The following is a 225,806-nucleotide window of genomic DNA, read 5'->3' on the forward strand; positions in this document are numbered from 1 at the left end:
GTGAGATCCGGGTCGGAGCGCAGTTCCGCCAGGAGGATGCCGTCGGTCATGAGCTTGATATGGCTTTGCGGACCCACGTGGTCGGAAAAACGCACCTTGAAGCCGACGGTCTCGCCAACACGGCTGTGCAGTTCCTCGGCGATGCGGTTGGCCACGGAGCGCGCGGCGATGCGTCGGGGTTGGGTGTGGCCGATGAGGCCATCCACGCCCCGCCCCAGAGACAGGCAGATCTTGGGGAGCTGGGTGGTCTTGCCGGAGCCGGTCTCTCCGCAGATCACCACCACCTGATGCTGGGTGATGAGTTTGGCGATCTCATCACGATGGGCACTGACGGGAAGGTCTTCGGGGAAATCGGGCTTGGGCAGCGCGGTCAGACGCTGTTCACGGGCCTGTGTGGAGGCCTCGATGCGTTGCTCAAGGCGAGTCTGCAGGCGGTCGGCGGGTTTGCCGGCGTTCAGGCGGCGACGCAGGCGGTCCACATCCTTGGCGAGGGCGGGGCGGTCGGGGGCCCGGCAGTGTGGCAGGCGGGATGCGAGGGCGTCGGGGGAGGGGCTGGGCATGGTGCATATTTTGCCTTGGGCAGGCCCTCACCCCAACCCCTCTCTCCAGTCCTCCCTTCAACCGGATCCGGGTTTTCTCATCATCATGGTCTGGATCTGATTGTCATGGAGCCGATCACGGATGCGGTTGAGCTGATCCAGGTCGCTGAACGGGCCCACCTGTACCCGGTGCCAGGTGTCGTTGTTCACTTCCACCTGCCGGATATTGGCCTCCACCCCCAGCATGGCCAGACTGGCACGCATGCGGTCAGCATCCTGGGAACCCCGGAACGATCCCGCCTGCAGAATGTACTCGCCGGGCTCCTCCACCCGGGAGGGCGGTGGGGGCTCCCCACCCGGTGCCGACGGTGGGTCCACGCGCGGTTCGGGGACCACCACCTCCAGTTCGGGCAGCAGGGTGTAGAACTCGAACCGGTGCCGTGATTCCGTTTCCGGCGCCGCTGGTGGTGCCTGCTCCACGCGGGCCTGGGGGGGCACGTCGTCGGAAGAGCGCTGGGTTTCCAGATAGATCAGCAGCGCAGCAAACAGGCCGATGGTCAGGCCAGCCACACCCCACACCCAACCGGGCAGGGGCGTGCTCTCCTGCGGTGGTGGCTTGCGTCGGCTGGCCTGACGTCGGGTGGTGCGGGCCATTACATCTCCTCGGGTGCGGACACGCCCAGCAACCCGAGCCCGTTGGCGAGCACCTGGCGCACGGCCAGGATCAGGTTCAGACGGGCATCCCGCAGATCCGCATCATCCACCAGGAACTGGTGGGCGTTGTAGTAGGTGTGGAAGTCATTGGCCAGATCCCGCAGGTAGTTGGCCACCTGATGGGGCTCTTCCGCCAGGGCGGCTGCCTCCACCAGTTCCGGGTAATGGGCCAGGCCGCCGAGCAGGGCAGCCTCATGGTCTTCGCTCAGGCGCGCCAGATGCGCCTGACCGTTGGCCAGGTCATGGCTCAACCCCTTGGCCTGCATCTGCCGCAGCACGCTGCAGACCCGGGCATGGGCATACTGGATGTAGTACACCGGATTGTCGGCGGATTCCGACTTGGCCAGGTCCAGATCGAAGTCCAGGTGCTGTTCGCAGCGGCGCATCACGTAGAAGAATCGCGCTGCATCCTTGCCCACCTCATCGCGCAGTTCGCGCAGGGTCACAAAGCTGCCCGAGCGCGTGGACATCTGCACCCGCTCCCCACTGCGGTACAAGATCGCGAACTGGACCAGCAGCACGTCCAGGCGGGCATCGTCCTGACCCAGGGCCTGCAGGGCGGCTTTCACCCGTGGCACGTAGCCATGATGGTCGGCGCCCCAGACATCGATCACCCGGTCATAACCCCGCTCGAACTTCTCCATGTGATAGGCGATATCCGAGGCGAAATAGGTGGTCTGACCATTGTCACGCTGGACCACGCGATCCTTTTCGTCACCGTATTCGGTGGAGCGGAACCACAGGGCCCCGTCCTTTTCGTACACCTGACCGCTGTTACGCAGGGTTTCCAGGGCGCGGTTCACGGAGCCCTTCTCGGTCAGCGAGCGCTCCGAGTACCAGGTGTCGTAGTGGACGCCGAACTCCCCAAGATCGTCGCGGATATCATCCAGAATGCTGTTCAGGCCCAGTTCAAAGACGTAGCGATAGCGGTTTTCACCCAGGGCCTCCTGGGCGCGGGCGATCATGGCATCGATGAAGATTTCCTTGTCGCCGCCGTCGGGTTCGTCGGCAGGCAGGTCGTTCATGAGCGCCTCGGCACTGATGGCGTAGTCGTTGCCGTGTTCTTGGAACAGGGTGTCGGCGATGTCGCGCACATACTCACCCCGGTAGCCGTTGGCCGGGAAGTGGAATTCCACCCCGCAGCGCTCCAGATAGCGCAGCCAGACGCTGGTGGCCAGGATATCCATCTGCCGACCGGCATCGTTCACGTAGTATTCCCGATGCACGTCAAAGCCAACGGTCTCCAGCAGATCCGCCACCGCCGCCCCGTAGGCGGCTCCGCGGCCATGGCCCACATGCAGCGGGCCGGTGGGGTTGGCGGAGACGAACTCCACCTGCACCCGTTTGCCTTCCCCCAGATGGCTTCGGCCGTAGGCCTCGCCGGAGTCCAGCACCTGGGTGATCACCGCCAGACGGGCCGTCTCGCTGATGAACAGGTTGATAAAGCCGGGGCCGGCAATCTCCACCTTGTCCACCAACGGGGATTCGGGCAGATGATCGATGAGGGTCTGGGCCACGTCCCGGGGCCTGGAGCCCATGGGCTTGGCCAGTTGCATGGCCAGGTTGGTGGCGAAATCACCATGGGCCTTGTCTCGCGTGCGGGTCAGCTGCACCTCCACATGGTGCCCCTCATTGAGGGCGCCGGTTTGCTTGAGGGCTTGCAGGGACTGCTCGAGAAGGGCCTGGAGTTGAGGTTTCAAGGTTCTGGGTATCCGAGATTGGGGCGAAGGGCCTGATTTGCTGGCCAGATTTTACCGGGGTTGGTGGGGTGGGTGAATACCCGGGGGGCAAACCAGGTGCTGGGGAGGTCTGTGGGATCATTGCTTTCACGTCAGGTCCACCGGGTCCACATCGATGGACCAGCGTACCTGCCGGGCGCCGGGTAGCCGGGTCAGTTCCGGTAGCCAGGGGGTCAGGGCCTGCTGCAGATCCTGCCGCCGGGGCGCGTGCAGCAGCAGGTGCGCCCGGTAGCGTCCCGCGCGGCGCTCCATGGGGGCAGGGGCAGGGCCCCAGGGATGGATTCCCGGGGGTGAAAGTGACTGGAGGTGGTCTCGCGCCTTTTCGAGAAACGCCAGCGGCGCCTGGGCATCGGCCGCTTCTGCCCGTAGCAGCGCCAGGGAGGCATAGGGAGGCAGGGCCGCCTCGCGCCTTTCCGTCAGGGCGGTGCGGGCAAAGGCCGTGTAGCCGCCCCCCAGCAGGCTGGAGAGCAGCGGATGATCCGGCTGGTGGGTCTGAATCATCACCTCGCCAGCCCGCAGGGCCCGACCCGAGCGGCCCGCCACCTGGATGATCGTCTGTGCCAGGCGCTCCACGGCCCGAAAATCCACGCTGAACAGCCCCTGATCCGCATCGAGAATGGCCGCCAGCGTGACATTGGGGAAATCATGCCCCTTGGCCAGCATCTGTGTGCCCACCAGAATGCGGTAGCGGCCTTCACGCACCCCCTCCAGTGCCGATTCCAGCGATCCCTTGCGGCGGGTGCTGTCCCGGTCGATGCGAATGGCCGGGTACTGGGGGAAGTGCTTGTGCAGGGCCTGTTCGATGCGCTCCGTACCCTGTCCACGAGGGGCCAGGGCACTGCCGCAGGAGGGGCAGCGGACCGGAATGCCGGTTTCGTGGCCGCAATGATGACAGCGCAGGCGGCGTGCCCCGGCATGCCAGGTCATGCGGGCATCGCAGCGGTGACAATCAGCCACCCAGCCGCAGTCATGGCAGATCAGGGCCGGGGCAAAGCCGCGCCGGTTGAGGAACAACAGCACCTGACCATCGGCCTCCAGGTGGCGTTGCATGGCATCCAGCAGGGCGGTGGATAGCCCCTCGTCCATGAACTGCTGGCGCACGTCCAGCACCTTCAGGCGCGGCGCCACCGCGCCCCCGGCGCGCCCGGGGAGTTCGATCCTCTGATACTGCCCCCGCTCCACGTTACCCAGGCTTTCCAGGGATGGGGTGGCCGAGCCCAGGACCACCGGCACCGCCTCCCGATGCCCGCGCATCACGGCCAGGTCCCGGGCGTGATAGCGAAAGCCTTCCTGCTGCTTGAGGGAGCTGTCGTGCTCCTCGTCCACGATGACCAACCCAGGCCGAGCCCAGGGTACGAACACCGCGGAGCGCGTGCCGATGATCACCCCGGCCTCGCCGGACCGGGCCGAGAGCCAGGCACAGTGCCGTTCCCCCTCATTGAGGCTGGAATGCAGCACGGCGATGGGGGTGTTCAGGCGCTGGCGAAAGCGCTCCAGCAGCTGGGGGGTGAGGGCGATCTCGGGCACCAGGACCAGGCACTGCAGCCCCCGCTCCAGCACCTGTTCGATGGCGTGCAGATACACTTCGGTCTTGCCGCTGCCGGTCACGCCTTCCAGTAGATGGCAGGTAAAGCCCCCCAGGCTTGCGGTGATGCGCGAGACGGCTAACTGCTGGGCCTCATTCAGCACCGGGGCGTCGGGGCGTTCAACCCGGGGTGGCTCCAGACAAGGCTGATGATGGCTGGCCACCAGCCCCTTGTCGATCAGGGCCTTGAGGGCTGGGCGCGGCTCGCTGTCCTGGTCTGCGCGCAATTGCTCCAGGGTGAGTCCTTCGGGATGTGTCTGCAGGCGGTGCAGCACCGAGGCCTGGCGGGGGGCGCGGGTGAGGGTGTCGGGGGCGGTGGCCTGGCCCGCCTGCGTGAGCCGGTAGCGCTCGATCCCCCGGGCCATGGCGGCCTTGCCCTGGCGCAGGTTATTGGGCAGCGCGGTACTGATTACATCCCCCAGTGAGTGGTGATAGTAGTCGGCCGCCCAGCGCAACAGGTTCAGGAGCGGGGTATCCAGCAGCGGGGTCTCGTCCAGCACTGCCTCGATGTGCTTGAGCCTGCCCTCCGGCAGGTCCGACGTCTGCCCATGGCCGACGACCAGCCCCACCACCCTGCGTCGACCGAAGGGCACCCGCACCCGAGCGCCCACCGTGGGTAGGGGGCCCTGGGTAGGGGGTAGGTAGTCAAAATGCCCATGCAGGGGGGTGGGCACCGCGACCTGAACGATGGAAGCTGGGAATGAACGCGGCATGAGGATGGCGACCGGAAAGCAAGGATAGGCACACTACCCCCCCAGGCGCCCAAAAAAAAGCCCGGGCACAAGGCCCGGGCTCTTCAAGCAGGCAACCCCGAGGGGGTTAGCCCATTTCCTTGATGCTGGCGATGAGCTGGCCGGCCACCTTCTGGCCGTCGCCGTACAGCATGCGGGTGTTGTCGGCGTAGAACAGGTGGTTCTCCACGCCGGAGAAGCCCGCGCCCTTGCCGCGCTTGATGACGATGACGTTGTGCGCCTCGTCGGCATTGAGGATGGGCATGCCGTAGATCGGGCTCTCCGGATTGGAGCGTGCGACGGGGTTGACCACGTCGTTGGCGCCGATCACGATGGCCACGTCGGCCGTCTTGAACTCGTTATTGATCTCATCCAGGTCGTAGATGATGTCATACGGCACACCGGCCTCGGCCAGCAGTACGTTCATGTGACCGGGCATGCGACCCGCCACCGGGTGGATGGCGAACTTCACCTGCACGTCACGTTCCTGCAGCAGCTGGGTGAGTTCCCAGATCTTGTGCTGTGCCTGGGCCACGGCCATGCCGTAACCGGGAACGATGATCACCTTGTTGGCAAAGGCCATCATCACGCCGGCGTCGGAGGCCTCGATCTCCTTCATGCTGCCGCTGACCTCTTCCTGATCGCCGCTTGGCGTTTCGCCGAAGGAGGAGAACAGTACGTTGGTCAGGGGACGGTTCATGGCCTTGGCCATCAGCTGGGTGAGCAGCGTACCGGCGGCACCCACCACGATACCGGCAATCATCAGCGCGGCATTGTCCAGCACCAGACCCTTGAGGCCCACGGCCAGGCCGGTGAGGGCGTTGTACAGAGAGATGACCACCGGCATGTCGGCACCGCCGATGGGGATGGTCATCAGCACGCCGAAGGCCAGGGCCAGCAGCACGAACAGGAACAGCAGGGTGCCATTCACCTCGGCGCCACTGAAGCCGATGATGATGCCCAGCAGCACGGTGGCACCCAGCACGCCCAGGTTGATCTTCTGCTGCATGTCAAAGCGCAGCGACTTCTTGATCAGGCCCTGCAGTTTGCCATAGGCGATCAGGGAGCCGGAGAAGGCCACGGAGCCGATGATCACACCCGCCACAGCGATGAACTGAATGGTCCAGTTCATGGTGTAGGAGCCCATCAGGGCCACGATACCGATACCGGCCGCGGCACCGCCGCCCATGCCGTTATACAGGGCGATCATCTGCGGCATGTCGGTCATGGGCACGCGCTTGCCCGTGTACCAGGCCAGGCCGCCGCCGATGCCGATACCGGCGATGATCAGCAGATAGTTCACGAAGCCGATCACCTCGGGGTGCAGGAAGGTCACGACGGTGGCGATGACCATGCCCCAGCCGGCCCAGATGATGCCGCGACGGGCAGTCACCGGCGAAGCCATCTGCTTCAGACCGATGATGAACAGGATCGCCGCCGCAAAGTAGGCGAGATTGACGATAAAACTCATTTATTTGGCCCCCTTGCTGGACTTGAACATCTCAAGCATGCGCTCGGTGACCACATAGCCGCCCACGGCATTGCCGGCGGCCAGGATCACGGCCACGAAGCCGATCAGTTGCTGTAAACCGGTTTCCGCCTGGCCCAGGGCCACCATGGTGCCCACCAGCACGATGCCGTGGACAAAGTTGGAGCCGGACATCAATGGCGTGTGCAGGATCACCGGCACCTTGGAAATGACCTCGTAGCCGGTGAAGGCGGCGAGCATGAAGATATAGAGTGCAACGAAACCCTCGATCATGATTGACCTCCTTCCACAAGGCTGCGGGTCGCTTCGTGCTTGATCTCGCCCTCGTGGGTGAGACAGCTCTTGGCAATGATCTCATCTTCCCAGTCCAGCACCAGCTTGCCCTCGGGCAGCATGGGGGTAAGGAAGTTGAGCAGGTTCTTGGCGTACATCTCGCTGGCGTGCAGCGGCACCTGGCTGGCCACGTTGAGCGGCCCGTGGATGGTGACACCCCCCTTGGTGACCGTCTTGCCGGGCTTGGTGAGCTCGCAGTTACCGCCACCCTCGGCGGCCAGGTCGATGATCACGGCGCCGGACTTCATGCCGCTGACCATCTGCTGCGGAATCAGCATGGGGGAAGGCTTGCCGGGGATCGCAGCGGTGGTGATCAGCACGTCGGCCTGGCTGATGTACTTGGCCAGCGCCTCCTGCTGCTTTTCCTTCTCTTCATCGGTGAGTTCGCGGGCATAGCCGCCTTCACCTTCGGCCTTGACGCCCAGGTCCAGGAACTTGGCACCCAGGGATTCCACTTGCTCCTTGGTGGCGGAGCGCACGTCATAGGCTTCCACCATGGCGCCCAGGCGGCGCGCGGTGGCGATGGCCTGCAGGCCGGCCACACCGGCACCGATGACCACCACCTTGGCCGGGCGGATGGTGCCGGCGGCGGTGGTGAGCATGGGGAAGAAGCGGCAGGACAGATCCGCTCCCATGATGGCAGCCTTGTAGCCGCCTACCGCGGCCTGGGAGGACAGCACGTCCATGCTCTGGGCGCGGGAGATGCGAGGAATCAGCTCCAGGGCGAAACTGGAGATCTTCTTCTTCTGCAGCGCCTTGACCACTTCCGGGTGCTTGTGGGCGTGGAACAGGCCGGCAATCATGGCGCCGTCCTTCATCATTTCCACTTCTTCCTGCGTGGGTGGGGCCACCTTGACGACGATGTCCGCCTCGCCCAGCAGTGTTTTGGCGTCGTTGACCACGCGGGCATCCGCGTAGGCCTCATCGGGGAACTGAGCCTCGGCACCAGCCCCCTTCTGAATCATGACCTCGAGACCCATCTTGGCGAATCGGGCGGCCACCGCGGGGTCCAGGGCGACCCGCCGCTCACCGCGGTCGGTCTCTTTGGGTATTGCAAGTTTGATCGGCATGGCTTAACTCCGTCTGCCCGTGCAGGGATGATGGCCGGCTGTCGACCGATCCTGGCGTTGAAGGACTGCAACGGTTCTGGGGTGAATATTGACCACTCGGGGGCCGTCAGGCCCGGTTCTCATGAATTTTTCCGGGGAGTGCCCAAAAACAGGGCATGGTAGCGGAATTTTACTGACCTTTGAACATCAAAGGTCTGTCCGTGGCAGCTTTCAAGGCGTTTCAACGGCTTGATAATTGCTTTCTGGGCAGGATTGGGGCAGAGTCCTCAAGTGCCGGTATAACCTCCGGGGGGCGCAAGGGTGTTTGACTTCACTCAGCAGGTGCTTCGCACCGACGCTTCAGGCATGCCGATGGAGTGGATCGACTATCAGCAGGCCGTGCGGCTTTACCACGCTCAGCAGGTGGCATTCACCTGCGGCGAACTGCTTTACCGTGTTCGCGGGGGCGTCAATGCCCGCTCCGGGAGTCGTAGCGTGGTGGAGGTCAACTCCATCATCGCCACCTACGGCACCAACAAGGCGGTGCGCGAACGCTACGTGCCGCCATTGAACAACTCGGCCCTGTTCAAGCGTGATGCCCACCTGTGCCTGTACTGCGGTCATCCCTTCCCGTACCGGGATCTGTCGCGTGATCATGTCACCCCCATCAGTCAGGGGGGGCAGGATCACTGGAGCAACGTGGTCACGGCCTGCAAGCGCTGCAACAACCACAAGGCAGGTCGCACGCCGGAGCAGGCTGCCATGCAGTTGCTGGCCGTGCCCTTCGTGCCCACCCGTGCCGAATACATCTACCTGCAGGGGCGGCGGGTGCTGGCGGATCAGATGGAATTCCTGCAGGCCCATTTTCCGCGGACGAGTCCGTTGCGCCTTCGGGCGCTGCAGTAGTGCGGTCACGCCGGGTCGGAAAGCGACAAAACCGAAACCAAGTCAAAGCATGGCGCCTGAACCCTGGTGAATCGACGCTCGTCGGTTTACAGTCTCGCCTTGTGTTTTGGGGGAGGAGTATATATGGCTCTTGAGATGTATAGAGAAGCGGTCGATCTCCCCGCCCCGGAGGCGCGTCGCAAGGATAGCTCGGCGCCAGCCTCATCCGATCGTCCGCCCTCAGGGCTGTCTTCAAACCAAAAAGCAGAACGTACCATGACCTACATTGGCGAGCCGGACTATCGTCATGGGAGCCCTCAGAGCTTGGGAATCCTGATCACCAACCTGGGTACCCCGGATGCACCCACGCCGGCGGCACTCAAGCGCTACCTGAAGGAATTCCTCTGGGATCCGCGGGTGGTGGAGGCGCCGCGCCCGCTGTGGTGGCTGCTGCTCAACGGCCTCATCCTCAACACGCGTCCGCGCAAGAGTGCCGCCAAATATGCCCAGATCTGGGGTAAGGACGGCTCGCCCCTGCTGACCACCACCCGGGCGCAGGGGGCCGCCGTCGCCGAGCGCATGGCGGAGCGTCTTCCTGGCCCGGTGAAGGTTGCCGTGGCCATGCGCTATGGCAACCCCTCCATCCGCGCTGGCCTGGAGGAACTCCGCCGCGCCGGTGCCCGGCGTATTCTCGTGCTGCCGCTTTATCCCCAGTATGCTGCCTCCACCACCGGTTCCACCTTCGATGCGGTCACCCAGGAGGTGAGTCGCTGGCGCTGGGTGCCCGAGCTTCGTTTCGTCATGGGTTATCACGGTGACCCGGCCTATATCCAGGCAGTGGCGGACAGCATCCGCGAGCACTGGCAGGCCAGGGGTCAGGGGGAGCGGTTGCTTTTCTCCTTCCACGGCATCCCCCGGGACTACCTGGATCAGGGCGACCCCTACCATTGCTACTGCCAGACCACGGCCCGCATGGTGGCCGAGAACCTGGGGTTGCCCGAGCATCAATGGCAGGTGGCCTTCCAGTCCCGTTTTGGTCGTCAGCAGTGGCTGACCCCCTATACCTCGGAGACCATCGCCGAGTTGCCGGGGCAGGGTGTGAAATCCCTGGACGTGGTCTGCCCCGGCTTCTCCGCGGATTGCCTGGAGACCCTGGAAGAGATCGCCGACGAAAGCCGCGAGGCCTTCCTGGAGGCTGGCGGCGAACGCTTCAGCTACATTCCCTCCTTGAACACACGCCGCGACCATACCAACGCATTGGCCGACCTCATCCTGCGTCATATCCAGGGCTGGCCGGAAGCGGACCCGAAGTACGACTACGAAGCCAGGCGAGAGGCCGGGGAGCGGGTCCGGGAGCGAGCCATGACCATGGGCGCGAAGAACTGAGGCGGAGGATGGCATGCATATCGCCGCCCTGATCATCGGTGATGAACTGCTGTCCGGCAAGCGTCGCGACAAGCACATGGAGTTCCTGATTCAGGCCCTGAGTCAGCGAGGCCTGGAGTTGTCATCCGCCCGCTTTGTGGGCGATGACGCCAACCTGCTCACCGAGAACCTTCGCCAGACGCTTGCCAGCGGCGCTGTGGTCTTCAGCTTTGGCGGCATCGGCGCCACGCCCGACGACCGCACCCGGCAGTGCTTTGCCCGGGCCTCCGGGGTGGATCTGGCCCTGCACTCGGAGGCTGTGGCCATTCTGGAGGAGCGTTTCGGGGAGTCTACCTACCCCCATCGCATCCGCATGGCGGAGCTGCCCGTGGGTTCGTCACTGATCCCGAACCCGGTCAATCGCATCCCGGGGTTCAGCATGCAGCATCATCATTGCGTGCCGGGGTTTCCCAACATGGCCTGGCCCATGGTGGAGTGGGTGCTGGACACCCATTACACCCATCTGTTCGGCAAGGTGCCGGTGATCGAGCGGTTGGTGATGGTGAGCGGTACGCCGGAGTCGGACCTGGTGCCCATCATGGAGGCGGTCATGGAGCGTTTTCCCGGTATTCGCCTGTCCAGTCTGCCTTCCACCCAGGCGGGTTGTCGCGAGGTGGAGATGGGCGTCAAGGGCCCGGCGGATGACGCCATGGAGGCCACTCAGATGCTCCTGGCGGCCCTGGATGCCCAGGGGGTGCGCTGGCAGGAGCAGCCGCAGGTGAGTTCAGCGGTGAAGTCCTGAGCGTTTGCGCAGCTGGGCGTCTCGATAAAAGCGTCCCAAATAAAAAAAGCGGCCACCGAGGGCCGCTTTTTTTATTGATGAACGGGCCTGACGGGCCGCGACTCGCCGCACGGGTGCGGGGGAGGCGCGGCCCGTTTGCCTTAGCGGCTCAGGCTGATGCGGTGCATGACCCAGTCGCCACGACGCTTGTGACGCAGGCCGGCACCAATGTGCAGCACCAGCAGGGCAATGATGCACAGCGCCACGATCATGTGAGCCTGGAACAGCTGTTCAGCCAGGGCCGGGTCCTCGGCGATCAGGGGTGGCAGTTCCCAGGTGAAGAAGTTGATCGGGAAGCCCGCAGCTGCAGTGGCCAGCCAGCCCACGATGGGCATGGCGATCACCAGCACATACAGCAGGAAGTGCACCGAACGGCTCATGAACCGCTGGAATCCGGACAGATCCACCGCATAGGGCGGCGTGCCCTGGAGCAACCGCACCAATAGGCGCAGCACCATCAGGCCCAGCAGGGTGATGCCCAGCGTCTTGTGGGCGATATAGGCCATATTGGCCATGTCCATGCCTACCAGTTCCACCAGGCGCTCATGGCCAAGGGTGCCCAGGGTCAGCCCGCCAATCAGCGCGAAGACCAGCAAAACGGCAATCAGCCAGTGCAATACGCGCAGCGGAAAGGAATGGCGTGGCAGCCCGGAGGCTACGCCAACACTCGGATAGTCTGTACTCATGGTCGCTCCCTTATTGGTTTGTGATGGGGTCGGCCCCGTCCACAGGTTTGCGTTGACCGACCCATTGGTTAACCCGCATACAGTTTAAGCCCTAATCCGGTCCCAACATAAGCCACAGGGCTGTAATCGGATCTGCTCGGTGCATTGTCCATGTGGTGTTTCCGCACCCCGTCCCTCCCCAGCTTGGCCGTAGTCGAGGCTCGCCGTCCTGATCTGTGTCAGTCTGTTGGGCTGGGGCGGGATAATCGCAGGTGCACGCCGTCCCTAATCCCACGACGTTCGTCAGGTGGAACCGGGTGCCCATTTGGATCATAGTACGTCAAGAGGATCTGTCACCCCGGCGCGTCATGGTCGGGGCCGTTTGCAAAACGACCTGTACGGTGCGCGTTGGCCGATTTTTTGGGTTGGGTCGTCCCGTTTGCTAAGAGGAGTCGGGCTATGTGGTGGTTCGTGATTGGCTATGCTATCGGGCACATCGGCTTCATGATGGGCTCCACGCCCCTCCTGGCGGTGGGCGGCGCCCTGTTTCTTTACGGGGCCTATGTGGTGGTGTACGGGAAACCTCGGGAGGAGTGAGGGGGGGGGAGTGGTGGGCCCGGTCGGACTCGAACCGACGACCAAGGGATTATGAGTCCCCTGCTCTAACCAACTGAGCTACAGGCCCGGTGTTGATGGGTCAGTCTTGAAAGGGGGCGGACTACGCCGGGGCGGGTGCCCCGGTGAGTGTAGCCCGACCCACGGGAGAAACGTTTACTCCAGGTCGAGGAAGCTGCGCAGCATCTCCGAGCGGGAGGGGTGGCGCAGCTTGCGCAGGGCCTTGGCCTCGATCTGACGGATGCGCTCGCGGGTGACGTCGAACTGCTTGCCGACCTCTTCCAGCGTGTGGTCCGTGTTCATGTCGATGCCAAAGCGCATCCGCAGCACCTTGGCCTCGCGCGGGGTGAGGCTGGCCAGCACCTCGCGGGTGGTCTCCGACAGGCTTTCCCGGGTGGCGGAGTCGATGGGCGACTGAACGTTCACGTCCTCGATGAAATCACCCAGGTGCGAGTCCTCGTCGTCGCCAATGGGGGTTTCCATGGAGATGGGCTCCTTGGCGATCTTGAGTACCTTGCGCACCTTGTCCTCGGGCATTTCCATGCGCTGGGAAAGTTCTTCCGGGGTGGCCTCGCGACCCATCTCCTGAAGCATCTGCCGACTGATGCGGTTGAGCTTGTTGATGGTCTCGATCATGTGCACCGGAATGCGGATGGTGCGTGCCTGGTCGGCGATGGACCGGGTGATGGCCTGGCGAATCCACCAGGTAGCATAGGTGGAGAACTTGTAACCACGGCGGTATTCGAACTTGTCCACTGCCTTCATCAGGCCGATGTTGCCCTCCTGGATCAGGTCCAGGAACTGCAGGCCGCGGTTGGTGTATTTCTTGGCGATGGAGATCACCAGGCGCAGGTTGGCCTCCACCATCTCCTTCTTGGCGCGGCGGGCCTTGGCCTCACCGATGGACATGCGGCGGTTGATGTCCTTGATCTCGCCAATGGTGAGAGAAGACTCTTCCTGGATGTCCACCAGGCGGTTCTGGGCCTTGAGGATGTCATCCCGGTGTTCGGCGAGCTGCGTCTTGTAGCGGGCGGCCTTGCCCTTGAGAGCGCCATCGAGCCACTTCAGGTTGGTCTCGTTGTCCGGGAAGGTGGAGATGAACTCCTTGCGGGGCATGTTGCACTGATCCACGCAGGTACGCAGGATCATGCGCTCCTGGCCGCGGATGCGGGACACCGTGTCGTGCAGGTCGGCAGTGAGCTGGTCCACCAGGCGGGGCACCAGCTTGAATTCCATGAAGTAGCGGGCCATCTCTTCCCGGGCCTGGGCGTATTCCTCGCTCTTGCCCTGGGCAGCGCATTCCATGGCGCGCTCGTACATGGCCTCCAGCTGGGTGAAGCGGGCGCGGGCCTCTTCTGGATCCGGGCCGGTGTCTTCCGGGGCGGCGTCGTCGTCGGAATCGTCCGAGTCGCCGTCGTCGCTGTCACCGTCGCTGTCGTCCGAGGCCACGGCGGCAGCCGGGGCAGCCGGGGATTCCTCACGGGGCGGGGCCACGGAGGCGATCTCGTCGGCGTGCGGGTCCATGAAGCTCACAATGATGTCGGTGAGCTTGATCTCCTCGGCCTCAACGCGGCCGTATTCCGACAGCAGCGAGGCGATGGACTTGGGGTAGTGAGCCAGGGCGAAAAGGACCTGCGAGAGGCCTTCCTCGATGCGCTTGGCGATCTTGATCTCGCCTTCGCGGGTGAGCAGCTCCACCGTGCCCATCTCGCGCATGTACATGCGCACCGGGTCGGTGGTGCGCCCGAATTCCCCGTCCACGGAGGCCAGCGCGGCGGCGGCTTCCTCGGCGGCATCTTCGTCGGTGGACACGGAGTTGTCGGACAGGATCAGGCTGTCGGTATCCGGTGCCTGCTCGTGGACAGTGATCCCCATGTCGTTGATCATGGCGATGATGTCTTCGATCTGCTCCGGATCGACGATGGTGTCCGGGAGGTGGTCGTTCACCTCCGCATAGGTCAGGAAGCCCTGTTCCTTGCCCTTGGCGATGAGCTCCTTGAGGCGCGATTGCTGTTCTTCGTGATTCATGAAAACCTGCTCAAGCTGGACCTGTGCGAACCGGGTGAGGCGCTGGCCAGGGGTTAAACGATCAATTGTAGCATTGCGATGGGTTGACGACCACTTTCAATGGGCGTAGACCTGTCAGGCTGGGTGTTGCGTGCCGGGCTTGCCCTTTCCGGGTTTGAGCACCGCCTTCAACTCTGCCTTCTCCGCCTCCGTCAGCGGTTGCTGGGCCGCCCTGGCCAGCAGGGTGTCGGCCCGTTGCTGTTCGTACTGGCGATACAGACGGGCCAGGGCATCATCGAGCATGCGTTCCAGGTGGGCTTCCTCCGAGGGTGGAGGTTGCCATTGAGCCAATTTTAGTAGATGCGGCCACGCTTCGCTGTCTCGCCAGCGCTCCAGCAACGCTGCGGTCGTTAGATGGGGGTGCGCATGCAGAGTTTCAAGGACCTTTGCCAGAAGCTTTGCCCCCGGTACTTCCACGGCCTTGAGCCAGTCGCTGTCCTGTATCCGGGCAGCCAGTGAGGGCTGCTCCAGCAGCAGGGACAGCGCCAGCCTGACGGGGGTGACAGCCAGCTTGCGCCCCAGCACCGGCCGTTTTGCCGGGGAGCGGCTGGGTTGAGCCTGTGGGGGTGCGCCGGAGGATGCCGGTGCTCCCATCTGCTGCTCCAGCCGCTCGCTGGACACCCCCGACAGGCGGGCCACGTCGCCGATGATCTGACTACGCAGCAGCCCCTCGGGCATGGTGGTGAGAAGTCTGGCGGCCTCCACACCCAGACCAGCCCGCCCCTCGCGGGATTCCACATCGTGACGCTCCCGCAGCCCCTCCAGCAGGGCATCGGAGAGGGGCTGGGCGGCCTCGATGCGAGACCGGATGCCCTCGGGGCCCTCGCGGCGAATCAGGGTGTCCGGGTCCTCGCCCTGGGGCAGGAACAGGAAGCGCACCTCGCGACCGTCCCGGACCGTGGGCAGGGCCTGCTCCAGGGCGCGCCAGGCCGCCTTGCCCCCGGCGGCATCGCCATCGAAACAGAACACCACCCGGGAGACCACCCGGAACAGGCGCTCCAGATGGTCGCGGGTGGTGGCCGTGCCCAGGGTGGCCACCGCATTGCGCAGGCCAAACTGGGCCAGGGCGATCACGTCCATGTAGCCCTCCACCACCAGCAGCTCCTCAAGGCGCGGCGTTGCCTTGCGAGCCTCATAAAGGCCATACAGCTGCTGGCCCTTGTGGAAGACAGGGGTTTCCGGTGTGTTGAGGTATTTGGGTTCCCCCGGGCCCAGCAGGCGACCGCCAAAACCCACCGTGCGACCCCGCTGGTCGCGGATGGGGAACATGATGCGGCCACGAAATCGGTCGAAGGGTCGCCCTCCCTCCTTGCGGGAGGTGAGCCCGGCGGCCTGCAACTCCTCCTCGTTGAAACGGCCGGAAACGGCCTGTATCAGGTCATCCCAGGTGTCCGGCGCAAAACCGAGGCGGTAATCCCGGGCGATAGCCCCGGTGAGGCCGCGCTGCTTGAGGTAGTCCACCGCCGGGGGGTGCCGGCGCAGGTTGTCGATAAAATGATCCGCCGCCGCCTCCTGGGCGGCGATCAGGCGGGCGAAACGGTCGTTATCTTCCCGTTGTCCGCCCTCCCGGGGGACCTCCATGCCCGCCTGACGGGCCAGTTCCTCCACCGCCTCCACAAAACCCATGTTGTCGTGGTTCATGAGAAAGCCCAGGGCGGTCCCGTGGGCGCCACAGCCGAAGCAGTGATAGAACTGCTTGCGGGGGCTGACGTAGAACGATGGGGTCTTTTCGCTGTGAAACGGGCAGCAGGCCGCGTATTCGCTGCCCTTTTTCTTGAGTTGAACGCGGGTGTTCACCACATCGACGATATCGGTGCGGGCCAGGAGTTCGTCGATGAAGGCAGAGGGAATGCGGGACATGTGGCCGCTGCTGCGGCCCCGAAAACGGGGCCGCCAGGAGAGGAGGGTCAGTCGGCCATGGCGTCCTGCACGGCACCAAAGCTGCGGATGAACGGCTCATTGCGCCGGATGTCTGCGGGCAGGGCCGCGATGGCGCTGCGGGCCGCACTCGCACCGGGATAGGAGCCGAACACGACGCCATAAAGGTCCCGGCCATCACGGCGCATGCGGAACCAGGCCACATCGCCGGGAAGATCGGTGTCCTGGACGAAGTTCTGCACCCCGGATTCGCTGCTGCTCACCAGCAGTTGCACGGTGTAATGGGAGCGATCCTGGTCGCGCAGCCACTGGGCATCGCGGATGCGTTTGTCACCGGTGGGTTCCGGCTCGGGTTCGGCCGCAGGCTCCGGTGCAGGTTCTGGCTCGGGTTCCGGGGCGGGCTCGGGTTCTGGTTCGGGCTCAGGCGCCGGTTCAGGCGTGGGCTCCGGTTCCGTTGCCGGCGGAGGTACCGGTTCAGGTCTGGGTGCCGGTTCCGCCGGGGCTTCGGCCCGGGGTGGTGGTGTGGGCTCGGGTGCGGTGGCCGGTGGGGGCTCCGGGGCTGAGGGCGCGCGGGGTGGCTGCTCTGGCAATACCAGAGGCTGACTGCGGACCGGCTGAGGTTCATCGTCGGGGCCGCCCAGCAGGCTCAGCAGGGTGACCAGTGCCCCCACCAGAATGACGCCCGCCACGGCCGGCGCAAACCAGCGCTGCTGCCAAAAGGCCTTGCCGCCAGCAGCGGTGGCTTGTTCCCCGTGTGTACCTGGTGTCATGGCTGCTCCCCCCTCACAGATTTCCCGCAGGCGTTCCATGGCGCAGGTGTTGATACGCCCCGGCAGCCCGGCGGAATCCCGGTGGATGTCTTCGATGGTTTCCCGATCCAGCAGATCGGCCGTTTCCAGTCCGGCGGCCTGCAGACGATGGTTCACATAGGCGCCGGTCTGTTCCCGGGTGAGGGCGCGCACCTGCACCGTCATCTGGGCCTCGGGAATATCCAGGCCCTCATCCACGGCGGTGAGCCGTTCCTCGATCTCCGGTTCGCCCACCAGCAGCAGACCGAAGCGGCGGTCCACCTGATCGTGAATGCGCTGCCGGGTCTGAATGAGCTGGCGCAGCACGTCCGGTTCCAGCAGGTGGGCATCGTCGATGGCCAGCACCGGGCGCATGCCGCTCTGGATCAGGCGGGTGAGGAACTGCTCCAGGGGTTCGGTGCCCTCCTGTTCGGCGGGTACGGCCTCCTTCCAGTACTGGCGCACGGTGTATTCCACGGCGGCCAGGCTGATGCCGGAACGGGCCTTGAAGGCGCAAAAATCCATGTTCTCCCGACCCTGGGCCAGCACCCGCAGCAGTTGCGTGCTCTTGCCGGACCCCTGCTCGCCCTTGAGGATGACCACGTTATGGTCATTCTCCAGATGCTCAAGGGTGACGTTCACCGGCATGTCGGTGGCCGGGTCGGAGTAGAGGAAGTCTTCGCCGGCAATGGAGGCGAACGGTTGTTGCCTGAGGCCCAGTTGGTCGAGGCAGTCGGCGGGCAGCGTGTCGTTGGCCATGGGATCCCTGGATGTCATGAAAGTGTGTTCGGGTCGAACAGACGGCCGTGTTCGGCAATGGCAAAACGGTCGGTCATGCCGGCCACGTAATCCGCCACGGCGCGGGCACGACCGGCGTCACCGGACTGGGCGGACAGGCGCCGGGCCTTGTCCTCGTGCTCCGGGGGCAGCAGGGCCGGCTCGGCCATGTAGGCGGCAAACAGCTCCCTGAGCACCCGGGCCGCCTTCATGGTCATGCGGTTCACCCGATAATGCCGGTAAAGATGCTGACGTAGAAACCGTTTAAGTTCAAGGTTGTATTCCCGGATTTGTGCGCTGAAGCAAATCAGCGGGCGCACCTGGGCGCGCACCGCGTCCGGGTGATCGGGGGCCGCCTCGTGGATGCGGGTCAGGCTGCTGTCCACCAGGTCGGTCACCAGACGGTTGATCATGCGCCGGATCACCTCGTGACGCGCACGTTTTTCGGGCAACTCCCCGTAACGTGCGCGCACCGCCTCAAAGGCCTCCCGGAACAGGGTCACTTCCATGAGCTGTTCCAGGGTGATCAGTCCGGAGCGCAGGCCGTCGTCCACATCGTGGTTGTTGTAGGCGATCTCATCGGCCAGGTTGTTCAGCTGCGCCTCCAGGGTGGGCTGGTGTCCATCCACGAAACGCCGGCCCACAGCGCCCAGGGTGGCGGCCACCTTGGGGTCGCAGTGCTTGAGGATGCCCTCGCGGGTCTCGAAGGTGAGGTTGAGGCCGTCGAACTCGGCGTAATGGGCCTCCAGGGACTCCACCACCCGCAGCGACTGCAGGTTGTGTTCAAAGCCACCATAATCGGCCATGCAGGCATTGAGGGTGTCCTGGCCGGCATGGCCGAAGGGGGTGTGGCCCAGGTCATGAGCCAGGGCGATGGCCTCGGTGAGGTCCTCGTTCAGGCGCAGCACCCGGGCGCAGCCGCGGGCGATCTGCGCCACTTCCAGGCTGTGGGTGAGGCGGGTGCGGAACAGGTCCCCCTCGTGATTGATGAACACCTGGGTCTTGTATTCCAGGCGCCGGAAGGCGGTGGAGTGGATGATGCGGTCCCGATCCCGCTGGAATTCGCTGCGGTAGACCGGCGCGTCCTCCGGGTGGCTGCGACCGCGGCTCAGGTCATCCCGGGCCGCGTAGGGGGCCAGATGGGCGGGATCGTTCAGGGCAGCTGGTGTGGTGTTCATGGGCGGGTCAGTGCGTTCAGGGTGTCATCCAGCGCCCCGGGGTCGAAGTCCGCCGTCACCACGGATGTGCCGATGCCCTGGAGCAATACCAGTCGCAACTGACCCTGGAGGACCTTCTTGTCCCCCGCCATGATCTGTTTGAATCGCTCGGTGGACAGCCCCGCCGGCGGGGCTACCGGCAGGCGCGCCATCTCGATGAGACGGGTGGTGCGATTCAGGTCGTCGTCCTCGATCCACCCCATCTGCCGGGACAGGTGGGCCGCCATGATCATGCCAGCGCCCACTGCCTCGCCGTGCAGCCACTGGCCGTAGCCCATGCCGTTCTCGATGGCGTGGCCGAAGGTGTGGCCCAGGTTCAGCAGGGCGCGGCGCCCGGACTCCCGCTCATCCTGGGCCACCACCCGGGCCTTGTCGGCACAGGCGCGGTGGATGGCCCAGGCCAGGGCTTCAGGGTCCCGGGCCAGCAGGCGGGGCAGGTGTTCCTCCTGCCAGGCGAAGAATTCCGCATCGTCGATCAGGCCGTACTTGATCACCTCGGCCAGGCCGGCGCTGAGTTCCCGGTCGGGCAGGGTGTTGAGGGTGTCGGTGTCGATGACCACCAGCCGGGGCTGATGAAAGGCACCGATCATGTTCTTGCCCAGCGCATGATTCACGCCGGTCTTGCCGCCCACGGAGGAGTCCACCTGGGAGAGCAGGGTGGTGGGCACCTGGATGAAGTCCACGCCGCGCAGGTAGGTGGCGGCGGCAAAACCGGTGATGTCTCCGATCACCCCGCCTCCCAGGGCGATGAGCATGGCGCTACGGTCCAGGCGTCGCTCCAGCAGGAAGGTGTAGATGCGGTTGAGGGTGTCGACGTTCTTGTGCTGCTCGCCATCGGGCAGTATCAGGGCCTCTACGGGGCCGTCGTGCAAGGACGCCAGGGTCTGCTTGAGGGTGTCCAGATAGAGTGGGGCGACGGTCTCGTTGGTTACGATGACCGCGCGGCGCCCCTTCAGCAGGGCCTCGAAGTGCCCCGGCTCTTTCAACAGCCCCCGGCCGATGTGGATCGGGTAGCTGCGTTCGGCAAGATCAACGGTGAGGGTGTCCATGCCCGGATGATACTAAGGTGGGCATCGTGAAAGCCACCGTGACGGCATTACTCCGGGGCGGAGACGGCCGTGCGGGGGCGGGCCTTGTGCGGGCTGGGCGCGCGACTTCTGAAGCGTCGGGCCACGGTGCGCACGGTGCCGCGTAGATGTTCCCGATCCGTGTCCACCACCAGGTGGGCGATCTCCCGGTATAGCGGGTCGCGAATCCTGAGCAGTTCCTCAAGCCGGGCGCGGGGGTTTTCCGTTTGCAGCAGCGGGCGGTTGCGATCCCGGGCGGTGCGGCGCAGTTGCACTGCCACCGAAGTGCGCAGATAGACCACCAGGCCACAGCGTTTCAGGCATTCCCGGTTTTCCGGGCGCATCACCACACCGCCACCGGTGGCCAGGACGATGCCCTCGCGAGTGCACAGGTCGGCGATCACTGCCGTCTCCCGCTGACGAAAGCCATCCTCACCTTCATATTCAAAGATGGTGGGGATATCCACGCCCGTACGACGCTCGATCTCCCGATCGCTGTCCACAAAGGGCAGGTGCAGGTGGCTGGCCAGATGCCGGCCCACAGTGGACTTGCCGGCCCCCATGGGGCCGATCAGGACGATGTTGTATTTTTCTGGCAGCGGGGGGCGTCTGGGTGACTTCATGGCGTGCAGTCGCCCGGCCCATCAGTGGGCCGGGCGCTCGGGATGCTTACTTCTGGAAGGTCACCATGATGACCTGAGCGGCGATGATGACGCCGATGATCACGTACAGGGTTACCATGAAGGGTACACCCAGCTGCAGGGAGGCCACGGTCTGGCCTGCGAGTTCTTCTGACATAGTTCCACCTCCTGAGTAGTTTTGGGTCGGGCGCTGGCAAAGGGCCGTCTCTGCGGCTTTCACTCACCCAGCGCGCGTGTGGGTCATGAATTCCCATCAAGAGAGTGGATCATTGGCGCTCCGGAGGCAACCCCACCCGACATTCCCTGCGTTTCTCGACTCCTGGGGCTGGAAATCTCCAGGATTCCAGACTAGGATTAGATTAAGATTAATTCTCATTTAAGGGTGATGTCATGAGAAGCCTCCGCAGAGTCGTGTTGTGTGTGCTGTTTCTGGTGGCGGCGCCGCTTGGCGCCCATGAGCCCCCTCGCGTGGTGACCACCTTCTCGGTCCTGGGCGACCTGGTCCAGAGGGTGGCCGGTGACGACGCCCAGGTGAAGGTGCTCACACCCGTGGGCGCAGAGGTGCATGACTGGGAGCTCACGCCCGATAACTTCAAGGCCCTGGAGCGAGCTGATCTTGTGTTGTACAACGGCTACATGCTGGAGCAGTGGATGGGGCAGGTGCGCGCCACAGCGCGGCGCGACGTGCCGTTGGTGGCCGTGGCCGAGCAGGCCGGGGTGGAAACCCATCCCATCGTCACCGGTGATTTCGAGGGGGACCCCGACCCCCATCTGTGGATGGACCCCCGCAAGGCCGCCGCCTACGGTCATGCCATTGCCCGGGCCCTGGGGGACGTCCATCCCGGGCGGGCCGAGGCCTTTGCCAACCGTGCCCAGGCCCTGGAGTCGGAGCTTGAGGTCCTCCACGAAGAGATCCTTGAGGCCCTTGCCCTCATCCCCGAGGACCAGCGCCTGCTGATCACCAGCGAGGCGGCGTTCATCTACTTCGCCCACGCATATGATCTGCGTCATGATGGCGTCTGGGGCACCAACGCCGAGACCGAGGGCTCCCCGCGGCAGATCATGCGTATCGTGGATCTGGTGCGTGAACGGGCGCCCGGGGCTGTCTTCTGGGAGAGCACCATCTCGGATCGTCACGTGCGCAGTGTGGCCGAGGACACCGGCGTGACCGTGGCCGGTCCCCTGTACGTGGACTCCCTTGGACAGCCTGGCAGCGGCGCCGAGGATTATTTCGCCATGATGCGCCATAACAAGATGCTGCTCAGGGAGCACCTGGGAGGTCGTCAGGATGAGTGAGGTGACGCACCCATCGCTGCCCGCGGTGGAAGTCCAGCACGTGTATGCGGCCTACGATGGACAGGCGGTGCTGGAGGATGTGCACATCGACCTGCCAGCCGGTGAATGGACGGCCATTATCGGCCCCAATGGCGCGGGCAAGTCGACGCTGTTTCGCATCCTGCTGGGGGTGATGAAGGCGCACCGCGGGCGTGTGCGGGTGCTTGGGCAGGCGCCGGCCACCCAGCGCCGCGCCGGGGTGATGGCCTACATGGCCCAGCAGGAGGCGGTGGAATGGGACTTTCCCATCTCCGTCAAGGATACGGTGCTCACGGGCCGCTATGGTCACATGCGTGGCGATGCCTTCTGGAGGCGCATCGTGCCGCCCCGCTGGTGCGACCCCCGGCACTGGGTGGTGGTACGTCAGGCCCTGGAGGCCGTCGACATGCTGGATTATGCCGACCGGCCCATCGGCGCGCTCTCGGGCGGTCAGAAGAAGCGGGTGCTGCTGGCCCGGGCCCTGGCCCAGGAGGCCAGGGTGTTGCTACTGGACGAGCCCCTGGCCGGGGTGGATACCGCCAGCGAGCGCCTCATCATGGAGGTGCTGGATGGTGAACGCCGTTCGGGGCGCACCGTGATCATGGTCACCCACGACATGGACAGCGCCCGCCGCTACGCCGACCAGGTGCTGCTGCTCAATCGCCAGGTGGTGGGCATGGGCGCCCCCGAACGCATGCTGGTGGATGAGATGCTGGCCCGCACCGCAGCGGCGGGGTGGGTGCGGGGCCATGAGCCCCTGGTGGAGGCATCGTGATGGCATGGTTCGAATCCCTGGGCATGGCCCTGATCGACGCATTGATCGCCGGGCTGATGCTGATCGTGGGCCTGTTTCCCGAGGCCGTCTCGGCACCCTTTGACTACGCCTTCATGCAGCGGGCCCTGCTCACCTCCATCCTGGTGGGGGCCATTTGCGGGTTGTTGTCCTGCTTCGTGGTGCTCAAGCGCTGGTCGTTGCTGGGGGATGCCATCTCCCATGCGGTGCTGCCGGGGGTGGCCATCGCCTATCTGCTGGGCTGGCCCTTCTTCATTGGCGCCTTCCTGGCCGGCGCTGTCTCGGCCCTGGGCATTGGCGCCCTGGAGCGGCACACACGCATCAAGTCCGATGCGGCCATGGGCCTGATGTTCACCTTCGCCTTCGCCCTGGGTGTGGTGATTATCGGTAAGATCGCTACCAATACCCACTTGATGCACATCCTTTTCGGGAATGTGCTGGGTGTTCAGTATCCGGCCCTGATGCTCACCCTGTTCTCCGGTCTGGTGGCCCTGATGGCCGTGTGGATCTTCTATCGATCCCTGGTGCTTTACACCTTCGACCCCATGCAGGCCCAGGCCCTGGGGTTCAATACCAGCGTGGTGCATTACGGGCTGATCCTGCTGCTCACCCTCACCATCGTTGCCAGTCTGGAGACGGTGGGCATCATCCTGGTGGTGGCCATGCTCATCACACCGGGGGCCACCGCCCATCTGCTCACCGACCGCCTGACCACAATGATGCTGCTGTCGGTGGGTACCGGTGTGCTCTCGGCGGTGCTGGGGCTGTATCTCTCCTTCCAGTTTGACGTGGCCTCCGGCGGTGCCATCGTGCTGGTGGCCACCGCGCTGTTCGCCGTGGCCCTGCTGGCAGCACCCCGCCACGGCCTGGTGGGTCGCTGGTGGCGCCGGCGTCGAGGGGCGACAGCAATGGCGCCCTGAGGGCTGGTGAAGAAATTTCTGTCCGGTGCCCTCAAGTCGGCTCTGCCCCGGCCGCTAGCAAGAGGGAGATCCCTCCAAAGGGACTCGACATTCACGTATCAGATGTATCGGAGGTCCCCATGGACGTCAGCGCCATTGCCAGTCTTGGCACCCAAATGAGTCAGCAGCAGACCGCCCTGGAGGTGAGCACGGCCGTGACCAAGAAGGCCATCGACGCCGAGGCACAAGCCGCCGCCAACCTGGTGGACGCCATGCCCGACCCCAACGCCCAGGCCCTGCCAGCCAATCTGGGCAACAACATCAATGTAACGGCCTGACGGGCCCCGAAGGCGCAGCCCCCTAATGGGAACGGCCTCTTCGGGGTCGATTCACTGAGCCCCTCGCCCCTTTGGGGAGAGGGGTTGGGGTGAGGGGCGGCTGCTAGGACTTGATGCCCTCGCCCGGTTGGCCTAGTCTGCCCCTGTTCAGGCCCGACTCGGTCCACAAGGAAACGGATATCGTCACAGGAGGTGACACCCATGCCCACCCATTCAACCACCCGCCCCCTGCGTCCCCCCTCGGCACCCCGCCGCCATCGCGGCTTCACCCTCATCGAGGCCCTGGTGGCCCTGCTGGTGCTCTCCATCGGTCTGCTTGGCCTGGCGGCGCTGCAACTGTTCTCCCTGCAAAGCGCTCACTCCGCCTATCAGCGCACCGTGGCCAGCATCATGGCCATGGATGCGGGCGAACGCCTGTGGCTGGCGGCCGCCTCGGGCAATCCGGGGCCGGCATCCGTGCAGGGGGCATGGCGTGTCCACTGGCAACATGATCCGGATGCCCCGCAGCGCGTGGGCCTGCCCGAGGCTGGCGATAGCGCGCTGGACTGCGGTGCCTCGGGTTGCACCGTGCGCATCCAGTGGGTGGATGGGCGATTCGATGACGAGGATGGCAGGCCGGTGTTCGAATATGCATTGCAACCGCCAGCGGTATCGCTGCCATGAGCGCGGCCCCGGTTGCAGTGAGGCCACAGCATCGGGTGCGGGGCTTTTCCCTGGTGGAGCTGATGGTTGCCATGGTGATCGGGCTGATCCTGATGGCGGGTGTGGTGCAGGTTTTCCTCGCCAATCACACCGCCTATCGTGAGGCCCAGCGCTTTGCCCAGCTTCAGGAGACCATGGCGTTCGCCGTGGACTATCTGGCTCGTGATATCCGTGGCGCCGAGAGCATCAGTCTCAATGGTGATGAGCTGGCAGTGGTGCGTGATAGGCGCATCGACTGGTGTGGGGCGCCTCCGGGGGTACATGCGGTGAGCTATTTCATCCAGGATGATGCCCTGCGCTGCCGGCATGGGTCACTCCACAACCATGAGCTGCTGCGCGGTTTCCGCCCCGGGTCCACCCTGGTGGCTCACCCCTTGCCGGACGCGCAGGCCCCGGTTGCCGTGCGGCTTGGGCTCACGCTGCAAAGCGGGGCAGGGCAGGGGGTGCCGCTGCGGGATCATTATCTGGAATTTCACGTGGCTATGAGAAACCGGATATTGGCCCTGGGCCAGCCGCCGTCATGAGGGAAGGCCCCGGTGGGTGCGTTCAGGGGGTGTGCCACCGGGAATTGATCTTTGCCGTGCCAAAATCACTCGCGGGTGTGAGACACTTGCCCTGACCAGCCAGGCTTGGGAGATCTGCGGGTGGCAGTGATCAAATGGACCATTGAGGTGGGGGCGGTGCGCAAAGGGATGTACGTCTGCGAACTGGATCGCCCCTGGGAGGGTACCCCGTTTCCACTCCAGGGATTCATGGTGGAAACCGACGACCAGATCCAGTTTCTCAGGGACCATTGCACTACCGTGGCGGTGGATCGGGATAAGACCCCGGATGACCTGCTCAGGCGCGTGCCCCCTTCCGGACCATTGACTCCTTCTGCCGCCAGCCGCGTTCGCAAGCCGGAGCACGATGCCCCGCCCCCAGACACGCTTTACCAGATCGCAGATCAGATGGTGCATGCCCGTTCGGTGTGGCGGGATGCTCAGGATTACATCACCGAGGTGATGAATGATGTCCGCCTGGGCAGCTCCGTGGGCACCCTGCAGGCGCGCCAGTTAGTCAGGCGGCTGGCAGGGCAGGTGGTGGAAAGTCCGAATGCCCTGCTATGGCTCACCACTCTGCGCGAGCGCGACCATTACACATGCCAGCACAGCGTCAATGTCTGCATCCTGTCCCTGAGCTTCGGGCGTTTTTTGGGGATGGGGGGTGAGGAGTTGGAGACCCTGGGGCTGGGCGCTCTGCTGCATGATATGGGCAAGATGCGTGTTCCGCTGGAGATCCTCAACTGCCCTCGCCGACTGACTGCCGAAGAGTTTGAGCAGATGAAGGCCCACCCCGTCCTGGGTTATACCCTGCTCAAGCGCGACAAGACACTGCCCGAAAACGTGCTGCAGACCGCTCTATGCCATCACGAGCGCATGAGCGGTCAAGGCTATCCCAATGGCCACAAGGGCGATGCCATCCCGGCCCATGCCCGTCTGGTGGCGGTGGTGGACGTCTATGACGCCATCAGCAGCAAACGGGTCTACCACGATGGCAAGAGTCCGCAGGAGGCCCTCGACATCATCTTTCGTATGCGCGGCAACGAGCTGGATGCGGAGTTGGTAGAGGCGTTCATCCGCTGTGTGGGCATCTACCCGGTGGGCAGTCTGGTGGAGTTGACCACCGGCCAGGTGGGGGTCGTCGTGGGTTTCAATACCCGTCATCGCCTCCGGCCCACGGTGATGCTGCTGCTGGACGCAGAGCACACACCGATGCCGGCCCCGAGCCTGCTCAATCTGGCCAGTTCTGCCTGGGTGTCGGGCTCCACCGCGCCGGCCATACGCGCGGTGCTGGAGCCTGGAAGTTACGGTATCGATCCGCACCAGGTCGTCAATCAGGTTACTCAGAGTTCCATTGGGGGAAAAAGGCCTGGCCCGCAGGGCAATCGCACATAAAGACTGATTCTCATTTGAGGCCGAGCAAGTGAGCACGGTACTCGTCAGATGTTGCCGCGATGATCCGCTTGGTCTTGAGGCTGCCCTTGCGAGGCAAGGGATCCAGACGGATCAGATTCAACGTCAAGCGCTTGAGGATGGCCAGGTTATGCCCAGCGTGGGCCGTACGGGCCCTCATCTGATCATCCGCAAACGTGACGTCCAGGCACCAGTGCACCTGGTTCTCGACGCACCAGTGCTGGCGGATCGTTCGTGCCAAGACCGGCGCATCGGGGGGCAAACTGCTGATATAGCACCGGCGCTCCTGGGTCGCCTTGCCGTTCACCTCGCGCGAGGCTTCGATCACGGCAAAGCTCTTCATGTCAGGCCAGCGTCCCGGATTGGGTAAGCACGCCAGGGCATCAAACACATAGCAGCGGCGTGTTTCCTGCCGTCCATGGCCCTTGTCGATGTCTTCGCTGACCTGATGGGGCGTCTTGTCGGTCGGGGCTGACTGAAACAGGGCGAAGAAGTCATCCATGGCCTCCCATAACTGAGGCTGGTTCCGTTTGACGGCCAGGACATAGTCCGCCTGCTGGTCGCGTATGGCCTGCGCGATCGAAGGCTGCGTGCCCATCGCATCGATCGTCACAATGCAGCCTTCCAAGGCCAGCGTCGCCAGTAGGTCGGGGATCGCCGTCTTCTCGTTGGATTTGGTGGCTGTGGCGTGCTGCCCCAGGATGACGCCGGCGTCAGCAGCAAAGGCGCTGACCAGATGGAGCGGTGCCTCACCGGTCTTCGCCGATCGGCGGCTCGTCTTGCCGTCCAGCGCCACGACCTGAGGCGAAAGCCCGGGTAGCACCTCGGCTACCCAGCGCCGGAAGGCGGCTTCGAACTGCTGAGTGTCGATCAGGCCGAAGAGGCGAGCAAAGGTGTCATGCGAGGGGATGCCGTTGGGCAAGTTCACGTACTGCCGGAGCCAGGCCTCTTTCTCCTGAGCCCATAGCGCGATTTCTTCAAAGGTGTCGGCACCGACCAAAACGCCGCAGACGGCGGTGGTCAGGACATCAGGCAGCGGATGCTCGACCCGGCGAGGATCTCGCGGGTCCGTGACACAGGTAAAGATATCGAAAAGCGAGGGGAGCTGGGACATCAGGGCGAACCTCAAATGCTCCAGCTATAGCGCTTCAGGCTGCATTCAGCAAATGCGATTCATTCCGGGTCTACGATTGCCCTGGCCTGGCCCGGGGGGCAGTCACGCAATGTGTGGTTAACCGCTACAATCACGTCTCCAGTCATTGATCGGGAGATCCCATGTTATTCAGCATGACCGGCTTCGCACGATGCGAATCTTCGGGCGAATACGGTTCGCTTGTCTGGGAATTGCGCAGCGTCAACCATCGTTATCTTGAGATCTCTCCGCGGCTGCCAGAGGAACTTCGTGGCCTGGAGGGCAAGGTGCGCGAACGCATCCAGGCCCGGCTGGGGCGTGGCAAGGTGGAGTGCAACCTGCGGTTTCGTCGCGGCGCGGCCGACCAGGACAGCATCGAGCTCAACGACGAACTGGCCAAGGAGGTGATCAGCACGGTCGTGCGCGTGGAACACTGGATGATGAACGCGGCGCGCATGACGGCCATGGACATCCTGCGCTGGCCTGGTGTGGTGATCGAGCCGGAGCAGGATCTGCAACCGGTCATGACGGCCACCCTGGACTTGCTGGATGAGGCCCTGACCACCCTGGTGGAGAACCGGGGCCGCGAGGGGGCCCACATCAAGGCGCTGCTCCAGGCCCGCTGCGACGCCATTGCCGAGCAGGTGGCCCGGGTGCGCGAACGGCGACCCCGGGTGGTGGAGGCCCTGCGCGAACGGGTTCGCAGCCGTATTCAGGAACTGGGCACCGATCTTGATCCAGGCCGACTGGAGCAGGAACTGGCCCTGCAGGCCCAGAAGCTGGATGTGGCCGAGGAGCTGGACCGCCTGGAGGGTCATGTGAAGGAGATCCAGGCCGTTCTGGAGCGCCGCGAGCCGGTGGGTCGACGCCTGGATTTTCTCATGCAGGAACTCAACCGCGAGGCCAACACCCTGAGTTCCAAGTCCAACGACATGGAAACCACCCAGGCCGCCGTGGAGCTGAAGGTGCTCATCGAACAGATGCGCGAGCAGATCCAGAACCTGGAATAGGCCCCGGTGCACCGTTATCACTTCCGACTGGACATCCCCCGCGACGAATTCCTGCGCTACTACTCCGGGTCGGCGGCCTCCGTGGTGGCCTGGTCCCAGGAGGGTCGCACGGTTCGATTTCCGGCCTCAGCCCTGCGCCCGCACGTGACCCATGATGGCGTGCGCGGGCGGTTTCGCCTGACGGTGGACGACCAGTTCCGGCTGCAGTCCCTGGAGCGTATCGGTTCCGGATGAGCGGTCATGCACTCCCCTTGAAATCCTCTCCACGGCCCCTATATCGGATAGCGAAAGGCGAAGTTGCCTTGACTCACGAGACAAGTGGAGGTGATAGCCATGTTGACGACCCGTTATGAACCCTGGAGCCTGTTGAATCAGCTGTCCCGGGAACTGGATCGCCTGAACCCGGCCATGGCCGGTGGCGAAGAGGCCGCGGCCACCAGCGACTGGGTGCCGGCGGTGGATATCCGGGAGGAGAAGGACGCCTATGTGCTGCACGCGGACGTGCCCGGCGTGGACCCCAAGGACATTGAGGTCCATATGGAAAACGGCGTGCTGACCATTCGTGGTGAGCGCAAGGCCGAAAGCGCCGAAGAGCGTGAAGGGTACAAGCGCGTGGAACGCATCCGCGGCAGCTTCTATCGTCGCTTCTCCCTGCCCGACACGGCAGACGCCGAGCGCATCAGCGCCCGCAGCGCCAACGGTGTGCTGGAGGTGCGCATTCCCAAGCAGGAAAAGGTGCAGCCCCGGCGCATCGCCGTGGAAGGATAACCCCGGACTCCATTCGGAAGGCGTTCGGCAGGACGCAACCTGCGCCGCGTGGTCACGCGGCGCTCTTGTTTTGGAGTATCGTAGGCGGTTATGGAATACAAAGACTACTACAAGGTGCTGGGGGTGGATCGATCCGCCTCCCAGGACGACCTGAAGAAGGCCTATCGTCGGCTTGCGCGCAAATACCATCCCGATGTGAGCAAGGAGGCCAATGCCGAGGACCGCTTCAAGGAGGTGAACGAAGCATATGAGGTCCTGGGTGATGCAGAAAAGCGCAAGGCCTATGATCAGTTGGGCAGCAACTGGCGCTCGGGCGAGGACTTTCGTCCACCGCCGGACTGGGATGCCTGGTTCGGCGGCGGTGCGGGTGGCCCCCAGCCGGGCGGCTTCCGTGATGCCGGCCCCCAGGCAGGTTTCAGTGAGAGCGACTTCTCCGACTTCTTCGAGACCCTGTTCGGCGGCAGCGCCCGGCGCACCCGTGGGCATCGCACCCAGCGGGGTTTTGCCAGTCGTGGCCAGGACCAGAACGCCCGCATCCAGCTGGACCTGGAACAGGCTTTTCGCGGTGGCTCCGTGCCGGTTCGGATTGGTGAGCGCAGCCTTCAGGTGAAGATCCCCGCCGGGGTCACCGAGGGCAAACGCATTCGCCTGTCCGGTCAGGGCGCCCAGGGTGTGGGTGGGGGCGACGCCGGCGACCTGTATCTGGAAGTGCGCATCCGCCCCCATCGGCATTTTCGCCTGGAGGGCCGCGACATCCATCTGGACCTGCCCATCACCCCCTGGGAGGCGGCGCTGGGTGCCACGGTGAGCGTGCCCACCCTGGAGGGGCGGGTGGACATGAAGGTGCCAGCCGGCTCCCGATCGGGGGGCAAGCTGCGCCTCAAGGGCCGCGGCATGCCCGGCTCACCCCCGGGTGACCAGTACCTGATACTGCAGATCGTCACGCCCCCGGCCGACTCGGACAAGGCCCGGGAGCTCTATGAGCGCATGCAGAAGGAGATGCCGTTCAACCCGAGGGAACATCTGCCGGGGATGATGGGGGCAGGCTAAGCCCCTCTCCCCTCCGGGGAGAGGGGTTGGGGCGAGGGCGACACCCACCGCCGGCGCCCATCCTGCAGCTCCTCCCGCTTCCAGAATGTGGCCCGCTCCTTGAGCGCCTCCATCAGAAACCGGCAGGCATCAAAGGCCGCCTGACGATGGGCCGACCACACCGCCACCACCACGATGGGCTGCCCCGGTTCGACCCGGCCCACCCGATGACCGATCAGGGAACCCTGAACAGGCCATCGGGTGCGGGCCTCATCCTCGATGAGCGCAAGCTCACGCTCGGTCATCCCCGGGTAATGCTCCAGGGTCATGGCCGTCACCACATCCCCGTCGTTGAAATCCCGCATGGTGCCCACAAACAGCGCGCAGGCCCCGAAACTCCCAGGGGCCAGGCTACGTTCATGCTCATTCACCAGATTGAACGGCTCCAGTGGTTCGCTGTGCAGCACGACAGCCATCTCAACCTCCCGTCACCGGCGGAAAAAAGGCCACCTCGTCGCCGTCCGTCACCGGATCCTCAAGCGAGGCATGGGCATGGTTCACGGCTGCCAGCACACGGGGCGGCAGGTCGCGATCGGGTTGGGCACGTCGCCACGCATCCGCCACGCAGCGAATCCCCTCAGCAGGCACCGAGGCCTCAGATGCACCCAACTGCTCCCTCAGACTGGCAAAGTAACGAACGGTAATGGACATGGCGTGCGGATCCCGGTCAGTCTCCAGGCACAGCTTATACATTCATTGCTCCCGGGCGCCAGACCCATCAGGATGCCAGTCATGAACGATCTCACACATTTCAACGCCGCCGGCCAGGCCCACATGGTGGATGTGGGCCACAAGCCACCCACCCGCCGCGTGGCCGTGGCTGAAGGGCGCATCCGCCTGCAGGCATCCACTCTGGAAAGAATCCGCCAGGGTGACCACAAGAAGGGAGATGTGCTGGGCATTGCCCGGGTGGCCGCCATCATGGCCAGCAAGCGGACCGCCGACCTGATCCCCCTGTGCCACCCCATCGCCCTGAGTCGGGTGCAGGTGGATCTGGAGCCTGTGGATGAGCCGCCCGCCGTGTACTGTCGCGTGACTGCCGAGACCACCGGCCCCACCGGTGTGGAGATGGAGGCCCTCACCGCCGTGCAGGTGGCCCTGCTCACCCTCTACGACATGTGCAAGGCGGTGGATCGGGGGATGGTCATGGAAGGGATCGGCCTGGTCAGCAAGTCGGGTGGCCAGTCCGGTGACTGGCAGCGGACTTGACGCACTGGCAGGTGCAGCTCAGCGCTGCATCAGCCGCATGGAGTTGGCCAGCAGGCGCACGCGGCGCTTCACGTCATCGCGCATGCGCCTGAAGGGTTCCAGATCGTCCCCGTCCGCAGCGAAACGGGTGGGCGGGTCCATGGGCCAGTTCTTGCAGATAAAACTCTCCGCGGCGGGCAAGGGCAACTTGGCCGGGTCGGTGCACAGGGTGATGACCATGTCTGCCCACTCCAGCAAGTCCCGATCCAGGGCCTTGGACTGCAGGGCCGGAGATTCCATCTCCTCTTCCCGCAGCACCGCCAGGGCGCGGGGCTGGGCCTTGCCCGCCTGCAGGCCGGCGGAACGAGCCTCCACCAGGTCCGGCATCAGTTGCCGGGCATAGGCCTCGGCCACCAGCGTGCGGGCCGTGTTGGTGTGGCCCAGGAACAGGATGTGGGGCTTGCGCCGCAGGTCGGGTTTCTCGGGCATGGGCGGGGTTTTCAGCGGGAGGCGGCCAGTAGCTATGGATTGTACTCACCGCATCTACCGGAAAGCCAGATCCGCGCCTTGTGTCGGGCACCTGCTGCGGCCTTGTCATGGCTTTCAGGCCCCAGGCCTTAGTACACTGACAAAAATGCCGACCCGCTGGGCCCGCCGAATGCCCGCGTAAGGTGGGTCGACGATGCATACGCTACCGACGAGGTAATCACTCGATGAAATGGATCAAGCGCGGCCTGTGGGCCATCTTCGCGCTGCTGGTGCTGTTTGTGGTGCTGGTGGGTTTTCTGCTGGTCACCGTTGACCCCAACGACTACAAGGACCGCATCAGCGAGGTGGTGGAGGAGCAGACCGGGCGAACCCTGGTCATCTCCGGCGATATTGGCCTGTCCGTCTTCCCCCGGCTGGGCCTGGAGTTGGGCGAAACCACGCTCTCCAACGCCGAGGGCTTCGAAGAGGAGTTCTTTGCCCGGGTAGGCGAGGTGGACGTGGCGGTGGCCTTGCTGCCGCTGCTGCGCCGGGAACTGCAGGTGCAGCAGGTCCGCCTTGAAGGGCTTGAACTCAACCTGGCCCGCAACGCCGAGGGTCGGACCAACTGGGACGACCTGATCGATGAAGATGCGGTCGCCGAGCCTTCGGAAGACACCCGACCGGTCACCCGGCCCGCCGACGATCCGGAAACGGTCCCCGAGATCCTGCGGGGCCTGGATATCGCTGGAATTCAGGTGCGCGATGCCCGGCTCAACTGGCGTGATGAGCAAAGTGGCACCCGCCTGAGCGTGGACCCCTTCAACCTGGAACTGGGCCGTCTGCGTCTGGCCCAGGAGACCCGCCTGGACCTTTCCCTGCGCGCACTCATGGATGACCTGGATGCCGCCGTGGAACTGCAGGGGCTCGTTTTTCTGGATGTGGCCAACCAGCGCTACACCCTGCGCCGTATGGTGGCCCAGGTGGAAGCCACTGGAGAGGCACTGCCCGCGCCCATCAAGGCCCGGGTAGAGGCAGACCTGATCGCTGATCTGCTCAATGATCTGGCCAAGGTGGAACGCATGACGGTGAACGCCTTCAATACCCAGTTCACCGGTCTGGTGGAAGTGGCCGGGCTGAGCGGCGAGCCCCGTATCCATGGTGAATTGCGCAGCGGTCAGTTCAGTCCCCGTGGTTTGATGGAGGAGCTGGCCATGGAGCCACCCGAGACGGCCAACCCGGATGTGCTCGGGCGGGCGGCGATGGACATGGCCTTTGAAATGCAGGGGGATGAGCTGAAGGTGACCCAGTTGATCCTCACCCTGGACGAAAGCACCCTCAGCGGGCAGGCCACGGTGAAGGATCTGGCCAGCCCCGATGTGAATGTGTCCATGCAACTGGACCGCATCAACCTGGATCATTACCTGCCGCCAGCCACCGAGGCCAACGGCAACGGTGATGGCAACGGCGACACCGCCGCCCGGGACGGCTGGCCCGACGAGCCCCTGGAACTGCCGGTGGAGATGTTGCGGGAACTGAAGGTGGCCGGCGATCTGCGCGTGGGCCATCTGACGGTGGCCGGCCTGCGCATGCAGAACGTCAACCTGAAACTGCGAGCCCGTGATGGCCAGCTGAACGTGGAGTCGGTTCAGGCGAACCTTTACGAGGGTCAGCTCAATGGTCGTCTCGGTCTGGATGTCCGCCAGGACACCCCGCGCATGCAGGCCCGGCAATCCCTTGAAGGCATCCGTTTTGGCGGCCTGCTGGAGGATCTCACCGGCGATGCCATGGTCACCGGCGGTGCGGATGTGAGTTTTGACGTCACCAGCCGCGGCAATTCGGTGAAGGCCCTGATCAATGGCCTCAACGGCAATGGGCAGATGCGCGTCGCCGATGGCGCGGTCAAGGGCATCAACGTGGCCCAGGTCATCCGCGATGCCGAGGCGCGTGTGCGCGGGCGCTCCCCAGAGGAGACCGACGAGCCGCGACAGACCGACTTCACCGAGATCACCGGCAGCTTCAGGATCGATAACGGCGTGGTGAAGAACGATGACCTGCGGGCAGCCTCCCCACTGCTGCGTGTCCAGGGGCGGGGCGAAGCCGACCTGAACAAGGAACAGCTGGACTACCGTCTGGATACCAGCCTGGTGGGTACCCTGAAAGGCCAGGGCGGCCGGGACCTGTCGGACCTGCGCAACGTGAACCTGCCCATCACGATTCGTGGCAGCTTCAGCGAGCCGCGTTTCGGCCTGGACCTGCGCTCGGTGCTTGAGAGTCGCGTGCGGGAAGAGACCGAGGAGCGGGTTCGCGAGCGGGTGGACCCGGTCATCGAGGAGCAGCGCGAGCGCCTGCGGGAAGAGGGCAGCCGGATCCAGGAGGAGTTGGGTGACCGACTGCGCGATCGGTTGCGCTGAGCACTCGGGGGATTTCGCGGCGCGCCTGCTGGACTGGTACGACCAGCACGGCCGCCACGATCTGCCCTGGCAAAAACAGGTAACCCCCTACCGGGTCTGGGTGTCGGAGATCATGCTCCAGCAGACCCAGGTGGGGACGGTCATCCCCTATTTCCAGCGCTTTATCGCCCGGTTCCCGGATGTGCACGCCCTGGCGGCGGCCACGCAGGACGACGTGCTGCATTACTGGTCGGGCCTGGGCTACTACGCCCGGGGCCGCAATCTGCACAAGGCGGCGCAGCAACTGGTTGAACAGCATCAGGGGCAGTTCCCCCCGGAGCGCCAGGCGCTGGAAGCCCTGCCGGGTATCGGCCGCTCCACGGCTGCAGCCATCCTGGCCCTGTCCCGGGGGCAGCACGAGGCGATCCTGGATGGCAACGTCAAGCGGGTGCTGGCGCGCCATCAGGCCGTGCAGGGCTGGACCGGCGAGGCAGCGGTTCTCAAGCATCTATGGGCGCTGGCGGAAAACCTTACACCCGCCCGGCGGGTGGCCAACTACACCCAGGCCATCATGGATCTGGGGGCCACCGTGTGCACCCGCAGCCGGCCCCGCTGTGATGCCTGTCCGGTGGCCACCGATTGCCTGGCCCGTGCCCGGGGGCTGCAATCCAGCCTGCCCACCCCCCGACCCCGCCGTGAGCAACCCCTGCGCCAGGTGTGCATGCTGATCATCCAGGGGCCGCAGGGCATCCTGCTGGAGCAGCGCCCACCCACCGGGCTATGGGGGGGGCTGTGGGGCTTTCCGGAAGTGGCCTCGATGGATGAGGCGACGGCATGGTGTCAGGCGCGGCTGGGGGTGGATGCCCAGGAATGTCATGCCATGGAGCCCTTCGTGCACACCTTTACCCACTTTCGCCTGCACATCACCCCGTTCCGGATGTGGGTGCAAGACCCTGCCGCGGGTGTGATGGAAGGTGCTGGCCGCGTCTGGTATAAAGACACAGCTCAGGCAGGGCTGGGGCTGGCGGCGCCAGTGGCCCGGCTGCTGAAACACATCACGCAAGAAGACGGAGAGACCAATGGCTCGCATGGTGAAATGCGTAATGCTGGGTGAAGAGGCCGAGGGCCTGGACTTCCCCCCCTATCCCGGTGAACTGGGCAAGCGGATCTTCGAGAACGTATCCAAGCAGGCCTGGCAGAAGTGGATGGGGCACCAGACCATGCTCATCAACGAGTATCGCCTGACCCCCGTCGACCCCAAGGCCCGCCAGTTCCTGGAGGAGGAGATGGAGAAATTCTTCTTTGGTGACGGAGCCACCATGCCGGAAGGGTACGTGGACCCCAGCAAATAGCGCTGGTTGCTCCGAATTAAATCACTTCAAGCCGGTATGGGCTTGACGAATGCGGTCAGTCCGGCTTTAATACGCACCTTCGCTGCAGCGCCCCCCGCCCAGCAGCGTTCTGATCAGGCCAGGTAGCTCAGTTGGTAGAGCAGGGGATTGAAAATCCCCGTGTCGGCGGTTCGATTCCGTCCCTGGCCACCATATTTGATGACAAGGCCCGCCATTGAGCGGGCTTTGTTGTGTCTGGGCGCCCACTCGGCAGGCACAAGCAGGCACTCTTGCCAACTATTGCCACGCTGGCTACCCTCGGTTGACGAGCACGATGAATATGCCCCTGGCCCGTTCGCTCAAGGTCTTTGTGGAGGTGTTCCTTTGAGCGTTCCTGAACTCATCCTGCCCCAATGGTCGGCCCCGGAGGGGGTGCGTGCCGCCGTGACCACCCGGGCAGGCGGAGTGAGCCGCCCGCCCCATGACAGCCTGAACCTGGGGCTGGGCAACGGTGATGATACGGATGCGGTGATGGAGAATCGCCGTCGATTGCGCGAGACCTTGAACCTGCCTGATGAGCCGGCCTGGCTCCACCAGGTGCATGGTATCCAGGTGGTGGAAGCTCAGGGGGTGGACCCCGAAAAGCCCCCCAAGGCGGATGCTTCCATCACCCGCACCCCCGGCCTGGCCTGCGCCGTGCTCACCGCCGACTGCCTGCCGGTGCTGTTCTGTGACCGCTTGGGTCAGCAGGTGGCCGCCGCCCATGCTGGCTGGCGCGGTCTGGTGGCCGGCGTACTGGAGGCCACCGTGGAGGCCTTCGACTGCCCGCCCATGGATGTGATCGCCTGGCTGGGGCCCTGCATCGGCCCCCAGGCCTTCGAGGTGGGCCCTGAGGTGCGCCAGGCCTTCATGGATCACGACCCGAGCGTAGACGCTGCCTTCGCCCCCTCCCCCCAGGGCCGCTGGCTCGCCGATCTGCACCGCCTGGCCCGCCGCCGCCTGCAAGACTGCGGCGTCACCCAGATCACCGGCAACCCGGCCTGCACCCACAGCGAACCAGAGCGCTTCTACTCCTACCGACGCGACGGGGAGACAGGGCGGATGGCCAGCCTGATCTGGTTGCTGAGATAAAGGGGACAGGTACATTTTTGCTTTGCAAAAATGTACCTGTCCCCTTTATCTCACGGCCTGCCCCCCAGCAGTCGGTACTCGTTGAACACCCGCTCGATATAGCCCTGGGTCTCCCTGAAGGGCGGCACGCCGCCGTGGCGTTCCACCGCACCCGGCCCGGCGTTGTAGGCGGCCAGGGCCAGGGTGAGATCGCCGTCGAAGCGGTCCAGCATCCGGGCGAAGTAGGTGACGCCGCCGCGGATGTTCTGCCGGGGATCGAAGGAATTATCCACCCCCACCTCCCGGGCCGTACCGGGCATCAGTTGCATCAGCCCCTGGGCACCCACCCGGGAGACCGCGAATCGGTCGAAACAGGACTCCACCGTGATGATGGCCCGGATCAACTCCTGATCCACCTGGTGATGGCGGGCATAGTGCATCACCCAGCCCATCTGATCCGCCGCCCGCTGATCCAGCATGGAGCGGGTCAGACCCTGACAGGAATGCCGGGCGGTAGGGCGCCCGTAACGGCGCACGAAGGTGTAATCCGGCCCCATGTCTCGCTGGTCGGTGAACATCGGCACGCCATCGCGACCCTCGTGCATATAGATGTCCGCCATCGACACACCGGGCAGCCAGGCCAGCAACATCACCAGGGCGAGGCCGGTGAGTGACATCCCGATGGAGAAGCGGTGCGGCTGCATTGTGTTTACGTCCCCCTGCAAGGATCATAGGGATACACCCAAGATACACGCAACGCATGCCTCAGGCCTCGCCCCCCGACCATCGCCCGATTTTCCCGGACGGTTTGCTCACCGCCCTGGCTCGCGGCCACCCAACCACTCCCCGGGCACTGGCCCAGGACCTGGGTGTGTCCGAAGACGCGGTAAACCAGGGCCTGGATGAGCTGCGCGATCTGGGGCTGACCCTCCATGAAGACAACGCAGGCAGCATCCAGCTGCACACGCCCCTGGATCCGCTGGATGAGCAGGGCATCCGGGCCGGCTTTGACGACCCCCGAAGCGCCCCACCCATCCACGTGCTGGAACAGGTGGACTCCACCAGTGCCTGGCTGGACCGGGCACGCCAGCGGGGTGCGCGTGGCCCAGTGGCCTGCTGCGCCGAGCTGCAGACGGCCGGTCGCGGGCGCCGCGGTCGCCAGTGGCTGATGCCCCCGGGGTCCGGACTGGCCCTGTCCCTGCTGTGGGATACATCCCACTGGCCCGGACCGCAACCCACGGTGACCCTGGCCACCGGTGCCGCTCTGGTGCAATGCCTCGAAGGCCTGGGAGCCCACGGGCTGGGCCTGAAATGGCCCAACGACATTCAGGTGAATGGGGTCAAGCTGGGCGGCATCCTGGTGGAAGGGCGCCTGAACCAGAGTGGTGCCGGGGCCTTGATCCTGGGCGTGGGGCTGAACCTGCGTCTGCCTCCTGGTTTGCCCATCGATCAGCCCTACGGGGATCTGTGCGAGTCCGGCCTTGATCCCCTGCCGACCCGCAGCTGGCTGGCGGGGCGCCTGCTGCAGGCCCTGATCGGCATGCTCGAGACCTACCCGGAACCCGGTTTCCAGGCCTGGCGAGAACTTTGGCAGGCCCGGGACGTGTGCCTGGGGCGGGCTGTCACCGTCGCCGGGGATTCGGGGCTTGAAGGCATCGCTCAGGGCGTGGACGCCGGGGGCCGGCTGTGCGTGGAGACCGCCAGCGGGCCCCAGTGGGTGGATGCTGGTGAGGTGAGTCTGCGGGTGGATCCATGAAGCTGTTGCTGGATGCGGGCAACTCCCGCCTCAAGTGGGCGTGGTGGGCACAGGGAGCCGTGCGTGAGCGGGGTGCCCTGGCCCATGATGGTGCCACCAGGACCCCATGGCCCGGATTCCTCTCGTCCCTGGAGCCACTGAACGCCCGGCATCCGCCAGCGCAGGTCCTGTGCGTGGAAGTGCTCGGCAGCGCCTTTCGAGAGGCTTTGCAGGCGTGGACAGGCGACCGAGGCTGGCCCGCTCCCCGCTTCATGAGTGCCGACCCGGCGCTGCATGGCATCAGCAGCGACTACCAGGACCCCTCCCGCCTGGGGCTGGACCGCTACGCCGCCATGGCTGGCGCACGGACCCTGGGCCATGAATCGGCAGTGATCATCGATTGCGGCACGGCGGTGACCCTGGATCTTCTGGATCAGGGCGGACATCACCGCGGCGGTTTGATCCTCCCGGGCCTGGGCCTGATGCGCCGCAGTCTCGGCGTTGCGCCCGGGGTGTCGGGCGTCGAACAGGGCCGTACCGACCGCATCCTTGCGTCATGCACCGCCGATGCCGTGGCCACCGGCACCCTGATGGGGCTGGTGGTGGCCATCGATCAGTTGTCTTCCAGCCTGGGCTCGCACGTCCCGGGAGCCATTCCCCGCCTCATCACCGGCGGCGATGCCCCCTCCCTGGTCCCTCATCTGGCAGGTGACATCATCATGGTGCCGGACCTCGTCTTCACGGGGCTGGCGCGTATGGGGGAGGGCGCCTGATGCGCGCCCTGTTCGCCCTGCTGGTGTTGCTCAACCTGGGATACCTCGGGTTCGTCCTGTGGCAGGATGCGCCGCCCTCCCCATTGGAGGTGAGATCGCCCGTCTCCATTGAGCGTCCCGGTGTGCCCCTGCTGCAGCGACTGGGGGAGGATCCGCCTCCGCCGCCGGGCAGTCAGGTACAGTCCGGTACATGGGGTTGTTTCAGTCTGGGGCCCTTCGACGATGATCTGGATGCCCGCCGAGCCCTGCTGGCCTGGGAGGCCGCCGGTGCTCAGGGGTTGATCCGCACCGCAGAGGCTTCACGACCGGCATCCTATTGGGTGATCCTGCCCCCGGATAATGGCCCGCAGGGCGCCGAGGCTGCCCGGCAACGGTTGAATGATGAAGGCGTCGAGGATCATTACATCATCACCGAGGGCGAGCACGAGTACGGCCTGTCCCTGGGCTTGTTCTCGTCCCCGGAGCGGGCCCAGCGCCGTCAGGAACAGATCCGGGCACTGGGCCTGGCACCCAGGGTGATGACCCGATACCGGGACCGAACGGTCCACTGGGTGGACCTGGAGATCCACCGGGCCCTGGATGCCGACGAGCGCCCGACGGTCGAGCCAGGCCTGCAATGGCGGGCCCGAGCCTGCTCATAGCCGTCGGCAGCATGCCGGGTGCCGATTGCGGACCCCGGGGGGCTGGTCTAAGATAACGCCTTTGGCAACAAACGCCGGAGTAGCTCAGCTGGTAGAGCAGGGCACTTGTAATGCCAAGGTCGTAGGTTCGACTCCTATCTCCGGCACCAACGCAATGCACTCATCAAGGGGCGGCACATTTGTGGTCGCCCCTTGCCGTTGTGTCCCTCGGGCATCGACGGTGGCGCGCCACCCAAAGGCGTGGCATGGCTGTACTTCGCCGCTCACGGCCCCAATACCTCCAATTGTTCCTGAAACCCCTCATCTGGGGTGGCATTGCAAAAAAAAGCGTCTAGACTTTTTTAAAGCCTTGCAAAGTGTGACCGCCATCACATAACCTTCGTGAAAAGGATCAAGAATAGAGGGGCGTTCACAATCAGGAACGTCGATCTTGAGACCGTACCGTTGGACCTCATGTGATGTCCACGTCGGCCGGTCACTCACCCAAGCAAGAGAGGTTTGGGTCATATGGGAAATCCAGCAGAAAATCGGTTGTTCTCCGTGGTGGAGACGACTGACGCCGTTCAGGAAAAGCAGCGCGCGTCGGATAAGCGCACGCCGCCACCACCACCCAGGCTGGTCAGGCCAAGCGAGGCCAAGCGGCGCCCCGTCCGGGTTCGTCACAGCCACTTCCATATCTTCGGGCGAGAGCTTTCCACTCCATTTCTCCTGCTGGCCGCCGTCGAGGTGCTGGTTCTGGCACTGGCCTTCCTGGGGGCCACCCAGATGAATCTCCCTGCTGCGCTGGCCTTCACGGGGCAGGCAAGCACCCTGCAGATGGCGCTGTTCGTGGTGATCGGCATGGTGGGCATGGTCAGTATGGGGCTCTACCGGCGCGGTTTCCGTGGTGGCGCCACCGCCATCGTATTGCGCATCCTGGCGGCCGGTACCCTGGCCATCGTCATGATGTCCATGCTGTTTTATGTGTTCCCTCCTTTGATGATCGCGCCAACCACCATGGCCGTGGCCCTGGGGCTGGCGGTGCCGGGCATCCTGATCACCCGTTTCGGCATGCTCAAGGTGCTGTCCCACGAGGCTTTCAAGCGCCGGGTTCTGGTGCTGGGTGCCGGCGACACCGCCAGCCTGTTCCAGCGACTGCGCCGCAAGTCCGACCAGGTGGCCTTCACTGTGGTGGGCTTTGTCCCGGGGCAGGGAGACTCGTCCAAGGTGGAGGCCGATAGCCTGGTGGACATGGATGAATCCCTCACCGACTTCACCCGCCGTCATCATATCGACGATGTGGTCATCGCCTACGACGACCCCCGCGGTGGCTTCCCCACCGACGAGCTCATGCACTGCAAGATGCACGGCGTGAACGTGCTGGATGTGGCGGACTTCTTCGAACGCGAGGCCGGGTTGCTCAAGCTGGACATCCTGCGCCCCTCCAGCATGATCTTTGGTCGCGGTTTCCGGCAGTGCATCTACCGGGATTATGCCAAGCGCGTACTGGACCTGGTCAGCAGCCTGGGCCTGCTGGCCATCACCTGGCCCTTCATGGTGGCCTGTGCCATCGCCATCTTCATCGAGAGCAAGGGGCGGGGGTCGGTCATCTTCAAGCAGGTACGTACCGGCCAGCACGGCCAGCCCTTCACCCTGTTCAAGTTTCGCAGCATGATCATGGACGCGGAAAAGGACGGCAAGGCCATATGGGCTCAGCAGAAAGACCCGCGCGTGACCCGCTTCGGCCACCTCATGCGCAAGACCCGCCTGGATGAACTGCCGCAGTTGTTCAACGTGATCCGCGGCGACATGAGCTTTGTGGGGCCCCGCCCCGAGCGCCCGGAATTCGTGGAAAGCCTGGGTGCCAAACTGCCGTACTATCATCACCGCCACTGGGTGAAGCCCGGTCTTACGGGATGGGCACAGATCCACTACCCCTATGGTGCCTCCGAGAAAGATGCTTTCGAAAAGCTCAAGTACGACCTGTACTACGTGAAGAATCAGAGCATGGCCCTGGATATTCTCACCATCGTGCAGACTGTGGAGGTGGTGCTGTGGGGGCGGGGATCCCGGTAGGGCGTTGGGCCTGACCGCACCCGAATGGACTTCACCTTCCCCGTAGGCCTGACCGGCTACAGCATCGCCGCTGCCGCCTTCCTGATCCTGCTGGCGGTGCTCGCCATCGGCTGGCAGCGGCGCCTGCAGGGCAGCCTGCTGATCATCGCCGTGGCCCTGAGCATCCTCTGGGGCGTCACCCTGGCCCTGAACGCCGCTCATGGGCATGTCATCGGCACCCAGCTGGTCCTGCTGGCCGAGCTGGCCCGCGACGCGGGCTGGATCGCCTTTCTCTGGGGCATGCTCTGGCAGGCCCGCAACCTGCGCCTGGCGAGCCCTGGCGAAGGCGCAACCGCTCCACCCCAGACTCCCCGGCGAGCCGGACCCAATCAGGAACCCGAACACGACCCGGCCCATCTCCCGGGCAGCGAGGCCGTCTCCGGCGGCCTGGGCAAACCCCTGGTCGCCCTGGGCGTGGGCTCTTTGGTGCTGTTGCTCACCCTGGCGGTCTACCTGGGTGTGCAACCCCTGCTGCCCGAGGCCTGGGTGCGCAGCGATATCATCCTGGGCGGCAAACTGCTGCTGGTGCTCATCGTGCTCCTGCTGGTGGAGCAGATCTTCCGCAACACCTCCACCGAGGGCCGCTGGGCCATCAAGTACCTGTGCCTGGGTCTGGGGGGGGTGTATGGATTCGATTTCTACATGTACGCCGAGGCCCTGCTGTTCCGCCAGGTGTATGCCGGCCTGTGGGAGGCCCGGGGCTTCGTGAATGCCCTGGTGGTGCCACTGATCGCCGTCTCAGCCGCCCGCAACCCCCAGTGGTCGCTGGACGTGTATGTCTCCCGGGGGATGGTCTTTCATACCGCCACCCTGCTGGGCGCCGGCATCTACCTGCTGCTGATGGCTGCTGCCGGCTATTACCTGCGGGTGTTCGGCGGTGAGTGGGGCACGGTCTTCCAGGCGGTGTTCCTGTTCGCGGCCCTGATGACCCTGGCAGTATTCGTCATCTCCGGGCGCTTTCGGGCCCAGTTCCGGGTGTTTGTCAGTAAGCACTTCTTCAACTACAAATACGACTACCGGGAAGAATGGCTGCGCTTCATTCGGACGCTGGCCGGCAGCCATCGCCAGGAAGGGTTGCCGGTGCGGGTGATACATGCCCTGGGCGACATCGTCGACAGCCCGGCCGGTCAGTTGTGGATGCGTAGCGGCGGTCGCCATTTTTCCCAGGTGGCCCAGCGCAACATGGTCGAGCCATCCCAGACCAGCGAACCCCGGGATGGCCCACTGGCCGCCTATCTGCTGGAGACCGGCTGGGTGCTGGATATCCAGGAGGCGCGGCAGTACCCGGAGCGTTACCCCGGACTGGAACTGCCCGACTGGCTGGCCGAAAGCGAACGGGCCTGGTTGCTGGTGCCGCTCAAGCAGGAGTCGGAACTGCTGGGGTTCGTGCTGCTGGCCCCCTCCCGGGCCAGGCGCATCATCAACTGGGAAGACCGTGACCTGCTCAAGACCGCCGGTCTCCAGGCCGCCAGCCACCTGGCCCAGATGGAGGCCCTGCAGGCCCTGTCCGAGGCGCGGCAGTTCGAGGCCTTCAACCGCCTGTCGGCCTACGTGGTGCACGACCTGAAAAACATCATCGCCCAGCTCAACCTGGTAGTGAGCAATGCCCAAAGGCATGGCGATAACCCCGCATTCCTCAAGGACGCCATCGGCACCGTGGAAAACGCCGTGTCCCGCATGAACAAACTCATGCTCCAGCTACGCAGCGGCGACCCGGGCCGCGAGGCCAAGCCTGTCAATCTGGCCGACCTGGCCACCCAGGCCGTCAACGATGCCCAGGGGCGTGCACCCGAGCCAGAACTGGAGCACAATGGTAAGGATTGCCCCGTGCTGGCCGATCCCGAGAGGTTACGCTCCGTGCTCAATCACCTCATCCAGAACGCCCAGGAGGCCACCCCCGACAACGGCCAGGTAAGCCTGACGCTATGGCAGGACACCCGTCACGCCTACCTGGATGTAAGGGATACCGGCACCGGCATGACCCCGGAATTCATCCGCGACCGCCTGTTCCGCCCCTTCGATACCACCAAGGGCCTCACCGGCATGGGCATCGGCGCCTTCGAAAGCCGCGAGTTCATCCGTGCCCTGGGGGGAGATCTGGAAGTATGGAGCGAGCCAGGCAAAGGGTCACGGTTTCGGATCAGTATTCCGTTGGCCGCAGCACAACAGCATGAAACACCAGCCAGTGAGGCACCCAAACCTTGACCGGAAGCACCCAACAAAAACCGACCCTACTCCTGGTGGAGGACGACCCCGGCCTGCTCAGCCAGCTGCGCTGGTGCTTCAGCGATTTTGAAGTCCTCACCGCCAAGGACCGAGACGAAGCCATCGCCCAGCTGCGCCGGGGCGAACCCCAGGTGGTCACCCTGGACCTGGGCCTGCCCCCCGACCCCGGCGGTGCCACCGAAGGCCTGGCCACCCTGGAGCAGATCCTGGCCCTGGCCCCCGACACCAAGGTGATCGTCGTCACCGGCAACAACGATCGCGACAACGCCGTCAAGGCCGTGGCCCTGGGCGCCTACGACTTCTACCAAAAGCCGGTGGACGCCGACATCCTCAATCTCATCGTGCAGCGCGCCCAGCGCCTGTATGAGCTGGAAGCCGAAAACCGCCGCCTGGCCAATCATCGCTCAGCCGAACCCCTGCCGGGCCTGATCGCCAGCAGCCCCGAGATGCTCAAGGTGTGCCGCACCGTGGAAAAGGTGGCCCCCACCGACGCCACCACCTTGTTGCTCGGCGACAGCGGCACCGGCAAGGAAGTCATCGCCCGCGCCCTCCACGACCTGAGCCCCCGCAGCAAGGAGGCCTTCGTCGCCATCAACTGCGCCGCCATCCCGGAAAACCTCCTGGAAAGCGAACTGTTTGGCTACGAAAAGGGCGCCTTCACCGGTGCCAACAAGCAGACCAAGGGCAAGATCGAATATGCCAGCGGCGGTACCCTGTTCCTGGACGAAGTGGGCGACCTGCCCATGGCCCTGCAGGCCAAACTGCTGCGCTTTTTGCAGGAACGGGTGATCGACCGCATTGGCGGCCGCGAAGGCATCCCGGTGGACGTGCGCGTGGTATGCGCCACCCACCAGGACCTGTCCGGCCTGATCGCCGAAGACGCCTTTCGGGAAGACCTGTTCTACCGCATCAGCGAGATCACCATCGCCATCCCGCCCCTCAAGGACCGCACCGGCGACGCCCACGTACTGGCCCGCCTGCTCCTCAAGCGCTTCGCCGACCAGCAGGGCCGCGCCATCAAGGGCTTCGCCCCGGACGCCGTCCAGGCCATCGAACACCACAGCTGGCCCGGCAACGTACGCGAGATGGAAAACCGCATCAAACGTGCTGTCATCATGGCCGACGCCAACCAGGTCACCGCCGAGGACCTGGAGCTCTCCCCCGAGGGCGAAGACCCCATGATGCTCAATCTGCGCCAGGTCCGCGACGAAGCCGAAGGCCGCGCCGTGCGCCGCGCCATGCAGATGGTGGACGGCAATATCTCAAGGGCAGCCGAGCTGCTGGGGGTGAGCAGGCCGACGTTGTACGATTTGATGAAGAAGCATGAGATGGGGCGGGAGGGGTAGAGCCCCCGCGGGAGCGGCACTGGGCCGCGAAGGACTGGAACTTGACACCGCGCCAGCGGGGGTGAGTGTCTGTCCCTTACCCCCGGCAACTTACCCTGACTTAACCCACTCCTCAGTGGGGCTGATCTGATCGCAGAGCCTTCACCTCATCCAGGGATAGGCCCGTAGTCTCGGCGATCTGCTGGTCGTCCAGCAATCCCAGCTTGAGCAGGTTGATGGCTGTTTTACGGGCGTTTTCCTGCCGACCTTCCTGCCGCCCCTCCTGTCGCCCCCTATGCAAGCCGATTTGCTCACCCTTCTGCCGTTCCTTCTCCGCCCAGTTCTGAAGATTTTCCGCCAGCATCGCATTGTCCTCCACCAAACTGTTGACCTGTTCCAGCGCCTTCTCTGCCTCTGCGCCCAGCCGCCTGAGGTGACGTTTGAGCCAGCGGGTGATCACCTCGTCCAGGCGCTCCTTCTCCGGGTGCGCCCGGATACGTTCTGCCAGGCGCTTCACCGCAGTCTGTAGCGCATCCACATCCTTGGACGCCTTCTCCACCTCGAAAATCCCGCTCAGCGGCGTGTCCCGCTCCGCCAGCTCTTCCTCGCTGAAGGCCGATTCGTTCACCAGATAGTAGCGCAGTTGGGGCTGATACACCCGCATGAAACCCGGGGGTTCCGGTCGGATCATCCGATAGATGTCCTCCCGCGCCGTCCACCGCTTCGAGCCGTTGTACAGCACCACCGGGAAGATGGGCGGCATACCCTTGCGGGCCGTTGTCACATGAGTCTTGATCAGATGGTCGTAGAAGCAGGCCACATAGTGCAACATCCGGATCGGCAGGCGGTGGTCCACCGTGGACTGGAACTCTATCAGCAGATACACGAACACCTGCTGCCTGGCGCCCTGCCAGTCCACTTCCACTGACCAGACCTTGTCTTCAAACTTTTCCTTGAACAGCGGCGTGATGTAGTTCCCGCTGTGGTCGGTGAGGGTGGAAAAGTCCATCATCGCCGCCACTTCCGGCGGCGCAAAGCCCTCGATGAGCTGGCGGACCAGCTCCGGGTAGCTGAACAGTTCCTTGTAGCCCGTGTCGTGGTGGTTGCTCATGCGGCGTTCTGGCAGGAGATCGAACCACAGTGTGCCATATTCGCCCTGAACCTGGCCGATACCCTCCGTGGCGATAACCTGTCGATAGCTTGAACTGATTCACATTTTCAATGATTGGGGTTGTCACTTTTCCAGGATTGTGGAAAATGCCTTGTGTCGCCATTGAAGGCAGTCAGGGATGAAAGGCAGTCAATCACGGAAGGCCCATTGGATGGATCGTTGCCGCGCGACACCGGGCCCCGCCACATGGACTGTGGCGGGGCTTTCTGTTTTGGGGCAGCGATACCCAAGAATCCGGGTGTCTGTTCCTTGCCCTGACTTACCCCACTCCTCAGTGGGGCTGATCTGATCGCAGAGCCTTCACCTCGTCCAGGGGCAGGCCCGTGGTCTGGGCGATCTGATGGTCATCGAGTAGGCCTAGCGCAAGCAGGTTGATCGCCGTTTCACGGGCATTTTCCTGCCGACCCCTCTGCAAGCCAATCTGCTCGCCTTTCTGCAAGCCGATTTCCTCGCCCTTCTGCAAACCAACCGCCTCGCCCTTCTGTCGCTCCTTTTCCGCCCAGTTCTGAAGATTCTCCGCCAGCATCGCATTGTCCTCCACCAAACTGTTGACCTGTTCCAGTGCCTTCTCTGCCTCGGTACCCAGCCGCTTGAGGTGACGCTTTAGCCAGCGGGTAATCACCTCGTCCAGGCGCGCCTTCTCCGGGTGTGCCCGGATGCGCGCCGCCAGGCGCTGCACGGCCTCCTGCAAGGCATCCACATCCTTTGACGCCTTCTCCACCTCGAAAATCCCACTCAGCGGCGTGTCCCGCTCCGCCAGTTCTTCCTCGCTGAAGGCCGATTCGTTCACCAGATAGTAGCGCAGGTGGGGTTGATACACTCGCATGAAACCCGGGGGTTCCGGTCGGATCATCCGATAGATGTCCTCCCGCGCCGTCCACCGCTTCGAGCCGTTGTACAGCACCACCGGGAAAAAGGATCAAGAGTGCCTGTCTCTTGTGTGCGCTTTCAGCGCGTGTTTACGGAACGCGAACCCCCGCGTAAACTTTCCAGTATGCTTGAGGTCGTCTACAAGAAGGCTGCAGTTAAGGGTCTGGCGAAGATGCCCAAGCCGCAGCGAACGAAAATGGAAGCTGAAATACGCGCCGTAGCGGCGGCTCCGACTGACTATTTGGGCGACTGGAAGCCACTGACCCAGCGCGCGACAAGCCCCGCCGTTCAGGGCGGGGAAGGATAGCGCGGACGGCGTAGCCGTCCTTGGGTTTCAGTGAGGTGTCTGCTGCTGCTCGATGTACTGGCGCACGATGGAGATCGGCGCGCCGCCGCAGGAGGATGCGAAGTAGGACGGCGACCACAGCACGCCTTTCCAGTAGCGTTTCTCGATGTCCGGGCGCTCCTTGCGAAGCAGACGGCTGGAGACGCCCTTGAGGCTGTTCACGAGGTTCGAGACGGCCACCTTGGGCGGATACTCCACCAGCAGATGCACATGATCGTCCTCGCCGTCCATCTCGATCAGTTGTGCCTCGAAGTCGGTGCAGACCTTGGCGAAGATCGTGCGCAGCCGGTGGATGGTGTCGGCATCGAAGACCCTGCGGCGATATTTCGCCACAAAGACCAAATGGACGTGCATCTTGAAAACGCAATGCCGACCGTGTCGAATATCATTGTCGTTGCTCATAGGCCAAACTATAATCTCTGCATGCAACAACTCCAAGCCTTCAAGTTTGCGCTACGCCCCGACGGCCAGCAGGAACGGCAAATGCGCCGTTTCGCTGGCTCGTGCCGGTTCGTGTTCAACAAGGCGTTGGCGTTGCATAAGGAGCGTTACGAGCAAGGCGAGAAGAAGCTTGGCTATGCCGGACTGTGCAAGCTGCTCACCGAGTGGCGCAAAGGGCCGGAAACGCCGTGGCTGGCCGATGCGCCGACGCACCCGCTTCAACAGACGCTCAAGGACCTGGAGAGCGCCTACGCCAATTTCTTCGCCAAGCGTGCGGACTTCCCGCGCTTCAAGAAGAAAGGCCAGTCCGACAGCTTCCGCTACCCCGATCCGAAACAGATCAAACTCGACCAGGGCAACAACCGTATTTTCCTGCCCAAGCTGGGATGGGTTCGTTACCGCAACAGCCGCAAGGTGGTAGGGGATGTGCGCAACGTCACCGTCTCGCTCTCGGGCGGGCGCTGGCATGTATCCATCCAGACCCGGCGCGAGGTCGAACAGCCTCGCCACCCTGCCAGCAGCGTGGTCGGCATGGACCTTGGCGTGGCCAGCTTCGCCGCCCTCTCCACCGGAGAGATCATGGTTCCGGCCCATGCCTTCAAAAAACGCCAACGGCAACTGGCCCGTGCCCAGCGGGACATGAGCCGCAAGGTCAAGTTCAGCAACAACTGGAAGCGTGCAAAAGCCCGCGTCCAGCGACTTCACACCCGTATCGGCCATACCCGCCGCGACTTCCTGCACAAGACCTCCCTCGCGATCAGCCAAAACCACGCGGTCGTGGTGATCGAGGACTTGCAGGTTCGGAATATGTCCAAGTCGGCAGCGGGGACGGTCGATGCACCGGGGAGAAATGTCCGCGCCAAGTCGGGCCTGAACCGATCCATCAGCGATCAGGGCTGGTTCGAGTTTCGACGCCAGCTTGAGTACAAGCAGGCATGGCGCGGCGGGATGGTGATTGCGGTGCCGCCCCACAACACCAGCCGGAAGTGTCCGGCGTGTGGCCATGTGGACAAGGCCAACCGCAAGACCCAGGCCCGTTTCGAGTGTGTGGCCTGCGGTCACACGGCGCATGCCGATGTGAACGCAGCCATCAACATACTGGCGGCAGGGCATGCCGTCATGGCCTGTGGAGGGGATGTAAGACCGGATCGACACGTCAGTGTAGACCCGGCAGCTCCGGCGAAGCAGGAACCCACCGAAGCGACTCAAATCGCATCAGCGAACTGAGCGCCGTAGGAATCTCCGGCCTTCAGGCCGGGGAGGATGTCAACGGTTCACCTTACTGCCGGCTGCGAGTTGGGCAGTACCGGGCCATTTGCCAAGTGAACGACCGGGAACTGGTACTGTTGGTGATCGATATTGGTCCTCGAGGAGGGATCTACAAATGAGTTTTCAAGCGCAGATCATCGAGCGAGACGGAAAGCCGGAATACGCGGTGGTGCCAATCGATCAGTATCGCCGCTTGCTGGCATTGGCCGAGGGCATGGAAGACGTGCGCGCCGCAGACGAGGCCATGCGTGAATTGGAGGAGGGCCGGGACGAGTTGGTGCCCGCTGAGATTGTCAGCCGCCTAGTGAACGGTGATGTGCATCCGCTGCGTGTGTGGCGTGAGCATCGTGGGTTGTCCCAGGCGGCGCTGGCCGAGCAGGCGGGAATCGGGAAGTCCTACCTGTCGCAGATCGAGGCGGGCAAGAGGATAGGGTCGGCGAAGGTCTTACGGGCGCTGGCCCGTGCCTTGGTGGTGGATGTGGAGGACCTGTTGCCTTCTGCGACTTCCGGCGAAGGTGAGATGTAGGGGAGCAAGCCTGAGAAAGCAAGTCAGGCAAGCAAGCAAGCAATGGGACATGCACTCCTGACAGCGAGGGATATTCCGTGCCCACCACTGCTGGTCCAGCGGTATCTGGCGGGAGGCAAGCAGGAAAGCCATGAGCTGGCCAGGTGGCGGAGTTCGCCCAGTGCTACCGGCAACGGCTGGCCAGCCTGAGCTGGTTCATGAAATGTTTGAATGAGCCCATCGCCCGGCAGGCCAATCAGGAGGACGGCTGCACGGGGCACTTCTGGGAGGCCCGCTTCAAGTCTCAGGCCCTGCGCACCGAAGCCGCCCTGCTCAGTTGCATGGCCTACGCGGATCTCAACCCGGTGCGGGCCGGGATGGCGGCCACGCCGGAGACTTCGGAACACACCAGCATCAAGGAACGCATAGCGCCCCGGTTCGACCTGGCCCAGGCAGTGCGCGAGCAGATGAAGCTGGACGCCTTACTGCGGTTCGATGTGCCGGGAGGGGTAGGGCGCCCGCGGGAGCGGCACTGGGCCGCGAAGGACTGGGAGGTGACACCGCGCCAGCGGGTGGCTCTATCGGCGATCGGTCTGGGGTGAGTGCCTGTCCCTTACCCCCGGCAAGTTACCCTGACTTACCCCACTCCTCAGTGGGGCTGATCTGATCGCAGAGCCTTCACCTCATCCAGGGATAGGCCCGTAGTCTCGGCGATCTGCTCGTCGTCAAGCAGGCCCAGCTTGAACAGGTTAATGGCAGCCAGACGCTGGCCTTTCTGTAAGCCGATTTGCTCGCCCTTCTGCAAGCCGATCACCTCGCCCTTCTGCCGTTCCTTCTCCGCCCAGTTCTGAAGATTTTCCGCCAGCATCGCATTGTCCTCCACCAAACTGTTGACCTGTTCCAGCGCCTTCTCTGCCTCGGTGCCCAGCCGTCTGAGGTGACGTTTGAGCCAGCGGGTGATCACCTCGTCCAGACGGGCCTTCTCCGGGTGCGCCCGGATACGTTCTGCCAGGCGCTTCACCGCAGTCTGTAGCGCATCCACATCCTTGGACGCCTTCTCCACCTCGAAAATCCCGCTCAGCGGCGTGTCCCGCTCCGCCAGTTCTTCCTCGCTGAAGGCCGATTCGTTCACCAGATAGTAGCGCAGGTGGGGCTGATACACTCGCATGAAACCCGGGGGTTCCGGTCGGATCATCCGATAGATGTCCTCCCGCGCCGTCCACCGCTTCGAGCCGTTGTACAGCACCACCGGGAAGATGGGCGGCATACCCTTGCGCGCCGTTGTGACATGGGTCTTGATCAGATGATCGTAGAAGCAGGCCACATAGTGCAACATCCGGATCGGCAGGCGGTGGTCCACCGTGGACTGAAACTCCAGCAGCAGATACACGAACACCCGCTGCGTGGTGCCATCCCATTTCACCTCCACCGACCAGACCTTATCCTCGAACTTCTCGCCAAACAGCGGGGTGATGTAGCTCCCGCTGTGATCCGTGAGGGTGGCAAAGTCCATCATGGCTGCCACCTCCGGCGGCGCAAAGCCCTCGATGAGCTGGCGGACCAACTCCGGGTAGCTGAACAGTTCCTTGTAGCCCGTGTCGTGATGGTTGCTCATGCGGCGTTCTGGAGAAGATCGAACCACAGTGTGCCATATTCGCCCCCCGATTGGCCGGTCTATTCCCCTGCGGTAACCTGTCCACATACCAGCCACGGATCTGGCCGGACACCTCTGGAGGGAAACATGCCGCGCCCCCGCTGCGAACAGATTTCGCTCGCCGATACGCCCTACTACCACATCATCTCGCGTTGCGTGCGGCGCACCTTCCTCTGCGGGCAGGATCACGTCACCGGCAAAAGCTTTGAACACCGGCGGCAGTGGATCGAAGATCGTATACGGCTGCTGGCCTCCCTGTTCGCCGTGGACATCGCCGCCTATGCGGTCATGTCCAATCACTATCATCTGCTGATCAAGCTGGATCCAGCCCAAGCCGAGTCCTGGTCCGATGACGACGTGCTGCGGCGCTGGACTTGTCTGTTCAAGGGGCCAGTGCTGGTCCAGCGGTATCTGGCGGGAGGCCAGCAGGAAAGCTACGAGCTGGCCCAGGTGACGGAATTCGCCCAGTGCTACCGGCAACGGCTGGCCAGCCTGAGCTGGTTCATGAAATGTTTGAATGAGCCCATCGCCCGGCAGGCCAATCAGGAGGACGGCTGCACGGGGCACTTCTGGGAGGCCCGCTTCAAGTCCCAGGCCCTGTGCACCGAATCCGCCCTGCTCAGTTGCATGGCCTACGTGGATCTCAACCCGGTGCGGGCCGGGATGGCGGCCACGCCGGAGACTTCGGAACACACCAGCATCAAGGAACGCATAGCGCCCCGGTTCCACCTGGCCCAGGCAGTGCGCGAGCAGATGAAGCTGGACGCCTTGCTGCGGTTCGATGTGCCGGTGAAGCCGTTGCTGCCGTTTGAAGGTGCGTTCGCAGACCGGGAGCAGCCCGGCATCCCGTTTGCGTTCGAGGATTATCTGTCCCTGGTGGACTACACGGGTCGGGCCATCGACCCGAGGAAGAAGGGCGCCATTGCCGGCACCCAGCCCCCGATACTGCAGCGGCTGGGACTCACCCCGGATCAGTGGCTGGCTCAGAGTACGCAATTTGAGGCTCTGTACCGGCCGCAGCGGCGACGATCAGCGGCCTGAAGGTCTCTCCTCCTTTATTGGTTTTCCCGTGCTGCGGTCATATGCCGAGGATGGTCTGCGCCTGCCGTGCGTATGTCGGGAGCGGATATCGGGGGTAAATCAGCGGCTGACGGTAGTTTCGGGCTCGGGATATGGAGAACTGCGGGAAAGGGGTGTTGGGCCTATCGGTATTACGCGAATAGCCGAGTAAAAGGATCAAGAGTGCCTGTCCTTTGTTGTTGCCAAGACCGGTGACCGAGGTGGTCTGCCCGTCCAGGGCCGCCGCCGTCGCTGTCAGCAGCGCGTTGAAGCGGGTGCGGTGAATGGATTGACAAGCAACCCCCAAGTTTGCGTGAATCAGGTCCGTGGCATGCATCGGTTTGTTTCGTGCTTCTTTTTCGGCTTCGTAACCCTAAAGAATCACGATCTTGCCGGTGCATGTCCACCCCTGTCTCCTCTTATCCTACTGTTTCACAAGGAATTCTGCCCGCTAAAACGTGGGGATACGCCAGGGTCTGATGACGACGTGCTGCGCGCTCCCGCACCTGGAAAAGGCTCCACCGCGCCGTTACGCTACCCGTGAACGCACCGAATACGCCTTCGCCGACCTGCGTCGGTCCCTGGCCCGACGCCTCAACTATGAGGGCTTTGGTATCCGTTGCCCGGATTCGCCCAAACCCCCACAAAATACCCTGATCGCGCGGCTACTGGAACTCGCAGCGTGACGGGATCTCGGAAACTTTAGTGGAGTAACATGTTTTGATGCAGAACCCTATGAATCTTGAAGCCGCTATAGCCCGCTGGAGTGAGCAACTGGGCCCTGATCGGGTGTTAACCGACCCCAATCTCCTCACTCCCTTTCACTACAGCACCATAGCCGCCAAGCGGCGCATTCCGGCCGTATTGCGACCGAGCACGACCGAGGAGATTGTGGCTCTGGTTAAAATTGCCGCTGAGCATTCTACTCCGCTTTACCCGATCAGCACCGGTCACAACTGGGGTTATGGGAGCGCCAACCCGGTCGTCAATGACTGTGTGATCGTCGATCTCTCGGACATGACTGCCATCGATGCCAGCAATATCGAACTGGGTATCATCACCGTAGAACCGGGTGTTACCCAAGGCATGCTGCGGGCATTTCTCGATGAGCGTGGACTACCATTTTTGGTCCCGGTACACGGTGGTGGACCAAGCTGTAGTTTAGTCGGCAACGCCATAGAGCGAGGCTATGGTATCACTCCCTATGCAGACCATTTTGCCGCGGTAATGGGCCTTGAGGCTGTCTTGCCAAACGGTGAATGCTACCACTCCGCCCTTAGCGATCTCGGGGCTCCCAAGGTTGATCGTATCTTCAAATGGGGTATCGGCCCCTATCTCGACGGCGTGTTTACCCAAAGCAATTTCGGCATCGTCACCCGCATGAGCATCGCCCTAGCACCTGTACCGGAACGAGTTGAGACCTTTTTCTTTGGGGTGCGCTCCCACGAGGAATTCTCCGAAGCCGTGGCCGCAATTCGGCAAGTGCTGCGGGCTGTTGGTAACGTTACCGGATCCGTTAATCTCATGAATGCGCGGCGCGTGCTATCAATGATGGAGCAATACCCTGCCGACAAAGTCGGACCACAAGGCATAGTGCCGACGGAGACCATCGCAGCAATGGCCCGCAGGGCGCGAGTCATGCCATGGACGGGGATTGGTGCCATGTATGGAACCTCAAAGGTGGTCAAGGCCGCACGCTCGGCCATTCGTCATTCGTTAAAGGGCGTCGCGCGCCGTCTAGTGTTTGTAAGCCCCGCGCGGGTTCAACAGGGACGTCGCCTATTAGAGTTTTTGCCACGTAACGGCGGGCAGCGACTATGGACCTATGTAAGCACCCTGGATAAAAGCCTCCAACTTATTGCTGGCTCACCTAGCGAGATTGCTTTACCTTTGGCATATTGGAAATCGGGCGCTAAACCGGCGCCGAGAAGCGGTCAGCAATTTAACCCAGCGGCAGACGGATGTGGGCTGATCTGGTACACGCCGCTAGTACCCATGAGCCCGCATTGCGTCCTCAAGTACGTTGAGGAGGTAGAACGCGTTTGTGCTGAGCACGGTATCGAGCCATTGATAACTCTGACCAGTCTATCCGACCGCTGCTTCGACAGCACTGTACCGTTGCTGTTCGATCGGGATGACCCTGAAGCTGCGGAACGCGCCAACGCGTGTTACGCAGCCCTGTTAAGTTCAGGGCAAGCCTTGGGGTGCGTTCCATATCGCGCAGGAATCAATTCAATGCACCTGTATACAGGCATTGACTCAGCGCATTGGCGGCTAGTGAAACAGCTTAAAACAGCGATTGACCCAAATAATATCATGGCACCGGGAAGGTACTGCCCACTCGATTGACGTCGCATTGGGAGAGCGATCCTCGGCATGCTAACAGCCTGAGTCCGTGGCAAGGTCGTCTGCCGGCCGGAAATTCGCCCCGGGAGCTGACTATTCACCACGCTGGACACAACGGTCTGCGTATTCCGGAGCAAGGTTGCCACTGATTCCACGGCAAGGCTGCCACCCAGGCAGAGGCGCTGAGTGGACTCATCGAAGTGTCCAGACGCGGGATAACTTACCGGTAGGCTGGTCCTTTCCATCCGGGGAAGGTTCGATGCCAGCGAAGAGGTTATCCATGCGCGGAAGATCAAAGAAGTCCTACGCCTCAAATGGGAGCGAGGGCTGAGCAACCGCCAGGTTGCATTGGCCTGCGGTATCAGTCGTCCCACCGTGAGGGAGTATCTTCGGCGTTTTGCCGAGGCGGGTTTGAGTTGGCCATTGCCAGAGGATCTGGGCGAAAGTCGCCTGGAGCAGTTGTTATTTCCGCCCCCGCCAGACCTGCCAGCCCATGCCCGGGTCGTACCGGACTGGCATCGGGTCAAAGAGGAGTTGAGGGGCAAGCACGTCACCCTTTTCCTGATCTGGCAGGAGTACCGGGAAGCCCACCCGGAGGGGTATCAGTACAGCTGGTTTTGCGAGAACTATCGGGCCTGGCAGGGCAAGCTGGACATGGTGATGCGCCAGGACCACCGGGCTGGAGAGAAGCTGTTTGTGGACTATGCCGGCCAGTCAGCGCCGTCCCGCCACCTAAGAACCGTGCGTGTGAAGGTGTCGCCTTTCTTGACATGAGCCGAGGATCCACTAGTTGTGAGCCTCATTGTAAGCCTTTTAAGTTATTGAAAATAATATGAAATAATAATTCGGCACGGATAATGCTTTGTTAAGGCTGGCAAGCAGTATGACGTACCTTTCGTATACCCCGAGGAGATCAGTGATGAAAAACTTGAAATGTGGCCTAGTCGTTGCCGCCTTAGCCGGTGCGCTAGCCCTCCCGATCAATGCGAGCGCTAGCTTTTTATCTTATACCCTTAACCCTTACGGCGACGGCAACTCAGACAATGAGGTGGCCGTGGGCGAATGGTTGGATTTTACGGGCGCCCTTTATGCTGAGAACACGTTCACAGGCGCCACTACTTTTGACGTCACCCAATATGGGTACGCAGATATAATCGGCCGCGATGGGGGCAATCTCACAATATTTAACGAAGACAACGCCAACCTTTTCGGGCGATATCGGGCATCAGGCTCGGGCGATACTGACACAGGGAGTGTCTCAATAAACGATGGTTTCATCGAGCTATATTCCGGTGGGTTTGGAGGTACGCTAATCGCGAGTTTTGATGTTTTTGGTGGTGGAACGCAAGCACTTGATCTTTCCGGTGCGCCTGATGGTGCCGCTGGACTAAATGCAATAGCGACATTCTTTGAACCGGGATTTTTCTTTCGCGACAACGACGGTACAGACCTAGCGGATTTGATTCTCGCAGAGGAGTTCGTGTTCGGGTTTTCCACCAGCGATGTTTCTCAAACGACCAGTCTAACCGCAATCGCGACTCAGCGAGACATACTTGAACTTGCTTTTCCCACTGAGTTTGGCGGATTCGCTACTGGAAACGATGAAGACGATCAAGGCCGCTTAACCAATCTGTACGCCGGAGCATCGGGCCAGGTTCGTCTCGCCCAAGAGGTGCCTGAGCCGGCCTCCTTGGCCTTGGCCGGGATAGGCTTACTGGCACTCGGTGCCGCGATGCGCAGACGCAAAAGTTCCATCTAAGGTGAGTTAACCGATGGCCCAACAAGCCGGCCTTAAGGTCGGCTTGTTCTTTACGTGCGCCAGGCATGGCGCGCAGCGCCTGACTGGCGCTGTTCCCGAGGGTGGTGCCTCGGGATGACTTGGTGGTGAAAGTCACATGCACGCCCGGCAAGGGGAAGTGCTAGCCCTGCCCTTTACCCATAAGTCGCGCAGACCAATTGCTTTTGCCGACCATGATCATGCGATTCCATCCCGCAAGGCATAGGCAGAGCTTATGCCGGTGAGCTTGATGTAGCCATGCCAGATCAGTTGGTGGTACCTGTCCGGTAGCCCCCGTATTTCATAGCCCGCCCTAGTACTACAGCCGTAACTGGCAGCGGTGATCATTCATCAGGCGACAGCCAGGCCATCTGCTGCCGACAGTGGCACTGCCAAGCCCGATATTGATGTCGTCGTCGCCAATCTGACCAATGAAGTACGTGCGACAACTTGTGCTGCCCATGCCAAATCCATTTCCCTATAAGCCGTTTGAGTTCGGGGAGTGTCCATTAAATCCTGTCGGCAGCGTTTTTTTTGCTGGTGGGTCGCCTGCCTAATCGCCACCAGCAGAGAATGCGCCAGCAGTGACAAGGTGATATGACGATACCAGCTCCCCCAGCGTCTCACCTCGTACTCATCCAAGCCGCACTCGCTCTTGGCCGTCTGAAAACCCTGCTCGATTTTCCAGTGCTGACCTGCGAGCCACACCAGTGTCTCGATAGACGCCCAGTCCTTAGGAGCATGGACCACGTAATAGGCCAATTCACCCGGTTTCGAGAGGCTTCGCCGGATCAGAAGATAGGTACGCGTCCGGTAGGGCACGTATCCCCTGGTCCAGCACACGCTCCAGCATCCTGCGAGCAAGCTCCGGCTTGCTGGCAAAGTCGACATCATCGGGGATCCCAGCACGCCGACAACGTTCTCGATCCTGTGTCCAGGACTTGGGCAAGTAGAGGGCGCGATCCAGAAAAGCATGCCCTGCCGGACTGGCGTAGAGGAGAAAGACCCCGATCTGACTGTTCTCGATACGACCGGCGGTGCCACTATACTGACGTTGCACACCAGCAGAATGCTGCCCTTTCTTGATGAAGCCGGTCTCGTCCAGGACCAGAACACCTTCAGGGGAGCCCAGTGTATCGATGACCCACTGGCGGAGGACATCACGCGCCGCATCCGCATCCCAGCGGGCACGATCCAACAGATACTGCACCCCATCTGGGGATTTGTCTCCGAGCCATTCGGCGAGGTGCCAGCCATTTTTTCGTTCGCAATGACTGAGCAAGCCCTGAACATAAAATAGTGCACGATCGCGCGTTTCCGAGCGGGGAAAGAGCGGACCTAAACGCTCCGCCAGGCCATTGAACAATGCTGAGACAGAAAGATCCTGTGGTTGCATTCTTCACCTTGTGATCGCTAAAAAATCAATCACATACAGTATAGCTCACCCAATTACGGCTGTAGTGCTAGTGGGAAATCGGTCGTTGCTGTGCTCCATTTCGATCTGCTGAAGGATATCTTGCCGGGCCTGCTCACCATTGAAGTAACGCGGCCCGGCCAGCAGCTCGATCTTGAGTGAGTTGATGGGGCGCTCCATGACAGAGTTGTCCCGGCATTTACCTTTTCGATTTGTCAATCCAACTGCTCGTCGACAACCGATAATAAGTCCCTGATCTCGGGCTTGAGTTTCTTCAAGTTGTCTTTCAGCAGGCAGTAATAGGGACCGCGCAAGCCATGGTAATTGATAACGTCGCCAGCTTTCCTGTATTCGATGCCGAAATATTTCATATGCCGCGCAAGTCTAGGCTCCATCATCACTACTGCTATGTCTAGGCCTCGTCTTAGGCTCATAGCCCCGGCTGCCAAATACAGGCCGAGAGCGATGTGCGGGAAGACGCGGCGCTCGGAGAGTGTCATAACTATAGACTCTTCGGTGACCCCGTGAGCGGTCTCGGCTTCATTCGGTCGCCGCCTGAATCGTCCCGCGACAGCAAGGCGTGATACCTCTGCAAAAGTGCTGCGGTCAAGCTTGCTTAGGTCGATAGCGGTCTTGTCTAAGCTATCGCTGCAATGCTGTTCCAAGGGCAACTGTGGGCCTTCAATGCCGGGCCTGTTCAGCACCACGCGTACGCAGCCAGCAAAAACGCCCGAGGGGCGGTGCCTCAATAGGCAATGCAACGAATGCGCGTCGAACTCATCAATTTCCCGGCCATCTGGATAATCAGCTTCATTTTCAAAGTGTAGTTCGTGGCAGTAAACCTGGTACCTGATGCGGTATACAATATTGCGCAGCTCATCTGTGTTAGCGGGAACGATCTCAAAGAATTGATTAAAGGCGTGTGCAAGGGAAGGCTCTGTTTCAGTCATCGCTAATTTCTCGATCGCCACTCGGGCATCGGTGTCTTTGGAGCGGCCTGCCGGATAGGTGAGGCATCGAAGAATCCAGATTCATCGTTTTTATGGTTATAGCATACTCCCGAGTCGCTGACGAGTTTTACTCGGTGCCCCGGGATGCTATCGAGCCGGTGCATCCTTAGTGAAAGTGGCTTGGCAGGTGGGCGAAGACCAAGCGGCTATCGGCTCACCCCTGTGAGGTATCTACCAAGCCGTCTTGTCAGGCCCTGGGCCTATCCTCGTGGCATCGGGTTGAACGCCTGACTCCAGGAGTATACTGCAATCGCCCCAAGGGCCAGAGTGGGCTCTATATGTTCACTGTCTATCTCGAAGTCTCGTTTTGTGACCTGATACCCGATTTGGAGTGGCCGACATGCTTAAATCCTTTGGCGGCTTATTTTGGTACGGGGATGACAGCATGTATGAATCGCGTTATGAGGTTATCGTCGCAGATACGCGCGAAACGCGGCAGATTCACCACGAAATCCGGTATACGGTCTACTGTTTAGAAAGGGGCTTTGAAAGCGCTCACGCGTTTCCTGATGGTCGGGAGCGTGACCGTTGGGATGACGACGCCACCGCCTTCATCGTCAGGGATCGTGAAACGGGTCAATGGTTGGGCACGATGCGCTTGATTCATCCCTTGCATGGGAACTTGCCGGTTCATCGACTCACGCGGACGACCCACCCGTTTTCCTCCGAACCTCTAGGTAGAAGCGCGGAGCTGTCTCGTATTTGCATCACCGGGCATTATCGTCGAAATCGCCAATTGGACCAAATGAAACCTCATATTCAAGGCTGGGGGGGGCGAGAACTCGATGGCACGGGCGCCGTTGACGGTTGGTCTGTCAAGCACAGAGGTCCATTTTTCAGGTCTACACCAATAGATGATGGCGAGTGTCTTAACAAACAAGGTATGAATTCCATGCCCATGCGAAGACGGGAGCCTGAGGGGCGGTTGCATGTGCTTACGCCGTCTGCTCGATCCGTACTGTTTTTGAAGATGTTACTGGCAGCCTATCAATATAGTCGACGCGACGATATCTCCTATATATATTTCTTGATCAACAGGGCGTTGGCCAGGATGGCTCGGCGGTTTGGTTTCGAGTTTGCCCTGGCTGGTGATCCGTGTGAATATCGCGGTACCCGTTATCCCTACTTGGCCCATTTGGATACCGCTGTCCAGCATGCCGTCGAAACCTCACCGCATTTGGCCCGACTTTTTATGAACGGAGATAAACCTTACCGATTCGCCTCCGAGTCTGGCCAGGCGTACACGGGCTTGGGTATGGCCCTGAGGGGGGCAGAGTGCCAACTCGGTACGAAAGGGTATTCCACCGTGGTCAATCCCTATAGGCAGGAGCAAATCAGTTGCTGAAGGCAGGGTGCAATCCGCCGAAATGATTCTTATCGAGGCAATGACGCTTCTATGTGTCATGAAAGGGGTTGATGTCATGGGCGTGTCGGGGGGTGCTGAATGGCTTGTTTGCTGGAGCGGCCAAAGGGGCCATCGTTTGCGTCCGCTCAGTGTCCCCGATCAAGGTATTCAGGGGCAAGCGCAGGGAGCGTGCAGTGGCCATGGGCCCATAGCCCAGGCGCCCCATGAAAACCCCATGCTCCAGCGACTCCCGTCCCAACTGCTTTTGCAGGTCCCGCGTGAGTCGGATGGTCTCCTGAATGGACGGTTGGTATTGGCTGAAGTCTACCTGATCTCGCACGTAGGCGGCATAAATCAATGGCGTCATCTCCGGCTGTAACTGCAGGCCGCAGCGGGTGGCGGTCAGCCAGAATCGCTGCATCTCCCGCCCACCGGCGATGTAGTCATCGGCACTGGACGGCGGTTGATCGGCCACGATGAGAAAATGGGCCGCGCACCCCAGGGCGGGCAGGACGTCCATCTGCAGCCTGGGAAGCAGCGTGCCCCCCAGGTAGCGACTGGAGATCCAGGCCCGGCGCCAGCTGGACATGACCCAGCGGGTGGTCTTGAGGGTCAGCGGGTGAAGTCCAAGCGCCTCGTCCGGCAGGCGATCATGGCTGAAGCGGGCGTTCCACTGGATAATCTGTTGGTGCATGCGGTAGGCCTCGGGTGTGGCCAGTCGCACATGACCGAAATCGAACAGCAAACGGGCAAGCGCTCTGCGCTGCTTGCCTTCCAGCCAGATCACCCGGTAGCCGGGGCTCAGGGCGGCTTCCAGGTGGCGGCGATGGCGCTCGTTCAGCGGCGTGCGTTTAAGTGGACGGCGTTGCGTGGCCCGGGCTGGCAGGTAGGGGGCCAGTGGATGGGGCTCCTGATTCTTATGTGCCTTGAGTTGGACATCGAAGATCGGGGCGATGTCGGGGCCGTCTTGTCGGCGCTTGATGCGGGCAGTCATCCCTTGTCCAGAGGCGGCAATCTCGATGCTTTCCAGCAGGGCCCCGAGGGACAGCTGGCTGATGTGCCCCTGCAGGTCGTAAAGGGTTTCGGAGCGCTGGTCTTGTCCGCGGACCACCACGTGACGACGACTGGATATCTCGAAACGCCAGGGTTGCTGGTTGGAGCCGCTGGGCGCCCAGCGGGCTTGGTCCAGTATCCTTTCGAGTGTGTCGCTGGGGCTGGATTCCGATTCGGTCGGTGGCCGCACGGTCCCGGCCGATAGACGTCGGTGAATGGCTGCGATGCGTAATTTTTGCCAAGGGTTGCGGTTCCCCCAGGGCAGCCGAGAGCGTTGATAGCTCGGGCCCTCAATGTCGACCCGATGTCGGCAGGGCGCTGGAAGGGCCCGGCCGCGTTGCAGAAGGATATCCATCGCCAGGCTGGCGGTGAGGGTGGCACAGAAGGCGGTGGTCAGCGTGGGTGCTGGGGTTATGGGCGACGTGGGGTGTGGCTCCAACACGCACGGAGGCGGGAACAGCCCGGCCATGTACTGGAGCCATTGTGCTTCCGGCGGCGCGTCGTCGGGGCGGAAGAATTCCTCGAAGCTCATGCTGTTTGTGGTGAACATCATCGCCGCAGCCTTCCTGCCCCAGACCTGAGTGGTCATGGCGGTAATGCCGCATTCGCTGCATAGGGTAAAGGATTGCTGGCGCCTGACCATCGGCGTGTGAGGGGGCAGTGCGTCGATGAACAGATCAACCCCTTCCAGGAATCGGTCTTCTGATGGGGGCGTGTCATCCTCCCGGAACATCTGGATGTCCACGGCAGGATCGATGGCGCGGACCCTGGCGATGACCTCGTCAGGGTCCGTCGATGGGACGCAGGCGGAAGCCTTGTCACCGCGGCTGGGTGGCCCGGTGCGCAGATGAAAACGGTGAATCCCCAGGCGGATCAGCATGAGGAGATGTTCGACCCCCAATGCGTCGAGCCCATCGATGGCCACTTTACGCGTGCCCAGAAAGGCCTGCTCCGCCGGGCTGACCGAGTTGTGAGGTCCGATCACGCTCACCGAGTTGTGCACGTCGCTCATGACAGCTCCCTGAAGTGTGCTCTTCAGGAATATAGACGTTTCGTGCGGTTATTTCGGGGCGGTGGGGTCATCAGCCACCGCTTCCAGCTCACTAGCCATATCTTCCAGCAAGGGCAGGCGTGGATCATCGGGCGTGAGCCGGCGGGCGGCGCTCAGGTAGCGTCGCATTCTTGCCAGGTAGCCCAGGTCCGCCCCGTAGGATTTCTGCATGAACAGGGCCAGAGCCTGAGCGGCGCAGAGGTGGAACACCGGGCTCTGTGGGGCCTCCCGGGCACCAGTCTCGAAGAGACGGATGGCCGATTCGTATTTTGCCTCGGAGAGGGCTCGCTGACCTTCGTTGTATAGCTTGCGCAGCGCGGGATAGTTGACGATGGTGGCCAGGCGGTCATCCGCCTTCTGCATGGGGCGGCCGCTGAGAGCGCCCTGGGTGATCATCCTCAGCAAGCCTTTCATGGGAGATGGAGTCTCATCATCCAGTGCTTGCGGAAGGGGTAGGGCGGTGGCCTCCTGGCGGACTGCGGGTCGAACAATCAGGCTGTACATGATGGGGATCACGAACAAGGTCAGCACGGTGGACACCATCAGGCCCCAGACGATGGCACTGGCCAGGGGGCCCCACATGAGGGATTTGCCGCCCAGTCCCACCGCCAGCGAGAACAGGCCTGCGATCGTGGTTACCGAGGTGATGATGATGGGGATGAAACGCCGCCGCGCGGCATAGAGCACCGCGTGCATCAGGGCCATGCCGCCACGAAGCCGATCGTTGGCGGCGGAGATGAGCACAATGGCGTCGTTCACGGCGATACCGGCCAGGGCGACGACTCCGTAGAGGGTGTACACGCTCAACGGTTGCTGGCTGATCAACAGCCCGATCAGCACACCGGTGAGCGCCATGGGGACCACGGTCAGCACGATGAGCGGCTGGGTGTAGCTACGGAACTGGGTGCCCAGGATGAAATAAACCAGCATCAGGCCCAGCAGGAACAGCCAGACAAGCGCTTCGATGCTCTCAAGGATGTCGTCAAAGTCCCCTGTGAAATCCAGGTCGATATTGGGATGCACGCTCGCGTAACGGGTATTCCATTCTCGCTGGACGAGACGATGCACGCTGGCAGCATCCGTGACGGACTCATCCAGTTCTGATTCCACCGTGATGGCGCGTCGCAGATTGAAATGGCGGATATTGCCCTGGGCCCGGATGATCTCGTGATCCACCAGTTGCCCCAGCAGAATCGGTCGCCCTTCGGGTACGCTGATCGGGGTATCCAGGAAGTGATCGATGTCTTCCACCGCTTCCACCTGGGCACGGACTCGCACGCCGATCCGCTCACCCCGATCCCGCATGGACGCGACCACTTCTCCGTCCGTGAGAAGTCGCAAATCCCGAATGACATGGCTCGGGTCCAGTCCCGCGCGCAGGATGGCGTCCGGGTTGAGGCGAACCGATAACTCCATGCCGCCAGCGTAGGCGTCGTCGACCACATCATGGGTGCCGGGAATGCCCTGCAGAATGCTCATCACCCTGTCGGCGGCCACCCGGATCTCTTCAAGATCATTGCCTCTCACCTTCACGCTGACCGGGCGGCCCATCGGCGGCGCTCCGGAGATGCGACGTTCCATCCAGATGGACTCCGGGCCTGGCACCCGCGCAGCGGCCCGGCGGACGGCTTCGATAATCTCATCCACGTCCCGGCCCGCTCGGGTTTGCGGGTGGAGGCTCACCTGGATCTGCCCCTTGGCGGCACCGAACAGACTTTCTGCGTTGGTGAACTGGAGGCCTGCATAGCTGGCCTTGGAGCGCAACTCACCCTCCCGGAACTCACTGGCAATGGCTGATTCCACCGCCAGGGTGGTCGACAGGCTCTTCTCCAGCGGGGTGCCCGCCGGCATTTCCACGTTCACAAAGAACAGCCGGGCTGAATCCGTGGCGAAGAACTCGGTCCGGATCAGTCCCAGGGCCACGAAGGCCAGCGCCAGCACCAACAGTCCGCTGAAAAGACCCAGCGTGATCTTCGGTCGTCTGAGGGCCTTGGTGAGAATCAGTCCATAGCGCACCCTTGCCCGTCTGACGACTCTGGACCGAAGGCGACCGGAGCGGGAAAAACGATCGGGCTGAGGGCGAGAGGCGGCGATATGGCTCGGCAGGATCCAGAAGGCCTCCACCAGGCTGAGCACCAGCGCCACGGCGACCACGATGGGCGCCACCTTCATGAACTCCCCCAGCACCCCGGGCACCAGCATCAGGGGCAGGAAGGCCGCAATGGTGGTGAGGACGGCAGCGGTGACGGGCGCGGCCACCTCCCGGAGGGCATCGATGGCGGCGTCCATGGGCGGCACGCCCTGTTGCAATCGGCGATGGATCGCCTCGGCGACCACGACGGTGTCGTCCACCAGCATGCCCAGCACGATCATCAGGCCGAGCAGGACGATGACATTGAGTGTCTGTCCGATCAGCCCAAGGAACAGGAACGTGCCGGCGATGACGAACACCAGGCTGAAGCAGGTGGCAAAGGCGATCCGTGACCCCAGGAGCAGCCACGTGGTGATCAGCACCAGGAGCAGACCGATGGCCGCGTTGCGCTGCATGGTGCCGATGGCTTGGCGCGTCACCAGCGTCTGGTCGTCCAGCAGGACCATTTGCACGCCGGTGACCGGGCTGGCGCGTTCGTTATAGTCGTTCAGGTAGTCCCGGATCCGGTCGAGGAATTCCAGTTCGTTGGCGTCGTCCTGTTTGAACACCGGTAGCAGGACCGCAGGCCCACCCCGGTAACGAGCCAGGTCATCGGCGTCTTCCCGCCCGCGGACCACTTCAGCAACGCTGCGAAGTGGGATCTCCCCATGGACTGAGAGCAGGGGGATGTCTGCCAGGTATTCCGGGTCGTTTTCCGTGCCCTGCAGGCGCACCAGCCATTCCTGGTCTCCCAGGCCTACCGTGCCCGCTGCCAGATCCCGAAAGTAGGTGCTGACGGTCTGTGCCAGCGTTGTGGGTGTCAGGCCCAGGCCCACCAGTTCGTCCGGGTCGAAGAGGACCTGGAGTTCAGGATCCCGCAGGCCGATGGGTTCGACCCGGTCGGTACCGGACAGTCGTTCCAGGTCCTGCTGTATGCGCTGGGCCTGAAAGCGCAGATTTTCATCGTCATCCAGTCCGACCACGGCGATCATGGTGGAGGGATAGGCATTGGCACTGCTGATGGTGGTGAGCGTCGGGCGGCGTGCCTCCGCGGGTAGGTCGCCCTCGACGTTCTGGATCTCCCGGTGGAGGTCATTGATGCGCTCATCCACCTCGCGCTCGCTCATCTCCTCCAGGCGCAGGATGATGAGTGATACGTCCCGTTGGCTCGTGCTGGAAATGAATCGGATGTCGGGGACGCGTTCCACCGCCTCTTCCAGCACGTCGGTGACCTGACGTTCCACGTCCGCAGCCGAGGCCCCGGGCATGACGGTCTGGATGCTTACCCAGTTCAGGTTGACTGTCGGGTCCTGTTGTCTGGGAAGTTGGAAATAGGAGACGACGCCAATGATCAGGATCGCGAGAAATACCGCGTTGGCCAGAAAGTGGTTTTCCAGGAACCGACGATACATGCAGACTCCCGGTTAGCGCTCGATGATCCGCACGGGGTCGCCGTCGCGCAGGCCAAAGCGTCCGTCGAAGATGAGCCGTGTTTCGTCGGGGAGATTCAGGGGAGGAGGTTGGCCTTCTCGGACGCCGGGGGTGGAGATAAATCGGGCCTGACCCTCTTCTTCCACGAAGACGCCCAGAAGATTGTCGCGTCGCACCAGTAGATCGGCCGGGGCGTGGCGCTGGTCCGACACCCATTCGATGCGGCCCACTTGTCCGGGGCGCGCGGCCTCATCAGTGAAAAGAAACCTTACATCCACGCTGCGCAATCGCTGATCCACAACCGGTGATACGGCCCGCAACTCCACCGGGTAGCGCAAGCCGGCAGCCACGAATCGGGTAGAGCCGGCGGCCTGGAGTGCGGGCAGATCCTGCTGCTGGATGTTGCCACTGACTTCCAGGTCACGGGCGTCCAGAATCCGGGCGATGGGGGTGCCGGCCTGCACCAGTTCCCCGGTGCTGGCCAGGCGCTCAATGACCACCGCATCGAAGGGGGCGCGGATCTCGCAGTGGTTGACCCGGCGCTGGGCAGAACGGCTGGCTGCCTCCAGGCGCAGAACCTCGGCACGGCTGCGTGCCGACTGGGCCTGGCGTTCGTTCAGAACCTCGGCCGAGACGGCCTGGCGGCGGGCCAGTTCCTGGGCCCGCTCCAGCTGAAATCGTGCAAACTCTGCATCGGCACGCGCCGCCTGACTCATGGCTCTTGCCTGCTGAAGATCCAGCGTGTGCTCCTCGCAGTCCAGGCGCGCCAGTAACGCCCCGGCATCAATCTCGTCACCGACGCGAACGGGTACTTCCTGGATTACGCCGTGGATCTCGGCGCTGACATAGGTGTCATTCAGGCTGATGGTGCTGGCGGGGGCACTGCGGATCGGGTGGAATCCGACTTCGTCGAACGTGCGGGTGGTGATGGGTTTCTCCTCCGCATTGGCGAATTCCATGACCAAGGCGCAGAGCGATAACAACAGGAAGCCATTGACGAGGCCTCGAATCAGGGGTGCTCCCTGCCGGCTTCCGTTGATCATTCGCTTCCCCGGTGATGTGCCGGCCCCAGTATAGCGCTAGAAGGGCAGGCAGGGGCAGGTCTGACATTGCCGGCTCAAACTGCTTTTGACTCATCTAAATTGGCCTTCACCCCTAGCAGTTCCGCCAGCTCCACGCGAGCTCAACGGTGTTTCTCACACGCCCCTCAAGGCGTATGCTCACAGACCAGGATGAGAACTTCCTCACACGACCCGGGAGGCGGGCGAGGAATCCATCGTGATGGGTATCATTGGATTTAGTAGGTCTGTTGGTCGATTTGAGCAACACTTGAGGGTGTCACCATGGAACAGAAGCATCTCACCAAATACGTAAGACTGGCGATCGCAGGTCTGCTGGTCTCGGGAACGGTCTGGCTGGCCGGTTGTGGCCAGACCAGCTACACGGAAGAGGAGCGCCTTGAGCGCGCTCGGGATTACCTGGCCACCGGCGAGGTGCGTGCCGGGATCATTGAGTACCGCAACCTGCTGCAGGAAAACCCGGACCACGTGGACGCCCGCTGGGAACTGGGGCGGGTTCACCTGGAGATGGGTGAGCCGGCGGCGGCGCTGTCAGAATTTCGCAGGGCCCACTCCCTGGGCTGGGATGACCCGGAATCGGTGATCTACATGGCCCGGGCGCGTCTGATGCAGGGTGAATTCCAGACCGTGCGGGCGCAGCTTCAGGCCCACGAGGCTGATGAGTTCGACGACCCGCTGGGTTTCCATCTGCTTCTGGCGCGTGCTCATCTGGGGGTGAATGATCCGGAGGCGGCGGTGGCGGAACTTGAAGCGGCGCTGGAGCTTGATCCTGCCCACGCACCTTCACTGACCACCCTGGCTCAGGTGCGCGCCCAGCAAGGCGATATTGATCGCGCCAAGGCACTGCTGGCCGAGGCCCTGGCGGAGGACCCTCGGCATGCGCCGGCCTGGTCGCTGTCTGGCGACATTCACCGCAGCGAGGGTAACCTGGAGGAGGCTGTCGAGGCCTATACGCGGGTGATCGAGTCGGCGTCCAACCCTTATATGGGGCATTTCAACCGGGCCCTCACCCAGGTGGGGCTGCAGTCCTGGGAAGAGGCGCGGGAGGATCTGGGGGTTCTGAAGGAGCTGGGACCGGATCTGCCGTCCACCTCCTATATCAGTGGGCTGCTCAGTTTCCACGATCAGGACCATCGCGCGGCGGTGAGATCCATGGAGGAAACGCTGCGCGGTAACCCGGATTACCTGCCGGCCCGCTTCTTCGCCGGGGCCAGCCATTTTGCCCTGGGCAATATCCAGCAGGCTGATACTCATCTGTCGCGCTTTCTGAGGGGCAACCCAGAATCTGCAGCGGCCAATCGCCTGCTGGCCGCCGTGCGCATGCAAAGCGGTCAGGTGGATGATGCCGAGGCCCTGCTGCGGCGCGTGCTGGCCGAGGATGAGGCGGACCGGGTGGCACTGGAGTTGATGGCAGGCGTGCATGCCTCCCGGGGTGACACCCAGGCCAGTATCGATTTGATGCGTCAGCGGGTGGACCTGGATCCCGACTCCCTGGAGGCCCGGATGAATCTGGCCCGTGCCCTCATGCAGGGCGGCGATCGCGTGGGCGGGTTGCGTGAGCTGGAGGCCATCAGCGAAATGACCCCCGAGGCGGAGGGTCTGGAGCTGGCGGGCGTGGTGCGCATGCTAGAAGAGCGGCAGTTCGAACAGGCGCTGAGCAAGGCCGACGACTTCGCTGAAAAAAATCCCGACGCGCCTTCCATCCAGAACCTGAGGGCCATTGCCCTGTTCGGGCTTGGGCGGACCGAGGATGGTGTGGCGGCCTTTGAGGAGGCCCGTCGGCTGGATCCGGGTAACGTGACGGCCACTCGCAATCTGGCCATGCTCAAACTGCGCATGGAGGGCGTGGACGAGGCCCGCCAGGTGATGGAGTCGGGGCTGGAGGCCAATCCTGAAAGCATGCGCCTGCTGATGCTGATGGCCGAGTTCGAGGTGGAGCAGGGCGAGCCCGCCGAGGCCGGGCAATATCTGCAGCGGGCGGTGGATGCCGACTCGGATGCCCTGGAGCCCCGCATCGTGCTGGCCCGCTATCGCCTGCAAACGGGTGAGCCCGAGGCGGCACTGAGAGTGCTGGAAGGGGTTGGCGAGCAGCACGGGGACAACGCGGCCGTGCTGGAGGTGCTGTCCATGGCCCAGGTTTCGGCCGGTCGACTGGACCAGGGCATCACGACCTTGCGTCGCCTGGCCGAGTTGCGGCCGGATTCGCCGGAGGTGCATTTCCGCCTGGCCGTGGCTCAGGGTCAGGCTGAACGCTTGAGTGAGGCCCGCCGTTCCCTGGAGCGCGTGCTGGAGCGGGATGAGAACCATGCCGGTGGGCTGCTCACCCTGGCCCGCCTTGAGCGCCAGGAAGGTCGTGAAGAGCAGGCCCTGACACTGGCCAAGCGCATGCAGGATCTGGATGCCACCCGGGCTGTGGGTCATCTCATGGAAGGGGACATCCGGGCCGCGCGGGAGGACTATACCGAGGCGGCTCGCGCCTACGAATCCTCCTACCAGGCGCAGGTGTCCAGCGAGGTGGCCATGAAGCGCTTCGAGGTCAAGCGCCGTGCTGGCGATGAGGCCGGGGCCCGCGAGCAGATGCGGGCACACCTGGAGAACTTCCCGGAGGATCATCAGTCCCGCATGATGCTGGCCACCGTGGTCCTGAGCGCAGGTGATCTGGCGGCGGCGCGGGAGGACTATGAGATCCTGGTCGAGCGCTTCCCCGAGAACCCCATCGTGCTCAACAATCTCTCATATATCTATCAGCGTCAGGGAGATGAGCGTTCACTGGAGCTTGCCCAGCGGGCCCATGAGTTGATGCCGGACAACCCGAGCATCAAGGATACCCTGGGCATGGCCATGCTGGATCACGGTGACCCGTCCCGGGCCCTGGAGCTGATCCGCGAGGCCCGCGAGGCCGCGCCCCAGGAGGCAGCCATCAGCTATCACTATGCTATGGCCCTGGAGCGCAATGGCCGCCAGGATGAGGCCGTGTCGGTGCTGCGTGAACTGCTGGCCGAGGCCGGGGAGTTCACCGAGCGTCAGGAGGCAGAGGCGCTGCTGAATCGATTGGAATCCTGATGATTCGTGGATAAACACCCGCTGGGGGCCTGGCTCCCGGCGGGTGGTCATCCCAACTCATACTGCCGCAATTTCTTCCTCAACGTCCCCCGATTCAACCCCAGGTACTGGGCCGCGCGGCTCTGGTTGCCGTCGCAGTGGCGTAGCACGCATTCCAGCAGGGGGCGTTCCACTTCCTCGATCACCATTCGGTAGAGGTTGTCCGGTTCGTGCCCATCGAGCTTGGCAAAATATTCGGTCAGGGCCTGTTCCACGGCCACGGCCAGGGTCTCGCTTTCCTGGGTGCTCTCCATCATGGGCTGATTCATGCCGCAATGTCCTCGGCTTGGCAAAGCGTCTGGAAGTATTGGTCCAGGGGGGGCTGCTGGGCGGCGCGGGTCGGTGCTCGCAGGATCTCGGGGCGCACCTGCTCGGCGCCCGGGCGGCCGGCCAGGTACCAGCCGATGTGCTTTCTTGCCACGCGCACACCCACCGATTCCCCATAGAATGCGTACAGGGCATCCAGGTGTTCGTTCATGATCGCCCGAACCTCCCTTAGCCCCGGTTCGGGCGGAATCTCGCCTGTGGCCAGGGTTTGGGCGATGCGCCGGAAGATCCAGGGTCGTCCCTGGGCGCCGCGGCCAATCATCAGGGCGTCGGCATGGGTGACTTCACGCGCGTGAAGTGCCTCTTCGGGGGTGCGGATGTCGCCATTGGCGATCACGGGTATCTGTACGGTCTGCTTTACCTGGGCAATCCCCGCGTAATCCACTGGGTCGGTGTAGCGGCAGGCGCCGGTGCGGCCGTGCACCGCCAGGGCCTGGATGCCGCCGTCTTCGGCGATGCGGGCGATGATGGGGGCATTGATGTGGGCCCGGTCGATGCCCAGCCGGATCTTGAGGGTGACGGGCACGGAGGATGCGGCCACCACGGCCTTGAGGATCTGCCGTACCCGGTCCTCGTCTCCCAGCAGGGCCGCACCGGCGGCGCGATTGACCACCTTTTTGGCCGGGCAGCCCATGTTGATGTCGATGATCTGCGCGCCGCGCTCGATGGCGGCAGCAGCGGCCTCGGCCATCATGGTGGGGTCGTATCCGGCAATCTGCACGCTGCGCGGGCCCTGCTCGCCGCGCTGGTCGAGGCGCAGGCGGGACTTATCGGTGGTCCACAGGCGGGTGTCTGAATGCACCATCTCGGACACGGCCAGGCCGGCGCCCAGACGTCGGCAAAGTTGACGAAAGGGCCGGTCGGTGATGCCTGCCATGGGGGCCAGGATCAACGGGGTGTCCAGGGTGTGGGGTCCGATCTGCATGGGTCCAGGGGGCGTTGGGAAGCACGGCGGTGCGACGGACCGTTCATGATACCCATGGGGGGGCGGTGGTTAAAGCTTGACTCGCCGTCAATCAGAGGAATCGGAACTCATAGGCCACCGCCTCGCCGCCCGGGTCCTTGAGTTCCAGCCGGAGTTCGGCGCTTTGGCCCGGTGGGATGGGGGAGGCGGGGCCGGGCAGGTAGTCCAGGGGCTGGAAGCGACGGGCGGCCAGGGGGCGGCCCATCACGTCCATGAAAGTGAGTTCCACGATGGGGTGGGGCTGGGCAAATCCGGCGCGATTCTCGATGAGGGCGGTCACCATCAGGGCGTCGGGCTGCTGCGGGTGACTGGCCACCTGGCGCTGGGCGATGCGCAGGGCGCTCAGGTCGCGGCGTTCCGGTAGCTGGCAGTCCAACGGGGTGCAGGCGGCGCGCACCCAGGGCTCCAGGGGTTCAATGGCCAGGAGTTGATAGCGCTCCTGATAGGCCACCTGGCCGCCCAGTAGCAGGATCAGGGCCAGGCAGGCGCTGCCCCAGGCCAGGGTGCGGGCGGTGCTGCGTGGCCGGGCGCCCGCGCGTTCCAGGTCCTCGCGCAGGGCATGGGGGATGCCAGGGTCTGCAGTCGCATCCGGCTCGTCGGATACGGGCGGAAAGACATCATCAAAGGGGCTGCTGGTCTGGCCAAGCGGCACCGCCGGGCGGGATTGGCCGGGGCGGTGGGTGTCGTCGTAGCGCTGGACGCCGAAGGCGTTGGGGTTGAGGGCGCGACGCCTGGGGGGCGGCGGGTCTTCCGGCGTGTTGGTGTCGTCGGTCATGGTCCGGGGCGCCTCGTTCGCAGCCAGGGCCGCTCCCACATTACTGGCGGCGGGTGCCTTCCAGGAGGGTCCAGCCGTCCTGCTGGTCGGCGATGCGCATCTCGAACCAGCGTTCATAGCATGACATCAGGTCATTGGCCTGACGGTCCAGCAGGCCGGCCAGGATGATCTGGCCGCCGGGGCGGGTACGACCACCCAGGGCCGGGGCCAGCGCCATGAGCGGGCTGGCCAGGATATTGGCCAGGGTCACATCAAAGCGGGCATCGTCGGCGAGGATGTCTGGCAGGCCTGTGATCAGTTTCTCATCCGGGATGTCATTGCGCTGGGCATTCTCCCGAGTGGCGGTCATGGCCTGGGGGTCGATGTCCACGGCCCAGGTATTTCTGGCCCCCAGCTTCAGGGCGCCGATGGCCAGGATGCCGGAGCCGCAGCCATAGTCCAGAACCTCTCGGTCCTGGGGCGGGTGGGCATCCAGCCAGCGCAGGCACATGGCGGTGGTGGGGTGGGTGCCGGTGCCAAAGGCCAGGCCCGGGTCCAGGCGGATGTTCACGGCGTCTGCGTCCGGGGTCTCGTGCCAGGTGGGCACGATCCACAGGCGCTGGCCAAAGCGGATGGGGTGAAAGTCGTCCATGCAGGCCCGCACCCAGTCCCGGTCCGGCAGCACCTCGTGGTGGATGCGCGCGGCGTCCACGTTCAGTTCCGCCGCCAGGATGCGGGTGATTTCATCCAGGTCGGTGTCGGGCGCAAACAGCCCGGTCACCAGCAGGTCCGGCCATAACGGTTCCTCACCGGGCAGCGGTTCCAGCAGGGGCACATCCCCGGCGTCACGCAGCATCACGGAGACCGCCCCATGACCCAGCAGGGCATCCTCGACGGCTTCAGTCTGGTCCGCCGTGGCGGGGAGGGTGATCTGGATCATCGGTCGGTCTCGTGCACTGCGTGAATGGAGCTCAAAGCTTGAGCTTCTTCTCCAGATAATGGATGTCCGTGCCGCCGTTCCTGAACGCCACGTCAGCGATCAGGTCACGGTGCAGGGGGATGTTGGTCTTGATGCCTTCCACCACGATCTCCGACAGGGCGCCGCGCATGCGGGCAATGGCGATGTCCCGGGTGGCGCCAAAGGTGATCAGCTTGCCGATCATGGAGTCGTAATACGGTGGCACCTTGTAGCCGTTGTAGATATGGGTATCCACCCGCACGCCGGGGCCGCCTGGTGCGTGGTACTGGGTGATAGTGCCCGGGGAGGGCATGAAGGTGGACGGATCCTCGGCATTGATGCGGCATTCGACGGAATGGCCGCGGATCTGCACTTCCTCCTGGCTGATGCTCAGGGGGTGTCCGGCGGCCACCATGATCTGCTCGCGGACGATGTCCAGACCGGTGACCATCTCCGTGACCGGGTGCTCCACCTGCACGCGGGTGTTCATCTCGATGAAGAAGAACTCGCCGTCCTCATAAAGGAACTCGAAAGTACCGGCGCCCCGGTAGCCGATGGTGCGGCAGGCCTCGGCACAGCGGTCGCCGATGCGCTTGCGTTCCTCATCGGTGATGCCCGGGGCTGGGGCCTCCTCGATCACCTTCTGGTGGCGGCGCTGCATGGAGCAGTCCCGCTCGCCCAGGCTGATGGCATTGCCATGCTCGTCGGCGATCACCTGGAATTCCACATGGCGCGGTTTTTCCAGGTATTTTTCCATGTAGACCATGGGGTTGTTGAAGGCGGAGGCAGCCTCGCTGCGGGTCAGGGAGATGGCATTGATCAGGGCGCCATCGGAGTGCACCACACGCATGCCGCGCCCGCCGCCGCCCCCGGCGGCCTTGATGATCACCGGGTAGCCGATCTTGCGGGCCAGCTCCAGGTTGGCCTCCATGTCGTCCCCCAGGGCCCCGCCCGAGCCGGGCACGCAGGGCACGCCGGCCTTTTGCATGGCGTCCTTGGCAGAGACCTTGTCACCCATCAGGCGGATGGTTTCGGCACGGGGGCCGATGAAGACGAAGCCGCTGGACTCCACCCGCTCGGCAAAATCGGCGTTCTCCGACAGGAAGCCGTAGCCGGGGTGGATGGCTTCGGCGTCGGTGACTTCCGCGGCGCTGATGATGGCGGGCACGTTCAGGTAGCTTTCACCGGAACGGGCCGGGCCGATGCACACGGATTCATCCGCCAGGCGCACGTGCTTGAGGTCCCGGTCGGCCTCGGAGTGCACCGCCACGGTCTTGATGCCCATCTCACGACAGGCCCGCAGGATGCGCAGGGCGATCTCGCCCCGGTTGGCAATCAGTATCTTGTCGAACATGGGTGGCTGCCCCTCAGTCGATGATGAACATGGGCTCGCCGTATTCAACCGGCTGTCCGTTTTCCACCAGCACGGCCTTGATGACGCCGGCCTTGTCCGCCTCGATCTGGTTGAGCATCTTCATGGCTTCGATGATGCACAGGGTGTCCCCTTCCTCCACCGACTGACCCACCTCGACGAAGGACTTGGCGCCCGGCGTGGGGGCCAGATAGAAGGTGCCCACCATGGGGGCGAGGACCTGATGGCCGGTTGGCAGGCTGGAGCCCCCGCCGCTCTCGGCCGGAGCGGGTGCCGGAGCCGGGGCAGGTGCAGCCGGCTGCTGGGCACCGCCAGGCACCATGAAGTTCTGCGGCATCATGAACGCCTGGCCACTGTTCGGGGCGGCCCGGGTGATGCGCACGGATTCCTCTCCCTCCTGGATCTCGATCTCGTTGATGCCGGATTCTTCCAGTAGTTCGATGAGTTTCTTGATCTTTCTGATATCCATGGTGCTCAGCTTCGGGTTGTCTGTTGGATGGCCGCCTGCAGCGCCAGCGCGTATCCCTGCGGCCCCAGGCCGATGATCACGCCGGCCGCCACGTCCGATAGGTAGGAATGGTGGCGAAAGGCCTCGCGGGCGAAGGTGTTGGACAGATGCACTTCAATGAAAGGGATGGCCACGCCCAGCAGGGCGTCGCGCAGGGCAATACTGGTGTGCGTGAAGGCCCCCGGGTTGATCAGGATGCAGTCCACGCCCTGGGTGCGCGCCTCATGGATGCGATCGATGAGGGCATGCTCGGCGTTGGACTGGAAGGCCTCCAGGGTATGGCCCGCCTGGTGTGCCTGTTGCTGCAGGGACTGGACGATGTCGTCCAGCGTTTGCGCGCCATAGATGCCTGGCTCGCGAGTGCCCAGGAGGTTCAGGTTGGGACCGTTCAGCAGCAGGAACTTGGCCATGTGGATTCACGCACGCTTGAAAGTGGGAAATACCCGACCTTTGCGGGATGAAACCGCAGCGATGCGCAGAGAATGGACACCCCCCAAAGGTGCCCAGGATTGTGCCTCAAGGGAGGAGGGCTGTCCAGACGCCAAATAAGGGAACACTGATTTTGCCCGGAGTTTGGGGCAATTTCTGCGGAATTTGTGACGAGATTGGGGGTGGAGGTGGAGCCCCTCTCCCGTAAGCGGGAGAGGGGTTGGGGTGAGGGAAGGGGGGCTCACAGCAGAGGCTTCATCTCCCGCTCCAGCGTATCCCGCTTCAACTCGCCCGCATGGATATACCGCACCTTGCCATCCCGGTCCAGCAGCACGCTGTAGGGCAGGCTGCCGAAGCGGTTGCCGTACTCGCTGGCCACGTCCATGGCATCGTCCTCGCCGATGAGCACGGGGAAGTTGACGCCGTATGTGTCCAGGAAGTCGCTCACCGCCTGATGCTCGTCGATGGCCACGGCGACGATGGTCAGGCCCTGCTCCTCATATTCTTCCTGCATGTCCACGAACAGGGGCATCTCCTTGCGACACGGTGGGCACCAGGTGGCCCAGAAGTTCACCAGCACCACCCGGTCATCCCACTCGCTGATGTGGCGGGGCTCGCCGTCCATGTCCGGCAGGGTGAAGTCGGGGCGATGCTGACCCTGCATGCCGGCACCGGTGAGGTTGCTGTCGGCGTGCGCGGTGGTGGGGGCCAGGGACGCGGTGGTGAGGGTGAGGCCGCCCGCGATCAGGGCGAGAGAGAGGAGGGGCGTGAGGAGATGTTTGGTGGTCATGGTGCTTCAGGTCCGTTGTTGTCTGAGAAAAGAATGAATGGCGTTGGGGGTGAGGGCGCGCCGGTGCCTGGCTCACCCCCGCTCAAATGCCCGGTTCACATGCTCCAGAAATGGTCCGGCCGCCTTGTACCCCATCATCCGGTAATCCCGCCTCTCTTCCCCCTGGGCATCAAAGAAGATCATCGCCGGTGGCCCGAACAGCTCGAAGTGTCTCATCAAGTCACGATGATCCGAGGTGTTGGCGGTCACGTCCGCCTTGAGCAGACGGGTGCCGGAGAGGGCGGCCACCACATCCGGGTCCTGAAAGGTGGTGCGCTCCAGGCGCACGCAGTCCACACACCAGTCGGCGTAGAAGTCCAGCATCACCGGCTGACCCGACTCGCGGGCCACGTCCAGCTCACGCTCCAGGTCCGCCAGGCTGTGCACCGGGCGGAACGAGAGGCTGGCCTGTTCGCTGGCGGCGCCACCGCCCATGGCCAGGCCGCTCAGGGGGCGGAACACATCCTTGCCCCCGGAGGCGGCGCCGATCATCAGGATCACGCCGTAGACCAGGATCACCAGGCCCAGGCCCTTCCACAGGGCCCGCCAGCCGCTGGCGGCATCGGGCAGGGCGGTCAGGGCACCCATGTACACGGCGGAGACAATCAACAGGGCCGACCACAGCAGCATGGTCACCTGGGCAGGCACCACCCGCTCCAGCAGCCAGATGCCCATGGCCAGCAGCAGGACGCCGAATACCGCCTTGACGATATCCATCCATGCCCCGGCCCGGGGCAGGAGCTTGCCGGCCGAGGTGCCCAGGATCAGCAGCGGCACACCCATGCCCATGCTCAGGCTGAACAGGGCCAGGCCGCCCAGGAAGGCATCGCCGGTGTGGCTGATGTACAGCAGTGCCCCCACCAGCGGGGCGGTCACGCAGGGGCCGACGATGAGGGCAGAGAGAAAGCCCATGATGCCCGCCCCCATGAGGGTGCCGCCCTGTTGCCGGTTGGAGGCGGCAGAGAGTCTGGTCTGGATGGAGGCCGGTACCTGTAGTTCATAGAACCCGAACATGGACAGGGCCAGGGCGATGAACACGGCCACGAAGCCGCCGATGATCCAGGGGTTCTGGAAGGCGGCCTGCAGGTTGGCGCCGGCCAGTCCGGCCAGTACGCCGGCCACGGTATAGGTGAGGGCCATGGCCAGCACGAACACCAGGGAGATGAAGAAGGCCTTGCGGGTGGTGAGATCCTTCTGCCCCAGAATGATGTTGGACAGGATGGGGATCATGGGGAACACGCAGGGCGTGAAGGTGAGCAGCAGGCCAAACCCGAAGAACACCAGGGCCACCAGCCAGATGCGCCCGTCTGCCAGTTGCCCGGCGATGCGATCCTGCTCCGAGACCGGGGCGGCAGGCGAGGGATCGGCGGGTGCGGATGCGGCGTCGTCTTCCATCACGCCACGGATGTCACTCAGGTCCAGGGCGGCGGTCTGAAACAGCGGTGGGTAGCACACGCCGATATCGGCACAGCCCTGAGAGCGGGCCCGCAGGTCCAGCTGGTCGGGGGCGTCATCGGCGCGGCTGATGGGGATTTGCACGCGAATGCTGTCCCGGTAGGTTTCCACCTCGCCGAAGAACTCATCCTCCTTGATGGTGCCCGCCGGGCGCTGGGGGTCGCCCAGCTCGATACCCTCGGTCTGGGACTCGAAACGGAACTGCTCGCCATACATGTAATAGCCATCGGCGATGGTCCACTGGGCCACCACCGTATCCTCGTCGGCCATGTAGGCCTCGAAGGCAAAGGCCTCCTCAGGCGGCAGCAGGTCATCCCCCATCAGCGCCAGTGCCGATCCCGAGGGCACCAGCAGGAGAAGGGGGAGGGCGAGCAGTAGCCGTTTCAGCGAATCAGTCATGGGTCCGTGGTTTCCTCTATCCAGTCCAGGTAGCCTTCAAGTCCGTGGGTGATTGGAACCGCGATAATCTCGGGAAGTTCATAGGGGTGCTCGTCCAGCAGGAGCTCTTCCAGGGCCTCGTAGCACTCCGCCCGGGATTTGATCAGGAGCACGTGTTCCGAGTCCTCCTGGATCTCGCCCTCCCACTCATAGATGGATGTGGAGCCGGGCAGTACCGTGACGCAGGCAGCCAGGCGCTTTTCCACCAGGAGTCCGCCGATCTCCCGGGCGCGGGCATCGTCGTCCAGGGTGGTGATGATCAACAGAGGTTCGTGCATGGTCGCTCCAGGGGGTGCAGCTGAGGATGAGGCCTGAGTGTAAGTGCTGCCTCAGGGCAGTACCACCCACGCCGACATCCCGGCACGCAACCGATGATCCTCCGGCGGATCAAAGGCCACCCATGCCTGGAAACTGCCCGGATCACCCTCCAGGGCCTCAAGCCCCACCTGCTGCACGCGCCCCTGGAATTCCTGATCCTCCACCCGCACGCGCACCTCGGTGCCCGGTTCCAGTTCGGTGGCCCGGCGGCTGGAGACCTCCAGGACCGCCACCATGGGTTGCACCACGGCCAGGGTGAGCAGGGGTTGCACCTGCAGGGTGTTCTGCACCACCTGGCCCGGTTGCACATGCCGGGTCACCACCAGGGCATCCATGGGGGCCTTCACCTGGCTGTATTCCAGGTCCAGCCGCGCCTGGGTGAGTTCCGCCCGGGCGCCCTGATGGGCCGCCTGGGCCATGGACTGGTCGATCTCCGCCAGGGCCAGTTCCCGGCTGGAGATCAGGGCGCGATCATGCATCTCCCGGGTGCGCTCATATTCCCGCTCCGCCTCCTCGCGAGCCAGCTTGAGCCGCTGCGCCTGGGCTCGGGCACGCTCCAGTTCAGCCTTGGGCGCGCGGTCATCCAGCATCACCAGCACATCCCCCTCGCCAACCCGATCACCGGGCTGAACCTTCACCTGCGTCACGATCCCCGACACCGGACTGCCCACCTCCATCCGCATCGACCAATCCAGCCGCGCTGGCGTCTCGTCGGCAAACCCTTCCTCGGCGAGGGCGGTCACCGGCATCAGCAACAGCGTGATCCACACGACCCAAAAGGGGACAGACACCTTTTCGCTTTTCGCGAAAAGGTGTCTGTCCCCTTTTGGGTCGCCCCCTTTTTGCTGCTTGCCCTGTTTGCCCATCTTCGGTATCTCCGGGTTCGAAAAAGGTGTCTGTCCCCTTTATTGCAGGGGGCTGAAGTCGGGTTGGCCGGTGAGGAGGGCCAGGCGTTCCCAGGCCAGGGCCAGCAGGAATTCGGTTTCGGTGGTGAGTAGCAGGGCCTCGGACTGGCGGGTCATGGCGTCGCCCAGGTCGGTGGCGACTTCCATCTCGTAGAGGCTGCGGCTGCGGTCCAGGTAGAGGTCCCGGTAGTCGGCATGCACCTGGGCCTGCTCCCGTCGGGTGGTCAGGTGCTGGATGCGTTGCCAGGTTTCCAGTATGTCCTGGCGCAGGGCGTATTCCGCCTCGGCCAGATGGGCTCGGGCCTCCTGGCGCCCGGCCTGTTCCCGGGCGGTGGCGGCATCCACGCGGCCGCCTGAATACAGGGGGATGTCCAGTACCAGACCCAGGGCCAGGGGGTTGCGATCCCCGCCGAACTCACGGTTCCACCAGCCGGCTTCCGCCTCGGCCTGCAGGGTGGGGCGGCCCTGGGCTCGCTGGGCGGCGACGCGCTGGCCGGCTGCCTCCACTTCCAGGCGCAGGGCTCGAATTTGTGGATTGTGCTGCTCAGCCGCTTTCCATAGGGATTCCAGATCCGGCAGGTCCCGGTCGTTGCCGGGCAGGCGTGGCTGGCGCAGGCGGTCGGGCACGTCGCCCGGATAGCCCAGGATCAGGGCCAGTTGCTGGCGCATGGCCCGGGTGCGTTGCAGGCTTTCAAGGCGCTGCATGCGGGCGGCCTGATAGCTGTTCTCCCGGGCCATCAGGTCAATCTCGGAGATCTGCTCCAGGCCGTGGCGCTCACGCAGACGGTTGAGTTCCACGAACTCCACTGCCATGGCCTCGTTGTCCCGGGCATAGGTGAGGTCAGCCAGCAGCACCTGGAAATAGCCGCGCATGATCTCCAGGCGGCGCTGGGCCTGGGTGTTGGTGAGCGCCAGGGTCTCGCCCCTCAGGGTGGTTTCGGCAGCGGCCTGCTGATGACGGCTGCGACCGAAGTCGTAAAGCGTCTTGCGGGCCTGGAGCAGGGCGCGGGAGTCGTCGTGGCGGTCGATGGGGGCAAGATCGTTGGGTTCGATCCAGCGGGGATTCAGTCGTAGCCCGATTTCCAGGTCATTGCGACTCTCGGCCAGGGCCCGGTCCGCCTCGGCCGCCCGTTGACGGGCCTCGCCCCGGGCCAGGCTGGGGTGGGTGGGGCTGGCATGCATCAGCGCATCCTCCAGGGTGAGGGGGCGAGGCAGTTCACGGGTCTGCGCGCTGGCCAGCGTGGGCAGCAACAGCCCGAGGCAGACCAGCGGGCCCAGGGCCCGGATCAGGCGATGAGGATGCATGGGGTGGATCCGGTTGCGGCTCAGCCGCCCCGGGCCTCCTGCTGGCGCTCACGGCGATAGCGGTTGAAGGGCTGGTCCTCGTAGTGCCCGCCTTCCACGTATTCGCCCAGCCAGAGGAATTCTTCCACGCTGGAGGTGGGGCCGGTGAGGCGGGCGATGGGTTCGCCGTCCAGGTTGAAGAACTGGAACACCGGGGTGGCCCGCACGCCATGCTCCTCAAAGGCCCAGGCCTGCTCGGTGGTGGTGTTGCCTTGGAAATCGGTGATCTCGATGGCGCCCTCCACATCCACCGAGAAGTTGGCGAAGTGGGCGTTGAAGTACTCCTGCACCTGGCGCTGATTGAGGATGTTGTCCTTCATGCGGTGGCAGAAGGGGCAGGCGTCCATCTCGAAGAAGATCAGGATGGCCTTCTTGCCTTCGTCCCGGGCCAGCTGCAGTTCCTCTTCGAAGTCTCCGAAGGTGGTCTGGAAGAAGTGTTCGTAGGGATCGCGCTCGTCGGCCATGGCCTGGCCGGCCAGAGGCAGGGCGAGGGCTAGGCTTAGCAGCAGGCTGATGAGCAGGGGCAGGCTGGGGTGGTCCGTTCTGGGGTGGCGGGTGCGCATGGCATATCTCCTGCGGTTCGATCCGTGAATGTCAATTTAATATATCCACGGGAGATATGGAAAGAAGTTTTTGTTGGGGTGGGCGGTCGTCGGACTTGTGCCCGCCGCATCCCCCTCATCCCCGGCCCTTCTCCCCCGAGGGGAGAAGGGAGTCATGCTCTCCAAGGGAAGAGAGTCCTGGACCCTAAGCCCACCAGGGGAGGAAGGGGCATGGATCCTGTGCCCCGCAGCGAAAGGTGATTGAAGCCCCTCTCCCGCTGGCGGGAGAGGGGTTGGGGTGAGGGTGGAGGCTTACCGATCCCGATCCTTCTCCGGCGGTTCCACCTCCGGCCTGTTCTCCTCCTCGCGCTCCCACTCGCCTTCGATGGTCTGCCCGCCCCCCGGCTGGCGCGGGTCGCCACCTGGTCCGGCCCCGGGGCGCGGTCCCTGACCTCGGTACTCCGTATACACGTTCTGGGCATGGGTGTGGGCCATGAATACGCCGCGGTTGATCAGGTAATTGGCCATCATGCGGCGACTGCCGGGGAGCAGGCAGGCAAAGCCCACCACGTCGGTGACAAACCCCGGGGTGAGCAGCAGGGCGCCGCCGACGATGAGGAAGAACCCTTCCACCAGTTCGGTGGCCGGGAGCTGCCCGCGATCCATGCTCTGCTGCACCCGGGTGAGGGTGGCCAGGCCCTGGCGGCGCAACAGCGCGGCGCCGAGCACGGCGGTGAGGACCACCAGCCCCACCGTGGCCCAGACGCCGATGATGCCCCCCACCTGGATCAGGACATAGATCTCCACCAGGGGGATGGTGAAAAAGAGGACGAGAAGAATCGGAAAGACAGGCATGACGTGGGGTTTCCGTTGGGTTTGGGTTGTTTATAACAGCGCCACGACGGGTGCGTAAACCGCGGCTCCTGGGCTTCCGGTCAACGGGGACGGATTAAAATTCGTCCCCTGGCGCACAAGCTGCGGCCCCTGGGCTTGCCGTGAATGGGGACGGACTGAAATCCGTCCGCTGTGAGATTTTGTCGATTGTTCCCCCTTGACATCCCCAAGTGCGTTACTATCATTGGCACTCACCGAGGGGGAGTGCTAACAAGCCCCCGGGACAGACACAAAAACCCGTCCAATCGATTTATCTGAGGAGTCAAGGCCCATGAATATCCGTCCGTTGCATGACCGGGTGATTATCAAGCGCATGGAAGAAGAGCGCACCAGCCCCGGTGGGATCGTGATCCCCGACAGTGCTGCCGAGAAGCCGATCCGCGGCGAAGTGATGGCCGTTGGCAATGGCAAGATCCTCGAGAACGGCGACGTCCGTGCCCTGGACCTGAAGGTGGGTGACAAGGTCATCTTCGGCAAGTACTCCGGCACCGAGGTCAAGGTGGACGGTCAGGATCTCCTCGTCATGCGCGAGGAAGACGTGATGGCCGTTGTCGAAGGCTGATCCGGTCAGCCCGCACCCCGAACAGAAACGTTTACAGAGGATCAAGCAAGTATGAGCGCAAAAGAAGTCCGTTTTGGTGATGACGCCCGCAATCGTATGGTCAGAGGCGTTAACGTCCTGGCCAATGCCGTCAAGGTGACCCTGGGCCCCAAGGGCCGTAACGTGGTCCTGGAGAAGTCCTTCGGTGCCCCCACCGTGACCAAGGACGGCGTGTCCGTGGCCAAGGAAATCGAGCTGGAAGACAAGTTCGAGAACATGGGCGCCCAGATGGTGAAGGAAGTCTCCTCGCAGACCTCCGACGTGGCCGGCGACGGCACCACCACCGCCACCGTGCTGGCCCAGGCCATCGTCCGTGAAGGCATGAAGGCCGTTACCGCCGGCATGAACCCCATGGACCTCAAGCGCGGTATCGACAAGGCCGTGATCGCTGCCGTGGCAGAGCTGGCCAAGCTGTCCAAGCCCTGCACCGACAACAAGGCCATCGCTCAGGTGGGCACCATCTCCGCCAACTCCGATGAGTCCGTGGGCGAGATCATCGCCGAGGCCATGGAGAAGGTGGGCAAGGAAGGCGTCATTACCGTGGAAGAAGGCTCCTCCCTGGAAAACCACCTGGACGTGGTGGAAGGCATGCAGTTCGACCGCGGCTACCTGTCCCCCTACTTCGTCAACAACCAGCAGAACATGTCCGCCGAGCTGGATGACTGCTTCGTGCTGCTGTGCGACAAGAAGATCTCCAACATCCGCGAACTGCTGCCCCTGCTGGAAGGCGTGGCCAAGTCCGGCAAGCCCCTGCTGATCATCGCCGAAGACATCGAAGGCGAAGCCCTGGCCACGCTGGTGGTGAACTCCATCCGCGGTATCGTCAAGGTGGCTGCCGTCAAGGCCCCGGGCTTTGGTGATCGTCGCAAGGCCATGCTGCAGGATATCGCCGTGCTCACCGGCGGTCAGGTCATCTCCGAAGAGGTGGGTCTGTCCCTGGAGAAGGCCACCGTGGACGACCTGGGTCAGGCCAAGCGCATCGTGGTCACCAAGGAAAACACCACCATCATCGACGGTGCCGGTCGCGAATCCGATATCAAGGATCGTGTCGACCAGGTCCGTGCCCAGATCGAAGAAGCCACCTCCGACTACGACAAGGAGAAGCTGCAGGAGCGGGTCGCCAAGCTGGCCGGCGGTGTGGCCGTGATCAAGGTGGGTGCTGCCACCGAAGTGGAAATGAAAGAGAAGAAGGCCCGCGTGGAAGACGCCCTGCACGCTACCCGTGCCGCGGTGGAAGAAGGCGTGGTGCCTGGCGGCGGTGTCGCCCTGGTACGTGCCCTGGAAGGCATGAAGGACCTCAAGGGTGCCAACCACGATCAGGATATGGGCATCAGCCTGGCCAAGCTGGCCATGGAAGAGCCCCTGCGCCAGATCGTTTACAACTGCGGTGAAGAACCGGCCGTGGTCATGAACAAGGTGCGTGAGCTCAAGGGCAACCAGGGCTACAATGCCACCACCGGCGAGTTCGGCGACATGATCGAGATGGGCATCCTGGACCCCACCAAGGTAACCCGTACTGCGCTGCAGAACGCGGGTTCCGTGGCCGCTCTGATCATCACCACCGAAGCCATGGTGGCCGAACTGCCCAAGAAGGACGAGCCTGCCATGGGCGGCGGCGACATGGGTGGCATGGGCGGTATGGGTGGCATGGGCATGATGTAATCGCCCGCGTCATCAACGCGTGAATCTGCCCTTGGCAGTCTGCAAAGCCCCGCCTTGTGCGGGGCTTTGTTGTTTTGTGGCGCGGCCCGGGGCACTACGCATCCGGGCCCCATATCTTGTATGGTGTTACAGACGTGAAGAGAGATAAGGAGAAAAGAATATGCAAAAAATGACCCTGACCTGTGGCGTTGGGCTGGCCACTGTGCTGATGTTTGCCAGCATTCCGGCCGCATCAGCCTCGACTGGTTACACGGTGGATCCCCGCGGCAATGTGGTGCGCGATGGCTCCGGTGATTGCGTGCACACGCCGCGTTGGGAACAGGATCTGGCCATCGAGGGCTGCCAGGGATACGTGGCGCCAGAGCCGGAACCCGAGCCGCGCGCCGAGCCGGAACCCGAGCCGGCCCCCGAGCCGGAGCCGCGCTACGAGACCATCACCCTGGGCTCGGAAGTGCTGTTCGCCTTTGATAAGTATGAGCTGTCCCCGGCTGCCACCACCGAACTGGACGCCGTTGCCCGCCGTATCATGGATGTGGGGGATGATCTGGAGCGCGTGATGATCGCCGGCCACACCGACAGCACCGGCTCCCGTTCCTATAATCAGACCCTGTCCCAGAATCGTGCCGATGCCGTCAAGGACTATCTGGTGGAGCAGGGCGTGCCCGCTGATGTGATGACCACGGTGGGTTATGGTCCCGATCGTCCGCTGGCCTATAACGACACCAAGGAAGGTCGTCAGGAGAACCGTCGCGTCGAGATCCGTATCGAGAAGACGGAACGGGTGAACTAAGGCCCGCCGGCCCTCACCCCAACACCCCCTCTCCCGCAAGCGGGAGAGGGGCTTCCTGCCCCCCCTTCTCATCTTCAGGGGGATTTACCCGAAACGCCGATCCGTCATAACCTGAGTACCCTGCTCAGTCACCGATCGGCCCATGTCCAATCCTTCGTCCTCCCAGAATACCTCTCCACTGACCCTGTCCATCGGCGGCATGAATTGCGCGTCCTGCGTGGGTCGCGTTGACGATGCCCTGCGCGCGGTGCCTGGCGTGGACCGGGTGAGTGTCAACCTGGCCACCGAAAAGGCCACCATCGAAAGCGATCACGACCTGCCCGACACCGGCGCCCTGCGCCAGGCGGTGGAGGATGCCGGCTATCAGGTGGAAACCGACACCCTGGTGCTGGATGTGCAGGGCATGAACTGCGGGGCCTGCTCCAGCCGCGTGCAACGGGTACTGGATCAGACGCCCGGTGTGGTGGAGGCAGCCGTGAACCTGGCCAATGGCCAGGCCCGGGTGACGGTGCTGACCGGTGCCATCACCGCCGCGGACCTGGCGGGCCGCGTCACCGACGCGGGCTATGAGAGCAAGCCTCTCGAGGCCGGCCCCGACCGGGAGGATCGGGAGCGGGCCAAACGCGCGGCGGAACTCACCGGCCTGCGCCGCGCCGTCATGCTGGCAGCCGCCCTGACCCTGCCCGTGGTGGTGCTGGACATGGGCGGGCACTTCATTCCCGCCTTTCACGAGGCGGTGCACGGGGCCGTGGGCACCCAGGCCGTGTATCTGTTGTTCTTCGTGCTGGCCACCGCCGTGCAGTTCGGCCCGGGGCTGCGTTTCTATCGCAAGGGCTGGCCGGCCCTGGTGCGCGGTGCCCCGGACATGAACTCCCTGGTGATGCTGGGCACCTCGGCGGCCTATGGCTACTCGGTGGTGGCCACCTTCCTGCCCGGGGTGCTGCCGGCGGAGTCGGTGCATGTGTATTACGAGGCCTCCATGGTGATCATCACCCTGGTGCTGGTGGGCCGCTTCCTGGAGGCCCGGGCCAAGGGCGCCACTTCCGAGGCCATCCGCAAGCTCATGGGACTCAAGCCCCGCGGCGCCCGGGTGTGGCGTGATGGGGCCTGGCAGGATGTGGACGTGGATCAGGTTCAGGTGGACGAGCGGGTTCAGGTCCGTCCCGGGGAGCGCATTCCGGTGGATGGTGAGGTGGTGGAGGGCCAATCCTGGGTGGATGAGTCCATGATCACCGGCGAACCCATCCCGGTGGACAAGCAGGCGGGTGGCGAGGTGGTGGGTGGCACCATCAACGGCCAGGGTTCCCTGACCGTTCGTGCCAGGCGTGTGGGCGCCGACACCGTGCTGGCGCAGATCATCCGCATGGTGGAGTCCGCCCAGGCCTCGCGCCTGCCCATCCAGGCCCTGGTGGACCACGTCACCCGCTACTTCGTGCCCATGGTCATCGGCGTGGCCCTGCTTACCTTCATTGTCTGGATGATCTTCGGCCCCGCCCCGGCCCTCACCCTGGCCCTGGTCAATGCCGTGGCGGTGCTGATCATCGCCTGCCCCTGCGCCATGGGACTGGCCACACCCACCTCCATCATGGTGGGCACCGGCAAGGGCGCGGAGATGGGGGTGCTGTTTCGCGGTGGCGATGCCCTGCAGGCCCTGCGGGACGTGGAAGTGGTGGCCATGGACAAGACCGGCACCCTCACCCGGGGGCGCCCGGAACTCACCGATGTGGTCACCCAGGGGGACCTGTCCCGGGAGCGGGTACTGGCCCTGGCCGGGGCCCTGGAGTCCCGTTCCGAGCATCCGGTGGCCCAGGCCATTGTGCGCGCCGCCCAGGCGTCGGATGCCAACGCAGGGGAACTGGACGTACAGGCCTTCGAAGCCATCCCCGGCAAGGGGGTGAGTGGGACGGTGGATGGTCAGGAGGTGCGTATCGGCTCCTGGCGTTATCTGGACGAGTCCGGTGTGGATGCCGATGCAGTCCGGGAGGCCGCCGAGTCGCTGGCGGAACAGGGCCGCACGCCGCTGCTGATGGCCGTGGACGGACAGCTGATGGCCCTGCTGGGTGTGGCCGATCCGCCCAAGGAATCGGCCCGGCGAACGGTTCAGCGCCTGCACGACCTGGGCCTGAAGGTGGTGATGATCACAGGGGACAACCGCCGTACCGCCGAGGCCGTGGCCCGGGATCTGGGCATCGATCAGGTGCTGGCGGAGGTGCTGCCCGATGGCAAGGCCGATGAGGTGGCCCGCCTGCGGGGGGAGGGCGGCACCCGGGTGGCCTTCGTGGGGGATGGCATCAACGATGCCCCGGCCCTGGCAGGGGCGGATGTGGGCATCGCCATTGGCTCGGGCACCGACGTGGCCATGGAATCAGCGGATGTGGTGCTCATGTCCGATGACCTGGGCAATGTGGTCAACGCCATCGCCCTGTCCCGGGCCACCCTGCGCAACATCAAGCAGAACCTCTTCTGGGCTTTTGCCTACAACGTCACCCTGCTGCCGGTGGCCGCCGGGGTGCTGTATCCCGTGTTCGGATTGCTGCTCTCGCCGGTGTTCGCGGCGGCCGCCATGTCCCTGTCTTCGGTGTCGGTGCTCAGCAATGCCCTGCGGCTCAAGCGATTCCATCCGGAAAAAATTTCATCGACGGCTTGACATGAAAATGAGAACGAGTATTATTTAACTCGTGTGTCGCTTTTCTCTTCTCTTCTCGCATGTTTAGGGGTCCGTCTGGACCCCTTTTTTTTGGGCTGCTGTCAGTGGCTCTCCAAGACGACGCCCTACCGGGACTTGCTCAGCTTGAGGCCCACCCTGATGATGCGGTCGCCCGAGACCTCCCGCACCACCAGTTCCACACCCGTCAGCTTCAAGCGGTCACCCACCACCGGCTGGGTGTTCAGGGAACGACGCAGGAACTCATCCAGGGTGAGCCCCCGCGCCTCCTCGGGCACGGCGATCCCGTAGGCCAGGGACAGATCATCCAGTCTGGCCACCCCGTTGAGCACGAACTCCCCGAAGAACTGGCGCTCCGACAGGCGTTCGGGGGCCTCGCTGGCCACGAACAGGCGGTCCAGGGCCTTCAGGTCATGGGGCGAGGCCATCAGATACAGATAATCCCCCGGCCGCAGATCCAGCATGTTCAGGGCGTCCAGCAGCACCTTGTCCCGCAGATGGGCCACGATACGCACGCTGCGGGGCAGGGTGAAGCTGGTCCACTTCTCCCGTACCACCGGCGTGGTCTCCATCAACCGGTAACCCACCAGTTCCAGTTCCTGCTGCCCGGGGATGTCCAGCTCCACCCGCTGCACCAGATGGTTGGTGGGGGGGACCTCCAGCTTGAACAGGCGGGCGAAGGTGGACACCGTCCAGCCCTGTACCAGCAGCGAGATCAGCACCACGAAGAAGACGATGTTGAACAGCATCTCCGCTTCGTCGATCCCGGCCAGGAAGGGGAACAGGGCCAGGATGATGGGCACGGCCCCGCGCAGCCCCACCCAGCCCACAAAGGCCTGCTCCCGCCAGGGGAAGCGAAACGGCAGCAGGCACAGCCACACGGCAATGGGGCGGGCCACCAGGATCAGTACGGCAGCGATGAGCAGGGCATCCACAGCCACCGGCACCAGCTCGGAGGGGGTGACCAGCAGCCCCAGCATCAGGAACATGCCGATCTGGGCGAGTTGGGCGATGCCATCATGAAAACGGTTGATGTACTGGGCCGCTTGCAGCGGCCGATTGCCCAGCAGCAGGCCCGCCAGGTAGATGGCCAGAAAGCCGCTGCCATCCATCACCGCCGCCACACCGAAGATGCTCAGGCCCCCGGCCATGGCCGCCAGCGGATACAGGCCCTGGGGGATCTCCAGGCGATTGATGAGCCAGGCCAGGCCCAGCCCGCCGGCCAGCCCCACCGCGGCCCCCAGCCCCATCTGCTTGACGAACTCCCAGAGCACCGTCAGGCCCATGTTGCCGTGATCGCCCACGATGACTTCGATGAAGGCAATGGTCAGGAAGATGGCCATGGGGTCGTTACTGCCGGACTCGATCTCCAGGGTGGCGCCCACCCGCTGCTTGAGTTCCAGCCCCCGGGAGTGGAGCAGGGAGAACACCGCCGCCGCGTCGGTGGAGCCGACGATGGCCCCCAGCAGCAGACCCACCATCCAGTTCAGCTCCAGCCACCAGGCGGCGAAGGCCCCGGTGAGTCCCGCCGTGATCATCACGCCGATGGTGGCCAGCCCCAGGGCTGGCCTCAGCCCCACCCGGAAGCTGGAGATGGGTGTGCGCATGCCGCCGTCGAAGAGGATGATGGCCAGGGCCAGGCTGCCGAACAGATGTGCGATCTGCACATCCTTGAATTCGATGCCTCCAGGGCCTTCCTCTCCCATAAGCATGCCGATGAGCAGGAACACCAGCAGCAAAGGCACACCCAGCCGCCGTGTGATGACGCCGGCCAGCACGCTGGCAAGCAGCACCAGGCTGCCCATGAGAATGATCTGGTTGGTGAGGTCCATGGTTAAACTCTATCAGGCCGATGTTCCATTACCTAACTGGGCAGAGCCTAACCGAGCAGGCTTTTCAGGTTGCTCAGGTGGGCCTTGCCGGTCAGCTTCACCTCCTCCGGGTCCGGTGGTTTGGCGTCGGGCCATTCCAGGAATTCTTCCGGCAACTCCTGCAGGAAGCGGCTGGGTTCGCAGTCCACGATCTCGCCATAACGGGTGCGGCGACAGGCATAGGTGAGGGTGAGACCCTTCTGGGCCCGGGTGATCCCCACGTAGGCCAGACGGCGCTCCTCCTCCAGGGTGTCCTCCTCCAGGCTCACCCGGTGGGGCAGCAGCTCTTCTTCCATGCCTACCAGGAACACATAGGGGAACTCCAGGCCCTTGGCCGCGTGCAGGGTCATCAGGTGCACCCCGTCCGCCTCGGCCTCGCCGCCGGCCCGGTCCAGGATGTCCATCAGCGTCATGTGTGCCACGATCTCGCCGATGTTCTTGCCTCCGGCGGCCCCCTCCCTGGACAGTCGGCCCATCCAGTCCAGCACCTCGTTCACGTTCTCCATGCGCCGGCTGGCGGCCTTGGGGTTGGCGCTCTGTTCCAGCAGCCAGTCCTCGTAGCGCATGTCTTCCACCAGGGCGCGGGCCACCCGGGCCGGATCGTCCTGGCCGGCCTTCATGCTGTGCTCCCGCAGCCAGTCGGCAAAGCCCTGCACACGGCCCACGGCGCGACTCGACAGCACCTCCGTCAGCCCCATCTCCTGGCTGGCGGTGAACAGGCTCACATGGCGTGATGAGGCATATTCCCCCAGCTTCTCCAGGGTGCCGGCGCCGATCTCCCGGCGCGGCACGTTGACGATGCGCAAAAAGGCGCTGTCATCATCCGGGTTGGACAGCAGGCGCAGATAGGCCAGCACATCCTTCACCTCGGCACGTTCGAAGAAGGACTGCCCGCCACTGACCTTGTAGGGGATGCTGTTCTCCCGCAGCAGCTTTTCGAACACCCGCGCCTGATGATTGCCCCGGTAGAGGATGGCGTAGTCCTTGTAGTCGGTGCGGTGCTTGAAGCGGTGCTTCATGATCTCCGAGACCACCCGGGTGGCCTCGTGCTCACCGTCCTTGCAGGGCAGGATGCGAATCGCCTCGCCCTTGCCCAGGCCACTCCACAGGCGCTTTTCGAACACGTGAGGGTTGTTGGCGATGAGTCGGTTGGCCGTTTGCAGGATCACGTTGGTGGAGCGGTAGTTCTGTTCCAGCTTGACGATCTTCAGGCGCGGGAAGTCCTCCTGCAGGGTGACCAGGTTCTCCGGGCGGGCGCCGCGCCAGGCATAGATGGACTGGTCATCATCGCCCACCGCCGTGAGGCCCCCTTCCACGTCCACCAGGAGCTTCACCAGGCGGTACTGACAGGCGTTGGTATCCTGATACTCGTCCACCAGCAGGTGCCGCAGGCGGTGGCGCCAGCGATCGCGCACCTCAAGGTTCTCCTCCATCAGTCGCACCGGCAGGATGATCAGGTCATCGAAATCCACGGCGTTGTAGGCCTTCAGGGCCCGCTGGTAGGCGGCATACAGGCGCGCCTGGCCGGCCTCCACCTCGTCGGCGGCATGGGAGAGGGCCGCCTCGGCGCTGATCAGATCGTTTTTCCAGCGACTGATGCGATGCCGCGCGGCCTCCACCTCCACGCCCTCGTCGTTGCGATGGGTGAGCTGCTTGAGCAGGGACAGGGCATCGGCGGCATCGAAGATGGTAAAACCGGGCCGGTAGCCCAGTTGACGGATCTCGCGGCGGATGAAGTCCAGCCCCAGGGTGTGAAAGGTGGAAACGGTCAGTCCGCGGCTCTCCTCCCGGGAGAGCAGCTTGCCCGCCCGTTCCTTCATCTCCCGGGCGGCCTTGTTGGTGAAGGTGATGGCGGCGATATGCCGCGGCGCCATGCCCTTGTCCCGGATGAGATGGGCGATCTTCTGGGTAATCACGCGGGTCTTGCCGCTACCGGCACCGGCCAGCACCAGCAGGGGGCCGTCCACATACTCGACGGCGGCACGTTGTTGCGGGTTGAGTGTGTCCATGGGGCGCCGGGGGCGAAGGGCAGGGGGCGTCGTATTGTACCTGCGAGGTCGGTCGGCTGACAGGCGTGGGTTGTCGTCGTTGCGTCGGTATCATCGATGATCCATGAATCCGATGATGCCCAAGGATCACTGCATGCACATCACCCCCCAGGGCTGGCTCCATCCCGCCACCCACACGCCCTCACCCAACCATGACCCCCGGCCGCCGGGTGTGGCCCCCGAACTGATCGTGATCCATGCCATCAGCCTGCCCCCCGGGCAGTTCGGGGGGCCGTGGATCGATCAGCTGTTCACCAACGCGCTGGACCCCGCCGAGCATCCCTATTTCGAGCAGATCCACACCCTCAGGGTGTCGGCCCATTTACTGGTGCGTCGGGATGGTGCGCTGGTGCAGTATGTCCCCTTTGACGAGCGGGCCTGGCATGCCGGGGTTTCACGTTTTGAAGGGCGCGAACGTTGCAATGATTTTTCCATTGGTATCGAACTGGAGGGTGCGGATGATTCTCCTTTTGCCGCGGTGCAGTATGAGCGCGCATCCCAGGTGATTGGTGTGCTGGAACAAGCTTATGAATCCTTGCGAGGCAGGCCCGTCGTCGGCCATTCGGACATCGCCCCCGGGCGCAAGACGGACCCTGGTCCATGCTTTGACTGGCAACGGTTTGAGGGGTGTCTGGGCAGGTCCTGTCAGAGGGGGTAAATCCAAGTTGTTTTCTTGGGTTTGTTGAGTTTCCCGGAACTGGATCAAGTGATCGGTATTTAGTAAACCCCCACGGGTGATTTTGGTATTGTTTGACCTTGCATGCGGGAATTCGAACAACGAAACTTTGCGTACCCTCTTAACCTTGGAAATCCACCATGTCTCTGATCACCATTCTCATCGCTGTCGTTGTAGAACGCCTGACCCATGCCATTGAGAACCTGCGACGCTTCACATGGTTGACGCGTGTGACCGGCATGATCCGGGCGCGCGCCGAGGGGTTTGGCCTGGGAGGCACCGCGGCCCTCGTGGTGACCCTGGCCGTGCCACTGGTCATCGTGGCCGTGATCTTCCATCTGGTGGGTGGCATGCTGGCCGGTATCGTGGGTCTGCTGCTGGGGCTGATCGTGCTGCTGTTCTGCCTGGGGCCACAGGACCTGAGCCGGCAGGTGGATGCCTATCTGGAAGCCGGGGCCATGAAGGATGAGGACCGGGAGATGAAGCACGCCCGTGAGCTGCTGGGTGAAGACAACGTACCCGGCGATGCCGCAGAACGCTCCAGCGCCGTGCTGCAAAAGGCCCTGTCCGAGAGCAATCCGCGACTGTTTGCCGTGCTGTTCTGGTTCGTGATCCTGGGCCCCCTGGGTGCCGTGCTCTATCGTCTCTCTCACCTGATGCAGGCCCCCATGGCGCAGGAGAAGCCGGCAGCGGCCGCCGAAGGCGAGCAGGGCAAGGCAGGTGAGGACAAGCCCCAGGCCGAGCCCACGGAAGACGGCTTCCGGCAGGCAGCGGTGCGCCTGGTGGCCCTGCTGGACTGGATTCCGGCCCGTCTGGTGGCCCTGGGTTATGCTCTCACCGGCACCTTTGACCGGGCCTTCCCCGTGCTGCGCAGCAACTTTACCGGCCCGCTGGCTGGCATGGCCGAGCAGAACGAACGTCTGCTGCGCGACGCCGGTTCCGAGGCGGTGCAGTTGGACGATGTGGACATGAAGGACCCCCTGGAAGCCCGCTCCGCAGTGGAACGCGCCTCCAACCTGGTGTTCCGCACCCTGATCGCCTTCGTGGCCGTGCTGGCCCTGCTGACCATCGTTGGTCTGGCCTGATAGGTGTTGAATGATCTGCATTGATCTGCTGCGTCATGGCGAACCCACCGGCGGCCTGCGTTACCGGGGCAGCGGGGTGGACGACCCCCTCAGCCAGGAGGGCTGGCGGCAGATGTGGGAGGCGGTGGGCGGCAAGGCCAATCCCGGCGGCCCCTGGGATCGCCTGGTCAGCTCGCCCATGGCCCGCTGCCAGGGCTTTGCCGAGCAACTGGCGCAGCGCCTGGGTCTGCCAATGGCCGTCGAACCCGCCCTCAGGGAGGTGGGGTTCGGGGCCTGGGAGGGGCGCAGTCACGAGGACCTCAAGCTTAATAGCCTGGATGAGTACCTGGCCTTCTTTCAGGACCCTTTGAAACACAGGCCCCAGGGGGCTGAGCCCCTTGGGGAGTTCCGCGGGCGTGTGTCCGACGCCCTGGCGCGGGTGGAAACCCGTTACCGCGGTCAGCACGTGCTTCTGGTGACCCACGCCGGCGTGATCCGTGCCGGCATCTGCGCAGCCCTGGATGTGCCCCTGGAGGCCATGTACCGCATCAAGGTGCCCTATGCGGGCCTGACCCGCCTGCGCCGGGATGAGCGGGGATTGATGCTGGAATTCGTGAATCGCACCCGGGTGTCGTGAAGGGCCGGTCTCCCTTGGCCGTGTTAACCTTCTGGTCTTTCACACTTTCAGGGGATCTTCATGAGTCCATTTCTCAAGACTGCCATTGATGCCGCCCTCAAGGCCCAGGGCGTGATCCAGCGCCATTATCGTCAGGGTGTGGAGGTGGAGCTCAAGCCGGACCAGACGCCGGTGACCATCGCCGACCTGGAGTCGGAGCAGGCCATCAAATCCGTCCTCTTCGGTGCCTTCCCCGATCATGGTACCTATGGGGAAGAGACCGGCCAGGAGCGCATGGACTCGGAATATCTCTGGTTGATCGACCCCATCGACGGCACCAAGAGCTTTGTGCGTCGTTATCCCTTCTTCTCCACCCAGATCGCCCTGCGTCATGGCGGCGAGCTGGTGCTGGGTGTATCCAATGCCCCGGAATTCGAGGAGATGGCCTATGCGGCCAAGGGGGAGGGGGCCTTTCTGGGGGAAAAGCCCATACGGGTGAGCAACGTCACCACCCTGGAGGACGCCACCCTGTCCCTGGGTAATATCAAGACGCTGGCGGGCGGGCCTGGCTGGCAGGGATTGTCCGGCATCGTGCAGCGGGTGAACCGTACCCGGGGCTATGGGGATTTTTACCACTACCACCTGCTGGCCTCGGGTCGTATCGACCTGGTGGTGGAGTCGGATGTGAACATCCTGGACATCGCCGCGCTGGCCGTGGTGGTGCGCGAGGCCGGGGGTGTGTTCACTGATCTTGAGGGGCAGCCACTCACCCTGGAAACCACCAGTGTACTGGCTGCGGCCACACCGGAACTCCATGCCATTGCCCTGGAGATGCTGAATCGCCAGGCTTGAATTGCAGGCCTGAATTGCCGGGCCAGGCCGGCGCTTCCAAGGCCGTTAAGGCACCGGCTTCCAGATCCCGTCCACCAGGCCCTCGGCCGGTTGAAAGCGGATCTTGTAGGCCATTTTGGGTGTCTGCGCGTTCCAGAAACCCAGGTAGACATAGGGCAGCCCCATGCGTCGGGCTGCCTGCACCTGCCAGAGGATGGCCAGGGTGCCCAGGCTGCGGCTGGCAAGATCCGGGTCGAAATAGGTGTACACCGCTGATAACCCGACGGGCACCTGATCCGTGACCGCCACGCCCACCAGTTGCTCGCCCAGACGAAATTCCACCAGCGAGGTCGAGCACCAGTGGCTGGCCACGAAGCCCCAGTAGCTCTCCGGTGAGGGGTCATCCATGCCCCCTCCATGATGACGGGTATTCACGTAGCGCTCGTATAGCCGGAAATGCTCCAGGTCGAAGGCCGGTGAGCGGATCTGCACGGTGATGTCCTGATTGCGTGAGGCCACCCGGCGCTGATTGCGATCCGGGCGGAATCGATCCACGGGCAGACGCACCGGAATGCAGGCATGACAGCCCCGGCACTGATGGCGATACACATGATTGCCGCTGCGACGAAAACCCAGTTCGATCAACCCCCCATACAAGGCCGGATCCATGGGCTGATGAGGATCGGCAAACACGCTCACCATGTCCCGATCCCCCAGGTAGGGACATACATCGGGAACGGTGGCGTAAAAGATCAGGGATTCCTTCCGGCGCACATGCACTTTCCGGTGTTTCCTTTGGCGTCAAAAAAAGGGCCGCAATGGTGTGCGGCCCGCAAGTGTGAGGATGGAGAACCCGCAAATCAGTCAGGTATATGGCCCGGAGGCAGGAGACCCAGAACATGCCTCGCGAACCATGTTACAAGCGTAGGACAGCGCCCTGTTGAAAACTGTGACCTGGATCAGGTGAAAGCCCCGCATGGCGCGGGTTTGCGGAGTGTAAAAATCCATTTATTCAAACATGTTATGATATGCGGCTATCTGTGAAGCAACGGGACTGATTTTTATGAATTCCGACCGACTTAGAAAGCTTGAGCAAGAGATCGAACGCCGCATCATGATCCTGGATGGTGGTATGGGTACCACCATTCAAAACTATGGCCTGCAAGAGGCCGACTACCGCGGTGAGCGTTTCGCTGACTGGCCCTGCGACGTCAAGGGCAACAACGATCTGCTGGTTCTGACTCAGCCCAAGATCATTCGGGAAGTTCATGAAAAATTCCTCGAAGCCGGCGCTGACATCATCGAGGCCAACACCTTCAATGCCACCCGCATTGCCATGGCCGACTACGAGATGGAAGACCTGGTGCCGGAGATCAACCGCGAAGCGGTGCGTCTGGCACGCGAAGCGGCGGATGCCTGGACGGAAAAGACCCCGGACCGCCCCCGCTTCGTGGCCGGTATCCTCGGCCCCACCAACCGCACCGCCAGCATCTCCCCGGATGTGAACGACCCGGGCAAGCGCAACACCCATTTCGACGCCCTGGTGGAAGCCTACAAGGAAGCCGCCAACAACATGATCGACGGCGGCGTGGACATCCTGCTGATCGAAACCGTCTTCGACACCCTGAACGCCAAGGCGGCGGTGTTTGCCGTGGAAACCGTCTTTGACGATCGTGGCGAGCGCTGGCCGGTGATGATCTCCGGCACCATTACCGATGCCTCCGGCCGCACCCTCACCGGTCAGACCACCGAGGCCTTCTGGAACTCCCTGCGCCACGCCCAGCCCTTCTCCGTGGGCCTGAACTGCGCCCTGGGGCCCAAGGACATGCGTCCCTACGTGGAAGAGCTCTCCCGTATCGCCGACACCCGCGTCTCGGCCCACCCCAACGCCGGTCTGCCCAACGAATTCGGTGGCTACGACGAGACCCCCGAGCAGGTGGCCGAAGAAGTGGCACGCTGGGCCAAGGAAGGGCATCTGAACATCGTCGGCGGCTGCTGTGGTACCCAGCCCGACCACATCCGTGCCATCCGCGAGGCCGTGAAGGAATACGAGCCACGCCAGATCCCCGACATCCCGCCGGCTTGCCGTCTGTCCGGTCTTGAGCCCTTCAACATCGACCCCGACACCCTGTTCGTGAACGTGGGTGAGCGCACCAACGTCACCGGCAGCGCCCGCTTCAAGCGCCTGATCAAGGACGGCGACTTCGAAACCGCCCTGGAAGTGGCCGCCGAGCAGGTGCAGAACGGCGCCCAGATCATCGACGTGAACATGGACGAAGGCATGCTGGACGCCATGGAAGTGATGCCACGCTTCCTGAACCTGGCCGCCGCCGAGCCGGACATCTCCCGGGTGCCGGTGATGATCGACTCCTCCAAGTGGGAAGTGATCGAGGCCGGCCTCAAGTGCATCCAGGGCAAGGGCATCGTCAACTCCATCTCGCTCAAGGAAGGCGAAGAGAATTTCATCTATCAGGCGAAGATGCTGCGCCGCTACGGTGCCGCCGTGGTGATCATGGCCTTTGATGAGGAAGGCCAGGCCGACACCCAGGCACGCAAGGTGGAGATTTGCCAGCGGGCCTACAAGATCCTCACCGAACAGGTGGGCTTCCCGGCCGAGGACATCATCTTCGACCCCAACATCTTCGCCATTGCCACCGGCATCGAGGAGCACAACAACTACGGCGTGGACTTCATCGAGGCCACCCGCGAGATCAAGAACACCCTGCCGCATGCCCTGGTGTCCGGCGGTGTGTCCAACGTCTCGTTCTCCTTCCGGGGCAACAACCCGGTGCGCGAGGCCATCCACGCCGTGTTCCTGTATCACGCCATCAAGGCGGGCATGGACATGGGCATCGTCAACGCCAGCCAGCTGGCGGTGTATGACGAGATTCCCGAGAAGCTGCGCGACGCCGTGGAAGACGTGGTCCTCAACCGCCGCGACGACGCCACCGAGCGCCTGCTGGACATGGCCGAGGAATTCCGTGGCAGTGGCGCCGAGGCCAAGAAGGAAGACCTGTCCTGGCGTGAACTGCCCGTGGCCGAGCGCCTCCGGCACGCCCTGGTCAAGGGCATCGACGCCTACGTGGTGGAAGACGTGGAAGAGGCCCGTCAGACCTTTGATCGCCCCATCCATGTGATCGAAGGGCCGCTGATGGATGGCATGAACGTGGTCGGCGACCTGTTCGGTGCCGGCAAGATGTTCCTGCCCCAGGTGGTGAAGTCCGCCCGCGTCATGAAGAAGGGCGTGGCCCATCTGATCCCCTACATCGAGGCCGAGAAGACCGACGACTCGAAGAACAATGGCCGCATCCTCATGGCCACGGTGAAGGGCGACGTGCACGACATCGGCAAGAACATCGTCGGCGTGGTGCTCCAGTGCAACAACTTCGAGGTCATCGACATCGGCGTGATGGTGCCGGGCCAGAAGATCCTGGAGGCCGCCCAGGAGCACAAGGTGGACGTGATTGGCCTGTCCGGCCTGATCACCCCCTCCCTGGAAGAGATGTCCAACTTCGCCGCCGAACTGCAGCGCGTGGGCCTGAAGACCCCGCTCATGGTGGGCGGCGCCACCACCTCCCGTGCCCATACCGCGGTGAAGATCTCGCCCCAGTACGAAGGCCCCACCGTCTGGGTGAAGGATGCCTCCCGCGCCGTGGGCGTGGCCCAGAGCCTGGTGAGCCCGGAATTGCGCGGCCCCTATGCCGAGAAGATCTCCAAGGAATACGCCGAGGTGCGCGAGCAGCACGGCGCCCGTCAGAAGAAGCAGGACTGGCTCAAGCTGGACGAGGCCCGGGCCAACAAGACCCCCATCGACTGGTCCGGCTACACCCCGCCGCGCCCGGCGGTGCTGGATGGCGACACCGGCATGGACAAGGGCGGTCCGGCCCCGAAGATCCTGCGCACCGAAGGCCAGGACAGCGTACTGCTGCGCTTCGAGGACTACCCGCTGGACAGACTGGTGGACTACATCGACTGGACCCCGTTCTTCCGCGCCTGGGACCTGCACGCCGCCTATCCGCGCATCCTGGATGACGAAGTGGTCGGCGAGGAGGCCCGCAAATTGTTCGACGACGCCAAGCCCATGCTGCAGCAGATCATCGACGGGGGCTGGCTCAAGGCCAGTGGCGTCGTGGGCTTCTTCCGCGCCAACACCGTGGACGAGGACGACATCCAGCTGTTCAAGGACGAAGCCGGCACCGAGGAGCTGATGCGCCTGCACAACGTGCGTCAGCAGACCCGCAAGCCGCGCCAGGCCCCCAACATGTGCCTGGCCGACTTCCTGGCCCCCAGGGACACCGGCCTGAACGACTACCTGGGTGCCTTCGCGGTCACCACCGGCGGCGACATCGACCAGCACGTGGAACGCTTCGAGAAGGACAACGACGACTACTCCGCCATCATGCTCAAGGCCCTGGCCGACCGTCTGGCAGAAGCCTTCGCCGAGCACATGCACGAACGGGTGCGCCGTGAGTTCTGGGGCTACGCAGCGGATGAAGGCCTGAGCAACGAAGAGCTCATCAAGGAGAAATACCAGGGCATCCGCCCGGCACCCGGCTACCCGGCCTGCCCGGAGCACACCGAGAAGGGCCTGCTGTGGGAGCTGATCGACCCGGTGGAAAATGCCGGCATGACCCTCACCGACAGCTATGCCATGGACCCGGCCTCGTCCGTGTCCGGCTTTTACTTCTCGCACCCGGAATCACGCTACTTTGGCGTGGGCAAGCTCAACCGGGACCAGGTGGAAGACTACGCCAAGCGCAAGGGCATGGACCTGGACGACGCCCAGCGCTGGCTGGCGCCGAACCTGGGTTACGATCCGGACTGATCGCGCCCTCACCCCCGGCCCCTCTCCCCGAGGGGAGAGGGGAGAAACTAACTGGCTTCGGGGGCAATGAAGCAGGCCCTGGGGTGGGTGTGACCTGCGCCGGGTGTCGACCGCAGGGATGCGGTCGTCAAGCCTACAGGGACGTATTCACGGCGTCCCGGCGCGGGTCACACCCACCCCAGGGCCGTCCCGCAAGCCCCCGCCCAAAGCCCACTGCCTGTCTGTCCAGCAAGCTCTCCGTCCCATCTCAGGGGCGGCCTCGCAAGCCCCCTGTCAACTGCATTTTCCGCTATCCTGATCGGCCACCCAAACCCCATCCTGTGCCGGAGCAATACCCCATGTCGGACGCACCAGAATCGGACCACGACGAACACCGCCTTACCCTGCGCAACACGCGCCTCGATGACTACAAGGACATCGAAGAAATCATGGAGGCGGTATACCAGGGCCTGGATGGCGCCTGGACCCGGGAACAGTTCGAATCCCAGATACAACGCTTCCCCGAAGGCCAGATCTGCATCGAGGACAACGGCAAGGTCGTGGCCGCCGCCATCAGCCTCATCGTCGACTACCGCCGCTGGGGCGACCGGCACCGCTACTGGGAAATCACCGGCAAAGGCTACCTCACCACCCACGACCCCGACGGCGACACCCTCTACGGCGTCGACGTCTTCGTACACCCCGAATACCGCGGCCTGCGCCTGGGTCGCCGCCTCTACGACGCCCGCAAGGAAGTGTGCGAAAAGCTCAACCTCCGCGCCATCGTCGCCGGCGGCCGCATCCCGGGTTACTACAACCACCGGGAAGAAATGAGCCCGCAACAATACGTGGAACTGGTCAAATCCAAGGAGATCATCGACCCGGTGCTCACCTTCCAGCTCTCCAACGACTTCCACGTGCGCCGGATCATCAACGACTACCTGCCCGACGACAAGGAATCCCAGGCCTACGCCACCCTGCTCGAATGGATCAACATCTACTACGATGAAAAGGAAAAACTCATCGGCGGCAGCAAGCAGATGGTCCGGGTGGGCGCCGTGCAATGGCAGATGCGGCCGCTGCACTCCCTGGATGACCTGCTCCAGCAAGTGGAATACTTCGTCGACGCCGTCTCCGGCTACCAGTCCGACATCATCCTCTTCCCCGAATTCTTCAACGGCCCCCTGATGGCCCAGTTCAACCAGGAAAACACCGCCGAAGCCGTACGCCACCTGGCCGAATACACCGAGCCCCTGCGCCAGGAAATGGTCAAGCTCGCGCTGTCCTACAACATCAACATCATCGCCGGCAGCATGCCCGAGTACGAAGACCAGGAACTGCGCAACGTCTCCTACCTGTGCCGACGCGACGGCAGCTGGGACAAACAATACAAACTGCACATCACCCCCGACGAACGCGCCTACTGGGGCCTGCGCGGCGGCAACGACGTGCGCATCTTCGACACCGACTTCGGCAAGATCGGCATCCTCATCTGCTACGACGTGGAATTCCCCGAACTGCCCCGCATCCTCGCCGAACAAGGCCTGCAGGTACTCTTCGTCCCCTTCTGGACCGACACCAAGAACGCCTACCTGCGCGTGCGCCGCTGCGCCCAGGCCCGCGCCATCGAAAACGAATGCTACGTGGTCATCTCCGGCAGCGTCGGCAACCTGCCGCGGGTGGAAAACATGGACATGCAATACTCCCAGGCCGCCGTATTCACCCCCTCCGACTTCGCCTTCCCCCACGACGCCGTGGCCGCCGAAGCCACCCCCAACACCGAAATGACCCTCATCGCCGACCTGGACCTGGACAACCTCAAGGAACTGCGCACCCACGGCAGCGTCCGCAACCTGGTCGACCGCCGCCTCGACCTCTACAGCGTCCGCTGGAAACGCTGAGGGCCCAAAGCCCCCCAGTAGGGCCCCAATGTATCCGGGCCAGTCGGGGTGGGGTATTCCTTGGAGCGGGTGTCAGCCGCAGGAAGCGGCTGCTCAAGCCTGCATGGACGTATTCACGGCGACCCGCGGAGGGAGAACCCCCACGCTAAATGGCGCCCCGAATCCTGATAGCCACCCCCAGTAGGGCCCCAATGTATCCGGGCCAGTCGGGGTGGGGTATTCCTTGGAGCGGGTGTCAGCCGCGGGAAGCGGCTGCTCAAGCCTACATGGACGTATTCACGGCGACCCGCGGAAAGGGATACCCCGCACCAACAGGCCTGCCACCCGGATCAATCTCACCGCCCCAGTCCAGGCACCGTCTCCTGCATCGGATCAAACACCTCCTCAACCACCTCAACCGGCCCCAGCACCTCCAGCAACACCAACTCAAAGACCAACGTCTCCCCCGGACCAATCACATCCCCAGCCCGCCCAGGCCCATAAGCCAGATTGTAAGGCACCACCAACCGCACCTCACTCCCAGCCGGCAGATTCACCAACGCCTCCCGCCAGCCCGGAATCGTATCCTCCACCGCCACCACCGCCGGCAACTCCCGACGATACGAACTATCAAAGACACGACCATCCAGATGCATCCCCCGGTAATGCACCAACACCCGATCATCCCGCTCCGGCACCGGCCCATCCCCCAACTCCAGCACCTCCACCTGCAAACCACTGGACAACGTCACCACCCCCGGCCGAGCCGCATTCGCCGACCGGTACGCATCCCCCTCCTCAATATTCAACTCCGCCAACAACCGCTCATCCTCCTGCTGCTCCGGCGTCAACCCACAACTGCGCGCCCCCACAAAAATAAGCACCAGCGAAATCAGACTGACCACCGCCAGAAACAGCACATTACGCAACAGCGAAACAAGCATCGTCAGCGCCCCAGCCCCTACCAGGGAATATCCGCTCCATTGATATCCATGAACCGCCCCGCATCCGCCGGCGTGATGTCATCCATCAACCCCCGCAGCGCCGTCGCACTCTCCGTCACCGTCATCTCCGCACTGGGCCCCCCCATATCCGTCAGCACCCAACCCGGATGCATCGCCACCACCGTGATCCCGCGCGGCTGCAGATCCAGCGCCGCACTGGCCACCACCGCATTCAAGGCCGCCTTCGTGGAGCGATACACATACAACCCACCCGAACCATTGTCCGCGATGCTGCCCATCTTGCTGGTAATGTTCACCATCAAGCGCCGATCACTCGCAGCCACCCGATCCACCAGCGCCTCCATCATCTTCAGCGGCGCCACCGTATTCACCCGTAAGGTGTCCAGCCAGGCCTCCACATCCGTATCGCCAAAGGGCGTTGTCGGACCAAAGGCCCCCGCGTTATTGATCAGGATATCCAGCGGCGTATCCCCCAGCATGTCCACCATGGCCTGGATCTGCGCCGGGTTGGTCACATCCAGCGGATGCAGGCTCACCTGTCCCTGCTTGCTGGCCGCCAACCGGCTCAGATCCCGTGCGCCCTCCGGATTGCGGCAACAGGCAAACACCCGAAAACCGGCATCCGCGAACTGACGGGTCATTTCCAGGCCAATACCACGGTTGGCCCCAGTGATGAGTACGGTTTCAGACATGTCAGACAATCCTCCCAGATGGAATATGATGGCCGTGATGATGAACCGCCCCGGTGCCGCTATCAAGGCGCCGACGAAAGGAAGCGCCGACCAGACTGTCAGGCCGCGCCCCCGCCGGGGTTACGGCTAAACTTGCACCGGGGCATACTGGACACCAAAACAACCACCGTGAAACAGGGGGAAGCGCCAATGACCTCACCAGCCGATACCAGCGGCCCGCAGGACGACGCACCACTGATTCTGGTGGTGGACGACTCCCGCGTGATGCGCCAGGCGCTCAACAAGATCCTGCGGCGGCGCTACCAGGTGGTGGATGCCCCCGATGGCATGGAGGCCTGGACCCTGCTGGAGCAGAATCCCGGCATCGCCTGCGTGTTCACCGACCTCTCCATGCCCCAGCTGGATGGTTACGGCCTGCTGCAGCGCATCCGCGAGAGTGACGACGCCCGCCTCAAGTCCCTCCCCGTGATCATCGTCACCGGCAACGAGGACGACGAAGGCACCCGGCGCAAGGCCGCCGAGCGCGGCGCCAACGGCGTGGTGATGAAACCCTTTCGCGCCGACCATGTGCTGAAGACCACCGAGCAACTGCTGGCAGGAGGAGAAACGGCCCCCGCAGCGACCGCCCCCGCCCCCAAGGCGGAGCCCGCACCCCGGCCCGCTGCCGAACCCCATCCGGACACAGCTGCTCTGGCGGCCGCCCAGACCGAAATCAAGACCCTGCGCGAACAACTGGAACATGCCCAGACCCAGGCCCGGTCCGCCGTCAAGGAGCGGGAGCGGCTGCAGGGCGACATGCACCAACTGCGTACCGAACTCATGCTGCGCCAGCAGACCTCGGACGAACGCGACGCCAAGGACCGCATCGCCGCCCTGGAGGCCGACCTGGCCAAGGAGCGCGAGGCCCTGGAAGAGGCCCAACGGGCCAACGGACAGCTACGCACCCGCCTGCACGAACAACAGGAGCAGGCTGAACTTGGCCGGGAGCGCATGGAGGGGCTGCAAGGGGAATTGCAGGAAGCCTCCGCCCAACTGCTGGAGCGGGATTCCCAGACCCGGGAGGCCTCGGCGGCCCGGGATCAGGCCCAGGGAGAACTCCACGCCCTGCGCCAGGAGCTTGAGCAAATGCGTCAGGAGCCTGCCGAGGGGGACGCCGACGAGGTGCGCCGCCTCAAGGCCGAACTGGAATCCGCCCGGGAACGCACCGGGGCCGCCGAACGGGCCCTGGCCAGCTCCAACGGCAGAGCCTCCGGAGAATCGCAGGGTAATCTCCAGGCCCGTGCGGAGGCTGCGGAACTGGCCCGGCTGCAGGTGGAGGACGAACTGGTGCAGGCCATCTCGCGCGTGGAGCGCATGGAACAGGAGCGGGAGGCCTCCCAGGGTGAATTGCGTGCCCTGCGCGGCGAACTGAACCTCATGGAGAAAAGGCAACAGCAACTGGAACGCCAGGAAGCGGAAAAGCGCAAGCACCTGGAGGCACAACTCGCCGAGGCCCTGGACGCCCTGGAAAGCTCCGTCTCCCGGGGAGACGAGAAGGCCGCGTCCCAACAGCCCGCCCAGCCTGTGGCCGACCCCGCCCCCGCCCCCACACCGAAACCGTCCGCCACCCAAAGCGCCCGCGACACCTCGGTGCATCGCTGGGAGGAAAACCAGCAACGCCGCCGATTCCAGCGCAACCTGGCACTGGCCGGTGTGGGTGTCGTCGCGCTGATGCTGCTGGCCTTTTTCCTGGGCGGGGCGCTGCTGTAGGTCTTCCGGTTGGGCTCCCCGGTGCTATTGGGCAAACCTGAGGGTGTATGATGGCGACAGGTGCCTGCGGGCAGCGTGATCTGGTCTATCATCCAGAGAAGCCTGCCCGCTCACGCTTGGCAGTGGAGAACCGGGAGATGGCATGTCACTGAGTATTGAGGAACTGGTGGAACAAGGGGCCGGACTGGTCTCCCTGCCTGCGGTGGCCAGCCGTTTGAACGCCATGGTGGACGACGATGAGTCCACCGCAGCGGACATCGGCCGGGTGATCAGCCAGGATCCAGCGCTCACCATTCGCCTGCTGCAGCTGGCCAACAGTCCCTTCTATGGCCTGTCCAGCCGGATTGATACCATCACCCGGGCCGTGCAGGTGATCGGCACCCGACAGATCCGTGACCTGGTACTGGCCACCACCGTCACCAAGGTCTTCGATGGCATCCCCAACGACCTGATGTCCATGGAGGACTTCTGGCGCCACAGCATCTATTGCGGCCTGGTGGCCCGGCTGCTCAGCGAAGACCTGAAGATGCGCGACGGCGAGACCATGTTCATTGCCGGCCTGCTGCACGACATCGGCCGCCTGCTGATCTTCAATCGCGAGCCCGATGAGGCCCACGAGGCCTTCCTGCTGGGTCTGCAGAACGCCGGGCGCATGCCGCCCCAGAAGGCGGAGCGGGACGTGCTGGGCTACGACCATGCCCAGGTGGGCGGCGAACTGGCTGCCCACTGGCATCTGCCTGAAAAGCTGCTGGCCTGCATCCGCTATCACCATGAACCCGCCGCGGCCAGGGAACACCAGACCGCCGTGGCCCTGGTGCACATTGCCAACACCGTCGCCCACATGGCCGAGGTGGACACCCGCGATCCCCGGGATGCACCGCCCATCGAGGCAGAGGCCTGGGAACGCTCCGGCCTGGACCCCTCCGTGCTGCCCTCCATCATCGACCGGGCCCAGCATCAGGTGGTGGAAGTGGAGGCCCTGATCCTTGACCATGGGTGACATGACCTCCCGTATGCGACGACCCGCGTGTCGCCGAGGGTGGGTGTTGGCGGCGCTGCTCGGGATTTTGGGGCTGGTGGGCTGCGCCACCGGGCCACAGTTCGAGACCCAGGACACCCTCTCCGCGCTGACTCCTTCACGGGTGGCCATGTCCGACGAGGGGGCCGCAGGGGAGCAGATGGTCTGGGGGGGCATGATCGTCAACACCCGCAACCTGGAAGAGGCCACCCAGCTGGAGATCCTGGCCTACCCCCTGGACCGTCGGCAGCGCCCCCAGACCGAACGCACGCCCCAGGGCCGTTTCATGGCCCGCGTGCCCGGTTACCTGGAAAGCGTGGATTACAGCCCCGGTCGCCTGCTCACCGTCACCGGCACATTGGAAAAGACGGTGACCGGTCAGGTGGGTGAAACCCCCTATCGCTATCCCGTGCTGGGGGTGGACAATCATTACCTGTGGCCTCGGGAGGACGAGCCGGCCACCACGCGGCCGCGCTTCAATATCGGTATTGGTGTGATACTGAGCAACTAAAGACCCTCGCGACAGAGTGCATGGAGCTTATGGAAAATGAGCATCAACTCTGGTTCACCCGCCGCAGTGGAGAGGTGAGGGGACCTTATCCGGAGAGGCTGATTCGCAGCTATCTGCTGCTGGGCCGTCTGCGCATGGACGACGAGGTCAGTCTGGACCGGCAACGCTGGTACGCCGTGCGCTCCCAGCCTCACCTGATCCCGGTGGAGTTCTATGATACCGACACCCCGGAGGGCCGCGAGCGTCTGCTGCAGGCAAAGCGCCGCGAGGACGAGCGCTCCCCCGAGCGTCGTGCCCGGCCCTATCCGGATGAATTGCCCTCCGAGGCGGATCAGCGGGCCGAAGATCGCCGTCGACCCGAGCCCCCTGAACTGGTCAGTCATCGCTACCAGCGCGTGCAGTTGCTGCAGTCGCCAGAGCCTGTCAGGCCTCTCCCCCAGGGGCCGCGGCTCTGGATCGGATTGGCTGCCGGACTGCTGATCCTGTTGTTGTCGCTGTTACTGGTGATGGAGCGACCGGAGCCGGATGTGCTGGCGGACTGTCTGGCACCGGCCGAGCCGGGGGTCAACTGGAGTTATTGCCGCATGGTGGGGATGGATCTGCGCGATGCGGATCTCACCGGTGCGAACCTGAGCAACACGGATCTGCTCGGTACCCGGCTGGAGGGCGCGCGACTTGCCAATGCCGACCTGAGCTACGCGGACCTGCGGCGGGCCCGTCTGGATCAGGCCGATCTGCAAGGGGCGCGGCTCACCGGTGCGGTGCTCCAGGAGGCCGTGCTCATCGGCACCCGCCTCAACGACGCCGATCTGAGCCATGCCGACCTGCGGGGTGCCCGACTGGATGATGCCGATCTCACGGATACCCTGCTCAGTCGCACCATCTGGACCGATGGCCGCGTCTGCGCTCCCGGCTCAATCGGCACCTGCGAGTCACCCTGAGGGGTCGCTGACCATCTCCAGGCAGGGTACATGGGTCTCAAGGATCGCCTGGCGGATCACCTCGATGGCCTTGGGGCGCGGGAAGCTGGTGCGCCAGGCCAGGGCCACCTGGCGGGTGGGCACCGGGTCCTGGAAGCGACGGATGGACAGCAGATGCTGGGCGTAACGATCCGCCCCCGCCGCCGAGCAGGGCAGGATGGTGACCCCCATGCCCGTCACCACCATATGGCGGATGGTCTCCAGGGAACTGCCCTCCACCGTATGCTGGATGCTGTTGCCCGAGGATACGGTGGCGTGGCAGTCCGGGCAGAAGTGCAGCACCTGCTCCCGGAAACAATGCCCCGCGCCCAGCAGCAACAGGGTTTCCCGGGCCAGTTCGTTGATGTCCAGTTTCTGCCGTCGGCTCAAGGGGTGATCCGCCGGTAACACGGCCACGAAGGGCTCCGAGTAAAGGGGCAGGGTGACCACGCCGGGCTGCTCAAAGGGCGTGGCCACGATGATGGCATCCAGTTCCCCCCGCCTGAGGCTCTCCGCCAGACGGGCGGTGTAGTTCTCCTCGATGATCAGGGGCAGTTTGGGGGCGCGCCGGTGTACCTCCGGCACCAGATGGGGCAGCAGATAGGGCCCAATGGTGTGAATGGCCCCCAGGCGCAAGGGACCGCAGAGCTGATCCCGTCCCTGATGGGCAATGGTGGTCAGGCTGTCCACCTCTTCCAGCACCCGCTGGGCCTGGCGCACCACCTGATCTCCCACCGGGGTGATGCTCACCTCTGTCTTGCTGCGCTCGAAGAGCGCCACTCCAAGCTCCTCCTCCAGCTTTTTCACCGCCACACTCAGGGTGGGCTGGCTCACATTGCAGCCTTCGGCGGCCCGGCCGAAATGCCGCTCGCGGGCCACCGCGACGATATAGCGAAGTTCGGTCAGGGTCATCAGTCGCATCTCATCCAGAGGTGACGGGTGTTTCGAGTGTACTCAAGGATGCGGGGGGAGACCATCGCGATGGATCGGTCGCACCGGGCGTTCGAGGACCGGGCGGCGTGGCGGCGTGTTATGATCCAGACAATTGCGCCCCCCTCCGGATGGCGGGGCCCACATTCAATCCAGCGAGACCACACATGGCATCCCTGCTCGACAGGCTGCGGAGCGGATGGGCCGCACTCCTGCCCGATCATGTGCCTGTTGCCTTCAAGCTTGGTCTGACCATCTGCGTGCTGATCGTCACCTGCATGGCCCTGGTGGGCGTGGTGATCCTCAACCAGCAAAGTGCCCTGCTGCGCAGTCAGATGGACGACTTCGGTCAGGCCATGGTGATGCAGCTGGCAGAGTCGTCCAAGGAGCTGGTGCTCGCCGACGACAGCCTGGCCCTCAATGCCCTCATCACCAACCTGGCCGGCAGCGAGGCCGTGCTGGGCGCGGCCGTCTTCGACCGCGACGGCGAACGCCTGGCCCACTCCGGCATGATCCCCGAAGATACGCCCCAAAAGGGGACAGACACCTTTTCGTCCGAAAAGGTGTCTGTCCCCTTTTGGGGCCCCTTCTTGGCCTTTTCCGATACCGAGACGACTGCCTACCGGGAAGAGATCCGCTTTCAGGACATCACCCTGGGCTCTGCCATGGTCACCCTGAGCCGTTCGGCGCAGCAGACCGGCACCCGGGCCGCGGCCAAGGCCATCATCCTGACCACGGTATTCATGAGCGTACTGGGTGGCGCCGCGGCGTTTCTCATGGGGCAGCGACTGTCCCGCCCGGTGCATCGCCTGGTGGACGCCACCCGCGCCATCGGCGAAGGTGAGTACCGGTATCGTCTGCCGGAAGGGCGCCGGGACGAAATTGGTCACCTCATGTCGGCCTTCAACCGCATGGCCCAGGGGTTGCTGGAAAAATCCCAGGTGGAGGGGGCCCTGAGTCGCTATGTGTCGGCGGGTGTGGCCCGGGAGATCATGAGCAACCTGGACAGGGTGAAACTGGGGGGGCGGCAGGTGGAGGCCTCGGTGATGTTCGCGGATATCGCCGGTTTCACGCGGATGTCCGAGACCATGGACCCGGACAAGGTGGCGGGGCTGCTCAATGAGTACTTCACCCATGTCAGCCATATCGCCCGGCTGCACCAGGGCAGCATCGACAAGTTCATGGGGGACGGGGTGATGCTGGTGTTTGGCGTCACCGATGAGGATCCGGACCATCGCTTCCATGCCATCGCCAGTGGCGTCATGCTGCAGCACCTGGTGGCACGGCTCAACCAGGTGCGGGAGATGGACGGGCAAGAGCCCGTCCGTTTCCGGGTGGGGATCAACAGCGGCCCCATGATGGCAGGCAACATGGGGGCCGAGGATCGCATGCAATATACGGTGGTGGGGGATGCGGTGAACCTGGCTTCGCGCCTGATGACCGCCGCCGAGCCCGGTCAGGTATTGATCTGCGAGGCGTTGTTCGAGGACCCGGACATCCGCTGGCGGGTACGGGGGCAGCCCTACCGCTCCATTGCCATCCGCGGCAAGTCACAGCCCGTGGCCACCTGCCAGGTGCACGACCTGAGTGACCTGTATCGGGGAGCGATGGACCGACAGATCGAGCGGCTGCTGTGCAAGGAGCGGATCACATGAGGCGTCTGGCGCGACCCTGGGCTGTCCTGCTGTTGTTGGGCCTGCTGGTGCTGGGCGGTTGTGCCCCGCTGAAGGTGGAGACCACAACCCTGGCCCAGAAGGTGGATGCGGCCTTCAAGGCCCACGAATACCAGCGTGCCCAGGGCCTGCTGGCAGAGCTGCCCGCGGATGAGCGCACACAGCAGATGGAGGCCCGGGAGGCATGGCTGGAACGGATGACCGGGCATCTGGAGCAGGCCATCTTGATGCAGGCAGCGGCCCTGCTGCGGCGCGAGCAGTGGCTGGACGCCCTGGGGGTCTATGATCGGGGGCTGGCCATGCTGCCGGACAGCGCCCCCCTGCAGGCGGCGCGGGAGACGGCCCGGGTGCAGCATGAAGGGCGCCTCACCGACCTGCAGGTGCGCCTGCTGCTGGCCCGCGGGCGCTCCCTGGCCGCCTTGCGGCCCATCTACGCGGAACTGGCGAGGGTGGATCCCGAGGACACACAGGCGGCACGGGAGCTGGGGCGCATCCGCCAGGACTCCCTGGAAGTGGCGCAGGATCTGCAAAAACTGGGTGGCCTGGCCCTGGAGGCGAAGGAGCTGCGCCTGGCCGTGGACGCCCTGAGCCTCTCCCAGGCCCTGAGGCCCACGGAGGACACCCTGGAGATGCTCAACTCGGCCCAAAACGCCAAGGCGCAGGTCCAGGCAGCCCAGCGCCAGGCCGACCATGCCCGTCGCCAGGCGGCCTGGGAGGCCCGCTCACGGGAATTGTTCGATCACTATCACGAGGCCATGCAGGCAGGCGATCTGAATGCCGCCAGCCGACACCTCAAGGGGCTGGAGCGCACGCGCCCCCGGGATGAATCCCTGCCGCGCCTGCAGCGGGAGCTGGATCAGGCCATCGATACCCGCATCACCCTGGGCCTGGAGGAGGGGCGGCGCCAGTACCTGGACGGAGAGATTGAACAGGCGGTGGAAACCTGGCGTGAACTGCTGGATCTGCGCCCCAACCATGCGGAGCTTCAGGCCCATGTGCAGCGCGCGGAGCGGGTGCTGGAGTCCCTGCGTGGCCTGGAGGGGGAGCCCGCGCTGCTACCTGAATCGACCCCGGAGGCCGGGGAGTCGGAACCGGAAGACGAGGCTGAGGTTGAGGCCGAAGAGCAATAGCAGACAGGGACCCGCGCGCCTGCTAAGGTTGCGGTCTTTCATCAGAACCGCCGTACCCCTCTGGACACCCCATGGACTCTCAGCAGACCCCGCATTCGGAAGATCCCCGTTTTCATACTGAACTGGATGGCACCCGCATCACCGTGCTGGGCACGGCCCATGTGTCCCAGGTGTCTGCCGATACGGTGAGCCAATTGCTGCGCAGCGGCGATTACGACGCCGTGGCCGTGGAGCTTTGTCCCAGCCGGCACAATGCCATCGTTCGTCCCGATGACCTGTCCCGCATGAACCTGTTCCAGGTGCTGCGCCAGGGCAAGGTGCCCATGGTCACGGCCAGCCTGGCCCTGGGGGCCTACCAGCAGCGCCTGGCAGAGCAGTTTGGTATCGAGCCCGGGGCCGAGATGCGCGCCGCCATCAACGAGGCCCGCGACGCCCACCTGCCGGTACTGCTCATCGACCGGGAAGTAGGCACCACTCTCAAACGCTGCTACCGCAACGTGCCCTGGTGGCGACGCATGAACCTGTTCGGTGGTCTGATGGCCGGCGTCATGAGTCGCGAACAGGTCACCGAGGCGGAGATCGAACGCCTCAAGAGCGGCGACATGCTCGAATCCACCTTCACCCAGTTTGCCGAGGAATCCCGGGCCCTGTATGAGCCATTGATCCAGGAGCGGGATCACTACATGGCCGCCCGCCTGCGTCAGGAGGCCGCCAACAAGGACTATCGGCATATCCTGGCGGTGGTGGGCGCCGGGCACCTGGCCGGCATCCGCGAGGCCCTTCAGCAGCAGGGAGGGGAGCCGCCGGCCCAGGTGGTGGAGCGGCTGGACCAGGAGCCGCCGCCGGCCCGCTGGCCCAAGCTGATCCCCTGGTTGATCGTGGCCCTGATCCTGACCGGTTTCGCCATCGGTTTCAGCCGCAACCCGGATCTGGGCTGGCAGCTGGTGACTGACTGGGTGTTGATCAATGGGGGGCTGGCCGGCCTGGGGGCCATCATTGCCTCGGCCCATCCATTAACGGTGGTGACTGCCGCGCTGGCCGCCCCCCTGACGTCACTCAATCCCACCATCGGGGTGGGGTTCGTGGCCGCTGCCATGGAAACCTGGCTGCGCAAGCCCACAGTGGGGGATTTCTCCCGCCTGCGTCGGGATACGGCACGTCTGCGGGGGTGGTGGCAGAACCGGGTGTCCCGGGTCTTGCTGGTGTTCATCCTGACCACCCTGGGTTCGGCCATCGGTACCTATGCGGCCGGTTTCAGGATCGCTGAGCGCCTGCTGGGCAGCTGAGCCCGGCGAGGACTTCAGTCTTCCCATTCGATCCGGTCGCGGCCGGTATTCTTGGCCCGGTACATGGCCTGATCGGCCCGCTTGAACAGGCTGGCCGGGCTATCCCCGGGGCGCTGCATGGCCACGCCAATGCTGGCGGTGATCCGGATCTGCTCGCCCGCATCCAGCGTATGGGGGGCGCTGCGGATGACCTCCTGAACGCGCTCTGCCGCCGTGGCAGCCGACTCGGCATCGGTTTCGCTGATCACGATCACGAACTCCTCGCCACCGTAACGGAACACCATGTCGCTCCTGCGGGTGAGGGCCCTGAGCCGCTCCGCCACGGCCACCAGCACGTGATCACCGGCCTGATGGCCGTGGGTGTCGTTCACCTGCTTGAAAAAGTCCACGTCCACCACGAGCATGCACACCTGCCGTCCCGAGCGTGTGGCCATGGCCAGCTCCCGGTCCAGCATGCGGGCCATGGAAGCCCGGTTCAGGAGTCCGGTGAGCGGATCGGTCTGGGCCGAGTTGAGGGCCTGGCGGTAGAGCAGGGCGTTGCGCAGGGGGTAGGTGAGCATGCTCAGGGCCTCCTCCAGGGCGATGAGCTCCTGCTCCTTGAACTTGCGCCCGCGCAGCAGCCGGAGCTGGCCGATCTCCGTGCGCTCCACCATGAGGTTGTAGCTGCACACATGACGGGAGAGGCGGCCCTGGCTGATATGGATGCCCATGTCGGGGTGGTCGAAGGTCAGGCCGTCATGGGGCACCATGCCGGCCAGGGCGTTGGAGAAGATCTCCAGCAGTTCTTCCAGATCCAGGGTGGTCTGTAGCCGATGCAGCATCATTGCCGGGGTGATGGCCGGTACGCCGGGGGTGTGACGTGCGGACTGGGCCAGGCCGCCCTGCAGCAGTTGCGGGCTGGCCATCAGGGTGTTGTCGCCATTATTGGCCTGTTCCAGCATGGGGCGGATCACGTGTCGCATGACAGGGTCTCGGCTGTGTTTGACCTGCTTGATGCGATTTTTGTGCCATGAAAATAACTTCATTTGAAACAATGAAGTGCATGTTTCTTCTTCGGTGGTGCCGGAAATTCGGCGCCTCGGGCTGCAGCGGTTTGCCGCCGGGCGTCAGAATCCCGTGATGCCGGTAGGGGACCCGGACTGATAAACTCCGCCACCATGCTTCGATTCGATCATCTCACCCTGCGCCGTGGCACCAAGGTCCTTTTCGAGGATGCCGATCTCACCATCCATCCCGGCTGGCGGGTGGGCCTCACGGGTGCCAATGGCACCGGTAAATCCAGCCTGTTTGCCCTGCTGCAGGGGGAACTGGGGTCCGATCAGGGGGAGTGCTCCCTGCCGTCGGACTGGGTGATCGCCCACGTGGCCCAGGAGGTGGAGGCCAGCGAGCGCTCTGCCCTGGACTACGTGATGGACGGGGATGAAGAACTGCGCCGCCTGCAGGCCGCCGTGGCCGAGGCGGAGGCCGCCCAGGATGGCAGCCGTCTGGGGGAACTGCATGCCCGGCTGGATGCCATCGACGCCTGGACTGCCGAGAGCCGGGCCGGGCGCCTGCTGCACGGCCTGGGATTCAAGCCGGGGCAGGAAGTGGCCCCCATGGCCTCGTTCTCCGGTGGCTGGCGCATGCGCCTGAACCTGGCCAAGGCCCTGATGTGCCGCTCCGACCTGCTGCTGCTGGACGAGCCCACCAACCACCTGGATCTGGAAGCGGTGCTCTGGCTGGAGCAGTGGCTGGGTGGTTATCCGGGGACCCTGCTGCTCATCTCCCACGACCGGGACTTTCTCGACCGGGTGGTCACCCATGTGGCCCATATCGAACGGGGGGGCATGACCCTCTACACCGGTAACTACTCTGCCTTTGAACAGACCCGCGCCGAGGCCCTGGCGCAGCAGCAATCCCAGCACGAGCGTCAGCAGCGGGAGATCGCCCACATGGAGCGCTTCGTGGAGCGCTTCCGGGCCAAGGCCACCAAGGCCCGCCAGGCCCAGAGTCGCCTCAAGGCCCTGGAGCGCATGACCCGGGTGGCCCCGGCCCATGCGGATTCCCCGTTCCATTTCAGCTTCCGGGCCCCGCATCGGCTTCCTGATCCGCTGCTCAAGCTGGATGATGTGAACGCCGGTTACGGCGAGCCGGCGGTGCTTCAGAGGGTTGAACTGTCCCTGCACCCGGGTGAGCGTCTGGGCCTGCTCGGCCCCAACGGCGCCGGCAAATCCACCCTGATCCGGCTCATGGCCGGGACCCTGATGCCGCTGGCCGGCGACCGGGAGCCGGCACCGGACCTGAAAGTGGGCTATTTCGCCCAGCACCAGTTGGAGCAACTGGACAGCCAGGCCAGTGCGCTGCTGCATCTGCAGCGCCTGGACGAGAAGGCCCGGGAGCAGGAGTTACGGGATTTTCTGGGGGGCTTTGGTTTTCATGGGGATCAGGCCCTGGCCCCGGTAGGCCCGTTCTCCGGCGGGGAGAAGGCCCGGCTGGTGTTGGGACTGCTGGTGTACCAGCGCCCCAATCTGTTGCTGCTGGACGAACCCACCAATCACCTGGACATGGACATGCGTCATGCCCTGGAGCAGGCATTGCAGGGATTCGAGGGGGCGCTGGTGCTGGTGTCCCACGATCGCCACATGCTGCGCAGCGTCTGCGATGAACTGCTGCTGGTGGCGGATGGGCAGGCGGTGGAATTCGATGGCGACCTGGAGGATTACCGGGCCTGGCTGGCGGCCCGTGAGAAGGCCGCCGAGGCCGCCCGGGATATGAACCGGGACGTGGGAGAGCAGAGCGCCGCCTCGCGCAAGGCCAGGCGCCGGGACGAGGCCGAGCAGCGGCGCCGGCAGAAGCCGTTGAGGGACAAGGTGGCCAGGCTGGAAAAGGCCCATGCCCGGCTGGAAGCAGAACGTGCCTCTCTGGAGGCTGAACTGGCCGACCCCAGCCTGTACGAGGCCGACGGGAAGGCCAGGCTCCAGGAACTGCTGGGGCGCCAGGCCCAGATCAATCGGGACCTGGAGGATGTGGAGGGGCAGTGGATGGAGGCCTGTGAGGCGCTGGAGCAGGCTGATTGAGAGAGGGCTCCGTTTCCCCTCACCCCAACCCCTCTCCCCAGAGGGGAGAGGGGCTAGAGGGGAGAGGGGAGCGGCGGGCACGATGTGCCAGGGAGGCGTGCGCCACCTCAGTCCTCCTCAGGCACCCCGCAGCGGCCAAAGAACTGATAGTGGTCAAAGGCCTCGGCGATCCCGCCGGCATGGGTGGCATCGGAGAAATACACCCGCTTGAAGCCGTACAGCTTCTCCAGCTCCTGCTGGTGATTGCCCACCACCACCCCCAGGGTGCTGCCGCGCAACATGTCCTCATCGTTGCCCGAATCCCCGGCCACCAGCACCCGCTCCAGGGGGATGCCCCACTTGTCTGCGAAGTACCGCACCGCGAACCCCTTGGATGCCCGCACCGGCAGCAGGTCCAGATAGTGGTCGTGAGAGTAGATGATGTTGGCGTGCAGATCCTTCTGGTGCAGCAGGCGGTCGATCTCCTTCATGGTCGGTGCCTTGCCTGGGTCCACGAAGAAACTGATCTTGTGGCGGCGCTGATCCACCTGGGGCTGCAACTTGATGCCCGGCAGTTCCAGCAGGGCGTCTCGCAGCGCCTCCGGTTGCCAGCGGTAATCGATGTGCCGGGCCCAGCCCTCGTCCTTGGTCATCTCCGGGCCGTAGTGGATCTCCGAGCCCACCGAGGTGATCATCAGGTCCGGCGTGGGTACGCCCCATTCCTTGAGGATGTCGATGGCCGAATCCAGGCGCCGGCCGGTGGCAATACCGAAGGCCACGTCGCGACCTTCGTCCTTGAGTCGGTGCAGCATGGCGCGCAGCCCGGCCTTGTCCCCGAGCAGGGTGTTGTCGATATCCGAGATCAGGGCCCGATCGGCCTTGGCCAGCTTGCCGGACAGGCGCTGCTGGCCCCGACGGCTGCGGCTGGCCTCGCGGCGCAGGCTCTTGATGCGCTTGACATAGTTCTGGGCATGGCCCTCCCAGGCATAGTGCTTGCGCACCCCCTTGAGACCGCGATCCGAGAGCTTCTTCCAGCGCCCGGCATCGCTGAGGATGTCGAAGATGGCCTGGCTCATGCCGGCCGCGTCCAGGGGGTCCACCAGCACCCCATTCTGGCAGTAGCGCAGAATGTCCCGGGGGCCGCCATCATCGGTGGCCACAAAGGGCGCGCCGCTGGCGGAGGCCTCGATCAGGGTCAGACCAAAGGGCTCGGTCAGCGCCGGATTCACGAAGACACCGCGGGTGCGGGTGACCAGGCGGTACAGGTCCGGCACGTCATCGGCGCTGTGGTGCTTGGGATAGGCCACCGAACCGTACAGGTCGTGATCGTCGATGAGCATGAGTACTTCGGTGAGTACGTCCCGGGCGCCGCGGTCCAGTTCGCGGATGCTGTCCCGGTTGCCGGCGACGATCACCAGGTTGGCCAGTTCCCGCAACTCCGGGTGCTCGGCGAAGGCCTTCACCAGGGTGGGGATGTTCTTGCGCTCGTCGGGGCGTGACAGGGCCAGGACCATGGGCTTGTCCGGCTTTTTCAGGAACCGGGCCAGGGTCTTGTAAATGGGCGGTCGCGGTGAGCGGGCCTTGGGAGGATGAAAACGCCGCAGATCGGTACCCGGTGGGATCACCACCATGCGCTCGGGCTGGTAGTGATCGTAGGAGGCATACTGCTCCTCCACCTCCTGCTGGGTGCTGGCGATCACCATGTAGGCGTTGCCCAGCGCCTCTTCCTCGGCCTCGATGCGCCGGCTGATGCTGTAGCGGGATTCAATCTCCTTCTCGCTGGCCCCCTTGGCCAGCAGCCGGTCACGCTTGACCCGGCCCAGGGAGTGCCCGGTCTGCACCAGGGGCACGCCCATCAGGTTGGCCACCCGCACCGCCACATGGCCGGCATCGGCGTAGTGGCCGTGCACCACGTCCGGCAACAGACCCACGCTGCGGATGTGCTTGATGGCGTTGTCGGCAAAGCAGTCCAGATAGGGCCAGAGCTTCTCCTTGCGCAGGTAGCGCCGCGGGCCGCAGTCCAGACGGACGATGCGCACGCCTTCGCCCAGATCCTCCTCCGGCTGAGCGTAGTCATCCGAGACCCGGCTATCCACCACCCGGCGGGTGAGCAGATCCACCCGGCCCACCTCCGGGTGCCCGCCCAGGGCCCGGGCCATTTCCACCACATACTTGATCTGACCGCCGGTATCCGCGTCCCGGCCCAGTTCCAGGTTCTCCCCACGCACAAGGCCGTGGATGCTCACCAGAACGATGTACAAACCCTCGCCATGGGTTGCCTTGCTTTGGGTCTTTTTCATGCCTTCTCAAATCCCTTCAGACTCAATACGTCCAGGGTGGACGGATCTTCGATGAACTTGTGGGTGAGGATCAGCGCGGTGGCGGACCAGGTCTGGTTGTAATTGGCGCGACGGCCGATCAGGCGCCCATTGCGACCATCGTAATACTCGGGCCAGCCGTTGGCGGCCAGGCGTTCAGTGGCCACCTCCCGGGCCCGCAGGGCCAGGTCGCCGCGGCCGGCATGCAGCGCCGCCGCCGTGAAGGCCCAGAGCAGGGCCGGCCAGTTACCGCCGTTGTGGTATGACCAGGGGATGTTCTTCGGGTCCGACCCGGTTTTCAGGCGCCATTCCTCGCCCTGCATGGCGGGAAAGCACAGCTTCACGGGCATCATGCCCATGAGGTCGTCCCAGCGCTGGTCATACAGATGCATCAACCGCTTTGACTGCGACTCGTCGGCCAGCCCGAACAGCACCGCCAGCAGGTTGCCCAGGGCAAAGAAGCGAAAATCCATGCGCCCCGGCCCCAGATTGCCCACCAGATAACCCGCATCCAGGGGCAGCCAGTCGCTCACCCAGTCGGGGATGCTCTCCGGATGGATATTGAGGGCGTTTTCCGAGTCGTAGCCGAAGATCTCGGTACGGAAGCGGTGGATGCGGTTGAGCCGATCCTCATCCAGCCAGTAATAATGACGCACATACTCCACCAATTGTTCCAGACGCTTGGCGGATTGCTCACGCACGCCCTGGTTGTCCGGGTCGGTGTCGTCCAGCATGGCCAGCGCGGCCCGCAGGGCGCCGAAGAACAGCGACTGGATTTCCAGGGGGTGGCCATATACCCCCATGCGCCGGTCCACCATGAAGGAACCATCGGGTACCAGCAGGGTGGGGAAGATCTCGAAGCGATCCTGCAGGCAGATGTTGAGGATCATGCGGATGCCCCGCTGACACTCCCGGGAACGGGTGAAGGCAGTATCCCCGGAGATGCGCTCATAGCCCACCAGCAGGATCAGCCACCACATCATGGAATCCACCGGGGCCACCCGGCCGATGGCCCGATCGCCGAAGTCGGTGTGGATCTCCTCCTCGCCCTGCTCATTGCACAGCACCCGGAAGCTGGCGGGCATCACCTTGGCCACGGCCCGGTGGCCCTCCATCTCCTCCTGCTGGTCCCGCAGCTTGAGCACCATGGCGAGAAAGTTGCGCACGATGTCGCTGCGGCCATCCAGAAGAAACACCAGTCCGGAGGGGACGAAGTCGCGCACGAAACAGTCGGAATAGTTGTCCGCAGGGGCGTGTGAGTCGAGGCTGGCGATGGTGCCCACGACATCACCCCGGTGATACACCAGGGAGGCCTCGAGCAGCCGGTAGGCGGAGCTGATGGGGTCGGTCAAGCGCGATGATCCTCGGTGGTGTGGGGCATGGAGTGAGGTTTACGTGGGCACCACCGGTCGGGGCGGAGGGGAGCCCGGCCGGGCGAAAAGATAGCCCTGAACATAGTCCACGGCATGGGCCTTGAGCCACTGCCATTCGGCCTTTTCCTCCACGCCTTCGGCAATGGTCATGATACCCAGGTCGTGGGCCATCTCGATGAGTTTGGCGAGCACCTTCTGCTTGAAGATGTCCTGATCCACCTGGCTCACCAGGGCCCGGTCGAATTTCACGTAATCGGGCCGCAGTTCCGAGAGCAGGTTCAGGGAGGCATAGCCGGCCCCCAGATCGTCCAGGGCCACCTGAAAACCCGCGCTCCGATAGAAATCCACGATACGCCGCAGATGGCCCGAGTCGGAGACCTCTTCTGACTCCACCACCTCGAACACCAGTCGATTGGCGTCGGCACCCAGACGCTCCACCTCGTTCAGTGTGGTCTTCAGGCAATAGGTGGGATCGTAGATGGTGGTGGGGTTGAAGTTGATGAACACCCGCCCATCAAAGCCGTGTCCCACGGCCTGGCGGATGGCGTTGATGCGCGCCGCCCGATCCAGCTGGAACATCATCTGGGAGGCACGGGCCTGGCCAAAGAGCCGGTCCGGGAAGATCAGGGTTCGATCCTCGTCGGACAGGTAGCCGCGCACCAGGGATTCGTGGGCGAAGATACGCCCCGGGTCCTGGCAGTGGACGATGGGCTGGAAGTGAAAGATGAAACGCTCGGCCTCGATCATGTCGGCCAGCCAGCCGCTGCCGGCGCGGGCCAGCAGGGTCATCAGGCTTTGTGTGTGGGGCAGGGTGGCCAGGGTGAAGGCCTCGCCCTCGGCCAGGAACACGGCGCGGCAGTCGGTGATCTCCGCCTCGCTCAGGTGTCGGCGCAGTGTGGCGTCCATGGCGCCGGGGCCGCCGGTGGGCACGGGCACTTGCAGCACCCCGGCATCCACCTCCCGGGCCTGGATGCCCTGGTCGCTCAGTTGCTGCTGGAGGGCCTTGAGGGTGTGGGAAAGGAAGGGTGCCAGGAACAGGCTGCCCGGTCCCTGGGGACTGCGTTCAATCACCTGGCAATCTTTGCATGTCATGCTCTTCACCCCCTTTTGTCCTCCCGAGCGGTATTCTCCCGGAGCCTTTGCCAGCCGCCATGGTCCAAGGCATCACCGGCTCGCGCGGTGCTGCCGCGAGCCGCTACCACTCCCGGGGGATCATACCCGATCCGTTGTCAGCGTTGAAAACATGAGGTGATTCATGACGCAAAAGACCAGCAAAACCGATACCCAGTGGCGGGAGCAACTCAGCCCGGAGGCCTACCGGGTGACCCGCAAGGCGGGCACCGAGCCGCCCTTCACCGGGAAGTATTACGACCACAAGGCGTCAGGCCTGTACCGCTGCATCTGCTGCGGCGCGTCGTTGTTCTCCAGTGATCACAAATATGACTCCGGCAGCGGCTGGCCCAGTTACTGGCAACCGGTGGATGAGCAGGCCGTGACCGAGCATACCGACCGCAGCCTGATGATGAAGCGGGTGGAAGTGCGCTGTGCCTCCTGTGACGCCCACCTGGGGCACGTGTTCAACGACGGGCCCCATCCCACCGGGCTGCGCTATTGCATCAACTCCGCTGCCCTGGATTTCGAGCCGTCGGGCGCGAAAAGTCCAGATCCGGACCACAGGGGATGATGCCACTGGGGTTCAGGTGCTCGTGGCTGCCGTAGTAGTGGGTCTTGATGTGGTCCATGTTCACCGTGGCGGCCACGCCCGGCACCTGATACAGCGCGCGGGTGTATTCCCATAGGTGGGGGTAGTCGATGATGCGTCGGCGATTGCACTTGAAGTGGCTGTAGTACACGGCGTCGAAACGTACCAGGGTGGTAAACAGCCGCCAGTCCGCCTCGGTGATCCGGTCACCGGCCAGATAGGGCTGGCGGCTGAGGCGATCCTCCACCCAGTCCAGGGTGTCGAACAGCCTGTTGTAGGCCCGCTCGTAGGCGGACTGCTCGGTGGCAAAACCGCAGCGGTAAACGCCGTTGTTCAGGTTCTCGTAGATGCGCTCGTTGACCCGGTCGATCTCCCCGCGCAGGTCTTCGGGGTAATAGTCCGTGCGCCGGTCGATGAAGGCGTCGAAGGCGCTGTTGAACATGCGGATGATCTCCGCCGATTCGTTGTTGACGATGGTGCGCCGCTTCTTGTCCCAGAGGGTGGGCACGGTGATGATGCCGGTGTATTCCGGTTCGGCCAGGGTGTAGGCCTGATGGAGGAATTCAAAGCCGTTCACATGGTCGGGCGTGCTGCCCGGATAGGGTTGGAAGTTCCAGCCCCCATCCAGCATGTAAGGATTCACCACCGACACGCTGATCAGGTTTTCCAGCCCCTTCAGGGCCCGGAAGATCAGGGTGCGATGGGCCCAGGGGCAGGCCAGGCAAACGTACAGATGATAGCGGTCCGGTTCGGCGGGGAAGCCCCCCTCGCCGCTGGGCCCGGGGGCCCCGTCCGGGGTGATCCAGTGGCGGAACTGGGAATCCTGGCGGATGAAATCGCCATCCTCGGTCTCTGCGGCCAGCCAGTCGCTGCGCAACTGACCCTTGATGAGCAGACTCATGATGCCTCCCTGAGCAATAGTAACGTGAAAGAACCCGGATTCAGCTATAAACACGCCCCTCTCCCCCGGGGGAGAGGGGCCTGGAAAGTATCTTTCATCATCGGGGGTGGCTCACCACCGCGATGCATGAGAGTTATCCCATGGGACCGGGATGCAGCAACAATCGTTCACCTTTCGCCTCCCGCTGCGTGGCGGGCGGGCTTTGCCTCTGATTTTCTGGTAAAACGAGGGCGAATGCACAGGAGATCCGGCATTGTCCTTTCCGACGCTGCGCAAGGCGATTCTCGGCCCCACTGGCCTGATTGGCGCGTTGCTGCTGGCTGTGCTGGCGGGCAGCTTCAGTGACGCCCTGCGCCCCCTGGATGAAGGTCTGCGCAGTCTGGCCACCCGGCTGGTGCCGGACATGCGCCCCGGTGTGCCGGTCACCCTGATCGAGATTCACGACGCCGCTCAGGCCCTGGATCGGGCCCGGCTGGCCCGCGCCGTGGAGCGCCTGGATGCCATGGGAGCGGCGGCCATCGGCCTGCATCTGCCCCTGGATCACCCCCATACGCCGCCCCGCCTGGAGCCCTGGCTGGGCCAGGCCCGGAGTTCTCTGGGGCCTGAGGTGGCCGAGTCCTGGCGCCGTGAACTGGATACCGATGATCGCCTGGCCCAGGCCCTGGCGGGACAGGGCCGCAGCGTGCTGGCCGCGCCGCTGGCCATGGGTGCCGGGCCGGCCTCGGTGCCTCATCCCGATGCCCTTGTGAATGTGGATCGCTCGGCGAGAGCCTGGTACGACTGGGCCGTCTTCCGTCCCCTGTTTCGACCCGCCGAGCCACCCGGTCGCCATCTCACCGTGCACTGGCCCACCCAGGCCCTGGCAACTGCCGGCCTGCCCGCCGCCACCGCCACGCCGGATCGTCCCCGTCCCCTGGCCCCTGGGGTCGTGCCGGTAGGGGAGGGCTATCTGGCCGGTTTTGCCCTGCCGCTGGCGGCCGCGGTCCGGGGCGCCGCCCCGGATGAGATTATCGTGGAACCGGGCCGCGGCGTGCGCCTGGGGGAGACCCGGATCACCCTGGGGCCGGACCGCGGTCTGGGCGTGATTCCGCCCCGGAGTGATCCGCGCGGGCGGCAGGTGGATGCCCACCCCCTGGACACCCTCATGGCCGGGGATCTGGGCAACAGGCAGATCCAGGGTCGCGCGGTGATCCTGGGTATGGCAGAGGGCACGGGTCAGCCTCTCATGTCCCACGCCGGGCTCACCCTGCCCCAGGCCACATGGAGTGCCTGGACCACGGCCGCCCTGCTGGAGGGGCATCGGGTGGGCATGGGCGGTTGGTTCCATGGGGCCGAGCGCCTGCTGATCATCCTGGCGGCCCTGTATCTGCTGTGGCTGCCTGCGCGGCTGCACCTGTCCACCACGGGGGCATTGGTCAGTGGTGTGACCGTGTTCGTGCTGCTGAACCTGTCCATGGGGCTGGTGCTGGTCCTGCAATGGTGGCTGCCTGTGGTGCTGCCGGCCCTGGTGATTGCCCTGGGGCATCCGTTGCTGGCGTTGCGAGTCTGGCTGCTGGAGCGCCTGGAGGCAGACCGCCGCGAGGCCTCCGAGGCCTGGTTGCAGCTGGGCATCGGCCAGCAGGGCCAGGGGCACCTGGAGCCGGCCTTCGAGGCCTATACCCACTGTCGGCTGGACAGCGACACCCTGTTTGCCCAGGTCTATCAACTGGGGCGCGACTTGGAGCGCCGTCGCCAGTACGGGCGCGCCGTGGAGGTGTTCCGTTTCCTGCACTCGCGGCATCCGGATTTTCGCGACACCACCCAGCGCCTGGAGCGGCTCAAGCCCTTCGTGGGCAGTCGCCAGCCCCGGCTGGGGGAGATGCAGCGCGTGGGCGGCGGCAAGGAGCTGGCCGTGGGTGACGACAGCCTGGAAAAGCCCATGATCGGGCGTTACAACGTGGAGCGCCAGCTGGGGCGGGGCTCCATGGGCATCGTCTATCTGGGGGTGGACCCGCATATCCAGCGCAAGGTGGCCATCAAGACCCTGGCCCTGAACCGGGAGTTCGAGCCGGAACTCCTGGAACAGGCCAAATGGCGGTTTTTCCGGGAGGCCGAGGCCTCCGGTCGACTCAATCATCGCAATATCGTCACCGTCTACGATGTGGGCGAGGAGCACGACCTGGCCTTCATCGCCATGGACTACCTGCAGGGGGTGCCCCTGGATCAATTCACCCAGCCCCTGACCCTGCTGCCCATCACCGAGGTGCTGGAGGTCTGCGCCCAGGTGGCCGATGCCCTGGACTATGCCCATCAGCAGGAGGTGATCCACCGGGACATCAAGCCGGCCAATGTAATCTACGACCAGGGCAAGGGCCTGGTGAAGATCACGGACTTCGGCATCGCCAGCGTGACCGACCACAACAAGACCCGCACCGGCACCATCCTGGGCACGCCGGCCTTCATGTCGCCGGAGCAGGTGGCCGGCAAGCCGGTGGACAGTCGTACCGATCTGTTCTCCCTGGGCGTGATGCTCTACCAGATGCTCAGCGGCCGGTTGCCCTTCACCGCCGAGACCATGGCCGGTCTGGTGTACCAGATCACCCAGACCCATCCTGCGGAGATCACCGACCTGCGCCCGGAACTGGGCCCCTTGGTGGGGGTGATCGTCACCAAGAGCCTGCAGAAGGACCCGGCCAAGCGTTACCAGACCGGCGGCGAGATGGCCCGGGCCCTGCGCGGCTGCATCGAAGCCTTCCGGCGCATGCCCCGGCCGGGGCAGTTCAGTGGGGCGGCATCGGATTATTATCATGATGATTGAGGGGAACGTTATTGCTGTGACTCCACCCTCACCCCATCACCCACCCGCTCACCCGGATGGGTGATCACCCACTCCCCAGGCTCCAGCCCCGACTCGATCTGCGTGCGCAGGCCGCTGCGGCGGCCCGTTTCCACTGAACGCAGGCGAGCCCGCCCCTCTTCCACCACGAAGACCGCCCAGCGATCCTGATCCCGGAACAGGGCACTGGTGGGGATGTGGACCACCTCATCCCCCTCCCACAGCACGAATCGGGCCTCCACCCGGTAACCATCCCCCAGGTGTTCCCAGGCCTCCCGGGGCGAGGTGATCCGCGACCATACCCATACCCGCTGCTCCTCCACCCCCAGGGCCGAGACCTTCTCGAAACCGGCCGGCTCCACCCGCCGTACCCGGGCCTCCAGTTCATCACCGCCGCCCCAGCGCTCCAGCACCACCCGCATCCCGGGGCGTACGCGCACGGCCTCCAGGGACAGCAGGTCCACCTGCACCTCCAGATCATCCAGGTTGCCCAGCTCCAGAACGGCCTCGCCGGCCTGGATGGGCCCCTCATCCCGTCGATGCCGCCGGGTGATGATCCCGTCGATGGGGGCTTCGAGCGTGATGGCGGCGATCTCTTCGCCGGATCGCTGGCCATCGGCGATCTCCAGTGGCAGCCGGGCCGAGGCCAGTTCGAAGCGGGCCACCTCCACCGCATGCCGTGCGGCCCGTTCGGCGGCCCGGGTGGCATCCCGCTGGGCGCGCCGACGGTCCCGTTCCTCCGAGGACACCAGGTCCCGCTGGTGCAGGTGTTCGGCCCGTTCGTACTCCACCTGGGCCAGGGTGTACTGGGTGGCGCGGGCCTCCTGTTCCGCCCTGGCGGCCTCCAGTCGGGCCCCGGCGACAAACACCGCCTCGCGGGCCTGCTCCCGGGCGCGGGGGTCCAGGGCAGGTGCCGGGACGGGTTCCATCTGAAACAGGGGCATGCCCGCCAGCACCGCATCGCCCGGCTCCAGGGTGACCCGGCGCAGATAGCCGTGGATCGGGGCGGTCACGGTGAAGGGTTCCCGCAGTCGCGTGCGCCCTTCGTCCTCGACCACCTCGGCGAAATACCCTTGCTGCACCTGGCTGGTGCTGACCGGGATCGGTGATGGCATCAGGGCCAGGGTCAGCAGGAGCAGGAGGGTGGCGGCGACAAGGCCTATGAGGAGTTTTTTCTTCCAGGTCATGGGTACTCACCTTTGTTCATCCAGCCCCTCACTCCGCCGTCTTCAACGCCGATACCATGTCCAGTTCTCGCAGCCGGCGCGCGATCAACAACAAGGACAGCACCGAGGCCAGCAGTACCCCGCCGGCGGAGAAGGCATAGCTGCGGGGCGTGATGATCATCGGCACCCGGTACATGTCCATGGTCATGGCCTCGTTGAGCAGATAGGCGAACCCGGTACCCACCAGCCAGCCCAGGGGGATGGCGGCCAGGGTGATCACGGCGATCTCGCCGATCAGGATCCAGCTCACCTCACCCCGGCTGAAACCCAGCACCCTCAGGGTGGCCAGCTCCCGGGCCCGTTCGGCAAAGGCGATACGGGCATTGTTGTACACCACCGCGAAGGTGATGGAGCCGGCCATGAGCAGCAGGATGCCCATCATCACCAGCACCGTATCACCGATGTATTCCCGGAACTGACGCTCCACGTCATCGATCTGGCCGATGCCCGCGACCCTTGGGGCCTCCCAGAGCCGGTCGAACAGGTCGGTCTCATGGGCCGTGTCGGTGAGCAGCCACACGCCACTGATGGCCGGGCCTTCGCCCATGAGCCGGTTCAGGGCGCGGCGCTCCATATAGGCACTCACGCCGATGGGCTCGTCCACGGTACCGGCCACCTCCACGCTCACGGTGCGTCGGTGCCCCTCCAGGACCTCCACCTGAAGGGTATCCCCCGGGCGTACACCCAGATAGTCGGCCAGATATTGGGTGAGCAGCAGACCCTCTGGCGGCAGACGGGTGGGGCGATGGTCCTGGTCCAGCAGGCCCCGCAGGGCGGGTTCCGCCTCCATGCCCATGATGGCGGTGCGATAATCCTGCCGCCCATGGCTGAGGTGCACGGGCACACTGCGATAGCCCTCGGCATGGTTCACCCCGGGCATGGCCCGCAACTCCGCCAGGGCCCGCTCCGGTGTGGGATCGGTGAAGGTGACATGCACATCCATCTTCATCACCAGTCGGTATTGCAGATCCAGCAGATGATCCACGGCATTGAACTGATAGCTGCCCAATAGCAGCAGACTGCCCGACAGCCCGATGCCCACCATGGACATCAGCCCCTTGAGCCGGTGACGGGACAGGTTGCGGATGATGATGCGGCTGGGTTGATCCAGACGCTGCCCGAGGACGGAACGCTCCAGCCAGGAGGGACGAAAGCGCTCCGGTGCGGGTGGCCGCATGGCCTGGGCCGGAGGCAGTCGCACCGCCGCGCTCACCGCATGCCAGGTGCCCAGCAGGGCGGCGCCCGCCGAGATCACGAAGGCCAGGGCCAGGATGCGCGGCTGCAGCCGGAAACTCAGCTCGGGAAAGCGGAAATACTCCGCATAGATCTCCGCCATGGCCTCGGCGGCCCAGGCCCCCAGGGCCACCCCCAGCGCCCCGCCGCCGACCACGATGACCCCGGTGAACAGGCCATAATGGATGGCCAGATCCAGATGGCCATAGCCAAAGGCCTTGAGCAGGGCCACCTGCTGGCGCTGGGTGCGGATGATGCGGCCCATGAGCACATTGAGCAGAAAGGCAGCCACCCCCAGAAAGATGGTGGGCAGCACCCAGGCCATCACCCGCAGCTGATTCAGTTCCTCCGACAGGAAGCGATGCGAGACCTGATCGTCGCGCCCCGTGGCACCAATGCCCCCGTACAGGGCCAGGATCTGGTCCACGGCGTCGATCACATCGGCTTCCCGGGCCCCGGCCTGCAGGCTGAGCACCACGTTGTTGAAGGCACCGTCCATGTCCATGGCATGGCCCAGGGCGCGACGGTTCATCCACAGCACACCAAAGCGGGCATAGTCGGGCAGCAGATCCGCCGGCCCCAGCTGATAGATGAACTCCGGCGAGAGCCCCACGCCGCTGATGGTCAGCCGCTCCAGCCGACCATCGATGATGGCGGTGAGGGTATCCCCCGGCGCCAGATCATGGGCCTGGGCGAAGGGCTCGCCGATCACCACCTGATCGTTGCGCCCGGATTCGGGCAGGGTTCCCTGACGCAGGTACAGCCGGTTTAGCCGAGGCTGTTCCCCATCGGGCAAGGAAACCAGCAGGCCGCGAACGGGATCGTCGAAGCCGGCCACTTCCAGGCGCACCGGGGCCTTTACCCGGGTCTGCACCTGATTCACGCCGGGGATGTCCGCCAGCCGCCCGGCCACCCCCTCGGGGGCCCGTTTCAGATCGGCGAAGACCTGAGCGAAGTGATGACTGTCGTAAAAGCGGGCCTTGGACAGGGAGATGGCGTCCAGGGTGGTCACCGCCAGGATGAGCACCATCACGCCGGCGGCGATCACCACACCAATAGCCGCCGCCTGGCCCTTGAGGTGGGCCAGGTCCCTGAGCAGTTTGCGGTGCAGCGGGGCCATCACCAGGAAAGCTGGGAGGGGGATTTGCGCCCCGGGTTATCGGTGACCTCCTGCACCCTTCCATCGGCCAAACGAATCACCCGGTCGGCCATCTCCCCGATGACGGCGTTATGTGTGATCACCGCCGTGGTGGTACCCAGCTCAACATTGATATCCTGCAATACCTGCAGCACACGGATGCCCGTGGTGGAATCCAGGGCGCCGGTGGGCTCGTCGCAGAGCAGCACGTCGGGCCGTTTGGCCACCGCCCGGGCAATGGCCACCCGCTGCTGCTCTCCGCCGGAGAGCTGGGAAGGGAAGTGGTCCAGCCGTGAGGACAGGCCCACCATCTCCAGGGCCGCCTCGGGCGTCATGGGGTTGCGGGCGATCTCGGTGACAATGGCCACGTTCTCCCGGGCGGTGAGGCTGGAGATGAGGTTGTAGAATTGGAACACAAAGCCCACATGGTGGCGGCGAAACCGGGTGAGGCTCTTCTCCGTGGCGTTGACCAGGTCCTGCTCCCGGTAGCGCACCTCACCGCTGGACGCAGTGTCCAGGCCGCCCAGGATGTTCAGCAGGGTGGACTTGCCGGAGCCCGAGGCCCCGAGCATCACCACCAGTTCGCCGGCATACAGGGACAGGTCCACCCCGCGCAGGGCGTGGATTGCCACCTCACCCATGACGTAGGTCTTGGTCAGGTGGCGGGTGAAAAAGACCATTTCTTTGGTGTGGGCATGATCAGGCACACGCTATTCCCTTGAAACCAAAGGGCCATGGACGCAGTATGCGGTTCACGCATCGGGCCCACAAGCAATCGGCTATCGTACTGGGTACCTGAGGGCAGCTTGCGGCGGCGCCCGTCCATCCTCAATGGGAGATCACCTTGAATTCATCAAAACCGGAAACCATCAATACCGGCATCCAGGGCCTGGACTTTGTGCTGCAGGGCGGCTTGCCGCGCGGCCGTCCCTCTCTGGTCCGCGGTGGTCCGGGCACCGGCAAGACGGTGATCTCCTTGACCTTTCTCTGCCATGGCATCAGCCAGGGTGAGCCCGGCGTACTGGTCACCTTCGATGAGGACCCCGAGGCCCTGCTGCACCACGCACTGGGCTTTGGCTTCCCCGCCGACACCTACGTGAAGGAAGGCAGCCTGCGCATCCTCGACATGCGCCCCGATCAAAGCGAGACGGCGGGGGAGGGGATCGAGCTCACCGCCATCCTCACCCGTATCGAACATGCCCTCAAGCAGACCGGCGCTCACCGCCTGGTGCTGGACGCCATCGACGGCATGGAGGGGGCCTTTCCCGGTCAGGCAGGGCTGCGCAAGGAACTCAATCGGGTGTTCAACTGGGTGCGCGAACTGGAGGTGACCACCTTGATCACCACCGGCGAGGTGGAGAACTTCAGCACCCGGTTCGGCCTGGAGGACTACATCGCCGACTGCGTGATCGCCCTCAAGCAGGAGGTGAACAATCGGGTGATGACCCGCCTGTTGCGGGTGGTGAAACGCCGTGGCGGCCCGCATAACACCGGGGAGTTCCCCTTCCTGCTCGACTCACAGGGCATTTTCATGGTGCCGGTGAGCGGCGCGGTGCTGGATGCCCGGGTTTCCAGCGAACGCATCTCCAGTGGCGTGCCCGGTCTGGATCAGATGCTCGGCGGCAAGGGCCCCTACAAGGGCTCCACCATCCTGCTGTCAGGTCAGGCGGGCACCGGCAAGACCAGCCTGGCCTCGGCCTTTGCCCAGGCGGCGTGCCGGCGCGGCGATAAGGTGCTGTACATCAGTTTCGAGGAGAGCGTGGACGAGCTGGTGCGCAATCAGAGCAGCATCGGCGGCGAACTGGCCCATCACGCCGGCCCGGAGGGTGAGTACCGTTTGGTCATGGAGCCGGTGCGGGCCATCGAAATGGGCCTTGAGGAGCACCTGATGCGCATCATGCGCGCCCTCAGCCAGCACCGACCCGACCTGATGGTGCTCGATCCCATCAGCAGTTTCGCCAATCGCTACGAGGGTGATGGCGCCAAGGAAATGTTGCTCAGGCTCATGTACCTCATCAAGGAACAGGGCATCACGACGGTGACTACGGAGCTGCTGGGTGACGCCAGCGGCGGCGTGAGTCACCTGGACGTGTCGTCCCTGATCGATGTGTGGATCAAGCTGCGTCGCCACGAGGGCAATGGCGAGCTGAACCGCCTGATCACGGTGATCAAGGCCCGTGGCCTGGCCATCTCCAATCAGGTGAAGGAATTCCGCATGACCGATGCGGGCATGACCATCGAGGACCCGTATGTGGGCGAGAGTGGCATCGTCTATGGCACGGCCCGGCATGCACGTCAGGCGGAGGATGACCAGGTCATTGCCCAGTTGCATCAGGAACTGGAGCAGGCCCGGCGTCTGCGTGAGGAAACAGAAGAGATCAACGCGGCCCGTGAACGACTGGCCCGGGCCGAGCGCGAGGCCCGAGCGGTGGACCTGGACCGTCATGTGATGGAACTGGAGCGGCGCCTGGCGTCCATCGAGGGTGCCCGTTCGGCCATCCGCAGGAGTCGCCAATGACGCAGTACCTGCTCAGGCTCTACATCGCCGGCATGACCCCGGCCGCCCGCCGCGCCATCGAGAATCTGGATGCGCTGATGGCGGATATGGCGGGGCAGGAAATGGACATGCAGGTGGAAGTGGTGGACATCCTGGAGCGCCCGCAGTTGGCCGAGGATGAGCGCATCCTGGCCACCCCGGTGGTGGTGCGCAAGCTCCCACCCCCGGTGCGGCGGGTGGTGGGGGATCTGTCCGAACGGGAGCGGGTGCTGGTGGGGCTGGATATTCTGGAGCGGTAGGGGGTCTATTGGGCAAAATACCGCCGCAGATACTCCCCGAACTCCACTTCATCCTCCGCCTCCATGGCCCGCTGCTGCGCCAGCGACACGCGGGCCTGCTCCTCCAGTTCCGCCTCCCTGGCCCCATCCAGCCGCGTATCCCGAAAACAGGCTGCGTGCTCCCGGGACATGCGCTTGGCCACGTGATGGAACCCCTCCTCGTTCTGTGCCATTCGTGCCAGCATCTGTGCCGATGGGGTCAGATCCGCGTTGTCCACCTTGGCCTTCTGGCTTGCCAGTGATGCCGTGTAGGGCCTGGCCGGATCATCGCCATCCAGAATGCGGCACAAGGGCTCCATGGCCTGCAGGACCTCCTCGGCCCAGTAACGAAGCGAGATCTGTTCACCCCCACGCATCAGCTTGAGGGAAGGGTCCCGGCCCCGATGGGCGGTGGCGCCCTGATTGTGGTCGATGGCAAACCGCTCCAGTTCACTGATGGGCGGGCTGTCGTTGAGCAGGGCGAAGATCATCAGGGCTTCCAGGAAATACAACTGGGACTCGCCCACTCCCAGGGGCTCAAAGGCGTTGATGTCCACCGACCGCAGTTCCACATAGGCCACCCCGCCCCGGCGCAGGGCCGCCGTGGGCTTCTCATTGCCCTGGGGGATGGGCTTGGGACGCACGGTACTGTAGTACTCGTTCTCGATCTGCAGGATGTTGGCGTTGAGCTGGCGATACTCCCCGTCCACCACCACGCCCAGGCGCTCGTACTCGGGCGAGGGCGTGGCAATGGCCCGGCCCAGGCTCTGCACATAGCCTTCCAGGTTGTCGTAGTTGGCCTTGATGCCGCTCTCTTCCTCCTTGCGGTTCTGATAGCCGATGTCCCCCAGGCGCAGGCTGGTGGCATAGGGCTCGTAATAGGTGCCCTCATCAAATTCCGCCAGGGTGGTGGGCTTGCCCGCCAGGAAGGATTTGCACACCGCTGGCGAAGCCCCGAACAGGTAGGGCACCAGCCAGCCCAGGCGCTGCAGGTTGCGCAACATGCCAAAGTAGATTTCGTCCCGAAAGGCGCGCTCCTCGCCACCAGCACCCAGGATCTCCTGATAGGCCGGCCAGAAGGCCTGGCTCATGGAAAAGTTGAAATGCACGCCGGCGATCACCTGCATCAGCCGCCCGTAGCGCAGCCCCAGCCCCAGGCGGTAGACGGTCTTCATGCGTCCGGCGTTGGAGTGTCCGTAACGGGCCACGGGGATGCCCCGCTCGCCCTCCAGCACGCAGGGCATGCTGGTGGCCCAGAGCAGTTCCTCGCCGATGCGCGGATAGGTGAACAGGTGCAGGTCCCGCATGAAGTCCAGGGCCTCCCGGGCACTGGTGCAGGGCGGGGTGATGAACTCCAGCAGGGCCTCGGAATAGTCCGTGGTGATCCAGGGGTGGGTGAGGGCGGAACCCAGAGCCGCGGGATGCGGGGTCTGGGCGATGCCGCCGTCAGCGCGCACGCGCAGGCTCTCCTTCTCCAGACCAATCAGGCCGCTGCGCAGTGTGTGGGCCTGTTCGCGGGACAGCAGACGCTCCAGGCGGGCTTGGTAGGATGCGTACAACGTGGCGGATCCTTCGTCTTTTGAATGGCTTGTATGGATGATTGCGCCCCCAAGAATACTGCATGGCGGCGCGCCTGTGGGCCGTGCCCCATGACATGCTGCCGCATCTGGCTGATAATGCCCGCAGACCCAAGCCCGCGCCGACCACTCCATGGCCTCCCTGCTCCGCGCCTGGCAACGCCGCCGCGCGCTTGCCCGAGATACCATTCCGCCCGCCCTGTGGCAGCAGGGGGTGGAGTCCGTGATGCTGCTGGATGGCATGGACGACGCCTCCCTGCAACGGTTGCGGCGCCTGGTGGTGCCCTTTCTGGCGGAAAAGCGTCTCTACGGGGCTCATGGTCTGGAGGTGACTCCGGCCATGGCCCTGAACATCGCCCTGCAGGCCTGCCTGCCCATCCTTGAACTCGGCCTGGACTGGTACGACGAGTGGGCCACGATCGTCGTCTATGAAGATGACTTTCTCCCGCATCATGAGGTGATGGACGAGATGGGCATCCTGCACGTGGAGGACATGCCCTACAGCGGCGAGGCCTGGGAACGCGGCCCGGTGCTGTTATCCTGGGGAGCCATGGCCCGGGGCGAAACCCTGGCCATCCATGAGTTCACCCACACCCTGGACATGCGCAATGGCGCCGCCAACGGCATGCCACCCCTGCACCGGGAGATGCGGGTGTCGGACTGGACCCGGATCATGACCGCGGCCTACGATGACCTGAACCGGCGCCTGGATCTGGAACAACCCAGCGATTTTGATCCCTATGCCGCCACCGATCCCGGAGAGTTCTTTGCCGTGATGAGTGAGTATTTCTTCGCCCGGCCCCGGGTACTTCAGCGGGAATATCCGGATGTCCATGCACAGTTCCGCCAGTTCTACCGCCAGGATCCGGCAGAGCGTCGGATGTTGAGGGCGCCCATGCCCATCAGGAGTGACAGATGAGCCAGCTTCGCGATCAACTTCTCAAGGCCGGCCTGGTCACCGAGGAACAGGCCCAAAAGGCCGAGGAGGTTCAGAATCGTCCTTCCCGTGCCCGGGATGGACGCCCGGCGCGGGGCGGCGGGCAGGGCCGGTCGGACAACCGCAAGGGTGGGGCGGCTCGCACCAAGAAGGCCCGCCCTCAGGGCCGTACGGACAAGCCCCGGCGGGCCCCGGAGCGCGAGGCGCGGGCGCCGGCATCGGCACCCGATGGGCCTGCCAGGCCCTCCAGGGGGAATCGTGGACAACCCAGTCCCCAGGCACGCGCCCTCAAGCAGGAACTCAGGGAATTGATTGCCGCGCATCGGGTCAATCAGGATCAGGCCGAGCAGCCCTATCACTTCCAGGTGGGGCAGACCATCAAGCATCTGTATGTCACCGAGGAGCAGCAGGCGCAGCTGGCCGATGGGCAGCTGTGCATCGCCTTTCTGGACGGACGTCGGCATCTGCTGCCTGCCGTCATTGGTCGTCAGATCCTGGAGCGGGACCCGAGTCGAACCGTGGTCTTCCCCGGAGAGCCTGATGAAGAGGTCGATCCGGTATCCACCCCACCCCAAGAGGAAGAACATCGCCCATGAAGACAAGCACCTACATCCTGCCCCCCCTGCTGGCCATGATGCTGCTCTTCGCCTCTGCCCAGGTGGCCTGGGCCGGTGATGGCGACTACCCCGGCTATATCGCCCTGGAACCTGCCCTGGTGGTGAATCTGGATAACCCGCGCCGTGCCCAGTTTCTGCAGATCCAGGCCCAGTTCTACGTGGAGACAGCCGCCGACGCAGAGCGGGTGCAGCGGCACATGCCGGTGATTCGTGATCGCATGATCACCTACTTTGGTGGTCGCGATCCGGACAAGGTCCGCGGCGCCCAGGAACGCGAACGGATGCGTGCCGAGGTGCTGGATCATTTGCGCGAGGCCATGGAGGAGACGACCGGCGCACCCTCCGTCAGCAACCTCTATTTCACCGGTTTCGTCGTCCAGTGAATCGGCGCTAACCGGGCTGTGACGGGTTCCGCGGAGTTGAGCCCGGTCAGTGGTAATGGGTGCCGATTCACCCTATCCTCCCGTTAAAAACCACACAGCTGCAGGGAGTCCATACCGTGATGAGAAACAATCCACGTTCCTCCAGTATTGTCGGCTCGGTGCTCATGCCCGGCATCCTGGCCCTGGCCTGCGCCTCGGGCACGGCCCTGGCTCACAACCACACCGAAGATGAGCAAACCGCCAGCGCCAAGGATGCGGCCTCCGAGATGGACGCGGCCCGTAATTTCGAAGAACCTTCCGAGGCCATGCCGCGGGAGGCGCCCGCCATGGATGAGCCGCCCGTCAATGCTGCGGAGGCGGATGCACCCGGGATGCCCCCCGTGCAGGACGGTGGCCCCGCCATGGATGAGCCGGCCCTGGATGAGGCCCCCGAGGCCGCCCCTCCCGCTGATCCGGTCGATGCCCCGGCCATGGATGAGCCTCACGATGCCATGCCCGAAGAGGCCCCCGCCATGGACGCCGACCCGGGTGTGACCGAGCCCGCCATCACCGAGCCGGACATCACCGACGAACCCATGGACGCGCCGGCCGAGGAACCCACCGAGCCTGCCCAGCCGGAGGCTGCCGCCGAGGAGCCGGAAATGGCCCCCGAACCGGGCCCGCGAGGCCAGGTGTCCCGCGGCCAGTTCACCTCGGGTATCGATAACCGCGAACCGGTGGACAACCTCACCCGGGTGGATGCCGGTGCGGAGCAGGTGTATTTCTTCAGCGAGATCATGTACCACGAGGGCGGCGAGATCATCCACCGCTGGCGTTACCGGGATAACCAGGACATGGGCAACATCCACTTTGATGTGGGCGGCCCCCGCTGGCGCATCTGGTCCATGAAGACCCTGGATCCGGCCTGGACCGGCCCCTGGCGCGTGGAAGTGGTCACCCAGGACGGCGAGGTGCTGGACACCTATCGGTTCGAGTTGCGGTGAGTGGAGCCGTCCTCAACCTGATCACCGGCTTTCTGGGCGCCGGCAAGACCACCGCCATCCTGCACCTGCTGGCACACCGCCCGGCCCATGAGCGCTGGGCGGTGCTGGTCAACGAGTTCGGCGAGGTGGGCATCGACGGGGAGATCCTCGCCGATGCGGCCGGTGACGAGATCCGGGTGCGGGAGGTTTCCGGTGGCTGCATCTGCTGCACCGGGGCCATGAACCTGCGGGTGGCACTCACCAAAATACTCCGGGAGATCCGCCCGGATCGCCTGCTGGTGGAGCCCACCGGGCTGGGGCATCCCACGGGCATCGTGGATACCCTGCGCGACCCCTGGCTGGCCTCCGCTGCCCGGCTGGGCAACATCACCTGCATCGTGGATCCGGCCGGGTTCAGTCAGGAGCGTCTGGAGAAATCCCTGATCTACAAGGATCAGCTCACCCTGGCCGATGTGGTGGTGATCAACAAGACCGATGTGGCCCCGGCTGACCAGCTGGAAGCCCTGGAGGCCTTCGTGGCGGGGCTGTACCCACCGAAGCAGGCCGTGGTGCGCACCACCCACGGCCGGATCGATCCGGCCCTGCTGGATCTGGAGGCGTCCGGCGTGGACAGGGCAGGGGAGCGGGGTGTCCTTACGGTGATGGCGCCGGCTGGTGCGTTCGTTGTGGGCAGTGGGCCCGGTTCGGTTGCGGCCCCCCTGAGCGGCGCAAGCCCTGGTACTCAGGCGCCGGCAGCCGATACGGCGCGTGGCTGGCGATTCGCGCCGGAGGATCGTTTCGATCTGAAAGTGCTGGAGGGCTTGTTCAGCAAGCCACCGTTCAGTGAACTGGTGCGCGCCAAGGGCGTGGTGCGCACCGGGCGGGAATGGTACCGGTTCGATTGGGCCGAGGGGCGATTCTCCACCGCCCCCATCGCCTGGCGCCGGGACAGTCGGGTGGAGTTGATTGCTGATGAGGTGCTGGATTGGGTGGCGGTGGAGAAGGCGCTCACGCAGGCCCTCACCCCATGCAAGGCGGCGACTCCTTCACCCGCCCGCCGCGTGCCGACCACTCCTGGGGCGTGAAGGTGTGCAGGGCCAGGGCATGCACAGCCCCCTGCAACTCATCCATCAACAACGCATTCACCTGCCGGTGCCTGGCCAGCAGCCGCTGACCCTCGAACGCATCCGCGGCCACCGTCACCTTGAAATGGGACTCTGAACCCGCCGGCACATTGTGACCATCGCTCTCGTTCTCCACCTCAAGATAGGCAGGGTTCAGCCCCTGGGACAGCTTGCGTTCGATCTGTGACTGCACACTCATAATTCCGACCATTATGCTGTGGATTGCAGGCCGCATCATCCGATATCCGCGCCGGGCAGGCAAGTCTTCGCGCGGGCCTTCCTCAGCGGCCCCTTGGCCGCCTGCTATCCCAAACGTTATAGTAAGGAATAGCCAGCTACCCCGGCCAGAGCGCCCGGCCAGAATGGACACCGCCCCATGAAAGAATCCACCCCCGCCGCCATCCACCTCACGGACTATGCACCGCCCCAGTGGCGCATTGAGCAGGTGGATCTGTGCTTCCTGCTGGACCCGGTCGATACCCGTGTGCAATCCCGGCTGCAACTGCGCCGCGCGGTGAGCCAGGAGGCGCCGCTGGTGCTCCAGGGAGAGGAGATCAAGCTGATCAGCCTCACCGTGGACGGGCAGCCCATGGCCCCGGGCAATATCCAGCAGGACGAGGGCAGCCTCACCCTCCACGAACTTCCCGCCCAGTGCACCCTGGAGATGGAAACCGCCATCAGCCCCGAGGCCAACACAGCCCTGTCGGGGTTGTATGTCTCTGGCGGCAATTTCTGCACCCAGTGCGAGGCGGAGGGGTTTCGGCGCATCACCTGGTTCCTGGACCGGCCCGATGTGATGACCCTCTTCACCGTGCGCATCGAGGCCGACAAGGCCCGCTACCCGGTGCTGCTGTCCAATGGCAATCTCACCGACGCCGGCGACCTGCCCGAAGGGCGCCATTATGCCGTCTGGCACGACCCCTTCCCCAAACCCAGCTACCTGTTCGCCCTGGTGGCCGGGGATCTGGTCTGCCAGCAGGACAGCTTCACCACCTGTTCCGGTCGGGAGGTGGACCTGCGCATCTATGTGCAGCGCCACAACCTGGATCAATGCGACCACGCCATGCGCTCCCTGAAAAAATCCATGCGCTGGGACGAGGACACCTACGGCCGGGAATACGATCTGGATATCTACATGATCGTGGCCGTGGACGACTTCAACATGGGGGCCATGGAAAACAAGGGCCTCAATGTCTTCAACTCCAAGTACGTGCTGGCCCGGCCGGATACCGCCACCGACGATGACTTCGTGGCCATCGAGAGCGTGATCGCCCATGAGTATTTCCATAACTGGTCAGGCAACCGGGTCACCTGCCGGGACTGGTTCCAGCTCTCCCTCAAGGAAGGGCTTACCGTCTTCCGCGACCAGGAGTTCACTGCCGACCAGAGCCTGCGGGCGGTGAAGCGCATCGGCGATGTGCAGCGCCTGCGCTCGTTGCAGTTCCCCGAGGATGCCGGCCCCATGGCCCATCCGGTGCGGCCCCAGTCCTATATCGAGATCAACAACTTCTACACCATGACGGTGTACGAGAAGGGCGCCGAGGTGGTGCGCATGATCCAGACCCTGGTGGGCCGGGAAGGCTTCCGTCGTGGGCTGGATCTTTATTTCGAGCGCCACGACGGCCAGGCGGTCACCACCGATGATTTCGTTCAGGCCATGGAAGACGCCAATGCCCGGGATCTGCGCCGTTTCCGCCGCTGGTATGACCAGGCCGGCACCCCCGTGCTGGACGTGGCCGGGGAATACGACGCGGCCACCCAAAGCTATCGCCTCACCGTGCGCCAGTCCTGCCCGCCCACCCAGGGGCAGTCGGAAAAGCTGCCCTTCCATATCCCCCTCACCGTGGCCCTGCTGGACAGTCAGGGCCGGGAGATCCCCCTGCGCCTGGAAGGCGAGAGCCAGGCCACCCCCGGCGAGCGGGTGATAGAACTCACCGCCCCGGATCATGTGCTGGTGTTCCGCGACGTGCCCGAGGCCCCGGTGCCCTCGTTGCTGCGAGGATTCTCGGCGCCGGTGAAGCTGAAATTCCCCTACACCTCCGAGGAGCTGGCCTTCCTCATGGGCCACGACACCGACGACTTCAACCGCTGGGAGGCGGGCCAGCAGTTCGCCGTGCAGATGCTGCAGGGGCAGATCGCCCACATCCAGGCCGGCCGCGAGCCCCGGCTTGACCCCCTGTTTCAGGAGGCCTTCGCCAGGGTGCTGGACAACGACACCCTGGATACCGCCCTGGTGGCCGAGGCCCTCACCCTGCCGGGCGAGACCTACCTGGCCGAGCAGATGGACGTGGTGGACGTGGATGCCATCCACCAGGCGCGCCAGTTCACCCGCCGTGCATTGGGCGAGGCCCTGGCGGCGCGCTTCCGGGCCGTGTATGACTCGCTGCAGGACAGCCCCAGTAAGGATGGGCAACAGATGGATGCCGCCGCCATGGGGCGTCGGCGCCTGCGCAACCTGTGCCTGGCCTATCTGTGTGCCGCCGGCGACACCAACGCCCAGGCTCTGGCCGAGGCCCAGTACCAGGCCGCCGACAACATGACCGATGCCATGGGTGCCCTGCGGGCCCTGATGGACTGCCCTGGGGAGATTCAGGAACGCAGCCTGGCCCACTTCGAGGCCCGCTGGCGGGAAGAGCCACTGGTGCTGGACAAGTGGTTCGGCCTGCAGGCCACCGCCAGTGCCCCCGGGGCCCTGGACCGGATCCGTCGCCTGATGCAGCACCCGGTCTTTTCCATCCGCAACCCCAATCGGGTGCGCGCCGTGCTGGGGGCCTTTGCCATGGCCAACCCGGTGCATTTCCATGCCGCTGATGGCAGCGGCTATGAACTGATCACCGATCAGGTGCTGGAACTGGATGGCCTGAACCCCCAGATCGCCGCCCGGCTGGTCACCAGCCTGAGCCGCTGGAAGCGATTCGATGAGCAGCGCCAGGGGCTGATGCGGGCCAGCCTGGAGCGCATCGTGGCCCACCCGGGGCTGTCCCGGGACGTGTACGAGATTGCCTCGCGGAGTCTGGGGTGAAAAGATAGGCGGCATGCACACACACAGCGCGACGATCATGGACGATCAACCCCTGGATATCCTCCGATCCACCTTCGGTTACGAGCAATTCCGCCCGCCCCAGGACCAGGTCATCGACACCCTCATGCAGGGCGGCGATGCACTGGTCCTGATGCCCACGGGGGGCGGCAAGTCCCTGTGCTATCAGATCCCCGCCATGGCTCTGCCGGGCACGGGGGTCGTGGTGTCTCCCTTGATTGCCCTCATGCAGGACCAAGTGGCTGCCCTGCGCCAGGCGGGGGTGCGCGCTGCCTATTTGAATTCCACCCTGCATTGGGAAGAGGCTCAGGCAGTGGAACGGGACCTGCTGCGTGGCGAGCTGGACCTGCTCTATGTGGCTCCCGAGCGCCTGCTCAACGAACGCACCCTGGCCCTGCTGGGGCGGGCACGCATCAATCTGTTCGCCATTGATGAGGCCCATTGTGTCTCCCAGTGGGGCCATGATTTCCGGCCCGAATACATCAAGCTCTCCCTGCTGGCCGAGCACTGGCCCCACATCCCCCGCATCGCCCTCACCGCCACCGCCGACGAGCGCACCCGTCAGGAGATCCGGCAGCGCCTGGGGCTGGACCGGGCCCGGGTGTTCATCAGCGGCTTCGACCGGCCCAACATCCGCTACCGCATCACCCAGGGCAGCGGGAATGCCCGCCGGGATCTGCTGCGCTTCATCCAGCAGACTCACCCGGATGAGGCAGGCATTGTCTATTGCCTGTCCCGCAAGCGGGTGGACGAGATCGCCGACTGGCTCTGCGACCAGGGGCTGACCGCGCTGCCCTACCACGCGGGCCTGGGCGCCCAGGTGCGGGAGGCCCATCAGCGGCGGTTTCTCAATGAGGAAGGGGTGATTGTGGTGGCCACCATCGCCTTCGGCATGGGCATCGACAAGCCCAATGTGCGCTTCGTGGCCCACCTGAACCTGCCCAAGAGCATCGAGGCCTATTATCAGGAGACCGGCCGCGCCGGTCGTGACGGGCTGCCGGCGGATGCCTGGATGAGCTACGGCCTGCAGGATGTGATCACCCTGCGGCAGATGGTGGACAGCTCCGAGGCGGACGAGAGCCACAAGCGGGTAGAGCGCCACAAGCTGGACGCCATGCTGGGCCTGTGCGAGATGACCACCTGTCGTCGCCAGGCCCTGCTGTCCTATTTTGGCGAGACGGAGTCCGAGCCCTGCGGCAACTGCGACACCTGCCTGGAACCCCCCGAGACCTGGGACGCCACCGTCCCCGCCCAGAAGGCCCTGTCCTGTGTGCATCGCACCGGGCAGCGGTTTGGCGTGAACTACCTGGTGGACGTGCTGCGCGGCAAGGATGATGCCCGTATCAAGCAGTTCGGCCATGACCGCGTGAGTGTGTTCGGCATCGGCAGCGACATGGGCGTGAACGAGTGGAAGGGGATCTTCCGGCAGATGATCGCCCGGGGCCTGCTCACGGTGGACCTGGAAGGCCACGGCGGCCTGCATCTCAACGAGGCCTGCCGGCCGGTGCTGCGGGGGGAAATGCAGCTGATGCTGCGCAAGGAGGTGCGGCCTTCTCGTGCGCCCAAGGAGCCCCGGCGCACCGCAGCGGCGAGTCTGGACAGCCCCGAGGACCAGCGCCTATTCGAGGCCCTGCGCGCCTGCCGGCGTCGGCTGGCGGACGAGCAGGGGGTGCCGCCGTATGTGGTGTTTCATGATGCCACGTTGATGGAGATGGCGGAGGTGCGACCGGAGAGCCTGCGGGCCATGGCGGCAATCTCCGGGGTGGGGGAGAGGAAGCTGGAGGCTTATGGAGAGGAATTCCTGGAGGTGATTTTGAGGTTTGAGTAACCTTTCATCACCGCGCGTTGAACACCACCACGGTCTTCCCCTTGGCCGTGATCAGTTCCCGCTCTTCCAGGTCCTTGAGTACCCGCCCGGCCATCTCCCGGGAACAGCCCACGATCTTGGCCAGCTCCTGGCGGGTGACGCGGATCTGCATCCCCTTGGGGTGGGTCATGGCGTCCGGTTGCTGGGCCAGCTCCATCAGGGTGCGGGCGATGCGGCCGGTCACGTCCAGGAAGGCCAGGTCGATCACCTTGCGGCTGGTCTCGCGCAGGCGCACGGCCATCTGGGTGGCCAGCAGGAACAGGATGGTGGGGTCCTGCATGGCCAGTTCGATGAACTTGGGGTAGTGGATCTCCGCCGTCTCGGTGGGCGTGCGGGTCACGATGCCGGCGCTGCGCGCCTGGGAGGAAAACACACCCATCTCCCCGAAGAACTGCCCCGGGTTCAGGTAGGCCAGCACCATCTCGTGCCCCAGTTCATCCTCGATCATCACGCTGACCGAACCCTGAATGATATAGTAGAGCGTATCCGGGCGATCCCCCGCGTGGATGATGGTGGCACGGGCGGGGTATTGGCGACGATGGCAATGGGCAAGCAATTTATCCAGTGCCTCTTCAGGCGCCTGTTGTTGCTTGAGTAGACTACTCATTGTCCACCTCGTGGGGGCAGGACGACGAACCGCCAACGCTAACAATGGGGGAGGCGGGGCCTGTATCCGCTGATGCGTCGGATGAGCTGAGGGCGCTTATCTTATTATTTTCCCAGCGTCGAGTTTATGGTAGCCCGGGTGGATTGTCGAATATTTGCATCGGCCGAGCGCGCCGAAAGGAAGAAAGGGCTGTGAAAACCCGGATCAAATGGCTGGATAACGCAACCTTTGTGGGCGAGTCGGGCAGTGGACATGCCGTGGTGATGGACGGCCCACCGGAGCACGGTGGACGCAACCTGGGCCCCCGCCCCATGGAGATGCTGCTGCTGGGCATGGGCGGCTGCACCGCCTTCGACGTGATGCAGATCCTCAAAAAATCCCGCCAGTCAGTGACCGACTGCGAACTGGAAGTGTCTGCCGAGCGCGCGGAGACCGACCCCAAGGTATTCACCCGCATCCATGTGAATTACATCGTCACCGGTCACGATCTGTCGGAAAAGCACGTGGCCAGGGCCGTGAGCCTGTCGGCAGAAAAATACTGCTCTGCCTCCATCATGCTGGGCAAGGTGGCCGAGATCACCCATGATTTCGAGATCCGGTCACCCTGAGGAGCGCTGCGCGGGCGGGCGGTCTGTCGTAGCCGCGAATACGGGTGATACACTCAATCGCCCTGGGGATACCTGGCCATAACCAATTTTCCCAGTGCGGTATTGAAATGTGAACTGGTTCACATTACTCTCTCAAGCAGTGACCGTCGCCCTTCGGCTTCGGGTCCCGCCTGCGTTTCAGGCGTCAACCCGTTCGGATGAGGGGTTTCACGCGAATATTCCGCCCGCCCGGGCATTCGGGTAAGCGGAGCAGGGTAGGCGCCAGAAAAGGAGAAGCACGTGAGCAAGCGAAGTGTCCAGGGGTTCATCCGATACCTTCTCGTCCTCCTCGCGGCATTGGCGCTGGGCGCCTGTGCGACCAAGCACCCCCCGCTGGAAGATGTGTCGCTGGACGGTAGTCCCGACTACATCATCGGCCCCGGCGATAATGTGAACATCTTCGTCTGGCGCCAGCCCGAGCTGTCCATGTCGGTGCCGGTGCGCCCCGACGGCAAGATCACCACCCCGTTGATCGAAGACGTACCCGCCGCCAACAAGACCCCCACCGAACTGGCCCGGGACATGGAAGAGGTCCTGTCCGTGTATGTGCGGGATCCGGTGGTCACGGTCATCGTCACTGGTTTTCGCGGTCCCTACGATCAGCAGATCCGGGTGGTGGGTCAGGCCGCCAATCCTCAGGCCATCCCCTTTAACGAAAACATGACGGTACTGGATGTGATGATCGCCGTGGGCGGGCTCACCGAGTTCGCGGCAGGCAATCGGGCCTCCATCGTGCGGCATGCCAACGGTGAAACCCGTCAGTTCAATGTGCGTCTCAATGATCTGCTCAACCGCGGTGACATTGATGCCAACGCCCATGTACTCCCCGGGGACATCCTGATCATTCCGGAATCCTGGTTCTAGGTCCTTTGTGGGGGCGTGAGGGATCGCGCCCCTTGTTCGATGTGCAGTCAAGTAGTTCGCGTAGGCGAGGAGGTCGCCGCCATGCAGGAAATCCTCAATCAGATCATGGGCTACGTCAGGTCCACCTGGCGTTACCGGTGGATCGTGCTCATCGTGGCCTGGATTGTCAGCCTGATCGGCTGGGCCCATGTCACCCAGATTCCGGATCAATACCGCGCCTCCGCCCAAGTGCATGTGGACACCCAGTCCATGCTGCGTCCCCTGCTGCGGGGGCTGGCTGTGGACACCAATATCTCCCAGCGGGTGGAGTTCATGACCCGCACCATGCTCACCGGGCCCAACCTGGAAGAGGTGGCCCGGGAGGTGGATCTGCATCTGCAGGCTCGCACCGATGCGGACATGCAGCGGATCGTGAGTCAACTGCGCAGCGGTATCAACATCTCCTCGGGGCGCAGGAACGACGTCTACACGATTTCCTACACTCATGGCAGCCCTCAGCATGCCTACGATGTGGTTCAGGCGCTCATCAATCGATTTGTGGAGGGCGCTCTGGGAGATACTCGTGCGGGCACAGACCATGCGCAGCGATTCCTGGATCAACAGATCGCGGAGTACGAGGAGCGACTAACCGCCGCCGAGAGACGGCTGGCAGACTTCCGGCGTCAGAATGTAGGGATGCTGCCAGGGGATCGCGGTGATTATTATGGGCGCCTCCAGCGGGCTCAGAATCAACTGGAGACCACCCAGCAGCAGATCAACGAACTGGAAAGACGGCGCGACGAGATCCGGCGTCAACTCTCTGGTGAAGGACCTTCCGTAGGCCCCTTGGGTGGAATGCGAACGTCCCAGGCCACCGCAGCCATTGACGCCAGGATCGAGAACCTCAGGACCCGTCTGGATGAACTGCTGCTGACCTATACCGAGCGCCACCCGGACGTTCAAAGCATCCGGCGTACCATCGATGATCTCGAAAAACAGCGCGAGGAAGAGTTGATGCTCGCAAGTCAGACAGGCCCCACGGAAGATCAGTTGGCCTCCAATCCCTATTTTCAACAATTGCGCTCCAGCCTTTCCAATACGGAAGTGGAACTGGCCAGCCTGCGTTCCCGTGAACAGCGCCAGCAGTCCGATTTGGAAGAATTGGAGAGACTGGTGAACGTCATTCCCGATATTGAGGCGGAGTTGAAGCGTCTGGACAGGGATTACAACGTCAATCAGCAGCAATACAACCAGTTGTTGCAGCGCCGTGAATCAGCTGCCATCAGTCGTAGAGTGGAAGAAGGTGGCGATCAGGTGCAATTCCGGGTGATCGAGCCGGCGCGGGTGCCTTCCTCTCCTTCGGCGCCAAATCGTCCCGCCATGTTCAGCGCTTCCCTGGTGGGTGGCCTGGCCGTGGGTGCTGGCCTGGCCTTCCTTATCGGCCTGCTGCGCCCGGTGTACGACAACCGGCGCACGCTGAACTCCGTGACCGGCTTCCCGGTGCTGGGCGTGGTCTCCCAGGTGAGCAACGCCCGTATCAAGCGGCGCGAGCGAATCGAACTGGTGGCCTTTGGGTCCGTCGGTGGCCTGCTGATCCTCACCTATTTCGTGGTGGTGGCAGCGGGCGGAATTCATCTACCCATCGTGGAGCGGCTGCTGGGATGAGCGATAACGATCGAGATTTGAGCCTGATCGAAAAGGCTGCCCGCCGCCTGCGGGAGCAGGAGGAGGGCAAGGCAAGCGACGCTTCGCCCCCGCCTGCTTTCGAGCGGACACAGGTCCATGCCCGGGTGGCCGAACAGCCCGAGTCCACTCCGAAACCGGATTCGGAAGCAACTCAAGTGGCTGCCCAGGACGAGGGCGGCCTCGGGGCCAATCCGGCAGAGCAGGCCCCCCTGCATCCCCTGCCGGATGTACCTCCGCCCCCGCCGGACCTGAATCCCGAACGGGACCGTTACGTGGAACTCAACCTGGCCCATCTGCGAGAGCAGGGATTTGTCACCGCTGGCTCCGAGCGTACCCAGGTGGCCGAAGAGTTCCGCATGATCAAGCGCCCGCTGCTGGCCAATGCCTTCGGCCGCGGTGCCGACCTGGTGGAACAGGGCAATCTGGTGATGGTGACCAGCGCCAAGTCCGGCGAGGGCAAGACCTTTACGGCCATCAACCTGGCCATCAGCATCGCCATGGAGATGGACAAGACGGTGCTGCTGGTGGATGCTGACGTGGGGCGCTCCCGTGTGCATGAGATCCTGGGCACCCCCATGGGCCCCGGGCTCATCGACCTGCTGCTGGACGATAACCTGGATGTGGGCGATGTGATGATCAAGACCAACATCCCCAAACTGCGTGTCGTGCCCATGGGTAAATACCATCCCCATGCCAACGAGTTGCTGGCCAGTGAGGACATGCTGCGTCTGACCAAGGAGCTGGCGGAACGCTACCCGGACCGCATGGTGATCTTCGATTCCCCGCCGCTGCTGCTCACCAGCGAGGCGGCCGTGCTGGGTACCCTCCTGGGGCAGATCGTCTTCGTGGTGGAATCCGAGAAGACCCTCCAGGGGGCCGTCAACGATGCCCTGGCCATGCTGGATCATTCCAAGCCCATCGGGCTGGTGCTCAACAAGATGCGCTCGTCCCTGATCAGTCGCTACGCCGGCTATGGGTATGGCTACGGCTATGGTTATGGCTACGCGAAACAGGACAAAGACCAACCAGCACAGGGATCCGCCGCATGAGTCGCCCATGGGGTGGCGCGCTGCTGGGGGGCGCGGCCCTGCTCATCCTGAGCAGCGACGCCGCCGCCAACCGCTGGGACTTCACGCCCCGGGCCAGCGTGTCGCAGACCTACACGGATAACGTCAACCTGGCCTCCGACTCGGGCGACAAGGAGTCCGAGTCCATCAGTCAGCTCAATACCGGCTTTTCGCTCAGCCGCGGCGGCGGGCGCACGGACCTGAATCTGGGCTACAACCTGCAAAGCCTGGCCTACTGGGGCGATGACAGTCGCAATACGGTGAATCACACCTTTTCCGGCAACAGCACCACCGAGCTGCTCCGGGAAAGCTTCTTCGTGGATGCCTCCGCCAGTTACCGGGAGCGATTGGTGGATGGCCGGGATGGCTTTGCCGGGGATACGATCACCGATGGCAACAGAACGGGCGTGGCCACCTACCGGGTGAGCCCCTACTGGCGCCAGCAGTTCGGGCGCTTTGCCGGAGGTGAGGTGCGCTACACCTGGGACAAGACAGACTATCAGGATGCCAGCGTGGAGGGCTCCGGGAGTGAGTCCAACCGTGTTCAGGCGAGCCTCAACAGTGGTCCGCAGTTCACCACGATTGGTTGGGGCCTGACCTATAGCTGGGACCGAAGCGACTTCGAGGATGGCTCCCAGACCACCTTCGAGTCCATCGAGGGGCTGGTGCGGCTTAATCTCACGCCTCAGTTCAGTGTGTTTGCCGCTGGAGGAGAAGAGCGCAATGATTTCGAGCGCGACATTACCCGGGCAGATCCCGATGACAGCTTCTGGCGCGCCGGGTTTACCTGGTTGCCCACCCCGCGTACTTCTCTGGACGCCTTCTATGGCGAGCGGTTTTTCGGTGATACCTACGGACTGACCCTGAACCACCGGTTCCGGCATGCCGCATGGTCGATTGCCTATTCGGAGACTGTGACCACACAAAGCCGCGTTGAACTGGTCGAGGCAGGCACTGGCCTGATCATTTCTCCGATCGAGGGCACAGATGAGTTTGAAATCATCGAAGTACCCCTTTTCGATCAGGAGCTTGTACCCGACGTGTTTATCTCCCGCCAACTCAGCGTCAGCGCCTCCGGCCAGCGCTCCAAAGTCTCCTGGAGTGTCCGCGGCGCCCGCCAGGAGCGTGAGTTTGAAACCGTAAGAGGTGATCAGGAGGTCAACTCCCTCACCACCTCCACCAGCTACCAACTGGCCCCCCGCACCAGTGCCCAGGCCAGCCTGCAATGGCAAGGCACCGAGTACGATGTGGACAACCGCAAGGACGACCTCTACGCCCTCAGCTTCGGTTTGAGCCGCACGCTGGGGCCACGCACTTCCGCCTCATTGACCTACCGCCATCAGCAGCGTGACTCGGACCTGCCGGGCGGCGACTACGAAGAAAACCGGGTGACCGCCACACTCAGCGCCACGTTCTAGGGAGCGTCATGTACGAAGCCTATTTCAAGCTGGATCGCAAACCCTTCCAGCTCAGCCCCGACCCGCGCTACTTCTTTGGCAGCCGCATCCACCGGCGGGCACTGGCCTATCTGCGCTACGGACTGAGCCAGGGTGAAGGCTTCATTGCCATCACGGGGGATGTGGGCACGGGCAAGACCACCCTGGTGCGCATGCTCTTCAACGAGCTCAACGATGACAACCTCATCGCCGCCCAGATCGTCACCACCCAACTCCAGGCCGATGACCTGTTGCGCATGGTGGCCATGGCCTTCGGACTGGAGGTGGAGAAGGACAGCAAGGCAACCATCCTCTCCCGCCTGGAACGCTTCCTCACCGAGAGGGCCCGGGAAGGCAAACGCATGCTGCTGGTGGTGGACGAGGCCCAGAACCTGCCGCCCCATGCCCTGGAAGAGCTGCGCATGCTTTCCAACTTCCAGGTGGGGGGGCGCCCGCTGCTGCAGAGCTTCCTGCTGGGCCAGAACCAGTTCCGCCGCACCCTGCAGATGCCCGAACTGGAGCAGTTCCGCCAGCGCTTCCTGGCCGCCTGCCACCTCACGCCCCTGTCGGAAGAGGAAACCCGGGAATACATCGAGTACCGCCTGGAAAACTCCGGCTGGCAGCGAGACCCGGACTTCACCCCCGACTCCTTCACCGAGATCCATCGCCAGACCGAAGGCATCCCGCGGCGCATCAACAGCCTGGCCGACCGCCTGCTGCTGTTCGCCTTCCTGGAGGAGCGGCACGAGATCGACGATGCCGTGGTGCGCGCCGTGGCCCAGGAACTGGGCGAGGAGATGAACGCCCTCGCTGAAGAAACCGGTTCCGGGCCACTGGAAGGGGGCCTGGACCGTGGCGGTGTGTACGACGCCGAGGGCCTGCCGGCCCATTACTCCTGGAGCAACCTGGAACTGCGGGTCTCGGCACTGGAAAGCCGCATCCAGACCATGGAAAAGACCTTCTACCGGGAAATCTCCCAGGTCCGTCGCTTCATCAAGCATTTCCTGAAGGAGAAGACCCAGTGACCCAGGCTCCCAACGCCCCCCAGCGCATCCGCAATGCCATGACCGTGGATGTGGAAGACTACTTCCAGGTCTCCGCCTTTGAGGAACACATCTCCCGGGGGAGTTGGGACGATCTGCCCTGCAGGGTGGAACAGAACGTGGATCGCATCCTGCAGCTCTTCGCAGACCAGGACGTGAAGGCCACCTTCTTTTATCTGGGTTGGGTGGCTCGCCGCTACCCGGAACTGGTGCGGCGCACCCGGGACGAGGGCCACGAGATCGCCAGCCACGGCTGGTCCCATATTCGGGCCACGGAACAGACCCAGGAGGCCTTCCGCCAGGATGTCTCCCGCACCAAGGCGCTGCTGGAGGACGTGACCGGCGACCCGGTGCAGGGCTATCGGGCCGCCAGTTACTCCATTGGTCGGGATAACCTCTGGGCCCTGGATGTCCTCCAGGACACGGGGCACCGTTACAGTTCCAGCATCTACCCCATCCGCCATGACCTCTACGGCATGCCCGAGGCCCCCCGGTTCGCCTTTTACCCCGTGGATGGCGACCTGCTGGAGGTGCCGGTGACCACCCTGGAACTGGCTGGCCAGAAATTCCCCTGCGGCGGTGGCGGCTATTTTCGGCTCTTCCCCTATCACCTGTCCCGCTGGGCCATCCAGCGCATCAATCAGGCCGAGGGTCAGTCGGCGGTGTTCTACTTCCACCCCTGGGAGATCGACCCGGACCAGCCCCGCCAGGAGAACATCGGTCTCAAGACCCGGGTCCGCCATTACCTCAACCTGAAGCGCACGGAATCGCGCCTCAAGCTACTGCTCAAGGACTTTCACTGGGACCGCATGGACCGCGTGTTCCTGGAGCCTGCCCCCAGCCCATGACCGCACAGCCAAAGACCTCAAGCCCGCCCACGAACCTGACCATCCGGCGCCTGGAGCCGGACATGGAATCCACCTGGGAGGCCTTCGTGGATGCCTGCCCCCATGCCACCTTCTTCCACCGGGCCGGCTGGAAACGGGTGCTGGAGCAGGCCCTGGGGCATAAGGGCTATTACCTTTATGCCGAGTCCGGGGGCCGCATCCGGGGTGTGTTGCCCCTGGGGCATGTGAAGACCCTGCTGTTCGGCAACGCCCTGATCTCCGTGCCCTTCTGTGTGTACGGTGGCGTGGCCGCCGAGGATGCCGAGGCCGAGCAGGCCCTGATCCAGGCCGCCCGGGAACTGGCCGAGGCACTTCAGGTGGACTATCTGGAACTGCGCCACCGGGAGCGGCGCCTGCCCGACTGGCCCTGCAAGGATGACCTGTACGTGACCTTCCGCAAGCCCATCGACCCGGACCCGGATGTGAACATGAAGGCCATCCCCCGCAAGCAGCGGGCCATGGTGCGCAAGGGCATCAAGCGGGAACTGGCCTCGGAGCTGGATACGGGCATCGACCGCTTCTTCCCCATCTATGCCGACAGCGTGCGGCGCCACGGCACGCCGGTGTTCGCCCGCCGGTTCTTTCAGGCCCTGATGGATGAGTTTGGCGAGGCCGCACAGGTGACCACGGTCAGCCACGACGGACAGCCGGTCAGCAGCGTGCTGAGCTTTTATTTCCGGGACGAGGTGCTGCCGTACTATGGCGGCGGCACCCCGGAAGCACGGGACCTGGCGGCGTTCGATTTTCTTTACTGGGAGGTGATGCGCCGGTCTGGCCAAGAGGGCTATCGCCTGTTCGACTATGGCCGCAGCAAGCGGAGCACGGGTTCGTTCAGCTTCAAGAAGAACTGGGGCTTCGAACCTGAACCGTTGTACTACGAATACCACCTGGTGCGGGCGAAGGATGTTCCGGACATCAATCCCTTGAACCCCAAGTACCGGCTGTTCATCGCTGGCTGGAAGCGGCTGCCGTTGCCGGTGGCTAATTTATTGGGGCCGGTGATCTCAAGGGGGCTGGGATGATGGATAAGCCCCACTTGCTCTTCCTGGCCCACCGGATTCCCTATCCCCCCAACAAAGGGGACAAGATCCGCTCCTTCAACCTGCTCAAGCACCTGGCCGGGCACTACCGGATCCATCTGGGATGCTTCGTGGACGACCCGGCGGACTGGCACTACCAGGACGACATCACCGCCTACTGCGAGGATGCCTTTCTCCATGCCCTGAACCCCCGCCTGGCCAAGTTGAAGAGCCTGCGCGGACTGCTCACCGGCCAGGCCCTCACGGAACCCTATTACGCCGATGCCCGCATGGCCGAGTGGGTACACCGCACCCTGGACAGGGGCGACATGGATCGCGTGCTGGTCTTCTCCTCGGCCATGGCCCAGTACCTGCGGCCCGAGGACTACGCAAGGCGCCATGTGGTGGTGGACTTCGTGGATGTGGACTCCGATAAATGGCGTCAGTACGCCCCCACGCATCGGTTCCCCATGAGGCCGCTCTACCTGCGCGAATCACGCAAACTGCTGGCCTTCGAACGCCAGATTTCTGCTCGGGCCACCGCCGGGGTCTTCGTCAGCCACGAAGAGGCGGAACTGTTTCGCCAGCTGTCCCCCGAGACCGCGCGCACCACCCATGCCATCGACAATGGCGTGGACGTGGATTACTTCTCACCGGAGCAAGGCTATCCCTCTCCCTATATTGCCGGGGACCGGCACCTGGTGTTCACCGGCGCCATGGATTACTGGGCCAATGTGGACGCCGTGCGCTGGTTTGCGGAGACGATCTTCCCAGGCATTTACGAGCAGTGCCCCAAGGCCCGTTTCACCATCGTGGGCGCCCGCCCCAGTCCGGAGGTGACACGATTGGGAGAGATCGAGGGCGTGCATGTGACCGGGGCGGTGAAGGACGTGCGTCCTTACCTGGCCTACGCAGCGGCCGCCGTGGCGCCCCTGCGGATAGCCCGCGGGGTGCAGAACAAGGTACTGGAAGCCATGGCCATGGCACGCCCGGTGATTGCCACCCCCCAGGCCATGGATGGCCTGCGGGTCTGTGAGGATGTGGACCCCCTGGTGGGCGAAACCCCCGAGGCCCTGCAGGCGCTGGCAGTGGCGGCCCTGACGGGGGAGATCCCGGATGATACCGGAGCGCGGAATCGGGCGTGTGTGTGCAGGCATTACAGTTGGGCGGAGCACATGGGGCGATTTGTGGATTTGCTGGAGAGTGAAAGGCCCGGGGATGAGGGGAACGGCGGGCACCATGCCTAAAACACCAGGAACACCATGAACACCACTCCATCACCAACAGAAGCCCAACACGCCGCCCAGGCCCCCAGCAAGGCCAGCAAGAGTGGCCTCCCCTGGCCCCTGGCCCTGGGCCTGCTCGCCTTCACCTTCCTCGCCATGCTGGCCCTCTACTGGCCCAGCGTGGAGCGCCTGGTGAACATCTGGGCCAGTTCCGACACCTATGCCCACGGCATGGTCATTCTCCCCCTGAGCCTCTTCCTGGCCTGGACCCAGCGCCATCGCCTGGCACAGGTGACCCCCACGCCCAGCCTCTTCGGCGCCCTGGTCATCCTCGCCCTGGGCATGGGCTGGTTCCTGGCGCGCGCCGCGGATGTCACCGTCGTGCAGACCTTCGTGGTGGTGGCCATGGTGCCCGGCCTGGTGCTGGCCATCATGGGCTGGCAGGTCTCCCGGGTGCTCATCTTCCCCCTGGCCTATCTGTTCTTCGCCTGGCCCGTGGGCAGCTTCCTGGTGCCCATCCTGCAGGACTACACCGCCTGGTTCACCGTGTGGATGCTGCGTTTCAGTGGCATCCCCACCTTCGCCGAAGGCTATTACATCAGCATCCCCGCCGGAGATTTCGTGGTGGCCGAGGTATGCAGCGGCATCCGCTACCTCATCGCCTCCGTGGCCCTGGGATTGGTGTATGCCTATCTGGTCTACCGCAGCATCTGGCGACGTCTGGCCTTCGTGGCCCTGTCCATCATCGTACCCATCGTCGCCAATGGCCTGCGCGCCTACGGCATCATCATGATCGCCCACTGGACCGACATGGAACACGCCGTGGGCGTGGATCACCTGATCTACGGCTGGCTCTTCTTTGGCGTGGTGATGTTCCTGCTGTTCTGGATAGGTACCTTCTTCCGGGACGACCATGAACCCCTGAGCACCAAAGTGGCTGGCGAGAAGGCCGCGTCGGCCGCCGGCACGGCGGTGTCCGGCACCCGCCGCCTGGCCTCTCATGCCACCCCCATCGTGGCCGTGATGGTGGCCCTCGCCCTGGCGCCTGCCAGCGAACTCGGGCTGGATCAGCGCATGGCCAGGCTGGCCGGAGACCTGAAGCCCCTGGCGCCTGCGGTGACTCAATGGCAGGGCCCCGAGCGCCTGGAGGACCCCGCCTGGAGCCCCCGCTGGGCCGAGCCCGATGCGTTGTCCCAGGTGGTGTACACGGGCTCAACCAACGAAGTGGAACTGCACCTTTTCCACTACCACCACAATCAACCGGGCACCGACCTGATCCGCTACGACAACCGCATCTTCGATGGCGATCAATGGCGAAGGATCGCTCAAGGCAGCGCAACCGTCACCTTGCCCGATGGGGGGCAGCGCCCGGTGCGCGAGACCCTCCTGCGTGGCCGGGGAGGGCAGGACCGTGTGGTTTGGCACTGGTATCAGGTGGCAGGTCACACCACGGTGCGCCCCATCGAGGTGAAACTTCTGGAAGCCTGGGCTCGCCTCTCCGGCCATCGTGACGGCTCGATGCTCGTGGCGGTGAGTGCCGAGTTCCAGGTCTCACCCGATGAGGCGCGTGAGGTGCTGGCCGCCTTCCTGGAGCAGGCACCGCGCCGTGTCGATGTGGGCGAACGCAAGGCCCAAGCTGTCCATGACTGATCAGCCCTCCAATGTGTCCAGGCCACCCCTGGTGGCCCATATCATCCACCGTCTGGATGTGGGCGGCATGGAAAACGGCCTGGTGAACCTGATCAACCACATGCCGGCCGACCGCTATCGACATGCCATCATCTGCATGACCGGTTACACGGATTTTGCCCAGCGCATCCAACGGGACGACGTCAGCCTCCATGCCCTGAACAAGCGCGAGGGCAAGGATCTGGCCGTGCATGGCCGACTCTGGCGCCTGCTGCGTGAACTCAGGCCCGAGATCGTTCACACCCGCAACATGGCGACCCTGGAGGCTCAGGTGCCCGCCGCTCTGGCAGGCATTCGCCGCCGGGTGCATGGTGAGCACGGCTGGGATATGGGGGATCTGGATGGCTCACGCCTCAAGACCCAGCGGCTGCGTCGGCTCGTGCGGCCGCTGGTGGGGCAGTACATCGCCCTGTCCCGGCATCAGCTGGGGTATCTGGCGGACCAGATCGGGGTGCCGGCCTCACGGTTGAATCATGTGTGCAACGGGGTGGATACGGGGCGATTTCGGCCGGCGGGGATGGGTGAATCCTCAGTATCTTCCGGGGCAGGAGGTGCGATCGAGGGTCGGGGCGTTGGTCTTCGCGGCCAGGGGCCGCTCCCACGGGTGCCCAGGGAGGCATTACCGGAGGGGTTCGCGCCGGAGGGGGCCACCGTGATCGGGGCCGTGATGCGGATGCAGGCGGTGAAGGCGCCCGAGGTTCTGGCGGAGGCCTTCATTGCGTTATGCCAGCGCCCTGAGCATGAGGGAGCGCGATTGGTGATGATCGGCGATGGCCCGAAACTGGAGGCATTGCGTGAGCGCCTGGGTGAGGCGGGCGTGCTGGATCGCACCTGGCTTCCCGGTGCCCGGGATGATGTGCCGGACCTGATGCGGGCCATGGACCTGTTCGTCGTGCCCTCGCTGGCTGAGGGCATCTGCAACACCATCCTGGAAGCCATGGCCACCGGCCTGCCCGTGACCGCCACCCACGTGGGTGGCAACCCGGACCTGGTGGAGGAGGGGCACACCGGCCGCCTGATCCCCGCCGGGAATGTTGGGGCTCTGGCAGATGCCCTGGCCGAGTATCTGGCCTCGCCGGAGACTGCGGTAGCCCATGGGGCGAATGCACGCGCCCGCGCCGAGGCATCCTTCAGCATGGATGCCATGGTTCGGGGGTATCTGGATGTTTATGATGGGCTGATGTGAGCGGTCCTCACCTCAATCAAAGAGAACAAGTTTATGTGCGGCATCACAGGGATATTCGACACCCGCGAACAGCGCCCCATCGATCGGGCATTGCTGGAACGCATGAACCAGACCCAGTTCCACCGGGGCCCGGACGAGGGCGGCATCCACGTGGAACCCGGGCTGGGCCTGGCCCATCGACGCCTGTCCATCATCGACCTTTCCAGCGGCCAACAGCCCCTGTTCAACGAGAACGGCTCCGTGGTGGTCACCTACAACGGCGAGATCTACAACTTCCCGGAGCTGACCGAAGAGCTCAAGGCCGCCGGCCACGATTTTCGCACCCATTGCGACACCGAGGTCATCGTGCACGCGTGGGAAGAATGGGGCGAGGCCTGCGTGAAACGCTTCCGGGGCATGTTTGCCTTTGCCGTGTGGGACCGGAACGTGGATACCCTGTTCATCGCCCGGGATCGCCTGGGCATCAAGCCGGTCTACTACGCCATCAGGCCCGACGGCATGCTCACCTTCGCCTCCGAGCTCAAGGCCCTCATGGCCGACCCGAACCTGCCCCGGGCCCTGGACCCGCAGGCCGTGGACGACTACTTCGCCTACGGCTACGTTCCCGAACCGCGCACCATCTACGATGCCGTTCACAAACTCCCGCCAGGGCACACCCTGTCCATCCATCGCGGCCTGCGGGTGCCGGAACCCCGCATTTACTGGGACGTGCCGTTCCGCGACACCGGCCCCATGAGCGAGGCCGACGCCATGGAAGGGCTGGAGGAACGCCTGCGTGAGGCCGTGCGCGTGCGCCTGGTGGCCGAGGTGCCGCTGGGGGCCTTCCTCTCCGGCGGCGTGGACTCCAGTGCCGTGGTGGCCATGATGGCCGGCCTGTCATCCGACCCGGTGAAGACCTGCTCCATCGCCTTCAGCGACCCAGCCTATGACGAATCCGCCCACGCCGCCCAGGTGGCGGAGCGCTTTGGCACCAGTCATCAGGTGCGGCAGGTGGATCCGGATGATTTCGGGCTGCTGGACCGCCTGGCGGAGCTCTACGATGAGCCCTATGCCGACAGCTCGGCCCTGCCCACCTACCGGGTGTGCGAGCTGGCGCGGGAGCAGGTGACCGTAGCGCTGTCCGGCGATGGCGGGGATGAGAATCTGGCCGGCTATCGGCGCTACCGTTTCCATGTGCAGGAAGAGCGCCTGCGGTCCATGATGCCCCTGGGCCTGCGCCGTCCGCTGTTTGGCGCCCTGGCACACCTCTACCCCAAGGCCGACTGGGCGCCCCGGATGTTCCGTGCCAAGGCCACCTTCCAGGCTCTGGCCCGGGATGCCGTGGAGGGGTATTTCAACAACAACGCCATTATCCGCGACGAGCAGCGCAACCGCCTCTACAGCGAGTCCTTCCGGCGCAGCCTGCAGGGTTATCACCCAGTGGAGGTCCTGCGCTACCACGCCCAGCGCTCCCCCACGGACCACCCCCTGTCGCTGGTGCAGTACCTGGACATGAAGACCTACCTCCCCGGCGACATCCTCACCAAGGTGGACCGCGCCAGCATGGCCCACGCCCTGGAAGTGCGCGTACCGATCCTGGACCACCCCCTGGTGGAGTGGATCTCGGGTTTGTCACCGGACATGAAGCTCAAGGGCGGGGAGGGCAAGTACATCTTCAAGAAGGCCATGGAGCCCCACCTGCCCCACGATATCCTCTACCGCCGCAAACAGGGCTTCGCCGTCCCCCTGGCCCAGTGGTTCCGCGGGCCTCTAAAACAACGCTTACAGGAAACCATCCTGGGCGACCGGCTCAGGGACTCCGGCATCTTCGACATGAACACCCTCCAGCACTTGGTAGACGCCCACGTCAGCGGCCAGCGGGACTACAGCGCCCCGCTGTGGAGTCTGTTCATGTTCGAGGCGTTCTTGCGGCGCAATGAGGGGGGAGGGAATCCGGGCGCTCAATAGCCCCAGGAAGTCGCTCCTCTGGCAGATTCAGGCGCGTGCGGGCATCCTGGCGCAGGCTCTCATAGGTGTCCATCAGCATCAGGGCATGATCCCTGGCCAGCAGCAGGCTCGCGGCAAACTCCGCGGGGCAGGTCATGTATTCATGGACCATTTCGTTGCGAAGCTTCCGTGCTTCCAACCACTCCGACGTGCTGCTCAGCACCCCAAGTCGCTCAGCTCGATTCAGCACCTCAATCTGGCTGCCTGGGGTTTCCGCCAGTGCCCTCAGCCAACGAGGCAGCAGCTTGTCGGCGATGGTGTCCTGCATTCTGGAGAATCTCGATACAAAGGCCTCGAGCCTCTCAGCCATGTCCGGTCGATCTTCCAGTTGGCGAACCCATTCCTCGGAGATGTTTTCGGTGTAAAGGCGTCGCCAACTGTAGGCCAGGTGATGTCCCTCTCGAGATACAATCTCCAGGGTGTGAAGAAAACGATCAACCGGTAAGAATTCCTCCCGACTCATAAACGTATACCTGTTTTCAGCGCCCGATCATGGATCGGCTGGCGGGGAGTGTTCGGGTCCAGCACCAGCACATCGATGGGTTGGTCGCCCAGTGCCATCTGAAGCCGCGCCACCATCCGCAGGGATTGGCGCTTTCGCTCCTCCTGGGGATGACGGCACTGGATCAGCAGGTCAATATCCCCACCGCGCAGGGAGTCGTCTACCCTTGAGCCAAACAGCCACACCTGTGCCTCGGGGCCAAACACATCCCGCGCCGTTTGCTTGATGACCCTAGTCTGATCGGTTGACAGTCGCATTGGCTCACTCGAAGACTCAAAACAGGCTCTCAGGCCTGTTCACGGACCTTCCGCAGCACCTCGGCCCCTTCCCGGATCATCTCCTCCGTGGTGGCCCAGTTCACGCAGGCATCGGTGATGGAGCAGCCGTAGCGCAGCTGCGACCGATCCTCCGGCATGGGCTGATTGCCTGCCTCCAGGAAGCTCTCCACCATCAGACCAACGATGGACTGATTGCCCTCGCGGATCTGGTGCATCACATCCTTCATCACCAGTGGCTGCAGTTCCGGCTTCTTGGAAGAATTGGCATGGGAGCAGTCCACCACGATGTTCTTCGGGATGCCCGCCTTCTCCAGGGCCTGCTCGGCCAGGGCCACCGAGACCGTGTCGTAGTTGGGCTGACCATTGCCGCCGCGCAGTACCAGATGCCCATAACGGTTACCCCGGGTGCGCAGGATCACCGACTGGCCATCACTGCCGATCCCCAGAAAACTATGGGGACTGGAAGCCGACAAGATGGCGTTCACCGCCACGCCCAGATCCCCATCCGTGCCATTCTTGAAGCCCACCGGCGTGGACAACCCCGAGGACATCTCCCGGTGGGTCTGCGACTCTGCCGTGCGGGCGCCGATGGCCGTCCAGGCGATCAGGTCCCCGTAATACTGGGGCGCGATGGGGTCCAGGGCCTCGGTGGCCGCAGGCAGGCCCAGCTCGTTGATGTCCATGAGGAAACGCCGCGCCTTGGCCATCCCCTCGTCGATCCGGAAGCTGTCATCCAGATAGGGGTCGTTGATGAAACCCTTCCAGCCCACCGCAGTACGGGGCTTCTCGAAATACACCCGCATCACCAGCAGCATGGTGTCGGACACCTCGTCGGCCAGCACTTTCAGCCGCCGCGCATAATCCAGCCCCGCCTCCGGGTCGTGGATGGAGCAGGGCCCCAGCACCACGAACAGCCGCGGATCCTTGCGATCCAGGATGTCGCACAGGGCCTGACGCCCCTGCAGCACCGTGTGCTCCGCCGCCTCGGACATGGGCAACTGGGACTTGATCTCCCGAGGCGAGGGCATGTAATCCACGGAGGCGATGTTGAGGTTGTCGGTCTGTGCGCTGCTCATACGGCGTGTCCGGGTCATGTGAATGGCAATCTGGTCAGTTTAACGCGAAAAGCTGGGGCTGTGCGTTGCGGGGTGGGGGATAGCCCAATAGACTGAGTCGTCAAATCCTGGATGATTTCGGCCCATGACCCTCAAAGAGCAACTCACCCGGCATGCCCTGCTGCCGCTGCATGAATGGCTGCGGGGGCGGAACACCATTCGGGAATGGAAACGGTTTCGCGCCAACGATCGACTCTCGCCCGAGGCATTCCGGGAGCTACGCCTCACCAAGCTGCGGCAACTGCTGCAGCACTGCGCCCATCATGTTCCCTACTACCGCGAGGTGTTCGAGCAGGCCGGCATCACCGACCCGGGGCACTGCGGCCTGCAGGATCTACAGCGCCTGCCCATCCTGGAGCGTTCCATCCTCCGAAACGAGGGCAATCGCCTTATTACCGAAGGCTGGGAACCCCGGCTCATCCGCTACAGCACCGGCGGCTCCACCGGCGAGCCTTTGGTGTTTTATACGGACAAGCATCGCGAATCCTGCCTCAACGCCCAGAAACTGCGGGCCCGGTCCTGGTTCGGTGTGCATCCGGGGGATCGGCAGGTGGACTTCTGGGGCTCGCCCATCGAGATGTCCCGGCAGAGCCGCGTTCGCGTCCTCAAGGATCGCTGGCTGCTCAACCAGGTGGTGCTCTCCGCATCCAACCTCACCCCGCAGCGCATCGCCGACTACCTGGACTTCCTCGGCCATTTCCGGCCCCGCCTGATCTACGGCTACCCCACGGTGATCTATCGCGTAGCCCAGCATCTGCTGGAACACCCGGGCCTGTTGGGCGATTACCGCCCGCGCCTGATCGCCTGCACCTCCGAGATGCTCCTGCCCCACCTGCGCGAGACCATCACCCAGGCCTTCGATTGCCCCGTGGCCAATGAATATGGATCCAGAGACGGCGGCCTGATCGCTCACGAATGCCCCGAGGGGCATCTCCATATCATCGCGGAGCAGGTCATCGTGGAAGTGGATCAGCCGGACGACAACGGCGTGGGTGATCTGCTGGTGACCAACCTGGATGGCTACGGCATGCCCTTCATCCGCTATCGCATCGGGGATCGCGGCGCCCTGACCGACGAACCTTGTCCCTGTGGGATACCCCTGCCGCGCCTTCGCGAAATTCAGGGCCGGGCGAACGATTTTCTGGTGGGGCGCGATGGCCGCCTGATCCACAGTTCCACCGCCAACTACATTCTCCGCGAGATCCCCATTCTCCGGCAGTATCAATTGCGCCAGCGGCCCGATCACAGCTTCGACCTGACCATGGTTCCGTCCCGCCCCCTGACGGAAGGGGAGCAGGACCATATCCGCGCTGGCCTGTGCCGCATCCTGGATGAATCCGTGGCGGTGCGTTTCCAGCCGACCGAGAGTATCCCTCCCGAGAAGTCTGGCAAGTATCGCTGGGTGATCAGTGAGGCAGCGGCATGAGTGTGACCCCCAAACACCTGAGCCCGCTGCCATGCCTCAAGTGATGAGTTTGCTCAGGGCCCATCGACGAGATGCTCATGACAACGGGAACGCTAGCGGAGAAGTGCCCATGATGACCCCAAACCTGATCGGGGCGATGCGCCCCGTCATTCGCTGGTTGGCCCCCGGAGAATCTCAGGCGCGTTTGTCCATCCTGATTTACCACCGTGTACTCCCCGAGCCCGACCCTTTGTTGCCCAGCGACCCGGATGCCGCCACCTTTCGATGGCAGATGCAGGTGGTCTCGAAATTATTCAATGTCGTGCCCTTGTCGGAGGCGGTAAAACGCCTGCAAAACGGCACTCTGCCGCCCCGTGCCGCCTGCATCACGTTCGATGACGGCTACGCGGACAACCACGACGTGGCGCTCCCCATCCTCAGAGAGCAGGGCCTGCCGGCCACGTTTTTTGTAGCCACCGGCTTCCTCGATGGCGGCATGATGTTCAACGACCGCGTGCTGGAGACCATTCGCCGTATGCCGTCGGGGGACCTTGATCTGGTGGATATCGGTCTTGGCAAGCGCCGTATCGACGGCCTGGGCGAACGCAAGGCCCTGATCAAGGAAGTGATTCAATCGGTGAAGTACCTGGAGAGCGGCGAGCGCGAGGAGAAGGTCGCACAACTGGCGGCCGAATGTCCGCAGGCCTTGCCCACAGATCTGATGATGACCTCGGCACAACTGAAGGGCCTGGATGCCGCCGGTATGGAGATCGGAGGCCACACCCACAGCCATCCGATCCTGGCGCGCCTCGAGGATGATCAGGCTCGGGCTGACATCCTCAAGGGCAAGGAGATACTGGAATCGCTGCTAAGTCATGATGTGCGTCTGTTCGCCTATCCCAATGGCAAGCCGGGTTCAGACTATTTGGCAACACATGCGGAGATGGTGCGCGCCTGCGGTTTCGACGCCGCTGTGTCCACCGCCTGGGGCGTTTCCACAGCGCAAACCGATCGTTACCAACTGGCCCGATTCACACCCTGGGATGCCACGCCAGGCCGCTTTGGCCTCAGGCTGGCCAGAAACCTTCTCAACTGCCATCGCCCTGATTGATTCCCGCCTGCCGTCTGCGCCTCTCCAATCCCTGTGAGGTGTGTCAGTCGGATCTCTTTCAAAGGCAGGATCACCGGCCCTCAAGGTCGGAGCACGGGACGGAAGACTCGCTCCGGGCATGGATGGCGCGGAAGATCTCGACGAGTTCCGGGATGCGATGCTGCCATGCGTTATCACGGGCATGACGCAGTATCGCCTCTGTGTCCCATGTGGCTGTTAACGCTTGATGCAGGGCGTCCTCAAGGGCCTTGGCGTCTCCGAAGGGCACCAGCAAACCCACATCCGGTGAGTTGACCACTTCCGCGTTACCACCCACGCGGGTGGTAACGATGGGAAGACCGCAAGCGGAAGCTTCAAGGAATACATTGGCCCAGCCTTCGAAGCGTGTGGCCAATACAAAGACATCACCGGCGGAATAGAGGTATCTCAGTTCATCGGGGGATACCGGCCCGAGAAGATGGACACGGTCCTCCAGCTGAAGGTCCTGGATTTGTTGTCTGAGTTGCGGTTCGTTGTTGCCCTCGGGCGTGGCTCCACCGGCGATTGCAAAATGCAGGTCCGGGATCCGTTCAAGCAACGACGGCATCACCTCGATCACGCGATGAAAGCCTTTTCGTTCCGTTAATCCACCCACCGACACCAACAGGCGTGCATTGGCAGGCAATCCATACCGCTCGCGACCTGACACCCGGTCCTCTGGTCCGAAGCGATCAAGATCCACCCCATTGCCCACAACTCGCACATGATCAGGCGGATGTCCCCAGGCAATGGCATCCTGACGTAACGAGTCGGCAACGGACAGCACTAAAGACGCCCCCTTGAGCGCCTGTTGGATTTGTTTTTTTTCCATTGGGCTGCGCTCGAACCGCCTCAGGCTACCTCGAAGCGTCACCGTGTAAGGGCAGCCAAGCCATCGGCTAAGCAGTTTGGCGGCCACGCCATCTGGATAGATAAAATGGGCATCAATGATGTCGAAGCGATGTTCCCGCTTCAGTCGACGCATGAGCCTCCAGGATCCAAGGGCCTGAAACCAGCCGTCTGTCCATTTGAGAAAGCCTGGAAACGAAAAGTAGCGTGGATGATAGACATCAATACCATCCTGGGTCTCGTGCAGAGGCAAGCGAGGACGGTATTCTGGTTTGAATCGTCTCAGTAAACCTTGAAAGGGAAACCAAGGTGCTGGGGCCACGACCACCAGTTCCAGTTCCTGAGCGACACGGCGCATGCGTTCCCGAACAAACAATCCGAAGTTGGGCTGGCTTGAGTTCGGGTATACATGGGTGTAAACCACGAGCCGAGGGCGTCGTTCAGGTGACATGGCTCTTCTCCAGGGGGCCCAGAGAGGCACGGTAAACGCCCTGATAGCGTGCAACACTGGTGCTCCAATTCCGTTCCTGCTCAACAAAGCGCCGTCCGGAGGCCCTGACGCCATCCCAGTCCGACTCTCGTGTGAGGGTTCCGATAATGGTTTCAGCGAGGGCCTTGGAGTCTCCCGCTTGGAACAGCCAACCTGTTTCGCCGTGGCGGATCAACTCCCGGTGTCCGCCCACGTCGGATGCAACCAGTAATCGACCCTGCGCCATGGCTTCTAGTGGCTTGAGCGGGGTTACCAGTTCCGTTAGGCGCATCGATAAGCGAGGATAAACAAGGAGGTGAACAAGATCGTAATAGGTCTGTATTTGCTCGTTGGGGATGCGGCCGGTGAAGATCACATCTTTCTCGACGCCCATGCGCGCGGCCTGCTGCTTGAGGTTATCTTCCTGTGGTCCTCCGCCGACCAATAATATCCGTATATCCGGTGCCTGCTGTTTGATCAGCGGATAAGCGTCGAGCAGCAGCCTTAAACCTTCATAAGCATAAAAAGATCCGATAAAACCCAGCACGAGGCAACCTTTCAGGCCCAACGACTCTTGCAGTGTCGGATCGGCCTGGCCGCCCAATGTGAAACGGTCCGGGTCGACTGCGTTTGGGATGACGGTGACCTTTTCCGGCGGGACACCCCGGTCAATGATGTCCTTGCGTAGCCCCTCGCAAATCGTCGTGACGTGGTCTGCTCGCTTGAGCGCAAATGTTTCCAAGGCACGACTTAGACGGTAGCGGAGGCCTCCCTCACGACTCGTTCCGTGATCCACGGCGGCGTCCTCCCAGAAGGCGCGCACCTCGTACACCACGGGTATGCCGAGCCGTTTCCCCACCCATAACGCTGGTAAGGCGTTCAAAACCGGTGAGTGAGCATGCAGGATATCGGGGCGGAGGGTTTCGGCAAGCCGCCTCAAGCGCCGACTTAACTGTTGCATCAGACGCAATTCCCGAAGTACCGGCAGTTTGGGTAGATCGGCTGGAGTGCGATGGAAGTGCAGCCCTTCCACATCCTCCTCAAGCACCCCGTTCCCCGTATGTTTCGGGCTGGTGAGGTGGAAGGTTTCCCAGCCAAGCCGGCGCTGCTCCTTCAGGATGGCGACGGTACGAAATGTATAGCCGCTGTGGTGGGGGATGGAATGGTCAAGGATGTGTAGGATTTTCATGGGCTTGGGGAATGGCTGTTGGGGCGTGCGTGCAGGACATGAAGCCCTGGGCGCCTAAGACGGCGGGTGCTTGAGTGGCTCCGCCGGGAAGTGTGCCGGTTCTTGGGCCGGCTTGCCAAATTCTTGGTCACATTTTAACTCCAATGGGCGGGAAGTAGGGCAGAGCTTCAATTCTGCAGGTTCACCGACTACCATGGAGTTCGTTCCAAGGAGAGTTCCCTATGCCCAGTTCGCAGCTGCGCCCGATTCTGTGTGTCGTTGGCGCTCGTCCCAACTTCATGAAAATCGCCCCCATCATGCGGGCATTCCGTGAAGAAGGCATACCCGCCTGGCTCCTGCATACCGGACAGCATTACGATGAGGAGATGAACGCCTCTTTTTTCAGGGACTTGGGCATACCCGAACCCGATGTCAATCTTGGTATCGGTTCGGGAACCCACGCACAGCAAACAGCGGACATCATGCGTAAGGTCGAACCGGTGATGGACGAGCAAAATCCTGCCGCCGTGCTGGTCGTGGGTGATGTCAATTCCACCATTGCCTGTGCGCTCGTCGCTTCAAAGAAGGGCATCCCGGTGATCCACGTGGAAGCGGGGCTACGGAGCGGAGATCGGAGCATGCCTGAGGAAATCAATCGGGTGCTCACGGATCAGATATCCGATCTGCTCTTTACAACCGAGCGCTCAGCGGCGGATAACCTGGTTCGTGAGGGCATCGACATCGAGCGGGTTCACTTCGTCGGTAACGTGATGATTGACACGCTTTATTACAATCTCCAGAGCGCCAAGCCGGTTGCCGAGACCCTGGCGGAATATGGTCTCGATCCCAGGATCGCTCATGATCCTGCAGGATTCGCCTTGGTAACGCTTCATCGGCCATCCAACGTGGATGACCCCAAGATTCTCGGCGGTATCGTGGATTGCCTGAGCCAGATTTCTCGTGATCTCCCCTTGATCTTCCCTATTCACCCCCGTACCCGGGGGAGGTTGGAGAGCTTCGGTCTGATGGAAAAGCTGGCCTCGAACCGGATTACATGCACTCCACCGATGGGGTATCTGCAGTTGCTGGGGATCATGAAGGAATCTCGCGTCGTTCTCACGGATTCCGGGGGCATTCAGGAGGAAACCACTGCGCTAGGCATCCCCTGCATCACCCTGCGCGAGAACACGGAACGGCCGATTACCGTGACGGAAGGGGGCAATGTGCTCGTGGGGCATGACCCGCAGCGGATCATCGCGGCTCTGGGGGAGGCAATCAATCACCGCAGGGGAGAACCAATGCGCCCGGAGCACTGGGATGGTAAAGCCTCTCAGCGGATCGCGTGCATCCTCCGGGCCTGGTTGACGTCATAGCATTGGCACCCATCATGGCGCTTCTCAGGGGCTGTGTGGACCCCTGGCATCATGTGACTCCATCCACAGATCCAGCATCATCAAGATCCACACCATCTCCCCATAATAGGCCGCATGCTGCTGGTGCAATTGGATGAGCTCATCAATGAAGGCAGGCTTCATGATCCTCCGCCCCTTGAAGCGCAGCAGGCCATCGTAGGCCATCTCCCTGAGCGGGGGATGGTCCTGCATCCACACCCCGAACGGCAAACCAAACCCGTGTTTCTTCTTGTGGATGATCTCATCGGGCAGGAAGCCCGTCATGGCTTCCTTGTAAAAGTGCCGCAAACGCCCCTTTGAGGCCTTCATGCGGGAAGGCACACGGCAGGAAAACTCAATCAGGCCGTCATCGAGCATCGGATACACCACATCCACACCCGCCAACTGGCACATACGACTCACCTTGCGCAGATCGTTGTCCGCCAGGGTCTGCTGCCAGTCCAGGTACATCATGCGGTTCAGTGCCGAGGCCTCAGCGGGGCGGTGGTAGATATCCCTAAGGAGTGACCAGGGGGCATCTTGATCCACTCGCCCCAAAAAATCCGGCTGGAACATGTCGGCCAGAGTCAGGCGGTACAGATGGTTGTAGGTCTGCAGCCGGTCGGGCAGCGGGACGCGGGCCTGTTCCACATAGCTGCGGGCCTTGCCCAGCAGGGGCACGCCTCGGGGCAGCCTCGTGAACAGGGGCTCCAATAGGGAACGGCGCAGCGGCCCTGGCAGGCGGCCCCAGAGTTCGAACACATCCTGCTTCACGTAACGGGCATTGCCGGCAAAGAGCTCATCGCCGCCATCCCCCGCCAGCATGCGCTTGATGCCGGCATCCGCGGCCATCCGCGCACAGAAGTAGGCGGGCAGGGCCGAGGAGTTGCCGAAGGGTTCATCGTAGGCCGCCGCGATCAGCGGCACTGCCTCCACCACGTCCTCGGGGGTCACATAGTATTCATGGGCCCGGGTGTTGAAATGGCGCGAGGCCGTTCGGGCGTATTCCATCTCATCGTAGCCCGGAGCATCGAAGCCGATGCTGAAGGTGTCGGCCTCGCCGGGGCGCTGCCGGGCCAGGAAGCCGCTCACCGTGGAGCTATCCAGCCCGCCGCTGAGAAATGCCCCGGTCTGTGGCTCATCGCTCAGGCGTTGCACCGAGGCCTCCAGGCGCTGGCGCAACTCCTGCCCCAGGGCGGCCCCGTCGGCCCCGGCCGGTTCCTGGAACACCGGCTGCCAGTAGGGCTTCACCCGGGCCGGGCCCTCGCCTTCCAGGATCAGGCACTGGCCGCCCTGGAGCTTTTCCAGCCCGTCATACAGGCTGACCGGGGCTGGCAGCATGTGGAAGAAGAGATAATGAAAGAGGCCGTTGGGTGTGACTCGCCGCTCCATCCCCGGATGGGCCAGTACGCTGGCGGCCGAGGTGCCGAAGGCCACACCGCCCGGAATGCGGGAGAAGAACAGGGGGAACTGGCCGATGCGGTCGATGCCCACCATCAGGCGGCGGTTGTCCGGGTCCAGCACGCAGGCGGAAAAGTCTCCACCCAGGTGCTCGAAGGTGCCCAATCCGTGCCGCTGGTAGGCTTCCAGCAGGGCGGTCGCCGGGCTGTGGTCACGGGCCAGCGCGGCGAGTTCAGCTTCATGCCACTGGGGGTGCCCCACAATGGCCCCGATCACGCCGCCGGGCTGTCCCGCCACCCAGCCATCCCGCGTCGTGCAGGCACCACCCCGCGTGTTTTGTGCATCTGTCTGGGCGCTGGGCATGGCCTGCAATGCATCGGCGCACGCGCCCCCAGTGTGGCTGGCCCCCTCGCCATCCGTGATGAACCATCCGCAGAGTCCTGACATATGCCTGTTCGCCTGTGGGGATTGGGTTATATACTTCGTGGCTTAAAAATCATCCATTCAGCGGGTCATCATAAAACATCCATGCCCCTGGGGGCATCCGGCCCGGTCAACTGGCTTGCCATGAGATCCCAATTCGAAGAAGTCTGGCGTAAACGTTTCACGGAGCGCGGGCGCCTTTTCGAGGACGATGCCGGCATTGCCGGCTGGACCGACACCGGCCTGGAAACCCGTTTGAGACACTTTCAGCGGATGTGGCCGGGCGATACCGCGGGTGCCCACTGGCTGGATGTGGGCTGCGGCGCGGGCAGCTACACCCGCTACCTGTTGGAGCAGGGAGTAGCGCCGGTGGGGGCAGATTATTCCCTCCCCTCGGTGCAAAAGGCCCGGTTGCGCAGTGATGCGACCCTTCAGTGGTTGGTGGCCGACGCCACTCGGCTGCCACTGAAGCCCGGCACCATGGATGGGGTCATGTGCTTTGGCGTGATGCAGGCACTCTCAGGTCCCGAAAAGGCCTTGAGTGAGCTGGTTTCGGCCACCCGGCCGGGGGGGCAGATCTGGATCGACGCCCTCAACCGGGGGTGTCTCACCACCCTGATCAAGCGCCTGATGGCCAGGCTACGCCGCCGACCGCTGAACCTGCGTTACGATGACCCCTGGGCGCTGGCCGCGCTCCTGGAAAAACTCGGTGCCGAGCAGGTTCGGTTGTACTGGATTCCCATCCTGCCGGGGCGTTTGAGTCGCTTTCAGCCCTGGGTGGAGTCCGAGCCGGTCCATGCAATCCTCAAGCATCTGCCCTGGCTGGGTGCGTTGTTGAGCCACGCCTTTCTGGTGTCGGCCAAGAGAGGCATGGAATCTTGAGTAAACTATCGCTGGATACCGTTCGTCAGGTCGGGCATTTCATCCAGTTTGGCTGGTGTTGCCGTAGGTGGGACGTGATACGATTTTGTGACCAACCTCCCAAAAATCCTTGATTGACGCCAGTCCGAAAGAAGACAACAGAGGGTCGTGTACAGCATGTCAACGGAAGCAGCCATCAAAAAGATCCTGGACTCGGTTCTCAACCTGGGGGGGCGAGCCGAGGGTTTCGATCGATCAACGCCACTGCTTGGCAGCGTGCCTGAACTGGACTCCATGGCGGTGGTGAATCTGCTCACGTCCCTGGAAGAACAATTCGGCATCATCGTTGACGATGATGAGGTGAGTGCGGAAACCTTCGAGACCCTAGGGAGCCTGGCCGATTTCGTCGAGGCCAAGAGCAACTGAGCGGTCATTCTCCATGGAGGCAGCGTTCATCCAAGGCACTGCGGGACGTTTGTTCACCGTGGTCCACCCTCCCGCCCAGGGCGCGGCCCGTGGGTGTGTGCTCTTTGTGCCCCCCTTTGCCGAAGAGATGAACAAGTCCCGTCGCATGGTCAATCTTCAGGCTCGGCGGTTGGCGGCGGCGGGCTATGCCGCGATGATTCCCGACCCGTTTGGCACTGGCGATAGCGAAGGGGATTTTGGCGAGGCCACATGGGATATCTGGCTGGATGATCTGGATCGTTGCCTGGATGTCTTGCGTCAGCGCTGGAATGCCCCGTTGGTGCTTTGGGGGCTGCGCACCGGGTGCCTTCTCATCTCCGATTTCTTGCAGCGACATGAGAGTTTGCGCCCACAAGCCACGCTGCTGTGGCAGCCGGTCACCCAGGGCGAGCGTTTCCTTGTCCAGTTTCTGCGCCTGCGCATGGCCTCGGGCATGATGGGGGGCACCAAGGAGACCACCGGGGCCCTCAAGGCGCGGCTGGACGCGGGAGAGGATCTGGAGATCGCAGGTTACCGATTGTCCCCCAGCCTGGCCCGGTCCTTGGGCGAAGCTCAGCTAAGTCCGCCAAAGAGCGGTGCCATCATCTGGCTGGAGGTACTACCGGGCGGCATGGATGAGTTGCCCGCCATCTCCCAGAAGTGCCTCACGGAATGGACCGGGCAGGGCGCTGTTGTCGTAACCGGCACCGTGCCGGGTGACCCCTTCTGGACCACGCACGATATTTGCGAGGTGCCCGCACTCCTGGATCGGACGCAGCGCTATCTGGATGAGGTCGCCTGATGGAACAGGTGGTGAACTTTCCGGTACAGGGCGAAGAACTCCTCGGCGTGTTACACCGACCGGAGGTGGAACCTCTGCGGCAGGGGGTGTTGATCGTTGTGGGAGGGCCGCAATATCGCGTGGGTAGCCATCGCCAATTCGTTCTGCTGGCCCGTCACCTCGAAGCAAATGGCGTGGCGGCCATGCGTTTCGACTACCGAGGCATGGGCGATGCCAGCGGTGACCAGCGGGATTTCGAGGACGTGGATGAGGATATCAAGGCTGCCATTGATGCCTTCCTGACGGAGTGCCCGGAATTGGATCGGGTGGTCATCTGGGGGCTGTGCGGTGCGGCGTCAGGCGGTCTGACCTACGCATGGCGTGATCCCCGTGTGTCGGGTCTGATCCTGCTCAATCCCTGGGTGAGAACGGAGGAAGGGCTCGCCAAGGCCTACCTCAAACACTACTATCTCCAGCGCCTGTTCAGCCGCAGCCTGTGGGCGGATCTGTTGCGAGGCCGCTTGAATCCCATCACCTCCTTGCATTCCATTCTGCAGCTGGCTCGTCGGGCCCTGGGCAGAAAATCCGCGGGCGGGGGCGACCCTGGCGCTGCCACACAGGACAAAAGCCAGCCCCTGCCGGACCGTATGGCTGAAGGCTGGCGGCGGTTCCAGGGTGACATTCTCGTGATCCTCAGCGGCGAGGATCTCACGGCCGCCGAGTTTCGGGATACGGCGGCCCAGGCGCCTGCATGGGATGGGCTGCTGGCCGACTCCCGAGTGGAAGTAAAGGAATTGCGGGCTGCCAATCATACCTTTTCCCGCCAGGAATGGCGGGCACAAGTGGAACGTTGGACCCTGCAATGGGTGCAGCGGCGAGCCTCGGGTGGGTCGAGTCGATCCGCCCCGGTATCGATGGAGAAGGTCATTTCATGACAGCCACGATTGATCAGGTGCGAGTGCTCATAGACAACGCCCTTGGAACGGGGGGCCGGGCGCTTCGTCTGGACAGGGATTCCCGCCTGTTGGGGAGCATACCGGAGCTCGATTCCATGGCGATCGCTGCGTTGATCACCGCGCTGAGCGATCATTTCGACATCGTCATTGATGATGGTGAACTCGATGCCGAGTTATTCGCTACCCTGGGCACCCTGACGGACTTCGTGGAGCAAAAGCGTGGGGGAGAGACACCGGCAATGAGTCCTCAGCGTGACTCGCACGGCGGCTAGCCAAAATTCATCCAGGGAGATGCCGGATTCCAAAATGCTGGATCGCATTCGACAACGTGCAGCGGAACTGGGGTGGTGGAACGCGCTGCTGCTCCTGGTAAGCCGTGTTTGCGAGCGAGCCACGACAGGCCATGTCAAACTCATCAAGTACGAACTGATGGTCCAGCCGCTTGGTCCCGATCCGCTGTTGCCGTCAAATCGGGGCGTTTCCGTCGATGTGCACGAAGTGGCCCCGGATCACCCATTGTTGCTGTCCACCACATTCCGCGACCCGGCTATCCTTCAGGCTCGGTTCGAGAGCGGTGCGCGCTGTTTTCTCGCCGAATGTCGGGGTCAGCTGGCAGGATTCCTGTGGGTGACGCAGGGTGAGTACCTGGAGGACGAAGTCCGTTGCCGTTTCCTGGCGGCCCCGGTCGATCGTGCTGTCTGGGATTTCGACGTCTACGTCGTTGACTCCTATCGCCTCACTCCCGTGTTTGCCCGATTGTGGGATGTGACTCGGGAAGCGCTACGCGCCCAAGGGGTTCGCCACTCCTGCAGTCGCATCTCCGCGTTCAACCAGGCCTCCATCCGGGCCCATCGCCACCTGGGTGCAATAAAGGTGGGTTGGTTGGCCGTCATCGTGCTTGGATCATGGCAGTGTTTCTTTTCCAATCAGCGCCCGTGGCTTTGGATTTCCTGGTTCATGCGATCACGGCCCCTGTTTGTGTTGGGGGATAAGCAGAATTGAGGGCAAGCATGATGGGTGTGCTTGATATGCGGCGACGGGAAACAACATTGATACGGTAGGTGCGCCACTCAAGCAGGCCGATGCGATGTTCCTGCTGAAAATTGGTGTTTTTGAAGCCCAGGTTAATTACATCCTTCCTAAAAAGTGATGTTGTAGCCCGAATATATCAAGGCAATATATGCGTGATCTTCTGCTTTTTGCGATCCTTCTGGTGCTTGTCGTGGCAATAATGCGGCGGCCCTGGATTGGTGTCGTGGCCTGGTTCTGGGTGGGGCTCATGTTGCCTCACGCGCATACTTGGGGGTTTATGCGGACTTTCCCGATGGCCGTTGTGATTGGTGGAGTCACGTTGATCGCGCTTGTTTTTGCCAAGGATAAAAGGCTCCCTCCCATGACGCGCGAAATGGTCATGATGGGTTTATTGGTGGCCTGGGTGACGATGACCAGCTTTTTTGCGGTCTCGCCAGACGCTTGGGGGCAGTGGGATCGCTTCATGAGAATTCTGGTGCTGGTCTTTGTGACGCCCATGTTGTTGTTCGGTCAGGTAAAAATCGCCTGGGTCCTGGTGATTACAGTGCTCTCTCTGGGTTTTTATGGATTCAAAGGAGGGCTGTTCGCGATCCAGACAGGCGGCCAATACCATGTGCTTGGACCCGCAGGCACTTTTTTGGGGGGAAATACCTATATTGGGATGGCGATGCTCATGGTGCTTCCCCTGATGCTCGTCATGGCCAGAGCCTTCTATCATCGCTGGATTGATCTGGGTGTGCCTTTCTTGGTCCGCTTTTACATGCCCATATCCTGGGGCTTCTATGCGACTTTCTGGCTCACTGCAATCGCCATTCTGGCCACTCATTCGCGAGGCGCTTTCGTTGGTGTTCTAGTAGTGGCACCCTTAATTTTCCTTCATATGCAGCGTAAGGGGCTAATCGTAGCGACTGCCCTGCTGCTTGTCTTGGGTGTTGGCGTTACGGCACCTGACAAATTAGTGGATCAGTGGCGAACTATTGTTGAATACGAGCAAGATGCATCAGCAATGCAGCGGGTGCAGTCATGGGGCGCCTATTGGAATATGGCTGTTGAGCGCCCTATAACCGGTATGGGATTCAGAGCACACTGGATGGGTTATGATTGGTATGCTCAGTATACAAACTTTGACGGTGGATGGGGGATTGCCTTTTCGCCTCATAGTATTTACTTTCAGATGCTTGGCCAGCATGGGTTTGGGGGGCTGGCGGTCTATATCCTCTTGATGGTCTTTACCATCATGACACTGAACCGGGTCCGCGTTGTAGCTAAACGAAGGCCAGGGAAGATGTGGTTATCAGAGTCCGCGTGGGCGCTTCAGGTTGGGATAATTGGCTTCCTTGTGGCGGGCACCTTTCTGGATATGGCGTATTTCAACCTTACGTATGGGCTTATTGCGTTGGCCATCATTCTACGCAGGGAGCTGGATGAAAATGATGGTAGTGTGCCGATAAAGGCAACAGTCGATAAAGGGCCGAATAACGGCCCCTCGTTGCGCTTTCCGGACTTTGTTGTCAAGTCCTGACATGCGCCATGTACCCAGTGATTCATTGATGGTTTTCTGGCTTTTTCAGGATGCAGAAGATCCAGCCTCGCAAACCCGACAGGCTCTCGAATCGTCCCAATAGACGCTCGTAATGGCACCCCAGCCAGAACAGAGGTCGATTGAATGTCAGGTAGGCCGGATATTGTGTGAGGTACTCAAAGCGGGTGATTTGAAATCCATTGGCAGCGGCAAGCCTTGAGATATCCTTGTGTGTGTTGGAGCGATAGATGGTCGGGAATACATCCTCCTCTGCACGTCCACTTGTGAGTCGTACCAAGCGAGGATGGAATCGATTCGGGATCAATCTAGCGCCGATGGCAACGTAATCCCATTTATTAGGGGTCAGGAATATATATTGCCCACCCGGCTTGAGCACACGGTAGAGCTCCTGATATGCACCTTCGACATCCTCTACATGCTCCATGACGGAGCGAGAGTAGGCAATATCAATGCTTTCGTCATCCAGAAACGGCATGCTGGCTACGCTTGCATTGTAAAGCAGGATGTCGGTGTGCTTGTCTTTATTGGGGAAATCGACAAGGTCTACCCCTATCAGGGACCGCCCCTGCCCAGCGAACTCGCGAAGAACAGGCGCTTTCCTGCCGCAGCCAATATCGAGCAGCGCTGTATCATCAGATAGGTGTTCGCCCACGACCTCTCTCAAAAGACGGTACGGGTGCGTTGATTGCGGGAAATAATATTCTTTTTGTTCCTGTACGGGGGATAAGGGTGTAACCATCGGGCAGTTCCTTTCGTTATGTTACGCCGGTGGATGGCGGTCATGCCATAATGACGATGTATCATGGAGGGGGTAATGCTGGTAAAGTATGGTAACGCAGTATTGGTTGCCATGAAACGGAGAGTGGGCGTTTCCGTCCCGACCATCTTCCGTATCAAGCGTGAATAAATGGTTAGGTGAATATCCGCATGACGTTGGATGGATTGGATTTTCTGGTGCTGGCGTTGGGTGACCACATCAAGCCTGATGGCGCTATTTGGGATCCTGTTCTGAACCGTCGGACGCCTGATAATCACTACGCACATACAAGTCTCGGGTTAGCGCTCAGTGTAAGGGGAGACCCGCGCTGGAAGCTGGTGCTGGAGAACTGGCTCAAGCTGGACCCTGCATCCAGGGGGCATCACCCGTTCAATCGTCTGAATTTGTTGTTGCTGCGGTCGGTAGCGCTTGAGGCTGACTCCCCCCCTGAAGAAGCCGTTGTTCGGTTATCGCGGGCGATTGACGCTTGCCCATTGGCGAAATCCTATCCCTCCAATAATTGGGCACTTCTTGCACAGCTATGTCGAATTTTGGAGTCATCGTCCACATCAGGGTCCCAAAGGTCTCTTGACGAGTTCTTCAAATTGCTGGACGTATGGACTTCGCCATCCGGTGCCTTTATTGACTTCCCGCGAGATCCCTCTGTCAGTGCGGCTACGCCCATGGCTTACCACCACAAGGCTCTGTTCCTGGCATCGGTGGCGAGCTGGCACTGTGATGATTCTGAACTTGTCGACCGGCTGACCACGTTATTGCTCTGGTCCTTGCGTACGTGGGATGGGGCTGGTCATGCAGGGGGGATGGGTCGTAGCACACATGCCTTATTCGGCGATGCCTGTCTAGTGGCTTCGTTGTTGCTTTTGGGGCTGGACGAGGATGCCGTCGGGGCGCAAATCCTGGAAGGCATCATGGTGCGCCTGAAATCGCAGCGCCGAGAAGATGGCTTGTATTGGCTCAACCCCGGGCTAGGTGGGGGCATGACTTCCTGGGACGGCTACATGTGCCTGTCCGTCTACAATGCCTGGTTTGCGGGTATCGTGAGTTGGGCCTCTCATTTGAGAGCAACGAAAGCACTGCCAGGTTGCCTGCAGTCGGGCCCCGGCGCGGTTTCGCTTGTTCGGCATTTGTCCGATCTGCCAGCCAACGGGCAGCAATCGGCTGCTGAGTTCGCAAAGTGCACACGGGACGAATTTACGGCATTGGTGAGTTCTTCTGGGCAACCGCCACAAGGATTCAGTCGTACCGAGGTGGAACTTCGCTACGCGGGCGGCGTTCCCTTTCATGTTCGGCTGGGTGAGCAAGTCGTGGTCCCGCCACCCTGTCGCATTGCTGAGTGCGCCATCAAGGAAACACCTGCCTTGGCTGGCTGGACGCCCATCTTTAGCCACAATGACAGGTTGTATGGGCTGGATGTCTTCACCAACTGGCAGGTCGAGCAGAACGCTGATGGTACTGTGATCTTGCTCCTCAGTGGGAGCCCGAGCAGGCTATGCCAAGTGAGTCCGGAAGGCCTGTGGGGTCGAGTTTTGGCCGGACTCGACTGGAGAGTGCTTGGAGGGAGGTTGAGTCGTCAGCGTGTATTGCGGCGCCCAACCCTGAGGTCTGTCAAGGCCGTGATCGAAATTCGTATCAATCCAGACGATCATCAAGTCGTATACACTATCAAGCTGGATAATACCGAAGCCGAAGTGCATTATCTGAACCCACTCGGACATACCCATGTAGCCTCCTACCCGGTCAAGCGCCTTCTTGAGGTGGGGGGCAGTGCGGTAGATCCGGCATGCCTCGTGAGCGCCGAGTTACCTTCAGCAATTTACCAGGCTCGCGCCTCGGCTATGCCATTGATCCGTTTGCCGTTGGGGGCGTTCGAGGGTACTCTCAGCCTGCAGTGGGGTAACGCCCTGACATGAGTTGTCCATTATTGGGGCAAGGGGCGCGAGTAGGCAGACGAATGCAATCGTGGGTGTGCCAGCCAGCTACTAGGCGGAAATCATGGATCTGGAAAATAGCGAATACACCGAGGAAACGAGAAACCTGCTGCGTGAGGCAAAAGGGAATTGGGATGTTTTTACCCTGGCCAAGGCGCGGGAAATGGCGGCGGCGGCTCGGGATTGGGAGGCAGCGCTTACCGATGTGGAACGCCCCTGGCTGTGCTGGAACGTCGATGAGGACTGGTGCCGGATCCAGCAACGACTGGTCCGGACGGTAGGCTGGACGCCCGTTGTGGGCGGAGATCCGCGCTCCGGTACCCCACCGCTGGAGGCCGGCTCAATCGCGATAGATTTCAATGCCCGATTCAACTACCCGATCATGCATTTTCTATTTCCAATCGAGTTTGCCCATTTTTTCACGCGCAAGATAGCCTTCTGGCATTCCGATTTGGTTGTGCGAAAGCCCGTGATGCAACAACTGGCAAGGACCTTTGACACTCTCCCGGATGGCGCCACCGCCGCGGTTGACGTTCGGCGACCCTGGTACAAGCGCTGGAATGGGCAGCGCGGCCGATTCTGGGAGTTGGCTGGCTGCACAACGGCCGGTGCGAGTCGGGACCAGTTTGAAAAAGGGGCTGGCTGGTGGCGCAATATCTGGCGCCATCCCAATTGCCCGGGGCATCTGCGGTCGAAGCTTCAGCGCCGGTATGATTACGACCATGGCGCTGGAATCCTCGCCTGGCATGAGGTTCATGGTGGTCGGGTCGTACCTCTGTCGCACGACCTTGTGGAGGAAGGCCATTGTACCAGGGTGAGTAACCCGAACTACGAGCGCCAAAGCCCGCAGGACGATCGCCGGGATTTGAGTAAGGACCTCAGCCACAATTTCGACCTGCGTGAAGTGTGCCAGCGACTGGAAATAGATGATCTGCTACCATCGATGCCCGAGTTTTCCTAACGAATTTCTGATCCTTGTCGCCCTGAATAAAGAGCGGCACAAGTATCAAATCCCGAGGGCTGACCATTGATGAAACAAGCCAAGGCGCTGGTCAGGCGTCTATTGCCTGACCGGGTTGAAGCGGCGGCCACTCGTGTGGTTCGGACGACGGAAACCGCGATGCGGGTGCAGTACTTCAGCATCCGGAACCGGCTGTCCACTCAAGGTCTTGGAGATTCACCGAACAAGCCGATCGTAAGTCTCACCACTTTTCCGGCCCGACTGGGACTGGTTCATCTGGCCATCGAGAGCCTTTTTCGGCAATCCGAGCCGCCGGGCTGTGTCTATCTGTGGCTTTATGAGGGTGAGGTTAAACACTCCGAACTGCCGTTGACACTTCGGCGCCTGGAGCGCCGTGGACTACGTATCGAGTTTGTTCCCGAAAATTTGCGCGGAGCCAAGAAACTGGTCTACGCCGCCCGGACTTTTCCCGAGCGCACGATCGTTACCGCCGATGACGACCTGCTCTACCCTCGGGACTGGCTGCAACGGCTAACGCAGGCCGGTCTGGATACGCCGGGAGCGGTTATCTGCCACCGTGGCCATACGATCAGGCGGCGTCCGGATGGGGGCTTCCACCGTTACTGGGATTGCATGAGACTGGATCAGGGCGGGGCTGATCCGTCCTTCGCGTTGCTTCCCACGGGAGGTGCTGGCGCCTTGTATCCGCCCGGTGCTCTCAGCTCTCAGATTTTTGATACTGAACTCATGCACCGACTCTGCCCCACAGCCGACGACATCTGGTTCAAGGCCATGACCCTGCTCAATGGGGTGAAGTCACGACGGGTTGCGGCACAGAACTTCATGCCCATCGTGATTCCCGGCAGTCAGGCGCAGGCGTTGATCCATGGCAACAAGCATGCTAACGATGAACAGATCGAGGCCACCTTCACCCACTTTGGTCTCAAGGACTATTTCCCCAGGGAGCCCGTCAGCCATGAGTAAAGCCTACCGAGTGGTAAAACGCCTCAGCCCGGGTTTTATCTGGCGGCCCATGCGACGCACGCTTCATGACATTGCCATGGAAGCGGGGTATCGGCGTGATGCAGAGGGGCCACCATGTGATTTGCGGGGGTTGATTGACGATCCCTTTGAGGCGCTTCGCCGTGCCAATGGCCATACGGCACTGGTGGAGATTCCGCTGGCCAAGTGTCGCACTTTGCATGCGCTGGCCTTCCCGGCAGCCCAGGAGTCGGATAACCCTTACATCCTGACTGCGCGTTGGATTCGAGCCACTCCATCGGCTCAAGCCCTTGCGGATCGTTCGCCGCTGGCGGCCTACTTCGAGGCCGTACAGCCGACAAGCGCTGCGGACCTGTTTGGTGTGGCGAGTGAGCCGCTCTCTCGTCTGGAACCCATGGGAGCTGAGTTCCCTTGGCAAGGTAGGGGGGGGCGCATGGTTAAATTGCGACGATTAAATACAGCCAAAATGCATGCGCTCGCCAAAGGTTTTGCGTTGGATGGTCTTCACGGGTGGCATCACTATGGACCAGTCGCCGAGGAGAAATTTACGCTGGAGTTTACCCGCACTGCTACGCTGGTGGACTCTATAGAAGATCGCGGGTATCAAGTCACTGTAGCAGCGCACCCCTCCCGGTTAGGGGAAACTCCGATTAGAGGAGCGGTGCTCGTGAATGAGCAGGGCGGGTGGCGATATGCCGTCGATGATGGTCAGCACCGGGTCTCGGTTCTCGCGGCATTGGGCTTCACCTCGTTCTCCGGCGTCGTGCGCCCCCAGGCGGTCTATCATCGTTCCAGCGTCGAACAGTGGCCAGGGGTGATTGCCGGCGATCTCGACGCCGAGGCGGCCAGGCAACTCTTTGATCGGGTTTTTGCCGGGCAGCAGCCGGGTTTCGTGAAATCCACGTGGGGGCCGGTGGCCGAACGCTTCAGGCAGGCCTTGAGTGATCAACCCGGGGGCAATTCACGGCGCTCCGTGGACCCGAACCAGCCCGGTGCGGTGTGATGGTGGATGCAGTCATCACCTGGGTTGACGGGGCTGATCCGGCGCATCGCGCGAAGCGGGTGCGCTGGCTGGCGAAGGTGCAGGGGCGCGAAGCTAAGCCCAGGCCCGGCACGGCGGACACCCGCTGGGACTCCCGGTTCGAACTGTATTACTGCATTCGGTTGATTCGTCGCAATGCCCCCTGGATCCAGCGTATCTTTCTCGTGACCGATGACCAGCGCCCGGACTGGCTCACGGATCAGGAGGCTCAGCGCAACAATGTGGTGCTTGTGGATCACAAAACCATCTTTGCAGGACATGAGCACGTCCTGCCCACGTTTAATTCGACGGCCATCGATACCGTGCTTCACCGAATACCGGGATTGTCCGAGCGTTATCTTTATTTCAATGACGATGTGTTCTTGTTGCGGCCTACGCGGGAGCAGGATTATTTCGACGGCGAACACGGGCGCTGGCGGGGTCGGTTCCAGAAACGCTACACGGTCAAGAAGCTGGTTCAGCTCCTGCGCTGGCTCACCCGGACGCCAAAACGCGATGGCTACGTGGGAGTGCGCAAAGAACAGACTATCCTTGGCCAAAAGCGGATGTTTATCATGGCGCATGCCCCCTATCCATTTGTCCGCAGCCTCACTCGTGAGCTGATTGAACTCGACGGGCGACTGGAGCGGAACATCGTCCATCGATTTCGCCACTGGGATACCTTTTGTGTTCCGTCGTTGCTGGCCAACTATGGTCTGATGCAAGGCCGAGCCAGGAAGGGCCCGAACGACTGGGAGTACATCCATGCTCACCACACCGAGGATGAAATCCTGCGGCGCCTGGAACGCTGCCGCCGGGATGAGAAGATCAAGTCGCTCTGTGTGCAGTCGCTGGATATGATGCCGGATAACCTCCAAACACAGATCGAAATGCTCTTGCGCGAATGTCTCCAGAAGGCCTGAGTGTAGGGCGCCGGGATGTTCAAATTGCATTGCCGTACCAACACCATGCCGCTCATTGAGAGATCATGAACCTCCTCGGTTTTCCTTGGGGTCTTTTGGAGTCCCTGAGAATGATGCCGGGAACCTATTAACCCGGCAATCAAACAAATCACTTTATCTTGCTTTTATTTGCTTCAAAATCAGCGACTTAACGGAGCCACGACGAACATGAATGGTCGCCGGGTTAATAGCTTGCACCCGCGACGAGCTCTTGGAAATCCTGACTCGAACTGGACAATTGATCCCAGTCGCCGGCAGCGACCACTCGGCCGTGGTTGAGCACGTAGATGTGATCACAGGGCTTCACGGTGGACAGTCGGTGCGCCACTAGGATGATCGTCTTTTCTCCAGCCAGGTTGTGTATGGCCTCCATCACTGCATGTTCAGTGGCGTTGTCCAGCGCACTGGTGGCTTCATCAAAGAACAGCACCGCCGGGTCGCGATAAAGAGCGCGGGCGATACCGATGCGCTGGCGCTGGCCCCCCGAGAGGCGGGTGCCCCGTTCGCCAATGAGGGTGTTATAGCGATCCGGTAACTCCTCGGTCACGAAGTGATGCAGGTTGGCGAGCCGTGCGGCCTTTTCCACTGCGGTATGGTCGATCTGGTCTTCGGGCAAGCCCAATGCGATGTTAGCGGCTACCGATTGATCCGCAAGGAAGATGTGCTGTGGTACGTAGCCGATGGCCGCCTGCCAGTTTCGCGTGTTATTTGAGTCGAGTCGGGTATCGTCGATGTGTATTTCGCCGCGCTCGGGTGTGAGCAGCCCCAACAGAAGATCCACAATCGTGCTCTTGCCCGCGCCGGAGGAGCCAACGAAGCCCACAGTGGTATTGGCCCCTATTTGGAGTGACATGTCATCGATCGCGATTTTTTCGTATTCCGGGTAGCGGTAGGTGACATCGGTCATCCGGATCGCCGTTTTGGGTTTTAACGGAATGGTTGCTTGCGACGTGTTGGGAAGGGGCGTGCTGCCGGGGTGGCGGCCAAGATCCTTGATGATGTTGTCAACGGCGGCGGTGCTGAACCGCAGAGTGGTCATGGTAGAGAAGATCTTCTGAAATGCTGGGATCAACTGTCTACCGGCGAGGGCGTAAACCCCGATCAGGGGCAGCGCCTGGGCGAGCCCACCGTCTCCGGCCATCAGGAACAGCACCAGGAGCAGTACGCCCCCAAACGCGATCGCCTCAATGGCGTATTTCGGCATGCTTTGCAGCAGCAGAGCATTAGCCTGGTGGAGGGCATACCTCTTTGAGGGTCGCCGATAGCGTTCCAGATAGTCGCGTTCGCGACCGAGCAGGCGAATTTCCTTGGCTCCGGCAAAGGCTTCGGCCGCTGCCGTAAAACGTTGGCGGTTGGCCTCCACCCGGTCTTTTCCGATGCGACCCAGCCAGGTGCGGGCGAGGAGGTAGATGCCGCCATAGATACTGCCTAACAATAGTGCAACCGTTATGGAAAGTGCCGGATCCACCACGATCAGGAGCGCTATGATGAAAAGGGCCAGCAGGATCTGACTGACAAGACGCATCAGCGGCATGATCGCGCCGTTGGTGGCGTGGGTTGTTTCTTCCAGGATGGTTTTGGCCAGGTCTCCCGAGTTGCGGCCCAGAAAGAAGATGAAGGGGCGGCGCAGGTAGTCGCCCATCAGTCGCCGGGATAATTCATATTGCTGCATGTGCCCGAAGCGGGTAATGGCCCAGTGGGTGAAGGCCTGCAGGGCGGTACCGGTCAGGAAAATCACGAACGCCGCGACACCAAGGAAGTAAAGGAATCTGTCTGTGGACTCGAAGCCAAACCACTCGAACAGGGTGCTGAGGAGACTGTTGGAGTGTACGACCTCAGGGTCGGAAAGTACTGCCAGGAAGGGCATGACAGACGCGACCCCCGCCGTCTGCATGAAGGCGGTGAAGATCATCAGGATCATCAAGATGACCACTTTGCTGCGGTCTCTGCGGTCGATCAGCCTGACGGTCTTGCGAACGATTTCCAGCATGAGGGGAATTTTCTCCGGGTAGTGCGACCACACTGTGCGCCCTGCTGGGGCGTTTCTGTGTGATTTTTTCAACGGTCATAAATATCTGGCAACGGGCTTGAGATATTCGTCGATTATGCTGATGTGCAAGCCTTCTTATGGAAAATGACGACTCGGCCGATAGGTGGCTTGCTCCAAAGGCCCATCCTATAGTGACTGTCATGAATGACTTCAAAATAAGGGGAATTATCAAACAGATTCCTGTGTAATGGGTTTTGATAAATGACCAGGATTTCCCCGTTCTCGTTTTGGGGTAATTCCGTCAGTTTGGCCAGTACCTCGGCTAGAATAGGGGAACCGAAAGGGTTGAAGAGGTAAACCAAAAGATTTCCGGCAGGGTATTCAACTTCCCTGGCATCGCCATGACGGCACTCAATGGCATCAAGGCGGTTAGCAGAGGGCCGATAGCGCCGGAGGTTGTTCAATGAGGCCTCATGAAGATGAAGGTCATATTCGATGCCCAGGATTCGTTGGAAGGGATGGTGCGCAGCCAGCATCAATGCCTTACCCTTACCAGAGCCCAGGTCTACGAAGGTGTATCCACGCAAGTCGACATCCAGTTGGGCAATGATCTTATGAAACAATCGATGCGGAACGCCTTCGTAACCTTCGTGGTGGCTCGGTAGCTCCATACCTTGAGCGCCTATGTCACATCGAGTGTCGGTGCCGTGCCTTATATCAAAGTCTGTGAGCAGGAATTTGATATTCTTCGGGACTAAAGCGAGCGTTCCGATCCATCCATTTTGGTCAATGGATTTGCGTAGCTTGGCTGAAATCATCCGCCCTCCGATTTTTGCTCCAGTCGCTCTAATAGAGCTTTTCGATCGACTTTCCCATTAACATTCAACGGAAGTGCATCAAGGGTCAGGATCTGCCGTGGCACCATCACCATGGGCAGGCGCTCTTTAAGCTGGTCACGCATGAGTTCTGTGGAAAATGTGCCGCCGCAGATGAATCCGACGAGTCCAGCTGCTCCGCTAGATGTGAGTGGCCAACCTAGAGCGACCGCCTGATCCGTGCCAGAGACATCTCTAAGCGCCTGTTCCACTTCGCCGAGTTCAATGCGCACCCCCCCGATCTTGATCTGATGATCAATCCTGCCAAGGAAGATATAGGGCTTACCAGGCTCGGGCTGCCGTACCAAGTCCCCGGTGCGGTAGTAGCGCCTGGCTTGGTCTGGTAACTGCATGAAGGCGGCTTCGGTACGTTTGTCGTCCTTCCAGTATCCCTGGGTGACATGCTGACCGGCAATGAGCAACTCGCCATCGTGGCCAGGTGAAACGGCACTGAATGCTTCATCCACTACAAGAAAGCTTACACCATTACCTGGGTAGCCGATGGGTACCATGCCATGTTCGCATTCAGACGGCGAGTGTTCTCGATCCCATCGGTAATAGGCAGAATCTACCGTGCACTCGGTCGGGCCATATGCATTGTCGATTTCTGCATTTGGCGCAGCCTCGCACATGGCCAAGGCAAGGTCTGAAGACAGCGCTTCACCCCCAAAACGGCATAAGCGCAACAATGGGAAACGACCAGCCCGCCATCCGTTTCGGCGGCTCATGGCGTGACCGGCCGAAGGGACGATGTCTATCACTGTGAGGGATTTATCCAGAATGTAACGATTGGGGTTGATCCATTCACTGGCAGAAGGCACACACAGGCAAGCCCCTACTGACCATGAAACGAATAGGTCAAACAAGGAGGAATCGAAGGTGATGTCGTAGAATTGGGAAAAACGATCATTTTCGTTGATGCCCCAAGGGATATAGCGATCCAGCGACATTTCAACAAAGCTGACAAGATTGCTATGTGACATCCCCACTCCCTTGGGGGTGCCGGTGCTTCCCGAGGTAAAAAACAGGTAGCCCAGGTCATCAGGATTGGCAGGCGGTGGCGTCCATGAGGGATCGAATCCGAGATCCGGGACTGAAACGAAGTTGTGTTCCGGCCAGCGAGCCGCGAACTCGTCCGGGATCTCGCCCGACGGGAGCACAAGAGTCAAAGCGGCGTCCAGGCAATCAAGGAATTCTGGCAGGAGCTTGACCGCACCGGCATCAACGACGATAGTCCTCAAACCTGAAAGGTTGATCATGTGTCGAATGCGGGCAGGAGGGAACGCAGGGTTAAGGGGCACGATCCCAAAACCTGCCATCAGGCCGCCCAATATGCCGGTATACACTGGTAAAGTGCGCGACCCCAGGATCCCCACTAAGGAGGTGTCAGCTTGCTTACCAGTTTGTAAAAGGCTTTGCCCTACACGCTGTGCATGATGAAGAAGTTGAGCATAGGTCAACACCTGCCCTTCCACATCGATTGCCGGTCGTTCCGGGAAAGATGCTGCGGAGGAGAGGAAGAACCTGTGGAGGCCGTCGGTTTTCTCGATGTTCATATTTGCGGGTTCCCTCCTTCCAGTGTGTTTATCGGGTCAGCTGCAAGCTTGCCCGCGGGAATTGGGACTCTCGTGCATTCGTCTGCCACGGGCCATGGTAGCACGAAGATAATTCCGAGCCTATGGAGTCCGGCGATCTAACGGTAGCCGCATCCGGTCAGGTTCTGGTGCGGCCAGATGCTCTGGGTGCTCCAATGCGGGACCAAATGGCTTTTGCCAGGCTGGCAGCAAGGTAACGCCAGCTGGCGGTATGCCATGGATTTAGCTGAATGGCTTCAAGGCATGATTTTGCGGCGAGACGAGGTTGCCCTCCCCAGTAGTGGTGATGGGCAAAATCAAAGTGCGTTTGTGCGATGCGTCGTTTAACTGCTGTCCCATCCGCGATTTGTCCATCGGGCCCCTCAAGGCCCCAACGCGAGATGGTTCGTTTTAAAATTAGACCCTCATAGTTGAGGTCTGGCCATTTCCTAATACACCCATTGCCATGGAGCCGGTACAAGGCCAGAACCGGTTCCAATTGATGAATCTCGGTATGGCGGGAGGCTCGGATCCAGTAGTCGTAGTCCTGGCCTCGCTTGAGCTCTGGGTCGAATCTCCCAACTCTTTCGATTAGTTCACGTCGCGCTACCACTGTAATTGTGTGGAGGAGCGAGCCACCTGTGAGCAATCGGTCATAAAGCCAGCCGGAACATTCTGGAATGATACTGGCCTGAGGTGAGTGCGGGGCAGCGCCAACGAGGCTCATGGCATGCGGAGGTGGGAATCGGCCCTTGGCATCTGGCTTCCATGTTTGCCATCGAGAGTAAACCAATCCAATTTCAGGGTGGGCTTCCAGATAGGCAATTTGGGTAGAGAGTTTGGCGGGCAGCCAGATGTCATCGGAGTCCAGGAAAGCAATGTAGTGTCCTTGTGCCACGTCCAATCCACGATTCCTAGCCACCGCCGCACCTTGGTTACCCTGTTGGATAACCCTTATGCGGTCACCATAGGCGGCGAGTATGTTAAGTGTCTCATCCGTGGAGCCATCGTCGATGACAATAACTTCCTTGTTCGGGTAGTCCTGGTCCAACACGCTATTAATGGATTCGGAGATAAATTGGGCGGTGTTGTAGCTGGGGATAAGTATCGAAACCTTTGGCTGGCTTCGTTGCGGGATGGTCTCACTCAATGTCCGGGTCTCCTGGGGTGAGGTGTTCTTGCGGTATGCTCGAAAATGACGAGTGTGCATTAGTAGGCGGTAGCAATCAAAGTGAGTTTGAACAGCGGGATTGATAGAGGTTGTTCTACGGGAGTTTCCGAATTCCAATATCTGGATATATCAGGGATATCCAATATAACGCCTTGCACAGTGAGGCGGGTCGCGCGACTTGGCTTATATGTAAAGAGGACATTAGCGGTGCGGACCCCATATTCGCGCGTTTTAATGCATGCTTGCAGAAAGGGGGGAGATCAATAAACCGAAAACACGCGATAAGTGGCTTGAAGGGAGAATGCCTCGCGCCTCAAAAGTGGCGGTATGACATTTGATCATACATCACGACCGCCAACTGGCCTCCCGTTCAAAATGCAAGAAATAGGCTCTCCCGGATCAGATTATCGTGACGCTGAGTGCTGGCCTTGGAAACGATGAATATCGAAGAACAACACAGTTAAGAATAAGAATTATTTTTACCGTGCCCTGGGGGGAAAGCCCGGCTCGTGCGAGCGCCTTCTGAGAGGCATAATTACGAGGTGAAGTCTCGGATACAGCGGCCCTGAAACCAGCATCCCTCGCGGCAACAAGACGAGCCCGGATCGATTGCGTCTGCAGTCCGCGCCCACGGAAGGGGGTAAGCGTTCTGGCGTTACCGAGAAGCGCGAAATCGGTTCCAAAACCCAGCATCTTGAGGGTCGCAGAGCCTTTCATGACGAAGGCGAAGTGTGCGAGCTGACTTCCCTCGTAGGCGACAATACCTAAAGCCGTGCCCTTGCGGATGTCATCAAGGTAAGCTTGGTTTGAGATGGTGGCCGTGAGCAGGTCTGTAATGATGGGTTCTGACAGGTCTTCGGGGCTCCTGAGTAGCGAAAGCTTGATGCCTTCAGGCCACTCCGGCCCTTGGATACCGACGAGTTCGTGCTTGAACACGACATGCGACTTATAGCGCACGACGCGGCTCGCGACAAAGCGTAGCAGTTCATCCGGCCCCATACCTTGGGTCCGGGCTCGAATTCTATTCATCAAGTTGCCACTGGAGGTGGTCACTGTGGTGTCATAGGTGAGGTCATTTGAAATCAGGCAGCCTTCCGTCGGATGAACTTCTTCAGTCCATGCTTTAGCCCTATCTTGTCGAGAATACTGCCAGCCGTATCGCTGCAGGTGTTGAGCGCGCGGTGCGTCTGCAAGCTGATTCGGTTACCAGCGGTTGGCCTGAGCAGGAGAATATTGGAGCATGCAACCTGATGTGTGCTGAAGAGCAGTTTATGTTCGCCCCCCCCCTCGGTGAAATCGAAGAAGCGATAACGCTTTTCGGCAAAAAGGTGTTCCAGAGCAAGCCATAGTAGCACTGTGCCCGGTGAGTACTTGCCATAGGCGGGGTCGTAGCCAAGGTAAGCGTACTCCACGCTGGCACCTTTTACGGGACAATAAAGATACGAAACGGGACGGCCCCGATCGTATAGCAGGAAGCCGCGAACGCTGTTATTCGCCGCATGCTGGTGAAGACGTTCGACAAACACCGGGCCATCAGGCATGCCGGCGTCAAGCAGGCGCTCTTGGTAGGTAAGGGCGGATACCGTGCGTGCGTCAGCGTGAAATACTGCCATATCTTGAACCTCGTGGAATACCCGAAAATCCAGGCCCAAAGTGAACTCAGAGAATTTCTTTATTTTTCGTTTGAGGGTTGAGCGGGTCTTGCTAGAAAAACGCGCCAAGTAGTCGTCGAAAGTGCCCGATAAGTCGATGTAGCAGTGCTGGTATTGCTTGGCCTCGTAGGTGGTGAGCCCAGAAGTATCGGAAAGTGCGGCATCGCGCGCGACCTGCGGTAGCCTGGCCAGATATACTCCCGCGCATTCATCAGGAAGCACTGAGGGGACTGGTACTGACCTGCCGGCGGCGATCTCGTCCATTGAATGGATTTTCCGGAGCACAGGAATCTTTCGCTCGGCCAAGCCGATTTCGCCGAGTCGAAAGTTCAGATAGAAGACGAATGGGGCGAATTCTTCGGTGTACGAATTCACAGCAATCTCCGCAGCAACTGCTCACCATGACGAATGATGGTGGGGAAGATGCCTACTCGTGGTATGGGTGGTGTGCTCGCGTGATATCCGGAGAAACTCGTCAAGTCCTGAAACCCGATGGTTGGAAAACGATCGGCGTTCTCAGAAAGAAACCCGCAAAGCCGTTCAAAGCGCCGGACAACCACCATGTCGGGCACAGAACGTCCCGACTTGAGTAATTCGAAGTTGTGGCTGAGTATGACGAAGTTCTCCCAGCCATGTGCTTGGGCATCATTCATCGCTTCAGTCAATTCTTGCGCACTGCACGCGCCAATTTGAGCGTGGCGTGGACGGCCAAGCCCGTCCACGAAGATGGTCATCGGGTAAAGCGAAAGGTCACATCTTCTGAAAGGACTATAATGGGGGTGATCGTCTTGTAAATCCGGTGCACTGACAGCGCGAGTAGCGTTGAGGCTGCTGTCGAAGGTGATGCCGTTGTCCTGCAAGGCCCAGAAGGTATCGGCATTGCAGGCGAAATTGCCGGCCCGGAAGGCATTGATCCCCTCAATGCCTGCTTCGCGCATCAATCGCAAGCCATGGGCCATGAGAGCGCGCTGCTCTTCGCGCGTGTAATAGGATAGGTGTTGGCGTTTTCGGTCGCTATCTGGTATGAGGCGAGGCCTAATCTCGTCTGTCCACTCGGGGTGAAGGTGCAACTGCACCTCATGGCCCGCCTCCGAGATCAACCCAGTGATCTCTGCCAAGCGCTCAACGCCAAAGCGTCCCGCAAACAGAGGTTCCACAAAGAACACGCCAATGAGTCCATGGCGATTGAGGATCTCCAGGGTCTTGGGCAGGGCGTAGTGCCCGGCAGCGGAACGACCGTACACATAACGACTAAACGCATCGGGAAAGTCCGCATCAAGGGACTCCCAGCCGTTGCACCAAATTTCGATATCGAAAGTGAGCAGTATATTCAAGAGCGTCTTACCATCGCATTGTTGGGGCTAAGCCCATTTGGCTGTGACGTTTTAGCACAACGGGCAAGCTATTTCGATAAGGGATGGGGGGTGCGCGCGACTTTGTGCCGAAATGGTCCGTGTCCGGCGTGCTAGGAGCACACAAGGCAGGCACTAACGTAGCGACTATGGTGCGCTGCGAGCCTGTGGTTATTAACCCGGCGACTATTTATGTCCGTCACGGCTCCGATAAATTTCTGATTTAAAAGAAATTAACTGCAAAATGAAGTGATTTGTTTGATTGCCGCGCTAATGGTATCGCTGACAGGGTTTACAATTCTCTACATTTGGCCCGATTCGACCCGATCGTCCGGGGTTTTCCTTGGCGTTGTCATCATAGGCACCCCATGTGTTGTGGTGTCGTGTTCGGTTGTTGAAGTCCACATTCAGCCCTGGGGCGACCAGTGTGTGTTCAATTGGATTAGGGGATTGCAAGGACCGATTGCGCGGGTATAAGTCCAGTCCTTCCAAGCCGGACTCTGGGGATATTAGCAATGCTCGTGCATCCGCACGATCCGCTGTGAAGTTCTGCCTGGAGTCGACGTGTCCCGGAAGCACAAGGGGATTGTCCGAAAAGACGGCGTTCCCCGCCACTACTTGTTCATAATCCGTGTCTGGCTGGACGATGTTGATACCGAAACCATTGGCCACGAACGTGTTCTTCAGGATGTGTACCTGCCTGGGCGTGTGGTTATGGGGCCGGACGATCAGTCCGTCTCCATGGTGGTTGACAAAAAGGTTGTTGTAGATTGCCAGATTGCCCTCGCCCTGAAACAGGCGCTCACTCGGGTTTTGGTAAAAGATATTCCCGTAAACGAGATACCTGTCATGCATTCCTACGCCTTCTGGCGGCCAGTGCCCAAGCAGGAGGTTAGGGCGGGCACTATTCCCCGTGCTTGAGCTTTGAGCCTTGCTGAAGACGTTGTAGCGGATGATGGTCTGTTGAGGATGGGATGGCATCCCGGGAACGAGATCCCGCACGTTCTGGTGCTTGATCTGAGCGTTGTAGCCGGTCGTTTTTTCGAACAGGTTGTTTTCGATGAGGCCGGCTACAAAGGGGGCAGATCCATCGGGTCGGCCAAGGTACATGCCGGTGCCAACGTTTCGAATCTCATTGTTGCGGATCACCCAGTTCCAGGCTGGCACCCGGGTGCTGATGCCTATGTGGCCCTGCGAGCGGTCGTAGTTCGATATCCGCAGGTACTGGATGGTGATGCTGTGCGTGTGCTCCCCCTCGCTTTCGGCCACGATGGCGGCGGCGTTCTGTCCGCGCCCGTCCAGGGTGAGGTGTTGTATGACGAGGTGCGCTGAGTTTCGTAACTGGATTGTATTACGCCCGCTCCTGGCGAGGAATATTGCCGGCTCCCCCTCTGATGGGCCGGAGATGACGATGGGTGCGTCTGCCGTGCCACGCAGTTCGCGTAAATTGAGGGATTGGGTGTATTCACCGGGGGCGAGCTGAAGATGATCTCCTGGTTGGAGTTGGGACACCATCTCCCGAAGGTTGCCAGGATTGGCTTTTTTGGTTGTATTTTCGGGGATGTGGGTGACGGGGTGCTGTTCCGATGTCTGGACCTGTCGAGACCAGTCTGGAGGTGCGACCGAGCGAGGGTGATTCAGCAGATTCATCACCAAGTGGTGATGGCGGTCCTCGATCTCTGACAATAGGTCGCATTCCCCGGATTTGTATTCAATGGCGCCAATGTCCGAGGGGCTTGACCGTGATTGCCCGCAGAAGTCGTGCGCGATAGCTGATGGGAAGGAGCCTTGGGCGACGATTCGGCGGCCATCATTGAGTTGCATATTGCCGAGGTGGGGAGCCAGCATCCATTTTTTTTGGGAGCCAATCCCCTTTCCCAGTGCGGTGTCCCCGAGCCAGTCGACTGCCGATACAGCGGCTTCACTGGACGTGCGTACCAAACGATCCACCCATGCTATGTCGGCCACAGGTCGGGTAGGGTTGGGAATGGAGAGTCTTCGTTTGATCGCGGGGATGTAGCTGGCACGGCTGAACCAGCCCGTCTCGATGTTGTGGGTGGATTCGACGTCGCTGCCATCGCGTGGCCATACGGTGCCGGTTAGCAGGTTATCCGTGATGAGGGCCGTGGTTTCGGGATATCGTGCCTGGATTCCGTAGGCGTTATGGATGGTGTTGTTGGAAACCTGAGTGTTTGGGGCGCGATGTAGGTGGATGCCCGGCTCGTCCGGACAGTTGAGGATGATGTTATTGGTGATTTGGGCGGACTCCACTTCCGGGCAGTTTCCGGCACAGGTGCCGATGCGTCGGAAATCCATATGTTGTTGATGTGTGCCGCTACTCCCGAGAGAGAGGCCGATACGCTGGCCACCTTGATGTCTCCATTCGCACATGATCAGGTTTCTGTCGATGCGGGTTCCATAGGCGCCTCCCCGGATGATGGCGCCTGTGGCGTAGCGATCCTGTCGATGAGGGGAGGGGGCGATGTCGGCGATGAAGTTTTGAGTGATGGTCCAGTCCTGGCCTCCCGTCACCCGCATGGCAGCGACCGGGGTGCTGGTCTCACGGGGGTAGTCATTGATAAACACGTTGGCTTTGACGGTGACGTGATCCGGGAATCGGCGCTCGCCCGAATCCCTACCCCCACTGCTCTCCAGAGCCGTATGGAAATTCTGGAATCGGTTCTCAATGACCTGCACGTGATTGGCCCCTTGAGTGAGATGGAGGGCGCGATGGGCCTGTTGGGTGCCCTGAAAATCCAGGCCACGGATGATCCAGTAAGCGCCCGACAGCTGGATTTGGGCGCTGCCACTGGACCAGAGACGTGCCTCCCCCGGAATGATTCCCTGTACGGTGATGGGGGTTTTGGGATGGCCGCTTTGCTCAAGCGTGAGGCCGGATATAAAGTAATCGCCCGGGGCGACGTTGATTGTGTCCCCGGGCTTTGCGGCCCTCAGTGCCTGGCGTAGTTCGCCAGCATCGCGGACGGTAACGAAATCACCATCAGCCAGGGCTGGCGTGGAGAGGCTTAGCCAGCCGGCCAGCGCCAAGGCGATGTTGATGAAAAGTGCCGGTTGCCACCTGCCGTTTTGGCTCGGGACCGGGGCGGTGCCCCCTGACGGTCTCATCACCGAGGCTGAGTTGGTGGGTGTTGTCATGGTCCTTGGCACTCAGGGTGTTGTTGGCCCACCCAAATTCAATCACTGAATGGGTTGGGTTACAACCGCTGTTGGAATGAAGGCCTCTTTCGAGGGGCGCCCTGTGCGATTTCCCTTCATGATGAGATGATGCTGCCTACTCACGTTTAGAGCAACGCATTTACCCATGTCAAAGAGAGTGGTTCTTTGGGCCTGGCTATCCTGGGTGGCAGTCCTGTACGCCACCCTGATGCCCTTCGAGTTCGGCAACCAGAGTTTTGCCCAGGCCTGGTCTCATTTCACAAGCCTAAGCTTCCCTCAGATGAGCGCCTCGGCGCGGCAGCAGTGGGTGGCCAATATCCTCATGTTCTTGCCCCTTGGGCTGTTCTGGGCGGCCTGGTTGTCCGGCTATGTGCGCGGTTTCCTGGGCCATTTACTGGTGGGGCTGTTCGTGGCCCTGCTGGCCCTGGCAACCACCGCGATGGTGGAGTTTCTGCAGTTCTGGTTGCCCCGCCGAGAGCCTTCGCTGCTGGATATGAGTGGCAACTTTATCGGCGGGGTACTGGGGGTGTTGGCATGGTACGGCTTATCGGGGCCTGGACGTCGGTGGCTTGCCATGTTGCGCCAGGGGGGGCTTGGGGCCCTGCGGAGGGGGTTGGTGCTATATGTTGTCGCCTATGTGCTGTTTGCCTGGTTGCCGCTGGATTTCATGGTGTCCTGGCAGGAGTGGGCGGGCAAGCTGGATTCGGACAGCTGGGGGCTGTGGCGCGCGCCCGTGGGCGAGGACTTGGGGATTCGCTGGTGGGTGCTGCGGAGCATGATAGTGGTGATGACCTTGCCCATGGGGGTCCTGTTGGGCTGGTGGCTGGTGGAGCGTGTTCCGGCGGTGTCGGCGTTTGGCGTCATCCTGCTTGCTTTGGTGCCTGGTGTGGCGTTTGGTTTGCTGGTGGAGTTCGGCCAGTTTCTCACCGTGTCGGGCGTCGCCGAAGGGGGATCGGCCCTCTCACGCGCCTTGGGTGTGACGCTGGGCGTGGTGCTGTACGTTGGTCGCGCTTATTTCACCCCGCATCGGATGCGTTTTTGGGCACGCCCGGCGGTGCTTTTGCTGTTTATTCCCTATCTGCTTCTCATGGTGGTGCTCAACCTTGGGGGCAAGGGCTTTGCGCTGGAGACGGGGTCGGTGCTGGCCAAACTGGAATCGGTACGATTCCTGCCCTTCTGGTATCACTATATGGTGCCGGAGGCGGTTGCGATCGGAAGCCTGCTGCTGCATGTGGTGATGTATGTGCCGGTGGGCATCGGTGTGTGGTTGTGGCGCTGGGGGCCGGGGGGCATCACGCCTCGGCGGGGTTTGTGGCTGGCGGTCCTGTTGGCGTTCATGCTCGCTTTGGTGATGGAGACGGGCAAACTGTACATGGCGGGGTTGAGGCCGGATCCGACGAGCGTGTGGATTGCGGCGGCGGCCGGTTGGTTGGGGTGGCAGGCGTGTGCGGCGGCTTGGTGGGGGTTGCGTGGTGTTCGTGACTGGGGTGGTTGGGAGAAGGCCCACCCTGGACGACCGGCTGTGCGGGAGAAGGGTTCACGCCAGCGTTTGGCGGATTCAGGGAGCGAATATCCGGGGGTGGAACCGGCGGATGCGGGGTTTGTTCGTGGCGAGGCGTTGGGGAGGGGGGGTGCACCGAGGCGGCAGGGCTGATGTGTTCGGTGCGGGATAGGTCCGTTGGGCTGGTTTTGGCTCAGCCGTGGGTCTCGGGGCCTCTGTCATCGGATTGAGGGGTTTCCGGTTCTTTGGCGAGAAAGGCCTTGTGGAATAGATGCCGGGTTAGTAGAGGTAGCGGCATCTTGAGGTAATGGCCTCGCAGAAACAGCAGTCCGCGCGCCAGGGCGTCGGTGCGCGGTGTGTGGCTGTTGCGGGTGTTCAGGCCATGCAGGAATAGCTGTCTGTTGGCTGCCTGGAACGGCTTTGAGAGGGCGTGAGCCTTGAGATGCTGCTGGGCTTCGTTAGGAACGGGTGTGAGAAGACGTGCCTGACAGCAGGCAATGGCACGCTCCAGCAGCCAGCCTATCCGTAGTTGTTCGGCTTCATCCAGAAGCTTCGACCAGAACGAGTCTCCCTGTTGTGACACGAAGTGCGTCACCAGGGTGTGAATGTCGTACAGGTCACGCAGGCCGCGATCCCACTCTGTTTCCGAAAACAGATGCACAACGCTGTGAAGCACCAGGTGGGTGGGAGCCAGTGTTTTGAAGCGCCAGGAGCCTGGCACTGAGGTGGCTTGGGTGATCAGTGGTGTGGCGTCGGTCCGAACCTTGAAGGTTTCCGGGAGGATGTTGTGGTGCAGATCCAGTGTGGTGCCGCGTTTATGGTGCTGCAGTGGCGGTAGTTCGTGCATCCACTGGCGGTAATAGCGCTGGTCGTATTCGTCGTGGTGGGTGGTGTTCCAGCCTTCGAAGAAGAGTAGCGACTCGGCTTGTTCCACCTGATCCCGCGGGAAGAGAAGGTCCAGATCATTGGCGACGCGACCGGGCGCGTTGGGCAACTCCGCCAGCAGATAGGCGGCCCCTTTGAGTGCGATAGCGGGGGGCAGCTTGGTGAGCAGTCCCTGATCCAGAATTTGCAGTTCCCAGCGCAGGGCTTCTGCGTTGTGCTGGGACAGACGGTATCCGCCCAGTAGATGTTGCGCGGGCTTTGTGGGCAGTTGACCGTGGATGCCGGCCAGTACGGCTAGATGCCACAAGGTGCCTAGCAGCGAGGTCTCGCGTGCGGCCGCCACCGTCCCCTCCCATTGTCGGGGGCTCAGTTCGGTCATGCTTTCCGGTCTGGCCAGTGCCCTGCATAGGCAGGCAGTGCCGTCAGGCTGCGATCTCATCGAAGAGTTGAACGGCCTCCTCCAGACGGCTGTAGACGAAGTCAAAGGCTTCCACCTGTTCCATGAGATCTGCGGTTCGATGAAAGGCAATGGTGCCAAGGGCCGCATAGTTGAAGGAATTGCCCGCCAGCCGCATGAAGGCCTCGCCGGGCGGGTGAGGGGTCAGGCGAGTTTCGGCGTTGGCTTCATAACGAGGGAAGACCACCCATCTGGGCTTGGCCAGTTCGCCTGCCCGTGCAACACTTTCGGCGGGTGGTCGCAGGTGTGCGACGGTGCCTTTCAGTGTGTCGTGGCAAATGGGGCCCATGCTTGCTCCCGGTGCGAATGACTGTATCACATCGATTGAGGCGTTCTTGAGGCTTACAGGGCGTGCCGGGCCGGTGATCTGGGCGGTTTCAAGGTCTACCAGTGTGGACTCATCGGTCAGCAAGCGCCAGCCTCGGCATGCCAACCCTGCGCAAAGGGTGCTTTTTCCGGACCCCGGTGGCGCGGGAAGGATGAGTGCCTTGCCGTTTTTTTCCAGCGCGGCGGCATGGAACACCAGGTATTGCGGGGCCTGCATGGCGATGCACCAGTTCATGCCCCATTCGAGCATCGGGAAGGCTTGGTAGTAGGCCAGGGGTTTGAAGACGCTGCGGCCGTCGGCAAGGAACAGGACCTGGGGGTTATAGTAGCGGCGAATACTGTTTGGCGGGCGCAACTCACAGTAGAAGTCGGCGAAGCTGTCTTCCGGGGCTAGGGTGAAGTCGCCGTACAGCGTTTTGAGGCCGATAGCAACCGAGGGGATGCGACTGCGGATTCTCGTGGTGAAAGGGCCGGTCACCAGCTTGAGTTGGCCTGTGGAGAGGCTTTGCTCTGTCTCTGGTAGTGAGAGGTCGGAGATCCTCATTTTGAGCAGTCTAAGGCGAGACCAGACTGTACCAACGTGTCAATGATGGCTTGAAGTGTGTCTTCGATGTTCGCGAGGTTATCTTCATCCAGCGTCAGCAGGGTGGCGGCCTGAGGCTGGATGGCTTCCAGCGATCTGGGTTCGGTTGGGCTGAGTAGTCTCAGAATGTGCGCTGCTGGAGAGGAAAGCATGTATGTCTCACCAGTGCCGCGGTGGAATCCCATGCATGTGGAACTCCACTGGCGGATTTCCACGTAAGGGTTGCAAATCCATGCGGGCGCATTGCATATGGTCATGGAGCGTTAAGTCTTGGCTGGGTAGTGCGTGGCTGTATTGTCATACAAAGCCGTCTGTGTCCTTATTGACTTGATGGCTAAGTATATCTGCCCCCATGCTCCAAACCAAAACTACAGTGTGATTTGTGGTCCCCAAGATGGTGTGTTCATGGTGTTCTCAAGGAAATTCTTGACCACTTCTGCACTCAGTTGTACTTGCGTGCTCGTGGTGTAGAATCCTGTATTCAGAACCTCAGTGACAATCTCTTTCACCATCTCCTCGCTGAGCGGGTAGTCATGAGTGTCGCGCGCGTTCAGGAGCGCCGCAGCGCCGAAACGGATCAGTTGGCGCTTCATGTTTTCGACGGCAGTCCAACTCCTATCATAAATATCGTCATCGTCTTCGTTTTCATCATGGTAGACGCCGTAGTTCCTCTGCACTGCATGTTCCATTGTGGCTTTAACGTATTCCTGAGCACTAGCATTATAGGCATAGTACTGTTCAATGACATCCTCGAATTCGTCATTGAACTTATCGCCTCTGCCCCATTCCCCGGACGCATCCCCCTGCCAGTAGCCAGGGGTCCGGCCTCCACAATCGACAGGATCCGTTTGAAGAGATGTATTGGCGGATATCCAACCCGATGGGTGGCAGTTGGCCATCCGCATCGTGTCCGCCATCAGGGGTTTGCTGCTCAATGTCATGAGCACGGGACCCGACGCGAGGGCGGCCTTGGTGAGGCGACGGCGCTTCCGAGCCTGTTTGGACAGGGTCTCCTGAGGGCTGGTCTGCTCGGGTTGTGTTTGATCTGCGTGATCATCTTGAGACATGTGAAACCCTCAGGGGAGCCGTTACGCGTTCCCCGTATTTGACTCGATGCCACTTTTAAGCAATTCTCAGGCCATCGTTGCTTGCTGGCTTAAGTGGTTGCTTTTGCGCCGCTATTTTCGCGTGGTTGGTTGCGTGGGGGCGGTGGCCTCTGCTTACTGTAAGGATATCCGTCGCCATGGCTGTTGCTGTTAGTCGATGGCGTCGGTTCAAGGGCGCTTGAAGCGCTCGACTGCCTCATTATGAGGCCAGCGTCGCGTATTTCAAGCACTACGCTCAAGGCATCTCCCGTGGCAGGGTCATGGATCAGGGAATCAACGCCCTACGGTACGCAGTCGTTCGGGTGGGCCAGAAGGCTTTCCAGAGAGACCGCCCCGCTTCGGTCAATGGCGCATCCGTGTGGATGGCCGTGGAGAGCGGGTCTCAGGTTGCTTTAGGGTCAGCAATGGGCGGCCCTTTCTTGCGAGCTGCGTCACAGGTTTGCTTGTTGGATTGTAAACCGTTCCGACATGTCGAGGCCGCCGAACGTGGCCACGCTGAGTGGCTGCTCTTTGGGTGTTGTCGTGGCACCGGGAGGTTCTTACTTTGGCGGGGTGTTGTTTCCCACCCCTGATCGCTGATCACCACCTGATTTGAGGCAGATTATTCCCCCGGTGAGGGAGTCGGGACGGTGGCAGAGTGTGGGTGGGCTCTGTGGGGGAGATGTCCAGATTGATTCACCGGGACTGGTAGACCGGGGCGTGCCAGGGCATGATTTGAGGCCAACCCATAAAAGTGGCCCGCCACGGTAGCCGCCGTGCGGGCCGGTGGCCGGTGCTACTGCGCTTGAGAACGCCCTTTACCGGCGAACAATACGTTACCGAGCAAGGCTGGTTGAAGGCAAGCCTGACGTGTTGTCCGCTGCATCCCGCCGGGGGCTGTGGCTTTGCCCGCCACGGCAGCTATGCGCGCAAGCGCCCCTGGGGAGCGCGGATCGCCCGCTGGTATTGCCCGTTGGGGCATCGCACGTTTTCCCTGATACCCGATTGTCTGGCGGCCCGCTGGCCGGGAACGCTGCAGACGGTAGAGGTGGCGGTGATGACCGCGGAGACCGCACCCAGTCTGGTGGCGGCCGCCAGGATCCTGCGCCCCGACATCGAGGAGGCGGGGGCGGTGCGCTGGGTGCGTCGCCGCAAGGATGCGGTGGGCGATTGCTTGCACCGCCTCAGGGGCCTGCTGCCCGACCTGCTCACTGACTGCGCTCCCACCGTGACTGCCTGCCAGATCGCATTGGGTCAGACGCCCTTGCTTCCCGCCCTGCGTGAGATTACCGCGCCCTGGCTTGATCAGTTGCCGCCGCCACTCGGTTTTGCCCACCGCGGCAGTGGCGGTGCGTCCAGTCCATCACTGGACCAACACACAATGGGCCCTGACCCGCCTGGCAGCGGGGCGTAGCGTCGTGGAGCGACCGTTTGGGTCGTTCGCCCTGGAGACGCTGCCATGCCCGATCCCTCCCATGACCTGCGCCACGAGATCGCCCTGTTCCGTTTCGGGCTGATCGCCGACCTGGTGCGTCGACCGCCCGGCGCGCCCGGCCTCTATACCCAGCTCCATGCCATTGCCGCCCGCTCCCATCAGATCCCCGGCAGTGATCGCACCCATGTGGCCGCCGAGACCCTGCGGGACTGGATGAAGAAGTACCGCCAGGGGGGGCTTTGACGCCCTGCTGCCCAGGTCACGCCAGGATCGTGGCCAGCCCCGGCGTCTACCTGCAGCCGTGGCTGAGGCCCTGATCGCCTTGAAGGAGGAACATGCCTCCTGGTCCGTGCGCCAGGTGATCCGACACCTGCGCGACAATGGCGCGGTGGACGCGGATCTGCCGCTGCCGCCCTCCACCATCCACCGCCTGTTCACCCGTCATGGGCTGATGCAGCGCCAGGCCGAGGCCACTCATGACCAGGATCGCCGCCGCTTCGCCTTCGCCCGGGCCGGTCAACTCTGGTCCAGCGATGTCATGCACGGCCCCAGTGTCACTGTCGAGGGGCGCGTGCGCCGCAAGACCTATCTGATCGCCTTCATGGATGATGCCACCCGCGTGATCCCCCATGCCGCCTTCGCCCTGTCGGAGAACACCCGCGCCTTCCTGCCCGTGCTCCGCCAGGCGCTGAGCAAGCGTGGCCTCCCTGAACGCTTATACGTCGATAACGGCGCGAACTACCGCTCCCACCACCTGGCCCTGGTCTGCGCCAAGCTGGGCATTGCCCTGATCCACGCGCGCCCCTATCGCCCTCAGGGCAAGGGTAAAATTGAAAGGTTTTTCAGGACTGTACGGGCCCAACTGCTGAACACCCTCACACCGGAGGATACCGCCAGCCTGGAGGCCCTGAACCGGCGCCTGTGGGCCTGGGTCGAGGGGGAATATCACCACAACCCCCATCGCGGCCTGGAGGGGCTGACGCCCCTGGAGCGCTGGGCCCAGGACGGTGACCAGGTGCGCTATCTGGACCCGGGGATGGACCTGGAGGATCTGTGCCTGTTCGAGGCGGTGCGCAAGGTCCACAAGGACCGTACCGTCAGCCTTGATGGCGTGATCTACGAAGTGGATGCTGCCCTGATCGGTGAGCGCGTCACGCTGCGCTACGACCCCGGGGCCACCCGGCGCACCGTGCAGATCGTTCATCAAGGCCGGTACGTGGAAACCGCCAAGCCCGTGGATCTGTACGCCAACTGCTTCGTCAAGCGCAACACGCCCTCGCGCGAGGCCCGCAGCGAGGATCAGGCCCCGGAACCCAACCCCTCAGGGATGCACTGGCGGCACTTCGACGCCGAGTCGGCGGAGGACTGAGGCCATGTACCGCAAGCACTTCGGCCTGACCGACTACCCCTTCGAACCCAACGTGAACAGTGAAGATCTGTTCGAGTCCCAGACCCTGCGGGAGGCTCAGGCCCGGCTCAGACACCTGCTGCGTCTGCGCGGCATCGGCCTGCTCACCGGCGAGGCTGGCAGCGGCAAGACCACCGCCTGCCGGCGCATCACCAGCACCTTGCACTCGGGGCTCTACCGCACCTTCTACATCCCCCTGACCACCGGCAACGTCATGGACATGTACAAGTCCATCGCCTGGGAACTGGGCCTGCCCACCGAACGCAACCGCGCCAGCGCCTTCCGCCAGGTGCGCGCCGAGATCTCCCGGCTCACCCTGGAGAGCAAGCAGCTACCGGTGCTGATCATCGACGAGGCGCATCACCTGCGCAACGACGTCCTGGAGGATCTGCGCCTGCTCACCAACTACGCCATGGACTCCGATCCCCGCCTGTGCCTGCTGTTCGTCGGCCTCACCGAACTGCGCCGGCGCCTGGGCATGGCGGTGCATGAGTCCCTGGCCCAGCGCCTTGTCGTGCGCCATCACCTGGGGGGACTCAGCCGCGAGGAACTGCCCGACTATCTGGCCCACCGCCTGCGCCGGGTCGGCTGCGAACTGCCCCTGTTCGAACCCGAGGCCATCGAAGGCCTCTACCAGGCCACCCACGGCATGCCACGCCCCGTCGGCCGCCTGGCCCATTACGCCCTGACCTGCGCCGCCCAGGATCAGGTCCACCGGGTCAGCGCCGACCACCTGCAGACCGCCCTGGAGGAGTTGCGACCATGACCCACCATCACACCCTCACCATCCCCCTACCGGCTCACTGGACCCCGGAACAGGTCCTGGCCGTATGGGAACTGCTGGAAATCCTCACCGAGCACATCGGCCACCGCTACGCCATCGCCCTGCATGAGGCCATGGCCGCCGAGCGTCAATCCGTCAACCTGCGCCAGACCTCCCTGTTCGACGACGAGCAGGATCCCTTCTGAACCCTCTCCCGGGCGCGAGTCACCAAAGGCTCGCGCCTACGCTCTCCCGCATCCGTTCACCTTCCAGGAATCCTTCACCCGAGGCCATAATCCGGGAAAAGCCTCGGCCTGCAGCCAGAATCCGTGTGGGAAAAGTGGGGTGGAATAGTCTGGGAAACAACACGGGGCATGCAGAGAGTGTCGGTTTTTTTTACTTTTACTCCGCCTGCAATGAGAGCTGAGTCACGTGGCTCCGCTTGCGGTTTGGTGCGTTGGGGACGTCTTGAGCGGTACGGCCGGCGCCGGAAAATGTTACGGCGAGCGCATTTTTTGAGACTTTCATCACATTTTAAATGTAATCGAATTCACGTTTTTCTCATGTTGGCATGGCATGTGCATTTGCTTGGCCGTCGATAGAACACTGAAAACAAGGAGCTTCCAATGGGGTTCAAGGCAGGCATGATGAAGAGGATGTCGGTGGCGGCGGCCATCGCAGGCGGGGTGTGTTTTGGGGGGGGCGCCCAGGCGAGCCTGATCACTTACACTTTGACCCCGTCGGACAAATCGAGCTTCGAGCTTGCCTCACCGGATCCCCATGGCCGGGTGAGCATCACTACGAATTGGCAGCCATTTGACGTGACGGTGGACCCTGATGACGGCTATCGGGTGACTGGCATTGATGGCTTCAACCCGGTGCAAATTTCGTTTGATAATGCCGAGAGGAGCGCGAATGACTCCGGGAGTGGCTGGTCCTCTCGGTCAGGGTCAGAGAGTTTCTCCAGTGAATTCACCCTGAAGCTTGATTTGGCCGAGGCTCCGTATGGGGCGTGGGAGGGCACACATGAGGTGCGGGGTGAGCTGAGCTATAACGTAGCATGGAGCTGGGATAGGAAATTCTTGTTTATTTTCCCATTGCCTTGGGAGCTTTCGAGTCATCAAAGCTCTGCGAGAATCGACTGGACTGACGCGCTTTTGCTTGGGTCGATTGAGGATGAAGCTTACATTGAGGTGAGTTTTTCTGATCATTATCTCCGGCCTGGGGGGAGTAATGCACTGGCCACCCCAGTCAGCGTGACCGGGCACGCCAATCCTCCCAGTGAGGTGCCCGAGCCGACGGTGTTGATGTTGTTCGGGGCCGGACTCCTCGGTTTGGGCTTCCTGCGTCGCCGTCGTAATACGGTTTAACCCAACTGCCTTACGGGCCCCGCACGGGGCCCCGACGCCCACCGCTGACGACGGTTCGCCGGGGGCAGTCTCGCGCCCAGGGCTTCGGCCAGTTGATTGGGCGATTCCTGGAAACGCTACCAACAGTGAGCAGTGGGGTCCGCCGCCTCTGGGGTGGTCAACGCGACTTCCACGGCCTCCGCCCTCCTGGCCGCCACGGCGCGAAAGTCCGGCGAGATCCGCTCATCCACCGCCGCTCGCCGCCAGAAATCCAGTGCCATGGCGCCGCCCTGGCGCCACGGCTCGATGCCTCCGTGGGCTGGTGGGGGCTGGAAGACCGGTGTCGGTGGCACCTCACCAGGACGGGGTGCGTGGAGCATGGGCAGCATGTCATAGACCGGGGCCAGGGCCAGCCGCCCGTTGGGGTGGGGCTGGAGGGTCAGGTTGCCCAGGTGCTGGTCGCTGTTCTCGATCCAGTGGGCGAAGGCCTGAAGCAGGGTGACGGTCGCTGGCGTGTCGTCGGTGACCCGGGCTTGCCGGGCAAGGGCCTGGATGGTCAGGCCCCAGTCCCGGCCGATACCGCAGAACTCTGCATCCACAGTGAGCAATGAGAGCGCGGGTAGACGCCCGCCCCGCGCGGTCCGGTCGAAGCGCACGGACTCCAGAAAGAACCGCCCCTCCCGTTCCAGCAACCGGCTTTCGGCCACGGCCAGTCCGTGGTCTCCGAGCGTGGTCAGGGCTAGGTACTCGCAGACCAGGAGGTCGCGCAGGCGCTGGGCCACCGCGCTGCCGTCGTCCGGTGGCGAGAACTTCACCAGCACCGGGCGCCCCGCCACCTCGGCGGTGAACTTGGGCTGCTCGCCCCCCACGGAGGAGCCGGGGGCGCCCCCGGAGAGGACGCGTTGGGCCAGGGCCGGGAAGTCATCGATGGTGGCGCGCTCTGGTTGCCATGCTCGCCAACGCTCGACAGCCGCGTCCCCGAGCAGGAGGTCGCCGGGGGTGTCTACCGCGTGATCCAGTAGCCAGGCGCCGATCTGATCGGTGGACCAGTGCTCCGGGTTGTGCGGGAACGCGGGGAGTGCGTGGGCATTCAGGCGACCGAGAAAGCCCTGGGGCCGCAGGTTCTGGAGGAAGAACGGCAGATCATCGAACAGGCCTGTGCCGGCTTCACCGAAGAGCAGCCCGGGTAGCGGGCTGTGTTGGGTGGGGCGAACCAGCATGGCACCGTGGTCGAGACCGATCAGCTCGGCAAGAGGTTGGACATGGCCATCGGGATCCACGCGGTGGATCGGGAAGGCGGTGTCGGCGCGGTTGAACAGCGGCCCGCGAAGGGCGTGGCGGGTGGCGGGTCCACGACCAAAGGAGACGATCTTTCCCCGCGCCTCGGCTTCACGCAGGCGACGGTAGACGGTGGGCGCACTGGCGCCCGAGGCGTCGGCCAGTTCGGCCCGCGAGGCGGTTCTGAGCGCGCGTAGCCGGGAGAGGAGCTCGTCGGTGGTCAGGCGCATGGCGGTTCCGGGTGAAACGATGATGAACCGATATGGTCTGCCTGGAGGCTTTTTAGATCAAGTGGTTGTCTGTTCGGTTGGTGGGATTTGTGAAACGATTGAGGTTCAGTATGTGTCTGCAGGGGCTGCGCGTTTTCACCTGAAAGAGTATTGTGTATGTACGTAAGTAAATACGGGATTCCCCATGCGGTTTGAGTGGGACGAAGCCAAGAATCAGGCCAACATTCGCAAGCATGGTATCGACTTCAATGACGTGCCGGACATCTTCCAGCATCCGATGCTGGCCTTGCATGATGGCCGAATGCACTACGGCGAAGAGCGTTGGATCTGCATCGGCTGGATCAGCAGGAGGTGAAACAGTATGTCGAAAGCATCGAAAACTGATTGGGAACGGCTGGCCAAGATGAACGACGAGGACATCGATACCCAAGACATGCCTGAATTGGGCGAAGACTTCTTTCGGCGCGCCGAGCTACGTGTGCCGGTAAAGAAGGCGGTGACAATCCGTCTCGACGCCGATGTGCTGGAGTGGTTCAAGGGCCAGGGCGCGGGCTACCAGACTCGCATCAATCAGTTGTTGCGCCATTACATGAATGCCCAGCAGCGGTATCGGTGATGAGCGAATGATCAACTTCGGGTGGTAACACCTGCACAATGTCTGGAGGAATGGCAATGACGACACTGACGATCCGGCTGCCAGACGACACGGCCGAACGCTTGAACACTTCCCCGCGCATTCCCCCTGCTAGGCGTTAGCCAGGAGGGGGTCAAGCGGGGTTTCTTTTGAGGGGTTTGGTGCCTTGTGATTCCACGTAGGCCCGAATCGTCTCCAGGGATGCCCCACCGACAGAGCCAGCGTAATAGGCGCGGTGCCAAAATATCGGTTTCCAATAAAACGCCGCCAAGTGCTCGGCAAAACGATTGCGGGCGCGGCGGGCGCTGGCTGTCTTGAGATTGTTGACCAGCCAGGTAGTCCCTGAGTTCTTCATGCAGGCAAGGGCGACGGTACTTGGTCACAAAAACAACATGCAGCTTGATGTCATAAACGGCGTGAGAACGAGATTTGGTGGTGTTTTCCATGGTTGCGCCTTGGTGGTTTTCATGGAACGATAGCAAGTATGGGCATGATCGGACATCGCTTTCGTTGCTATCCCGGTCGCCAGCAGGAAAATATCCTGCTGCGTTGGATTGGCTGTCAGCGATTCATCTATAACAGCAAGGTCAGAGAAGACCGTTATTTTCGCGCCTTCGCCCGAAAAGCCTTGTCGCTGACCGGGCAAAAACCACCCATCGACCAACAATACAGCCAGTTCATTGGACCCGATACGGCGTGGTTGCGGGAGGTGCCCTCCCAGGTATTGCGCAATGGCGCGGTTCGATGGAAACAAGCCTACAGTCGATTCTTCCAGAAATTATCCGGTCGCACAACGATTCATGGAAAAGACGGCGAACAAGGCGTCTGGCTGACGCGGGAGTTATTTGCTTTCGAGGATGATGGCGAAGGGGGTTATCACCTTCGGGTCGGCACGAAAAAGCACCCGCTCGGTCGGTTGCGCTATGTCGCGGATCGGCCTCATACATTGCCCGCATCCATCGTTATCAGCATCAATGCTGGGCAGTGGCATGTGTCATTTGCCACCGAGGATGATGTGATCCATCCGCGCCCTGCGGAGATCCAGGCCGAGTTATCGCAGTGGGATGAGGCTTCATTGCACGCGGCCACCATCGGCGTGGATCGCGGCGTGGTGGTGCCTGCCTACGCCAGCACGGGATCGGTGTATGCCTTCGACCCGGTGCAAAAGCAGCGAATGGCCCGCAAGGAACGCCAGCGCCTTCGCTGGCAGCGTCGCATGGCGCGACGTGCCAAGGGCTCATCCGGCTGGCACAAGGCCCGCAAGCGCGTGGCCCGCACCCACACCTACGCCAACAACGTGCGCAAGGACTTTGCCCATAAGGTGAGTCACGCATTGGTGACGGCGCCGGGGGTGAGGCTCGTGGTCATGGAAGACCTCAAGGTGGCCTCCATGAGTCGTCGCCCGAAGGCGAAGACCGACGAACGGGGGCGCCACGCACCCAACGGTGCCCGCGCCAAGGCGGGGCTCAACAAGGGCATCCTCCATAGCGCCTGGGGCAAGATCAGAACCTATGCCCAGTACAAGGCACCGAGAAACAACGTGCTGTTTCTCGTGGTGCCACCACACCATAGCTCGCAGGAATGCGCCGTTTGCGGCCACATTCATCCCGACAATCGGCTCAGTCAGAGCCGATTTGTCTGTCAACGCTGCGGGCAGATCGATCATGCCGACCACAACGCCAGCCGGGTGATTGCCCGACGCGGCGTCACAGCGGTGATCGGTCAGTGCAAATCCCATCAACAGGTAGGGGCGGTGCGCCCCGAACCGCCGTCCCCGGACGGCTACGCCGGTGGAGATCAGGGTAAGTCGCAGAAGGGCAAGCGCCCAACTGCGCACAGATCATCGAGACCGGAAACCATGCCTACAACCGCTCAAGCGGTTTAGGGATGGTAGTTCATGTTGCTGGCACGCAGTCGTGGTTTGAGTGCCAACAGGTTGGTGGAGGTACTCAGTGCGCGAGCACTGGCGGCATGGGATACCGAGAATCACTTCCGCGCCATGGCAGCGACAGGGCATGTCGAAGAGGCATTGGCAATTCTGGATCGGCTCGATGCCGAGGATCAGCGGACGAGTTAGACGGGGGCTTGTGTTGCAGGTGTGTGTCTGGGGTGGTGGCGGGCTGAACGCTTCAGGCTAGTGATATTATCGGGTGGCAAGCGCTCACCATGATCCCCGCCCCCGGAGTCGCCCATGGCCGACAGACGCAATCTCCCCATTGGCATTCAAACCTTCGCCGACATGGTCAGCGGGGCTTATTACTATGTGGACAAGACGCCCCACATTCACCGGCTGGTGATGGAGGGGCGTTACTATTTTCTCTCCCGTCCCCGCCGTTTTGGCAAGAGCCTGCTGCTGGATACCCTGCGCTGCCTGTTCGAGGGGCGGGAGGAGCTGTTCCGCGGGCTGTATATCGAATCCCGCTGGGACTGGAGTGTGCGTTATCCGGTGGTCACCCTGGATTTCGGGGGTGGGGTGGCGGCCACGCGCGAGGCGCTGGATGCGCGTATTCGGGATCAGTTGCATTGGAATCGTGAGCGGCTGGGATTGAGTCTGGATCGTGAGACGGATATCCCGGGGGAATTTGAGGCATTGATCCGCGGGGCGCATGCCCGTTCCGGTGAGCGGGTGGTGGTGCTGATCGATGAATACGATAAGCCGATTCTGGACAATATCACCGAGCCGGAGCAGGCTCGGGCAGTCCGGGAGGGGCTGAAAAACCTCTACTCGGTGCTGAAGACGGTGGACGCCCACCTGCAGTTCTGCCTGCTCACGGGGGTGTCGAAGTTCAGCAAGGTGAGCCTGTTCTCGGGGCTGAATAATCTGCGAGACATCACGTTGTCACCGGCATATTCCGATATCTGCGGCTATACGGACGCGGATGTGGATAGCGTGTTCTCTCCGGAGTTGTCTGGTCTGGACCGGCAGGAAATCCGTGCTTGGTATAACGGCTATCGCTGGAGCGGAGTGGATACGCCGTCAGTCTATAATCCGTTCGATCTGTTGCTGCTGTTCCAGGAGCGCCGTTTTGCGCCGTACTGGTTTGAGTCGGCCACGCCGACGTTCCTGGTGGATCTGCTGAGCGAGCGCGGTGTGTTCACGCCTCGGCTGGATGCGATGCAGACGGAGGCGGAGTTACTGGGGCGGTTTGATGTGGATGGGATTGCCACTGAGGCGCTGTTGTTCCAGACGGGGTATCTCACGGTGCATGCGGTGGAGGAGCCCATGACGGGGTACTGGCTCTACACCCTTGGGTATCCCAACCGGGAGGTGGAGTCCAGTCTGAATCAGGCGTTGCTACCCGCCCTTGGGGTGGCTGAGTCGCCTCGGCAGCGTTTGAGTCTGTTCAGGATTTTGCAGGCCCATGATCTGGAGGCCCTTGAGGTGCACCTCAAGGCGCTGTTCGCCTCCTTGCCCCATGACTGGTACCGCAACAATCCCATTGCCCGGTATGAGGGGCATTATGCCAGTGTGTTTTACAGCCACTTTGCGGCGCTGGGGCTGCGGATCTCGGTGGAGGATTCGTCCCTCATGGGTAAGGTGGACATGGCCGTGGAGTTCGGTGGCCATGTGTATGTGTTCGAGTTCAAGGTGGTGGAGCAGCTGCCCCAGGGGCGGGCGCTGCAGCAGATCAAGGATCGAGGTTATGCGGACAAGTACCGGGGGCGGGGGCAGCCGATCCATCTGATTGGGGTGGAGTTTTCCCGGGAGCAGCGGCAGGTGGTGGGTTTTGAGGTGGAGACGGTGCCGGTGGCTTAGCGCGTCTCTTCAGAAGAACAGTCCTGGATCAATATCAAAGCGCTGCGACAGCGCCTTGATATGGTTCTTGCTGAGGCTGCGCTCGCCGGACAGCACCCGGGACACCATGGACTTCGAGCCGATCTCCGGAAGGTCGGCGATGCCCAGTTGGTGTTGCGCCATCAGCAAGCGCAGCATGGCGAGATCGGCTGGTTGCTTCAGGGCTCGTTGTTCGAAGGCCACCAGTTCTTCATCCTGGTCCTCGTAGGTCTGGATGGCGTGTGTGAGCAGGTCGACGACGGCATTGAGCGGGTCGCTGGCGGAATCCCCAGCTTCCTCGAGCAGGCTCTCGACCAGTGCCAGTGCCTCTTCATAATGGGCGTCGTCCTGGATGGGGAGATAGGGTGCCGCGGCTTGGGCGAAGCTGAGGCAGGCTTCTTTGAACACTGCAGCGGTCATGACAGTTCTCCTTTCGCGTAGCGCTTGCAGATTTTGTCGTACTCTGCGTGGGTGGCAATGTGCTTCACGTACATGCGGTTCTGAGCGAACTGGATAAAGGCGATCATCCGCAGGTGATTGCCTCCCACGTCGAGTACCCAGCATTTGTCCTTATGCTTGAAGTTGTCCAGTGAAGGGAAAACCCGTCGCATCGCCTCCGGCGTGCCGAATTTGCTCTTGCGAAGCACCCGGTAGAGATCTTCCAGGGCCTGTCTTTGGTTGGGGTGGGCTTTGGCCGCCTCGTGGAACGGGCGCTTGGAAATGACATGCATGGATGCTCCTGTCAGAGCCGATCCTGTCGACTCGCTGGCAACCATAGGGCAGGGTTGTCAATGAGTCAACCTTTGCAATGTCTGGTTGAGTGGTGTTGCATGCAACCCGTGTAGCATGGGAGTGTTGTTACATGCAACAGTTGGTGGTGCCCCATCAACCGACATGGCCGCGTGTTCATGACAGTAAAGCAAATGGGTCGGCGTGCACACGCAAGAAGCACACATTCACGCCTTTCCCTCACACCAGCACTTCCACTGCCGCCGGGTGCCTGGCCTTATTAGGGATCGCGACCTATGCTTATACTGAATTACCGTACATCAAGGTGCCTTCATGGACACAATGAGCGTAAACAAATTCAGGGAAAACCTGAAAAGCGTTGTAGAGCAAGTGGTTAGCAGGCATGAGCCGCTCAAGGTGACACGGCGAGCGGGTCAGGATTTCGTGGTGATCGGCGCCGACGACTGGGAGCGGGAACAGGAAACCCTTCACGTTCTCCAAAACAAGGATCTCATGCAGCAGATTGCCGACTCTCTTGAAACCCACACTCATGGTAAAGGCTACAAACCCACTGGCGAGCAAATGGATGAGATCACTGGTGTTTGAAGGTCATACTGGCCTATGGTTCAGGCGAATATCACAGCAAGATCGTTTGATCTATCGATTCGACGACAAGTCCATTTATATCTTTGCTATTGGTGGTCACTACGATCGTCCGGTCGCCCCCATATAGCCAGACCGCAAGCGATGCTGGCATGATCCGCCCGGAGCCGCCCATGCCCCAGAAACGCAATCTCCCCATTGGTATCCAGGCGTTCGAGAAGATCCGCCGGGGTGACCACTACTATGTGGACAAGACACCGCACCTGCTTCGTTTGGTGAGAGAAGGGGGGTATTTTTTCCTCTCTCGTCCCCGCCGTTTTGGCAAGAGCCTGCTGCTGGATACCCTCCGTTGCTTGTTCGAGGGGCGGGAGGACCTGTTCCGGGGGCTGTACGTTGAGTCCCGCTGGGACTGGAGTGTGCGTTATCCGGTGATCACCCTGGATTTCGGGGGCGGTGTGGTGACCACTCGCGAAGGGCTGGATGCGCGGATCCGTGATCAGCTGCATTGGAACCGCGAGCGGCTGGGCGTGAGTCTGGACCGCCAGACGGATATCCCGGGAGAGTTTGAGGCGCTGATCCGCCGGGTGCATGCCCGTTCCGGTGAGCGGGTGGTGGTGTTGATCGATGAATATGACAAGCCGATTCTGGACAACATCACGGAGCCGGAACAGGCTCGCGAACTCCGTGAAGGCCTGAAAAACCTCTACTCGGTGCTGAAGACGGTGGATGCCCACCTGAGGTTCTGCCTGCTCACAGGGGTGTCCAAGTTCAGCAAGGTGAGCCTGTTCTCTGGGCTGAATAATCTCAACGATATCACCCTGGACGAGCCTTACGCGGACATCTGCGGTTACACGGATGAGGACGTGGATACGGTGTTCGCGGCGGAGTTGCCGGGGCTGGATCGGGCGGAGATCCGGGACTGGTACAACGGCTACCGCTGGGGCGGGGCGGATACACGGTCGGTCTACAACCCTTTCGATATGCTGCTGCTGTTCCAGAAGCGCCGTTTTGCGCCGTACTGGTTTGAGTCGGCCACGCCGACGTTCCTGGTGGATCTGCTGAGTGAGCGCGGGGTGTTCACGCCCCGGCTGGATGCGGTGCAGACGGAGGCGGAGTTACTGGGGCGGTTTGATGTGGATGGTATTGCCACTGAGGCGCTGTTGTTCCAGACGGGGTGTTACGTCCCACCCTATCCAAGGCTTTCCATCCCGGCCTCTGTGAGGTGGGATAAAGGGCCCATCCCGAGCTGAGCGCGGAAGGTAACACCTCCGCGCGCAGCCTGGGACGGATGTGACTCAGAAGGGTGGCTCATCGCCCGGCAGCCGGCAAGCCCGGCGGGGGGTGGTGACGTCGTTGTCCGGTCTTTCCTCTTCCTGGCGCAGTTGCGCGAAGTACACCGACTCCAGGTGATCCACCAGGTTGAGCAGGACGGTGTGCAGGGCGCGCACCGTGTCGGGGTCCAGGTCCGGGGGCAGGACCGGCTTTTCGATGTTCTGGGTATTCATCGCAGGGCCTCGATGGCTTCCTGGAGCAGTTCGTCGGGGAGGTGATTCAGTCCCTTGGGCACGGCCAGTTTCATGGCGGTACACAGGATCTGGCTGGCGGTGCGGGGTCGGCCACGGCTGGCCATGAGCAGCAGGTGTAGGCCGGAGTCGGACATCAGTTGCTGCTGCACGCCGGCCTGCTTCAGTCCATGCCTGACCAGGGCGGTGAACTGCTCGGGGTCGTCGATGGGGGGCAGTTGGATATGGCACTGCAGACGGCTGGCCAGGGCCTCGTAGGGGGCACGCTGCAGGGTCTGGGCGAGGCTGGGGTGTCCCACCAGCCACAGGGTCATTAGGTCCTGGGAGTCGAAGGCGAAGTTGATGAAGGCCGGCAGATCGCGGAAGAACTCGTTGGGCAGGTTCTGGGCTTCGTCGATGATCCACAGGGGCAGCAGGTGTTTTTGCTCGGCCATCTCGCGCAGTCGGGCCTTGATTTCCCGCCACAGGGCGGCGCGTCGATGCGGGGGTTCCAGGCCAAGGGCAAGGGCCAGTGAGCGATACAGGTCCAGGCGCCCGAAGTCGGTTTCGGCCAGATAGATGACCTCGAAGCGATGCGGGTTGAGGGGTTGCGTCAGTTGGCGCAGGGCGGCGGTCTTGCCGACTCCCGGGGGGCCAGTGAGCAGTCCCACGCCGGGGTGTTCGAGCAACCAGTCGAAGCGTTGTTTGAGTAAGCGCAGCGGCTCGGTATCGAACAGCGCGCGGCTTTGCTTGCCCAGGGGGTCCTGGGTGAGACCGAAGTGTTCACGGTACATGGGGTTCATGCCTCCTCGTTCGCGTCGGTGTCGAGCACCCAGTCGACCTGCTGTTGCTGCAGGGCCAGCTCGATGGCATTGGGTCCGGTTTGGGCGGTGGGGGACGGATCGGGGATGACTGGCTGCTGACGTCGACGTTTGAGGTTGGCGCGGGCATCCAGGGGCGTGGCCTTGCCCACGGGCTGCTCCTGGGCATCGAGCACGGCCACCACCTGGCGTTGATGGGGATCCTCGACCAGGATGACGCTCTGACCGACGAGTTCGAAGGGTACCTCAAGGTACTGCCCGTGCAGCGAGACCGTGCCATCCTTGCGCACCTTGCGGGTGTGATAGTGATGGAACAGGGCGTCGAGTTCGGTGGCCAGGGGCCCCAGGGGGCGGATGTTGACCAGGTCCTGCTGATAGCGGGCCAGCGGGGTGAGGCCATTGAGGCCGGCATGGGGCGTCACATGGTAGTCCTGGTCCAGCCAGGCCCACAGACGCGCGTTGAGATCCTCCAGCCCCTGGATCCGCTGCAGATCCAGCTCGCCGAGGAAGTGATCCCGCACTCGGCGATGCCAGCGTTCGATCTTACCCTTCCCTTCAGGCTGGTAAGGCGCACAGTAGACCATATGGATCTTCAGCCGCGCGCAGATGGCCTGCAACTGGGTGCTACGGTATGCCGCCCCCTGGTCCAGCATCAGCCGTGACGGCAGGCCGCGCTTGAGCAGGGCCTGCTTGAGCACCCCCTGGATGGCCAGGGCCCCCTCGTCGGTACAGAAGGCGCTGTGGGTGATCAGTCGCGAGGCATCATCCATGAGCGAGACCAGATAGACCTTGCGCAGCCGCCCCTTCACCGGGATCTTGGGGCCATGCATGACGTCGCCCTGCCACAGATCCCCGGCATGATGGGCCTCGAAGCGTCGCCGTTCCCGGGGTTGACTGGGGGATCCCGCAGTGTGGGAGAGCCCATGGCGCCGCAGCAGACGGTGAACGCTGGAACGGGACAGCACTCCCCGGGCCACCCGACCCTCCTTTTCCAGCAACCGGATCAGGGCGTTGAGGGAACGTTGTGGGTTGTCCTGCTTGGCCTGCAGCAGGGCCTGTTGCAGCGCCGGGTCGATCTTTGAGGCGCCCTGATCCGAGCGGGAGCACGGCGCCAGGGCCTCGATATCACCGCGCTTGTAGGCGTAATACCAGCGCTCGATAGTCTTCTCCGCCAGACGCACCGGCCGCCCGGTGGTGGGATCCAGGTAATCCCGGGCGGCCAGGGCTTGCAGGTGCTGTTTGAGCTCACCCCGGTGCAGTGGCGGACAGGCTGCCAGCGTGCCGAGCACGCTCAGACGGAACAGGGCCATGGGATGGATGGGTTTGCTGATTTTCATGGGCAGGCCTCCTGGGGCCGGATAGGGAACGCCCAGCAAAACCCAGCGCCCCACCCCGTCCAAGGGGCAGACTGTGTGGAGTCATGGAAACACGACTGACCCCCTGTCCCGCCACGGGCATCCCCGTGCCTTCATGGGATGGCGATCCCGACATGCTGTACCAGGATCATCGCCGCTGACAGCGGCATGCAGGCCAGCACCGCCGGCCACAAGGTGGCCATGCCGGGATAACGCCCCCACCCAGGGTCGTGCTGACACAAGGCAAAGGCGTGCAGGTGAAACCGCTCCCGCCAACGGTGCATCCACCGCCCCAGGGTGTGCCTGCCCGGCATCCCCTCCCGGCTCAGGGCGCGGCAGGAACGCCCCGCCAGGAGTGCCAGCAATGCCCACTGCTGTACCGCCCACAGATACCAACGATGTGGGGGAATGCACTCGGGCAACCTCGAACAGGTGCGGCAACACCCCGGGCATCGAAATCGCGCAATGGGAATCGGATTCAGGGTGCCACCACGATCCCGGTCGGCCTTGCGGCCATAGCACCCGTGGCACCACAGCCCGGCGCGACCACAATGCGGGCACCGCTTGGGTCGATACCCCTCGGGATGAGTCAACAGGGCCGATAAGTGTTGCTCAAGGGACGCAATCCCTGGCAGGATCAAAGCCATGGCCGGTGCCTTTTGGTGTTGTGATTTGGTCGAAGATTTCACACTACCAGAGGTGCACCGGCCTTTTCTTTGACCCGGATGTCCCGGATTGAAGGCGGGGATGTGCTTTAACAGGCCCTCAAGGAACCTGGGATGGCGAGGGGGTGGTAAGCGGGATCAGTGCGGGACGTAACACGGGGTATCTCACGGTGCATGCGGTGGAGGAGCCCATGACGGGGTACTGGCTCTACACCCTTGGGTATCCCAACCGGGAGGTGGAGTCCAGTCTGAATCAGGCGTTGCTACCCGCCCTTGGGGTGGCTGAGTCGCCTCGGCAGCGTTTGAGTCTGTTCAGGATTTTGCAGGCCCATGATCTGGAGGCCCTTGAGGTGCACCTCAAGGCGCTGTTCGCCTCCTTGCCCCATGACTGGTACCGCAACAATCCCATTGCCCGGTATGAGGGGCATTATGCCAGTGTGTTTTATAGCCACTTTGCGGCGCTGGGGCTGCGGATCTCGGTGGAGGATTCGTCCCACATGGGCAAGGTGGACATGGCCGTGGAGTTCGGTGGCCATGTGTATGTGTTCGAGTTCAAGGTGGTGGAGCAGCTGCCCCAGGGGCGGGCGCTGCAGCAGATCAAGGATCGAGGTTATGCGGACAAGTACCGGGGGCGGGGGCAGCCGATCCATCTGATTGGGGTGGAGTTTTCCCGGGAGCAGCGGCAGGTGGTGGGGTTTGAGGTGGAGACGGTGCCGGTGGCTTAGCGCTCAACCGCTATTCCCGCCCATCAACAGCACGCCTTGCGTCCAAGCCAAGGAATAAGGCAGCGCTCAGCAAAGCATCGTCCTCTGTGATCAAACGAGCTTGGTAATATTCTGCACAAGCCAGGTGAAGAGCATCGAGAGTTCTCAGGCTTGTCTTCCGGATGCCTATCCAGTGGATGGCGCGTTGATAGTGCATGATATCAATTGGACAGCGCACAAAGCGGCCCTGCCGAACATCATCACCGAACGCGCTTTCAATCCGATTTGCCTCGGGTTCACTCAACTCACCCATCCGCACCCAACGCGCCACGGCACTGGCAACTTCAACCTCGGTCAAGTGGCTGATCAGTACGGGGTTCGACTGCCTGAGTAACAGGTTCTGGACCTGCTCACTGGCCTGCTCCTCCCGATAATAGGGAAGCAGCGCACTGGTGTCGAAGTATAACATCAGTAACGGGAATCGTTTCGAAGGTGCCGAACCACGGTTGCGGAGCTTTCCGAGGCTGGAGGCAAGGCTCGCCTCAGTGTGGAACGGTCGAGGAAACGAACCTGCTCGGGTTGCGGTGCCGTCAAACGAGCCGCCGGCTTTCCATGTCGAAGAATCACAATCTCCTCACCTTGCGCAACGGCATCCAAAAGCTGAGAAAGCCTTTCCCGAGTTTCCCGAACATTGATCGTTTGCATTGTGATCACCTTGGTCTCGTGTTTTGGACAAAGCGCTTGTTCAGCTGGCGACTTCCCGCCAACCGGGATGGGCCATCTGTTCAGGACAGTAAACTAAATGGGTGGGTGTGTACACAGGAAGAGTACGCATGCCCGCCCATCGCTACCAGCCGGGACCAGCGCGATCTGGCGTTTTTGGCGTCGTCAGCGCGATTTCTTCGGTCTCCGCCCCCCCAGGAGGTGGTGGCGTTTGAGGTGGAGACGGTGTGAGTCACGGCCTCTGGATGACCACGCTTTGGCGCCGGATGATGTCGCGAAAGCGTTCGTCGGTGCTGGCCCAGTCGACGATGTCCACCTTCCAGGGGAGGTCGGAGTCGGCGAAGGCGTCGGTGAGCTCGGTAAGCTGGCTCAGGGTGAGTGGCCGGTCGGTCATGATGGCCAGGTCCAGGTCGGAGTAGGGTTTGGGCTTGCCGGTCGCTCGGGAGCCGAAGGCGCGCACCTCGTATTCAGGGGCGTGTTTCTGGAGGATGTTCCGGACGATGGCCCAGTGAGAGGCCGCCATATGAACGGGTGGATCAGCGGTTGCGTGCATCCAGTTGCTCCAGCAGGTGCCGTGCGTCATGGATGAATGCCCGGGTGCCTTGGAAAACCTCCCGGGCCTTTTCCTGATTGTAGGTGTGTGAGGTGATGTTGCGCATGGTTCGATAGTGGAACCAGGCGGCTACGTCCTGGATCAGGCCCTTTTCGCCTGCGGTTCGCAGTAAATCGCGGAAATGGCTGTGGTCCACTTCCTCGGGGCTGGCGGCCTCCAGCTCCAGCTGGCGGCGCAGCATCTTGATGCTGATTTCGTACACAAATTCGAAGTTCTGAATGACGCCGGCCATGAGGGTTCTCTGCACGGTGGTCGGCTGGGCGTTGTACCACTGAGTGTCGTCGATCAGTGTAATGCCTTCCTGCAGCGAGGTGATGGCCTGTCGCAGGGGCGTGAGGTCGAGACGGGCTTCCTTCACACCAGCACTTCCACCGCCGCTGGGTGCCCCAGGAATTTCTCGGGGCTGGCGGTGAGGCCGTAGGCGCCGGACTGGTAGATGACCACCAGGTCGCCGGGCTGGGCGGGGGGCAGTTCCATGCGATCGGCCAGCAGGTCCAGGGGGGTGCACAGGGGGCCGACCACGGAGGCGGTTTCCCGGACGGTGTCGTCCATGCGGGTACCGATGGCCACCGGGTAGTTCTTGCGGATGATCTGGCCGAAGTTGCCGGAGGCGGACAGGTGCTGGTGCAGGCCGCCGTCGGTGACCAGGAAGGGGTGACCTCGGGAGATCTTGCGATCCAGGATGCGGCAGACGTACACGCCGGCTTCGCCCACCAGGTAGCGGCCCAGTTCGATGACGATCTCCGTGGCGGGGAGTTTGACGGCGGCCTCTTCGACGATGGCCTTGAGGTTGTCGCCTACGGGGGCGATGTCCAGGGGCTGTTCGCCGGGGAAGTAGGGGATGCCAAAGCCCCCGCCCAGGTTGAGGAACTTGACGGGGCCGGGGGCGTCCTCGGCCAGGCGCAGGGCCAGGTCGAAGCACTGGCGCTGGGCTTCGATGATGGAGTCCGCCTTGAGGTTTTGCGACCCGGCGAAGAGGTGAAAGCCTTCAAAGGCCAGCCTGGCATCGCCGATGCGGGCCAGCAGTTCTGGCACCTGTTCGGCGTCCACGCCGAATTGCTTGGGGCCGCCGCCCATCTTCATGCCGGAGCTCTTGAGTTCGAAGTCGGGGTTCACGCGCACGGCCACCCGGGCGGGCAGATTCAGTTCCCGGGCGGCCTGGGCCAGGATGTCCACTTCGCGGAAGGATTCAATATTGATCAGGATGCCGGCGGCCACGGCCTGGCGCAGTTCGTTGTCCTGTTTGCCGGGGCCGGCGAAGCTGATCTCGGCGGGGTCGGCCCCGGCGTCCAGGGCCACTTTGAGTTCGCCGGCGGAGGCCACGTCGATGCCATCCACCAGGCTGGCCATGTGGCTCACCAGGGCGGGCATGGGGTTGGCCTTCATGGCGTAGTGCAGTTTGATGGCGGGCGGCAGGTGTTCCCGCAGGTGCGCCACGCGCTGGCCGAGCAGGGCGCGGTCGTAGGCGTAGAAGGGGGTGCATCCCACGCGGGCGGCAATACGGCGCAGGGGCTGGCCGCCGATGAGCAGTTCGCCGTTGGTAGCGGGGAACTGGGTCATGGGGGTGTGGGTGGGTTTGGATGATTTGGGCGTGTCCATGGTCCCGAATGGTCTCAGTATGACTTGGAGGGGGCAAGCGCTTTATCCGTGCACCTTAATTATGGGCTGTAATTATGGGCTGTATTGCCCCGCCAGGCTCTTGCGGTCCAGTTTGCCATTGGGGTTTCTTGGCAGGGGGGCTTGGTGGATGTGGATGCTGGCCGGGACCATGTAGGCGGGCATGCGGGCCTTGCATTCGCTGAGCAGGGCCTGGGTGTCCACCGGGGTGCCTTCCGGGGCGGTGACCACCACGGCGATGCGCTGGCCGAGGGTGTCGTCGGGGATGCCGAAGGCCACGCATTCGCCTACCTGGCGGGTGGCGTAGAGGATTTCTTCCACTTCCGTTGGGCTGACCCGGTAGCCGGAGGTCTTGATCATCTCGTCGCGCCGGCCGATGAAGTAGAGGTAGCCTTCTTCGTCGTATTTGACCGTGTCACCGGAGAAGACGGCGATCTCGGGCAGGACAAGGCCGGACTGGCGACCGGGGGCCAGGGCGGGCAGGGGTTTGAAGTGGTGGGCGGTCTTGTCGGGGTCGTTCCAGTAACCCTGGGCCACCAGGGCGCCGCGCTGCACCAGTTCGCCGGGTTCGTGGGGCGCACAGGGGCTGCCGTCTTCCCGCAGCACCAGGACCTCGGCATTGGGGATGGCCTTGCCGATGGAGTCGGGGCGGTTGTCCACTTCTTCCGGGGGCAGGTAGGTGGCGCGGAAGGCCTCGGTGAGGCCGTACATGAGGTAGGGGCGGGTGCGCGGCAGGTGTTCCCGCAGGCGGTTGAGGGTTTCGCGGGGCATGCGTCCGCCGGTGTTGGCGATATAGCGCAGGTGCGCGTCGATGGCTTCGGGCCAGTCCAGCTGGGTGAGCTGGATCCACAGGGGAGGCACGGCGGTGAGGCCGGTGATGCGCTCCCGGGCGAGGGTCTTGATCACGTCCCGGGGCAGCAGGTAGTTGAGCAGCACCACGCGCGCACCGCTGTGGAACGCGGTGGTGAGTTGCGAGAAGCCGGCGTCGAAGGACAGGGGCAGGGCAGCCAGCAGGCTGTCGTCGGCGTGGTTTTCCAGATACTGGGCCACGCTCTTGGCGCCCATGACCATGTTGCGATGGGAGAGCACCACACCCTTGGGGCCGCCGGTGCTGCCGGAGGTGTAGAGGATGGCGGCGATGTCGGTGTCGATGATGCGTGGTGGTGGGGCTGCGGGGGCGTCGCTCAGTGATGCCCAGCCGCGGACGGCGGCGCCGGGGAGGGTGTGCTCATCCGTTGGGGTGTCGGTGAGGATGATGTGGCGCAGGTCGTGGCAGTGTTCCAGGGCTTCTTTCAGGGCATTGAACCGGGCCGGGGAGGTGACCAGTACGCGCACGTTGCAGTGTCGCAGGATGTAGGCCACCTGATCGGCCTTGAGCACCGGGTTGACGGGCACGAATACCCCGCCGGCGGCGCTGGTGCCGAAGATGGCGCTCACGGTTTCCAGCCGCTTTTCAAGGAAGATGCCTACCCGTTCGCCCCGTTCCAGCCCCAGAGCCTGAAGCCCGTGGGCGAAGCTTTGTGCCGCCTGGGTGGCGGCGGCATAGTCCTGCGTGTGTTTGCCGTAGGTGACCGCCGGTGCATCGTGCGCCCGATGGGCGGAGGCCTGCAGGAGATGATGAAGGAGGTAGGTGTTGTCCATGGGGTCTTTATAACCGACACGTGGGGGGCGTGTCAGCGGTTTGCCTGTTGTGGGATTTCAGGGTCTCGGTTCATGATGACGGAGCGAGACTTTGGTAAAAGAATATTCGCCTGTCTGGGCGTGGGAGGTTTGGGATGCGTGCGTTGAGTCGGATGGGTGTGCTGGGTGTGGGGGCCGTGTTGTTGTGGGCGCTTTGGTGGGTACCGGTGTCGTCGGTGGGTGCTGCCGATCTGGCGGATACCATTGAGAAGATCAAGCCTTCGGTGGTGGGTGTGGGGACGTTTCAGCCGACGCGCTCGCCCCGGGCGCAGTTGCTGGGCACCGGCTTTGTGGTGGGGGATGGGCGACATGTGATCACCAATGATCATGTGATTCCGCACATGCTGGATTCCGAAAACCGCGAGCATCTGGCCATCTTCATTCCCGGGCGCGGGGAGTCGGGGGAGATGCGTCAGGCGCGGCGGGTGGCGTCGGATCCTCTGCGGGACCTGACCTTGCTGCGCTTTGAGGGGCGCGGCCTGCCGGCGCTGCGGGTGGGGGATTCGGACCGGTTGCGGGAGGGGGAGACTGTTGCCCTGACCGGTTTTCCCATCGGTGCGGTGCTGGGGCTGGTGCCGGCCACCCATACGGGGATTGTCTCGGCCATCACGCCCATTGCCATGCCGATGCATTCCACCCGGGATCTGGATCCGGCCATGATTCGGCGGCTGCGGGACCCTTACACCGTGTTTCAGCTGGATGCCACGGCCTATCCCGGGAACAGCGGCAGTCCGTTGTATCGGCCGCAGACGGGTGAGGTGATCGGGGTGCTGAACATGGTGTTCGTGAAGGAGGGGCGTGAGCGGGCGCTGGATCGGCCCAGTGGGATCAGTTATGCGATCCCGGGGAATTATGTGCGGGAGTTGTTGAGGGAGGCGGGGGTGTCCCAGTGAGGCGTTAACGTGAAAGCACCCAGGTTCAGCTACGGAAGCTCCTCTCCCCGGCGGGGAGAGGAGCTTGGTACAGGCCTGTCCGCGAAGGGCTCAGAACGAGCGCATCACCAGCACCTGCACCTTGAACAGCACGGCCGCCACCATGAGGGCGACGCCGCCGGTGAGGACCACCAGGAGTTCCAGGCCCATCAGATAGTATTCGCCCATGAACCAGGTGCCGCCCACGGCGGCGCAGACGATGAGGCCGGCCAGCCCGATGAGCGTGCCCAGGATGTTGAGAAGTGTATCCATGGTGTGGTGATCCCCTTTGTTGGTTGTTGGTGTCGTGGCTATGGTAGGGGCTTTTCGTCGGCCAGGCCCGCTCCCACAAGCGGGGAATGAGGGAAAAGCTGACTCAGGTCAGTCACCGGGGCCTGGGGTCATCGGTCGGCCAGTTTTCGCTCCCATTCCAGTGAGGTGCGCACGATGAATTCCAGGTCGTCGTGGCGCGGCTCCCAGCCCAGCACCGAGCGGATGCGGTCGGCGGCGGCCACCAGGCTTGGGGGGTCGCCGGCGCGGCGGGGCTCTTCGCGGATGTCCAGAGGCTTGCCGTTGAGCCGTTGTACCGTATCCAGCACCTGACGCACGCTCAGGCCGTGGCCGTAGCCCACGTTGAAGGTGTCGGAGGCGCCGCCGCCGCGCAGGTGGTCCAGGGCCTTGAGGTGGGCGGCAGCCAGATCGGTCACGTGGATGTAGTCGCGCACGCCGGTGCCATCGGGGGTGGGGTAGTCGGTGCCGAACACGGAGACATGGGGGCGTTTGCCCACTGCCGCTTCACAGGCCACCTTGATGAGCAGGGTGGCCTTTTCCGTGGATTGACCGATGCGCCCTTCCGGGTCGGAGCCGGCCACGTTGAAGTAACGCAGGGCTACGTGGCGCAGGGGGCTGGCGGCGGACAGGTCCCTGAGCATCCATTCGCTCATGAGCTTGGAGGTGCCGTAGGGATTGATGGGGGCGTTGGGGGTGTCTTCCCGGGCGACGCCGTCGGGCGGGATGCCGTAGACGGCGGCGGTGGAGGAGAAGACGAAGTGTTTCACGCCCGCCTCCTGGCAGCTTTGCAGCAGGTTGCGTGTGCCGCAGGTGTTGTTGCGGTAGTACTTGAGGGGGTCGGCCACGGATTCGGGGACGATGGTGTGGGCGGCGAAGTGCATCACTGTGTCGATGTCGTGTTCGCGCAGCAGGCTGGGCACCAGGTCGGTGTCGGCCACGTCGCCGATGATGAGGTCGGACTGGATGACGGACTCGGCGAACCCGGTGGAGAGGTTGTCCAGGACGACGACGCGCTCACCGGCCTCGGCCAGCATGAGGGCCACGTGGGAGCCAATGTAGCCGGCGCCGCCGGTGACGAGGATGCCTTTGTTGGGCATGTGGATTACCCCTTTCTCCCGCGCCCGATGGCGTAGTAGGCAAAACCCATGTCTTCCATGTGCTTGGGCTCGTACAGGTTGCGACCGTCGAAGATGGCCGGTTCCTTGAGCTGCTTGCGGATCAGTTCGAAATCCGGGCTGCGGAAGACATTCCATTCGGTGACGATGGCCAGGGCGTCGGCGCCTTCCAGTGTCTGCTCGTGATGATCACACAGCACCAGGTCGTCCCGCTGACCGTAGAGGTGGGCGCATTCCTTCATGGCGACCGGGTCGTGGGCGCGCACACGGGCGCCGGCGGCCCAGAGGGCTTCCATGAGCATGCGGCTGGAGGCCTCACGCATGTCGTCGGTGTTGGGCTTGAAGGCCAGGCCCCACAGGGCGATGGTGCGGCCCTTGAGATCCCCCTTGAAGTGGGTGTGGATCTTCTGGAACAGGCGCTCCTTCTGGCGCTCGTTCACATCCTCCACGGCGGTGAGCAGCTGGGCCTTGAAGCCCACCTGGCGGGCGGTGCGCTCCAGGGCCTTTACATCCTTGGGGAAGCAGGAGCCGCCATAGCCGCAGCCGGGGTAGATGAAGTGGTAGCCAATGCGTGGATCGGAGCCGATCCCCTGGCGCACGTGCTCAATGTCGGCGTCCAGGGCCTCGGCCAGGTTGGCCAGTTCGTTCATGAAGCTGATCTTGGTGGCCAGCATGGCGTTGGCGGCGTACTTGGTCAGCTCCGCGGAGCGGATGTCCATGACCATCACCCGATCGTGATTGCGGTTGAAGGGGCCGTACAGGGCGCGCATCAGCTCGCCGGTACGTGGGTTGTCGGTGCCCACGATGATGCGGTCGGGCTTCATGAAGTCGTCCACTGCGGCGCCTTCCTTGAGGAATTCCGGGTTGGAGACCACATCGAAGTCGATCTGCGCGTTGCGGCCTGCCAGGGTGGTGCCCATGGCCTCATGCACCTTGTCGGAGGTGCCGACGGGGACGGTGGATTTGGTCACCACGATGCGGTATTCGTCCATGTGCTCGGCCACGGTGCGGGCCACGGCCAGCACGTGGCGCAGGTCGGCGGAGCCATCCTCGTCTGGCGGGGTGCCCACGGCAATGAACTGGAACAGGCCGTGACGCACGCCCTCGGCGGCATCGGTGGTGAAGGCCAGGCGACCGGCCTGCACGTTGTCGGCCACCATGTCCTCGAGGCCCGGCTCGTAGATGGGGATCTCGCCCTGGTTGAGGCGGGCGATCTTGTCCTGATCGATGTCCACGCACAGGACCTGGTTACCCACTTCCGCCAGGCAGGCGCCCGTAACCAGGCCCACGTAGCCGGATCCGTAGATGGTGACCTTCATTGGTGTGAAATCCTCTGGTTCATTCCGAGATGGTGGATGGCTGTCAGGCCAGGATCGTAGCAAAACCCCGTGTCATGATCATTAAACGCAAAAGGTGGTTGACAGGCAGGGGCTGGATAAGAATAATACCGGCCTTCGCATCTGGAGGGGTTCCCGAGCGGTCAAAGGGGGCAGACTGTAAATCTGCTGGCTCAGCCTTCGAAGGTTCGAATCCTTCCCCCTCCACCAGAATTCAGTACGGCGTCGATGATAACCCGGATGCGGGTCTTCATCGGCGGCGCTTTAATGTAGCGGTTTTGGGTTTTGAACGTTATGCTTGCGGGGTTGGCCTCCCGTTCCCCAACGCATCGGTCGAGTGGCTGGGGGCTGGCTGGCCAGGTTTGGATGGCTTAGGGTAGCGCATCCGGAAAGGCGGTTTTTGCGGGTGTAGTTCAACGGTAGAACCTCAGCCTTCCAAGCTGATGATGTGGGTTCGATTCCCATCACCCGCTCCAGTTCGATTAGAGGTTTCGGCAGCGCTTGGCGCGCCTTTTTGTTTTTGCCCATGTAGCTCAGGCGGTAGAGCACTTCCTTGGTAAGGAAGAGGTCACCGGTTCAAGTCCGGTCATGGGCTCCATCTTTCAGTACAGTGCTGGGCTATCAAGGCCCTGTTAAGTAGAACATCAGCCGGGGTGCTAGACCATGTCGAAGGAAAAGTTCGAGCGTAAAAAGCCGCACGTGAATGTGGGAACGATTGGTCACGTTGACCATGGCAAGACCACGCTGACGGCAGCACTGACGGTGTGCCAGGCCAAGAAGTTTGGTGGTGAGTCCCGTGCTTACGACCAGATCGATAATGCCCCGGAAGAGCGGGCCCGTGGTATCACCATTGCGACCGCCCACGTGGAATATGAGTCCGACGCGCGTCACTACGCCCACGTGGACTGCCCCGGACACGCGGACTATGTGAAGAACATGATCACGGGTGCGGCGCAGATGGACGGCGCCATCCTGGTGGTGTCTGCGGCTGATGGCCCAATGCCTCAGACCCGTGAACACATTCTGCTGGCCCGCCAGGTGGGCGTGCCGTGCATTGTGGTGTTCATGAACAAGGCGGACATGGTTGACGATCCGGAACTGCTGGAGCTGGTGGAGATGGAAGTCCGTGATCTGCTGTCCAGCTATGAATTCCCTGGCGACGACACCCCGATCATCACCGGCTCCGCGCTGAAGGCGCTGGAAGGTGACACCTCCGAGATCGGTATTCCGGCCATCGACAAGCTGATCGAGGCGCTGGACACCTACATCCCGGAGCCTGAGCGTGCCATTGATGGTGCGTTCCTGATGCCGGTGGAAGACGTGTTCTCCATTTCCGGTCGTGGCACGGTGGTGACCGGACGTATTGAGCGCGGCATTTGTAAGGTGGGTGATGAAGTGGCGATCGTGGGTATCCACGACACCAAGAAGACCACCGTGACCGGCGTTGAGATGTTCCGCAAGCTGCTGGATCAGGGTCAGGCGGGTGACAACGTGGGCGTTCTGCTGCGTGGTACCAAGCGTGACGAGGTTGAGCGTGGTCAGGTGCTGTGCAAGCCCGGTTCCATTACGCCGCACACCAAGTTTGAAGCTGAGGTGTACGTGCTGTCCAAGGAAGAGGGTGGTCGTCACACGCCGTTCTTCAATGGTTATCGTCCGCAGTTTTATTTCCGGACCACTGACGTGACCGGTTCCTGTGATCTGCCTGAAGGTATCGAGATGGTGATGCCGGGTGACAACGTCAAGATGACGGTGTCGCTGATTGCGCCGATCGCTATGGAAGACGGCCTGCGTTTTGCAATTCGCGAAGGTGGCCGCACCGTCGGCGCCGGCGTTGTCGCCAAGATCATCGAGTAAGTAGTTCACGACTCAGGTCGTGTTGTAGGTGGTACCTGCGGGTGATTTGAAGGATTGGGGGGCTGCGCCTCTGGTGTTTGCCCCTCAGTCCCTGTATTCTCCCTCACGTACCTGTTTGTTACAGGCCAGTAGCTCAATTGGCAGAGCAGCGGTCTCCAAAACCGCAGGTTGGGGGTTCAAGTCCCTCCTGGCCTGCCATTTCTAGCAACCCTTCGCGGTTGCAATCGGGTCACTTTATCCCATGGCAGGTAAAGCGGAAGAAGTAGAAGGTGCCGGCTTCGACACCGTCAAACTGCTGGCGGCCGTCGGGCTGCTGGTGGCGGGCGTCACCGGCTTTTACTGGTTTTCGGATCAGTCCACCCTGCTGCGCGTGTTGGGCCTGCTGGCCTTCGCCGCTGTGTCGGTGGGTATCATTTTTACGACGGCCAAGGGTCGCACTCTGGCCGCCTTCCTGACGGATGCCCGCACAGAAGTGCGCAAGATGGTCTGGCCCTCGCGGACCGAGACCCTCCAGACCGCCCTGGTTGTCATCGCGATCACCATTCTGGTCGCGATCTTCCTGTGGCTGATCGACATGCTGCTCGGCTGGTCGATCCGTGAATTCATCCGTTGAGCGATTAGGAAGTCAAGATGGCCCTGCGTTGGTATGTCGTACATGCGTACTCCGGTTTTGAAAACCAGGTGAAGCGCTCCCTGCGGGAGCGTATCAACCGGATGGGCATGGAAGACAAGTTCGGCGAGATCCTCGTGCCCACCGAAGAAGTGGTGGAAATGCGCGACGGACAGAAGCGCAAGAGCGAGCGCAAGTTCTTCCCCGGCTATGTGCTGGTGCAGATGGAAATGGACGAGGACAGCTGGCACCTGGTCAAGAGTGTGCCCAAGGTCCTTGGTTTCATCGGCGCCAGTCAGGACAAGCCTTCCCCCATCACTGAAAAAGAAGCCGACACCATTCTCCAGCGCATGCAGGAGGGGGTCGACAAGCCGCGCCCGAAGGTGTTGTTCGAGGCCGGCGAGGTGGTGCGTGTGACCGATGGCCCCTTCAACGACTTCAATGGCGTGGTGGAAGAGGTCAATTACGACAAGAGTCGTTTGCTGGTGGCTGTGCAGATCTTCGGTCGCTCCACGCCGGTGGAGCTTGAGTTCCATCAGGTGGAGAAGACCTGATCAGGCAATGATCGGGATGCTGGCCGGCGTGCCGGCGATCAAATCCTTGAATGGCGGCAA

The 225,806-nt window shown here is 62.8% G+C and carries 203 protein-coding genes, 7 tRNA genes and 7 pseudogenes (1 of these 217 cut by a window edge); 118 read left to right on the forward strand and 99 right to left on the reverse strand.

Annotated features, from left to right (window positions below; translation table 11 throughout):
* The 7 genes from hrpA to ECTOBSL9_RS06970 all read right to left on the reverse strand — a co-directional run.
* On the reverse strand, window positions 1-560 hold the start of the coding sequence (gene hrpA, locus ECTOBSL9_RS06940) for an ATP-dependent RNA helicase HrpA (RefSeq protein WP_063464451.1). Its footprint begins 3,319 nt before the window's first position; the window shows 560 of its 3,879 coding nt (coding positions 1-560); it begins with the start codon at window positions 558-560; its stop codon lies beyond the left edge, outside the window.
* 57 nt (window positions 561-617) lie between these two features.
* Entirely contained in the window at window positions 618-1,193 is a 576-nt protein-coding gene (locus ECTOBSL9_RS06945; RefSeq protein ID WP_063464452.1) for an SPOR domain-containing protein, read from the reverse strand.
* Window positions 1,193-2,953, reverse strand: coding sequence for an arginine--tRNA ligase (gene argS / locus ECTOBSL9_RS06950; RefSeq protein WP_063464453.1), 1,761 nt, complete (start codon window positions 2,951-2,953; stop codon window positions 1,193-1,195). The genes ECTOBSL9_RS06945 and argS overlap by 1 nt, the downstream gene beginning before the upstream one ends.
* Before the next feature lie 126 nt (window positions 2,954-3,079).
* Window positions 3,080-5,290: a primosomal protein N' gene (locus ECTOBSL9_RS06955; RefSeq protein WP_063464454.1), complete on the reverse strand. Its 2,211-nt coding sequence runs from the start codon at window positions 5,288-5,290 to the stop codon at window positions 3,080-3,082.
* 106 nt (window positions 5,291-5,396) lie between these two features.
* Window positions 5,397-6,779 carry an NAD(P)(+) transhydrogenase (Re/Si-specific) subunit beta gene (locus tag ECTOBSL9_RS06960; protein WP_063464455.1) on the reverse strand — a complete coding sequence of 461 codons (1,383 nt, stop codon included), beginning with the start codon at window positions 6,777-6,779 and terminating at the stop codon, window positions 5,397-5,399.
* Entirely contained in the window at window positions 6,780-7,073 is a 294-nt protein-coding gene (locus ECTOBSL9_RS06965; RefSeq protein ID WP_025281749.1) for an NAD(P) transhydrogenase subunit alpha, read from the reverse strand.
* Window positions 7,067-8,200: a Re/Si-specific NAD(P)(+) transhydrogenase subunit alpha gene (locus ECTOBSL9_RS06970; RefSeq protein ID WP_063464456.1), complete on the reverse strand. Its 1,134-nt coding sequence runs from the start codon at window positions 8,198-8,200 to the stop codon at window positions 7,067-7,069. Before ECTOBSL9_RS06970 ends, ECTOBSL9_RS06965 begins: the two co-directional genes overlap by 7 nt.
* Window positions 8,201-8,545: 345 nt before the next feature.
* Here ECTOBSL9_RS06970 and ECTOBSL9_RS06975 point away from each other — a divergent pair, with 345 nt between their 5' ends.
* From ECTOBSL9_RS06975 to ECTOBSL9_RS06985, 3 genes are all read left to right on the forward strand, one after another.
* Window positions 8,546-9,085 carry an HNH endonuclease gene (locus ECTOBSL9_RS06975; protein WP_063466058.1) on the forward strand — a complete coding sequence of 180 codons (540 nt, stop codon included), beginning with the start codon at window positions 8,546-8,548 and terminating at the stop codon, window positions 9,083-9,085.
* A 255-nt stretch (window positions 9,086-9,340) separates the two neighbouring features.
* Complete coding sequence (hemH, locus tag ECTOBSL9_RS06980; protein WP_063464457.1) at window positions 9,341-10,450, forward strand: ferrochelatase; 1,110 nt, start codon at window positions 9,341-9,343, stop codon at window positions 10,448-10,450.
* Window positions 10,451-10,463: 13 nt separating this feature from the next.
* Window positions 10,464-11,231, forward strand: coding sequence for a molybdopterin-binding protein (locus tag ECTOBSL9_RS06985; protein WP_063464458.1), 768 nt, complete (start codon window positions 10,464-10,466; stop codon window positions 11,229-11,231).
* Between the two features lie 140 nt (window positions 11,232-11,371).
* Here ECTOBSL9_RS06985 and ECTOBSL9_RS06990 read toward each other — a convergent pair whose 3' ends face one another.
* The gene (locus tag ECTOBSL9_RS06990; RefSeq protein ID WP_025281744.1) at window positions 11,372-11,956 is read right to left on the reverse strand and encodes a cytochrome b; all 585 of its coding nucleotides are present in this window, start codon (window positions 11,954-11,956) and stop codon (window positions 11,372-11,374) included.
* A 438-nt stretch (window positions 11,957-12,394) separates the two neighbouring features.
* On the opposite strand from ECTOBSL9_RS06990, the gene ECTOBSL9_RS16955 reads away from it, so the two are divergent.
* Window positions 12,395-12,532, forward strand: coding sequence for a hypothetical protein (locus ECTOBSL9_RS16955; RefSeq protein ID WP_156500067.1), 138 nt, complete (start codon window positions 12,395-12,397; stop codon window positions 12,530-12,532).
* 11 nt (window positions 12,533-12,543) lie between these two features.
* Here the strand turns inward: ECTOBSL9_RS16955 and ECTOBSL9_RS06995 are convergent.
* The 8 genes from ECTOBSL9_RS06995 to ECTOBSL9_RS17665 all read right to left on the reverse strand — a co-directional run bounded on the left by ECTOBSL9_RS06995 (window position 12,544) and on the right by ECTOBSL9_RS17665 (window position 21,142).
* Window positions 12,544-12,620: transfer RNA gene (locus ECTOBSL9_RS06995), tRNA-Ile, on the reverse strand.
* 86 nt (window positions 12,621-12,706) lie between these two features.
* Complete coding sequence (gene rpoD, locus ECTOBSL9_RS07000) at window positions 12,707-14,578, reverse strand: RNA polymerase sigma factor RpoD (RefSeq protein ID WP_063464459.1); 1,872 nt, start codon at window positions 14,576-14,578, stop codon at window positions 12,707-12,709.
* A gap of 114 nt (window positions 14,579-14,692) precedes the next feature.
* Window positions 14,693-16,477 (reverse strand): DNA primase, encoded by a 1,785-nt coding sequence (gene dnaG, locus ECTOBSL9_RS07005; protein ID WP_063464460.1) that lies wholly within the window; start codon window positions 16,475-16,477, stop codon window positions 14,693-14,695.
* 47 nt (window positions 16,478-16,524) lie between these two features.
* A complete protein-coding gene (locus ECTOBSL9_RS07010; RefSeq protein ID WP_063464461.1) occupies window positions 16,525-18,060 on the reverse strand; it encodes an AAA family ATPase in 1,536 nt (511 codons plus the stop codon).
* On the reverse strand, window positions 18,057-19,238 hold the full coding sequence (locus ECTOBSL9_RS07015) for a deoxyguanosinetriphosphate triphosphohydrolase (RefSeq protein ID WP_063464462.1): 1,182 nt from the start codon (window positions 19,236-19,238) through the stop codon (window positions 18,057-18,059). Before ECTOBSL9_RS07015 ends, ECTOBSL9_RS07010 begins: the two co-directional genes overlap by 4 nt.
* Window positions 19,235-20,326: a 3-dehydroquinate synthase gene (gene aroB, locus ECTOBSL9_RS07020; RefSeq protein ID WP_063464463.1), complete on the reverse strand. Its 1,092-nt coding sequence runs from the start codon at window positions 20,324-20,326 to the stop codon at window positions 19,235-19,237. The genes ECTOBSL9_RS07015 and aroB overlap by 4 nt, the downstream gene beginning before the upstream one ends.
* A 47-nt stretch (window positions 20,327-20,373) precedes the next feature.
* Window positions 20,374-20,967, reverse strand: coding sequence for a shikimate kinase AroK (gene aroK / locus ECTOBSL9_RS07025; RefSeq protein WP_063464464.1), 594 nt, complete (start codon window positions 20,965-20,967; stop codon window positions 20,374-20,376).
* 46 nt (window positions 20,968-21,013) lie between these two features.
* Entirely contained in the window at window positions 21,014-21,142 is a 129-nt protein-coding gene (locus ECTOBSL9_RS17665; protein WP_256366329.1) for a hypothetical protein, read from the reverse strand.
* Window positions 21,143-21,375: 233 nt separating this feature from the next.
* Between ECTOBSL9_RS17665 and ECTOBSL9_RS07030 the strand changes: the two genes are divergently transcribed.
* The 7 genes from ECTOBSL9_RS07030 to ECTOBSL9_RS07060 all read left to right on the forward strand — a co-directional run bounded on the left by ECTOBSL9_RS07030 (window position 21,376) and on the right by ECTOBSL9_RS07060 (window position 26,968).
* A complete protein-coding gene (locus tag ECTOBSL9_RS07030; protein WP_063464465.1) occupies window positions 21,376-22,281 on the forward strand; it encodes a metal ABC transporter solute-binding protein, Zn/Mn family in 906 nt (301 codons plus the stop codon).
* Window positions 22,274-23,074, forward strand: a complete 801-nt coding sequence (locus ECTOBSL9_RS07035) for a metal ABC transporter ATP-binding protein (protein ID WP_063464466.1) — start codon at window positions 22,274-22,276, stop codon at window positions 23,072-23,074. The genes ECTOBSL9_RS07030 and ECTOBSL9_RS07035 overlap by 8 nt, the downstream gene beginning before the upstream one ends.
* Complete coding sequence (locus ECTOBSL9_RS07040; protein WP_063464467.1) at window positions 23,074-24,012, forward strand: metal ABC transporter permease; 939 nt, start codon at window positions 23,074-23,076, stop codon at window positions 24,010-24,012. The genes ECTOBSL9_RS07035 and ECTOBSL9_RS07040 overlap by 1 nt, the downstream gene beginning before the upstream one ends.
* 119 nt (window positions 24,013-24,131) lie before the next feature.
* Complete coding sequence (locus ECTOBSL9_RS07045) at window positions 24,132-24,329, forward strand: YjfB family protein (protein ID WP_063464468.1); 198 nt, start codon at window positions 24,132-24,134, stop codon at window positions 24,327-24,329.
* Window positions 24,330-24,530: 201 nt separating this feature from the next.
* Window positions 24,531-24,992 carry a type IV pilus modification protein PilV gene (pilV, locus tag ECTOBSL9_RS07050; protein ID WP_063464469.1) on the forward strand — a complete coding sequence of 154 codons (462 nt, stop codon included), beginning with the start codon at window positions 24,531-24,533 and terminating at the stop codon, window positions 24,990-24,992.
* Entirely contained in the window at window positions 24,989-25,555 is a 567-nt protein-coding gene (locus ECTOBSL9_RS07055; RefSeq protein WP_082829797.1) for a PilW family protein, read from the forward strand. The genes pilV and ECTOBSL9_RS07055 overlap by 4 nt, the downstream gene beginning before the upstream one ends.
* 120 nt (window positions 25,556-25,675) lie before the next feature.
* Window positions 25,676-26,968 carry an HD-GYP domain-containing protein gene (locus ECTOBSL9_RS07060; RefSeq protein ID WP_240481082.1) on the forward strand — a complete coding sequence of 431 codons (1,293 nt, stop codon included), beginning with the start codon at window positions 25,676-25,678 and terminating at the stop codon, window positions 26,966-26,968.
* Between the two features lie 10 nt (window positions 26,969-26,978).
* Here ECTOBSL9_RS07060 and ECTOBSL9_RS07065 read toward each other — a convergent pair whose 3' ends face one another.
* Complete coding sequence (locus ECTOBSL9_RS07065) at window positions 26,979-28,100, reverse strand: ISAs1 family transposase (RefSeq protein WP_063465944.1); 1,122 nt, start codon at window positions 28,098-28,100, stop codon at window positions 26,979-26,981.
* Between the two features lie 161 nt (window positions 28,101-28,261).
* On the opposite strand from ECTOBSL9_RS07065, the gene ECTOBSL9_RS07070 reads away from it, so the two are divergent.
* The 4 genes from ECTOBSL9_RS07070 to ECTOBSL9_RS07085 all read left to right on the forward strand — a co-directional run bounded on the left by ECTOBSL9_RS07070 (window position 28,262) and on the right by ECTOBSL9_RS07085 (window position 30,946).
* Window positions 28,262-29,128 (forward strand): YicC/YloC family endoribonuclease, encoded by an 867-nt coding sequence (locus ECTOBSL9_RS07070; RefSeq protein WP_063464472.1) that lies wholly within the window; start codon window positions 28,262-28,264, stop codon window positions 29,126-29,128.
* A gap of 6 nt (window positions 29,129-29,134) precedes the next feature.
* Window positions 29,135-29,362: a DUF2835 domain-containing protein gene (locus tag ECTOBSL9_RS07075; RefSeq protein WP_063464473.1), complete on the forward strand. Its 228-nt coding sequence runs from the start codon at window positions 29,135-29,137 to the stop codon at window positions 29,360-29,362.
* 99 nt (window positions 29,363-29,461) lie between these two features.
* Window positions 29,462-29,896, forward strand: a complete 435-nt coding sequence (locus tag ECTOBSL9_RS07080) for an Hsp20/alpha crystallin family protein (RefSeq protein ID WP_063464474.1) — start codon at window positions 29,462-29,464, stop codon at window positions 29,894-29,896.
* A gap of 90 nt (window positions 29,897-29,986) precedes the next feature.
* Entirely contained in the window at window positions 29,987-30,946 is a 960-nt protein-coding gene (locus tag ECTOBSL9_RS07085; RefSeq protein WP_063464475.1) for a DnaJ C-terminal domain-containing protein, read from the forward strand.
* On the opposite strand, the gene ECTOBSL9_RS07090 is transcribed toward ECTOBSL9_RS07085, so the two are convergent.
* Together ECTOBSL9_RS07090 and ECTOBSL9_RS07095 are read right to left on the reverse strand one after the other, a co-directional pair.
* The gene (locus tag ECTOBSL9_RS07090; protein ID WP_063464476.1) at window positions 30,943-31,401 is read right to left on the reverse strand and encodes a molybdenum cofactor biosynthesis protein MoaE; all 459 of its coding nucleotides are present in this window, start codon (window positions 31,399-31,401) and stop codon (window positions 30,943-30,945) included. The two genes, ECTOBSL9_RS07085 and ECTOBSL9_RS07090, sit on opposite strands and share 4 nt — an antisense overlap.
* A 1-nt stretch (window position 31,402) precedes the next feature.
* Complete coding sequence (locus tag ECTOBSL9_RS07095) at window positions 31,403-31,636, reverse strand: MoaD/ThiS family protein (protein ID WP_063466059.1); 234 nt, start codon at window positions 31,634-31,636, stop codon at window positions 31,403-31,405.
* Between the two features lie 81 nt (window positions 31,637-31,717).
* On the opposite strand from ECTOBSL9_RS07095, the gene moaC reads away from it, so the two are divergent.
* Window positions 31,718-32,194, forward strand: a complete 477-nt coding sequence (gene moaC, locus ECTOBSL9_RS07100; RefSeq protein ID WP_063464477.1) for a cyclic pyranopterin monophosphate synthase MoaC — start codon at window positions 31,718-31,720, stop codon at window positions 32,192-32,194.
* Window positions 32,195-32,212: 18 nt separating this feature from the next.
* Here moaC and ECTOBSL9_RS07105 read toward each other — a convergent pair whose 3' ends face one another.
* A complete protein-coding gene (locus tag ECTOBSL9_RS07105; RefSeq protein WP_063464478.1) occupies window positions 32,213-32,662 on the reverse strand; it encodes a low molecular weight phosphatase family protein in 450 nt (149 codons plus the stop codon).
* 224 nt (window positions 32,663-32,886) lie between these two features.
* Here ECTOBSL9_RS07105 and ECTOBSL9_RS07110 point away from each other — a divergent pair, with 224 nt between their 5' ends.
* From ECTOBSL9_RS07110 to pgeF, 5 genes are all read left to right on the forward strand, one after another.
* Window positions 32,887-35,052 (forward strand): AsmA family protein, encoded by a 2,166-nt coding sequence (locus ECTOBSL9_RS07110; RefSeq protein WP_063464479.1) that lies wholly within the window; start codon window positions 32,887-32,889, stop codon window positions 35,050-35,052.
* Window positions 35,024-36,145, forward strand: a complete 1,122-nt coding sequence (gene mutY, locus ECTOBSL9_RS07115; RefSeq protein WP_240481083.1) for an A/G-specific adenine glycosylase — start codon at window positions 35,024-35,026, stop codon at window positions 36,143-36,145. Before ECTOBSL9_RS07110 ends, mutY begins: the two co-directional genes overlap by 29 nt.
* On the forward strand, window positions 36,111-36,383 hold the full coding sequence (locus tag ECTOBSL9_RS07120; protein WP_063464480.1) for an oxidative damage protection protein: 273 nt from the start codon (window positions 36,111-36,113) through the stop codon (window positions 36,381-36,383). Before mutY ends, ECTOBSL9_RS07120 begins: the two co-directional genes overlap by 35 nt.
* A 116-nt stretch (window positions 36,384-36,499) precedes the next feature.
* A tRNA-Phe gene (locus ECTOBSL9_RS07125) sits at window positions 36,500-36,575 on the forward strand.
* 171 nt (window positions 36,576-36,746) lie between these two features.
* Window positions 36,747-37,493 (forward strand): peptidoglycan editing factor PgeF, encoded by a 747-nt coding sequence (pgeF, locus tag ECTOBSL9_RS07130; RefSeq protein ID WP_063464481.1) that lies wholly within the window; start codon window positions 36,747-36,749, stop codon window positions 37,491-37,493.
* Between the two features lie 50 nt (window positions 37,494-37,543).
* On the opposite strand, the gene ECTOBSL9_RS07135 is transcribed toward pgeF, so the two are convergent.
* Window positions 37,544-38,176, reverse strand: a complete 633-nt coding sequence (locus ECTOBSL9_RS07135; protein WP_156500068.1) for a lytic transglycosylase domain-containing protein — start codon at window positions 38,174-38,176, stop codon at window positions 37,544-37,546.
* A gap of 56 nt (window positions 38,177-38,232) precedes the next feature.
* Between ECTOBSL9_RS07135 and ECTOBSL9_RS07140 the strand changes: the two genes are divergently transcribed.
* The 7 genes from ECTOBSL9_RS07140 (at window position 38,233) to prsR (ending at window position 46,287) form a co-directional block, all read left to right on the forward strand.
* A complete protein-coding gene (locus tag ECTOBSL9_RS07140) occupies window positions 38,233-39,228 on the forward strand; it encodes a biotin--[acetyl-CoA-carboxylase] ligase (RefSeq protein WP_063464482.1) in 996 nt (331 codons plus the stop codon).
* Window positions 39,225-39,980, forward strand: coding sequence for a type III pantothenate kinase (locus ECTOBSL9_RS07145; RefSeq protein ID WP_063464483.1), 756 nt, complete (start codon window positions 39,225-39,227; stop codon window positions 39,978-39,980). The genes ECTOBSL9_RS07140 and ECTOBSL9_RS07145 overlap by 4 nt, the downstream gene beginning before the upstream one ends.
* Complete coding sequence (locus tag ECTOBSL9_RS07150) at window positions 39,980-40,621, forward strand: SPOR domain-containing protein (protein ID WP_063464484.1); 642 nt, start codon at window positions 39,980-39,982, stop codon at window positions 40,619-40,621. Before ECTOBSL9_RS07145 ends, ECTOBSL9_RS07150 begins: the two co-directional genes overlap by 1 nt.
* 73 nt (window positions 40,622-40,694) lie before the next feature.
* A tRNA-Thr gene (locus ECTOBSL9_RS07155) sits at window positions 40,695-40,770 on the forward strand.
* Between the two features lie 358 nt (window positions 40,771-41,128).
* Window positions 41,129-42,676, forward strand: a complete 1,548-nt coding sequence (locus ECTOBSL9_RS07160; protein WP_156500069.1) for a TIGR03013 family XrtA/PEP-CTERM system glycosyltransferase — start codon at window positions 41,129-41,131, stop codon at window positions 42,674-42,676.
* Between the two features lie 24 nt (window positions 42,677-42,700).
* Window positions 42,701-44,920 (forward strand): XrtA/PEP-CTERM system histidine kinase PrsK, encoded by a 2,220-nt coding sequence (gene prsK, locus ECTOBSL9_RS07165; RefSeq protein ID WP_063464485.1) that lies wholly within the window; start codon window positions 42,701-42,703, stop codon window positions 44,918-44,920.
* The gene (prsR, locus tag ECTOBSL9_RS07170) at window positions 44,917-46,287 is read left to right on the forward strand and encodes a PEP-CTERM-box response regulator transcription factor (RefSeq protein WP_063464486.1); all 1,371 of its coding nucleotides are present in this window, start codon (window positions 44,917-44,919) and stop codon (window positions 46,285-46,287) included. The genes prsK and prsR overlap by 4 nt, the downstream gene beginning before the upstream one ends.
* Before the next feature lie 112 nt (window positions 46,288-46,399).
* On the opposite strand, the gene ECTOBSL9_RS07175 is transcribed toward prsR, so the two are convergent.
* From ECTOBSL9_RS07175 to tnpA, 3 genes are all read right to left on the reverse strand, one after another.
* Window positions 46,400-47,377 (reverse strand): Rpn family recombination-promoting nuclease/putative transposase, encoded by a 978-nt coding sequence (locus ECTOBSL9_RS07175; protein WP_063464487.1) that lies wholly within the window; start codon window positions 47,375-47,377, stop codon window positions 46,400-46,402.
* A gap of 331 nt (window positions 47,378-47,708) precedes the next feature.
* The gene (locus ECTOBSL9_RS17485; protein WP_063466063.1) at window positions 47,709-48,290 is read right to left on the reverse strand and encodes a hypothetical protein; all 582 of its coding nucleotides are present in this window, start codon (window positions 48,288-48,290) and stop codon (window positions 47,709-47,711) included.
* Window positions 48,291-48,641: 351 nt separating this feature from the next.
* Complete coding sequence (gene tnpA, locus ECTOBSL9_RS07190) at window positions 48,642-49,055, reverse strand: IS200/IS605 family transposase (RefSeq protein WP_082829799.1); 414 nt, start codon at window positions 49,053-49,055, stop codon at window positions 48,642-48,644.
* A 21-nt stretch (window positions 49,056-49,076) separates the two neighbouring features.
* Here tnpA and ECTOBSL9_RS07195 point away from each other — a divergent pair, with 21 nt between their 5' ends.
* The 3 genes and pseudogenes from ECTOBSL9_RS07195 to ECTOBSL9_RS17490 all read left to right on the forward strand — a co-directional run.
* The gene (locus ECTOBSL9_RS07195) at window positions 49,077-50,321 is read left to right on the forward strand and encodes an RNA-guided endonuclease TnpB family protein (RefSeq protein ID WP_063464490.1); all 1,245 of its coding nucleotides are present in this window, start codon (window positions 49,077-49,079) and stop codon (window positions 50,319-50,321) included.
* A 157-nt stretch (window positions 50,322-50,478) separates the two neighbouring features.
* A complete protein-coding gene (locus ECTOBSL9_RS07200; protein WP_063464491.1) occupies window positions 50,479-50,889 on the forward strand; it encodes a helix-turn-helix domain-containing protein in 411 nt (136 codons plus the stop codon).
* 140 nt (window positions 50,890-51,029) lie between these two features.
* Window positions 51,030-51,302 (forward strand): annotated as a pseudogene (locus ECTOBSL9_RS17490) (transposase); the annotation flags it as partial.
* Between the two features lie 215 nt (window positions 51,303-51,517).
* Here ECTOBSL9_RS17490 and ECTOBSL9_RS07210 read toward each other — a convergent pair.
* Window positions 51,518-52,483, reverse strand: coding sequence for an Rpn family recombination-promoting nuclease/putative transposase (locus tag ECTOBSL9_RS07210; protein WP_063464493.1), 966 nt, complete (start codon window positions 52,481-52,483; stop codon window positions 51,518-51,520).
* Window positions 52,484-52,609: 126 nt separating this feature from the next.
* Here ECTOBSL9_RS07210 and ECTOBSL9_RS07215 point away from each other — a divergent pair, with 126 nt between their 5' ends.
* Window positions 52,610-53,563, forward strand: coding sequence for a transposase (locus ECTOBSL9_RS07215; RefSeq protein WP_063464494.1), 954 nt, complete (start codon window positions 52,610-52,612; stop codon window positions 53,561-53,563).
* Between the two features lie 37 nt (window positions 53,564-53,600).
* Here ECTOBSL9_RS07215 and ECTOBSL9_RS07220 read toward each other — a convergent pair whose 3' ends face one another.
* On the reverse strand, window positions 53,601-53,918 hold the full coding sequence (locus tag ECTOBSL9_RS07220) for a hypothetical protein (RefSeq protein ID WP_063464495.1): 318 nt from the start codon (window positions 53,916-53,918) through the stop codon (window positions 53,601-53,603).
* Window positions 53,919-54,060: 142 nt separating this feature from the next.
* Between ECTOBSL9_RS07220 and ECTOBSL9_RS16960 the strand changes: the two genes are divergently transcribed.
* The 4 genes and pseudogenes from ECTOBSL9_RS16960 (at window position 54,061) to ECTOBSL9_RS07235 (ending at window position 57,686) form a co-directional block, all read left to right on the forward strand.
* Window positions 54,061-54,267 (forward strand): hypothetical protein, encoded by a 207-nt coding sequence (locus ECTOBSL9_RS16960; RefSeq protein WP_156500070.1) that lies wholly within the window; start codon window positions 54,061-54,063, stop codon window positions 54,265-54,267.
* A 37-nt stretch (window positions 54,268-54,304) separates the two neighbouring features.
* The gene (locus ECTOBSL9_RS07225) at window positions 54,305-55,930 is read left to right on the forward strand and encodes an FAD-binding oxidoreductase (protein ID WP_082829800.1); all 1,626 of its coding nucleotides are present in this window, start codon (window positions 54,305-54,307) and stop codon (window positions 55,928-55,930) included.
* Window positions 55,931-56,186: 256 nt separating this feature from the next.
* Window positions 56,187-56,650: pseudogene (locus ECTOBSL9_RS16510) on the forward strand (helix-turn-helix domain-containing protein); the annotation flags it as partial.
* Window positions 56,651-56,846: 196 nt separating this feature from the next.
* Window positions 56,847-57,686, forward strand: coding sequence for a PEP-CTERM sorting domain-containing protein (locus ECTOBSL9_RS07235; protein WP_063464497.1), 840 nt, complete (start codon window positions 56,847-56,849; stop codon window positions 57,684-57,686).
* A 570-nt stretch (window positions 57,687-58,256) separates the two neighbouring features.
* Here the strand turns inward: ECTOBSL9_RS07235 and ECTOBSL9_RS16515 are convergent.
* The 3 genes and pseudogenes from ECTOBSL9_RS16515 to ECTOBSL9_RS07250 form a co-directional block, all read right to left on the reverse strand.
* Window positions 58,257-59,100, reverse strand: a pseudogene (locus ECTOBSL9_RS16515) (IS701 family transposase); the annotation flags it as partial.
* 45 nt (window positions 59,101-59,145) lie between these two features.
* On the reverse strand, window positions 59,146-59,298 hold the full coding sequence (locus ECTOBSL9_RS16965; protein ID WP_156500072.1) for a hypothetical protein: 153 nt from the start codon (window positions 59,296-59,298) through the stop codon (window positions 59,146-59,148).
* A gap of 35 nt (window positions 59,299-59,333) precedes the next feature.
* The gene (locus ECTOBSL9_RS07250; RefSeq protein ID WP_082829802.1) at window positions 59,334-60,089 is read right to left on the reverse strand and encodes a PEP-CTERM/exosortase system-associated acyltransferase; all 756 of its coding nucleotides are present in this window, start codon (window positions 60,087-60,089) and stop codon (window positions 59,334-59,336) included.
* A gap of 379 nt (window positions 60,090-60,468) precedes the next feature.
* Here ECTOBSL9_RS07250 and ECTOBSL9_RS16520 point away from each other — a divergent pair, with 379 nt between their 5' ends.
* Window positions 60,469-61,473: a GNAT family N-acyltransferase gene (locus ECTOBSL9_RS16520; RefSeq protein ID WP_156500073.1), complete on the forward strand. Its 1,005-nt coding sequence runs from the start codon at window positions 60,469-60,471 to the stop codon at window positions 61,471-61,473.
* Window positions 61,474-61,522: 49 nt separating this feature from the next.
* Here ECTOBSL9_RS16520 and ECTOBSL9_RS07260 read toward each other — a convergent pair whose 3' ends face one another.
* From ECTOBSL9_RS07260 to ECTOBSL9_RS07270, 3 genes are read right to left on the reverse strand one after another with little or no spacing between them, the layout of a single operon-like run.
* On the reverse strand, window positions 61,523-63,538 hold the full coding sequence (locus ECTOBSL9_RS07260; RefSeq protein WP_063464501.1) for a nitroreductase family protein: 2,016 nt from the start codon (window positions 63,536-63,538) through the stop codon (window positions 61,523-61,525).
* 48 nt (window positions 63,539-63,586) lie between these two features.
* Complete coding sequence (locus ECTOBSL9_RS07265; RefSeq protein ID WP_063464502.1) at window positions 63,587-67,120, reverse strand: efflux RND transporter permease subunit; 3,534 nt, start codon at window positions 67,118-67,120, stop codon at window positions 63,587-63,589.
* Window positions 67,121-67,132: 12 nt separating this feature from the next.
* A complete protein-coding gene (locus ECTOBSL9_RS07270; RefSeq protein WP_063464503.1) occupies window positions 67,133-68,182 on the reverse strand; it encodes an efflux RND transporter periplasmic adaptor subunit in 1,050 nt (349 codons plus the stop codon).
* A gap of 300 nt (window positions 68,183-68,482) precedes the next feature.
* Between ECTOBSL9_RS07270 and prsT the strand changes: the two genes are divergently transcribed.
* Window positions 68,483-71,281 (forward strand): XrtA/PEP-CTERM system TPR-repeat protein PrsT, encoded by a 2,799-nt coding sequence (gene prsT, locus ECTOBSL9_RS07275; protein ID WP_063464504.1) that lies wholly within the window; start codon window positions 68,483-68,485, stop codon window positions 71,279-71,281.
* Between the two features lie 47 nt (window positions 71,282-71,328).
* On the opposite strand, the gene fis is transcribed toward prsT, so the two are convergent.
* The 14 genes from fis to ECTOBSL9_RS07345 all read right to left on the reverse strand — a co-directional run bounded on the left by fis (window position 71,329) and on the right by ECTOBSL9_RS07345 (window position 83,318).
* Entirely contained in the window at window positions 71,329-71,589 is a 261-nt protein-coding gene (gene fis, locus ECTOBSL9_RS07280; protein ID WP_205632005.1) for a DNA-binding transcriptional regulator Fis, read from the reverse strand.
* Entirely contained in the window at window positions 71,586-72,572 is a 987-nt protein-coding gene (gene dusB, locus ECTOBSL9_RS07285) for a tRNA dihydrouridine synthase DusB (protein WP_063464506.1), read from the reverse strand. Before dusB ends, fis begins: the two co-directional genes overlap by 4 nt.
* 91 nt (window positions 72,573-72,663) lie before the next feature.
* Window positions 72,664-73,386 carry a DUF3426 domain-containing protein gene (locus tag ECTOBSL9_RS07290; protein WP_168161546.1) on the reverse strand — a complete coding sequence of 241 codons (723 nt, stop codon included), beginning with the start codon at window positions 73,384-73,386 and terminating at the stop codon, window positions 72,664-72,666.
* 40 nt (window positions 73,387-73,426) lie between these two features.
* Window positions 73,427-74,305 (reverse strand): 50S ribosomal protein L11 methyltransferase, encoded by an 879-nt coding sequence (gene prmA, locus ECTOBSL9_RS07295; protein WP_063464508.1) that lies wholly within the window; start codon window positions 74,303-74,305, stop codon window positions 73,427-73,429.
* A gap of 31 nt (window positions 74,306-74,336) precedes the next feature.
* Window positions 74,337-75,677: an acetyl-CoA carboxylase biotin carboxylase subunit gene (gene accC, locus ECTOBSL9_RS07300; protein ID WP_063464509.1), complete on the reverse strand. Its 1,341-nt coding sequence runs from the start codon at window positions 75,675-75,677 to the stop codon at window positions 74,337-74,339.
* 13 nt (window positions 75,678-75,690) lie between these two features.
* Window positions 75,691-76,164 (reverse strand): acetyl-CoA carboxylase biotin carboxyl carrier protein, encoded by a 474-nt coding sequence (gene accB, locus ECTOBSL9_RS07305; protein ID WP_063464510.1) that lies wholly within the window; start codon window positions 76,162-76,164, stop codon window positions 75,691-75,693.
* A gap of 5 nt (window positions 76,165-76,169) precedes the next feature.
* Window positions 76,170-76,613 (reverse strand): type II 3-dehydroquinate dehydratase, encoded by a 444-nt coding sequence (gene aroQ / locus ECTOBSL9_RS07310; protein WP_063464511.1) that lies wholly within the window; start codon window positions 76,611-76,613, stop codon window positions 76,170-76,172.
* Window positions 76,614-76,873: 260 nt separating this feature from the next.
* Window positions 76,874-77,422, reverse strand: coding sequence for a TlpA disulfide reductase family protein (locus tag ECTOBSL9_RS07315; protein WP_063464512.1), 549 nt, complete (start codon window positions 77,420-77,422; stop codon window positions 76,874-76,876).
* 72 nt (window positions 77,423-77,494) lie between these two features.
* A complete protein-coding gene (gene dsbD, locus ECTOBSL9_RS07320; RefSeq protein WP_063464513.1) occupies window positions 77,495-79,315 on the reverse strand; it encodes a protein-disulfide reductase DsbD in 1,821 nt (606 codons plus the stop codon).
* Window positions 79,312-79,632 (reverse strand): divalent-cation tolerance protein CutA, encoded by a 321-nt coding sequence (gene cutA, locus ECTOBSL9_RS07325; RefSeq protein WP_063464514.1) that lies wholly within the window; start codon window positions 79,630-79,632, stop codon window positions 79,312-79,314. The genes dsbD and cutA overlap by 4 nt, the downstream gene beginning before the upstream one ends.
* A gap of 51 nt (window positions 79,633-79,683) precedes the next feature.
* Window positions 79,684-80,463, reverse strand: coding sequence for an efflux RND transporter periplasmic adaptor subunit (locus tag ECTOBSL9_RS07330; protein ID WP_240481084.1), 780 nt, complete (start codon window positions 80,461-80,463; stop codon window positions 79,684-79,686).
* Between the two features lie 114 nt (window positions 80,464-80,577).
* The gene (locus ECTOBSL9_RS07335; protein ID WP_168161547.1) at window positions 80,578-81,882 is read right to left on the reverse strand and encodes a TolC family protein; all 1,305 of its coding nucleotides are present in this window, start codon (window positions 81,880-81,882) and stop codon (window positions 80,578-80,580) included.
* 20 nt (window positions 81,883-81,902) lie between these two features.
* The gene (locus ECTOBSL9_RS07340) at window positions 81,903-82,484 is read right to left on the reverse strand and encodes a thioredoxin family protein (RefSeq protein WP_063464515.1); all 582 of its coding nucleotides are present in this window, start codon (window positions 82,482-82,484) and stop codon (window positions 81,903-81,905) included.
* A 291-nt stretch (window positions 82,485-82,775) separates the two neighbouring features.
* Window positions 82,776-83,318: an FxsA family protein gene (locus ECTOBSL9_RS07345; protein ID WP_063464516.1), complete on the reverse strand. Its 543-nt coding sequence runs from the start codon at window positions 83,316-83,318 to the stop codon at window positions 82,776-82,778.
* A 310-nt stretch (window positions 83,319-83,628) separates the two neighbouring features.
* On the opposite strand from ECTOBSL9_RS07345, the gene groES reads away from it, so the two are divergent.
* The 4 genes from groES (at window position 83,629) to ECTOBSL9_RS07365 (ending at window position 89,057) form a co-directional block, all read left to right on the forward strand.
* Window positions 83,629-83,919 (forward strand): co-chaperone GroES, encoded by a 291-nt coding sequence (groES, locus tag ECTOBSL9_RS07350; RefSeq protein ID WP_025281475.1) that lies wholly within the window; start codon window positions 83,629-83,631, stop codon window positions 83,917-83,919.
* Between the two features lie 51 nt (window positions 83,920-83,970).
* The gene (gene groL / locus ECTOBSL9_RS07355; protein WP_063464517.1) at window positions 83,971-85,620 is read left to right on the forward strand and encodes a chaperonin GroEL; all 1,650 of its coding nucleotides are present in this window, start codon (window positions 83,971-83,973) and stop codon (window positions 85,618-85,620) included.
* Between the two features lie 160 nt (window positions 85,621-85,780).
* A complete protein-coding gene (locus ECTOBSL9_RS07360; RefSeq protein WP_063464518.1) occupies window positions 85,781-86,410 on the forward strand; it encodes an OmpA family protein in 630 nt (209 codons plus the stop codon).
* Between the two features lie 142 nt (window positions 86,411-86,552).
* A complete protein-coding gene (locus ECTOBSL9_RS07365) occupies window positions 86,553-89,057 on the forward strand; it encodes a heavy metal translocating P-type ATPase (RefSeq protein ID WP_082829805.1) in 2,505 nt (834 codons plus the stop codon).
* 125 nt (window positions 89,058-89,182) lie between these two features.
* Here ECTOBSL9_RS07365 and ECTOBSL9_RS07370 read toward each other — a convergent pair whose 3' ends face one another.
* Both ECTOBSL9_RS07370 and rep read right to left on the reverse strand, forming a co-directional pair.
* Window positions 89,183-90,907: a potassium/proton antiporter gene (locus ECTOBSL9_RS07370; protein WP_063464519.1), complete on the reverse strand. Its 1,725-nt coding sequence runs from the start codon at window positions 90,905-90,907 to the stop codon at window positions 89,183-89,185.
* A gap of 47 nt (window positions 90,908-90,954) precedes the next feature.
* Window positions 90,955-92,955 (reverse strand): DNA helicase Rep, encoded by a 2,001-nt coding sequence (rep, locus tag ECTOBSL9_RS07375; protein ID WP_063464520.1) that lies wholly within the window; start codon window positions 92,953-92,955, stop codon window positions 90,955-90,957.
* A 133-nt stretch (window positions 92,956-93,088) separates the two neighbouring features.
* Between rep and ampD the strand changes: the two genes are divergently transcribed.
* The 4 genes from ampD (at window position 93,089) to ECTOBSL9_RS07395 (ending at window position 96,202) form a co-directional block, all read left to right on the forward strand.
* Window positions 93,089-93,652, forward strand: coding sequence for a 1,6-anhydro-N-acetylmuramyl-L-alanine amidase AmpD (gene ampD / locus ECTOBSL9_RS07380; protein ID WP_063466069.1), 564 nt, complete (start codon window positions 93,089-93,091; stop codon window positions 93,650-93,652).
* 158 nt (window positions 93,653-93,810) lie between these two features.
* Window positions 93,811-94,755, forward strand: coding sequence for a regulatory signaling modulator protein AmpE (gene ampE, locus ECTOBSL9_RS07385; protein ID WP_063464521.1), 945 nt, complete (start codon window positions 93,811-93,813; stop codon window positions 94,753-94,755).
* 10 nt (window positions 94,756-94,765) lie between these two features.
* Entirely contained in the window at window positions 94,766-95,371 is a 606-nt protein-coding gene (locus ECTOBSL9_RS07390) for a histidine phosphatase family protein (protein WP_371259008.1), read from the forward strand.
* 60 nt (window positions 95,372-95,431) lie between these two features.
* Complete coding sequence (locus ECTOBSL9_RS07395; RefSeq protein WP_063464522.1) at window positions 95,432-96,202, forward strand: inositol monophosphatase family protein; 771 nt, start codon at window positions 95,432-95,434, stop codon at window positions 96,200-96,202.
* Window positions 96,203-96,247: 45 nt separating this feature from the next.
* Here ECTOBSL9_RS07395 and ECTOBSL9_RS07400 read toward each other — a convergent pair whose 3' ends face one another.
* Window positions 96,248-96,955 carry an arginyltransferase gene (locus tag ECTOBSL9_RS07400; RefSeq protein WP_063466071.1) on the reverse strand — a complete coding sequence of 236 codons (708 nt, stop codon included), beginning with the start codon at window positions 96,953-96,955 and terminating at the stop codon, window positions 96,248-96,250.
* A 289-nt stretch (window positions 96,956-97,244) separates the two neighbouring features.
* Between ECTOBSL9_RS07400 and metH the strand changes: the two genes are divergently transcribed.
* Window positions 97,245-101,006 carry a methionine synthase gene (metH, locus tag ECTOBSL9_RS07405; RefSeq protein WP_063464523.1) on the forward strand — a complete coding sequence of 1,254 codons (3,762 nt, stop codon included), beginning with the start codon at window positions 97,245-97,247 and terminating at the stop codon, window positions 101,004-101,006.
* 338 nt (window positions 101,007-101,344) lie between these two features.
* On the forward strand, window positions 101,345-102,886 hold the full coding sequence (locus tag ECTOBSL9_RS07410) for a bifunctional GNAT family N-acetyltransferase/carbon-nitrogen hydrolase family protein (RefSeq protein ID WP_063464524.1): 1,542 nt from the start codon (window positions 101,345-101,347) through the stop codon (window positions 102,884-102,886).
* 335 nt (window positions 102,887-103,221) lie between these two features.
* On the opposite strand, the gene ECTOBSL9_RS07415 is transcribed toward ECTOBSL9_RS07410, so the two are convergent.
* A complete protein-coding gene (locus ECTOBSL9_RS07415; RefSeq protein WP_063464525.1) occupies window positions 103,222-103,809 on the reverse strand; it encodes an FKBP-type peptidyl-prolyl cis-trans isomerase in 588 nt (195 codons plus the stop codon).
* Between the two features lie 17 nt (window positions 103,810-103,826).
* Window positions 103,827-104,522 (reverse strand): SDR family oxidoreductase, encoded by a 696-nt coding sequence (locus ECTOBSL9_RS07420; protein ID WP_063464526.1) that lies wholly within the window; start codon window positions 104,520-104,522, stop codon window positions 103,827-103,829.
* Between the two features lie 189 nt (window positions 104,523-104,711).
* Here ECTOBSL9_RS07420 and ECTOBSL9_RS07425 point away from each other — a divergent pair, with 189 nt between their 5' ends.
* The 4 genes from ECTOBSL9_RS07425 (at window position 104,712) to ECTOBSL9_RS07440 (ending at window position 108,741) form a co-directional block, all read left to right on the forward strand.
* A complete protein-coding gene (locus tag ECTOBSL9_RS07425; protein ID WP_063464527.1) occupies window positions 104,712-106,271 on the forward strand; it encodes a response regulator in 1,560 nt (519 codons plus the stop codon).
* Between the two features lie 142 nt (window positions 106,272-106,413).
* Window positions 106,414-107,271 carry an HDOD domain-containing protein gene (locus ECTOBSL9_RS07430; RefSeq protein ID WP_063464528.1) on the forward strand — a complete coding sequence of 286 codons (858 nt, stop codon included), beginning with the start codon at window positions 106,414-106,416 and terminating at the stop codon, window positions 107,269-107,271.
* Between the two features lie 13 nt (window positions 107,272-107,284).
* Window positions 107,285-107,800, forward strand: a complete 516-nt coding sequence (locus ECTOBSL9_RS07435) for a Slp family lipoprotein (RefSeq protein ID WP_063466072.1) — start codon at window positions 107,285-107,287, stop codon at window positions 107,798-107,800.
* Between the two features lie 20 nt (window positions 107,801-107,820).
* Complete coding sequence (locus ECTOBSL9_RS07440; protein WP_063464529.1) at window positions 107,821-108,741, forward strand: pentapeptide repeat-containing protein; 921 nt, start codon at window positions 107,821-107,823, stop codon at window positions 108,739-108,741.
* Here the strand turns inward: ECTOBSL9_RS07440 and ECTOBSL9_RS07445 are convergent.
* On the reverse strand, window positions 108,733-109,671 hold the full coding sequence (locus ECTOBSL9_RS07445) for a hydrogen peroxide-inducible genes activator (RefSeq protein ID WP_063466073.1): 939 nt from the start codon (window positions 109,669-109,671) through the stop codon (window positions 108,733-108,735). The genes ECTOBSL9_RS07440 and ECTOBSL9_RS07445 overlap by 9 nt on opposite strands.
* A 185-nt stretch (window positions 109,672-109,856) precedes the next feature.
* Between ECTOBSL9_RS07445 and ECTOBSL9_RS07450 the strand changes: the two genes are divergently transcribed.
* From ECTOBSL9_RS07450 to ECTOBSL9_RS07460, 3 genes are all read left to right on the forward strand, one after another.
* The gene (locus ECTOBSL9_RS07450; protein ID WP_063464530.1) at window positions 109,857-111,344 is read left to right on the forward strand and encodes an adenylate/guanylate cyclase domain-containing protein; all 1,488 of its coding nucleotides are present in this window, start codon (window positions 109,857-109,859) and stop codon (window positions 111,342-111,344) included.
* Window positions 111,341-112,492, forward strand: coding sequence for a hypothetical protein (locus ECTOBSL9_RS07455; protein WP_063464531.1), 1,152 nt, complete (start codon window positions 111,341-111,343; stop codon window positions 112,490-112,492). The genes ECTOBSL9_RS07450 and ECTOBSL9_RS07455 overlap by 4 nt, the downstream gene beginning before the upstream one ends.
* A 71-nt stretch (window positions 112,493-112,563) precedes the next feature.
* A complete protein-coding gene (locus tag ECTOBSL9_RS07460; RefSeq protein WP_082829807.1) occupies window positions 112,564-113,778 on the forward strand; it encodes a TraB/GumN family protein in 1,215 nt (404 codons plus the stop codon).
* A gap of 14 nt (window positions 113,779-113,792) precedes the next feature.
* On the opposite strand, the gene ECTOBSL9_RS07465 is transcribed toward ECTOBSL9_RS07460, so the two are convergent.
* Window positions 113,793-114,740: a GGDEF domain-containing protein gene (locus ECTOBSL9_RS07465; protein ID WP_063466075.1), complete on the reverse strand. Its 948-nt coding sequence runs from the start codon at window positions 114,738-114,740 to the stop codon at window positions 113,793-113,795.
* A 195-nt stretch (window positions 114,741-114,935) separates the two neighbouring features.
* Here ECTOBSL9_RS07465 and ECTOBSL9_RS07470 point away from each other — a divergent pair, with 195 nt between their 5' ends.
* Entirely contained in the window at window positions 114,936-116,834 is a 1,899-nt protein-coding gene (locus ECTOBSL9_RS07470; RefSeq protein ID WP_063464532.1) for an ATP-binding cassette domain-containing protein, read from the forward strand.
* Between the two features lie 107 nt (window positions 116,835-116,941).
* Here ECTOBSL9_RS07470 and ECTOBSL9_RS07475 read toward each other — a convergent pair whose 3' ends face one another.
* Genes ECTOBSL9_RS07475 through ECTOBSL9_RS07485 form a run of 3 tightly spaced genes read right to left on the reverse strand, consistent with a single transcriptional unit; the run spans window position 116,942 to window position 121,596 of the window.
* Window positions 116,942-119,113: an HAD-IIB family hydrolase gene (locus ECTOBSL9_RS07475; protein ID WP_063464533.1), complete on the reverse strand. Its 2,172-nt coding sequence runs from the start codon at window positions 119,111-119,113 to the stop codon at window positions 116,942-116,944.
* Complete coding sequence (locus tag ECTOBSL9_RS07480; protein WP_063464534.1) at window positions 119,110-120,483, reverse strand: glycoside hydrolase 100 family protein; 1,374 nt, start codon at window positions 120,481-120,483, stop codon at window positions 119,110-119,112. Before ECTOBSL9_RS07480 ends, ECTOBSL9_RS07475 begins: the two co-directional genes overlap by 4 nt.
* A 39-nt stretch (window positions 120,484-120,522) precedes the next feature.
* A complete protein-coding gene (locus ECTOBSL9_RS07485) occupies window positions 120,523-121,596 on the reverse strand; it encodes an EAL domain-containing protein (RefSeq protein WP_063464535.1) in 1,074 nt (357 codons plus the stop codon).
* Between the two features lie 163 nt (window positions 121,597-121,759).
* Here ECTOBSL9_RS07485 and msrB point away from each other — a divergent pair, with 163 nt between their 5' ends.
* Window positions 121,760-122,188: a peptide-methionine (R)-S-oxide reductase MsrB gene (gene msrB, locus ECTOBSL9_RS07490; protein WP_063464536.1), complete on the forward strand. Its 429-nt coding sequence runs from the start codon at window positions 121,760-121,762 to the stop codon at window positions 122,186-122,188.
* Here the strand turns inward: msrB and ECTOBSL9_RS07495 are convergent.
* Window positions 122,121-123,107: a glutathione S-transferase family protein gene (locus ECTOBSL9_RS07495; RefSeq protein WP_063464537.1), complete on the reverse strand. Its 987-nt coding sequence runs from the start codon at window positions 123,105-123,107 to the stop codon at window positions 122,121-122,123. The two genes, msrB and ECTOBSL9_RS07495, sit on opposite strands and share 68 nt — an antisense overlap.
* A 253-nt stretch (window positions 123,108-123,360) precedes the next feature.
* Between ECTOBSL9_RS07495 and ECTOBSL9_RS07500 the strand changes: the two genes are divergently transcribed.
* Window positions 123,361-125,904: a protein kinase gene (locus ECTOBSL9_RS07500; protein WP_063464538.1), complete on the forward strand. Its 2,544-nt coding sequence runs from the start codon at window positions 123,361-123,363 to the stop codon at window positions 125,902-125,904.
* An 8-nt stretch (window positions 125,905-125,912) separates the two neighbouring features.
* Here ECTOBSL9_RS07500 and ECTOBSL9_RS07505 read toward each other — a convergent pair whose 3' ends face one another.
* From ECTOBSL9_RS07505 to ECTOBSL9_RS07515, 3 genes are read right to left on the reverse strand one after another with little or no spacing between them, the layout of a single operon-like run.
* The gene (locus tag ECTOBSL9_RS07505; RefSeq protein ID WP_063464539.1) at window positions 125,913-127,109 is read right to left on the reverse strand and encodes an efflux RND transporter periplasmic adaptor subunit; all 1,197 of its coding nucleotides are present in this window, start codon (window positions 127,107-127,109) and stop codon (window positions 125,913-125,915) included.
* 28 nt (window positions 127,110-127,137) lie between these two features.
* Window positions 127,138-129,501, reverse strand: a complete 2,364-nt coding sequence (locus tag ECTOBSL9_RS07510; protein ID WP_063464540.1) for an ABC transporter permease — start codon at window positions 129,499-129,501, stop codon at window positions 127,138-127,140.
* The gene (locus ECTOBSL9_RS07515) at window positions 129,501-130,199 is read right to left on the reverse strand and encodes an ABC transporter ATP-binding protein (protein WP_063466076.1); all 699 of its coding nucleotides are present in this window, start codon (window positions 130,197-130,199) and stop codon (window positions 129,501-129,503) included. Before ECTOBSL9_RS07515 ends, ECTOBSL9_RS07510 begins: the two co-directional genes overlap by 1 nt.
* A 164-nt stretch (window positions 130,200-130,363) precedes the next feature.
* Here ECTOBSL9_RS07515 and kaiC point away from each other — a divergent pair, with 164 nt between their 5' ends.
* Window positions 130,364-132,037, forward strand: a complete 1,674-nt coding sequence (kaiC, locus tag ECTOBSL9_RS07520; RefSeq protein ID WP_063464541.1) for a circadian clock protein KaiC — start codon at window positions 130,364-130,366, stop codon at window positions 132,035-132,037.
* Window positions 132,034-132,315, forward strand: coding sequence for a circadian clock KaiB family protein (locus ECTOBSL9_RS07525; protein ID WP_063464542.1), 282 nt, complete (start codon window positions 132,034-132,036; stop codon window positions 132,313-132,315). The genes kaiC and ECTOBSL9_RS07525 overlap by 4 nt, the downstream gene beginning before the upstream one ends.
* A gap of 5 nt (window positions 132,316-132,320) precedes the next feature.
* Here the strand turns inward: ECTOBSL9_RS07525 and gshA are convergent, their stop codons facing one another.
* A complete protein-coding gene (gene gshA / locus ECTOBSL9_RS07530) occupies window positions 132,321-133,892 on the reverse strand; it encodes a glutamate--cysteine ligase (protein ID WP_063464543.1) in 1,572 nt (523 codons plus the stop codon).
* 151 nt (window positions 133,893-134,043) lie between these two features.
* Here gshA and ECTOBSL9_RS07535 point away from each other — a divergent pair, with 151 nt between their 5' ends.
* From ECTOBSL9_RS07535 to ECTOBSL9_RS07555, 5 genes are all read left to right on the forward strand, one after another.
* A complete protein-coding gene (locus ECTOBSL9_RS07535) occupies window positions 134,044-134,829 on the forward strand; it encodes a M90 family metallopeptidase (protein WP_063464544.1) in 786 nt (261 codons plus the stop codon).
* Window positions 134,826-135,443, forward strand: coding sequence for a DUF2058 family protein (locus ECTOBSL9_RS07540; protein WP_063464545.1), 618 nt, complete (start codon window positions 134,826-134,828; stop codon window positions 135,441-135,443). Before ECTOBSL9_RS07535 ends, ECTOBSL9_RS07540 begins: the two co-directional genes overlap by 4 nt.
* Window positions 135,440-135,847: a flagellar basal body-associated protein FliL gene (gene fliL, locus ECTOBSL9_RS07545; RefSeq protein ID WP_063464546.1), complete on the forward strand. Its 408-nt coding sequence runs from the start codon at window positions 135,440-135,442 to the stop codon at window positions 135,845-135,847. The genes ECTOBSL9_RS07540 and fliL overlap by 4 nt, the downstream gene beginning before the upstream one ends.
* A gap of 119 nt (window positions 135,848-135,966) precedes the next feature.
* Window positions 135,967-136,830: a DUF2914 domain-containing protein gene (locus tag ECTOBSL9_RS07550; RefSeq protein ID WP_082829810.1), complete on the forward strand. Its 864-nt coding sequence runs from the start codon at window positions 135,967-135,969 to the stop codon at window positions 136,828-136,830.
* Window positions 136,827-137,894, forward strand: a complete 1,068-nt coding sequence (locus tag ECTOBSL9_RS07555; RefSeq protein ID WP_063464548.1) for a GTP-binding protein — start codon at window positions 136,827-136,829, stop codon at window positions 137,892-137,894. The genes ECTOBSL9_RS07550 and ECTOBSL9_RS07555 overlap by 4 nt, the downstream gene beginning before the upstream one ends.
* Here the strand turns inward: ECTOBSL9_RS07555 and ECTOBSL9_RS07560 are convergent.
* A complete protein-coding gene (locus ECTOBSL9_RS07560) occupies window positions 137,830-138,132 on the reverse strand; it encodes a BolA family transcriptional regulator (RefSeq protein WP_063464549.1) in 303 nt (100 codons plus the stop codon). The genes ECTOBSL9_RS07555 and ECTOBSL9_RS07560 overlap by 65 nt on opposite strands.
* A 177-nt stretch (window positions 138,133-138,309) precedes the next feature.
* On the opposite strand from ECTOBSL9_RS07560, the gene pepN reads away from it, so the two are divergent.
* Window positions 138,310-140,955, forward strand: a complete 2,646-nt coding sequence (gene pepN, locus ECTOBSL9_RS07565; RefSeq protein WP_063464550.1) for an aminopeptidase N — start codon at window positions 138,310-138,312, stop codon at window positions 140,953-140,955.
* A gap of 13 nt (window positions 140,956-140,968) precedes the next feature.
* A complete protein-coding gene (recQ, locus tag ECTOBSL9_RS07570; protein WP_240481085.1) occupies window positions 140,969-142,801 on the forward strand; it encodes a DNA helicase RecQ in 1,833 nt (610 codons plus the stop codon).
* A 7-nt stretch (window positions 142,802-142,808) separates the two neighbouring features.
* On the opposite strand, the gene crp is transcribed toward recQ, so the two are convergent.
* Window positions 142,809-143,447 carry a cAMP-activated global transcriptional regulator CRP gene (crp, locus tag ECTOBSL9_RS07575; protein WP_063464552.1) on the reverse strand — a complete coding sequence of 213 codons (639 nt, stop codon included), beginning with the start codon at window positions 143,445-143,447 and terminating at the stop codon, window positions 142,809-142,811.
* A 191-nt stretch (window positions 143,448-143,638) separates the two neighbouring features.
* Here crp and ECTOBSL9_RS07580 point away from each other — a divergent pair, with 191 nt between their 5' ends.
* From ECTOBSL9_RS07580 to ECTOBSL9_RS07635, 12 genes are all read left to right on the forward strand, one after another.
* Window positions 143,639-144,055 (forward strand): OsmC family protein, encoded by a 417-nt coding sequence (locus ECTOBSL9_RS07580; RefSeq protein ID WP_063464553.1) that lies wholly within the window; start codon window positions 143,639-143,641, stop codon window positions 144,053-144,055.
* A gap of 279 nt (window positions 144,056-144,334) precedes the next feature.
* Window positions 144,335-144,958 carry an XrtA/PEP-CTERM system exopolysaccharide export protein gene (locus ECTOBSL9_RS07585; protein ID WP_063464554.1) on the forward strand — a complete coding sequence of 208 codons (624 nt, stop codon included), beginning with the start codon at window positions 144,335-144,337 and terminating at the stop codon, window positions 144,956-144,958.
* Between the two features lie 81 nt (window positions 144,959-145,039).
* Window positions 145,040-146,602 (forward strand): XrtA system polysaccharide chain length determinant, encoded by a 1,563-nt coding sequence (locus tag ECTOBSL9_RS07590; protein WP_063464555.1) that lies wholly within the window; start codon window positions 145,040-145,042, stop codon window positions 146,600-146,602.
* The gene (locus ECTOBSL9_RS07595) at window positions 146,599-147,672 is read left to right on the forward strand and encodes an XrtA-associated tyrosine autokinase (protein ID WP_063464556.1); all 1,074 of its coding nucleotides are present in this window, start codon (window positions 146,599-146,601) and stop codon (window positions 147,670-147,672) included. Before ECTOBSL9_RS07590 ends, ECTOBSL9_RS07595 begins: the two co-directional genes overlap by 4 nt.
* Entirely contained in the window at window positions 147,669-149,108 is a 1,440-nt protein-coding gene (locus tag ECTOBSL9_RS07600) for a TIGR03016 family PEP-CTERM system-associated outer membrane protein (RefSeq protein ID WP_063464557.1), read from the forward strand. Before ECTOBSL9_RS07595 ends, ECTOBSL9_RS07600 begins: the two co-directional genes overlap by 4 nt.
* 8 nt (window positions 149,109-149,116) lie before the next feature.
* The gene (locus tag ECTOBSL9_RS07605) at window positions 149,117-150,151 is read left to right on the forward strand and encodes an XrtA/PEP-CTERM system-associated ATPase (RefSeq protein ID WP_063464558.1); all 1,035 of its coding nucleotides are present in this window, start codon (window positions 149,117-149,119) and stop codon (window positions 150,149-150,151) included.
* 38 nt (window positions 150,152-150,189) lie between these two features.
* Entirely contained in the window at window positions 150,190-151,017 is an 828-nt protein-coding gene (locus ECTOBSL9_RS07610) for an XrtA system polysaccharide deacetylase (RefSeq protein WP_063466077.1), read from the forward strand.
* The gene (locus ECTOBSL9_RS07615) at window positions 151,014-152,078 is read left to right on the forward strand and encodes a FemAB family XrtA/PEP-CTERM system-associated protein (protein ID WP_063464559.1); all 1,065 of its coding nucleotides are present in this window, start codon (window positions 151,014-151,016) and stop codon (window positions 152,076-152,078) included. The genes ECTOBSL9_RS07610 and ECTOBSL9_RS07615 overlap by 4 nt, the downstream gene beginning before the upstream one ends.
* Window positions 152,078-153,322: a TIGR03087 family PEP-CTERM/XrtA system glycosyltransferase gene (locus ECTOBSL9_RS07620; RefSeq protein WP_082830053.1), complete on the forward strand. Its 1,245-nt coding sequence runs from the start codon at window positions 152,078-152,080 to the stop codon at window positions 153,320-153,322. The genes ECTOBSL9_RS07615 and ECTOBSL9_RS07620 overlap by 1 nt, the downstream gene beginning before the upstream one ends.
* Before the next feature lie 15 nt (window positions 153,323-153,337).
* Window positions 153,338-154,951, forward strand: a complete 1,614-nt coding sequence (gene xrtA, locus ECTOBSL9_RS07625) for an exosortase A (RefSeq protein WP_082829812.1) — start codon at window positions 153,338-153,340, stop codon at window positions 154,949-154,951.
* Window positions 154,944-156,176 (forward strand): glycosyltransferase, encoded by a 1,233-nt coding sequence (locus tag ECTOBSL9_RS07630; protein ID WP_063466079.1) that lies wholly within the window; start codon window positions 154,944-154,946, stop codon window positions 156,174-156,176. The genes xrtA and ECTOBSL9_RS07630 overlap by 8 nt, the downstream gene beginning before the upstream one ends.
* A gap of 33 nt (window positions 156,177-156,209) precedes the next feature.
* Entirely contained in the window at window positions 156,210-158,123 is a 1,914-nt protein-coding gene (locus ECTOBSL9_RS07635; RefSeq protein ID WP_063464561.1) for an XrtA/PEP-CTERM system amidotransferase, read from the forward strand.
* Here ECTOBSL9_RS07635 and ECTOBSL9_RS16525 read toward each other — a convergent pair.
* Genes ECTOBSL9_RS16525 through ECTOBSL9_RS07650 form a run of 3 tightly spaced genes read right to left on the reverse strand, consistent with a single transcriptional unit; the run spans window position 158,065 to window position 160,018 of the window.
* Complete coding sequence (locus ECTOBSL9_RS16525) at window positions 158,065-158,625, reverse strand: hypothetical protein (protein ID WP_082829813.1); 561 nt, start codon at window positions 158,623-158,625, stop codon at window positions 158,065-158,067. The genes ECTOBSL9_RS07635 and ECTOBSL9_RS16525 overlap by 59 nt on opposite strands.
* On the reverse strand, window positions 158,622-158,921 hold the full coding sequence (locus ECTOBSL9_RS07645) for a nucleotidyltransferase domain-containing protein (RefSeq protein ID WP_063464563.1): 300 nt from the start codon (window positions 158,919-158,921) through the stop codon (window positions 158,622-158,624). Before ECTOBSL9_RS07645 ends, ECTOBSL9_RS16525 begins: the two co-directional genes overlap by 4 nt.
* Before the next feature lie 29 nt (window positions 158,922-158,950).
* Window positions 158,951-160,018: a 3-deoxy-7-phosphoheptulonate synthase gene (locus ECTOBSL9_RS07650; RefSeq protein ID WP_063464564.1), complete on the reverse strand. Its 1,068-nt coding sequence runs from the start codon at window positions 160,016-160,018 to the stop codon at window positions 158,951-158,953.
* 124 nt (window positions 160,019-160,142) lie between these two features.
* Between ECTOBSL9_RS07650 and ECTOBSL9_RS07655 the strand changes: the two genes are divergently transcribed.
* Window positions 160,143-161,483 (forward strand): phenylacetate--CoA ligase family protein, encoded by a 1,341-nt coding sequence (locus tag ECTOBSL9_RS07655; RefSeq protein ID WP_063464565.1) that lies wholly within the window; start codon window positions 160,143-160,145, stop codon window positions 161,481-161,483.
* Window positions 161,484-161,592: 109 nt separating this feature from the next.
* On the forward strand, window positions 161,593-162,573 hold the full coding sequence (locus ECTOBSL9_RS07660) for a polysaccharide deacetylase family protein (protein WP_240481086.1): 981 nt from the start codon (window positions 161,593-161,595) through the stop codon (window positions 162,571-162,573).
* A gap of 70 nt (window positions 162,574-162,643) precedes the next feature.
* On the opposite strand, the gene ECTOBSL9_RS07665 is transcribed toward ECTOBSL9_RS07660, so the two are convergent.
* Window positions 162,644-163,891, reverse strand: coding sequence for a glycosyltransferase (locus ECTOBSL9_RS07665; protein WP_063464566.1), 1,248 nt, complete (start codon window positions 163,889-163,891; stop codon window positions 162,644-162,646).
* Window positions 163,881-165,098: a TIGR04063 family PEP-CTERM/XrtA system glycosyltransferase gene (locus tag ECTOBSL9_RS07670; RefSeq protein ID WP_063464567.1), complete on the reverse strand. Its 1,218-nt coding sequence runs from the start codon at window positions 165,096-165,098 to the stop codon at window positions 163,881-163,883. Before ECTOBSL9_RS07670 ends, ECTOBSL9_RS07665 begins: the two co-directional genes overlap by 11 nt.
* A 221-nt stretch (window positions 165,099-165,319) precedes the next feature.
* On the opposite strand from ECTOBSL9_RS07670, the gene wecB reads away from it, so the two are divergent.
* On the forward strand, window positions 165,320-166,450 hold the full coding sequence (gene wecB, locus ECTOBSL9_RS07675) for a non-hydrolyzing UDP-N-acetylglucosamine 2-epimerase (RefSeq protein ID WP_063464568.1): 1,131 nt from the start codon (window positions 165,320-165,322) through the stop codon (window positions 166,448-166,450).
* A gap of 24 nt (window positions 166,451-166,474) precedes the next feature.
* Here wecB and ECTOBSL9_RS07680 read toward each other — a convergent pair whose 3' ends face one another.
* Window positions 166,475-168,316 carry an asparagine synthetase B gene (locus tag ECTOBSL9_RS07680; RefSeq protein ID WP_063464569.1) on the reverse strand — a complete coding sequence of 614 codons (1,842 nt, stop codon included), beginning with the start codon at window positions 168,314-168,316 and terminating at the stop codon, window positions 166,475-166,477.
* Between the two features lie 120 nt (window positions 168,317-168,436).
* Between ECTOBSL9_RS07680 and ECTOBSL9_RS07685 the strand changes: the two genes are divergently transcribed.
* The 7 genes from ECTOBSL9_RS07685 (at window position 168,437) to ECTOBSL9_RS07715 (ending at window position 173,888) form a co-directional block, all read left to right on the forward strand.
* Window positions 168,437-169,174 (forward strand): class I SAM-dependent methyltransferase, encoded by a 738-nt coding sequence (locus ECTOBSL9_RS07685; RefSeq protein WP_063466081.1) that lies wholly within the window; start codon window positions 168,437-168,439, stop codon window positions 169,172-169,174.
* A 156-nt stretch (window positions 169,175-169,330) separates the two neighbouring features.
* Window positions 169,331-169,579, forward strand: coding sequence for an acyl carrier protein (locus tag ECTOBSL9_RS07690; protein WP_063466082.1), 249 nt, complete (start codon window positions 169,331-169,333; stop codon window positions 169,577-169,579).
* A gap of 13 nt (window positions 169,580-169,592) precedes the next feature.
* Window positions 169,593-170,399 (forward strand): hydrolase 2, exosortase A system-associated, encoded by an 807-nt coding sequence (locus tag ECTOBSL9_RS07695; RefSeq protein WP_063464570.1) that lies wholly within the window; start codon window positions 169,593-169,595, stop codon window positions 170,397-170,399.
* The gene (locus ECTOBSL9_RS07700) at window positions 170,396-171,313 is read left to right on the forward strand and encodes a hydrolase 1, exosortase A system-associated (protein ID WP_063464571.1); all 918 of its coding nucleotides are present in this window, start codon (window positions 170,396-170,398) and stop codon (window positions 171,311-171,313) included. The genes ECTOBSL9_RS07695 and ECTOBSL9_RS07700 overlap by 4 nt, the downstream gene beginning before the upstream one ends.
* Window positions 171,310-171,606: an acyl carrier protein gene (locus ECTOBSL9_RS07705; RefSeq protein WP_063464572.1), complete on the forward strand. Its 297-nt coding sequence runs from the start codon at window positions 171,310-171,312 to the stop codon at window positions 171,604-171,606. Before ECTOBSL9_RS07700 ends, ECTOBSL9_RS07705 begins: the two co-directional genes overlap by 4 nt.
* Before the next feature lie 34 nt (window positions 171,607-171,640).
* A complete protein-coding gene (locus ECTOBSL9_RS07710; protein WP_063464573.1) occupies window positions 171,641-172,336 on the forward strand; it encodes a GNAT family N-acetyltransferase in 696 nt (231 codons plus the stop codon).
* A 178-nt stretch (window positions 172,337-172,514) separates the two neighbouring features.
* Window positions 172,515-173,888 carry a putative O-glycosylation ligase, exosortase A system-associated gene (locus ECTOBSL9_RS07715; protein ID WP_063464574.1) on the forward strand — a complete coding sequence of 458 codons (1,374 nt, stop codon included), beginning with the start codon at window positions 172,515-172,517 and terminating at the stop codon, window positions 173,886-173,888.
* 22 nt (window positions 173,889-173,910) lie between these two features.
* Here ECTOBSL9_RS07715 and ECTOBSL9_RS07720 read toward each other — a convergent pair whose 3' ends face one another.
* Window positions 173,911-174,648, reverse strand: coding sequence for a class I SAM-dependent methyltransferase (locus ECTOBSL9_RS07720; RefSeq protein WP_063464575.1), 738 nt, complete (start codon window positions 174,646-174,648; stop codon window positions 173,911-173,913).
* Window positions 174,649-174,836: 188 nt separating this feature from the next.
* Here ECTOBSL9_RS07720 and ECTOBSL9_RS07725 point away from each other — a divergent pair, with 188 nt between their 5' ends.
* From ECTOBSL9_RS07725 to ECTOBSL9_RS07745, 5 genes are all read left to right on the forward strand, one after another.
* Window positions 174,837-176,597 carry a hypothetical protein gene (locus ECTOBSL9_RS07725; protein WP_063464576.1) on the forward strand — a complete coding sequence of 587 codons (1,761 nt, stop codon included), beginning with the start codon at window positions 174,837-174,839 and terminating at the stop codon, window positions 176,595-176,597.
* Between the two features lie 82 nt (window positions 176,598-176,679).
* On the forward strand, window positions 176,680-177,576 hold the full coding sequence (locus tag ECTOBSL9_RS07730; RefSeq protein ID WP_063464577.1) for a hypothetical protein: 897 nt from the start codon (window positions 176,680-176,682) through the stop codon (window positions 177,574-177,576).
* Between the two features lie 69 nt (window positions 177,577-177,645).
* Window positions 177,646-178,560, forward strand: coding sequence for a hypothetical protein (locus tag ECTOBSL9_RS07735; RefSeq protein WP_156500076.1), 915 nt, complete (start codon window positions 177,646-177,648; stop codon window positions 178,558-178,560).
* Window positions 178,553-179,581, forward strand: a complete 1,029-nt coding sequence (locus ECTOBSL9_RS07740; protein WP_156500077.1) for a hypothetical protein — start codon at window positions 178,553-178,555, stop codon at window positions 179,579-179,581. The genes ECTOBSL9_RS07735 and ECTOBSL9_RS07740 overlap by 8 nt, the downstream gene beginning before the upstream one ends.
* Entirely contained in the window at window positions 179,581-180,522 is a 942-nt protein-coding gene (locus tag ECTOBSL9_RS07745) for a stealth family protein (protein WP_063464580.1), read from the forward strand. Before ECTOBSL9_RS07740 ends, ECTOBSL9_RS07745 begins: the two co-directional genes overlap by 1 nt.
* 223 nt (window positions 180,523-180,745) lie before the next feature.
* On the opposite strand, the gene ECTOBSL9_RS07750 is transcribed toward ECTOBSL9_RS07745, so the two are convergent.
* The 8 genes from ECTOBSL9_RS07750 to ECTOBSL9_RS16540 all read right to left on the reverse strand — a co-directional run bounded on the left by ECTOBSL9_RS07750 (window position 180,746) and on the right by ECTOBSL9_RS16540 (window position 192,331).
* Window positions 180,746-182,551 (reverse strand): ABC transporter ATP-binding protein, encoded by a 1,806-nt coding sequence (locus ECTOBSL9_RS07750; RefSeq protein ID WP_063464581.1) that lies wholly within the window; start codon window positions 182,549-182,551, stop codon window positions 180,746-180,748.
* A 113-nt stretch (window positions 182,552-182,664) separates the two neighbouring features.
* Entirely contained in the window at window positions 182,665-183,369 is a 705-nt protein-coding gene (locus ECTOBSL9_RS16530; RefSeq protein ID WP_082829815.1) for a class I SAM-dependent methyltransferase, read from the reverse strand.
* Window positions 183,366-184,982 (reverse strand): amino acid adenylation domain-containing protein, encoded by a 1,617-nt coding sequence (locus ECTOBSL9_RS07760; protein WP_063464583.1) that lies wholly within the window; start codon window positions 184,980-184,982, stop codon window positions 183,366-183,368. The genes ECTOBSL9_RS16530 and ECTOBSL9_RS07760 overlap by 4 nt, the downstream gene beginning before the upstream one ends.
* A 157-nt stretch (window positions 184,983-185,139) precedes the next feature.
* Window positions 185,140-186,210 carry a glycosyltransferase gene (locus ECTOBSL9_RS16535; protein WP_082829816.1) on the reverse strand — a complete coding sequence of 357 codons (1,071 nt, stop codon included), beginning with the start codon at window positions 186,208-186,210 and terminating at the stop codon, window positions 185,140-185,142.
* A 360-nt stretch (window positions 186,211-186,570) separates the two neighbouring features.
* A complete protein-coding gene (locus ECTOBSL9_RS07765; RefSeq protein ID WP_063464584.1) occupies window positions 186,571-187,170 on the reverse strand; it encodes a GNAT family N-acetyltransferase in 600 nt (199 codons plus the stop codon).
* Between the two features lie 83 nt (window positions 187,171-187,253).
* A complete protein-coding gene (locus ECTOBSL9_RS07770; RefSeq protein WP_063464585.1) occupies window positions 187,254-188,198 on the reverse strand; it encodes a GNAT family N-acetyltransferase in 945 nt (314 codons plus the stop codon).
* On the reverse strand, window positions 188,195-189,157 hold the full coding sequence (locus tag ECTOBSL9_RS07775) for a hypothetical protein (RefSeq protein WP_063464586.1): 963 nt from the start codon (window positions 189,155-189,157) through the stop codon (window positions 188,195-188,197). Before ECTOBSL9_RS07775 ends, ECTOBSL9_RS07770 begins: the two co-directional genes overlap by 4 nt.
* A 288-nt stretch (window positions 189,158-189,445) precedes the next feature.
* Window positions 189,446-192,331 (reverse strand): chondroitinase-B domain-containing protein, encoded by a 2,886-nt coding sequence (locus tag ECTOBSL9_RS16540; RefSeq protein ID WP_082829817.1) that lies wholly within the window; start codon window positions 192,329-192,331, stop codon window positions 189,446-189,448.
* A gap of 166 nt (window positions 192,332-192,497) precedes the next feature.
* Here ECTOBSL9_RS16540 and ECTOBSL9_RS07785 point away from each other — a divergent pair, with 166 nt between their 5' ends.
* Window positions 192,498-194,006: a VanZ family protein gene (locus ECTOBSL9_RS07785; protein WP_082829818.1), complete on the forward strand. Its 1,509-nt coding sequence runs from the start codon at window positions 192,498-192,500 to the stop codon at window positions 194,004-194,006.
* A 40-nt stretch (window positions 194,007-194,046) separates the two neighbouring features.
* On the opposite strand, the gene ECTOBSL9_RS07790 is transcribed toward ECTOBSL9_RS07785, so the two are convergent.
* From ECTOBSL9_RS07790 to ECTOBSL9_RS07805, 4 genes are all read right to left on the reverse strand, one after another.
* Complete coding sequence (locus ECTOBSL9_RS07790) at window positions 194,047-195,117, reverse strand: nucleotidyltransferase family protein (protein ID WP_082829819.1); 1,071 nt, start codon at window positions 195,115-195,117, stop codon at window positions 194,047-194,049.
* Window positions 195,118-195,160: 43 nt separating this feature from the next.
* Entirely contained in the window at window positions 195,161-196,066 is a 906-nt protein-coding gene (locus ECTOBSL9_RS07795) for an HprK-related kinase A (protein ID WP_063464589.1), read from the reverse strand.
* Window positions 196,063-196,290, reverse strand: coding sequence for a hypothetical protein (locus ECTOBSL9_RS07800; RefSeq protein WP_063464590.1), 228 nt, complete (start codon window positions 196,288-196,290; stop codon window positions 196,063-196,065). The genes ECTOBSL9_RS07795 and ECTOBSL9_RS07800 overlap by 4 nt, the downstream gene beginning before the upstream one ends.
* Window positions 196,291-196,473: 183 nt before the next feature.
* Window positions 196,474-197,172: a hypothetical protein gene (locus tag ECTOBSL9_RS07805; RefSeq protein WP_063464591.1), complete on the reverse strand. Its 699-nt coding sequence runs from the start codon at window positions 197,170-197,172 to the stop codon at window positions 196,474-196,476.
* An 823-nt stretch (window positions 197,173-197,995) separates the two neighbouring features.
* Here ECTOBSL9_RS07805 and ECTOBSL9_RS07810 point away from each other — a divergent pair.
* The 6 genes from ECTOBSL9_RS07810 (at window position 197,996) to ECTOBSL9_RS07835 (ending at window position 202,166) form a co-directional block, all read left to right on the forward strand.
* Window positions 197,996-198,604, forward strand: coding sequence for a hypothetical protein (locus tag ECTOBSL9_RS07810; RefSeq protein ID WP_063466084.1), 609 nt, complete (start codon window positions 197,996-197,998; stop codon window positions 198,602-198,604).
* A 45-nt stretch (window positions 198,605-198,649) separates the two neighbouring features.
* On the forward strand, window positions 198,650-198,868 hold the full coding sequence (locus ECTOBSL9_RS17300) for a hypothetical protein (protein ID WP_063464592.1): 219 nt from the start codon (window positions 198,650-198,652) through the stop codon (window positions 198,866-198,868).
* Between the two features lie 7 nt (window positions 198,869-198,875).
* Entirely contained in the window at window positions 198,876-199,994 is a 1,119-nt protein-coding gene (locus tag ECTOBSL9_RS07820; protein WP_240481112.1) for a DDE-type integrase/transposase/recombinase, read from the forward strand.
* A 4-nt stretch (window positions 199,995-199,998) separates the two neighbouring features.
* Entirely contained in the window at window positions 199,999-200,799 is an 801-nt protein-coding gene (locus tag ECTOBSL9_RS17725; protein WP_063464594.1) for an ExeA family protein, read from the forward strand.
* Window positions 200,796-201,002, forward strand: a complete 207-nt coding sequence (locus ECTOBSL9_RS07830) for a hypothetical protein (protein WP_063464595.1) — start codon at window positions 200,796-200,798, stop codon at window positions 201,000-201,002. Before ECTOBSL9_RS17725 ends, ECTOBSL9_RS07830 begins: the two co-directional genes overlap by 4 nt.
* 420 nt (window positions 201,003-201,422) lie before the next feature.
* Window positions 201,423-202,166: a PEP-CTERM sorting domain-containing protein gene (locus ECTOBSL9_RS07835; RefSeq protein WP_063464596.1), complete on the forward strand. Its 744-nt coding sequence runs from the start codon at window positions 201,423-201,425 to the stop codon at window positions 202,164-202,166.
* A 116-nt stretch (window positions 202,167-202,282) separates the two neighbouring features.
* On the opposite strand, the gene ECTOBSL9_RS07840 is transcribed toward ECTOBSL9_RS07835, so the two are convergent.
* On the reverse strand, window positions 202,283-203,653 hold the full coding sequence (locus tag ECTOBSL9_RS07840) for a HipA domain-containing protein (protein ID WP_063464597.1): 1,371 nt from the start codon (window positions 203,651-203,653) through the stop codon (window positions 202,283-202,285).
* A gap of 184 nt (window positions 203,654-203,837) precedes the next feature.
* Here ECTOBSL9_RS07840 and ECTOBSL9_RS16545 point away from each other — a divergent pair, with 184 nt between their 5' ends.
* Window positions 203,838-204,008, forward strand: coding sequence for a BrnT family toxin (locus ECTOBSL9_RS16545; RefSeq protein ID WP_205632006.1), 171 nt, complete (start codon window positions 203,838-203,840; stop codon window positions 204,006-204,008).
* A 6-nt stretch (window positions 204,009-204,014) separates the two neighbouring features.
* A complete protein-coding gene (locus ECTOBSL9_RS07845; protein ID WP_063464598.1) occupies window positions 204,015-204,269 on the forward strand; it encodes a BrnA antitoxin family protein in 255 nt (84 codons plus the stop codon).
* Window positions 204,270-204,420: 151 nt separating this feature from the next.
* Here the strand turns inward: ECTOBSL9_RS07845 and ECTOBSL9_RS16550 are convergent.
* Window positions 204,421-204,733, reverse strand: a pseudogene (locus ECTOBSL9_RS16550) (transposase).
* A gap of 44 nt (window positions 204,734-204,777) precedes the next feature.
* On the opposite strand from ECTOBSL9_RS16550, the gene ECTOBSL9_RS07850 reads away from it, so the two are divergent.
* The 3 genes from ECTOBSL9_RS07850 (at window position 204,778) to ECTOBSL9_RS07860 (ending at window position 208,044) form a co-directional block, all read left to right on the forward strand.
* Complete coding sequence (locus ECTOBSL9_RS07850; protein WP_240481088.1) at window positions 204,778-206,172, forward strand: transposase; 1,395 nt, start codon at window positions 204,778-204,780, stop codon at window positions 206,170-206,172.
* Between the two features lie 12 nt (window positions 206,173-206,184).
* On the forward strand, window positions 206,185-206,364 hold the full coding sequence (locus tag ECTOBSL9_RS07855; RefSeq protein ID WP_063464600.1) for a hypothetical protein: 180 nt from the start codon (window positions 206,185-206,187) through the stop codon (window positions 206,362-206,364).
* A gap of 114 nt (window positions 206,365-206,478) precedes the next feature.
* Window positions 206,479-208,044 carry an ATP-binding protein gene (locus ECTOBSL9_RS07860; protein WP_063464601.1) on the forward strand — a complete coding sequence of 522 codons (1,566 nt, stop codon included), beginning with the start codon at window positions 206,479-206,481 and terminating at the stop codon, window positions 208,042-208,044.
* Window positions 208,045-208,053: 9 nt separating this feature from the next.
* Here the strand turns inward: ECTOBSL9_RS07860 and ECTOBSL9_RS17500 are convergent, their stop codons facing one another.
* Together ECTOBSL9_RS17500 and ECTOBSL9_RS07870 are read right to left on the reverse strand one after the other, a co-directional pair.
* The gene (locus ECTOBSL9_RS17500) at window positions 208,054-208,482 is read right to left on the reverse strand and encodes a type II toxin-antitoxin system HigA family antitoxin (protein ID WP_063464602.1); all 429 of its coding nucleotides are present in this window, start codon (window positions 208,480-208,482) and stop codon (window positions 208,054-208,056) included.
* On the reverse strand, window positions 208,479-208,793 hold the full coding sequence (locus ECTOBSL9_RS07870) for a type II toxin-antitoxin system HigB family toxin (protein WP_063464603.1): 315 nt from the start codon (window positions 208,791-208,793) through the stop codon (window positions 208,479-208,481). Before ECTOBSL9_RS07870 ends, ECTOBSL9_RS17500 begins: the two co-directional genes overlap by 4 nt.
* Window positions 208,794-209,124: 331 nt before the next feature.
* Here ECTOBSL9_RS07870 and ECTOBSL9_RS07875 point away from each other — a divergent pair, with 331 nt between their 5' ends.
* The 3 genes and pseudogenes from ECTOBSL9_RS07875 to ECTOBSL9_RS07880 form a co-directional block, all read left to right on the forward strand.
* A complete protein-coding gene (locus ECTOBSL9_RS07875; RefSeq protein ID WP_063464604.1) occupies window positions 209,125-209,397 on the forward strand; it encodes a type II toxin-antitoxin system Phd/YefM family antitoxin in 273 nt (90 codons plus the stop codon).
* A gap of 7 nt (window positions 209,398-209,404) precedes the next feature.
* Window positions 209,405-209,524, forward strand: a pseudogene (locus ECTOBSL9_RS16555) (type II toxin-antitoxin system YoeB family toxin); the annotation flags it as partial.
* Window positions 209,525-209,567: 43 nt separating this feature from the next.
* A pseudogene (locus ECTOBSL9_RS07880) lies at window positions 209,568-210,569 on the forward strand (AAA family ATPase); the annotation flags it as partial.
* Window positions 210,570-210,689: 120 nt separating this feature from the next.
* On the opposite strand, the gene ECTOBSL9_RS07885 reads toward ECTOBSL9_RS07880, so the two are convergent.
* The 4 genes from ECTOBSL9_RS07885 to ECTOBSL9_RS17505 form a co-directional block, all read right to left on the reverse strand.
* Window positions 210,690-210,899: a hypothetical protein gene (locus tag ECTOBSL9_RS07885; RefSeq protein ID WP_063464411.1), complete on the reverse strand. Its 210-nt coding sequence runs from the start codon at window positions 210,897-210,899 to the stop codon at window positions 210,690-210,692.
* Complete coding sequence (locus tag ECTOBSL9_RS07890; protein ID WP_063464410.1) at window positions 210,896-211,690, reverse strand: ExeA family protein; 795 nt, start codon at window positions 211,688-211,690, stop codon at window positions 210,896-210,898. Before ECTOBSL9_RS07890 ends, ECTOBSL9_RS07885 begins: the two co-directional genes overlap by 4 nt.
* 5 nt (window positions 211,691-211,695) lie before the next feature.
* The gene (locus tag ECTOBSL9_RS07895) at window positions 211,696-213,054 is read right to left on the reverse strand and encodes a DDE-type integrase/transposase/recombinase (RefSeq protein ID WP_063464409.1); all 1,359 of its coding nucleotides are present in this window, start codon (window positions 213,052-213,054) and stop codon (window positions 211,696-211,698) included.
* Window positions 213,055-213,185: 131 nt separating this feature from the next.
* Window positions 213,186-213,719: a DUF6431 domain-containing protein gene (locus tag ECTOBSL9_RS17505; protein ID WP_240481077.1), complete on the reverse strand. Its 534-nt coding sequence runs from the start codon at window positions 213,717-213,719 to the stop codon at window positions 213,186-213,188.
* A gap of 173 nt (window positions 213,720-213,892) precedes the next feature.
* Between ECTOBSL9_RS17505 and ECTOBSL9_RS07905 the strand changes: the two are divergent.
* Window positions 213,893-214,462: pseudogene (locus ECTOBSL9_RS07905) on the forward strand (PD-(D/E)XK nuclease domain-containing protein); the annotation flags it as partial.
* A gap of 10 nt (window positions 214,463-214,472) precedes the next feature.
* Here the strand turns inward: ECTOBSL9_RS07905 and ECTOBSL9_RS07910 are convergent.
* From ECTOBSL9_RS07910 to ECTOBSL9_RS07930, 6 genes are all read right to left on the reverse strand, one after another.
* The gene (locus ECTOBSL9_RS07910; RefSeq protein ID WP_063464605.1) at window positions 214,473-214,910 is read right to left on the reverse strand and encodes a type II toxin-antitoxin system VapC family toxin; all 438 of its coding nucleotides are present in this window, start codon (window positions 214,908-214,910) and stop codon (window positions 214,473-214,475) included.
* On the reverse strand, window positions 214,910-215,146 hold the full coding sequence (locus ECTOBSL9_RS16560; protein ID WP_082829823.1) for a type II toxin-antitoxin system Phd/YefM family antitoxin: 237 nt from the start codon (window positions 215,144-215,146) through the stop codon (window positions 214,910-214,912). The genes ECTOBSL9_RS07910 and ECTOBSL9_RS16560 overlap by 1 nt, the downstream gene beginning before the upstream one ends.
* A 250-nt stretch (window positions 215,147-215,396) precedes the next feature.
* A complete protein-coding gene (locus ECTOBSL9_RS07915; RefSeq protein ID WP_082829824.1) occupies window positions 215,397-215,717 on the reverse strand; it encodes a nucleotidyltransferase family protein in 321 nt (106 codons plus the stop codon).
* A complete protein-coding gene (locus tag ECTOBSL9_RS07920; protein ID WP_063464607.1) occupies window positions 215,701-216,135 on the reverse strand; it encodes a nucleotidyltransferase substrate binding protein in 435 nt (144 codons plus the stop codon). The genes ECTOBSL9_RS07915 and ECTOBSL9_RS07920 overlap by 17 nt, the downstream gene beginning before the upstream one ends.
* Window positions 216,132-217,376: a pyridoxal-dependent decarboxylase, exosortase A system-associated gene (locus ECTOBSL9_RS07925; RefSeq protein ID WP_205632007.1), complete on the reverse strand. Its 1,245-nt coding sequence runs from the start codon at window positions 217,374-217,376 to the stop codon at window positions 216,132-216,134. The genes ECTOBSL9_RS07920 and ECTOBSL9_RS07925 overlap by 4 nt, the downstream gene beginning before the upstream one ends.
* A gap of 72 nt (window positions 217,377-217,448) precedes the next feature.
* Window positions 217,449-219,035 (reverse strand): acyl-CoA ligase (AMP-forming), exosortase A system-associated, encoded by a 1,587-nt coding sequence (locus ECTOBSL9_RS07930; protein ID WP_063464608.1) that lies wholly within the window; start codon window positions 219,033-219,035, stop codon window positions 217,449-217,451.
* A 134-nt stretch (window positions 219,036-219,169) separates the two neighbouring features.
* On the opposite strand from ECTOBSL9_RS07930, the gene ECTOBSL9_RS07935 reads away from it, so the two are divergent.
* Window positions 219,170-219,967, forward strand: a complete 798-nt coding sequence (locus ECTOBSL9_RS07935) for a S1C family serine protease (protein ID WP_063464609.1) — start codon at window positions 219,170-219,172, stop codon at window positions 219,965-219,967.
* 90 nt (window positions 219,968-220,057) lie between these two features.
* Here ECTOBSL9_RS07935 and ECTOBSL9_RS07940 read toward each other — a convergent pair whose 3' ends face one another.
* The 3 genes from ECTOBSL9_RS07940 to ECTOBSL9_RS07950 form a co-directional block, all read right to left on the reverse strand.
* Complete coding sequence (locus ECTOBSL9_RS07940) at window positions 220,058-220,258, reverse strand: hypothetical protein (protein WP_025282241.1); 201 nt, start codon at window positions 220,256-220,258, stop codon at window positions 220,058-220,060.
* Window positions 220,259-220,386: 128 nt separating this feature from the next.
* Complete coding sequence (gene galE, locus ECTOBSL9_RS07945) at window positions 220,387-221,373, reverse strand: UDP-glucose 4-epimerase GalE (protein ID WP_063464610.1); 987 nt, start codon at window positions 221,371-221,373, stop codon at window positions 220,387-220,389.
* Window positions 221,374-221,378: 5 nt separating this feature from the next.
* Window positions 221,379-222,710: a UDP-glucose/GDP-mannose dehydrogenase family protein gene (locus ECTOBSL9_RS07950; protein WP_063464611.1), complete on the reverse strand. Its 1,332-nt coding sequence runs from the start codon at window positions 222,708-222,710 to the stop codon at window positions 221,379-221,381.
* A 143-nt stretch (window positions 222,711-222,853) separates the two neighbouring features.
* Between ECTOBSL9_RS07950 and ECTOBSL9_RS07955 the strand changes: the two genes are divergently transcribed.
* The 7 genes from ECTOBSL9_RS07955 (at window position 222,854) to nusG (ending at window position 225,746) form a co-directional block, all read left to right on the forward strand.
* Window positions 222,854-222,938: transfer RNA gene (locus ECTOBSL9_RS07955), tRNA-Tyr, on the forward strand.
* A 192-nt stretch (window positions 222,939-223,130) separates the two neighbouring features.
* Window positions 223,131-223,204, forward strand: a tRNA-Gly gene (locus ECTOBSL9_RS07960).
* A 46-nt stretch (window positions 223,205-223,250) separates the two neighbouring features.
* Window positions 223,251-223,326 (forward strand) — tRNA-Thr (locus ECTOBSL9_RS07965).
* A gap of 65 nt (window positions 223,327-223,391) precedes the next feature.
* The gene (gene tuf, locus ECTOBSL9_RS07970; protein ID WP_063464612.1) at window positions 223,392-224,582 is read left to right on the forward strand and encodes an elongation factor Tu; all 1,191 of its coding nucleotides are present in this window, start codon (window positions 223,392-223,394) and stop codon (window positions 224,580-224,582) included.
* Window positions 224,583-224,704: 122 nt separating this feature from the next.
* Window positions 224,705-224,780: transfer RNA gene (locus ECTOBSL9_RS07975), tRNA-Trp, on the forward strand.
* Between the two features lie 43 nt (window positions 224,781-224,823).
* Window positions 224,824-225,195, forward strand: a complete 372-nt coding sequence (gene secE / locus ECTOBSL9_RS07980; protein ID WP_063464613.1) for a preprotein translocase subunit SecE — start codon at window positions 224,824-224,826, stop codon at window positions 225,193-225,195.
* Window positions 225,196-225,212: 17 nt separating this feature from the next.
* Window positions 225,213-225,746, forward strand: coding sequence for a transcription termination/antitermination protein NusG (nusG, locus tag ECTOBSL9_RS07985; RefSeq protein WP_063464614.1), 534 nt, complete (start codon window positions 225,213-225,215; stop codon window positions 225,744-225,746).
* Window positions 225,747-225,806 lie beyond the last annotated feature (60 nt).

Source organism: Ectothiorhodospira sp. BSL-9 (assembly GCF_001632845.1).
Lineage (GTDB): Bacteria > Pseudomonadota > Gammaproteobacteria > Ectothiorhodospirales > Ectothiorhodospiraceae > Ectothiorhodospira.

Coding starts and splice junctions, on each gene's coding strand:
- ECTOBSL9_RS07465 (WP_063466075.1), bottom strand. CDS start 114,740: ATGCGACACGTGATCCGCCCCATGCTGGAACAGGCCAATAATGGCGAC.
- ECTOBSL9_RS07035 (WP_063464466.1), top strand. CDS start 22,274: ATGAGTGAGGTGACGCACCCATCGCTGCCCGCGGTGGAAGTCCAGCAC.
- ECTOBSL9_RS07660 (WP_240481086.1), top strand. CDS start 161,593: ATGATGACCCCAAACCTGATCGGGGCGATGCGCCCCGTCATTCGCTGG.
- ECTOBSL9_RS07420 (WP_063464526.1), bottom strand. CDS start 104,522: ATGTCTGAAACCGTACTCATCACTGGGGCCAACCGTGGTATTGGCCTG.
- ECTOBSL9_RS06960 (WP_063464455.1), bottom strand. CDS start 6,779: ATGAGTTTTATCGTCAATCTCGCCTACTTTGCGGCGGCGATCCTGTTC.
- ECTOBSL9_RS07340 (WP_063464515.1), bottom strand. CDS start 82,484: ATGCGCACCCGCCACCCCAGAACGGACCACCCCAGCCTGCCCCTGCTC.
- ECTOBSL9_RS07410 (WP_063464524.1), top strand. CDS start 101,345: ATGTCGGACGCACCAGAATCGGACCACGACGAACACCGCCTTACCCTG.
- ECTOBSL9_RS07930 (WP_063464608.1), bottom strand. CDS start 219,035: ATGGACAACACCTACCTCCTTCATCATCTCCTGCAGGCCTCCGCCCAT.
- ECTOBSL9_RS07045 (WP_063464468.1), top strand. CDS start 24,132: ATGGACGTCAGCGCCATTGCCAGTCTTGGCACCCAAATGAGTCAGCAG.
- ECTOBSL9_RS07840 (WP_063464597.1), bottom strand. CDS start 203,653: ATGCGCCTGACCACCGACGAGCTCCTCTCCCGGCTACGCGCGCTCAGA.
- ampE (WP_063464521.1), top strand. CDS start 93,811: ATGTCTCTGATCACCATTCTCATCGCTGTCGTTGTAGAACGCCTGACC.
- ECTOBSL9_RS07875 (WP_063464604.1), top strand. CDS start 209,125: ATGGACACAATGAGCGTAAACAAATTCAGGGAAAACCTGAAAAGCGTT.
- ECTOBSL9_RS07760 (WP_063464583.1), bottom strand. CDS start 184,982: ATGAACATCGAGAAAACCGACGGCCTCCACAGGTTCTTCCTCTCCTCC.
- galE (WP_063464610.1), bottom strand. CDS start 221,373: ATGCCCAACAAAGGCATCCTCGTCACCGGCGGCGCCGGCTACATTGGC.
- ECTOBSL9_RS07150 (WP_063464484.1), top strand. CDS start 39,980: ATGCGCGCCCTGTTCGCCCTGCTGGTGTTGCTCAACCTGGGATACCTC.
- ECTOBSL9_RS07200 (WP_063464491.1), top strand. CDS start 50,479: ATGAGTTTTCAAGCGCAGATCATCGAGCGAGACGGAAAGCCGGAATAC.
- ECTOBSL9_RS07345 (WP_063464516.1), bottom strand. CDS start 83,318: ATGCCTGTCTTTCCGATTCTTCTCGTCCTCTTTTTCACCATCCCCCTG.
- ECTOBSL9_RS07525 (WP_063464542.1), top strand. CDS start 132,034: ATGACGCAGTACCTGCTCAGGCTCTACATCGCCGGCATGACCCCGGCC.
- ECTOBSL9_RS07540 (WP_063464545.1), top strand. CDS start 134,826: ATGAGCCAGCTTCGCGATCAACTTCTCAAGGCCGGCCTGGTCACCGAG.
- ECTOBSL9_RS07395 (WP_063464522.1), top strand. CDS start 95,432: ATGAGTCCATTTCTCAAGACTGCCATTGATGCCGCCCTCAAGGCCCAG.
- ECTOBSL9_RS07360 (WP_063464518.1), top strand. CDS start 85,781: ATGCAAAAAATGACCCTGACCTGTGGCGTTGGGCTGGCCACTGTGCTG.
- ECTOBSL9_RS07710 (WP_063464573.1), top strand. CDS start 171,641: ATGCTGGATCGCATTCGACAACGTGCAGCGGAACTGGGGTGGTGGAAC.
- ECTOBSL9_RS07515 (WP_063466076.1), bottom strand. CDS start 130,199: ATGGTCTTTTTCACCCGCCACCTGACCAAGACCTACGTCATGGGTGAG.
- aroK (WP_063464464.1), bottom strand. CDS start 20,967: ATGAAGTCACCCAGACGCCCCCCGCTGCCAGAAAAATACAACATCGTC.
- ECTOBSL9_RS07910 (WP_063464605.1), bottom strand. CDS start 214,910: ATGTTATACTTCGACACCAGTGCGCTGCTTCCCTATTATCGGGAGGAG.
- ECTOBSL9_RS07010 (WP_063464461.1), bottom strand. CDS start 18,060: ATGACATCCAGGGATCCCATGGCCAACGACACGCTGCCCGCCGACTGC.
- msrB (WP_063464536.1), top strand. CDS start 121,760: ATGACGCAAAAGACCAGCAAAACCGATACCCAGTGGCGGGAGCAACTC.
- ECTOBSL9_RS07055 (WP_082829797.1), top strand. CDS start 24,989: ATGAGCGCGGCCCCGGTTGCAGTGAGGCCACAGCATCGGGTGCGGGGC.
- ECTOBSL9_RS07120 (WP_063464480.1), top strand. CDS start 36,111: ATGGCTCGCATGGTGAAATGCGTAATGCTGGGTGAAGAGGCCGAGGGC.
- ECTOBSL9_RS07950 (WP_063464611.1), bottom strand. CDS start 222,710: ATGAAGGTCACCATCTACGGATCCGGCTACGTGGGCCTGGTTACGGGC.
- ECTOBSL9_RS07925 (WP_205632007.1), bottom strand. CDS start 217,376: ATGGACACGCCCAAATCATCCAAACCCACCCACACCCCCATGACCCAG.
- prmA (WP_063464508.1), bottom strand. CDS start 74,305: ATGATCCAGATCACCCTCCCCGCCACGGCGGACCAGACTGAAGCCGTC.
- aroB (WP_063464463.1), bottom strand. CDS start 20,326: ATGGACACCCTCACCGTTGATCTTGCCGAACGCAGCTACCCGATCCAC.
- ECTOBSL9_RS07510 (WP_063464540.1), bottom strand. CDS start 129,501: ATGGCCCCGCTGCACCGCAAACTGCTCAGGGACCTGGCCCACCTCAAG.
- ECTOBSL9_RS07220 (WP_063464495.1), bottom strand. CDS start 53,918: ATGCATGCCACGGACCTGATTCACGCAAACTTGGGGGTTGCTTGTCAA.
- tnpA (WP_082829799.1), bottom strand. CDS start 49,055: ATGAGCAACGACAATGATATTCGACACGGTCGGCATTGCGTTTTCAAG.
- recQ (WP_240481085.1), top strand. CDS start 140,969: ATGCACACACACAGCGCGACGATCATGGACGATCAACCCCTGGATATC.
- ECTOBSL9_RS07335 (WP_168161547.1), bottom strand. CDS start 81,882: ATGCATCCTCATCGCCTGATCCGGGCCCTGGGCCCGCTGGTCTGCCTC.
- ECTOBSL9_RS07655 (WP_063464565.1), top strand. CDS start 160,143: ATGACCCTCAAAGAGCAACTCACCCGGCATGCCCTGCTGCCGCTGCAT.
- ECTOBSL9_RS17300 (WP_063464592.1), top strand. CDS start 198,650: ATGCCCGATCCCTCCCATGACCTGCGCCACGAGATCGCCCTGTTCCGT.
- aroQ (WP_063464511.1), bottom strand. CDS start 76,613: ATGGCCAAGTTCCTGCTGCTGAACGGTCCCAACCTGAACCTCCTGGGC.
- ECTOBSL9_RS07600 (WP_063464557.1), top strand. CDS start 147,669: ATGAGTCGCCCATGGGGTGGCGCGCTGCTGGGGGGCGCGGCCCTGCTC.
- ECTOBSL9_RS07140 (WP_063464482.1), top strand. CDS start 38,233: ATGCCTCAGGCCTCGCCCCCCGACCATCGCCCGATTTTCCCGGACGGT.
- ECTOBSL9_RS07505 (WP_063464539.1), bottom strand. CDS start 127,109: ATGACCTGGAAGAAAAAACTCCTCATAGGCCTTGTCGCCGCCACCCTC.
- ECTOBSL9_RS17505 (WP_240481077.1), bottom strand. CDS start 213,719: ATGGCTTTGATCCTGCCAGGGATTGCGTCCCTTGAGCAACACTTATCG.
- ECTOBSL9_RS07485 (WP_063464535.1), bottom strand. CDS start 121,596: ATGACATGCAAAGATTGCCAGGTGATTGAACGCAGTCCCCAGGGACCG.
- ECTOBSL9_RS07800 (WP_063464590.1), bottom strand. CDS start 196,290: ATGGGATTCCACCGCGGCACTGGTGAGACATACATGCTTTCCTCTCCA.
- ECTOBSL9_RS16540 (WP_082829817.1), bottom strand. CDS start 192,331: ATGACAACACCCACCAACTCAGCCTCGGTGATGAGACCGTCAGGGGGC.
- ECTOBSL9_RS06955 (WP_063464454.1), bottom strand. CDS start 5,290: ATGCCGCGTTCATTCCCAGCTTCCATCGTTCAGGTCGCGGTGCCCACC.
- hemH (WP_063464457.1), top strand. CDS start 9,341: ATGACCTACATTGGCGAGCCGGACTATCGTCATGGGAGCCCTCAGAGC.
- ECTOBSL9_RS07445 (WP_063466073.1), bottom strand. CDS start 109,671: ATGACCCTGACCGAACTTCGCTATATCGTCGCGGTGGCCCGCGAGCGG.
- ECTOBSL9_RS07415 (WP_063464525.1), bottom strand. CDS start 103,809: ATGCTTGTTTCGCTGTTGCGTAATGTGCTGTTTCTGGCGGTGGTCAGT.
- ECTOBSL9_RS07210 (WP_063464493.1), bottom strand. CDS start 52,483: ATGAGCAACCATCACGACACGGGCTACAAGGAACTGTTCAGCTACCCG.
- ECTOBSL9_RS07680 (WP_063464569.1), bottom strand. CDS start 168,316: ATGTCAGGACTCTGCGGATGGTTCATCACGGATGGCGAGGGGGCCAGC.
- nusG (WP_063464614.1), top strand. CDS start 225,213: ATGGCCCTGCGTTGGTATGTCGTACATGCGTACTCCGGTTTTGAAAAC.
- ECTOBSL9_RS07870 (WP_063464603.1), bottom strand. CDS start 208,793: ATGCATGTCATTTCCAAGCGCCCGTTCCACGAGGCGGCCAAAGCCCAC.
- ECTOBSL9_RS07455 (WP_063464531.1), top strand. CDS start 111,341: ATGAGGCGTCTGGCGCGACCCTGGGCTGTCCTGCTGTTGTTGGGCCTG.
- fis (WP_205632005.1), bottom strand. CDS start 71,589: ATGAATCAGCCCATGATGGAGAGCACCCAGGAAAGCGAGACCCTGGCC.
- ECTOBSL9_RS07855 (WP_063464600.1), top strand. CDS start 206,185: ATGTTGCTGGCACGCAGTCGTGGTTTGAGTGCCAACAGGTTGGTGGAG.
- dsbD (WP_063464513.1), bottom strand. CDS start 79,315: ATGACTGATTCGCTGAAACGGCTACTGCTCGCCCTCCCCCTTCTCCTG.
- ECTOBSL9_RS06985 (WP_063464458.1), top strand. CDS start 10,464: ATGCATATCGCCGCCCTGATCATCGGTGATGAACTGCTGTCCGGCAAG.
- ECTOBSL9_RS07850 (WP_240481088.1), top strand. CDS start 204,778: ATGATCGGACATCGCTTTCGTTGCTATCCCGGTCGCCAGCAGGAAAAT.
- ECTOBSL9_RS06970 (WP_063464456.1), bottom strand. CDS start 8,200: ATGCCGATCAAACTTGCAATACCCAAAGAGACCGACCGCGGTGAGCGG.
- ECTOBSL9_RS07175 (WP_063464487.1), bottom strand. CDS start 47,377: ATGAGCAACCACCACGACACGGGCTACAAGGAACTGTTCAGCTACCCG.
- groL (WP_063464517.1), top strand. CDS start 83,971: ATGAGCGCAAAAGAAGTCCGTTTTGGTGATGACGCCCGCAATCGTATG.
- fliL (WP_063464546.1), top strand. CDS start 135,440: ATGAAGACAAGCACCTACATCCTGCCCCCCCTGCTGGCCATGATGCTG.
- ECTOBSL9_RS06945 (WP_063464452.1), bottom strand. CDS start 1,193: ATGGCCCGCACCACCCGACGTCAGGCCAGCCGACGCAAGCCACCACCG.
- ECTOBSL9_RS07790 (WP_082829819.1), bottom strand. CDS start 195,117: ATGACCGAACTGAGCCCCCGACAATGGGAGGGGACGGTGGCGGCCGCA.
- xrtA (WP_082829812.1), top strand. CDS start 153,338: ATGAACACCACTCCATCACCAACAGAAGCCCAACACGCCGCCCAGGCC.
- ECTOBSL9_RS07835 (WP_063464596.1), top strand. CDS start 201,423: ATGGGGTTCAAGGCAGGCATGATGAAGAGGATGTCGGTGGCGGCGGCC.
- ECTOBSL9_RS07235 (WP_063464497.1), top strand. CDS start 56,847: ATGAAAAACTTGAAATGTGGCCTAGTCGTTGCCGCCTTAGCCGGTGCG.
- ampD (WP_063466069.1), top strand. CDS start 93,089: ATGCACATCACCCCCCAGGGCTGGCTCCATCCCGCCACCCACACGCCC.
- cutA (WP_063464514.1), bottom strand. CDS start 79,632: ATGCACGAACCTCTGTTGATCATCACCACCCTGGACGACGATGCCCGC.
- secE (WP_063464613.1), top strand. CDS start 224,824: ATGGCAGGTAAAGCGGAAGAAGTAGAAGGTGCCGGCTTCGACACCGTC.
- ECTOBSL9_RS07135 (WP_156500068.1), bottom strand. CDS start 38,176: ATGCAGCCGCACCGCTTCTCCATCGGGATGTCACTCACCGGCCTCGCC.
- ECTOBSL9_RS07730 (WP_063464577.1), top strand. CDS start 176,680: ATGGATCTGGAAAATAGCGAATACACCGAGGAAACGAGAAACCTGCTG.
- ECTOBSL9_RS07260 (WP_063464501.1), bottom strand. CDS start 63,538: ATGAGCGACGTGCACAACTCGGTGAGCGTGATCGGACCTCACAACTCG.
- ECTOBSL9_RS07265 (WP_063464502.1), bottom strand. CDS start 67,120: ATGTATCGTCGGTTCCTGGAAAACCACTTTCTGGCCAACGCGGTATTT.
- ECTOBSL9_RS07470 (WP_063464532.1), top strand. CDS start 114,936: ATGCTTCGATTCGATCATCTCACCCTGCGCCGTGGCACCAAGGTCCTT.
- ECTOBSL9_RS07030 (WP_063464465.1), top strand. CDS start 21,376: ATGAGAAGCCTCCGCAGAGTCGTGTTGTGTGTGCTGTTTCTGGTGGCG.
- ECTOBSL9_RS07390 (WP_371259008.1), top strand. CDS start 94,766: ATGATCTGCATTGATCTGCTGCGTCATGGCGAACCCACCGGCGGCCTG.
- ECTOBSL9_RS07535 (WP_063464544.1), top strand. CDS start 134,044: ATGGCCTCCCTGCTCCGCGCCTGGCAACGCCGCCGCGCGCTTGCCCGA.
- ECTOBSL9_RS07315 (WP_063464512.1), bottom strand. CDS start 77,422: ATGACCACCAAACATCTCCTCACGCCCCTCCTCTCTCTCGCCCTGATC.
- ECTOBSL9_RS07765 (WP_063464584.1), bottom strand. CDS start 187,170: ATGGGGCCGGATGAACTGCTACGCTTTGTCGCGAGCCGCGTCGTGCGC.
- wecB (WP_063464568.1), top strand. CDS start 165,320: ATGCCCAGTTCGCAGCTGCGCCCGATTCTGTGTGTCGTTGGCGCTCGT.
- ECTOBSL9_RS16960 (WP_156500070.1), top strand. CDS start 54,061: ATGACGACGTGCTGCGCGCTCCCGCACCTGGAAAAGGCTCCACCGCGC.
- ECTOBSL9_RS07860 (WP_063464601.1), top strand. CDS start 206,479: ATGGCCGACAGACGCAATCTCCCCATTGGCATTCAAACCTTCGCCGAC.
- ECTOBSL9_RS16535 (WP_082829816.1), bottom strand. CDS start 186,210: ATGCACACTCGTCATTTTCGAGCATACCGCAAGAACACCTCACCCCAG.
- ECTOBSL9_RS07110 (WP_063464479.1), top strand. CDS start 32,887: ATGAAATGGATCAAGCGCGGCCTGTGGGCCATCTTCGCGCTGCTGGTG.
- ECTOBSL9_RS07070 (WP_063464472.1), top strand. CDS start 28,262: ATGTTATTCAGCATGACCGGCTTCGCACGATGCGAATCTTCGGGCGAA.
- ECTOBSL9_RS07705 (WP_063464572.1), top strand. CDS start 171,310: ATGACAGCCACGATTGATCAGGTGCGAGTGCTCATAGACAACGCCCTT.
- ECTOBSL9_RS07040 (WP_063464467.1), top strand. CDS start 23,074: ATGGCATGGTTCGAATCCCTGGGCATGGCCCTGATCGACGCATTGATC.
- ECTOBSL9_RS07785 (WP_082829818.1), top strand. CDS start 192,498: ATGTCAAAGAGAGTGGTTCTTTGGGCCTGGCTATCCTGGGTGGCAGTC.
- ECTOBSL9_RS07885 (WP_063464411.1), bottom strand. CDS start 210,899: ATGAATACCCAGAACATCGAAAAGCCGGTCCTGCCCCCGGACCTGGAC.
- ECTOBSL9_RS16525 (WP_082829813.1), bottom strand. CDS start 158,625: ATGAGTCGGGAGGAATTCTTACCGGTTGATCGTTTTCTTCACACCCTG.
- ECTOBSL9_RS07430 (WP_063464528.1), top strand. CDS start 106,414: ATGTCACTGAGTATTGAGGAACTGGTGGAACAAGGGGCCGGACTGGTC.
- ECTOBSL9_RS07495 (WP_063464537.1), bottom strand. CDS start 123,107: ATGAGTCTGCTCATCAAGGGTCAGTTGCGCAGCGACTGGCTGGCCGCA.
- ECTOBSL9_RS07750 (WP_063464581.1), bottom strand. CDS start 182,551: ATGCTGGAAATCGTTCGCAAGACCGTCAGGCTGATCGACCGCAGAGAC.
- ECTOBSL9_RS07890 (WP_063464410.1), bottom strand. CDS start 211,690: ATGTACCGTGAACACTTCGGTCTCACCCAGGACCCCCTGGGCAAGCAA.
- ECTOBSL9_RS07935 (WP_063464609.1), top strand. CDS start 219,170: ATGCGTGCGTTGAGTCGGATGGGTGTGCTGGGTGTGGGGGCCGTGTTG.
- ECTOBSL9_RS07805 (WP_063464591.1), bottom strand. CDS start 197,172: ATGTCTCAAGATGATCACGCAGATCAAACACAACCCGAGCAGACCAGC.
- ECTOBSL9_RS07365 (WP_082829805.1), top strand. CDS start 86,553: ATGTCCAATCCTTCGTCCTCCCAGAATACCTCTCCACTGACCCTGTCC.
- ECTOBSL9_RS06990 (WP_025281744.1), bottom strand. CDS start 11,956: ATGAGTACAGACTATCCGAGTGTTGGCGTAGCCTCCGGGCTGCCACGC.
- ECTOBSL9_RS07615 (WP_063464559.1), top strand. CDS start 151,014: ATGACCGCACAGCCAAAGACCTCAAGCCCGCCCACGAACCTGACCATC.
- ECTOBSL9_RS07290 (WP_168161546.1), bottom strand. CDS start 73,386: ATGACCGACGACACCAACACGCCGGAAGACCCGCCGCCCCCCAGGCGT.
- ECTOBSL9_RS06975 (WP_063466058.1), top strand. CDS start 8,546: ATGCCGATGGAGTGGATCGACTATCAGCAGGCCGTGCGGCTTTACCAC.
- accC (WP_063464509.1), bottom strand. CDS start 75,677: ATGTTCGACAAGATACTGATTGCCAACCGGGGCGAGATCGCCCTGCGC.
- ECTOBSL9_RS07080 (WP_063464474.1), top strand. CDS start 29,462: ATGTTGACGACCCGTTATGAACCCTGGAGCCTGTTGAATCAGCTGTCC.
- pilV (WP_063464469.1), top strand. CDS start 24,531: ATGCCCACCCATTCAACCACCCGCCCCCTGCGTCCCCCCTCGGCACCC.
- tuf (WP_063464612.1), top strand. CDS start 223,392: ATGTCGAAGGAAAAGTTCGAGCGTAAAAAGCCGCACGTGAATGTGGGA.
- ECTOBSL9_RS07095 (WP_063466059.1), bottom strand. CDS start 31,636: ATGTCCATTACCGTTCGTTACTTTGCCAGTCTGAGGGAGCAGTTGGGT.
- ECTOBSL9_RS07830 (WP_063464595.1), top strand. CDS start 200,796: ATGACCCACCATCACACCCTCACCATCCCCCTACCGGCTCACTGGACC.
- ECTOBSL9_RS07725 (WP_063464576.1), top strand. CDS start 174,837: ATGACGTTGGATGGATTGGATTTTCTGGTGCTGGCGTTGGGTGACCAC.
- ECTOBSL9_RS07695 (WP_063464570.1), top strand. CDS start 169,593: ATGGAGGCAGCGTTCATCCAAGGCACTGCGGGACGTTTGTTCACCGTG.
- ECTOBSL9_RS17725 (WP_063464594.1), top strand. CDS start 199,999: ATGTACCGCAAGCACTTCGGCCTGACCGACTACCCCTTCGAACCCAAC.
- ECTOBSL9_RS07630 (WP_063466079.1), top strand. CDS start 154,944: ATGACTGATCAGCCCTCCAATGTGTCCAGGCCACCCCTGGTGGCCCAT.
- ECTOBSL9_RS07370 (WP_063464519.1), bottom strand. CDS start 90,907: ATGGACCTCACCAACCAGATCATTCTCATGGGCAGCCTGGTGCTGCTT.
- ECTOBSL9_RS07560 (WP_063464549.1), bottom strand. CDS start 138,132: ATGAGTGTGCAGTCACAGATCGAACGCAAGCTGTCCCAGGGGCTGAAC.
- ECTOBSL9_RS07105 (WP_063464478.1), bottom strand. CDS start 32,662: ATGCCCGAGAAACCCGACCTGCGGCGCAAGCCCCACATCCTGTTCCTG.
- ECTOBSL9_RS17665 (WP_256366329.1), bottom strand. CDS start 21,142: ATGTCAGAAGAACTCGCAGGCCAGACCGTGGCCTCCCTGCAGCTGGGT.
- ECTOBSL9_RS07440 (WP_063464529.1), top strand. CDS start 107,821: ATGGAGCTTATGGAAAATGAGCATCAACTCTGGTTCACCCGCCGCAGT.
- ECTOBSL9_RS07270 (WP_063464503.1), bottom strand. CDS start 68,182: ATGATCAACGGAAGCCGGCAGGGAGCACCCCTGATTCGAGGCCTCGTC.
- ECTOBSL9_RS07595 (WP_063464556.1), top strand. CDS start 146,599: ATGAGCGATAACGATCGAGATTTGAGCCTGATCGAAAAGGCTGCCCGC.
- ECTOBSL9_RS07590 (WP_063464555.1), top strand. CDS start 145,040: ATGCAGGAAATCCTCAATCAGATCATGGGCTACGTCAGGTCCACCTGG.
- ECTOBSL9_RS07670 (WP_063464567.1), bottom strand. CDS start 165,098: ATGAAAATCCTACACATCCTTGACCATTCCATCCCCCACCACAGCGGC.
- ECTOBSL9_RS07145 (WP_063464483.1), top strand. CDS start 39,225: ATGAAGCTGTTGCTGGATGCGGGCAACTCCCGCCTCAAGTGGGCGTGG.
- prsK (WP_063464485.1), top strand. CDS start 42,701: ATGGACTTCACCTTCCCCGTAGGCCTGACCGGCTACAGCATCGCCGCT.
- ECTOBSL9_RS07195 (WP_063464490.1), top strand. CDS start 49,077: ATGCAACAACTCCAAGCCTTCAAGTTTGCGCTACGCCCCGACGGCCAG.
- ECTOBSL9_RS07795 (WP_063464589.1), bottom strand. CDS start 196,066: ATGAGGATCTCCGACCTCTCACTACCAGAGACAGAGCAAAGCCTCTCC.
- ECTOBSL9_RS07740 (WP_156500077.1), top strand. CDS start 178,553: ATGAGTAAAGCCTACCGAGTGGTAAAACGCCTCAGCCCGGGTTTTATC.
- ECTOBSL9_RS07715 (WP_063464574.1), top strand. CDS start 172,515: ATGCGTGATCTTCTGCTTTTTGCGATCCTTCTGGTGCTTGTCGTGGCA.
- ECTOBSL9_RS07425 (WP_063464527.1), top strand. CDS start 104,712: ATGACCTCACCAGCCGATACCAGCGGCCCGCAGGACGACGCACCACTG.
- ECTOBSL9_RS07225 (WP_082829800.1), top strand. CDS start 54,305: ATGCAGAACCCTATGAATCTTGAAGCCGCTATAGCCCGCTGGAGTGAG.
- ECTOBSL9_RS16955 (WP_156500067.1), top strand. CDS start 12,395: ATGTGGTGGTTCGTGATTGGCTATGCTATCGGGCACATCGGCTTCATG.
- groES (WP_025281475.1), top strand. CDS start 83,629: ATGAATATCCGTCCGTTGCATGACCGGGTGATTATCAAGCGCATGGAA.
- ECTOBSL9_RS07685 (WP_063466081.1), top strand. CDS start 168,437: ATGAGATCCCAATTCGAAGAAGTCTGGCGTAAACGTTTCACGGAGCGC.
- ECTOBSL9_RS07610 (WP_063466077.1), top strand. CDS start 150,190: ATGACCGTGGATGTGGAAGACTACTTCCAGGTCTCCGCCTTTGAGGAA.
- ECTOBSL9_RS16520 (WP_156500073.1), top strand. CDS start 60,469: ATGCTTAAATCCTTTGGCGGCTTATTTTGGTACGGGGATGACAGCATG.
- ECTOBSL9_RS07745 (WP_063464580.1), top strand. CDS start 179,581: ATGGTGGATGCAGTCATCACCTGGGTTGACGGGGCTGATCCGGCGCAT.
- ECTOBSL9_RS07940 (WP_025282241.1), bottom strand. CDS start 220,258: ATGGATACACTTCTCAACATCCTGGGCACGCTCATCGGGCTGGCCGGC.
- ECTOBSL9_RS07435 (WP_063466072.1), top strand. CDS start 107,285: ATGCGACGACCCGCGTGTCGCCGAGGGTGGGTGTTGGCGGCGCTGCTC.
- ECTOBSL9_RS07085 (WP_063464475.1), top strand. CDS start 29,987: ATGGAATACAAAGACTACTACAAGGTGCTGGGGGTGGATCGATCCGCC.
- dnaG (WP_063464460.1), bottom strand. CDS start 16,477: ATGTCCCGCATTCCCTCTGCCTTCATCGACGAACTCCTGGCCCGCACC.
- ECTOBSL9_RS07090 (WP_063464476.1), bottom strand. CDS start 31,401: ATGGCTGTCGTGCTGCACAGCGAACCACTGGAGCCGTTCAATCTGGTG.
- prsT (WP_063464504.1), top strand. CDS start 68,483: ATGGAACAGAAGCATCTCACCAAATACGTAAGACTGGCGATCGCAGGT.
- ECTOBSL9_RS07160 (WP_156500069.1), top strand. CDS start 41,129: ATGGGAAATCCAGCAGAAAATCGGTTGTTCTCCGTGGTGGAGACGACT.
- dusB (WP_063464506.1), bottom strand. CDS start 72,572: ATGCAGATCGGACCCCACACCCTGGACACCCCGTTGATCCTGGCCCCC.
- ECTOBSL9_RS07460 (WP_082829807.1), top strand. CDS start 112,564: ATGGACTCTCAGCAGACCCCGCATTCGGAAGATCCCCGTTTTCATACT.
- ECTOBSL9_RS07550 (WP_082829810.1), top strand. CDS start 135,967: ATGAGAAACAATCCACGTTCCTCCAGTATTGTCGGCTCGGTGCTCATG.
- moaC (WP_063464477.1), top strand. CDS start 31,718: ATGAACGATCTCACACATTTCAACGCCGCCGGCCAGGCCCACATGGTG.
- rep (WP_063464520.1), bottom strand. CDS start 92,955: ATGGACACACTCAACCCGCAACAACGTGCCGCCGTCGAGTATGTGGAC.
- ECTOBSL9_RS07895 (WP_063464409.1), bottom strand. CDS start 213,054: ATGAAAATCAGCAAACCCATCCATCCCATGGCCCTGTTCCGTCTGAGC.
- ECTOBSL9_RS17500 (WP_063464602.1), bottom strand. CDS start 208,482: ATGACCGCTGCAGTGTTCAAAGAAGCCTGCCTCAGCTTCGCCCAAGCC.
- ECTOBSL9_RS07690 (WP_063466082.1), top strand. CDS start 169,331: ATGTCAACGGAAGCAGCCATCAAAAAGATCCTGGACTCGGTTCTCAAC.
- ECTOBSL9_RS07215 (WP_063464494.1), top strand. CDS start 52,610: ATGCCGCGCCCCCGCTGCGAACAGATTTCGCTCGCCGATACGCCCTAC.
- rpoD (WP_063464459.1), bottom strand. CDS start 14,578: ATGAATCACGAAGAACAGCAATCGCGCCTCAAGGAGCTCATCGCCAAG.
- pepN (WP_063464550.1), top strand. CDS start 138,310: ATGAAAGAATCCACCCCCGCCGCCATCCACCTCACGGACTATGCACCG.
- metH (WP_063464523.1), top strand. CDS start 97,245: ATGAATTCCGACCGACTTAGAAAGCTTGAGCAAGAGATCGAACGCCGC.
- ECTOBSL9_RS07665 (WP_063464566.1), bottom strand. CDS start 163,891: ATGTCACCTGAACGACGCCCTCGGCTCGTGGTTTACACCCATGTATAC.
- accB (WP_063464510.1), bottom strand. CDS start 76,164: ATGGATATCAGAAAGATCAAGAAACTCATCGAACTACTGGAAGAATCC.
- ECTOBSL9_RS16560 (WP_082829823.1), bottom strand. CDS start 215,146: ATGCAAACGATCAATGTTCGGGAAACTCGGGAAAGGCTTTCTCAGCTT.
- ECTOBSL9_RS16965 (WP_156500072.1), bottom strand. CDS start 59,298: ATGGAGCGCCCCATCAACTCACTCAAGATCGAGCTGCTGGCCGGGCCG.
- crp (WP_063464552.1), bottom strand. CDS start 143,447: ATGAGTAGTCTACTCAAGCAACAACAGGCGCCTGAAGAGGCACTGGAT.
- ECTOBSL9_RS07635 (WP_063464561.1), top strand. CDS start 156,210: ATGTGCGGCATCACAGGGATATTCGACACCCGCGAACAGCGCCCCATC.
- ECTOBSL9_RS07605 (WP_063464558.1), top strand. CDS start 149,117: ATGTACGAAGCCTATTTCAAGCTGGATCGCAAACCCTTCCAGCTCAGC.
- ECTOBSL9_RS07065 (WP_063465944.1), bottom strand. CDS start 28,100: ATGTCCCAGCTCCCCTCGCTTTTCGATATCTTTACCTGTGTCACGGAC.
- ECTOBSL9_RS07475 (WP_063464533.1), bottom strand. CDS start 119,113: ATGAAAAAGACCCAAAGCAAGGCAACCCATGGCGAGGGTTTGTACATC.
- ECTOBSL9_RS16530 (WP_082829815.1), bottom strand. CDS start 183,369: ATGATTTCAGCCAAGCTACGCAAATCCATTGACCAAAATGGATGGATC.
- ECTOBSL9_RS07015 (WP_063464462.1), bottom strand. CDS start 19,238: ATGAACACCACACCAGCTGCCCTGAACGATCCCGCCCATCTGGCCCCC.
- ECTOBSL9_RS16545 (WP_205632006.1), top strand. CDS start 203,838: ATGCGGTTTGAGTGGGACGAAGCCAAGAATCAGGCCAACATTCGCAAG.
- ECTOBSL9_RS07915 (WP_082829824.1), bottom strand. CDS start 215,717: ATGCACGCAACCGCTGATCCACCCGTTCATATGGCGGCCTCTCACTGG.
- ECTOBSL9_RS07845 (WP_063464598.1), top strand. CDS start 204,015: ATGTCGAAAGCATCGAAAACTGATTGGGAACGGCTGGCCAAGATGAAC.
- ECTOBSL9_RS07620 (WP_082830053.1), top strand. CDS start 152,078: ATGGATAAGCCCCACTTGCTCTTCCTGGCCCACCGGATTCCCTATCCC.
- ECTOBSL9_RS07650 (WP_063464564.1), bottom strand. CDS start 160,018: ATGAGCAGCGCACAGACCGACAACCTCAACATCGCCTCCGTGGATTAC.
- ECTOBSL9_RS07450 (WP_063464530.1), top strand. CDS start 109,857: ATGGCATCCCTGCTCGACAGGCTGCGGAGCGGATGGGCCGCACTCCTG.
- ECTOBSL9_RS17485 (WP_063466063.1), bottom strand. CDS start 48,290: ATGATCCGACCGGAACCCCCGGGTTTCATGCGAGTGTATCAACCCCAC.
- ECTOBSL9_RS07720 (WP_063464575.1), bottom strand. CDS start 174,648: ATGGTTACACCCTTATCCCCCGTACAGGAACAAAAAGAATATTATTTC.
- ECTOBSL9_RS07735 (WP_156500076.1), top strand. CDS start 177,646: ATGAAACAAGCCAAGGCGCTGGTCAGGCGTCTATTGCCTGACCGGGTT.
- ECTOBSL9_RS07645 (WP_063464563.1), bottom strand. CDS start 158,921: ATGCGACTGTCAACCGATCAGACTAGGGTCATCAAGCAAACGGCGCGG.